We start from the raw sequence: 230,686 nt of genomic DNA on the forward strand, positions 1-230,686 counted from the left end.
ATGAATTGCTGAAGAAGCTCTCTCGCTGCTAGCAGAGGATAACTTCTATAGGCGATCCGATCATCCGGGACCCTACAAGTAGCGGTAACTGCCGCATCCAAGGATAGCAGCATTGAAGCAATCTATTGGATAGATCAACTTTTACTTCCTTTCAAGGACGGCGGTAGAGGAACCCGTGAAGGAAAACGGAGCCAGGGAAGCGGTACAGGGCAGTCCGCGACTTTCAGCAAGTTAGGCGTGTGCTGATCGAAAGCCCGGCCGGTCAGCGATGATCGGTCGGGATTTCTCCTGTTCGGAAGGCGATGCCATCTCGGATGTCGTTGCCGGTGTGGAGAAGCTTGCAAGTCTAAGTGGTTGGATTTACTATCAAAAGCATTGCGGGTGTAGCTCAATGGTAGAGCAGAAGCTTCCCAAGCTTAAGACGAGGGTTCGATTCCCTTCACCCGCTCCATCCTTGTTTGTCCGCCAACTTCTTCTCGCTGCTTCTAACCGATTGTTCATCAAGGACAATTGCCGTCCATTGCCTGGCCTGGTTCAGCTTTGGCGCCGGATGAGTGATGAACCAACGCGAATCTGCAGTAGATCCGCTACGCTGATGAGGACAGCTCAGTAAAGGAGAAGTCCCATGGCAGAAGCCCTTACCCAATGCCCGAAATGTGGTAACAAGACGCTTGACGTTCCCGCTGGCGATGCACCGGATCAGGAGGTTCGTTGCACGTCCTGCGGTGCCGTCGTCGGCAAGAGATCGGACTTTACCAGTGACATGCAGAAGCGAGAGGAGACTTTCGTCAAGGAGGAGGTCGCCGATAAAGTCGATAGGTCGCTTCCGGGCAGCAATACGACGAAAAAGTGAATATCGACTCGCGAGCGATGATCAATAACGCCACCCGCCAGGAGTGGCGTTGCAGGTCACTTCCTGTCATTCCCGTCTGGGGCGGCCTTGTGGCCCTATCGGATTCTTGAGAGCCAGGCGAATGGCCTTGTCTCTATCGATGCCCTGATCGGTCAGTTTCTTTATCCGCGTCTTGAGTGTGCCTAGCGGCATCCCGTGTTGTTCGGCGAGCGCTGCCAGACTTTTCTTATCAGGTGTTATCCTTTTTTTTATGAGAGGCTCCACTCGATCCTTCGCCATCATCCTCATCACGACCTCATTGTCTGCCATTGCGATACGCAACATTTCCCATTACGCATTGATACATGAACGGCAGGAGGCCAGGAAAATTTAGGCTTTATATGTCTAGCAGACGAACTTATTCAATCTAATGTTAAAACAAGGCTTCTTGAGCCCCAATCACAAGCCCAGTCTTGTTGTCTGGAGTATTTGGAAGACTTTAACGTGGGTTACGATCCGAACCGGGTTTCGGGCCGTTTTTACGCTGTTGGTACTTGTCATAGGCCTGTTTGGCCGTGCGTTTGGCTTTTTCCCGGTTCTCCGGCTTTCTTAGCCAGTTGGCGATGGCCGCGCCGATCATCTTTTTCATGTCATCCTCCTGATTCGGAGTGGTCGAAACGCCGATGCGTTGTTGCAGGATCCCATCTGCGGGAGCCTGGCTCAATCGACGCTCCCGATGGGTGACGTGTCATTACCGTTGAGGCGTTCGGCCTCCATCTCGGCCTCTTCCGAAAACGCATGGCGGGAATGGATCCAGCGATGGTCGCCGCTTTCGTCATAGCGACTGTCGACGACCAGCCATTCAGGTGCTTGCTGCGTTTCGTTGATGTCGGAATGACGCACGACGAATGATTTCACGGAACCTCCCTCTCTTGACCGTGTGCTGTCTTGGCGATGATGCCAGTCTGGGCAGCTATTCCTGCTGATGCGACATCGTTGCATCGCGCTGTATCGAAAAGGGGCCGAAGCCCCTTCGACTGGTCTGGCAGGATCACTGGCTCTCGATGGCGTCACCGGCTGCGTCGCTTTGGCCTTCGGCGTTGATGTCGTCGAGCTGATCTGAATCAGGAACGTTGGTCGTTTCGTCCGTCTCCGACTCCATGGAGTTCAGAGACTCTTCCGTGGCCTCGCTGTGGCCCCCCGACGCCGTGTCCGACTGCTTGCCGCTGGATTCGGTGACACCGCTACCTTCGGTCAAGGGCTCTTCATTGGCCTCGTAGGCTTCTTCCATCGCCTCGCTCTGCGCGAGCGCGTGACCTGCTGCACCCATCAGTAGCATGGCCGTCAAGGAGGCAGTAATAAGGTTCTTTCTCATGACAAGGTCCTTTTGCTAGAGAACTACGTGGTAAGAGAACTACGTGATAAGAGAACTACCGTGACAAGAGCACGACAGTGTCGAAAATGACGATACCGAACACGTCAGAAGGTGAACACGGCAACCATCATCCACGGTGTCGCGCACCTTCACTATAGTTCATAAACCCGATCTGACGGGAGAATCCATTTCAGCTGGTGCTGTTGGCGCCGTTATCGCTATAGGATGTCGTTGACGGCTTGAAGTGGAGCGGGGTCGTCGCCATCTCTCGCCATCATGGGTTCACGCGTCGTGCGTGGATCCAACGTGGCGGCCAGGAGGATCTGACCATGAATGCTCGAGATTATCTTGCCAAGCAGGGAATCGCGCTCGACAAGGAAGAGGAAAAGCCGCAGTCGCTCGAGGAGAAAGCCTGGGCCCGCGCGCGGGAAGCCATGGAGCATGGCCCTCGCAGCGGCACCCCTCATGACTGGGAGGACTGGGAGCGGCATCACGAGGCGCTGGCTTCCGGTTCGCGATCGATCAGCGCCAAAATCAGCTCGCGTCGCTCGCCTCGCGAGACCCCGGAAGACGATCACGAGTGAGAGGAGCATCCAGGTCGGCAGCGTTGGAGGCGAAAGAACGCTATGCTGTGACCGGGTGAACCAAGATTTTTCAACGAGATGTCGTCATCTCGTCTACTTTGAAAATCCAAAGGTTTCGGTTTCTCGAAGCACTGGATTTATCGAAGTACTGGATTTATCGAAGTACTGCAACGGATTGTCGAGCACAAACGATGTCGTTTCGAGCAAAGGAGGCCATATGGACATCATTCGCATCATCTTCGCCATCATTCTGCCGCCGGTAGGGGTATTCCTGCAGGTGGGGCTGGGGCTGCAATTCTGGATCAACGTCGTGTTGACGTTGCTGGGGTACATACCGGGCATCATCCACGCAATCTGGATCATCGCGACGCGCTAAGGCAGCGCAGCGACGCGTTCATCGGCTTCCTTCGGGAAGCCGATGTCGTTTCAGCGGGTTCGATAGTGGTAGAGAATCCGTTCGTCCTTGCGTGGCCCGACGATGCGCCACGCGAGATCGATCCCGTCATCCATCAATGTCAGCCTGGCGCTATAGGCATCGGCGGCACATTGATGTACCTCCGCGCTGACCAGGGTGTCATCGTTTTCGACGATCAGGTCGAATAGCGAGACGGCAGCGTCAGCACCGCGGCGCTCATGCGAAAGCGCGATTCGATCCGGATGGATATCCCAGCGGTAGACGTTGCGCATGGGTGCGTTGCGGGTCTGGCCATCCAGCGTGAAGATGCCCGACTCGAAGAAGCGCACGCTGTGGTTCTCCCGAGTCACCTCGATCCTGCCTTCGCCACGACCATTCCAGCCTACCGCCGAGGCCTGACCCGACTGCGCGCTGAACGCGAAGCGCGAGAGGTTGGGCAACAGCGTCTCTAGCCGTATAATGGCTGTCAACTTTTCGATTTCATAAGGTTGACCATTCATGTCGTATCTCGTCGGTGTCACGGCGTTGTGGGCTTTTTCGTTCAGTCTGATCGGTGTCTATCTCTCCGGTCAGGTCGACAGCTACTTCGCCGTCATGGCGCGGATCCTGCTCGCGACCGCGATTTTCCTGCCGTTTCTGCGTCCCGCTGCACTGCGCTGGTCTTCCCGCCTCGGCTTGATGGCCATCGGCAGCCTCCAGCTTGGCGTGATGTATCTTTTCTTCTACCAGTCCTTCCTCTTGCTCACCGTGCCGGAAGTGCTGCTGTTCACCATTTTCACGCCGCTTTATATCACGCTTGTCGATGACCTGCTGGCGCGACGATTTTCGCCACGCTATCTGGTGGTAGCGGCGCTGGCCGTGGTGGGCGCGGCCGTGATCCGGTATGACGGCGTCACGAACGATTACTGGCTGGGATTCCTGGTCGTGCAGGGCGCCAACCTGAGCTTTGCGCTGGGACAGGTCGCGTATCGGCACCTGGCACGCAGCCTGCCCGATGGCGTGGCGCATCGCCACCTGTTCGGCTGGTTCTATCTGGGAGCGCTGTGCATCGCCATACCGGCTTTCTGGCTGCTGGGCGACTCGACGAAGTTGCCCACGACACCGCTGCAGTGGGGCGTTCTGGGGTGGCTGGGTCTCGTCGCCTCGGGGCTGGGTTATTTCCTCTGGAACAAGGGAGCCTGTCGCGTCGATGCCGGCACGCTGGCGATCATGAACAACGCTCTGATTCCCGCCGGGTTGATCGTCAACCTGGTGATCTGGAACCGGGACGCCGATCTGGCCCGCCTGGGTATCGGTGCCGTGATCCTGGCCGGTTCGCTGTGGCTCAATGCGCGCTGGGCGAAGCGCTCCGGGGTGGCAACGGCAACGCCAGCGGCCAGTCGTCCCTGACCACGAAGAGCCGGCATCGCCGATCATCCGGGAGGATCAGCAGCAGATGTGCAGGCCCGCCGGGAACGCTGAAAGAATGGGCCAGTTCACGGTCCAGCATCGCCAGCGGCATCGGTTCGGTCGCGGGCGGCGCGAGCCAGTGAGGCTTGGTCAGCCGATGGCCGCGAGCCCCTTCCGGCAGCGACCGGATCAATGAAGGCCAATCTTGCCAGTGACACCACAGGCCCTGTTCGGCCTTGGCATTGGCCAGTCTCGGCAGAGGCAGGCGCTGATCCCACGGATGATAAAGACATCCCGGCATGATGATGCGCTGCCGCAATGCTCCGGTGGCGCCTAGCCTCTGGCGCTGCCGTTCGGCGGCCGGAGATCGGCCTCTGGGTAGCTGATGAGACGCCAGGCGATGGCATTTGATGGCCAGGGAGTCGAAGCTGCCGATGCCGATCCAGCGCGCGGCGTTTCGGTCATCACCCGGCCCTTCGGGCAGGCCGAGGAAAAACTTGATCGCCAGCTCGGCATGGAAGGTCAGCAGATCGTGGCAACCTCGATTCGCTTCTGCCGGCGAGCTCTCGGTCCCCCTGGAAGCGTAGAGCAGGTCCAGCTCGCCAAGGGTCTGCCTGCTCTCGCGCAGCGCCACGTTATGGGCCAGAAGCCGGGTGCGCGGCGCATGATCCAGAATCCACTGCCACAGCGTTTCGTGATAGATGCCCAGACGCTGTGATCGGCGGATCAGGCGTCTTTGCTGGAAGCGCTCCCCTTGATCCTCTTGCTGGCGCAACCAGGTGCGCCTTCGTTGCGGTTCCTCCAGCCCGAGCTCTGCCAAGGTGGGCCGGCCGGCATAGTCGAGCGTCGCCATGTCCGGCGCATGCAGCAGCCAGGCGATATCGCGGACCCAAGGCTGACGAAGCGATGCCAGATCTTCCCGCAGCGCATCATCGAAAGGGGGGAAGGCATCGAGAGGGGCGAAGGCATCGAGCAAGAGGAAGACTCCGTGGGATCGTGCATTGGCCGGAATGACGCTATCTGCGTCGGTGGTGCGCGTTCTCTTCGCTGGCTGCGCGTCGTTATCCGGGCTCGCGATAGAAGTTGAATTCGTGCGTCCGCGCCGTCCGCACCAGGGTCGACATCCAGCCGGGCGAGATGCTGCGGTGATGGAAGAACAGCGCGCCGTGGGTGATGTCGGGAAGCGTGCCATTGAGCGCACGGCGCGCCACTTCTCTCGCCGCCGCGTATTGCTCGGGCTCGGTGGCTTCGTCGGGACGGCCATCGCACCACCACGAGAACTGACACTGCCCGGTCTCCGAGCCTTGCTGGACGATGTCGCACAGGCTCGATGGAAATTCCGGATTCCCCAGCCGGTTCATGATTACGTTGGCCACCGCCTGCATCTCGCGCTGATCGGTGCCCTTGGCTTCCCAGTAGATCGATCTCGCCAGGCAGGTAATGGCATCGTCCAGCGGTGCCAGGCCGCGGGGGTCGACTGCCTCCGTACCCTCTGGCGTCAGTCGTGCCGCGTCCGGGGCCGGTTCGATCTTGTCCGTCTCGGCGACGCGCTGTTCGAGCTGCTCGGCTTTCTGGCGGGCGATCTCGGCTTTTGTCAGTGGCGGTTCGGCCAGTGCCGACGCGCCTTGCAACAGAAGCCCCGTCAGCAAGAGTGCGCCCGCCAGGCGCCGATATCGATCAGCCGGCCTGATCATCGTTGCCGATCGTCTGGATGACCTCGAAGCCTTCGAACTTGGGCGGCCCGAGATAGAGGCCCTCGCGGCGGCTCTGGCCAGCGTTGGCGTGGGCGGCACGGAAGGCTTCCGAGTGCGTCCACGCCTCGAAATGCTGGCGGGTGCGCCAGAGAGTATGGGAGGCGTAGAGAACGTGATCTTCCTCTGCGGGACCGCGCAACATGTGGAATTCGACGAACCCGGGCAACCCCTGAAGGTGCGTTTCGCGCTCCAGCCACAACGTCTCGAATTCCTCGGTGCGCTCCGGATTGACGCGAAAGCGGTTCATGGCGATGAACATGAATCGACTCCTGACTGAGAAAATCGGCCCCGGGAGGGAGCCGTATGAACGAACCGAAGAACGATGTCGCCGCGCGTTTTCGGACATGACCGAGCAACATTGCCAGCATCCGGTGGCAAAAGTCGAGCCGGCAAATGGCGAGTCTGGCCGTTGACGTTCATGCGAGTTAGTGGACTAATCGAGGCAACGGTTCCGCTCCCGGTCATCATCCATGGATATTCCGCACCAGCGCCTGGTCTACTTTCGCGTCACGGTCGAATCCGGCTCGTTGCGCAAGGCGGCGGCAAGGCTCGATATCGCTCCCTCGGCAGTCAGCCGGCAGATCGCGCTGCTGGAATCGGCCTTCGGGGCGCCGCTGCTCGAACGCACGCCACGAGGGATCAGGCCCACGCCTGTCGGTGAAATGGCGCTGGATTACTGCCTCAGGCGAGGGGAGCTGGACGACGATTTCATCACCCGCCTGGAGGCCTATCAGCGACTGGAAACCGGCACGATCTCGCTGGTCGTGGGCGAGGGCTTCATCGACGACCTGATCGATGCGCCGCTGAGAGCCTTCGCCGAGCGCTACCGCGGGATACGTCTGGACATCGAGCAGGCCGGCACCGACGAGATCATCGAATCCGTAGTCGAGGATCGGGCGCATATCGGGCTGATGTTCCATGAGCGAGTGCATCCGCAGATCCGCTTCTGGGCCTCCAGCGGGCAGCCGCTGCTGGCGATCTGCCCCGTCGATCACACCCTGGCGCGGGAGGCGCATCCGATCTCGCTGCAACGGCTCGGCGAGACGTCCATGGCGCTATGGAACACCGGGCATGGCGTTCGTCGGCTGGTGGATCAGGCATTCGTGCAGGCAGGGCTGCGCCCGCAGGTCGCCATGGAGACCAACTCGATGGCGGTACTGCGCCGCGCCGTGGTGGCGGGAATGGGAATCACGCTGCTGCCGCGCTTTGCCGTCGCTCGTGAACTGGCCGAGGGGAGCGTCGTCGCCGTTCCCGTTGCCTCGATGCTTTTCCAGAACTCCCAGGCGCACATGATCACTCGGGTGGGTCGGCGTCAGCCTGAGGCCAGTCTCAAGCTGCTGCGTCATCTGAGCGCCTGGATGCAGGCGTTCCGCTCGCCCGATACTCCTTGAATGCCCGGTATCGGCGCTGTTCGAGTCGTGCTTAACGCTGCTCGAACCGGAGTAGCGTTCCCAGGACGCCGGACGCGATGTCGGCCTGGGTCTCGCTGTGACGGTGGTAGTCGATGCCCTGGCTGTCCCAGCAGGCGATCGCCGCATCCAGATCTCGGCAGGTAAGCGTAAGCGCCACGGCGCGCGGCGGTTCCGGTTCGATATCGCCGAGGGTCGGGAAGGTCGCTGACAGTGTCTGGCGATCGAGCAGGTGACAATCGCCCTTGTGGGTATGAATGGTCCAGGCGGTGTCACTGCCGCGAACCGAGCTGTCGCCGTGAATGTGCCGGAAGTGCTCGATGTCGTAAGCCGGGTCGTCGCTGACGTACCAGACATCGGCGATCGAGGTTGCGGTATTGGCATGAGCTTCCTGCGTCGGATCGACACGAAACAGCTCGGGGCGCAGTTGCTGGCAGAGGAACTGGGTCAGAAAGGGACGTTCCGGATCGTGCAGCATGTCCAGCGCCACGCTCACTTCCTCGTTGCGGCCGCCGGGCAGATGCGCCATGCGGCGGAAGATGATCGGGCACGCCTCGGAAAATCCCCGTGCCGCCACCAGAGCGTGATCGCGCTGGATGCTGTCGCTGTCGAGCGCCACCATGGCGATGCCGTCACCCACCGTGATCAGGCGCGCCTCGATCAGACGACCGAACTGGAAACCGTTGTCGTCCTGATAGTCCAAGCATTCCGGGCGACCGATGCCGATCAGCTCGATGAAGTTGTTGCTGAAGAACAGCAGATGGTTGTCCGTGCCCCAGGGGTGCCGGTGGCGCGAATTGACGTTGAAGCCGAGATCTCTCGCCGCCTGGGCGGCGTGATCGAGATGATTGACCGCCAGTAAGGGGTGATCGATGCCGAAGCTCATGAGCCTTCATCCGTGGTGTGGTTGTCTGCAGTATTGCCCAATATCGGGATTCCTGAAGGCAGGGTACGGAATAAGTCTCCGGTTTTCTCACCTCAGCGCCGCCATGGCGCGGTCGATGTCGTCCTTCGTGTTGTGCCAATGCGGCGAGATCCGCACCAGGGCGCCTGTCGTCGGCAACCTGACGTTCAAGGGCTCCGCGGCGGTATCACACACCTTGGCAACGATGCCGGCCGCATCGAGCTTCTGGTGAATCTGTAACGGTGCGGCGTCCGGCAGATGAATCGTGGCGATGCCGCTTTCCGGCTGTTGCAGCAGCGGCCGAAACCCTCGTTCGCGGGCCAGTTCGTAGATCCGTTCGGTCAGCGTCGTCAGGTGTTCGCGCAACGCCTCCAGCGTGATCTGCTGCAGTTCGTTGATCGCCGTTGTCAGCGTGACCTGATTCATGATCGAGACGTCCGAGGCATCGAAGCGCCGCGCCTGGGGGAGGTCGAGAAAACGCTGGGTCTCCCGGTCCAGGCGCAATCCCGCCAGTTCCGGCGCCGGATTGGGATGCATCATGGCCACTGCCGGCTGGCTGACGTAGAGCAGCGCCATGCCGCGGGGGCCACGGAGCCACTTGCGAGTGGTGGCGACCAGCACGTCGCAGCCGAGCCGGCGCACATCGACTTCGGTCTGACCCAAGCCCTGGGCAGCGTCCACGATCAGCGGGCAGTGGGATGGTCGGGGCAGATTTCCCAGCGCTTCGACATCGTAGCGACGGCCCTCGATACTGGTCACCAGCGGCGTCAGGATTGCCGCGACATCCTCGCCGATCTGATTCGCGATCGCGGCCATGTCGAACCGGCCATCGGCATCGGTCGCCAGCAGTTCGATATGGCGCGGCGGCTCTCCGCCCAGGCGCCTCAGCATGACGATGTTCGAGGCCCACTCGCCCGGCGCCACCAGCAGCCGCCGACCGGCGAGATCGAGGCTTCCCACCACCTGCCCCATGAGCTGCGAGGTGCTCGCCCCGAATGCGACCTGCGGCTCTGGCGCCCCGATCCAGCCGGCCAGCCGGGTTCGTGTCGCCTGCAGATCCCAGATGGCGCTTTCGAGGCGCTGGCGCGGATAGACCGCCATCTCCGCCTCCAGCCAGTCCCGCAGGCGTGCCGATACCGTCGGGCTTTGCAGGCCGACGGACGCATTGTTGAGGTAGCACAGATCGGATGGCTGCACGGGAGTTCCTGCCTTGAGGTCGGGTTCTCCCTGTATGCTGCCGGGGAATCGCTACCCGCGCCACCTCAATGGATGCGAATCGAGCAGGATGCCTGCCTCGTTCCAATCGCTCCAGCCCGTAAAAGGAATAGGCATTTCCTCAAAAAGCCCTGTCAGACGATCCTTCCAGCGCTGCTTTTCTTCCTCGAGCCTCTTTCTGAATGCATCCGCTGCCTGATATTGCAGCCCACCACCCTGCACGCCATAGATGGGATGAGGAGGCAAGACATCAAAACCGACGTAATAAAGTGAACAATGCAGCGGCCATATCAACTTGGCTATATCGCCACTTCGCCCTAGCGGAGAAAACGTCTCTGCTGGCCACCGGTCGTGAACGAGTAGAGGGCACGTTTACCCTGTAACATGCCCCGATCGAAACGGCATTCTCCATTATAGATACCACCGTAGACAAAGACCCGATCGAACCACCCCTTGAGCATGGCGGGCATGCCATGCCACCAAAGCGGGAACTGGAAGATCACTAGATCGGCAGCCTTGAGCTTGTCGACTTCCCGGCGTACGTCGGGCGCCAATTGTTCCGACTCGAAGGCATAACGCTGTTCTGTCAGTGGCTGGAATACCGCCGAATTGGTGGGCGTCTCATAGTGACGAGAATGCTCGATGGGGTCGAATCCTTGAGCATAGAGATCAGAGAGCGCTACGACGTGGCCGGTCGAAGCGAGACATTCCCGCGTGATCCGTGTCATCGCTCCGTTGAATGATGACGGATCAGGATGACAATGAACAATCAGTACTTGCATGTTGTAAATGCCTGAAAGGAGTGGCATTACACATTATTTATTGCGATAACGCACTGCAATAAGGTGTTTCGGAATTTGTTTTTGCAATTGTGCAAGGAGGTGGTATGTCGGGATCGTGGCGCTGGGATGATTTGAAAATCGTGCTGGCAATCGCCGAGGAACGGACGCTAGCGGGCGCTGCGCGTCGGTTGGCAGTCAATCACGCAACTGCGTTTCGACGGCTAAAGGCGGTAGAGTCGAGCTTCGGCACACGTCTCTTCGAGCGCCAATCCGGGACTTATACGGCCACCGCCATGGGGGAACTTATGGTCGACTCTGCCAGGCGCGTAGCGGCGGAAGCCAGCAACATCGAACGCAAATTGGCCGGTCGGGATCAGCAACTCGAGGGCACGCTGCGGATTACTACGACAGATACGTTACTTACAGGAGTATTGACCAATTCACTGGCCGACTTTCGCCGGTTGCATCCGGCGATTTCTCTTGAAGTCGTGGTATCCAATCGCACGCTAAATATCACTCGACGGGATGCGGATATCGCTATTCGTCCAACCAATCGGCCGCCCGATACATTGGTCGGTCATCGTCTCGGCTGGATCGACATGGCGGTATATGGAGATATCGAAGGAATGGCCGCCGACAGCTCAAACTGGGTGGGGGTAGATGCCAGAATGGGATACCCGGCGTTGGATGCTTGGTTGAGCAGTCAGGCGGGCGTTATCGGTTATCGCGCCGACAGTATGTTGGCCATGCTGACAGCCGTCCGAAGCGGTATCGGGAAGGGCGTTCTCCCTTGCTATCTGGCAGAGAACGATGTCGGATTGGTCAGGAAAGGGAAACCGATTCCGACGTTGCGGACCGAATTATGGATGCTGACGCATCCTGATCTCCGACGAAATGCCCGGGTCATGGCACTGTTTGATTTCCTGCGTAAGAGGATGCAAAAACGAGGCGACTTTGCGCGCTTGCCAGCCCAATAAGTGTGAGGCAGGGCGGGCTGGTGGGTTCATCCACCGAGTATCCAGAGAGAGCGCGATCGAATGAAAGGCGCGAGGTGTTCTGTTTTTTGGATGACTGAAACGGGATCAGCCATTCGCAACGAAAAACGGGGTGGGCCAAGGCCCACCCCGTCAATGCGATCATGATCGCAACTGCCCGTCGATTATCGGGCTGGGCGATCACTCTTCCGGCAGGGCGTACACCACCACCTGATCGCCTACCTGATCCTTGAGGATCGTGTTGCCGCCGGCCACGAAAGCGACGTACTGGCGGCCCTTGTACTCGTAGACCGAGGGGTTGGCGACGGCAGGCGCCTGGGCCTGGTCTTCCCACAGCTCTTCACCGGTCTCGAGCGAGTAGGCACGCACCTTGGCATCCATCGATGCGCCGATGAACACGACGCCACCTGCGGTCACGGCCGGGCCACCGATAGTCGGCGAGCCCCAGCGTTCGGGCATGAAGAAGCCGTACTGCTGAGAGGCGCCGACCGGCTTACGCCACTTCACGTCACCGGTATGCATGTCGATCGCCACCAGCTCACCGAAAGGCGGTTCCCAGCACGGCATGCCGAGCCAGTTCATCGCCACCTTCAGGCGCATGCCGTACGGTGCGCCTTTCTGCGGGGCGAAGCCGCTTTCGTTGCCGGAGCCGCTATCGGCCTCTTCGTAGTCTTCACGGTTGTACAGCTTGACGTACTGCACGATATGGGAGGTATTGACGATGGCGGTCTGGCTTTCGGGATCGAACGCCACGCCACCCCACTGCACGCCACCCGCGCTATCCGGATAGGTCAAGGTGCCTTCGCCCTTGGTAGTCGGCGGGGTGTACATGCCTTCGTACCAGAGATCGTCCCACAGGCGCGAGCACTGGCCGGCACCCACGGCGTCGGCGAGACCCCAGATCTTGGGCTTCTCGGACTGATCCAGCAGCGGTGCCGGCTTGGTCGGGAACGGCTGCGTCGGCGCATAGACTTCGCCCTCGACGGTGCCATCGCCCTGCGGGACCGGGCGCTCCTCGATCGGCCAGACGTCCTCGCCGGTCAGGCGGTTGACCACGAACAAAAAGCCCTGCTTGGTCGCCTGGACCAGCGCCGGGATCTGTTCGCCGTCGACGGTGATGTCCATCAGCGTCGGCGCGGAGTTGATGTCATAGTCCCAGATATCATGGTGAACCCACTGGCGGGACCACACCACTTCACCGGTCTCGATGTCGAGCGCGGTGGTCGAGGTTCCCAAAGGAGCCTCTTCGGTGCGATTGCCGCCCCAGTAGTTCGGTGACGGCGAAGAGACCGGCAGGTAGAGCAGGCCGTTCTCGCGGTCGGCGGACATGTGCGTCCAGACGTTGGCGGTACCGCTCTTCTCGCGCATCTCGTCGGAAAGCGCCTGGAACGTCCATTCGAGCTCGCCGGTCTGGGCGTCGAGCGAGAAGATCGTTCCCGGCGGCGCCTGTTCGTAGGCCCAGTCCATGCCGGCCCAGCCGAGCATCAGATGGTCGCCGACCACGGTCGGAGGCTGAAGGACGGAAAGCGGCCACTCGGCGTGGGTGTCGTTCCACTGGTTGACGTTGAGCACGCCGTTGTCGGCGAAGCCCTTGCAGAGTTCGCCGGTATCGGCATCCAGCGCGAACAGCTGAGCGTCCATGGTGCCCATGTAGACGATCTTCTGGCACGGTTCGCCGGCGACCGGGTTTTCGGCTTCCCAGTAGGAAACGCCGCGGTTCTTCAGCACCGGCTGGGTCAACGCCTCGCGCGAGGATTTCGTGTCGAAGCTCCACTTCTCTTCACCGGTGCCCGGATCCAGCGCAATCAGGCGATAGAAGGGCGTGCCGATGTAGATGGTGTCGTTGGCGAAGACCGGGGTCGCCGACCATACCGTCGCCGGGATGTCGCCGGAACCGTCGGAGATATCGCCAGTGTGGTACTCCCAGACCTTTTCCAGTTCGCCGACGTTATCCGCCGTGATCTGATCGAGCGGGCTGTACTTCTGGGCGTTGAGCTGACCGTGGAAGCTGTCCCAGGTCGGCTTCTCCGGCACCAGCGGAATCGGCGGCCGGTTGGCATTTTCCTGATCGTTCGAGTCCGCAGCGCTGACGTCCTTTGGCTCGGGGCTTTGTGAGTCAGGGCTTTGTGAATCAGGGCTCTGGGAGTCAGAGCTTTGTGAGTCGGACGACGACTGGGCGTCGCTCTGGGCCGATGTCTGGCCGGCATCGGCTGGCTGGTCCTGGGCGAACAGCGGGACCGGGGCGAGCAGTAGCGCCAGTGCCGTGGCCGTACCCAACCGCTGCGCGGTGAGCTTCAGTGCAGGCAAGGGCATTTGGGGCAAGGAAGTTGGCATGAATCGGCTCCTCATGAATGGGCTGGTGACTTGGAAGCAGCCGGACTGGCCATGTCCAGCAGCAGGCCGATAAGGCCAACCACCATGGCGGCCGTCAGCCACCACTGATGCAGCAATAGCCCGGCGAAACCGGTGCCGACGAGATCCAGCAGGATCAACACTCGCAGCGCCACGCGTCCGCTGCGGCAGGAAAGCGGAGCCAACACCAGCGTCATGACGACCAGCGCGATCGACGTGAGGATGACGACGAGGGCGCCAAGCGTACCGTCGACACCGGTCAGCGGAGTGAAATAGGCATAAAGCGATACGGCGAGCCCGGCAAGCGAGGCCACCAGCAGCACTATGATGCCCGCCCTGAATGATCGAGATTGGGACATGAGGTCGTTGTCTCCTGATGAGATCGATTGGTGCACCTGGCGGCTGTTTCTGCATCGTTCTGATGTTGCATCAGGTCAATTGATAGCCTCGAAACAGTCGGGAGTGTGGTTACGTGTGCGCGGAATCCACACGCCAGGCAGACTAAAGTGTAGGATACTTTTAGATGTTAGCATGGAAACGATTGATTTTTTGGGAGGAAGTTTTAACCGATGTGGCGGGTCGTTTGCGGCAAAGCGAGCGCAGCCAGCATAATGGCCGGCCGTCACCCCGCGAGAGACACGTTGTATGGAATCGTTCAACACCATCGGTCTGATTGGCCGTCTGGGTAGCGACAAGGTGGTCGAGACGCTCAAGCGCCTGGTGATCTTTCTCGAGCGTCATGGTCTCGAGATCGTGATCGAGGATCGTACCGCTGCGCTGCTTTCCGGCCATGGCCACAGGGAAGCCAGGCGCCGGGAGCTGGGCACGTTGTGCGATCTGGTAATCGTGGTTGGCGGCGACGGCAGCCTGCTGGGGGCGGCGCGGGCCCTGTGTCATAGCGCGACGCCGGTACTCGGCATCAACCGTGGGCGGCTGGGCTTTTTGACCGATATCTCTCCCGACGAGGTCGAACAGAAGGTGGCCGAGGTACTGGAAGGGCAGTACGACACCGAAAGGCGATTTTTGCTCGAGGCGGAGCTCTATCGTGGCGAGCGTCTGATCGGTTCCGGCACCAGTCTCAACGATGTGGTCGTGCATCCCGGCAAGGCTGCGCGGATGATCGAATTCGAGCTTTTCGTCGACGATCGCTTCGTCTATTCCCAGCGCTCCGATGGCCTGATCATGGCCACACCCACCGGCTCCACGGCCTATGCGCTCTCCGGTGGCGGGCCGATCGTGCATCCGGGGCTGGAGGCGATCACGCTGGTGCCCATGTTCCCGCACACGCTCTCCAGCCGGCCGATCGTGATCGATGCCGCCAGCGAGATTCGCGTGCATATCGGCGATATCAACCAGGCCTATCCCCATGTCAGCTGCGACGGCCAGACCCGCGTCGTCTGCAAGCCTGACGACATTCTCTACGTCCGTCGCCACGCCGAGCGCCTGACGCTGATTCATCCACGCGGGCACAGTTTCTTCGAAGCCTGCCGCTCCAAGCTGGGTTGGAGCAGCAGGCTGGGAGACTGACATGGCGCAGGACAGCGATGTCGACGGCTACGATCTGATCGGGGATGTCCATGGCTGCGGCCGGAGCCTGATCCGGCTGCTGGAGAAGCTCGGATACCGGGCGGAAGATGGGGTGTTTCGCCATCCGCGCCGCCGGGTCATCTTTCTGGGCGACCTGATCGATCGCGGCCCCACCATCCGGCTGGCGGTTGCCGTTGCCAAGCGCATGGTCGACGCCGGCGAGGCGCATATCGTGATGGGCAACCATGAAGCCAACGCGCTGGCCTACTGTCACGAGGCGCCAAGCGACAGCGAGCGAGAATGGCTTCGCGATCATACCCCGCGCAACAATCGCATCATCGGTCGTACGCTGGAGCAGTTTCACGATTTTCCGCTGGAGTGGGAAACCTGCCTTTCCTGGTTCATGACGCTACCGCTGTGCCTCGATCTGGATGGCCTGCGGGTGGTACATGCCTGCTGGGACGAGCCATTGATCGCCGCCTTTCTTGCGCGGCGCCCCGATGCCCGAATCGACCGCGACTTTCTGGTCGAATCGACACGGCATGGCAGCCTGGCGCACCGCGTGCTGGATCGCCTGACCCGGGGCACCCAGATGCCGCTGCCGCCTGGCGTCGAGATTCGTTCGGGGGACGGATTCACGCGGCGCTCGTTCCGTACCCATTTCTGGTGCCGAAACCCGCGCACTTACGGGGATGTGGTCTTCCAGCCCGACAATCTGCCGTTGGGACTCGAGGATCGTCCGCTGGACGACAGCGAACGGGAACGGCTGACCTACTATCCGGAATCGGCGCCGCCTCTGTTCGTGGGGCATTACTGGTGCAAGGGCGTACCGGCGTTGCCGCGAGCGAACATCGCTTGCCTCGATTACAGCGCGGTGAAGTACGGCCGGCTGGTGGCTTATCGCTGGGACGGGGAGTCGCGGCTCGATGCCAATCGCTTCGTCTGGGTCGACGTGTCTCAGGAAGGGATTCGTGACTGATGCCGTTGCGGAATATCAGGGAAATTGCATTATTTTACATTAGCCGCAGCTAACTGATTTGGCGGATTTTTTACCGTTGCATGAAGCGGATCAGGGAAAAAATGGGAAATTTTTCGCCGCGTGCGGGAACTCCTGCCACCGACGACCCTCAAAGTCAGTGTTCCCTTGAATGATCCCTTGCTCTTATCCGGCGGCCCTCCCGCCGGATTTTTCTTTGTTGGGTCTGTAAAATTTCGCGGTGCCTGTAGAATGGCAACTTCGAACCCGTCACGGGTTCGCGCTCCATGATGACATTTCCATGCTGGGCTTCAGTGCCCTGTCCATGCTGGGCTCGGCGCCTGAGTCTCAGCATCGGGCTTCTCGATATTCTCTCGGTAAGCGGGTCGGACATCTTCCATGTATAAACTCCTCGAACTGCCTGGCGATCTGGATACGCGGCCTCTGCGGCAGGCGCTCTGGGCGCATCACATCGGTCATCGCTTCACGCATCAGGAGAATCGGCAGGTACTGTGGCTTGTCGATCCCGAGCAGCGAGATGCGGCTGCGCGACTGATCGAGCTCTGGCACCGGGGGGAACTGGATACTGCTTCGGCGGCCGAGGCGCCACGGCGTCGACCCGGTATCGCCAGCCAGGCGTTCGGGCAGGCACCATTCTCGGCCGGGCTGATTGCCGTCTGCGTGCTGATCTTCCTGGCCATGATTTTCGCGGGCGATGCCATCGTCCGCGCTTTCACCATCGTGCCGCTCGACATCGTCGGTCAGCGGCTGGTGCCGGGGGATCTCGTCTCCGACACCCTGGCCGGCGGCCAGCTCTGGCGCCTGTTCACGCCGGCGCTTTTGCACTTCGGCTGGATGCACCTGATCTTCAACATGCTGTGGGTGTGGTATTTCGGCCGTCAGGTCGAAGCGATCCAGGGATGGCGCCGGCTCGGCCTCATCGTGCTGATCGCGACGCTGGTTTCCAATCTGGCACAGTACGTCACCGGCATCGTGCTGTTCGGGGGCATGTCGGGGGTGGATTACGCGCTGCTGGGCTACGTGTGGTTGATGTCTCGCCGCCGGCCGGAAAGCGGCTTCTTCGTGCCCCAGATGCTGATGGTCTTCATGCTGGTCTGGATGGTCTTTACCATGACCGATCTTGCCGGGGCCTTCGGCTTCGGTAACGTCGCCAACGAGGCGCATCTGGGCGGATTGCTGATTGGGCTGTTCATGGGCTGGTTCGCCAGCCGTAATGCATCGGGAGGCGCCGGACACGACGCTTCAGGAGAAAGCTCTTCAGGAGAAAATAAGTGAGCGAGATGAATTTCGACCGCATGGTCGCGCAGATGACCCGAGAGATGTACGAGAACTTCAAGCAGGCCATTCAACTGCGCAAATGGCCCGACGGCCGCCGCTTGACCCCCGAGCAGACCGAGCTGTGTCTGGAGGCGGTCATCAAGTACGAAATGATCCATGAGGTGCCGGCGGAACAGCGTGTCGGCTATCTCGAGCGCAACGAATGTGCCTCCGGCAATCATGCCTCCGCCGAGGAAGCCGCGGTCAAATGGATCAACTGATCCCGGCTGCGCAGGTCGCGAGCGAGTCTGGCCGCTTTGCCAGCGGCCAGCTCCGCAAGCTCGACATTCGGTTGCCGGTGGAGAACGGCCCGGCGGACTATACCCTGCGGGCCGGCGAGCAGCGTGTGCGGCTCAATGCGTGGCTGGGGCAGCGCATCCGGTTACACCATACCGGCGAGATTTACTGCGTCGAGTGCGGGCGCGCCACGCGCAAGAGTTTCGGTCAAGGGCATTGCTACCCTTGCTTTTCCTCGCTGGCGCATTGCGATCTCTGCATGATGCGCCCGGAGACCTGTCACTACTTTCAGGGCACCTGCCGCGATCCGGCCTGGGGCGAACGCCACTGCTTCCGCCCGCATACCGTTTACCTGGCCAACGCCTCCGGCCTCAAGGTCGGCATCACGCGAGGCACCAATACGCCGACCCGCTGGCTCGATCAGGGGGCGATCCAGGCGCTGCCGATTCTCGATGTCGATACGCGGCAGCAGTCCGGGCTGGTGGAAACGCTGTTCAAGTCGCACGTCTCCGATCGCACCAACTGGCGGGCGATGCTCAAGGGCGAGGTCGAGCCGCTCGATCTGACCGCCGAGCGTGACCGCCTGCTGGCCCGGCTCGCACCGGGGCTGGCAGCGCTGCGCCAGCGTGTCGGTGAGGATGCCATTCAAACGGTCGACGATGCGCTGCCACTGACGATCGACTATCCCGTGCTCGAATGGCCGCGCAAGATCGTCTCGTTCAATCTCGACAAGTCGCCGATGGTCGAAGGCACCCTGATGGGGCTCAAGGGGCAGTACATGATCCTCGATACCGGCGTCATCAACCTGCGTAAGTTCGCCGGTTATCAGGTCTCGGTGACGGCCGAGTCCGCGTGATGACGCCAGGCCGGGCGGATCAGCGCGGCTTGTGCTCGAGCTGGCGCTCCATGCGCTTCAGAAATACCGACATGACCTGCTCGTAGAGCGCATCCTTCAGCACCACGTCTTCCACGCCGGCATCCAGGTTGGGGTTGTCGTTGACCTCGATGACTACCACGCGATCGCCGATCTGCTTGAGATCGACCCCGTAGAGGCCGTTGCCGATCAGCTTGGTCGCCCGCAGCGCTGCCTTGACCACCTGCGGTGGCACCTCCGACGGATCGTGGGTGGTGAAACCGCCGCTGCGGGTCTTGCCGCTGGAGTGGTCGTAGATCTGCCAATGGCCGCGAGCCATGTAGTAGCGGCTGGCGAAGAGGACCTGGCCGTCGAGCACGCCGATGCGCCAGTCGAAGTCGGTCGGCAGCCACTCCTGCAGCAGCAGCAGCGCCGAAGCCTCGAACAGCTTGGGCGCCTCCGCCTCCAGCTCCTCACGTGAGCGAATCTTGACCACCCCCTTGGAAAAGGCGCCGTCCGGCACCTTCAGGACCAGTGGATAGTCCAGATGGGCGAGCTTCTCGTCGAGCCGGCTCATGTCGCCGCGATGAAGCAGCTGACCGCGAGGCGCCGGAACCTTGTGGGTGCCCAGCAGTTCGTGGAGAAAAATCTTGTTGGTACAGCGCAGGATCGACTGGGGATCGTCGATCACCACCAGCCCCTCGTGCTCGGCCTTCTTGGCCATGCGATAGGTGTGATGATCCAGCCGGGTCGTCTCGCGGATGAACAGAGCGTCGAACTCGGCCAGCCGGCCGGCGTCCCGATGGGTGATCAGGCTGACGTCGATGCCCAGGCGCCGGCCGGCGCGTATGAAGCGCTTGAGCGCCCCCTTGTTGCTGGGCGGCAACTTCTCTTCCGGATCGATCAGGATCGCCAGATCGAAGCGGTAGCGACGGCGTGCGCGTGGCGTGCGCCAGACCCGGGTCGAATGGCGGTTCAGCGCCGTCGCGAACAGGTCTTCCTCGCCGGATTGCAGCGCCGTCAGCGCGATGGGCTTGAGCCGTGCCAGGCGCCAGACGTTCTGGCGTTTCTCGAAGCGGGCTTCCAGCAGCGGATGAGGCAGACGCTCGAACAGGCGACGAGCCAGGCGCTGCAGCTCCGGTTCCCGGCACTCGCCGAAGAAGACGCGCAGCGTGAAGGATTCGCCCTCGAGAACGCCGCGCTTGTTCAGTTCCATCAACAGCGGATCGATGGCGGCCAGCTGCATGTCGATCAGTGCCTTGCGCGAGAGCTGGTTGAGCGTTTCCACGCTGGGCAGCACGCGCTGGTTGCGCGCCTGGGCCAGCAGAGAAACGTAATAGCCGGTTTCCAGATAGTCGAGATTGGCGCACAGGTTGATGACGTGCGTGGCGTCATCTGCCGTCGCCGCGCCGTTCAGCGCGAGGAACTCGTCGGCGCTAATCAGATCCTCGGAAGGGTAGTAAGGTTGCCAGTCGGCAAGGCGATCGACGACGATACGCAGGCGTGACATGAATCGGTGGCTCCTTTTCCGACATCTTCCCGTTGGGTTGGTCGGCGATCGATGCGGCAAGCTGCCGGGGCTGCAAAAAGGAAATAGCATGCGATGATGTGAAGGCGGCGACAAGTCGTTGCCGGCGTGAAATAATTTCAGCATCGTCGGCGTCATCGCCTCGGCGACTGCCCGCCTGACGGGCCACCGGCGCGGTCCCGGTCGAACGAAGGCCGTGGCTGCACCCAGATCCCAGATGAATCAGATGAGAGCGCACGCATGCTCCGCACCATTCGCTACGGCCTGCCTGCCGATTGCGACGCCTTGTATGAATTGGAAGAGCGCTGCTTTGACAGTGATCGCTTCAGCCGCCGCCAACTTGCACACCTGCTGACCCGGGCCAACGCCGCCAATCTGCTGGCGATCGCCGAAGACCAGCGAGTCATCGGTTACGGCACGCTACTGTTCCGGCGCAACAGCACCACGGCCAGACTCTACTCGTTCTGTGTCGATCCGGCCGCTCGCGGTATCGGCCTGGGCCGGGAACTGCTCCAGGCGCTGGAGAATGCGGCGCGAGAGCGGGGCAGCCAGCGCATGCTGCTGGAAGTGCGTGCCGACAATCGCGTGGCGATGGGGCTTTACCGCCGGATGGGGTTCATCGCTCATCGCTGGCTGGACGACTATTATGCCGATGGCTGTGCCGCCTGGCAGATGGATAAGCGGCTCGAGCCGCCCGAGCCGCCCGAGCCGCCCGACATGTCGGCTGCCGACTGATACCGGCCGCGGACCGATTCTGGTCGCACCGCGGCTCCACTTTTGATTGAGGACCGAGGCTCATGCCATCTTTCGACATCGTTTCCGAATTCGATCGCCACGAAGCGACCAATGCCGTCGACCAGGCGAATCGTGAAATCCAGAACCGCTTCGATTTTCGCGGCGTCGATGCCAGCTTCACGCTGGAAGGCGAGACCGTCTCGATCGAGGCGGATGCCGAATTCCAGCTCCAGCAGATGATCGACGTGCTGCGCAACAAGCTGATCGCCCGCGGCATCGACCCGCGCTGCATGGATATCCAGGACGCCCAGACGTCCGGGGTCAAGGCGCGCCAGCAGATCAAGCTCAAGCAGGGCCTCGAACAGCCCGACGCCAAGGCGATCGTCAAGCTGATCAAGGATTCCAAGCTCAAGGTCCAGGCCGCGATCCAAGGCGACAAGGTTCGCGTCAGCGGCAAGAAGCGCGACGACCTTCAACAGGCGATCGCGCTGCTCAAGGGCGAGGATGGCCCGGACCTGCCGCTGCAGTACGACAACTTCCGGGACTGACGTCCCGATCCGACGCCGGGTGTGGCCGAGATACCCGGCAACGCCCGTCAACCCTTCGATGTCCCGGCCAGTCCCTCGTGGAGCCCCTTACCCTTACGCGGCGGCGCTATCGAGCCGTTGCGTCAAATCCTCGCTCCCCAGCGCCAGCATGCTCAAGTTGCCGTACATGAAACTCTCGTGAAGCGCATGCAGTGGCTGGCCTTCCATCGCGCCGAGGCACATCAGCAGCGGCAGAAAATGTTCCGGCGTCGGGTGGGCGTAACGTGCGTAGGGGGCCGCGGCCTGCCAGTCCTGCATCGCTTTCAGATCGCCGCGTGCGGCGATATCGATGACCCAGTCGTGGAATCGCCTGGCCCACGTGTCGGGCGCGTCGTGAACGAAGTGCCTGTCACCGAGATTGTGAGTGGCGGCACCGGAGCCGATCAGCATGAAGTCGTTCTGCTGCGCCCAGCGTCCCAGGGTTACGCCGATCTCGAGCTGGGCGGGTGTGCTCATCCGTGTCGGCACGCTGATCGGAATTAATGGAACATCCGCCTGCGGCCAGAACAGCGAGAGCGGCGACCAGATGCCGTGATCCAGCGCCCGCTCGGGGTCCAGTTGCGCCTCGATACCCGAGGCGGCGAGTGCTGCCACCAACCGCTCGGCGGTCTCCGGCATGCCGGGGGCCGGGTAACGCATGCGATAAAGCGCGTCAGGGAAGCCGTGGAAGTCGTGCCAGGTTTCGGGCTGCCTGGCGCCGCCGACGACCAGCCCGGGTGTCTCGAAGTGTGCCGAGCTCACCAGCGCGCCGGAGGGTTTGGGCAAACGCCCGCCCAGTTCCTTCAGGAAGGTGCGTGCCGGATGATCGGTCAGGCTGAGGTCGGGGGAGCCGTGGGAGAGGTAAAGTACCTGTCTCGTGGTCATGATATCCGTTCCGGGGATAGAGGGGCGTTACGCCGAAGCCTACGCCGATGGCGCGGCGGCACTAGCCGTTTCCTGGCGAATGAACGGTTTCCCTATCGTCAATATTGGGCTTTTCCACCGCCGCACGTTGGAGAGGACGGTAAAGGCTGGTTTACACTATTGATCCAAGCGTCCTCTTCGGGGGGCGCCTCGACCAATCGCAGTGGGGATGTTCGGCATGCGTAATGCCATCTATGTCACCTTGGCCGCCATCAGTTTCGCGCTGGGCGTGATCGGTCTTTTCCTGCCGGTGATGCCGACCACGTGTTTCATGCTGGCGGCGGTCTGGCTCGCCTCGCGAGGGTCCCCCCGATTCGCCGGCTGGATTCGCAATCACCCGCGCTTCGGCCCGCCGATCCAATCCTGGGAGCGCGAGCGCGCCATCCCCAAGCACGCCAAGATCATGGCCGTGATCATGCTCGGCGTGTCGTGCCTGATCATCGCTTTTACCGTCTCCCACTGGCTGCTCAAGATCGGCCTGATCGTCGGCCTGGCGGGGCTGGCGATCTGGATCGTGACCCGCCCGCTGCCGAGCCTCCAGTGCCCGGTACGTGGCGTGTGGTCGGAAGAGGCCCCCGAGCGGCGTTGATTCGGCGGCAAGCCTTCTCGTTTCTCTCACCTTGCACTGCCCACGTTCCTGCGTCGCGACATCGATTCGATCTCGTTCCGGTGACGTGGGTAGAATGGTTGCCGATCGTCGGTCGGCAGGCTTTGTTGGCCCACTCGGGTTACTGGCTGTTGTCACGGGTTCGAGCTGCCGATTCGACCTACCCATTTCTACAAGGAGCGTTGCCATGTCTGAGATGCAAGCGACCTATCTCAAGGATTATCTGCCGCCGGCGTACCGCGTCACGCACACCGAGCTCACCTTCGATCTCGAGCCGTCCGCAACCCGGGTCAAGGCGCGCTTGCACGTGGAACGCCACCCCGACCGCAAGCCCGATGACAAAGAGTCCGGCCTGCCGCTGGAACTGGCCGGCGAGCAGCTCAAGCTGATCAGTATCGCCATCGATGGCCAGACGCTGGAGGCCGGGGAGTTCGAGGTCGGCGAAGACAAGCTGACCGTGGCCTCGGTGCCGGCGCGTTTCCGGCTCGATACCGAAGTCGAGATCGATCCCGATGCCAATACGGCGCTGGAAGGGCTCTACCGTTCCAACGGCATGTTCTGCACCCAGTGCGAGCCGGAAGGCTTTCGCCGGATCACCTTCTACCCCGATCGCCCGGACGTAATGGCGACCTTTTCCACGACCGTGATCGGCGATCGCGAGTCGCTGCCGGTACTGCTCTCCAACGGCAACCCGGTGGAGAAGGGCGAGTTGCCCAATGGTCGCCACTTCGTCACCTGGGAAGATCCGCATCCCAAACCCAGCTATCTGTTCGCGCTGGTCGCCGGCAGCCTGGAGAAGGTGGAGGATCACTACACCACCATGAGCGGTCGCGAGGTGCTGCTGCAGATCTGGGTCGAGCCGGAAAATCTCGACAAGACCGAGCATGCGATGGCCTCGCTCAAGCGTTCCATGCAGTGGGACGAGGAGACCTATGGCCGCGAGTACGACCTCGACCGCTTCATGATCGTCGCCGTCAACGACTTCAACATGGGCGCGATGGAGAACAAGGGGCTCAACATCTTCAACTCGGCGGCGGTGCTCACGCATCCGCAGACCGCGACCGATGCAGCCTTCCAGCGCGTCGAGGGCATCGTCGCCCACGAGTACTTCCACAACTGGTCCGGCAATCGCGTCACCTGCCGCGACTGGTTCCAGCTCTCGCTGAAAGAGGGCTTTACCGTCTTCCGCGACCAGACCTTTTCCGCCGACGTCAACTCGGCACCGGTCAAGCGGATCGAGGACGTCTCGTTCTTCCGCACCGCACAGTTCGCCGAGGACGCCGGTCCCACTGCGCATCCGATTCGCCCCGATCACTACATCGAGATTTCCAACTTCTACACCCTGACCATCTACGAGAAGGGGGCGGAAGTGGTGCGCATGCTGCGCCACTTGCTGGGTTGGGAAGACTTCCGCCGCGGCAGTGATCTTTATTTCGAACGCTTCGATGGCCAGGCGGTGACGATCGAGGATTTCGTCGCCTGCATGGCGGAAGTCTCCGGGCTGGATCTCGATCAGTTCCTGCGCTGGTACTCCCAGGCGGGGACGCCGGAGATCGATGCCCACGGCGAGTATGACTACGCCAAGTGCGAATACCATCTGCGTCTCTCCCAGCGGACGCCGGCAACACCGGGCCAGACCGAGAAGCTGCCGCTGCACATTCCGGTGCGCATGGGGCTGGTCGGCACCAAGTCCGGCCACGACCTGACTCTGAAGCTGGATAACGGTGGCGAGAGCCCGGACGACCTGGGCAAGGACGGCGTGCTGCATCTGCGCGAAGCGGAGCAGACCTTCGTGTTCACCAATGTCGAAGAGGCGCCGGTGCCGTCGTTGCTGCGCGGATTCTCCGCGCCGGTGAAGCTGCGCTACCCCTATTCGCGGGAAGAGCTGGCGTTTTTGCTGACGCATGATTCCGACGGCTTCAACCGCTGGGATGCCGGCCAGCGGCTGACCATGCTGGCGCTGGATGATCTGATCGCGGCGCACCGAAACGGCGTCGAGAAGGTCATGGACGTGCGCCTGATCGAGGCGTATCGCAGCTTGCTCAACGAGCCGGGCGACGACAAGGCGGTACTGGCGGAGATGCTGACGCTGCCCTCCGAAGCCTATGTCGCCGAACAGCAGCCGATGGTCGATGTCGATGCGATCCACGCCGCGCGGGAATTCGTGCGCCAGTCGCTGGCCTGGCAGCTGCGCGACGAATTCCTCGCCGTCTATCGCGACAACCTGAGCGACGAGCCCTACGCGCCGACGCCAGCGCAGATCGCCCAGCGTCGTCTCAAGAACGTGGCGCTTGCCTACCTGATGAGTATCGAGGACGACGAGGCCGTCAGCCTGACGCAGCGACAGCTGGAACAGGGCGCCAACATGACCGACGTGCGCGCCGCGCTGACGTTGCTGGCTCACAGCGATCGGACCGATCTGGCCGAACCGGCGCTGAAGGCCTTCGGCGAGAAGTGGGCCCACGATCCGCTGGTCATGGATCAGTGGTTCACCATTCAGGTCACGCGGCCGCAGGCCGACGTGCTGGAGCGCGTGCGCTTCTTGATGGGGCATCCGCTGTTCTCGATGAAGAACCCCAACAAGGTGCGCGCCCTGATCGGGGCCTTTGCCCAGAATCGGGTCAACTTCCATCGGCTCGACGGGGAAGGATACAAGCTGCTGGCCGATGTGGTGATCGAGCTCAACCGCCTCAACCCGGAAATCGCCGCGCGCATCATCACGCCGCTGACGCGCTGGCAGCGTTTCGACGAGACGCGTCAGGCCCTGATGAAGGCCGAGCTCGAGCGCATTCGCGCCGAGAAGCTCTCGCCCAACGTGTTTGAGATGGTCGAGCGGGCGCTGGCGGATGCCTGACGGCGGCCGAGGCATCTATGGCTACTAATACGATGGCAAGGCTCTTGGCATGAGATCGATCAACCGTGACTTCTTCGTCTCGCTATTGCTGTCGCGGTTGGCGGATCAGATGCTGCTGTTCCTGGTGCCGCTGGTGATTTACCAGCTCACCGGGAGCGTCGCCTGGTCCGGCCTGGCGTTCTTCTTCGAGACCCTGCCGCGGTTTCTGGCCTTTCCATTGTGCGGTCAGCTCTGCGATCGTCATCGCAACGATCAATTGCTACGGCTGAGCCAGCGCTGGCGAATGGCAACTTGCGCCGTCGCGATTCTGGGGTATCTGGTGGCGCCCCATGTCGCCTGGTTGATCGGTCTTTCTGCGCTGGTCGGCGTGCTATCCACTCAAGGCGTGATGGCGCGTGAGGTTTTGCTGGTGCAGGCCTTCGGCTCGGTGCGCTACGAGCGGCTTGTCTCCCATGCCCAGCTGTTCGATCAGGTGGGCACGGTACTGGGTCCGGTGGTCGCGGCGGCCCTGCTGGCCCAGCTCGAATGGCAAACGGTGGTTGTAGTCATTGCGCTCGGGTTCCTGCTGAGCGATCTCGCCGTGTGGCGCTGGCAACGTCTGGCTAGGCCCGAGCTTCCGGTGCCACGATCGGATTCGGCCAACGGATATCGGGCACTATTGATTGCTGGTCGCCACCTGTGCGTGAATTCGGCTTTGCCGGCATCGATCGGGTTGGCGATGGCCGTCAACCTGTTGCTGGGGACGTTGCTGGCAACGGCGCCGGCAGTGGTCACCGGCGTTCAGGGGCATGGTGAAATCTACTACGGCGTGTTGTAGGCCGGCGGCGCGCTGGCTACTGTCCTGGTGCTACTGTTCACCGCAAGATCGCTGATTCCGGCAGATCGGCTGGGACTGGCGGCGTATGCGGCCATGGCGCTGGGCGGGCTGATGGTGAGCATGACCGCCACGTCTTGGCTCTATGCGCTGGGGTTTCTGCTGGTGGTTGGCTTCGACAAGACGTTCAGCGTGTCGATTCGCAGCCTGCGCCGTCGGGTCATCCCGCCGGAGGACTTCGGCAAGACGACCGGGCTGGTGGTGATGCTCAACAATCTCACTCAACCGCTGGGTGGGCTCGTCGTCAGTGCGACGGCGGGGTGGCACGCGACCGGTTCGATATTGTTGGGCGTCGCGCTCCTCATGCTCGTTTCCGGGGCGCTCATTCTGATCCGATACCGCGTTCACGTGCTGCCATCGCTGACGTAGCACTAGGGCCGGGAATCAAGGGAAGTGACGCTTCAGCGAATCAGCCAGCTCAGGATCAGCAGCCCCAGCAGCAGCCAGACGATGCCGCCGACGATGCCGCCGCGAACCAGCGAACGGATGCCGCTGATCAACAGCAGCACGCCTACCACCAGTGCCGCGATGCTGAAGATCGAATCGCTGATGCCGAGCGAGCCGGTCAGGCCGTCGACGAAGCCGTCGATCGCCTGCCAAAGATTGCCGAATATGGCGTGCAGGCCGTTGACCAAGGCGCGAATGACGTTGCCGATCGCTTCGCCGAGCCAGTTGAAGAATCCATCCATGTCGAGCAGGTTCCTTGGGGCATAGTGGTTTGGAGAGCCGGTTAGTGGCTCGGGTTCAAGGTCAGTCAGCGTGCTGCTGATCGCGCAGCCATTGGATCTCTTCGGCCCAGATCTCGGGCTCGACGGTTTCCAGAATCAGCGGGATGCCATCGGTACGGCTGTCGCGCATCAGCGCGGTGAAGGCGGGTAGGCCGATGTTGCCCTTGCCCAGGCTGTGGTGACGGTCGACACGACTGGCGAACTCGCTCTTGGCATCGTTGAGATGCATGCCGCGTAGATAGCGAATACCCACCACGCGCTCGAAATCGTCGAGCATGGCGACGGCTTCCGCTTCGGTGCGCAGGTCGTAGCCGGCGGCGAAGGCGTGGCAGGTGTCGATGCAGGCGCCGACGCGATCCTTGTCGTCGACCTGTTCGATGATCTCGGCCAGCTGCTCGAAGCGAAAGCCGAGGTTGGAGCCCTGACCGGCGGTATTCTCGATCACGGCGACGACGGATCGGGTCGCGGCATGGGCCTCGTTGATCGACTCGGCGATCCTTGCGAGGCAGTCGCGCTCGCTGATCTTCTTGAGGTGGCTGCCGGGGTGGAAGTTCAGCAGTTCCAGCCCCAGCTGTTCGCAGCGCTGGCATTCGTCGAGGAACGCCGCGCGGGACTTTTCTAGCCCCTCTTTCTTGGGATGGCCGAGATTGATTAGGTAGCTGTCGTGGGGAAGGATCTGGGCCGGGCCGAAACCCTGTGCGCGGCAGGCCGCCTTGAACGCCTCGATCGTGGTCTCCTCCAGCGGCTTGGCCTTCCACTGGCGCTGATTCTTGGTGAACAGCGCGAAGGCATTGGCGCCGATCTCGGTGGCGCGGCTCACGGCCTGATCGACGCCGCCCGCGGCACTGACATGGGCTCCGATGTATTTCATACGATGATCCGATCCTGGGGGATGAGCGCTCGCAGTTTAACAGCCGCCTCGTGGCGGCGTCCCGCGCCAGAGCCGAGGCAAGGAGGAACGGCTTCGGCCGTTCGCTCCAGGAGGGATGATTCGTAAGATCTAGAGAGGGAGGTCATTCGCGAGGGAACGAGACCCCGTCGTTGATCGAGCGCAGGCGGTTCATGGCGTCTTCCCGTGGAAAGGGGGCTTCGCGCGGGGGATCGTAAACCTCGCCATTGGTGCCCTGAACGATCAGGTCGATGGCATAGCAGGCGCCATCCACCACGGCGCGATAACCCTCCACGTTTTGGAAATGACTCATGCCGGCATCGTCGAGGGTGAACCCGGTAAACGTCTGGCCGGCGATCTCGGCTTTCGAGGCCATGGGCTGCGCATTGGCGGGCAGGGTCAGACACCCTTCGACGGCAGCCGGATCGCGACTTGCGCCAAGCCGCCATAGTGCGGTGGTGACGTCGTCGGATTCGGGGAGTTGCAACGTGATCAGGCGCTCGCCGGCCGTGCCGTCAGCCAGTTGCCAATCGCCATTGTCAAAGTAGCTGGAGGCCTGGCCGTCGAGAGCGATCAGCGATGCATCATAGTGAAGCATCAGCGGATAACCCGAGGCGTGAAACGTCTGCTCGTCGATGCTGGCAACGGTGGGCGAGGCATCGTGCTGCTGGCAGGCGCTGAGGGTGACCGGTATGCAGAGCGTGAGTGCGGTCGCGAGGGGGAGTCTGGACATCATGCTCTCCTGCAGGGAATTCGACGATTCAGCGTAGACGACCCGAAGGGGCATCAGTGGCGCGTTCTTCGCCTGTTCACGGTCCTCGTCAGGGAAACTTTCGTGGCGAGTGCCGTGGCGTTAAAGTTGACGAACGAGCTGGCCGATAGCCTGATGGATGGACCGAAGATCGCAAGACCAATAAACGCACGACCTGCTTTCGGAACAAGGAGATTGCGATGGATACCTCAGTCAATGCCGCCGTGGGCGCCGCCCTGGCACTGCAGAACTTCAATCAGAGCCAGGAGGCGCAGGGTAGCCTGCTGAAGCAGTCCCTGGATGGGCAAGCCGCTCATATCCAGCAGTTGATGTCCTCCGTGTCGCCTTCGCCGGAGCTTGCGGTTTCCGGCACGCTGGGAACCCAGATCAACGCCTACGCGTGACGATGGGCCGCAACAAGATGGGCCGCAACAAGATGGGCCGCAACAAGAAATGGCATGCAACGAACGCGCTCCTTGGAGCGCGTTTTTTGACCCGACATTACCGGGCGTTCGGGGCGATCGTGGTGAATGCCGGCTTCAATACCCCAGGCTCGACTTCGGCTTGGGCGTGTTCGGTTTGTAGCGAGAGATCGTCTCGACGGCCGCCTGACGCAGCAGGCTGATATCGATGCCCACGGCGATGAAATCGAACCCCCACTCGGCATAACGCTTGGCATCCGCCTCGGCGGGGGCGAGGATGCCGGCCGCCTTGCCTGCAGCCTTGGTCACGTCCAGCGTGTGGCGAATCATGGCTTGTACGTCCGGGTGATTGGGGTTGCCGGCATGGCCGACGCCGGTAGAGAGATCCACCGGACCCACGAAGATGGCGTCGACACCCTCGGTGGCCGCGATCGCTTCGGCGTTGTCGACGCCAGCGCGGGATTCCACCTGTACCACGAGACAGAGCTCTTCATGGGCGCGGGCCAAATAGTCTTCCACGCTATCCCAGCGAGTGGCTCGGGTCAGGCCGCCGCCGACGCCTCGGAATCCGTGGGGCGGGTAGCGGGTCGCTGCTACCAGCCTGGCCGCCTGTTCGGCAGTATCGACCATCGGGATCATCAGCGTCTGGGCGCCGATATCGAGCAACTGCTTGATGAGCGCCGGGTCGTGATTGACGGTACGGACGACCGGCGCACTGGCGTAAGGCGCCACGGCCTGCAGTTGTGCCAGAACGGAAGGCACGGTGTTGGGAGCATGCTCGCCATCGATCAGCAACCAGTCGAAACCGGTCGTGGCCAGAATCTCGGTGGCGTAGCCGGTGCCGAACCCGGCCCAGCAGCCATAACGCGGGTTGCCGTCGAGCGAGCGTTTGAAGGGGTTCTGTGGGAGTTGCATGGCTGTGGCTTCCTTATACGTCGCCTAGAGGAAAATATGGCCGCCGTGGGAAAGACAGCCCGGGCGGAATGAAACGAGCCGGGGCAATCACTGCTCCGGCCCGATCGGGATCAACGCTTGTCGCAGGGTTGGCGACCTAGTTCGTCAGGCCCATCTCGCCCATGATCTCGCCGAACTTTTCGTCATCCTCGGCCATTAGCTTGGCGAACTCATCGGCATCTCGCCACACTACGCCGTAGCCTTGCTTGGCCATGAAGTTTTGGTAGGCCTCGCTGTCGTAGGCTTTCTTGAGGGCAGCTTCCAGCGTTGCCACGACATCCTCGTCCATCCCTCTGGGGCCGACGATGCCACGCCACGCCCCCAGCGTGAAGTCGCTGCCGATCTGCTCGTTGAAGGTTGGAATGTCAGGAAAACCTTCGAGTCTTTCCGGCGTCATGACGCCGAGACTCTTGAGCTCTCCTGCGTCGATCATCGATCTCGCCTCGGGGACGGAGGAAGCCACCAGGTCGATGCTGTTGGAAGCCAGCTCGGTCATGGCCGGCGCCGAGCCCTGGCTGGGAACCCAGGTGATCTTGCCGGCGGGAATGTCCTGGTCCATCAGAAAACCGTTGAGCGCGACATGCCAGATGCCGCCGAGGCCGGTGCCGGATGCGGTATAGGTGCCTTGGGGCTCGTTCTTGACCTGGGTCACGAAGTCTTCAAGGTTCTTGAAAGGGGAGTCGTCGGCGACCGAGAGGCTGGCGGAGTCGAAATTGATCTGGGCGATCGGGGTGAAGTCCTGGTAGGTGAGGTCGGTCAGCCCTTGCCAGTGCATCATGGCGACTTCGACGGTGGCCAGGCCCAGGGTGTAACCGTCGGGCTTGGCGTTGGCGATCGCGGTATGGCCGACGACACCGCTCCCGCCGGTACGATTCTGGACGTTGATCGTCTGACCCAGCTGTTCCTCGAGCGAAGAGGCGATGATGCGGGCCGTGGCATCGGTACCACCGCCGGCTGCCCAGGGCACGATCAAGGTGATCGGCTTTTCGGGGTAGTCGGCCAGCGCCAGCGGCGAAGCCAGAACGGCGGCAGACAGCAACAGACTCAGGCGACGGGGAGCCGTTGATCGTTTCATGTGGACCTCGCTTGGCGTACTTGTTATTTCCAAGATGAACTTTGCATGCAAAGTCTTAGCAAGGTGCTGTCTTCGCTACAATTGCGCAATCGTCTAATGGCGTGGCGATGAGTTTCTCAGGCCGTGGCGATGAATGCCTCAGGTCGTGGCGACGAGGTCGGTGGGGACGGGGCGATTCTCGAACACGCGACGCAGCACGAAGCTGGTATGCGCGCCGGTGACACCCTCGATGCGGTTGATGACGTGCAGGAGAAGATGCTGGTAGTCGTCCATGTCGCGAACCAGGATCTTGAGCTGAAAATCCGCCGCCTGGCCGGTGATGATCAGGCACTCGATGACGTTGGGCACGTCCCGAATGTGGCGCTCGAAATTGTCGAAGCGCTCCGGGGTGTGAAGGTCCATCGAGATATGCAGCAGCGCCATGAGCTGGTAACCCAGAGGGCGCGCATCGATATCGGCACGGTATCTCACGATCAGGCCGCTCTCTTCCAGCGCTCTGACGCGCCTGAGACAGGGTGAGGGCGACAGGCCGATACGGTCGGCCAGTTCCTGATTGCTGATCCGCCCTTCTTGCTGCAGGACTTCGAGTATGCGCCGATCATATCGGTCCAGCGCAAGAGGAGTGGACTGGTCCATGATAGTTTCTGCCTCTGTTTACGTTTTTACGGCAATATCGTGCCAATATACTTCGTTTTCTGCTTTCATTCGCAATAAACTGTCGCGGAAAACGTTTTACACTGTTGCTGTCGTCAGATTCCGCCGCCACAAGCTGCGGATGCGTCCGCATGGCACATCCCGCCATGCGGCACGATGACCGGGCCGCCATCAGCGGTCGGAACGCGCCGAATTCTTCACCTTCAGGAATTTCACCATGTCTGCTTTCGATCATCGCGCCTTTGATCATAGAAAATATCGCCCTGCGCCTCGTGTGCCCGCCTTCGATCGCCAATGGCCGGATCGTGATCTCGATCACGCGCCGATCTGGGTGAGCGAGGATCTTCGCGATGGCAACCAGGCGCTACTGGAGCCGATGAGCGTCGAGCAGAAGAAGCGCTTCTGGCACCAGATCGTCAAGGTGGGCATCAAGGAGGTGATGGTCGGGTTCCCGTCGGCGAGCCAGCCGGACTATGATTTCGTGCGCTGGTTGATCGAGGAAGAGCAGATCCCTGACGACGTGACCATCGCCGTGCTGGTGCAGTGCCGCGAACATCTGATCGAGAAGACCTTCGAGTCACTCGTCGGCGCCAAGCGGGCCATCGTGCACCTCTACAACTCCACCTCGACCGTCCAGCGCGAGCGGGTGTTCGAGATGGACCGCGATGGCATCGTCGACATTGCGGTCCAGGGTGCAACCTGGGTCAAGACCTATTCTGAGCGCTATCCGGAAGTGGAATGGCGATTCGAATATACCCCCGAGAGTTTCTCCAGCACGGAGATCGATTTCTCGCTGCGGATCTGTGAAGCGGTCATGGATGTGTGGCAGCCCACCCCGGACAACAAGTGCATCCTCAATCTGCCGACCACGGTCGAGGTGGCGGGTCCGCACCACCATGCCGATCAGATCGAGTACTTCTGCCAGCACATCAAGAACCGCGACAGCGTGATCATCTCCGTTCACACGCACAATGATCGTGGCGGCGCGGTCGCCTCCGCGGAGCTGGCGCTGCTGGCCGGCGCCGAGCGTGTCGAAGGTACGCTGCTGGGCAATGGCGAGCGCACCGGCAACATGGACATCGTCACGCTGGCAATGAACCTCTACAGCCAGGGCATCGATCCGGAACTCGATCTGTCGCGGCCGGACGAGATCATCGAGGTGGTCAACGAATGCACCAACATTCCGATCCATCCCCGTCATCCGTGGGTCGGCGAAATGGTCTACACCGCCTTCTCGGGCAGCCACCAGGATGCGATCCGCAAGTCGCTCAAGAAACAGCAGCCGGACGAGCCGTGGCAGGTCGCCTATCTGCCGATCGATCCGCGCGACATCGGCCGCGACTATCAGGCGGTGATCCGCGTCAACAGTCAGTCCGGCAAGGGCGGCATGGCGTTTCTGCTCGAGCGCGATTACGGCATCAGCCTGCCGCGCTGGATGATGCTGGCGCTGGCACCCCATGTGCAGCAGGAGAGCGAGAAGCGGGCCAGCGAGCTGTCCAGCGAGGTGGTCCGCCAGGTGATGTTCGATCGCTTCACCAGCGAGACGCCGCTGTCGCTGGCGGACTATCGGCTGTCGAAGGGCCAGGACGAAGGCATCGATGTTACCCTGTGGCAGGGCGCCGAGACGCTCCGTCTTTCGGGCAAGGGTAACGGCGCCATGTCTTCCTTCACCGATGCGTGGCAAAAGCATTCCGGTGTCAGCGTCGGGATCATCGACTATGCGGAACATTCGTTGGGCGGCGACAGCGAGGCCAATGCCATCGCCTTCGTCCAGCTCAATGTCGACGGGCAGCGTGTCTGCGCCGTGGCGGAGGACAGCGATACCGTCAGTGCCTCGCTCAAGGCCGTGATCGCCGGGATCAATCTGGCGGCCAGGGAGGCCGAGTCGAACAAGGCTGACGAGATGGAGCGGGAAGTCTAGACGTTCTCGATGACTGTCCGACAAGCGGACGGGGCGCCTTATCGGCGCCCCGTTTCGTTGAGGCCTGTTTCGTTGAATCCCGTTTCATTGGAGCCAGTTCGCAGGAGTGATGAGCCTCAACGATAACTGACGGGCAACAGGTACCGAAGGTCGTTGGTCAAGGGTAGCGAGAAGCTCGTTGCGCCGAGAATGGTCCGGTTGGCGATCTTCACCAGACGCACGTTGATGAACACCTGGTTCTGGGCCTGGGCGTAGGTGCCGACCAGTACGGCGTCCGCGTTGTAATCCTGTCCCAGACGCTGAACGTTGCGCGAGAGGATCAGCTCGCCCGTGTTTTCCTCGATGTACAGGCTGTCGCGTAGCTTCACCTCGACCACGTTGAGCCCGGCCTGCACCATTCGGGAAGTGAAGGCCTCGCTCAGCGTGCGGCCAAGCGTCGAGGACTGTCCGAGCTGGTCCACGTTGACGAGCGTCGTGGCGATGATCGGTTGCTGGGTGTCGATGCGGTCTCGAGCGCTGGCGATCAGCTCGCCGGCTGCATCGTCTATGCGTTCCAGCGTGGTGGCTTCTCGAGGAGACGCGGTGGTATCCAGCAGCGAGCAACTCGCCAGCAGCAGCGGCATCAGCAGCAGCGCCACCAGGTTTGCGGTCTTTTTCAAAGTCATGTCTGCGCTTTCTATCCGTTTACCAGTCTGAAGATACCGCCAGGCGGCCCCGTTCTCGGTCGTACTGACCGCTGTCGCCGCCGCTGATGTAGTAGAGGTTCGACGAGGAGTACACCAGCGTGTCGTATTCGTCGGCGGATACCGTGATGATGACTTCGTGGTTCGTCTCCGAGGTCCAGCTGCCGCTGAAGACATCGGCGACCGCCGCCGCGGGAATCAGCCCCAGCGCCGGTTCGGCCCAGTGATTGTAGGGAATGGTGGCGACGGCAATGCCGGCCGCCAGTGCGGTCAGCGCACCTTGAGGCGCGCGTATGGCCGTACGGTCGCGGTGGCGGATCACTTGGACATCGAAGTCGATCTCGACGGCGGCCTCCGGCCGGGTCTTCACGATGGCGCCGCGGCTGACCAGTTCGCTGGTCAGCAGGGCGCGGAAGCCCTCCGCGAACGCGGTCGTCGGCATTTCGGGAGCGATGTAGAGAGCTTTCTGTCTGAGCCTTCGGTCCGAAAGAATCGCGCTGGCTTCATGCTCGGCGAGCACTTCCCAATGGTGAGCCGCCTGCATGCGCTGCTGCTCGCTGATGGGATAAGTGGTGGCGATGGGGGCTTGCGACGTGTTGACGCCGAAGCAGCCGGAGAGCGTCGCCGCACCCAACACGACCGCCCAGGTCTTGAATGACATGGAGATAAGGTTCCCGTTCGATAATCTTGTCTCGATGCGGACTCGAGAGTGTATTACCAGTATCGGCGAGCTGCCGGGATGACTTGAGGAGGGAGGCCTGGCGGCTGGCAGCGGGCGCCGCTGTGACGCCCGATGGTGGCTCAGTTGTCGCTATCGCTGCGGATCTGGGCGTGACTGATCAGGGCGAAGATGAAGGTGCCGCCGACGACATTGCCGAGCAGGGTGGGCAGGCCGAATCGGAACAGGTATTCGGTCCATGCGGCGTGACCGGAGAAGACCAGGTACATCACCTCGGTCGAACCGACGATGATATGGGTGAATTCGCCGATCGCGACGAGGTAGGTCACGATCAGAATGACCCAGATCTTGGCGCTGCCCGCGCTCGGCAACAGCCATACCATGGTCGCGATCATCCAGCCGGCGACGATGCCCTTGGCGAACATCTGCATCGGGGTGTTCACGAGGATGTGTTCCCCCAGCGCCAGAAAGGCTTCGTGAGTCTGGGTCGAGAAGATCGGCAGGGCCAGAATCGCCCAGGCCGAGACGGCCACGCCGACCAGATTGCCGACCAGCACCACGCCCCAGAGGCGAAGCAGACACAGAAATTTGCCGAACCGGGGCTGGCTCATCACGGGTAGCACTGCGGTGACGGTGTTCTCGGTGAAGAGCTGCTGTCGAGCCATGATCACGACCAGGAACCCTACCGTGTAGCCCAGCGATTCCACCAGGAATCCGACGTCGTTGTCCGGGAGATGCGCATGCAGCAGGCCTTTCGCCAGCATCGAAAAACTCATCGAGAGGCCAGCGGCGATGGCGGACCATAGCAGCGCTGACATCGTACGGCTCAGCTCCTTTTCGCCCTCCTCGCGGATGAACTCATGGACGGCAGCGGCTTTTGAAGGCAGCTCTTCCCCGTTGAGATGAAGGTCGTGTTCCTCATCGCCTTCCGCGACACGGCTGGGTGGCGTGAGATCGTGATGTTTGGTCAAGCGTGCGTTCCTCTCGGTAGCGGGAAAAGACGCGCTGGACAGGCAAAACTGCCCTCAGGTTTCCCTGCGACAGCTGGTGGCAAGCGCTATGCTGAAACGATAGTCGTAAACGAACCAGGGAGATAGCCAGGGATGTCGCCGGAATCGTGGACGATGCTGACTCATTTGGGAATAGCCTGGTTGGCCGGAAGTCTGATCGGCCTGGAACGAACTTTTCATGGGCGTCCGGCGGGATTTCGCACGCATGCGCTGGTCTGTGTCTCTTCGGCGCTGTTGATGATGGTCACGATGTATCAGTGGCAGTGGCTGGGCACGGAGGTGCCGGAAGCCACGATCCGTACGGATCCCACGCGAATGGCTCAGGGCATCATGACGGGGATCGGCTTTCTGGGTGCCGGGGTGATTTTCAAGGAAGGCCTGACGGTTCGAGGGCTGACCACGGCCGCCTCGATCTGGATAACCTCGGCGCTGGGCATACTGTACGGTATCGGATTTCTGTTCCCGGCGGTATTGGCAACCGTCGTCACCTTGTTGACGCTCTCGCTGTTTCGCGTGGTTGAAGGGCGCATGCCGAGCCGGGTTTTCGCGCGTTGCATCCTGCGCTTCGATAGCCAGGCCGTGATGGCCGAAGCGCAGATCCATGATTTGATGGCTTCGCATCGGTTTCGGGTGGAGAGCTTGAGCTATCGCACACGCGACGAAGGCCGTCAGTTCGAATACCGCATGATATTGCGAACTCACGATCGCAAGTACATTCCGCCGCTGGCCGCCGATCTGCGTGACGACGCTCGCCTGCTGGAGTTTCAACTTTCCCCTACGGGTGATTGATGCGGGAATGGTTGTCATTCCCTTGCCAGCCGATAGAGTAGGCGCTCTTGAAATGGCGGCGAGGCAGTGATGCAGGTACGTGAGGGACGTCCAGCTTTCTGGTTATTGATGGGCGCAGTCATGCTGTCGCCCCTGGCGATCGATATCTATCTGCCGGCGCTGACGGCCATGGCCGATGTGTTCGAACGCCCATACGCTGCGCTGCAATTGACCATCACCCTGTTCCTGATGAGTGTTGGCGTGGGTCAGGTTCTGGTCGGGCCGTTGACCGATCGCTTCGGTCGCCGTCCGGTGCTGTTGGGCGGTGTTGCGATCTATATGCTGGCCGCCGTCATCGGCATGACGGCTGTCTCGCTCGAGATGCTCTACGTGTCGCGTATTCTCCAAGGCCTGGGGGCCTGCGCATCCGTGACCGTCGCCTTCGCCGCTGTTCGCGACAGCTACACGCCGACCCAGGGCGCCAAGCTCTACAGTTATCTCAATGGCTCGCTGACGCTGGTGCCGTCATTGGCCCCGGTATTGGGCGGGGCGCTGACCGTGGCGCTGGGGTGGCGCAGCAATTTCGCCTTCATGACCGCATTCGCGGGCATGCTGTGGCTGAGCGCGTATTGGCGTTTCGGCGAGACACGGCCAGCGGAGACGCCGATCGAAAAGCGGCTCTATCGTTGGTCCCGTTATCGTCCGGTGCTTTTCCACCGGCGGTTTCTCTACTACGCCATGCTCGTCAGCACGATGATGGCGGCCATTCTCGTCTATGTATCGGCGGCTCCGGTGGTCATGATGGATCGCCTAGGCCAGCCGGAGTGGATCTTCAGCCTGTGGTTCGGGGGCAACGCCCTGGTCAGCACAGTAGCCTTCTTCATCGTGCCGAGACTGATGGCACGGTGGGGGAGACGGTCGACCGTGCAGCGGGGGCTGCTCGTCGTCATTGGCGGGGGCTTCTTGATCGCCTGCCTCTACTGGGCCGTGCCGGTATCGGTAATCACCTTCATGGGGCCGGTGGCGATGCTCTCGATCGGTTTCTCGATGGTGCTGGGGTCGGCTGCGAGCCTGGCACTGGAGCCGTTCCCGGAGCGCGCGGGAACCGCGGCGGCCTTGCTGGGCGCGATTCAACTGGGCGGCGGCGCCACGCTGGCGACCCTGCTGTTGATGACGCCGCTGGCACCGCAGTCGTCGCTGGCACTGATCTGCTGTGGCGGCGGGCTCGTGATGTGGGCCTTGGCAAGACGACAGGCCGAGCGCTCTGATTCCGGCGAATGATCGTGGTGGTGGAGCGATTTCCCGAGACCGTTGTCACAGCCATGCCGTCTCGTGTTCAGCTCGCCCGGTTCGTGTGCGTTGCGATGGCCTGGAAGGTTGCGGTATCGAGTCGTTTGCTCCGGGCGGCTGCATTGCGTGAGGTTCATCGCGTTCGATATCGCGCTGGCATGAACAGGCTAGAATGAAAGAGATGGCGGGAGATTTCGGCACGACGACGGTGATGGTTCGGCTTCAGGAAAGGAAAAGATGGGTATGGCCACTCATGGCAAGGAAAGCACATGGTTGATTCTCAACGGTAAATCTGCCCAGCAGCCAGAGATTCGCGAAGCGGTCGAGCATCTGCGCCGCCAAGGTCACGATCTGCAGGTGCGGGTGACTTGGGAGGGCGGTGATGGCGTCTGGCTGGTGGATAGCGCGGTGGCCGGCGGGGCGACGCGAATCGTCGCTGGCGGGGGAGACGGGTCTATCAACGAGATCGTTGCCGGCCTGATGCAACAGTCACCCGAGCGGCGCCCGGCGCTGGGGATTCTGCCTCTGGGGAGCGCCAACGACTTCGCGCATGGCTTGAACCTGCCGATGGCTCCACTGGCGGCGCTGGAGCTGGCGCTGACCGGCTCCGTTCGTCAGGTGGATGTCGGCAAGCTGGACGACGAGGCGTTTATCAACGTGGCGTCCGGCGGCTTCGGTGCCGAGATCACTACCTCGACGCCGGTCGGGCTGAAGCGTCTGTTGGGTGGCGGTGCGTATTCGCTCATGGGCATGTTGAAAGCCTGGAATTACCAACCCTTCGAAGGGCATATACGCTGGCCGGAGGGGGAAGCACGGGTCCCGCTATTCATGCTGGCGATCGGCAACGGCTGCCAGGCAGGCGGCGGCCAACGGCTGGCGCCCTCTGCCAAGCTGGACGACGGGCTGTTCGAGCTGCTTTTCGTACGCCACTTCAATTCGTTGGGCGAACTGAAGCGAATCATCGACGAGCTCGAAAACCTGCCCCGGGATGGAGAGTTCGTGCGCTATCTGCGCGTGCCCTGGGTCGAGTTCGACAGCGACGGCGCCTTTCCCCTCAATCTCGATGGTGAACCGCGCCGCTATGAGCATTTTCGTGCCACGCTGGATCGTGAAGCGCTACCGTTGGTCGTACCGGAAAATTGCCCTCTGCTGCGTCCGGGCGAGTAGCTCGACAGCTCTTCATGATCGACCCGCGAGCCCTCATGCATCGACCCGAAAAAGGAGTGATCACATGGACAACTTCATGCAGGAAGCCATTGAACAGGCCAGGCTCAGCCTCGACAACGGCGGCGTTCCCATCGGTTCCGTTCTGGTTCACCGGGGGTCGATCATCGGCCGTGGCCATAACCAGCGCCAGCAGAAGGGGAGCGCAATCCTGCACGGGGAGATGGATGCGCTGGAAGATGCGGGGCGTCTGCCTGCCTCGGTCTACCGCGACTCGGTGCTCTACACCACGCTATCACCCTGTTCGATGTGCAGCGGGGCCATCCTGCTCTACGGCATACCCAGGGTCGTCATCGGGGAGAATCGCACCTTTCTCGGAGAAGAGGCGTTGCTGCGCGAGCGCGGGGTCGATGTCGAGGTTCTCGACGATCCGGCCTGCCGCGAATTGATGACGCAGTTCATCGCAGCCTATCCGGAAGTGTGGAACGAGGATATCGGAGAGCCCTGAGCGGCTCGGATCATCGGCAGGTGACATGAAAAAGCCCACCTGACGGTGGGCTTTGCTCAAGGCGGTGAGACTTCAGGATCGAAAATCCCGGAATCTGGAACCCTTGACTGGGATTAGCCAGATACCTTGATGTTGGCGGCCTGAAGGCCTTTCTTGCCCTGAGTAACGTCGAAGGTAACCTTCTGGCCGTCCTGCAGAGTTTTAAAGCCGTCTGCCTGAATTTCGGAGAAGTGTGCGAACAGATCATCGCCGCCGTCATCGGGAGAGATGAATCCGTAGCCTTTCGTGTCGTTGAACCATTTGACAGTGCCAGTTGCCATTGTCGATATCCTTAACTTGCATAGTGATGTAGCCGAGCGTCCCGGGGGATGCCCGAAATGCGTGGTCAGACTAGGGGGGAATGCGCACTAGGAGTTCGACGAGATCGACTAACAACTGACGCCATTCTGCCTGCAAACCTACGCAACGGATGTTGCATCGGCGGATATACCGGGTCAAGCAACAGCAGCTTGACTTTGGTAGAACCGTTTCCCATGCCCCGCTTACGAACCATAGATGGAAATTTCATGCACGTCTATAACCTGCCAGACCCTTTTTTTCGGGTTGATCGCGTCACACGGTATGGTTTTATTAACGCTTTTTAAGAAGATTGATATAACACCGTAACCTCGCCGGGAGTCGAAGACGCAGCGTGCAGCGAGGCTATTTATCGTGAACATGTATCGCAGTAGGGTCCTCGGGTAAGCTGTCACTCGCCTTTTCAGGTTGCTGCGGCAGTCGCGCCTAGGGCCAGTGACCATTCATCATCGAGTCAGGAGCAATGTGCGTGGCACAACGTGAAATCAGTTTCAATGACACTCACAGCAAGGCCATCGGTTATTTGCTGTGGATTTTCGGGTTCACCGGAGCGCACCGCTTCTACTATGGTAAGCCCGTCACCGGGACTTTGTGGTTTCTTACCTTCGGGCTGTTCGGGATCGGTTGGTTGATCGACCTGTTTTTGATCCCGGGCATGGATCGCCAGGCCGATCTGCGATTCCGGGCCGGGCCGACCAGCTATACGCTGGCCTGGATCCTGCTGACGTTCCTGGGGGTGTTCGGTATCCATCGGATGTACATGGGGAAATGGATCACGGGTTTGATCTATCTGCTCACGGGTGGTCTGTTCCTGGTCGGGGTACTCTACGACTTCTGGACGCTCAATGACCAGATTTCTCTGAAACACGCGCGCCGCGGGCTGTAATCCGCTCCCGGTCGACTCGTTCCAGGCGCTCGACGCCAGGGAACCCTTTTCGACGTCACAGGGAGGTGACGCATGTCGGAGCGACTTCAGCTTACCGATATTCTCGAAACGCTCGACCGTCAGGTCGAGGATGACAAGATCACGCTGCAGGACATCGTCGATACCTTCAATTCCCGGGGCTTTGGGCCGGTGGTATTGCTGCCGGCGCTGATTGCACTGTTGCCGACCGGCGGTGTCCCGGGCGTGCCCAGCGCCTGCGGCATCTTCATCGCCTTGATGGCGATTCAGCTGGTATTCGGCCGCAGGAGCCCATGGCTACCGAAGGTGTTGAGTCGGCGCGGCGTCAGCCACGAGCGCTGGCATCGGGTGACCCAGCGCGTCAAGCCTTGGACCCGGAAGATCGATCGATTCCTCGAGCCTCGGTTGCGCTGGTTGATGGGGGATGTCACCCAGCGCCTGCTGGCGCTGCTGATGGTCGTGCTCGGGCTGGGGATGATTCCGCTGGAGCTGCTGCCATTCGCCGCGGCCATACCGGCGCTGGCGATCGTCGTCATGGCCTTGGGGCTCACGGCCGGCGATGGGGTAATGATGCTGATCGGCCTTGGCGTTACTCTGGCAGGCGGCGTCGGCATCGGCTTCTGGATGTTGTAATCGACCACGGCGAATCAGCCGCGACGAATCAATCACGAATCAACCGCACGCCAACGGAAAGCCCCGACGATCCATTGGACCGTCGGGGGCTTTGCCGTGGAAGAGCGGCGCGAAAATTCGCCGCTGCGATGCCGTATCAGTTGCTTGCGATCAGGGTCGGGTCGTAGTCGCCCTGGCGCTCGGCCTGGGACAGCATGGCGACGCCGCGGGTGTCGCCTTGCTTGGCCAGGCTCTCGAAGATGACCCGGTAGGCCAGTACGGCCTGCACGTAGTCACGCGTTTCACGGAACGGAATGCTTTCGACGAATCGATCGAATTCGCGCGGGGCGGTGGCAAGCCAGCGGTCCACGCGATGGGGGCCGGCATTGTAGGCCGCCGTCGCCGCGATACGATTGCCGCGGTAGCGCTCCAGCATCGAGCGAATGTAGGTGCTGCCGAGCTGGATGTTCACCTGTGGCTCGAACAGCTCCGCAGTACTGGGTGCGCTGATGCCGAGTTCTCGGGCGACATGATCGGCCGTCCCCGGCATCAGTTGCATCAGCCCGCGGGCCCCGACCGGTGAAGCGGCACGGGGGTTGAAAGCGCTCTCGCGTCGCGCGATACCCATCAGAAGGTAGGGGTCGACCTGATTGACCTCGGCCCATTTCAGGAACGAATCGCGGTACGCTGCCGGAAACCGCCAGGGCAACGCGTCCCACTGCTTGGCGGCGATCGTGGTCTGGATCGCCATGCCGTACCAGCCCTGGCGAATGGCGTAGTCGGCCAGCGCTGCGGCCTGGTCCGGCGTATCGCGGGCGGCGGCCGTGAACCACTCGCTGCGCGCGAGACCTTCCTCGCCGATTCGCATCAATGCCTCGGTACGCTGTACGACGGGCAGCATGCCCGTCAGCTCCTGCTGCAGCGTCGAGACACGGGTGTCCGCCATCTCCAGTTGATAGGGCTGGCCGAGACGATCGGCGGCGGCAAAGCCGAAGAAGCTGCGATTCTGCGCGGCCATTCGGTAGGCCTGGCGTGCCTTGGCATCGTCGCCCAGGGCTTCGCTGGCGCGCCCGAGCCAGTACTGCCAGTGGGCTTCCGCGCGCACCTCCGGGGGAAGCGCCTCGCTCCAGCGCGCGACGTTGGCCCAGTTGCCCTCGGTCACCGCATTGCGGATACGCAGCTCGATGAGATCGGCATCCGCGAGACGCGGTAGCGTGGTATCGACCCAACCCTGGTTGTTATCGACATTGCGAACCATCGAGTAGAACGCCAGGTCATGCTCGACCTGATGGCGCCGGTCCTCGCCGATCGATACATGGGGAGAGATCTTGCGCCAGGCTTCCAGGGCGGCCTCGGTATCCGCGCGGATCAGACCATGCATGGCGGCAGCGATCAGCGCGCCACTGGCCTGGCCGTCGGGACCGAGATCCAGCGGGACCCGGGTGACGGCGGCGTAATTGCCGCGGACCGTGTCGAAGCTGTCGATGGCCCGCTGCCAGGTGTCGTCCAGGCCTCGCTCGAGATAGGTGACCAGCCCGTCCTGGCCGTTTTCCCAGGCCAGCATCATGCGCTCCCAGGTGTCCTCGTCGGTCAGCACGCCGCGCTCCTCGAGCGTCGCGAACAGCGGATCGCAGGCTTCGGGTTGCGAGGTGCCGACGTGCCACAGTGCCTCGCCGCCCGCCGCGGCCCTGGCCGGCTCCCGGTCGAGCAGGGCAGTGTAGTAGTAGCACTGCCGGATGGTACTGGAAGGCTCGCCGTCGCTGATCGCCAGGAGGTCGTCATAACGCCCCAACTCGCCGAATCGCGTCTGCGCGGCGCCGCGCATCCAATCGGACAGCGGGGAGTCGCCGTAGCGGGTGATGAAATCGTTCACCTCCGCGGCCGAAGCCGTGGCAAGCCGGGAGCGAAGGCGGTGGTATTCCACGTAGCCAGCCAGGACGTGGCCCTCGATGGCGGCCTGATCGATATCGTTCCAGCGACGATCGCGGGCGGCGTCCAGCGCTTGCTTCATGACCTGGTCGGCCTGGGTCGTGGTGACTGGTGTCGTCACTGCGGCTTGCGCGGTCGCGCTCAATCCGATGGCGCCGATGAGGCACCAGCGTAACCAACGTCTGCGGGTAGGCAATGCGGGCATTGGATCTCTCTCTTTCTCGAAGGGCCGTTCTTCAACGCCCACGCTTGAAGCGATCCTGCGCTTTTCGGAACTGCTTGCAGCAGATCATTTCGAAAGACCGCGGCAGCGCTGCGTTCTCGGCGAGATACGCGTGTCACTTCGCCGATTCATGGCCCCATCGTCGCTGATGGCGGCCCGCTTGGGTAGTCCCGTTTCGCAACGGCATGGTGCCTTCCGGTGACGCCATGGCCTCGTGCGGCGGGAAGGACATTGAATCCTGGCCCGATCGTGACCATCTAAGGGGCTAGTCCAATCTTTAGTCGGCGTCGATCGAGCCTGCTTCGCCCCAACGTCACTACCGGAGATTCCACCATGAATCCTTGGCGTTTTCTGACCCAGCTGTCTCGTCTCAAGCAGCGCGGCGGCGCACTGGCCCGCATCGGCCGCGCGTTTCGGGTTTTCGGCCCCATGACGCTGGATGTCTTGCGCGGGCGTTACCGGCCGATTCCGTGGGCGGCCTTCGGCTGGATGGCGCTGGCACTGGTGTACCTGGTGTCGCCGCTGGATCTGATTCCCGATTTTCTGATGATCCTCGGGCTCGTCGATGACGTCTTCATCGTGGGCTGGCTGCTGACCCGGGTCGACCGAGCGATGGGCGACTACCGGCGCTGGAAGGGCATCGACGACGAGGAAGTCATCGCCGAGTGACGGCTCGGCTTGAAATGGGGCTGGCGAGCCCCATATCGCTGAACACCGTGATTTCATTAGTATTATTTCGTAACCGCCTCGAGAGGCCCGTCAATGACCACTGCGACTCAAGAAGAAACGCTCGGCTTCCAGACGGAAGTCAAACAGCTTCTCCATCTGATGATTCACTCCCTGTACTCCAACCGGGAGATTTTCCTGCGTGAGCTGATCTCCAACGCTGCTGACGCCTGCGACAAGCTGCGCTACGAGGCGTTGGACAACGACGCTCTCTACGCAGGCGACGCCGAGTTGCGCATCGAGATCGAGCACGATGCCGACGCCGGCACCGTGACCGTGCGCGACACCGGTATCGGCATGAACCGTGACGAGGTGATCCAGAACCTGGGCACCATCGCCAAGAGTGGTACCGCCGACTTCCTCAAGCAGCTTTCCGGCGAAAAGCAGAAGGATGCCAAGCTCATCGGCCAGTTCGGCGTGGGCTTCTACTCCGGCTTCATCGTTGCCGACGAAATGGTGGTTCGCACGCGCCGTGCCGACAGCGACCAGGGCGTCGAGTGGCGCTCCAGGGGTGAAGGCGAGTTCACCATCGCCGAGATCGATCGCCCCGAACGCGGCACCGAGATCGTGCTGCACCTGAAGCAGGACGCCAAGGAGTTCGCCGACGACTTCCGCCTCAAGAATCTGGTGCGCAAGTACTCCGACCATATCGACGTGCCGGTGCGCATGCCCAAGGTCGAGAAGGCTCGCGACGAAGAGGGCAAGGAGATCGAAGGCAGCGAGACCGTCAGTTGGGAGACCGTCAACGAGGCGACCGCGCTGTGGGTGCGTCCCAAGGCGGAGATCGATGATGACGAGTACAAGGCGTTCTACAAGCACATCGCGCACGATTTCAGCGATCCGCTGACCTGGAGCCACAACAAGGTCGAAGGCAAGCTCGAGTACACCAGCCTGCTCTACGTTCCCGAGCGCGCGCCGTTCGATCTCTACCAGCGTGACGGGGTGCGCGGGCTCAAGCTGTACGTTCAGCGAGTCTTCATCATGGACGACGCCGAAGCGTTCCTGCCGCTCTACCTGCGCTTCGTCAAGGGAGTGCTGGATTCTCGCGACCTGCCGCTCAACGTTTCCCGCGAGCTGCTGCAGAAGTCGCCGCAGGTCGACTCCATGAAGGCGGCGTTGACCAAGCGCGCGCTGGACATGCTGAAGAAGCTGTCCAAGGACAAGGAAGCCTACCAGACCTTCTGGAACACCTTCGGCGACGTCCTGAAGGAAGGTCCGGCGGAGGATTACGCCAACCGCGACAAGATCTCCGGCCTGCTGCGCTTCTCCACCACGCATACCGACAGCGCGACGCAGGACCAGTCGCTGTCGGATTACGTCGAGCGGATGAAGGAAGGCCAGCAGAAGATCTATTACATCGTCGCGGATGGCTTCAAGGCCGCCAGCCATAGCCCGCATCTGGAGATCTTCCGCAAGAAGGGCATCGAAGTCCTGCTGCTGCACGATCGCATCGATGAGTGGCTGATGAGCCATCTCACCGAGTTCGACGGCAAGTCCTTCGCCGACGTCGCCAAGGGCAACCTGGAGCTCGACGACATGGCCGACGAGGCCGAGAAGCAGGCGCAGGAAGAGACCGCCAAGGCCAAGGAGGATCTGGTCAAGCGAGTACAGCAGGCGCTCGGCGACAATGTTCAGGAAGTGAGGGTTACGCATCGCCTGACCGATTCCCCGGCCTGCGTGGTGCTGCCGGAGCACGAAATGGGCTTCCAGATGCGTCGCATGATGGAAGCGGCCGGACAGCCGTTGCCGGAGGTGAAGCCGATCCTGGAACTCAACCCCGATCACGCGCTGGTATCGCGTCTCGAAAGCACCGAAGGGGGCAACTTCGACGATCTGGCGCATATCCTACTGGATCAGGCAGTCATCGCCGAGGGCGGGCATCTCGACGACCCGGCGGCCTACGTCAAGCGCCTCAATACGCTGCTAAGTGCTTGATCGCCATCGATCATCGCGCGCTCAAGCGTGTCATGGCCGGCCCTTGTGGCCGGCCATTTATTTGGTGAAAACGACCTAATTGCACGTTCTTTCCTCAAATTTGCAGCCAACTACTGTTAACCTGCCGACTTCTTCATGATGGAGGGGCGAGTATGTCGCTATCCTTCCCGAGGCTTCTTCACCGACGTTCCGTCCGTGAATGGCCCTTTCTTCGACGACCTTTTCGACACGATCCCCAGCCTGCCCGCCGACAACGCGTCCTGGCAGTCGTCATGGGGACAGCCCTGACACTGGGCCTCGCAGTGTTCCCGATAGCGTCTCGAGCCGAGTCGATATCCGAAACCGTGCCAACCCTCGAAAGCCAGATCCAGCGGCCCGCGCTGGACCCCGTCACCGAGCTGCCCGACCTGCGAGACATCAAGGCCGGACCCAAGCGCAAGGCGGCGTTCCTGGGTATGCTGGTGCCGCTGGTCCAGGTCGAAAATGCGCGTATCCAGCGCGATCGCAACTGGCTGATCGGCGTCGGCAGCCGCATCAATCCGATGACGGCGGACGAAAAGCAGCGGCTGGCTCAGCTATGCGACGACTACGGCGTCGAATGCGAGCCGGGCGAGGTCAGCCGGGAGCTGCTGGCACGGGTCAATACCGTGCCGCTGGAGATGGTCGTGATCCAGGCGGTGGAAGAGTCCGGCTGGGGCACCTCGCGGCTCGCCCGGGACAGCAACAATCTGTTCGGCATGCGCTGCTTCAGCGAGGGATGCGGTATCGCTCAACTCGGCACCTCGCGACGCTTTCAGACGTTCGATAGCGTGCGTGACGGCGTTAGAGCTTACCTGCACAACCTGAATACCCATCGTGCCTATGCCCAGCTTCGCGGGCAGCGCGCGGCGCTGGCCGCCAAGGGCAAGTCGATCTCCGCCGAGAAGCTGATCGGCACGCTTCACAACTATTCGACCTCGCCCGACTATCAGCAGCAGCTCCTGTCGCTATTGCGCACCAACGGCGAGTTGATTCGCACCCACGGCGCCGATAGCGCCTTCGTGACGGGTAGCCCGGCCTGATACCCCGAACCTTTCCGTCGACCGGTATTCGGATGATGTCCGCGTACCGGTCGAACGTGTGCAATCGGCCAGTTGCGCTAGACTACAGCCACTTTCCTGCCAATCCGAGGAGGCCCCCATGGCCAGCGATAGCTCCCTCGAGACACTGACTTTCGATAATGTCTGGTCCCGCTTTCCCGAGGACTTCTTTACACGGGTGAAGCCGACCCCGTGGCGCGATACCCGGCTGCTCGACGTCAGCCCGAGCGGGGCGGCGCTCCTGGGGCTGGATCCCGAAGAGATCGACCGCGACCGCCTGACCGCATTGATGAGCGGCGAACGACTCTTGAGCGGCATGGATCCGCTGGCCCAGAAGTACACCGGGCATCAGTTCGGCACCTACAACCCGGCGTTGGGCGACGGGCGCGGTCTGTTGCTCGGTGAAGCGATGACATCGCAGGGGCCGATCGACCTGCATCTCAAGGGCGCCGGGAAGACGCCGTATTCGCGTTTTGGCGATGGTCGCGCCGTGTTGCGCTCCTCGATTCGTGAGTATCTGGCCGGCGAAGCGATGGCCGGACTCAAGATCCCGACGACCATGGCGCTGGCCGTCGCCGTCAACGGCGAGAAGGTCATGCGCGAGCGGGTCGAGCCGGGGGCGACCCTGCTGCGGCTGGCCGAGAGTCACGTGCGTTTCGGTCACTTCGAATGGCTGTATCAGCAGCAGCGGGTCGAGGATATCGAACGGCTGATGCGCCACGTCATCGATCGCCACCGCCCCGATCTCGCGCAGGAGGCCGCGCCGCTCGAGGCGCTGTTCCAGGACGTGGTCACGCGGACCGCGGAACTGATCGCTCGCTGGCAGGCCTATGGCTTCGTTCATGCAGTGATGAACACCGACAACATGTCGATCCTGGGGCTGACGCTGGATTACGGCCCCTATGCGTTCATGGATCGCTTCGAGTCCAACCTGACGCCCAACCATACGGATACGACCGGGCGCTATGCCTTCGATCAGCAGCCCGGCGTGGCGCTATGGAATCTGACCGTACTGGGGCAGTCGTTGACACCGCTGATCGCGGTGGAGCGGTTGCGAGAAATCCTCGACACCTACGAGCCCACGCTTCAGGCGGCATATGCCATTCTGATGCGTGGACGCCTGGGGCTCGAGACCGAGCAGGAGAGCGACGGCAAGTTGATCGAGGACTGGCTGTCGCTGCTCGAGAGTTCACGGGCCGACTTTCATCGCAGCTTCCGCGCCTTGAGCGATCAGGACGTCGTCGGTGGTCTGTCGTTACGCGAGGAGATCATCGGCTCGGGGCCGGGTCATCAGCTCGATGAGTGGCTCGCGCGCTACCGCCAGCGGCTTGCCGACGAGTCGCGTGGAGAGACGGAGCGGCTGGCGGCGATGCGGCGGGTCAATCCGCTTTATGTCTTGCGTACCCATCTGGCGCAGCAGGTCATCGAGGCGGCACAGGAAGGCGATACGCGCCCGTTGCAGACGTTCCGCGAGCTGCTGTCGTCTCCCTTCCTCCAGCGGCCGGGCATGGATGTCTGGAGCGAGGCGCCGTCGCCCAGCGCGCCTCCCGTCTGTCTCTCCTGTTCGTCCTGATCGCTGTCTGATCGATACTCTCGATGATTGAATGTTGAAATGCCGGCTTCCGATGCCGGCATTTTTTAGCAATAAGTCATTCATTATAAGTTTGATAACGGAAACCATAGGTCCGGCTTTCAATATTTAAAACAAGAGCTTAGTGCCGTTTTTAAATATAACGCTTTAGTTATGCCTGCCATAAATTATTGATCGGGTTGGTTTTTCTCCTAAACGCTTGATTCGCCTGCTGGAACTCCGGAAAACTGTGGTCACCTACCGCAGTATTCTGCGATAAACGATGACGCCTTTTCTGTCATGGCTTTCAGTGCATGGCCAAGGCGTGGTGCGTCATTGCTATACGACTATCGATATACAGCATGAGGAGTATCGGTGCATGGCTGACCATCGGGAGAGAGGCCAATGAAGATCGGGGCACCCAAGGAGCTCGCCAGAGGAGAAGCGCGAGTGGCGCTGACGCCGGAGAGTGCGCAGCAGATACAGAAGTTGGGGCACGAGTGCCTGATCGAGAGCGGCGCGGGCCGGCTCGCGGGCTTCGACGACGACGCTTACCGGCAGGCCGGCGTCAGCGTGGTCGATAGTGCGGCGTCGCTGTGGCAAGAGGCGGACGTGGTGATCAAGGTCCGGGAGCCGGTCGAGTCGGAAATCGACCAGCTGAGAGCGGGACAGACGTTGATCACCTTCTTCTGGCCGGCACAGAACGAGGCGAATCTGGAGCGCTGCCGAGCCCAGGGCGCGACGGTGATCGCCATGGACATGGTCCCGCGTATCTCGCGTGCCCAGAAGATGGACGCGCTCTCCAGTACCGCCAATATCGCCGGCTATCGTGCCGTGATCGAAGCGGGCAACCAGTTCGGACGCTTCTTCACCGGTCAGGTGACCGCGGCAGGCAAGGTGCCTCCGGCCAAGGTGCTGATCGTTGGCGCCGGAGTCGCCGGGCTGGCGGCCATCGGCACCGCGACGAGTCTCGGCGCGGTGGTTCGTGCCTTCGACGTGCGGCCGGAAGTCGCCGAGCAGATCGAGTCGATGGGCGCGGAGTTCCTGTTCCTCGATTTCGAGGAGAGCCAGGACGGCTCGGGCACCGGCGGCTACGCGGCGCCCTCCAGCCCCGAGTTCCGCGAGAAGCAGCTGGCGCTGTTCCGCGAACAGGCGCCGGAGGTGGATATCGTCATCACCACCGCGCTGATCCCCGGTCGCCCGGCACCGAAACTGTGGCTCGAGGACATGGTCGCGGCGATGAAGCCCGGCTCGGTGATCGTCGATCTGGCGGCGGAGAAGGGCGGCAACTGCGATCTGACCGTGCCCGACGAGCGCATCGTCACCGACAACGGGGTGATCGTGGTCGGCTATACGGACTTCCCGTCGCGCATGGCGACACAGGCCTCGCTGCTCTATGCCACCAACATCCGTCATATGTTGACCGATCTGACGCCGGAAAAGGATGGCGTGATCGTTCACAACATGGAAGACGACGTCATTCGCGGTGCGACGGTGACCCATGCCGGCGAGATCACTTTCCCGCCACCGCCGCCGAAAGTGAAGGCGATCGGTGCCGCCAAGCCCAAGGAAAAGGTCAAGGAGCCAACGCCGGAAGAGAAAAAGGCGGCCGAGCATGCCGCTTTCGTGGCCCAGAGCAAGCGCCAGATCGGCATCCTGGTCGCTGGCGGCGTGCTGATGTGGCTGCTGGGCATGGTCGCGCCTGCATCGTTCATGCAGCACTTCATCGTCTTCGTACTGGCCTGCTTCGTCGGCTTCCAGGTGATCTGGAACGTCAGCCACTCCCTGCATACGCCGTTGATGGCGGTGACCAATGCCATTTCGGGCATCGTGATCCTGGGCGCCGTGTTGCAGATCGGCTCCGGCAGTTGGGTGGTGGCGCTGTTGGCAGGGCTTTCGGTGCTGATCGCCTCGATCAACATCGTCGGGGGCTTCCTGGTGACCCGCCGCATGCTCGCCATGTTCCAGAAATCCTGATCCGCGGAGAATCGATATGTTGCAACACGAGTTCGTTTCCGCCGCGGCGATCGCGGCGAGTGTCCTGTTCATCCTCTCGCTGGGAGGATTGAGCAACCAGGAGAAAGCCAAGCGTGCGGTCTGGTACGGCATCGTCGGCATGGCGATCGCCGTGGTCTTCACCGCGCTGGGCCCGAAGGTTGGCGGCTATGGCTGGATGATCCCGATGATGCTGATCGGCGGGCTGATCGGCGCCTGGCTGTCGCGCAAGGTCGAGATGACCGAAATGCCGCAACTGGTAGCGGCGCTGCACAGCTTTGTCGGCCTGGCTGCGGTCTTTATCGGCTGGAATGCCGAACTGGAGCGCGCGCGGGTCATGGCGATCAAGGCGGCCGGTGCCTCCTTCGATGGCCTGTCGGCGTTTGCCTCGACCCTGGCCCACAAGACCCCGGCGGAACTCGCCTTCCTGCAGGGTGAGGTGGTGCTGGGTGTCTTTATCGGCGCGGTCACCTTCACCGGCTCCGTGGTGGCATTCGGCAAGCTGGCCGGCAAGATCGGCGGCAAGCCGCACAAGCTGCCCGGCGGGCACCTGCTGAATGCCGGAGCGATAGCGCTGAGTCTGTTGCTTGCCATCGCTTACTTCAACGGCGCCGGCTTCTGGACGCTGCTGCTGCTGGCGGCGCTGGCGTTCTTCATCGGCTGGCACCTGATCATGGGCATTGGCGGTGCCGACATGCCGGTGGTGGTTTCCATGCTCAACAGCTACTCGGGCTGGGCGGCGGCGGCGATCGGCTTCACGCTCTCCAATGATCTGCTGATCGTGACCGGCGCGCTGGTCGGCTCGTCCGGGGCGATTCTCTCCTACATCATGTGCAAGGCGATGAACCGAAACTTCGTCAGCGTGATCCTGGGTGGTTTCGGTGGCACGCAGGGGCCGGCGGCCGAGATCGAAGGCGAGCAGGTCGCCATCGACGCTGGCGGCGTGGCCAGCGCGCTCAATGACGCCGACAGCGTGATCATCGTGCCCGGCTACGGCATGGCCGTGGCCCAGGCGCAGAATGCGGTCAGCGATCTGGTGCGCAAGCTGCGCACGGCCGGCAAGGAGGTTCGCTTCGGCATCCATCCGGTGGCCGGGCGCCTGCCGGGCCACATGAACGTGCTGCTGGCCGAGGCCCGCGTGCCGTACGATATCGTGCTGGAAATGGACGAGATCAATGACGACTTCGCCAACACCGACGTGGTGATCGTCATCGGCTCCAACGACATCGTCAATCCCGCGGCCCAGGAAGATCCCAACAGCCCGATCGCCGGCATGCCGGTGTTGAGGGTCTGGGAGTCGAAGCAGGTCTTCGTCTGCAAGCGCGGGCAGGGAACCGGCTACTCGGGCATCGAGAATCCGCTGTTCTTCAAGGAGAACACGCGCATGCTCTACGGCGACGCCCGGTCCAGTATCGACTCCCTCGTCGGGATGATCGACTAGCCCCGGCGATGTATGGCTGAACGCGTTTCCTGCACGATCAACGCCCCGTTTTCGGGGCGTTTTTTCGTTACACTGTGGGTATCGCTCATCGTCAATGGAACGGCTATGTTGAATAAAAACGAGTCGGATAAAAACGAGTCGGATAAAACCAGGTCAGCCAAGAACGGGTCGGAAGAACGCATGCAGGTCGCGGTACTCGGCGGAGGCAGCTTCGGTACCGCCATCGCCAGTATTGCCGCCGATAACGGCGCCGAGGTTCGTCAGTGGCTGCGCGACGAAGCGCTGGTGGAGCAGATCAATCGCGAACACCGCAACGGGCGCTACCTGCCCGATTACTCGATCAATCCGGCAGTGGTCGCATCCACCGACCTGGCGGAGACGGTTGCCGACGCCGCCGTGGTTTTCATCGCGATTCCCTCCAAGGCCTTCCGCAAGGTATTGCAGCAGGCGCGGTCGTACCTGCGCCCCGAGCAGATCCTGGTCAGTACCACCAAGGGCATCGAGGCCGACGGCTTCAAGCTGATGAGTCAGGTAATCGAGGAAGAGACCGGCTCTTCGCACATCGGCGCGCTGTCCGGCCCGAACCTGGCCGCCGAGATCGCCCAGAAGCAGCTGACGGCGACGGTGATTGCCAGCGACGATCCGGTCACGCGGGCCTACGTGCAGGCGGCGCTAGGGTGCAGTTATTTCCGCGTCTACGCCGGCAACGATCGCTACGGCGCCGAGCTGGGCGGCTCGCTGAAGAACATTTATGCCATTGCGGCCGGCATGGCTGCCGCACTGGGCATGGGCGAGAACACGCGCAGCATGCTGATGACCCGTGCGCTGGCGGAGATGAGCCGGTTCGCCGTCGCGCTCGGCGCCAACCCGATGACCTTCCTGGGGCTCTCCGGCGTCGGTGACCTGATCGTGACCTGTTCTTCCGAGCTTTCGCGCAACTATCGCGTCGGCTACGCGCTGGGGCAGGGGCACGATCTCGATTCCGCCATCGAAGTGCTCGGTCAGGTGGCCGAAGGCGTCAATACGGTCAAGCTGGTGTGCGAGAAGGCGCGCCAGGAAAATATCTACATGCCGCTGGCCCAAGGGCTCTATCGGGTCATGTTCGACGGCATTCCAGCCAAGGACATGGCCAAGGCGCTGATGGAAAGCGAGCAGAGCAGCGACGTCGAATTCATGCTGTCGCGGGAGGCGGTATCCCGCGCTCACGAACTCGCGCCGGATCCCGAGTGATGGGCTGGCTCGCGGTAGTCAGACATGGAGAGGCGGGGCCGGGCAGCCCGGATGCGGCACGTCGGTTGACGCCCCGCGGGGAGCGCGAAGCCGCAGAGGCGGGCCGATGGCTGGCCTCTCGACAGACGCTGGCCGGCGCCGCGATCTGGGCCAGTCCCTACGATCGGGCGCAGCAGACCGCACAGGCGGTTGCCGAAGCCATGCACGGCGAAGTCGAGACGGTCGGCGGCGTGACGCCGGACGACGATGTCGGCGCGCTGATCGAACGGCTGACTCTGTTCGATACGGCGCGACCCTTGATCGTCGTCAGCCACATGCCGCTGGTCGGGCTGCTCACCGGGCGCCTGACCGAGGGGACTGCCAGCGCTGGCGTGATGTTCCCCACGGCCGGTATCGCGCTGCTGGAAGCCGATGTCTGGGCAGCCGGGTGTGCGTCGTTGAAGGCTTTCGTCTCTCCTTCCTAGGGCGGCGTGCTTTCGCTCGACATGATTCAGCAAGTAGGCAGAGGCATGTTTGCGCTATCATCTTGACCGTCTTCATGTGTGCCAAAAGGGCAGAAGATCGGATGCCGAGGAACGAGCCTCGAACCGGATGGATTTCGTATGGATGAACAGTCTGATGAGTGATCACGTCGATGGACGATAGCGGCGACAAACCACGCTCCTCGCGCTCGACCGGCAGCGCGCGGCTGACCGATGTGGCTCGCGTTGCAGGCGTGGCGCCGATGACGGTGTCGCGGGCGCTCAACCGCCCCGAGCTGGTGAGCGAAAGTACACGACTACGCGTTCAGCAGGCGGTGCTCGAAACCGGTTACGTGCCCAACCGGGTCGCCGGCGCGCTGGCCTCGAGCCGGAGCCGGCTGGTGGCGCTGCTGGTGCCGACCGTGGCGCACTCGCTGTTCGCCGAAGTCGTGCAGACGGTGATGGGCGTGCTCTCTTCCCAGGGTTATCAGGTGCTGCTGGGACTGGTCGGCTATACGCCGGAGCAGGAGGAGACGATTCTCGAGACCGTGTTGAGCCGCCGTCCCGACGGGATCGTTCTCACCGGCTGCCGTCATTCGGCCTTGACCCGCCAGCGGCTCAAGGCGGCCGAGGTTCCGCTGGTCGAGATCTGGGACATGACCGATGATCCGCTGGACATGCTGGTCGGCTTCTCCCATGAAGCGGTGGGGCGCGCCGTGGCCGAGCATCTGCTGTCACGGGGCTATCGGCGCTTCGGCATCATCAGCGCCGACGATTCTCGCGCGAAGCTGCGGGTCGCCGGCTTCGTGTCGGGGCTCGAGAGCGCTGGCATCGGGGAGTATCAGCTGCGGGAAGTCGGTACGCCTTCGAGCATGCCCTGGGGGCGGGAGAAGAGCGCCGAACTGCTCGATCGCCACGCGCTGGATGCCATCGTCTGCAGCTCCGATATCCTCGCGCTGGGGGTGTTGTCGGAGGCGCAGAGTCGCGGGCTGACGGTGCCGGGACAACTGGCGATCATGGGGTTCGGCGACAGCAGTTATGCTGCCGCCAGCTTTCCGGCGTTGAGCACCGTACGTATCGACGGTGCCGCCATCGGGCTGCGGGCGGCCGAGCATCTGCTACAGCGCATGGCGCAGCCGACATTCGAGCGGGCCGGGCAGGTGCTGGATGTCGGCTTCGAGATCATCGATCGGGATACCACCTGAGCCGTTTCGGCGTACGGCGCGGTGTCGTCACGAATCGTCATCCTTTGGTCGTAATCGCAGGGCGGCCTCTTTGTCATACAAATTGATTGCGCTAACATCTCCTCCGTTCGTGGCTCGACGCCTTGAATGATTGCGCTATCATACGGGCGTCGGGCAGATCGGGGGAGAGTCTCTCGCCACATTCATGAGGTAGTCCGATGTCCAACGATGCCATTAGCTGGATCCGTTTTTCCCACGTCCTGTTGCCGCTGGCGACGCCCATCAGCGATGCGAAGGTGCTCACCGGTCGTCAGAAGCCGATGACCGAAGTGTCGTTTTTGTTCACCGAGATCGAGACGCGTGATGGCCATCAGGGGATCGGCTTCAGCTACTCCAAGCGTGCCGGGGGATATGGTCAGTTCGCCCATGCCCAGGAAATCGCGCCGGCCATTCTGGGCGAAGATCCCAACGACACCGGCAAGCTGTGGCAGAAGCTGGTGTGGGCCGGGGCATCGGTAGGGCGCAGCGGCCTCTCGACCCAGGCGATCGCTTCGGTCGATGTCGGCCTGTGGGATCTCAAGGCCAAGCGCGCCGGGCTGCCGCTGGCCAAGCTGCTGGGGGCGCATCGCGACTCCGTGCAGTGCTACAACACCTCCGGCGGCTTTCTGCATACGCCGATCGAAGAGGTCAAGGAGAACGCGACGCGGTCTCTCGAGAACGGCATCAAGGGCGTCAAGATCAAGGTGGGGCAGCCCGACATGCGGATCGACCTTCAGCGCGTCGAGGCCGTGCGCAAGCATCTGGGCGACGACGTTCCGTTGATGATCGACGCCAACCAGCAGTGGGACCGGGCGACGGCACTACGCTTCGGTCGTGCCATGGAGCAGTACAATCTGGTATGGATCGAAGAGCCGCTGGACGCCTACGACGTGGAAGGTCACGCGGCCCTGGCCAGTGCTCTCGACACGCCGATCGCCACCGGCGAGATGCTGGCCAGCGTGGGCGAGCACATGGAGCTGATCAAGCACCGCAGCGCCGACATCATCCAGCCGGATGCCCCGCGGATCGGCGGGATCACCCAGTTCTTGAAACTGGCGACGCTGGCGGACGCTGCCGGCCTGCAACTTGCGCCTCACTTCGCGATGGAGATTCACCTTCACCTGGCCGCCGCCTATCCCGCCGAGCCCTGGGTCGAACACTTCGACTGGCTGGAGCCGCTGTTCAACGAGCGCCTGGAAACCCGCAACGGCCGCATGCTGGTGCCGGATCGCCCGGGCCTGGGGATCACCCTGACCGAGCAGGCGCGGAAGTGGACGGTCAACAGCGCCGAATTCGGCAAGCGCGGCTAGGAAACACTGAATCAATGGCTGCGCAGATGAATCGCTGCGTTGCTCGGTGCTGGAGCGCGAGCCCGGTCGGAATCCTCACCTATACCCCATAGGCTCCGGTTCCTGTGCGCCGGGCGCCGCGCGCCTTGCTCGCCGATTTCTTCAGTGTTTCCGCAACGATCGAATATCGAGGAGTGCGATATGAGTTTCCCTAAAGTGACCAAGATGACGGTGATGCCGGTCGCCGGGTATGACAGCTTTTTGCTCAACCTGAGCGGCGGCCATGCGCCGTGGTTCATTCGCTGCCTGCTGATCCTCGAGGACGATGCCGGCAACCAGGGCGTCGGCGAGATCCCGTCCGGCGAGGGAATCCTCAAGGGGCTGGAGCAGTGTCGTTCTCTGGTCGAGGGCTCCAGAGTCAACGAGGTCAAGCAGACGCTCAACCGCTCGCGCCTGCTGCTGGCGAGCAACGGGCGGGAGGAGCGGGGGCGCCAGACGTTCGATCTGCGCGTGGCGGTGCACGTGCTGACCGCCATCGAATCGGCGCTGTTCGATCTCTACGGCCAGGCGTTGGGTCAGCCGGTGGCGGACCTGTTGGGCCGTTTCGGCCGCCAGCGCGATGAAGTCGAAGCGCTGGGCTATCTGTTCCTGCTGGGTGATCCGGACAAGACCGACTTGCCGTATCCCAAGCCCGAAAACCCGGTCGATGCGTGGGACGAAGTCCGCCGTCGGGAGGCGCTGACGCCGGATGCCGTGGCCAATCTGGCCAAGGCGGCCTATGAGCGTTACGGCTTCAAGGACTTCAAGCTCAAGGGCGGCGTGCTGCGGGGCGAAGAGGAAGCCGACTGCATTCGTGCGCTGCACGAAGCCTTCCCCGAAGCCCGGCTGACGCTGGACCCCAACGGGGCCTGGAAGCTCGACGAGGCGGTTCGGGTTCTCGATCCGATCAAGCACATCCTCAGCTATGCCGAAGATCCCTGCGGGCAGGAAGAGAGCTGGTCCGGGCGCGAGGTGATGGCCGAGTTCAAGAAGCGCACCGGTTTGCCCACCGCCACCAACATGATCGCGACCGACTTCAAGCAGCTGCAGTACGCGGTAGCGCTCAATGCCGTCGACATTCCACTGGCGGACTGCCATTTCTGGACCATGCAGGGCGCGGTCATGGTCGGTGAGCTGTGTGACGAGTGGGGGATGACCTGGGGCTCGCACTCCAACAACCACTTCGATGTCTCGCTGGCGATGATGACCCACGTAGCGGCAGCTTGCCCGGGCAATATCACGGCCATCGATACGCACTGGATCTGGCAGGACGGCCAGCGCCTGACCGAGGCGCCCTTCGCGATCCGCGAGGGCAAGCTGAGTGTGCCGAAGACGCCGGGGCTCGGGGTCAGGCTCGACATGGCTCAGGTCGAAAAGGCCCACGCCCTCTACAAGTCGCTCGACGTGCGTCAACGCAACGATGCAATGGCGATGCAGTATCTGATCGATGGCTGGTCGTTCGATCCCAAGCGGCCAGCGCTGGTGCGCTGACATGTCAGCCGGCCTCCGTCGATAGATATCGAAGGATCTGGGCAGCATTTTCGGATGCTGCCTTTTTTACGTCCGATGACGATCAGAGCCGACCCATTCCCGGGGGAAACGATCGTACCCGGTTGGATCCATTGCTATGAAAGTGGCGACTTATCAATAGTTTACAAAAGCAACTAATGCCGTATCTCGTTGATAATTCGCCATTATCTGCCAATTCCAAAGTCTAATATTACCTCAAGTATGATGTATGGCATTCTGCGTTTCGACAATCACAATTCGCTTCGAGTCGAGCGAAGGAGCCATATGATGACATCACGTTTCTGGAACAACCTTTCCGCTTCGCTGCCTGCGGTTGCCGTTGCTGGCGCGTTATCCGTCGCTGCTTTCCCCGCTCATGCGGAAGACTGGCGAGGGTGGAACGTTCATCCGGATGGTTATCCAAACTCGGTGGCGTTGAAATTCTTCGACGAGGAAGTTTCCAAGAACACGGACGGCAGAATCAATCCGCGGATCTATAACAATGCGGTTCTCGGTGACCAGCCTGACGCGATCGATCAGACCCGTAGCGGCGCCCTGGACTTCGGTAATTTCAATATGGGTCCGATGGGGCCGATCGTCCCTGAAACCGACGTGCTGTCTCTGCCATTCCTGTTCGATAGCGTCGATCAAATGTATCGCGTCATGGATGGGGATATCGGCAAGCGTTTCGCCGATGCCCTGGCGGAAAAGGATCTGATCGCCCTGTCCTGGTTCGGCTCCGGTGCCCGCAGTTTCTACAACACGGATCATCCCATCGAAGGTCCCGATGATGTGAAGGGGCTCAAGCTTCGCGTCATGAACAATGATCTCTATGTAGACATGGTCGATGCTTTGGGCGGCAATGCGACGCCAATGTCCTACGGCGAAGTGTTCCAGTCATTGAAGACGGGTGTCATCGATGGTGCCGAGAACAACTTCCCGTCATTCGAATCCAGTAATCATTACGAAGTCGCCAAGTACTTCTCCGAAACCGGTCACTTGATCATTCCCGAATGTCTGTGTGTCGCGAAGTCCAGCTGGAACGAACTTTCCGACGAAGACAAGTCGATCGTGCGCAAGGCGGCAGAAGATGCGGCCCAAAAGCAGCGCGAGCTGTGGAAAGAAGGTGCAGAGAAAAGCCGCGAGAAAGTCGAAGCGGCTGGCGTGAAGGTCAATGAAGTGAAGGACAAGGCGGCATTCCAGAAGCGTATGGAGCCGATCTATCAGGCCTTCATCAAGGAGCATCCCGATCTGGAATCGTTGATCGACGATATTCGCAATACCCAGTAAGCCTTCAAGAGTGACGGGCCCCTGATCACAGGGGCTCGTTTTTTGTCTTCGATATCAACTAGGGAAAACCATCGTGGATAACGTCCCGGATTCGGCCACCAATCCTGACACGACGTCAGACAGGGTGCTGGACGGTTTGGCGCGTTTATGCCTGATCGTTGCTGGCGTGCTGCTGGTGTTCCTGATTTTTTCGTTCGGCTGGCTGGTTTTCGGCCGTTACGTGCTCAATGACACGCCGACCTGGATCGAACAGTCTTCGCTGTTGATCGTGGTCTATATCACCTGCCTGGGTGCGGGTGCGGGTGTACGCTTCAATTCCCATCTGAGCATCGACTTTCTGCGTGAGGGCGCACCGCGGATTCCGCGAGTGGTCATGCACGCCATTTCCGACGGATTCGTGCTGCTTTTCGGTGGTTTCATGGCATGGCAGGGCTGGTTGATGATGATGAGCAACGCCGGCCGTCCGATCCCGATGATCGGGCTCTCCGAAAGTTGGCGAGCCGCGCCTCTAGTCGCTTGTGGCGTGCTCATGGTGATTTTCACCTGCGCCAATCTCATTCAACGCATCACACGTACCGGCCGGGCAGGGAGCTGACACTATGGGGCTTGCGATTCTTTTCGGCGTCTTTCTCCTCGGGTTGATCGTGGGAGCGCCGATCGCGTTCGCGGTGGGGCTGGCCTCGATCGTGACGTTTCTCTACGAGGGGCTGCCGCTGTTCGTGGGATTCCAGCGAATCGTCTCGGGGATCTCGGTATTCTCGCTGCTGGCGATTCCGTTTTTCATCTTTGCGGGTGAGCTGATGCTGCACGGCGGCATCTCGAGCCGCCTGGTACGTTTCGCTTCGGCAGCGGTCGGTCGCGTCCGCGGCGGCCTGGGGATGGTCAACGTGACCTCTTCCATGCTGTTCGGCGGCATCTCCGGTTCTGCCGTCGCCGATACTTCGGCACTGGGCTCCATTCTGATTCCGGTAATGAAAGAGAAGGGCTACGACACCGACTATGCGGTCAACGTGACGGTGACCTCCTCGATTGCCGGTGTGGTGATTCCGCCCAGCCACAACATGATTCTCTACGCCGTGGCGGCCGGTGGCGGGATCTCGGTTACCCAGCTTTTCGTGGCGGGCATCGTTCCCGGTATTCTGATGTGTCTGGCGCTGGCGGTGGCGGCCTATGTGGTGGCGGTCAAGCGCGGCTACGGCGGCGAACCCTTTCCGGGCTGGTATGCGCTGCTGATCAGCTTCGTCGCGTCGCTGCCCGGGCTGCTGACGGCGGTGATCATCGTCGGCGGCGTGCTGTCCGGCATCCTGACAGTGACCGAATCCGGCGCGTTCGGTGCGATCTACGCCATCGTCATCACCGGGCTCGTCTATCGCGAACTTCGCTGGGAGTCGTTCAAGAAGGCGGTCTACCAGGCCGTCAAGACGACGGCGCTGGTGATGATTCTGGTCGGGTGCGCCTCGGCATTTTCCTACCTGCTGGCGCTCTACAATGTGCCGGAAATGCTCGCCAATGCACTGACATCCTTCTCCGACAATCCCATCGTCGTGTTGCTGATGCTCAACCTGCTGTTGCTGGCGCTCGGCATGATCATGGACATGGCGCCGCTCATTCTGATCTGTACGCCGATTTTCCTGCCGGTGGCGCAGCAGTTCGGCATGGACCCTATCCAGTTCGGCATCCTGATGATGATGAATCTGGGCATTGGTCTGTGTACGCCGCCGGTCGGCGGGTGTCTGTTCGTCGGCAGCGCGATCGGCGGGATCAAGATCGAACAGACCGTCAAGACCATCTGGCCATTCTACCTGGCGTTGTTCGTGGTGCTGATGCTGGTGACCTACGTACCGGCGATTTCCTTGACGTTGCCCAACCTGCTGCAGTGACGCGACAGCGAGAGCTCGGCTTCGAACCATTCGACACCCCACTGGACGGTCATTGGCATCTGACCGTCCAACCCAACGAGGAGAGATCAACATGCTGAATCGATTACTGGTGACTGGCGCCGCCGGTGGCGTCGGGCAAGCCATCCGTCCGCATCTGGCGAAGCTCGCCCGGCACGTGCGTCTGTCGGACATCGAGACAATCGGCAACGCCGAGCAGCACGAGGAGATTGTCGCTTGCGATCTGGCCGACGCGGCGGCGGTGGCAAAGCTCGTCAGCGATTGCGACGGTATCGTCCACCTGGGCGGCATCTCGGTCGAGAAGCCGTGGGAAGGGATCCTGCAGGCCAACATCATCGGAACCTACAACCTCTACGAGGCGGCCCGGAAGCAGGGCAAGCCGCGCATCGTCTTTGCCAGCTCGAACCATACCATCGGTTTCTACGAGCGCTCGACGCGGATCGATAGCCAGGTCCCGCGCCGGCCGGACTCGCTCTATGGGGTTTCCAAGTGTTTTGGCGAGGACCTGGCGAGTCTCTATTTCGACAAGTTCGCGATCGAGACGCTGAGCGTGCGCATCGGCTCCTGCTTCCCCAAGCCCAAGGACACTCGCATGCTGGCGACGTGGCTAGGCGTCGAGGATTTCGTGGCCCTGCTGGAGCGGGCGTTCATCGCCCCCAAGCTGGGTTATACGGTGGTCTATGGCGCTTCCGACAATGCCGAGCAGTGGTGGGACAACCGCCATGCGCAGTTCCTCGGCTGGGTGCCGCAGGAAAGCTCGGCGCCGTGGCGGGCCGAAGTCGAGGCCGAAGCGGCCAAAGCGCCTCAGGATCCGACGGACCCGGCGGTCGTCCATCAAGGCGGCAAGTTCGTCACGCTGGGTCATCCCGACGACGAAACGTGATCCGGGCCGGGGTCGGTCGAACTGGTATGCTATTCACCTCGAACGTCATACAGCACCGACCGCCCCGAGCGATTACGGACGCCGGCGTCGGCCAAGAAAATCGATAAGGTAGGCAGCACGATGGAGCAGACCAAGGCTTGGGAGATAAAGCGCATCTCTTCTCAGGAGAGTCTATCGCGCCAGATCGCCCGGCAGCTGGAAGCCCTGATCACTCAGGGACATATCGAGGTGGGCGAAAAATTGCCGACCGAGAGCCAGCTGTGCGACATGTTCGGTGTCAGTCGAACGGCGGTGCGCGAGGCTATCGCTCATCTCAAATCGATGGGCCTGGTCGAAACGCGTCGGGGCATCGGCACGCGCGTCCTGCGCTCCGTGCCGGATCACCAGTTTCCGGCAAGACGCATCAACGCCACCACGGTGGAAGACATTCTGCACGTGCTGGAAATGCGCATGACGCTGGACGCCCAGGCGGCGGCGCTGGCGGCCGAACGGCGCACGCCGCTGGATATCGCGGCGATGCAGAGTGCTCACGAGCAGTTCCTGGCGGCCTGCGAGACGGGTAGCCAGGCTCGCCACGAGGACTACGTCTTCCATCGGGCGATCGTCGAAGCCACGCACAACCCGTTCTTCGTCTCGTTGTACGACCAGCTCAACGAAGGCGCCATCCCCCGGACCAAGCTTCTGTCCGTCGAGCTCGACCCTCAGGCCATATCTTACTATCTTGAAAGGGTGGCTCGGGAGCATGGCGAGATCCTGCAGGCGATCGTCTCGGGGCAGGCGGAAGCCGCCCGGGACGCCATGCACCGCCATCTCCAACGGGCGTACGACAATTACGCCGCGTATCAGGATCGCTCCGAAGCGTAATCTCTTGCCGGCCCGGGTGGTAAAGGCGGGCCGATCGATTCGAGACATCGTTCGACTGCACTGCCGTCCCAAGGGGCGGCGGTGTCTTCCTGTTGGCATTGGCGTCCCGGCATTCGGGTGTTTTCGATATCCCAGCTTTCTCTAACATCCCAGCTTTTCTAGGAGGCAATGTGAATCTGACTGGCGAACTACTGATTGGACAGCAAACCGTCAAGGGAGCCCGCGATCCGATCGTTGCGATCAATCCGGCGACGGGCGAGCGTATGCCGACCGAGTTTTTCGGCGGCACTGCCGAAGACGTGGCGCGAGCCTGCGATCTCGCCTGGTCGGCATTCGATACCTACCGAGAAACCTCGCTCGAAGAACGTGCCCGGTTTCTCGAGACGATCGCCGACGAGATCGAGGCGATCGGTGACGACCTGATCGAACGGGCCGTGGCCGAATCCGGTCTGCCCCAGGGGCGCATCCAGGGCGAGCGGGGCCGTACCTGCGGCCAACTGCGCTTGTTTGCCGATACCGTGCGGGCGGGAGAGTGGCTCGATGTTCGCATTGATCCGGCCTTGCCGGATCGCCAACCGATGCCGCGGGTCGATCTGCGCCAGCGTCATATCGCCCTGGGGCCGGTGGCCGTGTTCGGCGCCAGCAATTTCCCGCTGGCGTTCTCCGTCGCCGGTGGCGATACCGCGTCGGCACTGGCTGCAGGTTGCCCGGTGATCGTCAAGGGGCACCCGGCGCATCCCGGCACCTGCGAGCTGGTGGGTCGCGCCGTGCAGGCCGCCGTCAAGAAGTGCGGTCTGCCCGAAGGCGTGTTCTCGATGCTGCACGATTCCAGCTTCGAGGTGGGGCAGGCGCTGGTCGCCGATCCGCGGATCAAGGCAGCGGGCTTCACCGGGTCGCGCAAGGGCGGTCTGGCGCTGCTGGAGATTGCCCAGCGTCGTCCGGAGCCGATCCCGTTCTATGCGGAAATGAGCAGCATCAACCCCGTGTTCCTGTTGCCGGCGGCGTTGAAGGCGCGCGCCAAGGCGCTGGGCGAGGCGTTCGTGGGCTCTCTCAACATGGGCGCCGGTCAGTTCTGCACCAATCCGGGCCTGGTGATCGCGGTCGAAGGGCCGGATCTCGACGCGTTCATCGAGTCCGCCAGCGAAACGCTCAAGAGCAGCACGGCGCAGACGATGCTGACGCCGGGGATTCACGAAGCGTATGGCCAGGGCGTCCGCGCGCTGGCGGCGAACAGCAAGGTTCGCGAAGTGGCGCGTGGACTGGAGGGCGAAGGCGCCAACCAGTGCCAGGGCGGCCTGTTCGTGGCTGCCGGCGAGGACGTGATCGCCGATACCTCGCTGCAGGCAGAAGTCTTCGGCGCCTCCTCGCTGATCGTGGCCTGCCGCGATGCGGCGGAAGTCAAGCGTGTCGCCGAGGTGCTTGAAGGCCAGCTGACGGCAACGCTGCAGATGGACGACGCCGATCACGAGGCTGCCAGGGTGCTGCTGCCGACGCTCGAGCGCAAGGCGGGCCGGATCATGGCCAACGGCTGGCCGACCGGGGTGGAAGTATGCCACGCCATGGTTCACGGCGGCCCGTTCCCGGCGACTTCGGATTCGCGCACCACGTCCGTGGGGACCGCGGCGATCTTCCGCTTCCTGCGCCCCGTCTGTTACCAGGACCTGCCGGATGCGCTGCTGCCGGAAGCCGTGCGCGAGAGCAATCCGCTGAAGCTGCGTCGCCTCGTCGACGGCGAACGCGAACGCTGATCTCGTCAGCTTGCATGCCAGTCATCGGCATGACGATGGCTGGCTGATGAGACGATCTGATGAGACAGGGCAATGAAAAGGGTCGCTCGAGAGCGGCCCCTTTTTCGTCCGGTATTCGTCCGGCGTTCGTCCGGCAGCGACAGCGCCCGGGCTATACCAGCCCCAGCCATTTCAGCAGGAACAGCCCCAGGCTGAGGCTGAACATCGACGCGAAGGTGGTGATGACGATGATGTTGGCAGCCAGCTTGTCGTTGCTCTTGAACGCCTTGGCCATGACGAAACTGGCCGCTGCCCCCGGGCAACCCAGGTAGAGGAAGATGATCCCTAGTGCCGGGCCGTGAATCCCCACGGCGAGGGCGCCCAGCACCCCGAGTAGGGGAACCCACACCAGCTTCCACAGGCTGGCGTCGAGGGCGATGGTACTGCTGCGCTTGAACGCGCTGACGGAAAGCGTGCCGCCGATGCAGATCAATCCCAACGGCAGCGACATGCCGGCAAGATAGCCGCCCGAGGTCATGACCCAGCCGGGGAGTTCGATATCCGATAGTGCCACCGGAATCGCGAAGACGACGCTCAGGATGAGCGGATTTTTGGCCAGATTCTTGATCAGGCTGCGGAAGTCCGTGGCGACCTCGTCACTGTAGAGCGACAGGATGAAGACCGAGAAGACGTTGTAGATGACGATGACCGCGCCGGCCAGCACGCCGCCCACGGAAAGGCCGTAGTCGCCGTACTGGCCGGCCGCCAGGGCGAGCCCGACGATGCCATTGTTGGCGCGGAATGCCCCCTGGGTGAAGATGCCCCTTTCCACGCGGGGGTGCCGCCAGATCGCCCAGGCCCAGGCGAGAAAGAAGCTGATGATGGTGTAGCCGATGAAATAGCCGATCAGCTCCGGCTGCAGGGCGCGACTCAGATCCGCCTTGATGATGCTCAGAAACAGCAGCGCCGGCATGGTGACCTTGAACACCAGCATCGATGCCGTGGTGATGAAGTGGGAATCGATCCAGCCGAGCCGCTTGAGGCCGAGCCCCAGGAAGACCATCAGAAAGACCGGCAGCGTGATTTCCAGCGTATGGGTAAAGGCGGCCAGCAGCCCCATGATTCACTCTCCGCCGCGGACTAACCAGAAGCCGACCACGAGCGCCGCGATCAGCAGCGCCCAGAACAAGCGGTTACGCAGACGGGTGTCGCGGTGGGATCCTTTGCGAGACACAGTACAATCCTTGCTGGGTAAAAGGGTCGAATGCCGCCGGGATGCGAGCCCGTTTCATGATCGTGACCATCGAAGCCTGTCAGCGGCGATCATGGCCGATGCCATCCTGATGTCGAGAGACGATATCGAGAGGCATGGGCGTTGGGCGTTCGACCGGGTCGTGAATTTGAAGCCATGCATTTATAGCCGATTAGCCGATAGTCTAAGGGAATTCAGATGTCGATGCTGCGTTATCCACTGGTCTTTGCCCACGCCAACGGGTTTACCGGTGCCAGTTACCAGACGCTGTTGTCACCGTTGGCGACGCATTTCGAACTGCATCCGCTGGACCGCCTGGCGCATGATCCCCAGTTCCCGGTAGGGCGGAACTGGCTGGCATTGCGCGAAGAGTACCTGTCGGCCACCGAGTCGTTGTCAAAGCCGATCGTCGCCGTGGGGCACTCCATGGGCGGCGTGCTTTCGATCATGGCCGCCTCCAAGGCGCCGGATCGCTTTCGCGCCGTGGTGGCACTGGATCCGCCGCTGCTGCTCGGGCGGGACGCCTGGATGTTGAAGTTCGCCAAGCTCGCCGGCTTCGTCGACCGGGTGACGCCGGCCGGCAAGACGCTGCGCCGTCGCGAGGTCTGGCCCAGCCGGGAAGCGATGGCCGCTTCGCTGCGTCGCCGTTCGCTGTTCAAGGGCTTTACCGAAACCGCGATGGAGGATTACGTCACCGGGGCGACGACCATCGTCGACGATAGCGGCGCGGCGAAGCTGCGCTATGCGCCTCGCACCGAGGCCGCCGTGTTTCGCCACCTGCCGGATCATCTCACTTCGGTGCTGCGCAAGATCGAGGTGCCGCTGACCGTGATCGCCGGTAGAGACTCTGATCTGCTGACGCCCGAGCGGCGACGCACGCTCTCGCGGCTGGGCATTCGGTTGCACTGTGTGCCCGGTGGTCACATGTTTCCGTTCGAGCATCCGCAAGCGACCCGTCAGGCGATTCTGGAAGCCATCGACGACATGCTGGGAGAAGAGTCTTGAGGGTACGAGAAATGATTCTGGGTGAAGGGCGTCTGGCCGCGTTGAGCTGGGGCGACGATGCCGCGCCCACCTGGGTCGCCCTGCACGGCTGGCTCGATAACGCCGCGACGTTTTCCCGCCTGGCGCCCGCGCTGGCCACTGCGCTGGGGATTCGCCTGGTGGCGCTGGACCTGCCGGGGCAAGGCCATTCACCGCATCGTGGCGCGGGGGCCGAGTATCCGTTGTGGGGTTACGTACCAGACGTGCTCGACGCCGTGGACGCCCTGAAGCTGAACTCGGCGACATTCGTCGGCCACTCGATGGGCGCCGGCATTGCCAGTCTGATCGCTGCCGCCGCGCCGGAACGGGTCGACGGACTGGTGTTGATCGATGGGCTCGCCTCGACCACCAATGAACCCGGCGAGACGGTGACGCAGCTGCAAGCGGCGTTGCGGGCGCGGCGGCGTTCACGCAGTGCTGCCGGCAGTTATGCGAGCATCGACGAGGCGGTCGCGGCGCGGGTTCGTGGCGGCGTCACCCGGATCGATGCCGATACCGCGCGGCCCATCGTCGAGCGTAATCTCGGCCGGCAGGAGAACGGGCGCTACTACTGGCGAACCGACCGCCGTCTGGTCCATCCGTCGCTGCTGCGCTGGACGCCGGACCAGATGTTGGCAACGGTGGCCGCCATTCGCGCCCGGGTGCTGCTATTGCAAGCCACCGCCGGGGTGTTGACGCAGCGGCCGCACCTTGGCGAGGCCTGTCGCCGGATCGACAGGCTCGAGCGGCGCATCGTCTCCGGCGGACATCATCTGCATCTGGAGGGCATCAGAGTGGCGCAGGTCGCCTCGGAAATCGTACGCTGGCATCAATCGACGGTCGTGGAGTCCATGTCATGAAACCTCGCGTCTCGTTGGTATTGGGGAGCGGCGGCGCACGGGGCTACGCCCATATCGGCGTGATCGAGGAGCTCGAAGCGCGCGGCTACGAGATCGCGTCGATCTCCGGCTGCTCCATGGGTGCCTTGATCGGCGGTATCTACGCCGCTGGCAAGCTCGACGGCTATCGCGACTGGGTCTGCCAGCTCGACTATTTCGACGTGCTGCGTCTGGTCGACATTACCTGGAGCGCCATGGGGGCCATGCGCGCCGGCAAGGTGATGACCAAGCTGGAGGCGCTGGTCGGGGATATCCGTATCGAGGACCTGCCGATGCCGTTCACGGCGGTGGCGACGGATCTGAGCCGCCAGCGGGAAGTGTGGTTCCAGAGTGGCCCGCTGCTACGCGCGATCCGCGCCTCGATCGCGGTACCCGGCATCATTACTCCGGTCCAGGAGAACGGGCACGTGCTGGTCGACGGAGGGCTGCTGAATCCGCTGCCGATCATTCCCACGGTCTCCGTCGACGCGGACATCGTGCTGGCGGTCAATGCTACCGCCCAGACGCCGACGCCCGTGACGCTGGAAGAGCTGCTGCCTGCCGACCAGGCGGCCCAGGAGCATGCCCGTGAAATCGAACGCGAAGCCGAAGGCCAGAGCTTCAGCGGCTGGCTGAAGAACGTGCGCACGCGGGTGCAGGGAATGGTCTCGTCGTTCAGCGACGAAGAGGAAGCCTCGGAAAGCGCCAGCTGGTCGAGCCAGACCGAACGCGCCTGGAGCAAGCTCGACATGATGCTGGCCTCGTTCGATATCACTCAGGCGGCACTGGCCAAGTACAAGATCGCCGGTTACCCGCCCGACATCCTGATCGAGGTGCCCAAGAGCGTGTGCGGTGCCTACGAGTTCCATCGCGCCGAGGCGCTGATCGAGCTGGGACGTTATCTCGCCGCCCAGGCCCTGGATCGCCACGAGCGTCAGCGGGACCGGACTTCCGTCGCCGCCGAACCGGTCGATGGCCGCCGCCACCCGGCCAGCAGTGCCGACCCGCAGGCACGTCTATCGCTGCCGCTATCCTCGCCCAAGCGCCACGGTTGACGCCGCTCGTCAGTCGCCGCGCGTGCGCAGCAGCACGTAGAGGGCGCCGGTGCCGCCATCGATCTCGCTCGCCGAGCAGAACGCCAGCACCCGCGACCAGTTCTTGAGCCAGGTGTTGACGTGGCTCTTGATCACCGGGTAATCCGCGCCGCTGCCGCGATAACCGCGCGCCTTGCCATGTACCACCAGCACGCAGCGAACCCGACTGGCGATGGCGTCGTCGATGAACGATTCGAGCTCGGCACGGGCTTCGTCGAGGGTGTAGCCGTGAAGGTCGAGGCCACCTTCCCAGGCGATGTGGCCGCGCTTGAGCTGGGCAAAGGTTCGCGGTGGCAGATCCGGAATCGAGAATTCCAGGCGCTGATGCGGCGTGACCGCTTCGACGCCGCCGTCCGATAGCCGGGATTGCACGACCGGCGGGGCCTGCTCGGCGGCTTCACGCCGCGCGTCGGCATTGAGCGCGTCGCGTCGCGGGCGACCCGTGGCCGCGCGGTTGAGTCTGAGCCGCTGAACGCCGGCCGCTTCCAGTGCCTGGCGGAAGGCGTTGTGATCGTCGTCGTCGCTCGAGGAGTGGGTCATTGCCATTGTGCCTTTGCTGACCGCTGTCTTTGGCTTGAGTGATTCAGCGGGCGGAAGGGTAACCGATTCCGCGCGTCATGACATGGCCGGCTGTGAACGCGCGAGCCTTGCGCGTACAATCGTCGTCCGTTTTCCAGCCAGATGCGAGTTCCTTCCATGTCGCCACCGCAGTCGACCCTGACGCTAGCGGACGATGCCATCGTCGAAGACCTGTTCAGCGTGCGGGACTGCCTGCGCTGGGCCACCACCGAATTCCATGCCCATCGGCTGCATTTCGGCCATGGCACCGACAGCGCCTGGGACGAAGCGGTTGCCTTGGTGCTGGGCGCGCTGCATCTGCCGTGGGACATCGACCCGGCCGTGCTCGACGCGCGTCTGCTGGGCATCGAGCGGCGCCGGATCGTCGCGCTGGTGAGAAGCCGCATCGAGTCGCGTCGGCCGTTGCCCTACCTGCTCGGCGAGGCGTTTTTCGCCGGCTTCCCGTTCGAGGTCGACGAGCGGGTGCTGATCCCCCGTTCGCCCATCGCCGAACTGATCGAACAGGGCTTCTCGGCCTGGTTCGATGACCTGCCGCCGGCGCACGTGCTCGACCTGTGTACCGGCTCCGGCTGTATCGGCATTGCCACGGCGCTCTACCTGCCCACCTGCGAGGTGGATCTGGTCGATATCAGCGTGGAAGCGCTCGAGGTCGCCAAGGCGAATATCGTGCGTCATGATGTCGGGCGGCGCGTTCGCGCGGTGGCGTCCGACCTGTTCGAAGGCGTCGCGGGGCAGCATTACGATCTGATCGTCAGCAATCCGCCCTATGTCGACACTCGCGATCTGGCGGCCATGCCGGCGGAGTATCGGCACGAGCCCGATCTGGCACTGGTCGCCGGTCGCGATGGTCTCGACATCGTCCGGCGCATCCTGCGCGAAGCCCGCGCCTACCTGAACGATGGCGGCATGCTGATCGTCGAAGTGGGCAACTCCCAGCGTCATCTGGAGGCGGCTTTCCCGGAAGTGCCGTTCCTGTGGCTGGAGTTCGAACGCGGCGGGGAAGGGGTCTTTGCGCTGAGCGCCGAGGATCTCGATACCTACGCGGATCACTTCGCCGCGTCTCATCCGGCCTGAACCTGAATCTTTCTTCCCTTTCCTGAGGATCGCGCATGTCCGGCAACACCTTCGGCAAACTGTTCACCGTCACCACTTTCGGTGAGAGTCACGGCCCCGCGCTGGGTGCCATCGTCGACGGCTGCCCGCCGGGGCTCGAACTCAGCGAGGCGGATCTGCAGCGCGACCTGGATCGCCGCCGGCCGGGCTCGTCGCGCCATACCACCCAGCGCCGCGAGCCGGATCAGGTCCGGATCCTCTCCGGCGTGTTCGAGGGCCGCACCACGGGCACGCCGATCGGACTGCTGATCGAGAACACCGATCAGCGCTCCAAGGACTACTCCAAGATCGCCGAGCAGTTCCGCCCGGCCCACGCCGATTACACCTATCACCACAAGTACGGCATTCGCGACTATCGCGGCGGTGGCCGCTCCAGCGCCCGCGAGACCGCCATGCGCGTTGCCGCCGGCGCCATCGCCAAATCATGGCTCGCACGGCAGGGTATCCGGGTGCGTGGTTACATGAGCCAGCTCGGCCCCATCGCGATCGACTTCAAGGGGTGGGAGGGCGTCGATGACAATCCGTTCTTCTGCCCGGATCCGGACAAGCTGCCGGAACTCGAGGCCTACATGGATCAGCTGCGCCGTGACCAGGACTCGGTGGGCGCCAGGATCACGGTCGTCGCCGAAGGCGTGCCGGTGGGGCTGGGCGAGCCGGTCTTCGATCGTCTGGATGCCGATCTGGCCCACGGGCTGATGAGCATCAACGCGGTGAAGGGCGTCGAGATCGGCGACGGTTTCGATGTGGTGACCCAGCGTGGCACCGAGCATCGCGATGAAATGGCGCCGGCAGGGTTCCTGTCCAATCACGCTGGCGGCGTGCTCGGCGGCATCTCCAGCGGCCAGCCCATCGTCGCGCATCTGGCGCTCAAGCCGACCTCCAGCATCACCCTGCCGGGGCGTTCGATCGATATTCACGGCGAGCCGGTGGAGGTCGTCACCAAGGGGCGTCACGATCCCTGTGTCGGTATCCGCGCCACGCCGATCGCCGAGGCGATGATGGCACTGACGCTGATGGATCACCTGCTGCGCCATCGTGCCCAGAACGGCGACGTTCGCGTCGACACGCCGCGTCTCGGACTTGTCTGAGAACTGGCTGCGCTCGGCCATGCAGCGTTAAAAATCGACTCGGCATGCTCATTGACACCAGTAAACTACGCTGCCTCGTCGATTTTGATTCGCTACGCTCACCCTTCGGGCCAGCCTTCGGCCGTTACTCCCTACGGTCGTTGCGCCTTGCCTGTCCATCGCTCGCCGAGTTCCTCTGTGTTCAAAATTTTTCAAGAGGGTTCCTCGGAGCTATTGGTACGACAAAATCGTCACGTCGATGAATCCCTATCCTCCTGCTGCCTGTCTCGCTGTTGGCGCTCCTTGACCTTGCGCTGGCGCAACTGCTGGCGGTAGCCATAGGTGGCGCCGCGGATCGTCTCGTCGCTCTCCAGGCTCGACCCGAGTGCGCCGGCCACGGTCGCCACCGATGTCGCCAGCCAGGCCAGCGCCGGAAAGGCGAGCCAGCCGACCGATCGGCCGACCGTCGACTCCAGCAGGCTGGCGGGCACGAACAACACGACCGCCACCAGAAACAGCGCGAAGAGGATGACGTAATAGCACGCCACGCCCGCCAGTAGCGTCATGACCGTGGTCAGATTGTAGAACCGGGTCAACCGGGCGTTGTGGGTATAGTGCTGTGGTTCCCATAAGCCGTGATCGAGGATCAACCAGACGATCATGGCGACGATCGCGGCGATCATCAGGGCGACGAAGCGATAGAGTTCATAGGCAGCGCTGAGTTTCCACAGCGTCGGGAAGATCAGCCCGTAAGCCCCGGTGGCGAAGGCGACCGCGACGATCCGCCGGAACGCGGGCAGGATCGTCCAGGGGCGGTTCGCTCTGACCATGCCGCCCAGCAGCTTGGCGTAGCCCGGCCACTTGGTGGCACTGACGAAACGGACGTCGACGTTCTTCTCGCTGTCATCGGCTGGTGTGACACGTTTTATCGGCACCAGGCGCTCGAAGAGCCGCGAACCCATCAGCTCGCGGGCGTTGCTGTTACGGAGACCGCTCTGCTCGCGGGCCTCGCGTCCATCCTCCATGTGCTGCTGCTGGCGTTCACGGTCGTGGCGGTCGCTGCCGTGATGCATCTCGTTGACCAGGTGCAGGATCGCCTCGCGCAGGCGCTGCCTCAGGGGCGAGATGCCCAATGCCGGCAGGGAGATGATCGCGACGCCCAGGTTTTCGCTGGCTTCCGCGAGCGCCATGCGATCGCCACGCAGCAGCGGCAGGTCGGTGATGCAGACTGCGTAATCCCAGCCGTTGGCGCGCTTGATGTTTTCGCCCTGCTCGATGACGTCAGCGGTCGAGTCGTCGGCGCCGATCAGCGGATCGGTGAGGCAGTCGACCCGCCACTGGTGACGATCGTCGGTATGGCGTGCGAGCAGTTCGGGAAGCTCGTCGACGATGAGATTGGCGGTCCGCTCCGGCAGTTCCGGCGCCGGGACCAGGCCCAGACGCAGGGTGCTTGAGGGGATGTCCTGCTGTCGTGCCGATTTCCGGGGCCTGCCCCGGGCTTCCTGCTCCATGGGTGACTGCTCCTTGATCCGAGTCCGCGACTGAACGTGCCCTGGGCGGGCGTGACTAAGCGTAGTCGCTTCGTGGGACTTCGGCAGCCCTGAGCGCGTCGAGTTCCGCGATCATCGCGCGCCCGGCGTTGGAGAGCGTGCGCTGTTTGTGCACCAGATAGCCCAGCCGACGCTCGATCGGCGGGTGCGCCACCGGCAGTACCGCGACTTCGTCGTCGACCATGCTTTCCGGCAGCACGCTCCAGCCCAGCCCGATACCCGCCATCATCTTCAGTGTCTCCAGGTAATTGGTGGAAAGCGCCACATCGATGGTCAATCCCGCGCGACTGAACGATCCCACCACGATATCGCGAGTGAAAGTGAGCGGCCCCGGCAGCACCGCCGGATAGTCCACCAGCGTCGACAGCGGCAGCTCGCCGCGTGCCGCCAGAGGATGGTCGGGCGCGGCGACGAAGCGCAATCGATCGATCCACACCGGTACCGATTCCACCTGCGGATTGGGCTGTGGTGACAGCGTCACCACAGCCAGTTCGATCTCGCCGGCGACGACGCCGTGGTAGGCCTGTTCGGAATCGAGGAAGCGCAGATCCAGGTCGACGTCCGGGTAACGCTGGGTGAACGCCTTGAGTACCGGAGGAAGCCGGTGCAGGCCGACATGGTGGCTAGTGGCGAGCGTCAGGCTGCCTTCGACGCTGCCGCTCAGGTTGCTCAAAGTACGCCGGCTGTCCTCTACCAGCTGCAGGATCTGGCGGGCGCGGGGCAGCAGCAGCCGGCCTGCTTCGGTCAGGCTGACGCGGCGATTGATGCGGTCGAAGAGCTTGGCGCCGGTCTGATGTTCCAGCGTGGCGATGCGCTTGCTGATGGCCGGCTGGGTGAGGTGCAGTTGCTCGCCGGCGAGCGAAAATGACGTCGTATCGGCGACCGCGATGAAGGCTTGCAGGCTCTGGGTGTCCATGGCGTCGTTCGCTTTCCGTCCGAGGCATTGATGAATTGCGAATCAATGAATTCTGTTATGGAATCCAAAGCATAATCAAGATGAATTGATTTTATGCATGACGGCACCGTATCTTGGTCGCACACCATTCGCGAGGCGCTGTCACAGCGTCGCGATTCGCAAGCGTTACGTCACCAAGCTGCCTCAGACAGCGTGACGGAGGAGATAACACACATGGCAAGCCAGACGCTCTACGACAAACTCTGGGCGCAGCACCTGGTGACTCAGCGCGACGACGGTTCGGCGCTGATCTACATCGATCGTCATCTGCTGCACGAAGTCACCTCGCCGCAGGCGTTCGAAGGGCTGCGTCTGGCCGGCCGCAAGCCGTGGCGCCGCGATGCCAACCTGGCGACGCCGGACCATAACGTGCCGACCACGCTCAAGGAGCGCAGCGCCGGTAACGCCGGGATTCTCGACGACGTCTCGCGCATTCAGGTCGAAACCCTGGATGCCAACTGCGAGAGCTTCGACATCGAGGAGTTCCGGATCAACGACGAGCGCCAGGGCATCGTCCACGTGGTCGGGCCGGAGCAGGGCGCCACGCTGCCGGGGATGACCGTGGTCTGCGGCGATTCCCATACCGCGACCCACGGCGCCTTCGCTGCGCTTTCCCACGGCATCGGCACGTCCGAGGTCGAGCACGTGCTCGCCACCCAGTGCCTGATCGCCCAGAAGATGAAGAACATGCAGGTGCGTGTCGAGGGCAAGCTGGGCCTCGGCGTCACCGCCAAGGACATCGTGCTGGCGATCATCGGCCGTATCGGTACCGCTGGCGGCACCGGATATGCCATTGAGTTTGCCGGCAGCGCGATCCGCGAGCTTTCCATGGAAGGCCGCATGACGATCTGCAACATGGCGATCGAAGCCGGCGCCCGCGTGGGGCTGGTGGCGGTGGATGACACCACGATCGATTACCTGAAGGGCCGTCCGTACGCGCCCTCGGCCGAGCAGTGGCCGGCGGCGGTCGAAGCCTGGCGTGATCTGGTCTCCGACGAGGGCGCGCACTTCGACAAGGTCGTCGAACTCGACGCCGCCGAGATCGAGCCGCAGGTGACCTGGGGCACCAGTCCGGAAATGGTCGCCAACGTCTCCGCCGCGGTGCCCGATCCGGCCAGTGCCGGTGACGAGACCGTCACGCAGGGCATGACGCGTGCGCTGGAGTACATGGGGCTCAGCGCCGGGCAGAAGATCACCGATATCCGGCTCGACAAGGTGTTCATCGGCTCCTGCACCAACTCGCGGATCGAGGATCTGCGCGAAGCCGCCAAGGTCGCCCGAGGGCGCAAGGTCGCCGACAACATCCAGCTGGCGATGGTAGTGCCGGGCTCCGGACTGGTGAAGCGGCTGGCCGAAGCCGAAGGGCTCGACAAGGTCTTCATCGAGGCGGGCTTCGAGTGGCGTGAACCGGGCTGCTCGATGTGTCTGGCGATGAATGCCGACAAGCTGGGCGCCGGCGAGCGCTGCGCGTCGACCTCCAACCGCAACTTCGAGGGGCGCCAGGGCTACGGTGGACGTACCCATCTGGTGAGCCCGGCGATGGCCGCGGCGGCCGCCATCGAAGGCCACTTCGTGGATGTCCGAAGCTATGACTATGACCGCGCCGATGCGATGAGTGCCTAAGGAGACCAGACGATGAAAAAGTTCGAACGCCTGCAGGGTCTGGTCGCGCCGCTGGATCGCGCCAATGTCGATACCGACCTGATCATTCCCAAACAGTTTCTGAAGTCGATCAAGCGTACCGGCTTCGGCCCCAACCTGTTCGACGAGCTGCGCTATCTCGACGAGGGCTATCCGGGCCAGGATGCGGCCAGCCGTCCACTCAATCCGGACTTCGTGCTCAACCAGCCGCGCTATCGCGACGCACAGGTGCTGCTGGCACGGCGCAATTTCGGCTGCGGCAGCTCGCGCGAGCACGCCCCCTGGGCGCTGGACGATTTCGGCTTCCGCGTGGTGATCGCGCCGAGCTTCGCCGATATCTTCTACAACAACTCGTTCAAGAACGGCATCCTGCTGATCACGCTCGACGAGGCGACGGTGGACCGGCTGTTCCAGGAAACGGAAGCCAGCGAAGGCTATCGTCTCGATATCGATCTCGAAGGACAGCAGGTGATCACGCCGAGCGGCGAGGCGATTCCGTTCGAGGTCGATGCGTTCCGCAAGCACTGTCTGCTGGAAGGCCTCGATGATATCGGCCTGACGCTCGAGCAGGCCGGCGCCATTCGCGACTATGAAAGCCGTCATCGTGCGGCGAATCCGTGGCTGTTCCGCGATGCGTGATTCGGGCAAGCGTGGTGGCCACAGCGATGTGGTCGAACGCCAGTTCGGTGGCCAGGCAGGCGCCTATCTGTCGAGCCAGGTGCATGCCCAGGGCGCTGAGTTCGCCCAGTTGCGGGAGCGTGTCGCAGGACTCGACGCGCCCCGCGTGCTGGATCTCGGCTGCGGCGCTGGGCATGTCAGCTTTCAGGTCGCCGATCTGGCAGCGGAGGTCGTGGCCTATGATCTCTCGCCGCGAATGCTCGAGGTGGTCGGCGAGGCGGCCCGCGAACGCGGCTTCGGCAATATCCGTACGGTTCAGGGCGTTGCGGAGTCGCTGCCGTTTGCCGACGACAGTTTCGATGTCGTCTGCAGCCGTTTCTCCGCACACCACTGGCGCGATGTGGGACTGGCGCTGCGCGAGGCGAGGCGCGTCCTCAAACCCGGCGGGCTGGCGGCGTTCATCGATGTCGCCGCTTCCGAGCAGCCGCTGTTCGACAGCTTCCTGCAGACCGTCGAGATGCTGCGGGATACCAGCCACGTTCGCGATTACGCACCGAGCGAGTGGGCGCAGATGGTCGGTGAGGCCGGGCTCGTGGTGACGGCCAGTTCGCGCCAGCGGCTGCGGCTGGATTTCGATACCTGGATTGCGCGAATGCGCACGCCCGATGTCATGCGCGACGCGATCCGTCATCTGCAGCAGCAGGTGGGTCAGGAAGTCCGCGACGCCTTCGAGATCGGTGATGACGGCTCCTTCACCACGGACATGCTGGTGCTGTGGGCGACCAAAGAACACGTTTGAGGAAAATGCATGAGCAAGAAGATTCTGGTGTTGCCCGGCGATGGCATCGGCCCGGAAATCACCGCCGAGGCGGTCAAGATCCTGAATGCCTGCCGTGAGGCGGGGCTGGACGCGGAACTTGAAGAGGCGCTGGTCGGCGGCGCCGGCTACGACGCCGAGGGGCATCCGCTACCCGAGTCCACGCTGGAGAAGGCCAAGGCCGCCGATGCGATCCTGCTCGGCGCCGTGGGCGGTCCCAAGTGGGATACGCTGGAAGATCTGAGCAAGCGTCCCGAAAAGGGGCTGCTGGGGCTGCGCAAGAATCTCAACCTGTTCGGCAACCTGCGCCCGGCGCTGCTCTATCCGCAGCTGGCCGAGGCGTCGACGCTGAAGCCGGAAGTCGTCTCCGGGCTCGACATCATGATCGTGCGCGAGCTGACCGGCGGCATCTATTTCGGCCAGCCGCGCGGCATCGAGGAGCGCGACGGAGAGCGGGTCGGGTTCAATACCTACGTCTATTCCGAATCCGAGATCGAACGCATCGGTCGCGTCGCCTTCGAGATGGCGCAGAAGCGGGGCAAGAAGCTCTGCTCGGTGGACAAGGCCAATGTGCTGGAAGTCACCATCCTGTGGCGCGAGGTGATGAACCGGCTGGCGCCGGAGTATCCGGACGTCGAGCTGTCGCACATGTACGTCGACAACGCCGCGATGCAGCTGGTGCGCGCGCCCAAGCAGTTCGACGTGGTGGTGACCGGCAACATGTTCGGCGACATTCTTTCCGATGCCGCCGCCATGCTCACCGGCTCGATCGGCATGCTGCCGTCCGCGTCGCTCAACGAGAAGCAGCAGGGCATGTACGAGCCGTGTCACGGCAGTGCGCCGGATATTGCAGGCCAAGGTCTCGCCAACCCGCTGGCGACGATTCTGTCGGTGGCGATGATGCTGCGCTACTCGCTGAGCGAGCCGGCGCTGGCCGATCGTATCGAGCGCGCCGTGGGCAAGGTGCTGGATCAGGGCCTGCGCACCGCGGACATCGCCTATCCGGGCACCCGCCAGGTTTCCACTAGCGAAATGGGCGACGCGGTGCTGGCGGCTTTTGCCGAGGCCTGAGCCGAATGCGCTAAACTGATATCATTCACGTCTTCACTTGCTGATGATGCGACGACCGAAATGGGTCGTCGCATCGATTCACGACATTCAAAATATTTCGGGGTACGCCACTATGTTGAAAGTCGGATTCGTCGGCTGGCGCGGTATGGTCGGTTCCGTGCTGATGCAGCGCATGCTGGACGACAATGATTTCACCGGGCTCGAGCCGGTCTTCTTCTCCACCTCCCAGGCGGGGCAGGCCGGGCCGGATATCGGTGTCGACGTGCCGGCGCTGAAGGATGCCAACGACATCGAGTCGCTCAAGGCGATGGACGTGATCGTGACGTGCCAGGGCGGCGACTACACCAGTGCCGTCTATAAGCCGCTGCGTGAGTCCGGCTGGAAAGGCTACTGGATCGACGCGGCCAGCACCCTGCGCATGGCGGACGAGGCGACCATTGTGCTCGATCCGGTCAACCGTCACGTGATCGATGCCCAACTGGCTAAGGGCGCCAGGACCTTCGTCGGCGGCAACTGCACCGTGAGCCTGATGCTGATGGGCCTGGGCGGGCTGTTCGAGGCCAACCTGGTCGAGTGGATGACTTCCATGACCTATCAGGCCGCTTCCGGTTCCGGCGCCAAGCACATGCGCGAACTGCTGTCCCAGATGGGCTCGCTGCACTCGGCCGTCGCCACCGATCTTGCCACGCCTTCCAGCGCCATTCTCGACATCGACCGCGACGTCATCACCCGTATGCGTGCTAGCGAGTTCCCGGTCGACAACTTCGGCGCACCGCTGGCCGGCAGCCTGCTGCCGTGGATCGACAAGGCGATGGAGAGCGGCCAGAGCAAGGAGGAGTGGAAAGGCGGCGTCGAGACCAACAAGATTCTCGCCACCGGCGACAACCCGATTCCCATCGACGGCCTCTGCGTGCGCATCGGCGCGATGCGTTCGCACAGCCAGGCGTTCACCATCAAACTGAAGCGAGACGTGCCGCTCGACGAAATCGAGGATCGTCTGGCCAGGCACAACGACTGGGTCCAGGTCGTGCCCAACGACAAGGACGAGACGTTGAAGCATCTGACGCCAGCGGCCGTCAGCGGCACCCTGACGATCCCGGTGGGCCGCTTGCGCAAGCTGGCCATGGGCGGCGAATATCTCACCGCGTTCAGCGTCGGCGACCAGCTGCTGTGGGGCGCCGCCGAGCCGCTGAAGCGCATGCTCAAGATCCTCCGCGAACAATCCTGAGCATCACGCCGGTATGAGTTGCCCGAGCCCTGCCTGTGTCCACTGGCAGGGCTCTTTGCCATTCGGGCCATGATCTCGTCCTCAAGTTTATTCAGTCCTTGCCGATGAGTGAGTCGAGGCTTACTCCAATTCGTCGGCGAGGAAACCATGCGGCAACGGCTTACAACGATCACCGGCGGGCTCTGCCTGGTGCTGGCCTCTTCAGCCCACGCTCTCGGCATTGGCGATCCGCAGCAGGTATCCCCCCTCCATCGGCCGCTTCACGTGGTGCTGCCGCTGACCGATGGCAGCGGCCTCGAGGCCTCGCAGATATCGGTAGCCGTTGCCGACGACGCGGCTTACCGGCAATCAGGATTGTCTCGCAGCTCGCTGCTGGACACGCTATCGGTCAAGGTCGTGCGCCGTGAGGGTGATCTGGCACTGATTCTCGATAGCTCGCGCCGCGTGCGGGAGCCGTTCCTCGATCTGCTGCTGGTGGTGACTTGGCCGGGTGGGCAATGGCAGCGGGACGTGTCGCTGCTGTTCGATCCTGTCGGCTATGCCAGCTCGCAGCCATTGCTGAATGGCGATCGCGGCCTCGCGCCGGGATATCCGGTAGCGAAGAGCGTGGTGACGCAGGCCACGGCAATGCGGAACCCGGTCGACGGATCTGCCGACGACGCGGCATCGGCAACGAGCGGGTCGCCCGCCTGGCCCGGGCAAATCACCGTTCGGCCCGGCGACTCGCTATCCACCCTGGCAGCTTCGCTGTTGCCTCGATCCGGACTTGATCGCCAGCCGCTGATGCTGGCCCTGTACCAATCCAACCCCGATGCCTTTATCGATGGAGACATCGACCGGCTGCGGGCTGGCGTCAGGCTGGCGGTGCCTGCGATCGCGGCCGTGACCGATATCTCGCCAGGGGAGGCGGCATCCCGGCTCGATGAGCTCGCTCATCGGACCGACGACGGGCGCCCGATGATCGACATCGTGGGGCGCCGTGAGGCATCGGGGGCATCCGATACCGACCAGCTCGCCGCACTGACCCGGCAGATAGCCGACCTGACCGCGATGACCGAACGCCAACGCGCGACGATTGCTGCGTTGCAATCCGAGCGCGACGCGCTGCAGGGCGCGCTCGCGGCCGTCGCTGAGCCATCCAAGACGGCAGCAAACGCAAACGCGAGCGACGGTGCCTCTGGACAGGAAGGCGTGCAGGGAGGCACGCCGGTCGTCAGTGCTGCCGCCATCGCGGCGGCTCAGGCTGCAACACCGCCGCCTTCCCGCGTGCAGTCGCCCGCCGGGACCCCCTCCGGCGAAAAGCCCGTAACGGCATCAACCGGACCGGCGCCCGCCGCGTCGCCTTCGTTATGGCAGCGGCTGCTGGGGCATCTCGACTGGATTGGCGGCGGAGTACTGATCGTCCTGCTGTTGCTGTGGATCTGGGAGCGACGCCGCCGTCGTGAAGTTCACGAAGTTGTCGAACCTGTCGATGAGCAGAGGGCGGAGGCCGTCGAGCCGTCCCCGCTCGAGGCCAGTCGCCAGGCCGCAGCATCGATGGCACCGCGCCGGCCGCTGCCGGAAGTGGATGTCGACTCGGTCTCGATCAGCCAGGCGGATATCTTCATGGCTTATGGACGCCATGCCGAGGCGCGCGACTGGCTGCGCCAGCAACTGGCCCAAAAAGAGAATGCGCAATTTCGCCTGGGGCTGTTGAGAGCGTTGGGCGAGTTGCGTGACATGGACGCGCTGGAACAGGCGCTCGCCGGCTTTGGTGACGACGCCACGCCCGAACAGCGCCGGGAAGGACAGGCTCTGGTCGATGACTATCGCGCCCGCTACGTCGAGGAGAGCTGGCAGGAGGCAACCGGCGAAACGGAAGCGGGGGGCGAGACGGTCGCGCAGGATACGGTGGAGGATGTCGACGCGCTGTTCGAGTCGCAGGCCGGCCGGGTCGAGTCCGGCGCGGTGCGTGCCGAGGCCGATAAGGTTCGTCCCGAGACCGATGAGGCTCGGCCCGATACCGGAGTTGCCGATGAACCCACCGTGCGGTCGGAAGCCTCGACTCCGGTTGAATCCGCTTCCCGGACCGATTCCATGTCGGTGCTGTTCGATGACGATATGACATCGTCCGCCGAGCCTTCGGCAACGTCGTCAGCCCTCGCTCATATCGACTACGAAGCCCCAAAGCTGGAACTGGACGCCGAGCGGAGCGTGATCGCATCGCCGGCGGATTCGGTATCCGCCTCGCTGGAGAGCGGGAACGAAGCGTCGTCGCTGACGATGCCGGACATCGATTTTTCCGCTCTGCCGTTGGAGCCGAAGAGCGAGATGGCACCCGACGACGGGGCCCGGGCGGGCATCCGCAGCGCTCGTCCCGAGGTGCCGGATGTCGTGTCGCCAGCGCGTGGCGGCGAGAGGCGTGGCACGCTGCGGGAAGTTCCTGCGGGATGGGATGTCGAGGAGGTGGAATTCGAACCGTCGCATCGGGATAATGGGCGCCCCTAACGACTTTGGGCTGCACAGGTTTCGATGGCGTTTTTCTCCCGGCAGGATGACAACCAGCCGCTCAGCGGTCGCTTGGCCCTCGGCGTCGAATATGACGGTACGCATTACTGCGGCTGGCAGCGGTTGCGCCATGCCGACTCGGTGCAGGGCGCGCTCGAGGCGGCACTGAGCAAGATCGCCGCCACGCCCGTGCGTGTGCTCTGCAGCGGCCGCACCGATAGTGGCGTCCATGCCACGCGCCAGATCGTTCACTTCGATGCGCCGGTAATGCGTACCCAAAAAGCCTGGCTGTTCGGCGCCAATGCCCAGTTGCCGCGTGATATCGCGGTACGCTGGCTGACGCCGGTTTCCGGCGACTTCCACGCTCGCTTTTCGGCCCTGGCAAGACGTTACCGCTATGTCATCCTCAACCAGCCGACGCGCCCCGTGATGGAGCGTCACAACGTGACCTGGTGTCGCGAGCCGCTGGACGCGGAGCGCATGCATCGTGCCGCCCAGGCGCTGGTCGGGGAACATGATTTTTCCAGCTACCGCGCCGCCGGCTGTCAGTCGAAGGTGCCGATTCGCCATCTGCATTTCATCGACGTGCGCCGTTTCGGGCCGATCGTGATGATCGATGTGCAGGCCAACGCCTTTCTTCATCACATGATTCGCAACATCGCCGGCGTACTGATGGCGGTCGGCCGGGGAGACGAGGACGAAGCGTACCCCGAGCGACTGCTGGCGCTCAGGGATCGCAGGTCGGGCAACGTGACGGCGCCGGCCAGCGGTCTGCATTTCGTCGATGTGCGCTTCGACGAGCGCTTTGCGCTGCCGGAAGAACCGGTGGGGCCGCACCTGCTATCCTTTCTCGGTGAATGGACCGGTGAGCGTGGCGAAATTCCGGATACGCTGCTGATGCGCCGCCGTCGCGTGTGGCCGAAATGGATCGATGATCAGGGCCGGGTAGTCGATCAGCCTCCCCAGGCCCGCTTGGAGACCACGTCATGAATCCCGTCAGAATCAAGATCTGCGGTTTGACCCGTCGTGAAGACATCGCGGCGGCCGTTGCCAGCGGGGCCGATGCGCTCGGCTTTGTGATGTGGCCGGGAAGCGCGCGCGCGCTCGATCTCGATACGTTGGCGTCGCTCAGCGCCTCGGTGTCGCCGTTCGTGACGCGTGTGGGGCTGTTCGTCGACCCGAGCGTGGCCGATGTCGAGATGTGTCTGCCTTATCTTGACCTGCTACAGTTCCATGGTGACGAGTCGCCCGAATTCTGCGCGCGTTTCGGCAAGCCCTGGATCAAGGCGCTACGCATGCACGACGATATCGATCTGCAGGCGGCAGTCGACACCTACGCAGGCGCTGGCGCGCTGCTGCTCGACGCCTATCGCCCCGGCGTTCCCGGCGGCACGGGGGAAACCTTCGACTGGCAGCGTATCCCGGCGGATCTGGCGAAACCCGTCATTCTCGCCGGCGGCCTGACGCCGGACAACGTCGCCGACGCCATGGCGCGGGTGCGGCCCTATGCGGTCGATGTTTCCGGCGGCGTCGAAGCGATGCACGCTGCCGATACACCTTCCGCGGCGTTGGCGTCTGCGGTGGGCACGCGAAAGGGGATCAAGGATCCCTCTCGCATCCGCGCCTTCTGTGAACGCGTACAGGCGGCGAACGTCTCGCTCGCGCCGGCACCGTCCAGTGCCGATCCAGTCACGCCCCATTCATTCACCGCCACATCATGAGGGTCCCTTCGTGAGCCGATTCCACGATTTGACGCAACTGCCGGATGCTCGCGGCCACTTCGGTCCTTACGGTGGCCGCTTCGTTTCCGAGACCTTGAGTTTCGCTCTCGAGGAGCTCGAGAACATCTATGCGAGTCTCAAGAACGATCCCGAATTCCAGGCGGAGTTCGACAATGACCTGAAGCATTACGTCGGCCGGCCGTCGCCGCTCTACCACGCCGAGCGCTGGTCGCGCGAGATCGGTGGTGCGCAGATATGGCTCAAGCGCGAGGATCTGAACCACACTGGCGCGCACAAGGTGAACAACACCATCGGGCAGGCGCTGCTGGCCAAGAAGGCCGGCAAGCCGCGCGTGATCGCCGAGACCGGTGCCGGTCAGCACGGTGTCGCCACGGCGACGGTTGCCGCGCGGCTGGGGTTGAAGTGCGAGATCTACATGGGCGCCGAGGATGTCGAGCGCCAGAAGCTGAACGTCTACCGCATGCACCTGCTGGGCGCCAAGGTGGTGCCGGTGGAGTCCGGCTCGCGCACGCTCAAGGATGCCATGAACGAGGCGCTGCGCGACTGGGTCACCAACGTCGACGACACCTTCTATATCATCGGCACGGTAGCGGGTCCGCACCCTTATCCGATGCTGGTACGCGATTTCAGTGCGGTGGTCGGCCGCGAGGCGCGTCGCCAGTCGCTCGAGCAGATCGGCCGGTTGCCCGACGCGCTGGTCGCCTGCGTCGGCGGCGGCTCCAACGCCATGGGCCTGTTCTATCCGTTCGTCGAGGATGACGATGTCGCCATGTATGGCGTCGAGGCTGGCGGCGAAGGCGTCGCCACCGGCCGCCACGCCGCGCCGCTGACCGCCAATGCGCCTCGCGGCGTGCTGCACGGCAACCGGACCTACCTGATGTCCGACGAGGGCGGGCAGGTCGCCGACACCCAGTCGATTTCTGCCGGTCTCGATTATCCCGGCGTCGGCCCCGAGCACGCGCTGTGGAAGGATGTCGGTCGCGTGCGCTACGTGGCGGCGGACGACAATGAGGTGCTGGCGGCCTTCCGTGAGCTGACGCTCGTCGAAGGCATCATGCCGGCGCTGGAGTCGTCGCATGCCCTGGCTCACGCCAAGAAGCTGGCGGGGGAGATGTCTCCGGAGCAGCATATCGTCGTCAACCTGTCCGGGCGTGGTGACAAGGATATCCATACCGTCGCCAAACTCGACGGAATCGAATTTTGATGGCCGGCGCCGACAGAACGACGGCTGGCGACATGACTCGAGGGCGACATGAATCGTATTGAACACAACCGTATCGACCAGCGCTTTGCCGCACTGAAGGCTCAGGGCCGTACGGCGCTCATTCCCTATATCACCGCTGGCGACCCGGCCCCTGCGCACACGGTCGACTTCATGCATGCCTGCGTGGAAGCCGGCGCCGACGTGATCGAGCTGGGCGTGCCGTTCTCGGATCCGATGGCCGATGGTCCGGTCATCCAGAAGGCCTGCGAGCGGGCGCTGGTACACGGCACGCGATTGCAGCATGTGCTGGAGATGGTGGCGGAATTCCGCCAGCGGGACAGCGAAACTCCCGTGGTGCTGATGGGGTATCTCAATCCCATCGAGCGGATGGGGTACGAGGTCTTCACGCGCCAGGCCCAGGCTTCCGGGGTCGATGGCGTGCTGGTGGTCGACATGCCCCCGGAGGAGGCGGGCGACAACGCCGCGCTGTTCGCGGAACACGGCCTGCAGTCGATCTTCCTGCTGGCGCCGACGACCTCCGAGGCGCGCGCTCGCGCGATCTGCGAACACGGCGAGGGCTATCTCTACTACGTCTCTCTCAAGGGGGTGACCGGGGCCGCCACGCTGGACGCCGACGCTGTCGGCGAGCAGTTGAACAAGTTGCGCCGTATCACCGAGCTGCCGCTGTGCGTGGGCTTCGGCATCCGCGACGGGGCCACCGCAGCGGCCATCGGCCGTGTCGCCGATGGCGTGATCGTCGGCAGCGCCCTGGTGGGTCGCATCGCCGAGCATGCCGATGATCCGGCGTCCGTTCCCGCCGCGCTGAAATCGATTCTCGGCGAGATGCGCGAAGCGCTCGACCGGGAAGCGGTCGGCTGAGTCGTTGTCGTCGATTTGGTATCATTCAGCGTTTGCGGTTGTCGCGACAGCCGTTCGTCGCGGCTGGCGCCATTGTTTTCTATGTCGTCATTACTTTCTATTTAGGCAAATAGGGAATCGTTCCTGACATGAGCTGGCTAGACAAGATCGTCCCGTCGATGAGCCGCATCCAGCGCAACGACCGCCGCGCCAGCGTGCCGGACGGCCTGTGGCGCAAGTGCCCGAACTGTGAATCGGTGCTCTATCTTCCCGAGCTGGAGAAGCACCAGAACGTTTGTCCCAAATGTCAGCATCATCTGCGGCTGACCGCGCGCAAGCGTCTCAACTGGTTTCTCGATGCCGAAGGGCGTGAAGAGATCGCGGGCGATCTTCAGCCGAGCGACCGTCTCAAGTTCCGGGACTCCAAGAAGTACAAGGATCGCCTGGCATCGGCCCAGAAAGCGACCGACGAGAACGATGCGCTGATCGCCATGCGCGGCACGCTGGATGGTTTGCCCGTCGTCGCGGTGGCGTTCGAATTCTCCTTCATGGGCGGCTCCATGGGCGCGGTGGTCGGCGAGAAATTCGTCCGTGCCGCCACGCTGGCGCTGGAAGAAGAGATTCCGCTGATCTGCTTCGCTGCCTCCGGCGGCGCCCGCATGCAGGAAGCGCTGTTCTCGCTGATGCAGATGGCCAAGACCTCCGCGGCGCTGGAAAAGCTCAAGCTGGCCGGCGTGCCCTACATCTCCGTGCTCACCGATCCGGTCTTCGGCGGGGTTTCGGCATCGCTGGCGATGCTGGGCGACCTCAACGTGGCTGAGCCCAATGCGCTGATCGGTTTTGCCGGCCCGCGCGTCATCGAGCAGACGGTGCGAGAGACACTGCCGGAAGGCTTCCAGCGCAGCGAATTCCTGCTCGAACACGGCACCGTGGACATGATCATCCCGCGGCCTGAGATGCGTGAACGGTTGGGCAGCATTCTGCGCAAGCTGACGCACCAGCCGCCGGCCGGTCAGGTCGCGGATGAGAGTGCGGACTTCTCGCCGCTGGCCGACGAACCGGACGCGACCCAGGCACCCCGTTGAGGAACCGCTGATCCATGAGTGCCACCCTCAACGACTGGCTGGCGCGTCTCGAGCGCCAGCATCCGGTCGCCATCGACATGGGGCTCGAACGGGTGGCGGTCGTTGCCGCACGGCTGGGGTTGACGCAGGGTCCGATCGCGCAGCGGGTCGTGACCGTCGCCGGCACCAACGGCAAGGGCTCCACCGTGGCCATGCTCGAGCGCCTCGCTCGGGCTCATGGCCTGTCCACGGCCAGCTACACTTCGCCTCATCTGCTGCGCTACAACGAGCGGCTCTGCTTCGATGGTATCGCGGCCGACGACGCCACCCTGATCGCCGGATTCGAGCGCGTCGAATCGGCCCGCTTGGCCGGCGACCCCGTCAGTCTTACCTACTTCGAGGCTGGAACTCTGGCGGCACTGGTTGCGATCGCCGAGGTGCGCCCCCATCTGGCCATTCTCGAAGTCGGGCTCGGCGGTCGTCTGGATGCGGTCAACGTGATCGACAGCGATATTGCCGTCATCACCACCATCGCCCAGGATCATGCGGACTTTCTCGGCACCGACCTCGAAGTCATCGGATTCGAGAAGGCCGGCATTCTCCGCCAGGGGCGGCCGGCGGTGCTCGGCAGCCGCGCATTGCCGGTCAGTGTCTCGCAGCGCATCGGTGCGCTGGAGGTGCCCGCTTACTGGCTGGGGCGCGATTTCGATCATGAAGACGTCGATGGCAACCAGTGGCGCTGGCGGGGCCAAGGGGCGGAGGGGCTTCGCTATCAGCTCGATAGCTTGCCCGATCCGGGGTTGCCGCTCGACAATGCCGCCGTCGCGCTCCAGGTGCTCGGGCTGTGCGGCGTCATGCCTCAACCTGCGAAATCCCGCCAGGCGATGTCCACCGTCGCGCTGGCGGGCCGACTGCAGTGGTTGGGGAACTGGTGTTTCGATGTGGCGCACAATCCCCATGCCGCGCATTATGTGGCAGCGAGACTGGCGCAGCGATCACCGGCGCCGCGTCGCCGTATCGGCCTGCTCGGCGTCCTGCAGGACAAGGATGCCGAGGCGCTGATCGAGGCGCTGGCTCCGGTAATCGATGTCTGGCTGCCGGTAGGGCTGGCAGGCCCGCGCGGTCGCTCGGGCGAGGTACTGGCCGAATCCATCACTGGCCGAGGCGGTGAGGTGCTGGCGACCGCTTCGTCGCCGGCAGCCGGCGTCGACTGGCTGGCATCACGCCTTGCGCCCGATGAAGAAGTGTTAGTATGCGGCTCGTTTCTGACCGTGGCCGGCGCGCTGGAAGCGCTGACGGCGCTGGCGGGCGACGAAGTGTAGTGAAGGCGATTGCCGGGATGATCGATCGGATGCCGGATCGTGCTCAAGGAAATCAAGGTGCTATCAAGGAGGTCAAGGTCCCATGAAGTACGGATGGCGTGAACGTATCAGCGGTGCGGTCATTCTCGTCGCATTGGGGGCCATTTTCCTGCCGATGCTTTTCGATGATCCCGAACCGCGTCAGCAGGAGCCGGGCCCGGTCATGGTCATCGAGCAACCGATCGGCGGTGGCGAAACCCGTCAGCGCATCATCGAATCGCCCGAACCGCCGGCATCGGTCGTCGCCAACGGCAATCAGGGTGCCGGCAGCATGAACACGAACGGGAGCAGCGCGGGTGACAACGCCGTGCCGGAGCCGGATACCCGCAGCCAGCTCGGCGCCGGCAGCGAGGATTCCTTCGGCCAGGGTGGCACGACCTCCGGCGACGACGGAGCCTCCGGCGGAGGCAGCGATCCGATCGCCGAGATCGCGCAGACGGAGCAGAGCCAGCCGCAGCCGCAACCGCGTCCGGCCGAACCGGAACCCTCGGCGCCGGTGCAATCCTCGTCGCAGCCGTCCTCCACGCAGCAGGCATCGGCACCCGAGCGCACTGCCGCCAGCAGCGATGGCGGCTGGGTCGTGCAGGTCGGCAGCTTCGGTCAGGCGGACAACGCGTCGCGCCTGACCGCCAAGCTCAAGGAGCAGGGCTTCGCAGCCTATTCGAAGCCGCGGGACAACAACCTGACCACGGTCTACGTTGGCCCGTTCTCGTCGTCGGATGCGGGCGAGAAGGCGCGCTCCGAGCTCAAGCAGGCCGCCAATATCCAGGGACTGCTGATTCGCAAACCGGGTAGCTGATGACTTTGACCTGGCTCGACTACGCTTTCCTGCTGGTATTGACGATATCGATGCTGGCAGGTTTCATGCGTGGCCTGGTGCGGGAGGCGCTGGGGCTCGGCGCCTGGATCCTGGCGCTGCTGGCGGCACGGATATTCGCCAAGCCGATCGCCGATCTGCTGGAACCCTACATCTCGCATCCTGATGCGCGGCTGGTACTGGGGTTCGTGCTGATCATCTTCGTGGTGGTGATGATCTGCGGATTCATCATCCGCCTGCTCAATGCGGCGATCGAGTGGGTCGGCATGGGATTCTTCAACCGCGTGGCCGGAGCGATCTTCGGTCTGGCCCGTGGCGGGGCGATCCTGGTGATCGTCACGGTCGTCATCGGCTTGACGCCGTTGGCCCAGCTGCAGGCCTGGCAGCAGGCGCAGCTGAGACCGTCGTTCGAGTCGTTGCGGACATGGGCGGTGGTTCAGCTGCAGAGCTGGGACGTCGACCCGTCCGCCGCCGAGGAGGCGATGCGGCACCTGCCGATGACGCTACCGGGGCGCGACGCTTCATCCAGCTCTTCATACAGTCAGGACGGGCAGGGGGTGACGATTCCCGCCCCTGTTCCGGCCGAAAAACCGGCGCCCTGAATGGGTGCGACCAAGCGAGGTAAGTCGGCATGTGCGGTATCGTAGGCCTCATGGCCAATGAAGCGGTCAATCAGTTGATCTATGACGCATTGACGGTCTTGCAGCACCGCGGACAGGATGCCGCCGGCATGATGACCTGGGATGAAGGTCGCTTTCTGCTGCGCAAGAACAACGGTCTGGTCCGGGACGTGTTCCATACGCGTCACATGAAGCGACTGAAGGGCAACCTGGGTATCGGCCATGTCCGCTACCCGACCGCCGGTACGGCGAGCGAGGCCGAATCCCAGCCGTTCTACGTCAATTCGCCCTACGGCATCACCCTGGCCCACAACGGCAACCTGACCAACTCCGATCAGCTCAAGCAGGAGCTGTTCTCCTCCGATCTGCGCCATATCAATACCAGCTCGGACTCCGAGGTGCTGCTCAACGTGTTCGCGCACGAACTGGGCAAGCAGGGGCTGTATCTGACGCCGGAAGACATCTTCGATGCGCTGCGCCGCGTTCACCGGCGCTGCAGCGGGGGGTACGCTGCCGTGTCGATCATCAACGGCTTCGGGCTGGTGGCGTTTCGCGACCCCCACGGCATTCGTCCGGTCGTCTATGGTACGCGCCAGACGCCCGAAGGCCAGGAAGTGATGATCGCCTCCGAGTCGGTGGCGCTCGATGTGGCCGGCTTCGAACTGGTGCGGGACCTGGCGCCGGGCGAGGCGATCTTCGTCGACATGGACAAGAACATCCATACGCAGATGTGCGCCGACAAGCCGCGGCTGACCCCGTGCATCTTTGAGCACGTCTATCTGGCGCGGCCCGACTCCATGCTCGACGGTGCCTATGTCTACGGCACCCGGATGCAGATGGGCCGCAAGCTGGGCGACCGCATCCAGCGCGAGTGGCCGGACCACGACATCGACGTGGTGATCCCGATTCCCGATACCTCCCGGACCACGGCGCTGGAACTGGCCCAGCACATCGGCGTGACGTTCCGCGAAGGCTTCATGAAGAACCGCTACATCGGCCGGACGTTCATCATGCCCGGGCAGACCCAGCGCAAGAAGTCGGTGCGCCAGAAGCTCAACGCCATCGCCAGCGAGTTCGAAGGCAAGAACGTGATGCTGGTGGACGACTCGATCGTGCGCGGGACGACCTGCAAGCAGATCATCCAGATGGCCCGCGATGCCGGCGCCAACAAGGTCTACTTCGCCTCCGCCGCGCCGGCCGTGCGCTATCCCAACGTCTACGGTATCGACATGCCGGTCGCCACCGAACTGGTCGCTCATGGCCGCACCGATGCCGAAGTGGGCGAGCTGATTGGCGCCGACCGGCTGATCTATCAGGATCTCGAGGATCTCAAGGCGGCCTGTCGCGAGGTCAACCCGGCGCTGGACGATTTCGACTGTTCGGTATTCGACGGCAACTACGTCACGGGCGATGTCGACGAGGAGTATTTCACGGCGCTGGAAGCGGCGCGTAACGATGCTGCCAAGTCCGGTCGCGAGAGCCTCAACGCCGTCGTCGATCTGCACAACGACAGTGAGGACGATTGATCGCCAGGGCGATCGAACCTGAGTCCGGCCGCATGTGCCGGGCTCTCACGGGATCTTGGAAACCTCTGATTAACTATTCCGCTGGGCAATACGGTGTCAAAAATCAACTCAAAATGCTCATTTACACCTTCGTAAACTCCGCTGTTTCGTTGATTTTTGCCTTGTCTTGCCTGCGCTCATGACGTTAATCGGAGGCTCCCTTGTTTTTCAGGAGCTGAAGGATGAGTTTTGACGACGCCCCCACGCCGGGGTTGGAAACACCGGGTCTGGAAGCATCGGGCCTGGAAACGTTAGGCCTGGAGACGCTGGCGATTCGTGCGGGGCATGAGCGCACCCACGAGCAGGAACACGGCGAGCCGATTTTCCCGACCTCCAGCTTCGTCTACGGCAGTGCGGCGGAAGCGGCGCGCAAGTTCAAGGGCGAGGAGCCGGGCAACGTCTACTCCCGCTTCACCAACCCGACGGTGCGCAATTTCGAGCGGCGTCTGTCGGCGCTCGAGGGCGGCGAGCGCTGCGTCGCCACCAGCTCCGGCATGGCAGCGATTCTCTCCACCGTGCTGGCGTTGCTCAAGGCCGGCGACGAGGTGATCGTCTCGCGTTCGGTGTTCGGCTCGACCATCGCGCTGTTCGACAAGTACCTGGCCAAGTTCGGCGTCGTCCCGCGCTATGTCGAGCTCAACGACCTGGCGCAGTGGGAAGCGGCCATCACGCCGAAGACCAGACTGCTGTTCGCCGAAACGCCCTCGAATCCGCTCAACGAGCTGGTCGATATCGCGGCGCTGTCCGAACTGGCGCATCGTCACGGCGCTTTGCTGGCGATCGATAACTGCTTTCTGACCCCGGCGCTGCAGCGGCCGCTGGATCTGGGTGCGGATCTGGTGATCCACTCCGCCACCAAGTATCTCGATGGCCAGGGCCGGGCGATCGGCGGCGCCGTGGTCGGGCGCGATGCCGAGCTCGAGCAGCTCTATGGCGTGGTGCGTACCTGCGGCCCGTGCATGAGCCCGTTCAACGCCTGGATCTTCCTCAAGGGGCTGGAAACGCTCAGCCTGCGCATGCAGGCACATAGCCGCAACGCACAGGCCATGGCGGAATGGCTCGAAGCCCAGCCGGCCATCGAGCGCGTCTATTACAGCGGACTCGAGAGTCACCCGCAGCATGCGTTGGCCAAACGCCAGCAGCAGGGGTTCGGTGCGGTCATGGGGGTCGAGGTGAAAGGCGGCCAGGCGGCCGCCTGGAAGGTCATCGACAATACGCGCGTGATGTCGATCACTGGCAACCTGGGCGACGTCAAGACGACGATCACTCATCCCGGCACCACTACCCATGGCCGCCTCAGCGACGAACAGCGCGCTTCTGCCGGCATCCGTGATGGCCTGATTCGCATCGCCGTCGGCCTGGAAACGCTGGACGACCTCAAGGCCGATCTCGAACGAGGTCTGACTCTGCTCTAGCCAACGGCTCCCTCGCTTCGAAAAGCTCTGGCGGCATCGTCAGAGCTTTTTTTATTGGATGATCTCCCATCGGCTACCCAAGGGCTTTGAAGATATCCCGATACTCGCTATGGCATGCCATGGCGGGGGTATTGATGCATGTTCCCCGCGTATTGTTTCCTCTTCGTCACCAATCGTTTTCCGGAGACTCATCTAGCTTCCTGTCCGCCAGGCCGTATGCTGAGAGAATGACAACGAGAGAACGTGCCGTGTGGGGAAATACGCGATCGGGTTGGGGTTGGGTCAGCATCGTCATTCATTGGGCGAGCGCGCTGGCGGTTTTCGGCCTGTTCGCGCTGGGCTGGTGGATGACCGGGCTGGGCTATTACGATCACTGGTATCACCTGGCGCCGTGGTGGCATAAATCGATCGGCATCGTGGTGCTGCTGGTCAGCGTCTTCCGGGTCGTCTGGCGGCTGGCGCAGCCGACGCCGGTCGCCCATGGCAAGCCGCTAGAGCAACGGGCGGCGCATGTCGGGCACGGGCTGATCTACGCGTTGATGTTCGTGGTGATGATCTCCGGCTATCTGATTTCCACGGCGGAAGGCGAGGGGATCAGTGTCTTCGGCTGGTTCACCGTGCCGGCGCTGGTCTCGGGGCTACCGGATCAGGCCGTGCTGGCAGGCGACGTCCACTGGTACGCGGCCTGGGCGCTGGTCATTTTGGCGGTCGGCCACGGGCTGGCAGCGTTCAAGCATCACTGGGTGGATCGCCAGGATACGCTGACCCGCATGTTGACCTCCCGTGCGGCCAGACACCGCTGAGGATTTCATTTCCGGCCCTGGCCGTCGGCTGCCGTCGCCAGGGCCGGACCGTTTGGCAAGATGACTCAAACCGCTTCGAGGAGCATGACGATGTTGAAGAAGACCGCACTGGCGACGCTGATCGCCGCCGCTTCGGCAATGCCGCTGGCCCAGGCACAGGCCGCCGACTACCAGATCGACACCGAAGGTCAGCACGCCTTCATCCAGTTCAAGATCAGCCATCTGGGGTATTCGTACATTCTGGGTGACTTCAAGTCGTTCGACGGGGGCTTCAGCTACGATCCCGAGTCGCCGGACGACGCCAGCGTCAATGTCACCGTGGATGTGAACAGCCTGGAAACCAACCACGCCGAGCGCAACAAGCACATTCTGAGCGGTGACTTCCTCGACGCCAGCAAATTCCCGCAGGCGACATTCAAGTCCACCGGCTTCGATGTCGACGACGACGGTGACGAGGCCGAGATGACCGGCGAGCTGACGATCCATGGCGTCACCAAGTCGGTGACGTTCGAGGTCGATCATATCGGTGGCGGCGACGACCCGTGGGGCGGCTACCGTCAGGGCTTCGAGGCAACGGCGGAGCTCAACCTGGCCGACTTCGATATCGACATGAGCGCTTTCCCCGAGTCGATGCGTACACTGGAACTCTACGTGGTGCTGGAAGGCATTCGCCAGTAACGAGGCTCGGGCCATGAGGCTCGCCTGAAGAAAGCGGTTCGATAGACGCGATCCCGGCCCTGGCGCCGGGATCGCGCATTATGGGGTATCGATTTCGGCGCAGCCGTACAGCCGGCCGGCGCGGGTAATATCTCGCGGCTATGCGTTGCCCAGGTAGTGCGCCACCTCGCGGCGGTCTCGGCGATGCTTCCAGCGCCGGACCCAGCGGCCGCGACACCATAGCGGGCCGCGCCAGGCGATATCGCGGAGATCGCCTAGATTGAGCGCCTTCCAGCGTTCGAATTGATCGTGGCGCAGCGTTCGGGACTCGCCACTGAGCGTCTGATCCAGCGATTCCAGCAGCAGCGCCGCTCGCTCGCGTGTCGTCAGCGGACGATCATGAGCGGCTGGTGTCTCCCGGGCCAGGAACAGTCGCGAATCCTCACGGCTGCGTAACATCGGGTCGACATCGAAGTGGCCTGCCTCGTCAGGTGTCAGATCGAAGAGAGCCTGTGTCGGTGAAGGCCGCAGATGATCGGTGACCAGCAGCAGATCGGCATCGACCGCGCTGCCATCGTCCAGTATCAATTGATGGCGATCGTAGCGGGCCGCCGTCGCGACCAGTTCCAGGCGCAGCCCTCGACGAAGTAGCCGCTGCGTCAGCCAGCGATTGGCCCGCTGGCAAGCACCGGGTAATGGGCGGCGGTCGTTACCGATCAGGGCGACCGGAAGTCGGCGGCCGTAGCGTTCGCCCAGCGCCAGCAGGTTGGCTGCGAGTTCGACACCGGTAGGGCCGCCACCGATGACGGCGATGGCGGGGAGCGTGCCCGTAGCACTGGCGAGCCGGGTTTCCAGCTGCTGGCGGAGTTGCCAGAGATCGTCGGCGGCGGGGGTGAATACGCCTTTGGCATGATAGAAGCCGGGAATGGCATGTTCATCGACGACAGGCGGCAGATCGAGCGACAGCCAGTCGTAATCGAGCTGTTGGCCGCCACCGAGCGTGATCCGACGTTTCTGGCGCTCGACCCGGGTCACCTCGGCGCGAACATGGGCGCCGCCGTGGGCGACGATTCGATCGGCCGGCAGGCGAACGTCTTCGTGCTGCCACTCGCCGCCCAGCATTCCGCCAAGCCAATCCGAAAAGGCGAAGTCCTGCTGGGTCACCAATGTGACGCGAGCGCCATGTCGAATGAGGCGCTCGGCGTGAGCGGCAATGTGGAGATGGGAGTCACCATTGCCGACAAGTACCAGATGCTGGCCGTCGGACTGGTTGTCAAAGGCGCTCGGCTGGGTATTGGGCATGCCTCGATCCGGGCAGAAAGTCGAACTTCAGTCTAGCATGGGCTGGGGGCGGGACTTGAAGAGACCGTTTTTCATCCGCAGTGTCTTACTGTCCGACTGTCGGTCCCGATCGACTTTAACATCAAGGAGAAAGCATTCATGGCACGTCATATTCTGCCGCAACCCGGTCTGGGAACGTATCGTCTCAAGGAGCAGGCAGTGATCGACTCGGTGACGTCCGCCCTCGAGCTCGGCTATCGCCACCTCGACAGCGCTCAGATGTACGAAAACGAAGTCGCGGTGGGCAAGGCGATTCGTCAGAGCGGCATCGCGCGTGACGAGCTGTTCGTCACTACCAAGATCTGGTGGGACAAGCTCGAACCAAAGCAGTTGACCGCAGCCATCGAGCAGAGCCTCGAGAACTTCGGTCTCGACCGGCTCGACCTGGTGCTGATCCATTGGCCGTCCCCCGACGGCGAGGTGCCGATGGCCGATACCATCGGTGCGCTGGATGCGGCGCGTGCCCGCGGGCTCACCAGGCATATCGGCGTATCCAATTTCACCATCGGCCAGATCGACGAGGTGCTGGCATTGCCGGGCGGCGAAAACGTCGTGACCAACCAGATCGAGGTGCATCCCTTCCTCGCCAATCGCAAGCTGGTCGAACACTGTCAGTCCAAGGGGCTGGAAGTGACGGCCTACATGCCGCTGGCGGTGGGCAAGGTGATGGACGACCCGGTACTCAAGCGCATCGCGCAGGCCCATGATGCCTCCCCGGCGCAGATTGCGCTGGCCTGGATCGCGGCACGCGACATCATCGTGATTCCTTCCTCGACCAAGCCGGCCAACCAGAAATCGAACCTCGAGGCGATGAACATTCGCCTGAGCGACGACGAGATCGAGCAAATCAACCGCCTCGATCGCGGCGACCGTCAAGCCAATCCCTCGTTTGCCCCTCGCTGGGACGAGTGACGCCTGCCCCTGACTGACCCCTGGGTTCCTGACTCCACAGGTCAACGAGCACAAGCGCCGGTTGCCCGTCTCGGACGGGCAACCGGCCTGAACCTTGCGATACGATGCCGAAATTCGATCCCGGCGAATTTTTGCCGAGCCCGCGGGTCAAAGCGTTACCGTTTCAAGAGGATCAGCAATGCGTACACGGACGATGAAAAAGGCAGTGGTATTGGGCCTGGGTGCCGGCTTGGTGGCGGGCCTGCTGGCGCTGCCGGCCTGGGCTCAGGACGCCTCGGCCATGGAAGAGGAGTCGACGCCGGCGGAAAGTTCGGGACTGAACGTGAAACAGGATAGCGGTGAGCCGCAGGCTCCCGCCAATGCCTCTCAGGTCGATCACGAATCGATCGAGAAATCGGGCGGCGTCGGGCAGAAGAATGCCGGCTTCACCGATGGCGGCGCACAGACCCCGGTCGATCAGCGGCCCAATGCGTTGAGTTTCGACCAGCTGGATGTCGACGGTAGCGGCGTCATCGACGAGGACGAAGCGGTCAGCGCCGAACAGCAGACGATGTTCCAGCAACTCAACGAGGCGGACGCCGGTGGCGTGACCCGGGAACGCTTCGAGCAGGCCATGGGATCGGATACGCTGTCCGAGTGATATTCAACGTCGTATCGACCATATCGTCGTGATCGTGACGTGCCTGCTTATCCAACGAAGAAAACCTTAGATCCAACGAAAAAACCCCGGTCAGACCGGGGTTTTCGACTGGCCATAATGCCAGGTTCAGTCGACGACGGCAGCGATCGCCTTGGCCACGTAGGGCAGGTTCTCGCTGGTGAAGCCGGCGACGTTGGCGCGGCCGGAGCCCACCATGTAGATGCTGAACTCGTCGCGCAGGCGCTTGACCTGTTCCGTGGAAAGGCCGGTGTAGGAGAACATGCCGCGCTGTTCCGCCACGTGGGCGAAGCGCTGATCCAGCCCATAGGGCTTGAGCGAATCGACCAGGTCGCGACGCAGCGAATTGATGCGATCGCACATCTCGGTCAGTTCACTCTTCCAGAGCTGGGTCAGCTCTTCGGATTCGAGAATGTCGATCACGATGGCGGCGCCGTGCGACGGGGGCGTGGAGTAGTTCTCGCGGGCGACGATCGCCATCTGCGAGCGCACGTTCTCCATCTGCTCGGCGGTTCTGGCGATCACGATCAGGCAGCCGGTACGTTCGCGATAGAGGCCGAAGTTCTTCGAGCAGGAACTGGTGATCAGCATCTCGTCGAGATTCTCGGCCAGCAGGCGCACGCCGAAGGCATCGACGTCCAGACCGTCACCGAACCCCTGATAGGCGAAATCGACCAGCGGCAGCAGGCCGCGCTCCTGAACCACGGCCAGCACCTGGCGCCACTGATCCTGGTTCAGGTCGAAGCCGGACGGGTTGTGACAGCAGGCATGCAGCAGCACGACATCGCCCTGCGGGATCTGCTTGAGCGCGGCCAGCATGCCGTCGAAGTCGAGACGGTTGTCGCTGTCGACGTACGGATAACGCTGAATCGGGATCTCGGCGCCTTCGAAGATGCCGATGTGATTCGGCCAGGTCGGGTTGGAGAGCCAGATGCTCTTGCCCGGCAACTGGGTGCGGATGAAGTCCGCCGTCAGGCGCAGAGCGCCCGTGCCGCCCGGCGACTGGGTGGCGCTGGCCCGGTTGGCGGCCAGCACCGGCGAGCCGGCGCCCAGCACCAGCGGAAGAATCGCCTTGCCGTAGCGGGGATCACCGTGAGAGCCGATGTAGCTCTTGGTCTTCTCGCTTTCCAGCAGACGCGCCTCGGCCTGTTTCACGGCCCGCATGATCGGCGTATTGCCATTCGGATCCCGATAGACGCCGACGCCCAGGTCGACCTTCTGCGGGTTGGAATCCTGATTATAAGCTTCGATCAGCCCGAGGATGGCATCCCCGGGGACGCGCTCGATCTTCTCAAACATTAGCGTGCACTACCTCGCTATTTCTGGGGACCATGACGATCTTTCGACAACTCATGGCATGATGCCACTGCCTATGGCGATCCGCCACTCGGGCCGGGCCGGCTCCTGCGAACGTTTGCTGGAAGCCCACGACTATTCGAAGCCCACCACCTCGTGCGGCACGTAGGGGGCTTCCAGCGCTTCGATTTCATCCGTCGTCAGCGTGATCTCCAGCGCGCCCAGCGCCTGGTCCAGATGATGCGATTTGCTGGCGCCGATGATCGGCGCGGTGATGCCCGGCTTCTGCAGCACCCAGGCCAGCGCGATCTGGGCGGGAGAGGCGTTGCGTGACTGGGCGACCTGTTGCAGCGCTTCGATCACAGGCGCGTCCCGCTCGAGCCCCAGCTTCCAGTTGCGCATCTGCTCGTCGCTCTTGGCGCGCGTGGTACTGCCTTCGCTGCCCACCGGCTTGCTGCCGGCGAGAATGCCGCGGGCCAGCGGGCTCCAGGGAATGACGCCCACGCCCTGATCCAGACATTGCGGGATCATCTCGCGCTCTTCCTCGCGATAGATCAGATTGACCATCGGCTGCATGGTCGCGAATTTCGTCCAGCCGTTGCGTTCGGCGACATGCTGGGCCTTGGCGAACTGCCAGGCATGCATGCTGGAAGCGCCGATATAGCGCGCCTTGCCCGCCTTGACGACCTCGTGGAGCGCTTCCATGGTCTCTTCGATCGGCGTGTCGTAATCCCAGCGATGGGTCTGGTAGAGATCGACGTAATCCATCCCCAGGCGCTCGAGCGAGGCATCGATGGCGTGGTGAATGTGCTTGCGCGACAGCCCGCGCTCGTTGGGGGACTTGTTGCCGGTGGGGTTGTAGACCTTGGTCGCCAGCACGACCTCTTCCCGGCGCGCGAAATCCCTGAGCGCCTTGCCCACGACGCGCTCCGATTCGCCGTCGGAGTACATGTCGGCGGTATCGAAGAAATTGATGCCGGCATCCAGCGCCTGCTGGATGAAAGGGCGGCTCTGGGCATCGTCCAGCACCCAGTCCCGCCACTGCGGCGTGCCGTAGGTCATGGTGCCGAGGCACAGCGGGGAAACCTTGAGGCCGGTACGGCCGAGACGACGGTAATTCATGAAATTCTCCCGATGACGCGTAAATAAATAAAGGGCGTTCCTTACCATAGCATTCAATGACGGGATCGTTACCCGGATCGCCATGACCCGGCAGACCAACCTTGGCATAATGCGGCGCTTTCCCTCGTTGTTCCCCGTCTGGAGTCGACATGACCGCCTGGAACAAGCTGCTGGTCGCGACGACGCGGCTGCTGGATCTACATGACAGCGCCCACGAGCCGGGCTCGCCTTTCGTGCAGGTGACGCAGGAGCAGCGCCGCGGCCTGCGCGACGGCTACTGGCTCGACCTGGGCTGCCTGCTGCTGGACTATCTGCTGGAGGTGGATTTCGCCACCAACAGCGCCTTCGTCACCCAACGCCGCTGTCTGGCCCACCTGCGCGGGGATTATCCCGACCTGCCCGCCGATGACCTGAGTTTCGTCATCAACCTGCTGGCGACGCCCAGCGAGATTCACTATCGCGAATGGCAGGCGAGCCGCGACGACAGGGAGGAATCCGATGACGACGACGCAGCGCCGGGCATGCGCGGCGGCCGCAGCACCAAGCGCACCGCGCTGATCGAGAAGCAGGGCCAGACCGGCCAGGTCAGGCTGACGCCCAGCGGCCGCCAGGCGGTCACCCTGGCGAGCCAGATCGAAGACCTGCTCTACTCCGAGTACGATGCCGCCAAGGTCGTCGCCGCGCTCTCCCGCGGGGACTACGCCCGCGTACCCGACATCACTCAGCAGATCCTGATGGCGATTCGCGCGCTGACCCAGGAGCTGCGGCGGGTGCGCGAGAACCCCACTCATGAAGGCAAGCTCGCCGCCCTGATGGACAACGAGCGCCACTATCACAACGCCCTGAGCACGATCCAGAGCACCTTGCTCAGCGCCCGCGCGCAGCTCGCCACGCCGGCCTTGATCGCCCAGTTCGACAGCTGGGCCGAGCGCCAGGAAGAGGAGTGGGATCTGCGGATGCTCTCCGGGGCCATCGGCCGTGTGCTGAACGCCATCGAAAACCTGTCGCGGCGGCTCTCCGAACTGTTGTCGGACATCGCCGAGGGCCGGATCCAGTCCATGGGCGTGATCGATTTCGCCGGGCTGGCGCACCGATTGCTGGTCTCGCCGCCGCCCCGGCGCCTGCAGGAAGCGGTTGTCGCGCGGATGATGCCGCTGGGAACGGAAGTGGTGATGCCCCGCGTCGAAACGCTGCTGCCGCTGGTCGAAACCCGCCGCGCCGAGCGCAGCGGGGCGGCGCTGGTCTTCGACGAGACGCGTGACAAGCCCAGCGCCGATCCGCTGCTGGCGCGCTACCTCAAGGCCCGCGGCCCGGCGCTGCGCCAGCGTCTGCGTCAGGCGCCGCTGTCGCTGCCCGACGCGCTCAGCGAAGGCTGGCACCACTTCGAGGTCGGGGCGGATTCGGCCAACGCCGAAACCCTGGATTGCCTGCCGCAGCTGCTCAATACCTTCGTCGATACCCAACTGCTCGATACCCGGCTCAGCGTCGGGATCGACGAGACCCCCTTTTCGATCGATCTCCCCGACGGTCGGCGCATCGAAGGTGCCGTGACGCCCTCGCTACGCCTGCTCGAGACGACGACAGAAGAACAGGAAGTCTGACAAATGAACATGATGGAAATGGGCGAAGTCGTCGCGTATCTGTTGCGCTACCGCACTGCCGAACGCGTGCCCAGCGGCGGCCGCAAGCGCCGTGCGGCGCGCGAAGGCCAGCTCTCCGAGCGCGATGTCTGCGCGCTGATCGACGACGCCCAGGAGAACGAGCGTGAGGCGCTGCGGGACTTTCTCGCCGGGCAGGGGCTGCGTCTCAAGGCGTTCGAGTCCGGCGACTATCCCGGTATCGCGCCGGGCTCGCGTTTCTTCGCGCTATTGCCCGATCCGGAGCTCGAGCAGCCGCCGCTCTACACCCGCGAGCCGGTGTTCGAGGCACTCAAGCTGCGCCAGGAGAGTCGTACCGAGCTGGCGCTGTGGTACCTGCAGCTGTGGCTTCTGCTGCATACGCTGATCTATACCCGCCTGAACCGCGCGCTGTCCGACGTCAGCCGCTACCAGGAGGCGACCTTCACGCCCCGCGAGCTGGTGGAACTGGTTCGCGATCAACTCGAGACGCTGCGGGGGCTGGGAGATCGCGCGCCGGAGAACAGTCGCGTCCTGCTCGACGAGCGGGGTGAGGACATTCCCCGGCGGGTGAAGGCCTTCATCGATCTGCTGGCCCGTGCCGGCCATCTCGATATGGTGCGCGAGGCCGGCGACGAGGATGTCTGGCAGCAGACGCTGCTCGGGGCGCTGGAAGCCGAACAGATCGGCGTGCACCACTTGACGCATCTGATCGAGCTGACCTCGGCCCAGGAGGACGCCGCTTCGATGCCTCGGGCCGACGTCGAGGACGAAGCGCCGGACGGCACGGAAGTCGACGAGGAGATCCTCGAAACGGCCATGCCGGCCGAGAACGAGGCGCACTCGGAAGCCGACCTGTTCGAGACGGATCGAGCCGACACCGATGCCGACGAGTCGGCCGGGGAATCGACATCCGATGCCACGAGCCAATTCATGGACGAGCCTGGGGAGAATCGCCGGTGAGCGTCATCAACCGTATCGAAATCGCCAACCTTCTCAACAAGCACGGTGATATCGCCTCGCCCTGGGAAGCCAAGATGCGCCACCTGCTGCTCGACCTGCGCGGGCAGTCGAGCGCGGTGAGCATGGAGAACGGCTTCGGCAAGACCACCATGGCCGAAGCGCTGATCGGCATGCTCTCGCGGGATCGGCAGTTGCTGACGCGCACCCGGCGCAAGTGCTCGCCGTCGAAGGTCAACGGCGAGGGTCGCAGCTGGACCCACCTGCGCGTCGAATTCCGCGCCCAGGGGGGGGATGCCCAGCAGGAAGACATGCTTGCGGCGGCTGGAGAAGAGGTCGCCGGCGAGACCTTCGTCTTCGGCATGTACGGCTACAGCGATGGCAGCGGGCTTACGTTCTATCACTACCCGGGCAAGCTGGCCGACGTGCCGGTGCATCACGTCACCCGCGACGGCAAGCTGGCGCTCTACGCCAATGCCGATTTCCAGAGCATGCTGCGCAATCATGGCGCCACACGAGCCCACAACCGCGAAGAGTGGCTGGAAGCGGTGGGCGCGCACATCTCCCGGCGCGAGCTGGCGCAGCTGGCGGCGTTCCAGAAAGAGGGCGGCGCCGACAAGAGCCAGATCTTCAACGCGATCAAGCCGCGTGCCGGCGAGAAGGCCGATCAGGCATTCTTTTACGAAGTGCTGGCACCGCAGATTCTCTCCGGCGCCACCCGCGGCGAGACCGATGAAGAAGAAGAGCTGATCGAAGACGTCATCCTGCACTCGGGGACGCGCATCACCGAGCTGCGCCATCGCCTCGCCGAAGCCGAGAGCGATCAGCAGCGCGCCGACGAGAAGGTCGAACGGCTGGCATCGCTCGACCAGGAGGGTGAAGCGTTGCTCGAAGCGCGCAGCCAGCTCGTCATGCAGGATGCGGCACTACTGGAGGCCGAGCGTCTGCTGGGGAGCCAGGCGCTGGCGCCGCTGCCCGGCCTGCCGGGTCGTGGCGCTGATCGTGACGACAATGGTCGCAACGACAGTGACCGCAACGACAATGACCACGACGAAACGAACAAGGAGATCACCGAGGCCGTGGCAGGCCTCGCCTGGGCGATCGGCGATACCGAGCGGCCGCGGGTTTCCACCTGGCTGCTGGCGAAGCTCTCGCGCCAGGCGGAGCGCAGCGTGCGTCAGGCGCTTTCCGAACGCGGGGCGCGGGTCGACACCCATCGCCGGCTCGTTCATCTGCCGACGGCCGGCTGGATCGGCGGGCGCGATATCGGTCATGTCGCGTTCGACCAGGCGCGTGCCTGGCTCGCCGACAGCCATGCCTTCAACGACGACGCCGCGCGCTATCGGGCGCTCGGCTTGCTCGAGGATGCCGCCGAAGCGTTCGAAGGGCTGGACGGCAACCGCTTCCGGGAGGAGGTGATCGCCGACCGCGAGTATCGTCGGTCGCTGCGTCTCGATGCCGAACAGCTCGACGAGGAGATGGAGCGGCTGGAGCAGGAGCGCGAACAGCTCGAATCGCGCCAGCGCGACTTCATCGACAACCAGAGCGTCTATACCCAGGCGCTGGCCGAGGGTCTCTTCAGCGAGGCCGAGCTCGAATCACCTGAGACCACGCGTGAAGCGGCACAGTCGACGCTCGCCGAAGCGCGCAAGGCGCACGCCGATCATCTCGGCCGGCTGGGCGAACTCAAGCAGCCGGCGCAGTGGCACGAGGCATTCGTTCGCGAACATCCCGACACGAACCCGGGCGAGCTGCTGGCGCTGAAGACCGAGCGGCAGGAGACGCTGGAAGCCCAGCTCGCCGAGTGGAACGACGAGTGGACCGCGCTCGACGAGCAGCGCAATTCGCTGCGGGAAACCCTGCAGGCCCGCCGCGAGCAGCGCCAGCGCCTGGAAGGCGAACTGGGGCCGCTGCAGGCCGGCCGCGAAGCCTGGCAGACGTTCGTCGAAGGCTGGCCGGATGCCTCCGCGATCGGCTTCTGGAGCGAGCGCAAGAACGTGCTGGCGGAACTCGAACAGACGCTGGCCCAGGCGCGGCGGGAGAGCGACGATGCTGCCGCGCGGCTGGATCGGCTGACGCCGCTGGCGGATTCCAGCGAGCGCTACCGGCACTGGCATGGCGACGCCTCGCCGGTACATCTGCGCGATACGCTCTATCGCCAGTCCCGCGAGTGTCAGGACCAGCTGCATCGCATCGCACAGGAGTCCGCCCAGTTCGCGGCGCTGGATCAAGCCTATCGCCAGTTCCGTGAACTCGGCGGTGACGCCGCTCCCCAGGCCTGGCTGAAGGATGCTAAGGCGCGTTATCCACGTCTGCTGCGCGAGGCCGAGACGCTGGCCGAGACGATCGAGGCCCGCGAGCGCTATTTGGAGAGCCTCAGCGGCGATCCGCTGGCGCGACAGGCGGCGGAAGCCCAGGCGCATCAACTGCTGGAGGCCCGCGAGATCGGCTTCCGCGCGCTGCACGAGGTGCTCTCCGGCGGCGACGCCGACGACGAACGGCGTCGCGAGTGGCTGGCGCAGGCCGCCGGCCAGTTGTTCGCGCCGGTAGTCGAGGGCATCGATGCGGCGCGGCAAGCCTCCCAGTGCCTGATCGATGCCGGCTGCGGCGTGCCGGTGCTGGAAACCGGACGCCTGCTGGCGCTTCTGGAGCGGGGCGAGCTGCCGCTGGGGGCGGTACAGGGCGTCGAGACGCTGGCGGTGAAGGCGGCGCTGGACCCGGCCTTTCTCACGGCGCTGCGTGAAGAGACCCAGCAGCGGCTCGAGATCGACCGGCAACGCCAGCAGGCGCTGACGGAAGAGATATCCCGACTCGATCCTCACGGCGAGCGTTTCCGTCTGGCCCTGCAGGCGGCGGAAGCGCTGGAGCAAGAGGCCGAGTTGCGCCTGGCCGCGCTGGAAACGCAGCGCATGGAGACAGAAGCGGAGCAGGAGGCACTGACGCCTCGGCTGAGCGAAGCGGCGCTGAAATCGATCGATGATTACCAGCGATATCTGGAAGAGGGCGGCGAGCGGGCGCTGGACGAGGCCCGCGAGGCGCGCGAACTGGCCGTGGAAAGGCTCGAAACGCTGCAGCCGCAGCGTGAACAGGCGGCCCGCGAGCTCGAGACGCATGGCAGCAACTGGCTGGCGGCGGAACGCTTCGCCGAGGCCGGCGGGGTCGAGCGTCTGCGCGAAATCGATGCCAGCCTGGAGGCGTTGACCGAAGAGATCGCCGAGCTGGACGAACGCGTCGCCGAGCTGACGCTGCGCAGCGAGGAGCTCGACGAGCGGCGCAGCCAATGCCGCGAGCAACTGAGCGGGCTGTTCGCCGACGGCGAGCGCGAGCGTCTGCGTCGTCTGGATCGGTTCGTTGCCGAGGGCGGCCCGGCATTCATGGATCAGGCCGAAGCGCGGGAAGCGGAGCTGACCGCGGCACTGGCTCAGGCCAGCCGGCGTGCCGATTTCGATTTCGCCCGCATTCGCGCCTTCCTTCAGGTACGTGACGAAAAAGGCGGCAATCGCACCCTCGAGCGGGATATCGGCCGAGTGAAACAGTCGCTCAACGATACGCGCGACAAGCGCAAGCGCAATACCCGCGAACAGAGCGAGATCGACTCGCGCCTCGCTCGCCACCAGCAGGCACTCAACGTGACCGATCAGTTGGCGGTGGCTTGGCTCGAAGTGCTGCGGCAGCTGCCGGAAGGCTGGTCCGAGCGCGCACTAGCCGACGCCAACGCCGGCTGGCCGTCCGATCACGCCGAGGCCGAGCGTCTCGACGCCGCCATGGCCGAATGGCGGCGCTGGCAGGTCGCACCGCTCGATGCTTTCAGCGAAGGGGCTGGTGAAAGTTCTGGTGAAGATTCCGGCGCGGATGCGAGCGTTCAGCCGTTCGAGCTGGAAGCACTCGAAACCTGCCAGCAGACGCTGCTCGATGGGCTCGGCAGTCTCAATCTGGGCGAGCGCGCGCGCAATCGCGAGCGCCAGGCACGGGACGTGGCGGCCAGAGAGAAGGCGCTGGCGTCGTCGCTGGAAGCGGCCAGCGCCAGCCGGTTGTTCAACGAGTCCGAGCGCGCCCGGCTGGGGACGCTGGAAGGCGTCACGCCGGAAGCGCTGGAGTCGCTGCGCGGCCTTCATCGCCAGCTCGAAGGCCAGCTCAACGAGCATCGCAGCCGGGTGACGCGGCTGCATGCCTCCCGCGAGCAGATCGAGGACACACTCGTCGAGCGTCTCAGCTCGATCATCATCGACGCCGCCGGCAACCTGGAAATTCTGCGTCGGGTAGCCCGCCGCTCCGCCGATGGCGGTGCCTACTTCGAGGTCAAGGCGGATCTGATCGCCGACGAGTTGGTGCGTGAGCTGATCCACCAGTTGCTGGCCGACATCGATGCCCATCTCGCGGTGCAGCGCCGCCGGCTCGAGCAGGCGGGTGACGGGACACAGGCCAGGGGCGGTCGCGACGACGATCTGACCCGCCAGATTCGCCGGCGCATCTATCGCGGTCTGTTCCGCGACGTCACCATTCGCATCAAGCACGACGCCATTCGCCCGCACGGTCGGCTGTTCTCGCTCAACGAGGATATGTCGGAAGGCCAGCGCGAGGCCGTTTCGCTGATGTGGTTGGTGAAGCTCTCCGAGTTCGCCATCGAACGGGAACTGCGCGAACTGCCGGGTAGCCACAAGCGTCGTGCCCGCGCCAGCCGCGAGAGCGTCATCCTGCTCGACGGCCTGTTCTCCAAGCTCTCGCATCGGCGCCTGATCCAGGACTCGCTGGAGTCGCTGCGCAATACCCGCGGACGCTTCCAGATGATCGGGCTGATCCACAACCCCAACTACGAGAATGACCCCAGCATCTTCCCCACCTACCTGGTCGGCAGCGTGATCGGTGGGCAACAGGGGCAGGGCGGTCACGTCATCGTGCGGGAAGGTCGGCAGGTCTCACCCGAGGAAACGGGGCGCGGCGAAGGCGAGGCGAGCCTGTTCGGGATTCATGTGACTCCGGCGGCGGTGGAGTAATCGGCAAGGCCCGCTTTGGCGGGCCTGGAGATAACGGACTTATATAACGGGCTTATGGTTAGATTCGATAGGATCGGCTTACTACTGGCCGAGCCTTTACCATCCTCTCGCTGGTGATTGCGAGGGGCAAGCCCCTCGCGCTCCCCTTTTTGACGCCACTGACGGCGAAGCCCTGAACGCCAATCGTCCGCGCTCGGGTCGGCGCGAAAGGACATCCATGCCCCACGCGCCTCTTGCGTCATCCATGACGCAAGACCCGGCACGGGCGATAGTCGTTCAGCGCCGTTCTGGAAGGCGTCGTTGGGGTGGCAAAGCCATGATAGCGGCTTAGTGTCAGCCTTAGTGACGCTTGCAGCGATGAACCAAAGAAAAGAGGCCTGCCGCTGTGGCAGACCCCATTTCTTTCACGTGGGTTGCATCCTTCAATAACCTTCGTAGCTCGTAGCTCGTAGCTCGTAGCTCGTAGCTCGTAGCTCGTAGCTCGGCTTAGCGCGGCGAGTCGTAACGTCCACCCCGGCCGTTGGAGTAGACCACCTGCCACAGCTGGATGTCTCTTGCCCGGAAGGCGCCAGCGCAGGAGCCGAGGTAGTAGAGGAACATCCGCTTGACGCGTTCGCTGTAGTTGCCGGCGATCTCGTGCCAGTGGGCGAGCAGATTCTCCTGCCAGGCCATCAGCGTGGTGTCGTAGTCGGCGCCGAAATTCTGCCAGTCTTCCATGACCAGCTTGCTTTCGCTGGCATCGGCGATCTGCTGAACCGAGGGCAGGATGCCGTTGGGGAAGATGTACTTGTTGATCCAGGGGTCGATGCTGACTTCATTGGTATTGGAACCGATGGTATGCAGCACGAACAGGCCGCCCGGCTTCAGCAGGCGCTTGACGGTGTCGAAGTAGGTGGCGTAGTTGCGCTGACCCACGTGCTCGAACATGCCGATCGAGACGATACGGTCGAATTCGCCGCTGAGTTCGCGATAGTCTTCGAGAATGATCTCTACCGGCAGGCCGGCACAACGCTCGCGGCCCAGCTTCGCCTGTTCTTCGGAGATGGTGATGCCGGTGACTTCGACGCCGTAATGGCGGGCCGCGTGTTCGGCGAAGCTTGCCCAGCCACAGCCGATATCGAGCACTTTCATGCCGGGTTCGAGACCAAGCTTGCGGCAGGCCAGATCGAGCTTGGCGACCTGCGCTTCGTGCAGCGTCCGGGCTTCCTTCCAGTAGCCGCAGGAGTAGCACATGGTCTCGTCGAGCATGCGGGTGAAAAGATCGTTACCGAAATCGTAATGCTCCTTGCCGACGATGTAGGCCCGCGCCTTGCTCTGCAGATTCACGAAGCTCGACTGCAGCTTGTAGACGACGCGCTCCTTGGTGGTATGGGCGACGCCGCCAAGCCCGTGACGGAGCAGTCGGTGAATCATTTCGTCGATACGGTCGCACTCCCACCAGCCGTCCATGTAGGCTTCGCCGAAGCCGATGGAACCCTGGCGGACGACCCGGGAGAACAGGTCGGGGTGGTGGACGCGAATGTCCCATGGCTGGTCGCCGTTGAGGGTGACACCGGATCCTTCCAGCATTTTCTCGATGGTGTGACGAGCGCGAGTGTCGGGCAGTGCGACTGGGGCGATTGGTGTATTACTGGTCATGGTTTTTCCTAGCAAGGGGCGCGTAACGTACCCTGGCCATCCGGCGCTATTACTCCGGTTGAACGGCGAAAAACGACCCGTTGACTTGCGGGTTCGACCGCGCTGACGCATTTGTTCGGTCATTTTCCACTCGATTGAAAACAGTCCGAAGAGTCAAGCCATGGCCTGGAAACGTGACGCTCCACTGTCCCTGTTCCCTGTTGTTAGACGACTTCATCAGCGTTGATACATTGCGTGCTAACGGCTTTACCGTCAATAAGCCTAGCGCTATTGGCGCAATAGTCTAGGCTCGGTCATGCCTTTCCAGACGATTGGCGTTCGATGGCCTCTTTTGGCTCGTCTAACGACTCACAGTGAACCTTAGGCCAAAATATGCATAGTTGATGTCGATCAAGTTGAAAAATCGACACAGGAGGGAAAAATGCACGTCATCGTTGATCTATGTGTCGTTCCTTTGGGGGTCGGCGTCTCGGTGTCGCCCTATGTGGCAGAGTGCCAGCGCGTGATCGAGGCTTCCGGGCTTCATTATCGAATGCATGCTTACGGCACCAATATCGAAGGCCCTTGGGACGAGGTGATGGCCGTCGTCAAGGCCTGCCACGAGGAGGTGCATGCCATGGGCGCGCCGAGAATTACCACGACGCTGAAGATGGGAACCCGCACGGATCGGGAGCAGCGCATGGATGACAAGGTCGAGAGCGTGGACAACCTGCGCCGAGCGTAGCGTAGAAAGCCCCGGCGGTCGTTTGACCGGCGGGGCTCGATGATCTTGTCTGGTTGGGAACTGGGTCAGAATTCAGCGACAGCGGATCGTCCAGGTGGCCTTGTAACCATCGCCTTCTTGCGTGGCGGCCTGAAGTTCGGTGTCTTCGTCAACGGTCGCGCCTTCGAGCTGGTCGTTGGCATTGGCCGCCTTGCTGGCGCCGTCTTTCGGTCCCATCATGTCCTGTTCGACGATCACGAACTCGTCACGATCCTGAGACTCGCATTGTTCCAGGGCGCGCTCCTTGGCGTTGGCCAGTGCCTCGTCCTGATCATCGCCCAAACCGGTCACGACATAATCGGTAGTGTCCTTCTCGATCGAACTGCTGTCGCTGGCGCAGCCGGCAAGGGCGCCTAGTGTAAGCAGTCCGGCCAGGGCCATCCATATCGGGGTTCTGGTGGCTGTCTGCATCATGTCACTCACTCCTTGTGTCGTGGTTTCCCGCATTCATGGTGGCATCGTCCATTTGACTTGCCATTCATTCTAGACCGTGCCTGCTGATCTTCAAGTCATTGGTTATCAAGAGGAATCCTGTCGCCATTGTGCGACGAGGGCGTTTTCAGCCAACGGCAGCCGACGACGCTTCCGGGGCTCTCAGCCAATTGTCGCCAGCGGAAACGAGGTGGGCCGTAAGCGCATCGAGCAGTTCACCGCCATGGCGCCAGAAGTGCCAGTACAGCGGCACGTCCAGCGGTCGCTGCGGATCGAGGTCGACCAGGTCGCCTCGGGCCAATCCATCGGCCCCCTGGCTCTCGGGGATCAAGGCATAGCCGATACCGGCAAGCACCATGTGCAGCACGCCTTCCGACGACGGACACAGGTGATGCGGGAACGGATCCTTGAAACCATGGAAATCGAGATAGCGTTGGTGCAGACGATCGTCCGGGCCATAGAGAATGGCGGGCGCCAGTTCCAGCGCCTGATGGGTCACGCCCTCGGCGAAATGACGATCAGCAAACCTGGGGCTGGCCATGACCCGATAACGCATGGACCCGAGCGCGCGGGCACGAGCGCCCTGTACCGGACGTGCGGTGGCGCAGATGCAGCCGGCCACCTCGCCGTCGCGCATGCGGCGCAGCGCCACTTCCTGATCGTCCACGACCAGGTCGAGCAGGACGCCGCGTCGATGGCAGAAGTCGCCCAGGGTCGGCGCCCACCAGGTCGCCAGGCTGTCGGCGTTGATCGCCAGCCTGAGACGATGCTTGCCCTCGCCGAGCGCCGGAATCCTGTCGAGAAGATCATGCTCCAGCAGGCGTACCTGCTGAGCGTGATTCAGCAGCCGCTGACCCAACGGCGTAGGCAACAGCCGGGGCGTGCGAACCACTACCGGTTGGCCCAGCCTCGCTTCCAGCAACTTGATGCGCTGGGAGACTGCCGACTGGGTCAGATTGAGTTGCTGCGCGCCGCGGTCGAATCCACCCTGATCGACGATGGCAGCCAAGGCCTCCAGAAGTTTGTAGTCCAGCATCAAATTTTCTAATGCCTCATTAGCATGTTCATTTTTATTAATAGTCGATTTCGCGGCATGATGCGAACCCCTGCCTTTTCGAGATCACGATAGTGGGAAACTCCCTTCTTCACGGCCTGTTGATCGGCGCCAGCTTGATCGTGGCCATAGGCGCGCAGAATGCGTTCGTCCTGCGCCAGGGCCTGCGCCGCGAGCACGGCTGGCTGGTGGCGGGGATCTGTGCGGTCTGCGATCTGCTGCTGGTCGCATCCGGGGTGGCGGGGCTCGGGCCGCTGATCACTTCGAGCGCCGTGGTCTTGCTGCTGGCGCGATGGGGCGGCGTGGCCTGGCTCGTATGGCAGGCGCTGGTGGCGTTCAAGCGCGTCGCCCGCCCTGAGTCCATCGCGTTGGCCATGAACCATGTGCCCGAGACCGGCGTGAGCCTGGCAAGCGCAAAGCCAGTGGTGATCGCGACGCTGGGCGTGACGCTGCTCAACCCGCATGTCTATCTGGATACGGTCGTGATGCTGGGCATCATTGGCGGCCAGCAGTCCAGTCCGGCGGGATTCGTGGCCGGGGCATCGCTGGCTTCGCTGATCTGGTTCTTCGGGCTGGTGGGGTTGGCTCACTGGCTGTCGCCGCGGCTGCAGGACCCGCGCTGGTGGCAGGGCATCGATATCACGGTCGGGGCGATCATGCTGCTGATCGCCTGGCAACTCGCCACGCGAGCGCTGTGAATGCAGTCTCGAGTGTCCGGTTTCATCATTAGCCGATCTGAATTTCGCCCTTGGCGTAGCGCACGCCCTTCGCCTGGCGGGTGGCGAGGAAATAGCCTACCGAGAGCGGCCCGACACGACCCAGCAGCATCGTCAGGCCCAGCAGGAATTGCCCGGGCAGCGAGAGATCGCTGGTGATGCCGCGGGACAGCCCCACGGTGCCGAACGCGGAAACCGTCTCGAAGGCCAGATCGAGGAACGAATGGTCGCCATCGGTGATGGTGAGGCCGAACAGCGTCAGGACGACCAGCAGCACCCCGGCCAGCGCGACGGTGATCGCCTTGATCACGGTTTCCTGAGTCATCGAGCGGCCGAAGGCCGTTGGGTGTTCGGTATTGCGGTAGAACGCCCGGGCGGTCAGCAGCAGCACGACGAATGTGGTGATCTTGATGCCGCTGGCGGTGGAACTCGAACCGCCCCCGATGAACATCAGCAGCATGACGAGGAGGGTGGAAGCATCGGTGAGCGAGCCGATCTCCAGGGTATTGAAGCCGGCCGTGCGCGGCGTGACGGCCTGGAACCAGGCCGCCTGTACCTTGGTGAAGAGATCGCCCAGCCCGCCGAGGGTGGCGGGATTGGACCACTCCAGCCCGAGCAGCATCGCGGTGGCGATCACGTTGAGCCAGAACGTGGCCAGCAGCACGACCTTGGTCTGCATGGCCAGGCGCGACCAGCGGCGATGACGATAAAGATCGCTCACCACCACGAAGCCGAGCCCGCCGACGATGAACATCAGCGTCACCGCACCGTTGACCAGTGGGCTGCCCACTTCCTGAATCAGGCTATCGGTAAAGGTCGAGAAGCCTGCGTTGTTGAATGCGGAAACGGCGTGGAAGAGGCTGTGCCACAGGCCTGCCTTCAGTCCGTACTCGGGGACCCAGTGCCACGCCAGCAACAGCGTGCCGACGCTCTCGGTGAGGAACGCGAAGGCGACGACCAGCTTGATCAGATCGCGGATATCGCTGAAGGCGATCTCGCCCAGCGCCTCGCGGACGAGATTCTGCTGGCTCAACGGCAGACGCGTTCCCAGCAGCAGGACCGTGAGGGCAGCGAAGGTCATGAATCCCAGGCCGCCGATCTGGATCATCACCAGCATCACCAGCTGGCCGACGAACGTCAGGTCCTGGCCGGTGTCGATCACGCTGAGGCCGGTGACGGTGACCGCGGAGGTCGCCGTGAACAGCGCCTCGTGCCAGGCCAGGGGGCGCGTAGCACTGCCGGGCAGCCAGAGCAGCAGCGCGCCGAGGGCGCAGAGCAGGGCAAAGCCGATCAGCAGGATTTCCGGCGGCGACAGCCGGATGACCCCGCCATGAGGCGAGCGGCGAAAAGGCTGTTTCAGGCGTTGCCAGCGTCTCACGAGGGCAGCTCCGAACCGGGATCGGCGTCGGTGGGCATCGGGGAACTCATATCTGCTTGCCGATCTCGCGCAGGGCCTGCAGATCGCCCATCAGGATCAGGCTGTCGCCGGTCTGCAGCGGGGTCTCGTCGGAAGGATTGCGGAGCACCTCCTGGCCACGCTTGATGGCAATCAGAAACAGCGCATCGCGATCGAGCGAGAGACTGGCGACACTGGTGGCGTTTTCGAGCAGGCGTTCGGTGGTCTCGATCTCGACGATGAACTGGCGCTCGCCCAGTCGAATGAAATCGACCATGGCATGGTAGTTGAGACTCTCCGCCACCCGCACACCGACATCGTATTCCGGGTAGACCACGCGATCGGCACCGAGGCGCTTGAGCAGCTTGTAGTGGGAATCCGAGTCCGCCTTGGCCCATATCTCCTTCGCGCCCAGCTCCTTGACGTGGAGCGTGCAGATCACGCTGGTCTCGACATCGTCGTCGACAGCGATGACGACGACATCGTAGGCGTCCAGCGAGAGCTCGCCCAGCGCCTTGTCGTCGGTGAGATCGGCGATCACGGCATGATCGAGGACATCCGAGAAAGCGTCGACTCGGGTGTCGTCCGAGTCGACGCCCAGCACCTGGTTCTGGTGGCGCTTCAGTTCGCGCGCGACGGTACTGCCGAAATAGCCCAACCCCAGAATGGCGAAGTGCCGGGACATCGGAATCTCCTTGCGAAGCTCTGCCTGGAATGAAACACCCACCGAACGGGTTGGATCATCGTCGTGTGCCAAGCTTTGCACAAGCCCCGGCATCGCACCAACCATGAGGCGGTCGCGCATAGGCCTCGTCGACGCTACAATCCCCCGCCGCATTGCCCGTCATCGGGACACTTCCGCCCGTCATGGGCGACTCTTTGCGCCGGATCCGGGCTTGATAGGGCCTGACTCGATCAGGCCTTCCACTGGAACGACGAGGAAGCATGACCGCAATCGCATCACCCAAGAACCTGTGGCTGGGACGCTGGGGCTTCGTCCTGGCGGCGACCGGCTCTTCGGTAGGCCTGGGCAACATCTGGAAGTTCCCCTACATGACCGGCGAGTATGGCGGCGGGGCGTTCGTCATGGTCTATCTGCTGTGCATCGCCGCCATCGGCGTGCCGGTGATGATGACCGAGATTGCGCTGGGGCGACGCGGGCGGGGCAGCCCGATCGACGCCATCCGCCGGGTGGCGAGAGAATCCGGGCGCAGCGGCCTGTGGTCGGGGCTCGGCTGGATGGCGATGCTGTGCGGCTTCATGATCCTGTCGTTCTATGTCGTGGTCGCCGGCTGGGCGGTCTCCTATCTGTGGAAGTCGCTCAGCGGCGGCCTGAGTGCCGATAGTGTCGAAGGCATGGCGGCGATCTTCGGCGCCAACAACGCCAACCCCTGGAACCTGGGGTTCTGGAGCACGCTGGTCACGCTGGCGACGATGGCGATCGTGGGACTGGGCGTGCAGGCGGGTATCGAACGCAGCGTGCGCTGGATGATGCCGGGGCTGGTGATCATGCTGGTGATCATGATCGTCTATGCGTTCTTTTCCGGCAGCTTCGGGGCCGGGGTGCATTTCCTGTTCGCCTTCGATCCCGGCAAGCTCACCGGACAGGCGGTACTGGCCGCGATGGGGCATGCCTTCTTCACGCTGTCGCTGGCCTCCGGCGCCATTCTGACTTACGGCGCCTACCTGCCGGCCGGCCAGTCCATCGGTCGTACCACGCTGATGGTCGCCATCTGCGATACGCTGGTGGCATTGATGGCCGGGCTGGCGATCTTCCCGGTGATCTTCGCCAACGGCATGGACCCGGCTTCCGGCCCCGGCCTGATCTTCATGAGCCTGCCGCTGGCGTTCCAGCAGATGCCGCTGGGTGGCGTGATCGAGACGATCTTCTTCCTGATGCTCACCGTGGCCGCGCTGACCTCCGCCATCTCGATGATCGAAGCCACGGTCGCCTGGCTGAACGAAAGTCATGGGATTTCGCGCGCCAGGGCAGCCTGGGGCGTCGGTATCCTGTTGTGGGTGGTGAGCACCCTCGCCATGCTGTCGTTCAACGTCGGCGCGGACTGGAAACTGGCGGGGCGCCACTTCTTCGACTGGCTCGACTTCCTGACCTCGCGCTTCCTGATGCCGCTGGGCGGGCTGGGAACCGCGCTACTGGCCGGATTCGTGTTGCGGCGGGAGAGCCTCGAGGAGGAGCTGGGGCTGCCTTCGGCGGTTCACGCGCTGTGGCGATTCGCGATCCGTTACGTCTGTCCGCTGGCCATCGTGGTGGTATTCCTGGACGCGCTCGGCGCCCTGGGGGCCGGGTTCGACTGGCGCTGGATCGCCGCCATTCTCGCCCTGGCGCTGGTGGGGGAGATCGTGCTCGGTCGCGCAATGCGGCGGGCATGAGTTCCGTTTAGCCGTCTGTGGCGTCAAAAAGGGGAGCGCGAGGGTTCTCCCTCGCAATGACGCGCGAAAGGTTGGTTAACACTCGGTCAGTAGTCAGCTGGCTCTGCTTGAATGTATTACTGGATAAAGGGATTTGTAACGGCTTCGGGCGGGCTTCAGCGCCCGCCCGAACGACATCAGTCGTCGATTTCCCAGATCACGCTGACGCCCGCATCGATACTGATCTCGCCACTGCGATACTCGGCCGAGCTGCCGCTGCTGTCGGCCTCGGCGGCGCGCATCATCATTTGCGGCTGATAGCGGGGCGCGGTGGTCTCCTGGATGTTGACGACGTCGCCCAGATCCACGTCCAGCGTCTTCGCCATCATCCTGGCCTTCTGGCGCGCCCGCTCGAGGGCCTGCTCGAGCGCTCGGTCGTCGGCGGCGTTGCTGTCCTGCAGCCCGTAGCTGACACCGTCGAGGGAATCGACACCGGCGGCGGTCAGGGCGTCGAGCACGCGCGGCAGCCGGTCGAGCTCGTTCAGCGTCAACGACACCGAGCGTTCGACCTGGGTGCGTACCTTCGGCGGCGCATTGTCATCGCCCCGGCTGGCGGTCTGCACATAGTCGGGGCGCACGCTGAGCGAGCCGGCGCGGATCTGCTTGCTGTCGACACCGGCGTTTTCCAGCGTCCGTATCAGCTCGCCGGTGCGGGATTCGAGTCGGTCCCGCGCTTCCTTGATGGCGTCGCTGTTGCCCGATGTTTCCTCTCCCTGGACCTGGGCGGGCGTTCGCTCCCACAGCCGGGCATTCAGCGTCGCCTGGTCCGGCGCGACATCGATCGTCGCGTTGGCCTGAACCTGAATCTGACGCGGTGTCTTGTCGGCGAGTGCCGGCGTGGCGAGCGTGAGCGTCGCCAGCGCGCCGGCCAGACCCAGGCCGATGGCGCGGCCGAGCGCGCCATGGCGTTTCAACGGCCGGGCGGCAACCCGTGAGTGGTTGAGCGTGGAGAGAGACATGGCATTTCCTCTGTCGAGAAACCGGTATCGAGAAGCGTCGTTCGCGCGGAGGCGAACGTTGCATGGACGCCTGCAGCGCCATTCGGTTCCCATGCTATGCTCGCCTGCGCCATTAACCCAACCCGCCGAGTCGATGATGCGCTGTCTTTCCCTATTGCCGAGCCGATCGAGATCCGCCGTCGGTCGTCGGTCGCCAGGTTCGTTGCTGGCGGTCCTGCTGGCGCTGGCCGGCTGGCCGCTCGCCTGCGTCGCGGCCGGTGACGCCGAGGCCATCAGTGTCGAGGATGCCAGCGGTCATACCGTGACGCTGGCGCAGCCGGCCGAGCGCGTCATCGCGCTGGCGCCGCATCTGGTGGAGTCGAGCTATGCCGTCGGCGCCGGCAGCCAGCTGGTCGGCGTCATCGACGGCAGCGATTTCCCGCCGGCGGCGCGGCAGATCGATCGTGTCGGCAGCTATCGCGGCATTCCGCTCGAACTGATCGTCGCCAAACGGCCCGATCTCGTGCTCGCCTGGGGAAGCGGCACGCCAGCGTCGCTGGTCGAGCAGTTGGAGCGGCTGGATATTCCCGTCTATCGCAGCGAGCCGCGCCGGCTCGGCGAGATCGCGGATGAACTGCGGGATATCGGCCGGCTCACCGGACACGCCGCGAAAGGGGAGCGCGCCGCGCAGCGTTTCGAGGCGGCGCTGGACGAGACCGCCCAACCGCTCTCGCCGCCGCCGCGGGTGTTCTATCAATTGGGGCAGTCTCCGCTGACCACGCTAGCGGGCGGCCAGATCGTGACTCAGGTCATTCGTCATTGCGGTGGAGTGCCACTGTTCGACGACGCTCCGGTGCTGGTCCCGCAGATCGGCTGGGAATCGCTGATCGAGGCGCAGCCGCAGGTGATTCTGGCAGCGGGCAACGACGATGGCTGGCAGGCCTTCTGGGCCAGCCACGACGAGCTGCCGGCGGTACGCGACGGCGCGCTCTACACACTGGAACCGGACGCCATCAGCCGCCCCGGGCCGCGCATGATCGAAGGCGTGCGCGAGGTATGTCGAGCACTTGCTGAGGCGAGCCGCTAGGGTCTGTTGACGTTTCAGCGCGAACCGCGTTGCTGCGCCAAATGGCGCCAGGCCAGGCGCGGGATGCAGAGAAGGGTGGTTCCCTTTTCCAATCCCGCAACGCCGCATGGCGCCATTTGCCGTGCAACCCGAAGGGCCGGGCCAGTTTTTGCACGGTGCTGCGTTATTCGTCGTTCATTTGGAATGACCAAACTACGCTCCTCACGCCTTGCCCCGCACAAAAACTGGCTCCGGCGCGGCCGTGCATGAAACGTCAACAGACCCTAGCCGACGAGTCGATAGCCGAAACGGAACTATTGGCCGCGTTTCATAGCTCGTGGCCCTTGGTCCTTAGCTCTTGGCCCGCAGCTCTTAGCTCTTAGCTCGCAGCTCGTGGCTCATGACTCGTGGCTTTAGTAGTCGATGCCGCGACGCGCTTGAATTCCTGCATTGAAGGCGTGCCGGGTCTCTTGCATCTCGGTGACGGTATCCGCCATCTCGACAAGCTCGCGGTGCGCATTGCGCCCGGTGACGATGACGCTCTGCTCCGGCGGACGGTTGGCGATGGCGCGCCTGACCGTTTCGAACTCCAGATAGCCGAACTTGAGCATGTAGGTGAGCTCGTCGAGCACCACCAGATAGACGTCGGGATCGGCGAGCATCCGCTCGGCTTCCCGCCACACTTCTAGACAGGCCGCGGTGTCGCTGTCGCGGTTCTGGGTCTCCCAGGTGAAGCCCGTGGCCATCACATGGACTTCGAGACTGGGATCGTCGATCAGCCGGTCGCGCTCGCCGCACTCCCACAGTCCCTTGATGAACTGGATCACGCCGACACGGTAGCCGTAACCCAGCGCGCGGGTGACGGTGCCCCACGCCGCCGTGGTCTTGCCCTTGCCGTTGCCGGTGAAGACCAGCAGCAGGCCACGCTGCTCGGTGGCGGCGGCGATCTTTTCGTCGACGTGGGATTTGAGTTTCTGCATGGCTTGCTGGTGACGCTGCTGGCGATCACTCATGGGGAGCTCCAAACGGTATCGATTGCCTTTGCCGGGCGGTGCGAAGAGAGAGCCGGACTCAGGCCCCGGGAAGCGGATAACCCAGGGCTTCGGCGATCTCGCTGGCGTGGCGTTCCAGCCAGGCCGGCGAGATCGGCCCCCAGTCGCGGATCACGTAGCGCCCGATCTGGTGACGCTCGCCCTCGGACTGTTCGAATTCACAGCGGATATCGAGTTCGCCCAGCGCTGCCAGGGTGTCCTGGGCGGTACGACGCGGCATGCCGCTGATCTCGACGATGGCCGGCACGCTCGCGGCGAGGCCGGTGTCGATCAGGTGGGCGACATAGAGGCGGCGGTAGAAGCTGGTGCGGGTCTTGCTCAGGGGCATGCGCGGGCTCGTCGAATGGGCATCAGAGGCCAGATGCTACGCCAATGCGGCCCGTTCGACGACCGTTGACCGCGTGAGGGGACGCGGCTCAGGTGGGCATCGCTTCCAGCATGAGCTCGCGATAGTCGAGCAGCCAGGCAACGAAGCGATCGATGCCCCGCTCGAGAGAGACCTGAGGCGTGTAATCGATGACCGACCGCAACTTGCGGGTATCTGCCCAGGTGCGCTCGACGTCGCCCGGCTGCATCTGCTTGAAGTGTCGGGTGGCAGTGGCGCCCAGGCGCTTTTCCAGCGTGTCGACGAAGTCGAGCAGGGCGATCGGCTTGCCGCGGCCCAGGTTGTAGATTTCGTGGGGTGCCGAACGATCCGGGCCGGGGCCGGGCGCGTGGGGCAGCAGCCGCACGATGCACTCGACCACATCGTCGATATAAGTGAAGTCTCTCGCCATGCGGCCGTGGTTGAAGATCGCGATCGGCTCGCCGCGCAGCAGGCTGGCGGCAAACAGGCAGGGCGCCATGTCCGGTCGCCCCCACGGGCCGTAGACGGTGAAGAAGCGCATGCCGGTGGCCGGCAACTGGTGCAGGTCGGCGTAGCTGTAGGCCATCATCTCGTTGGCGCGCTTGGTCGCGGCGTAGATCGAGGCCGGCTGATCCACGGGGTCCGTTTCCCGAAATGGCAGTGTCTTCTGGCGACCATAGACCGAACTGGAGGAAGCGTAGAGCAGATGCTCGATCCCGTGGCGCTTGCAGACATCGAGCACGTTGAGAAACCCCGTCAGGTTGCTGCGGCCGTACTCGTGGGGATGGTCGACGGAATGACGCACGCCGGCCTGCGCTGCCAGATTGACGACGTGGGTGAAGCCCTCGCGCGCGAAAAGCGCATCCAGCGATGCCAGATCCGCGATATCCAGATGGTGAAAGGGGACGCCCGTTAACCGGTCCACGCGCGCCTGCTTGAGCGAGACGGCGTAGTAGTCGTTGAGATTGTCCAGCGCGACGACCTCGTGACCATCGCGAGCGAGGCGGTTGGCCAGGTGGAAGCCGATGAACCCGGCGGCGCCGGTGACGAGTATTTTCATGCCAGTTTTCTATCCTTAAACGAACCTTCACCGCTTTAGCCGCTGGTGAGGATTGAATGTCATCCATCACACGCGGGTATCCGGGAAGCCAGCGATAGCGCCCTGACGGGGACGATATCCAGCTTACCTCCACGATAATCGAAGACGTGAGCAGCACCGTCGTTGGCGATCAATGAACGAAGATCGCGGTCGCGGCCCACGATCCAGCCGTCGGGCGCCCGGCGCCTGAATTCACACAGCTCCGCAGGGTCTCCGCTCAGCGTGGCGAGCGGCCTTTTCAACCGGCCTGCAAACTGGAAGGTCGCCTGGTAGCCGTCGCCATCGAAGGCGACGGGCACGCCGTCGAGTTCCAGCCGGGCGAGCAACTGACTGGCGGCACTGACGTCGTAGCGGCTCCAGAGCGGTGCCAGCATCAACTGGGTGGCGATCAGCACCGCGATACCTGTGCCGAGGGCGAGCCCTCTTGCCGCCTCGGCGCCGCCATGCCAGCGCTGTCGCCAGAGAACGAGGGCGAAGGCGATCAGCACCAGGATGCCGAAGGGCGACACCATCGAGCGGGTCACGGCACCGGCGCCGAAAATCTCCAGCGCAAGGGCTATCATGGCGAGCAGAACGATGGCTGTCGCCGCCAGACGAGGACGCAGTATTTTCCGGGAGGCGACACGGCCAAGGCCGTCCATGACGAGCAGCGCCAGCGCCGGCAGTAGCGGCATCAGGTAGTGAATCTGCTTGCCACTGATCAACGAGAAGGCGAGCAGTGGCCCGGCCAGCCAGATCCAGGCCAGCCGTTGATGCCGATATGTCGGGAGCCGCCACCAGGCGCCAGGCGACAACGACCAGGGAAACGCCAGCAGAGCAAGCCAGGGCAGATACCACCAGGTGGGTCTGGCATGAGCCATGGCGTGCTGCAGGCGATCGACGCTCTGGCCCCAGAGCAGGTCCTGGGCATAGTCGCGCCCGCCGATCCAGGCGGCAGGTAGCGCCCAGGCCGCCAGCATGGCGATGCCCAGCATCAGGACCAGGGCAAGGTGGCGCCGGCCCGACGGCCCCAGTGGCGCGGCTCGCCATAGCGGAATCGTCAGCAGAATCGGGCCGAGGGTCACGAAGGCGGCCGGACCCTTGGCGAGCAGGGCCAGCCCCAGCCAGAGCCCGCTGATCGATGCCTTGCGCAGGGTGAACTCACCCGCGATCAGAGGGGAGATGGTGCCCAGCAGGCAAGCACTCAACAGCACATCGAACATCAGGGCGCCGCTGTAGAGCTGCCACATCAGCATGGCGCTCAGCACCATGGGTGCCAGCCGTGCCTGGCTGCCGGCGTAGCCCAGACGACGGGCGATACGGTAGAGATGCATCATCGCGACCAGCGATGCCAGCGGCGAGATCAGCTTGGGCCACCAGTCGTTGACCCCGAACAGCGACCAGCCGGACTGGATCAGCCAGAACAGCAGCGGTGGCTTGTCGGCATAGGCTTCGCCGTTCATCAGCGGCAGCCAGAAGGCGTGGGCGTTCCACATCTCCCAGGCGACCGAGACGTAGCGGGTCTCGTCGATGGGTGTCAGCGGCCTGGCCAGGGCGCTGGCGAGCGCCATTGCCCAGAGCAGGGCGATGACGAAGGTATCCCGGTATCTGGCTTCCCACTGCAGGAGCGATAGAGTGTGCGAGAGTCTGCGGGTGGTGATCATCAGATCGCGCCCCAAGATGGCTGAGGGAGGCTACTTTGATGGCGTTCCCTTAACGAAACATTATCGGGAACGGAAGGCGATCGGCGGCCAGCCTGGCGCTGGGCGCCGGTGGCATGAATGAGGCGCAAGGCGCGATAAGAAACCGTTAAGGTGGGTATGTCTCAATAGGATCGAATGGGCGAGTTCCTGTCGAGCTCCCTGATGGTCAACGAAGACGGAAACCGCAATGCGCGTATTGTTGGTGGAAGACGACCCCCTGCTGGGGGACGGTATCCGGACCGCTCTGATCCGGGAAGGTTACGTGGTGGACTGGCTGATGAAGGGGCGCGAAGCACTGGAGGCGGTGCGTGTCGAGCCATTCTCGCTGGTCGTTCTCGATCTGGGCCTGCCGGATATCGATGGTCTGGACGTACTCAGAAGCATCCGGCGCCAGCATCCGCTACCGGTATTGATCCTGACGGCGCGGGATGCGGTCGAGCAGCGGATCGCCGGGCTGGATGCCGGGGCCGACGACTACGTGCTCAAGCCCTTCGACCTGCAGGAGCTGCTGGCGCGAATGCGGGTCGTGACGCGGCGTGCCGAGGGCCGCTCGACCCAGTTGCTGTCGATCGGGCAATTGACCATCGACGAATCGCAACATGAAGTCAGTTGGAAGGGCAACGCGATCACCCTGGGACGCCGGGAGTTCGCCCTGCTGCTCGAATTGGCCAGAAACAGCGACAAGGTCATGTCGCGGCCCAAACTGGAAAGCCTGCTTTACGGCTGGGGAGAAGAGGTCGGTTCCAATGCGCTGGAAGTCCATGTCCACCACCTGCGCCGCAAGCTGGACAAGCATTTGATCGCCACCGTCCGCGGGATCGGTTATCGATTGGACAGCCGCGCGGCATGACATCGATTCGCCGCTACCTCAACTATATGCTCATTGGGGTCCTGCTGGTGGTCATGGCGCTGGCGGTGACCGCCGCCTACCTGATTACGCGCCACGAGATGGAAGAGATCTTCGATGCCCAGCTCAGCCTGCAGGCACGGGTGGTCGCGGCACTGGTCGATGTGGATACGACGCCGCAGGAGTATCGGGCGGTCGCCGAGAAGCTGTCGCAACCGGGGCATTTCGCCCGCTGGTATGGCGAGACCGACAATCCCATTTCGCAGGTCGCCAAGCCGAAGCTCTACGACCATGAAGAACGAATGCTGTCGCTGGGCTTCTGGGGTGCCGACCGTCAACCAATCTTGATGGGAGCGCGCTGGGATGCCCGGGACGAGGAATTTCCCCCGCCCGACAAGGAGGGGCACCGCTGGGTCAGTTACGGTGACCATCGCTGGCGTGTGTTCAGCATGCCGATCGATGGCGGACGCTGGATCAGCGTGGGCCTGCGCGAGTCGTTCCAGGATGAACTTTCCAACAAGGTCGCCTGGGGCAACTTCGTACCGCTGCTGCTGGCGCTGCCGATCCTGATCTGGCTGATTGCCAGACTGATCCGGCGCGGGCTGAAACCGATCGATCATCTTTCCCGCCAGGTTCAGACCCGAGACGAAAGAGATCTCAGCCCGATCCGGGTAGACGTGCCGCAAGAGCTGCAGACACTGCGCGGGGCGCTCAACGATTTCATCGAGCGTCTGGGCCAGACGCTCGAGCGCGAGCGGCGCTTTACCGCCGATGCCGCGCACGAGCTGAGAACCCCGCTGGCGGCGATGAAGATCCATCTCGACAACGCCCGCTTCGGCGAGCCCAGTGCGCTGGACAAGGCCTACAACGGGATCGAGCGCCTGCAACGGGTGGTCGAGCAACTGCTGCTGCTGGCGCGCCTGGATATCCGCCAGGAGCGTCCGGCGCCGGAGAGGGTCCGGCTGCCGGCGCTGGTCATGGATCTGGCCGCCGATCTCTGGCCGCTGGCCGAATCCCGGCAGCAGACGCTGGATATCGTCGAAGGCGAGCCGGTAAACGTCGTCGGCAATGCCACCGAGCTGGGGATTCTGATCCGCAACCTGATGGACAATGCGCTGCGCTATACCCCACCGGGAGGCGAAGTGAGCGTGGCGGTCGGTGTCGATAAACGTCACCCATGGCTGACTATCGACGACTCCGGCCCCGGCATTCCGGAACCGCTGCTGGAGGCCGTGACGCAGCGCTTCCAGCGGGCTTCCGACCAGCGTATCAGCGGCAGCGGGCTGGGGTTGTCGATCGCCTCCGAGATCGCCGAGCGGCAGCGCTTGACGATGACGCTTGCCAACCGCGAGGGCGGCGGCTTGCGGGTTCGGCTGGACTGGCTTGATCCCGTCGTTTGATCCGCCGCCCGGTGGCGTGATCGACTCCTCCAGCGAGCTTTTTCCTGCATTCCTTTCGCTTGCGTCCGTTTCTTCTACACCCGAGGCGCGCTGCCGGTCTCGTCCGGCAGCGTCGTCGGCGCCACGAAGATCGGCGCTGCCGCTTCGTCTCCCCGGCACTCGCCGACGGCGGTGGCCGGCACCAGCCACCAGGCGTCCCCGTTCTGGATGCCCATGTCGTGAATCCGGGTCTGGTCGATACAGGCGTAGTCCTCGGCCTGGCGTTTCATCGCGAACATCCAGCGGCTATCGTCCTGCTGCAGCCACGCGAAAGCGCGCAGGAGCTGGTCTTGGGCCGGGGTCTTGTCGCCGAACTGGATGCTGGGCTGGCGCGACTGCAGCAGAAACTCCTCGTCGTAGTCCGGCAGGGCCAGCCAGGCTCCGGCACCGGTGATCGATTCGACCTCGGCCATCATGTCGCGAGGCGAGCGGGCGTGGTCCTGCAGGGCGTAGCCCCAGGTCGACCAACTGATCCAGAACACCGCCAGCCAGCTGCCCAGCGCCCACAGCCCGCGGCGGGGCCGCATGACGACCAGCAGCCCGACGGCGACGGCGCCGATGACGATCCACCACGCCCAGGGCGATACGGCATGACGCTCGGCGATCTTGGTCAGTGCGGGCAGGCCGGCGAGACCCAGGATGCCGGCGATCAACAGCAGGCCGCCCAGCAAGGCCAGCAGGCCGAACCCCAGCCAGTGCAGGCGCTTCCTGGCGATCAGGCCGGGCAGCAGCGGCGCCATCGCCAGCACCAGCAGCGGCACGGTCGGCAGCATGTAGACGCCGCGTTTTCCGGGTGACAGGGAGAAGAAGGTCACGATCAGGACCACCGAACTGAGCGGAAGCCAGATCCGCGCGTCGGATCGCCGCAACCGTCGCCACCAGGCCGGAATCGCCCAGGGGAACGCCAGAATCAGCGGCATCCAGGCCCAGGGCAGCACCTTGACCAGGTAGTAGTACCAGGGCTCGAGATGGGCCCAGGAGTCGGCATAGCGCTGGCCGGTCTGCTTGAACAGGATATTGTCCCGGTAGGCGGCCAGTGAAGGGTCGTCTCCCCAGGTCGCCATGAGGACCATCGGCACGGCCCAGGCGGCCACGCACAGCAGCATGACGCCAATGCCCCGAATGGCATCCTTGAGCGTGATGCGTGTGATTTTTCCGCGAGCGTTCTTGCGAAAATCGCCGAGATAGCCCATCCAGAGCCAGGCTGGCAGCAGCGTCAACGGCAGGATGCCGACGCCCTTGGTGATGATGCCGAGTCCCATCGCCGCCCAGCCGATCAACCACCAGCACCGGTCCGGCCCCAGCAGCGCGTGTCGCAGCAAGCCGTAGGACGCCAGCGTGGTGAAGAAGGTCAGCATCATGTCGATCTGCGCCGTCTTGGCCTGCAGCACGAACTGGAAGGCCGTCAGCAGCGCCAGGCCGGACAACAGCGCGACGCGCCGACCGTGCAGACGCCGACACAGATCGACGACCAGCAACAGCGTGCCGACGCCGGCCAGCGTCGTCGGGATCAGAAATCCCCAGCGCACGGAGCCGGTGAGCCAGATGCTCAGGGCCGAGGCCCACATGAATACCGGCGGCTTGTCGGGATAGAGTTCGCCACCGCGATGCGGAAACCAGAATTGCCCGGTGCGCAGCATTTCCAGCGCGTTCAGGGCAAAGCGCGGCTCATCGGCCGGCCACGGATCGCGCAGGCCGATGCCGATGCCCAGCAGCACCACGGTGAACAGCAGCAACAGTAGCCAGGCACGCCGATACCGTGCCTGTGACGGGTCGGTCAGGAAGCGTCGCATGGAGGGAATTTCCGTTCAGGAGTTCGAGACATCTTCCGGCGACGCCGTCTGCCGCTGTTCTCGCCGGATCAACATCAGATTACGGATGTAGATGATCAATCCGGCGCCCTGACCGGCAATGAACACCGGATCGCGCCGATAGATGGCGTAGGCCAGCAGCGTCGCGCCGCCGCCCAGGCTGAAAAACCAGAACGCGATCGGGATGACGCTGCGTCTGGCGCGTTCGCTGGCGAGCCACTGAATGATGAAACGCGCCGAGAACAGCGCCTGGCCGATGAAGCCGATGGTTACCCACAGCCATTCCTGATTCATGGCGCCGGCTCCACGTCGTTCGAATCCGTGCGACTCTCGAGGGGCGCCGGCTCGGAATGGACCGACTCGACGATGGCCGCCGGCAGCCGGCTTCGTCGCCGTAGCCACATCACCCCGACCATGTCCACCAGGCCTACCCATAGGCGGTTGTTGAGGCCGTAATGCGACTCGCCTGCGCCGCGCGGGCGGTGATTGACGGGGACCGAGACGCACTCGCCGCCCTGGGCGCGCACCAGCGCCGGCAGGAAACGGTGCATATGATCGAAATAGGGCAGCAGCAGGAAGGCGTCGCGGCGCACCACCTTGAGGCCGCATCCGGTGTCGGGCGTCGCGTCGTTGAGCAGCGCAGAGCGAACCCGGTTGGCGACCCTGGACGAGACGCGCTTGATCCAGTCGTCCCGGCGGTTGGTGCGATGGCCGGCGACGAGTGTCACGTCGCCACGCTGGGCGCGTTCGAACAGCCTGGGCAGGTCGGCCGGATCGTTCTGACCGTCGCCATCCAGCGTGCCCAGCCAGGTGCCGCGGGCCGCCCAGGCCGCCTGCCAGACCGAGGTGCTCTGTCCGGCGCTGGTTGCATGCCGCAGCGGGCGCAGGCGGGCATCCTTCTCTGCGCGCTGTCTCAGCAGCTCCCAGGTGCCGTCCTTCGAGGCGTCGTCGACCACGATCACTTCGTGGTCGATATCGGCGAGTGCCAGGCTGATTTCATCGAGCAGGCCGGGGAGATTGCCGACTTCATCCTTGGCCGGTATCAGAATCGAGAGCAGGGGGGACTGAAGAGACGAGTGCATCGATCGAAAGTTCCTGGCAATGGGGCTGGCAAGCGCGGTTCGCCCCGTCACGTGCAACGACGTTGCGGATGGAGCGCTTCTTCATGCGCGAAAGGCACGTTTCCGCTTGATGAAATGGGCTTGATGAAACGTCGCGTGCGGCCTTCATGAAAGTGTCGTCTACCAAAAATAAGCCAGACGCGGGCCGACCGCAGTGCGGGGGGCCAATATGGTGGGCAATGGTCGCGTTTCAGACTTAAAGAAAGCTTAAGGGGCTCGGTATCTCAAGAGGTTCGATATCCCCTAGCCGGATATCGGCCATCGCAGTGCGCCGCCTGGAGGGCCCACCGCAGGATCAATGCTGGTGGACGGCGGCGGATCTGGCTCGACAATTGGCGCTCTGGGAGCGCTGGTAGAGGGCCTCGGGCTGCAGAATGCGAAGCTCCCGGCCGTCGAGCGCTATCAACGACTGCTGCTGCAGTCGGCCGAGTATCCGGCTCACCGTCTCGAGAGCGAGCCCCAGGTAATTGCCGATATCGGTGCGGGACATCGGCAGGCGAAAGCGCTCGGGGGAGTAGCCGTAACGCTCGAAACGTCGTGCCAGATCCAGGAGAAAGCTCGCCATCCGTTCGTCGGCGCTCTTGCAGGTCAACAACCGGATCAGGCGATGTTCGTCACCCATGATGCGGCTCATGCTGCGATAGAGCTGATTGCGCAACTCCGGCATTCGCTCGGCGAGGGCGTCCAACTGATGAAAGGGAATTTCGCAGGCCGTCGAGCGTTCCAGGGCAATGATGAATCCCGCGTGGCTTCCTTCCTCGATGCTTTCCAGGCCCATCAGCTCGCCCGGCAGGTGGAAGTGGCTGATCTGTTCCTCGCCATCCTGATCGAGCACGACCTGCTTGAAGCTGCCGGAGCGAACCGCAAAGATCTGCGTGAACGGTTCCCCCTGGCGGCAGAGCACTTCGCCACGCACCAGCGGCGCCCGTCGCCTGATGATGGCATCGAAGTCTTCCATGGCCTGCGCGTTCAGAGCCAGGGGCAAACACAACGAACTGAGGCTGCAAGTACGACAGTGAGTGCCGGGACCGGGGCGGCAGGGCCCACCAATGGGTGATAAGGACATGACGCCACCCCTCGCTTCGTGACTTGTCGATGTGATCAAGTCTGGCCTTGTGACAGTGAACGACGGCTTGCGCGAACGTGATGCGTAACGGCGGTAGTAGAGCGAGAAAAGGCGGGGAGTTCAACAGTGATGATGTAAGCGTGCTGTCGTCGCGAGCGAGGTTTATTTACATTCGGTAAGACCGGGCAGTTACGGCATGTTCGTCGTTCGATCAGGCGTCTTGGTCGCCATCATCGTTCATCTCCCGGCCTGCCTTTTACACCCGCCGGTAGCGCGCGGAATTGATCCCGGTCAAGCCGCGGCATCGAACAGCGGTATACCTTCCGACAGGTGGCTATCCACATCCTCCGGAGCGACCATAGGCCCGACAGTGGCGGTTTCCGTATCGAGCATTTCGGTTCGGCAGTGAAGGAGCATGCACCGTGACATCACCGTACGAACTGCCCGGGGAGGCTATCGAAGGCTTCGATACCCTGGTCGAGCTGGCGCTGGATCTGAGCGGGACCTGGAAGCATGCCACCGACAGGATCTGGCGGGAGCTGGATACCACTCTCTGGAACCTGACGCACAACCCCTGGGCGGTGCTGCAGGCGGTATCGCACGAGAAACTCGCCCGGACGCTGGCCGATCCGGAGTTTCGGAACCGGCTGGATCAGTTGGTACGTCTCGGGCGCGAGCAGCACGTCGGCCCCAGCTGGTTCGAGCAGAATCACCCCGGGGCGCCTTTCACCGCCGTGGCCTACTTCAGCATGGAGTTCATGGTCAGCGAGGCCCTGCCGATCTATTCTGGTGGGCTGGGCAACGTGGCAGGCGATCATCTCAAGGCAGCGAGTGATCTTGGTGTTCCCATGATCGGTATCGGCCTGCTCTATCAGCAGGGCTATTTCCGCCAACTGATCGACAGCGACGGTAATCAGCACGCGCTGTATCCCTACAACGATCCCGGACAACTGCCCATCACGCCGCTGCGCACCGCGAATGGCGAATGGCTGCGCCTGCAGATCGTGCTGCCGGGCTACTCGGTATGGCTACGGGCCTGGCAAGCCCGCATCGGGCGGGTGACGCTTTACCTGCTGGACAGTAACGACATCGCCAATTATCCCGCCCACCGCGGCATCACCAGCGAACTCTATGGCGGCGATGCCGAGCTCCGGCTCAAGCAGGAGATGGTGCTGGGCATCGGCGGCTGGCGCTTGCTCGAAGCCCTCGATCTCCATCCGCAGGTCTGTCATCTCAACGAGGGCCATGCGGCGCTGATCGTGCTGGAGCGGGCGCGCAGCTACATGCAGCGCACCGGCACCGACTTCAAGACGGCACTGACCATTACCCGTGCCGGCAATCTCTTCACCACCCATACCGCGGTCGCCGCCGGCTTCGACCGGTTTTCTCCCGCGCTGATCGCGCAGTACCTGCAGCACTACGCCGAAGAGAAATTGAAGATTTCGCTGGCCGACCTGCTGGCGCTGGGGCGTAGCCGCCCAGAGGATGATGACGAGCCTTTCAACATGGCGTGGCTCGCCTGCCGGGGCAGCGGCTTCATCAATGGTGTCAGCCAGCTGCATGCCAGGGTCAGCCGTCATATCTTCCAGCCGCTGTTTCCCCGTTGGCCGACGCCGGAGCTGCCCATCGCTCACGTCACCAATGGCGTCCACATGCCGAGCTGGGATTCGGCGCCGGCCGACGCGCTCTGGACCCGCGCCTGCGGCAAGGAGCGCTGGCTGGGATGCAGCGAGCCGCTGGCGATGAGCATCCGCCATCTCGATGATGCCACCCTGTGGCAGTTTCGGACCGAGGCCAACCGGGAGCTCGTCGAGCAGCTTCGTGAGCGCCTGGCACACCAGCTGGCGACGGCTGGCGCTACGCCGGAGGCCATCGAGAGCGCCCGGCAGGTGTTCGAACCGCGGATCATGATACTGGGCTTCGCCCGACGCTTTGCCACCTACAAGCGCCCCAACCTGCTGCTTCACGATCCGCAGCGCCTGAAGGCGTTGCTGACCCATCCCGAACGTCCGATGCAACTGGTGCTTGCCGGCAAGGCACATCCGGCGGACAGGACGGGGCAGGCGTTGATCCAGCAGTGGGTGCGGTTCATTCGGGAGGAGAATGTCGGCCATCGGGTGGTGTTCCTGGCCGACTACAACATGCAACTGACCGAACAGCTGGTGCAGGGCGTCGACGTATGGCTCAACACCCCGCGGCGTCCGTGGGAGGCCTGCGGTACCAGCGGCATGAAGGTGCTGGTCAACGGTGGGCTCAATCTCTCCGAGCTGGATGGCTGGTGGGCCGAGGCGTACGCCCCCGAGGTGGGGTGGGCGCTGGGCGACGGCCGCGAGCACGCGGACGACCCCGGCTACGATGCCCAGGAGGCCGAAGCGCTTTATCACCTGCTCGAGCACGAGGTGCTGCCCGCCTTCTATACCCGCAATGAAGAGGGCATCCCGGTGGGCTGGGTGGAACGCATGCGCGAGAGCATGGCACGGCTGACGCCGCTGTATTCCACCAACCGATCGCTTCCCGAGTATGTCGAGCGGTACTACATTCCCCTGGCCGAAGCCTGGCGTGACCGGACGGCCGATGACGGCGCCCGGGGACGCCGGATCGTGAATCGTCGCCGGCAACTGGATCGGTACTGGTCCGAAGTCGCCTTCGAATCGGTGGAGACGGAAAGCGATGGTCATCAGCATCGATTCCGGGCATGCGTTCGGCTGGGCGAGCTCACTCCAGAGGCGCTTCTGGTCGAACTCTATGCCGATGGCGTCAGTGGAAGAGCCGCGATTTGTCAGCCGATGATCCAGAACGTGGACTTTTCTCGCAGCGGCGAGGCGATCTACGAAACCCGGATCACCAGTTACCGGCCGGTGACCGATTTTACCGTGCGGCTGCGTCCTGCACCCATCGACCTGATTAGTATCCTCGAAGACCCCCGGATTCTGTGGCAGGGCGGCTAGAGAAGTCGGGTAGAAAAGTCGGGTAGAAAAGTCGGGTAGAAAAGTCGGGTAGAAAAGAAGCGATGAAATGCCCGGCTCATCGCTTGATGGCGTTGCGATAGAGCCGGGCCGACCGTCATGGCGTGATGGCGACCTTCAATACCCCGTCACGCTGGTTCGCGAACAGATCGTAGGCCTCGACGATATCGTCCAGGGCATAGCGGTGGGTGACCAGCGAGGCCGTATCGATCCGGCCAGCCTTGACGATGTCGAGCAGCCGGCGCATGCGCTCCTTTCCGCCCGGACACAGGGACGTGACGATGCGATGATCGCCGAGACCGGCGCAGAAGGCGTCGAGCGGAATGGTCAGATCCCCGGAATAGACGCCGAGACTGGAGAGCGTGCCGCCGGGCTTGAGCACCCGCAGGGCAGCCTCGAAGGTGGTCTGGGTGCCCAGCGCCTCGATGGCGGCATCGACGCCACGACCGCCGGTCAGGCGAAGGATTTCGCTGATGACATCGACCTGGTGAAAATTCAGCGTGATGTCGGCGCCCATGTGGCGAGAGATATCCAGCCGTTGGTCGATACCGTCGACGACGATGATGCAGCTGGCGCCGCGCAGCCGGGCACCGGCAGTGGCGCAGAGTCCGATCGGGCCCTGGGCGAAGATCGCGACGGTATCCCCGATGCCGATATTGGCGCTTTCGGCCCCAACGAAGCCGGTCGACATGATGTCGGGGCACATCAGCACCTGTTCGTCGCTGAGCCCGTCCGGAATCGGGGCCAGGTTGGCCTGGGCATCGGGCACCAGCGCGTACTCGGCCTGCACCCCGTCGATGGTATTGCCGAAACGCCAGCCGCCCATCGGCTTGTAGCCGTGGCCCTGGCAGCCACCATCCTGCGCCGGATGGCCGCCCTGGCAGGCGTAGGAGGTGAAGCCGGGGCAGATCGCGCCGGCGATCACCCGCTGCCCCACGTGATAGCCATGCACGTTGTCGCCCAGCTCCACGATGGTGCCTACCGGCTCATGGCCGATGGTCAGTCCGGGCTTGACCGGATATTCGCCCTTCATGATATGCACGTCGGTACCGCAGATGGTGGTGGTCGTGATGCGCAGTAAAGCGTCATTGGGGCCGATGGGGGGTATCGGCTTTTCGGTCAGCTCGATGCGACCGGGCTCGACATAGATGGCGGCTTTCATCGTGGACATGGCTGTCTCCTTCGTCTGATGGGCGCTATCCGGTAAGGACCATGGTGGCGAAATCAGTATCCGCCGGATTCCAGCCAGCGACTTGATTCAGATCAAGCTTGAACAGGTCGATAGGGAGCGGTGGTTTATTTGGGGTATTCATCGGTCGCGGAAGATGTCACAGGCGAAGCGATCGGCTCGCTTTTTTCGAGAACCTTGACCCAGGTCAAGCTCGGATTCGTGCGGCGGTACACACTGATATCCGGCTTCGGCCATTGTCATCGTCTTGAACAGGGAGCGCACAAGCCATGGAACTCACCACCTGGAATCCTTTCCGCGAAATGGAAGCCTTCTTCGATCGCTACGACCGTAATCGTCCTGCAACATTCCGCGATGTCTGGGCGCCGACGGTGAATATCAGCGAGACCGAAAAGGAATACCTCATTACGGCGGAACTGGCGGGGATCGACAGCAAGGATGTCGAGATCACCGTGCAGAATAACGTGCTGACGCTCAGGGGAGAGCGGCACGACACGAAAGAGAGTAAGGACACCAAACGCCATCTGATCGAAACCAACTTTGGTCGCTTTTCGCGCAGTTTCTCGCTGCCATCCGATGTCATCGAGGAGCGAATCAGCGCCAAGGGCAAGGACGGCATGTTGACCATTCATGTGCCGAAGGCGGAAATCGCCCCAGCCAAGAAGATCACAGTGAAGGCGGAATGAGCAGGAAGCTCTAGAGCGCAGGGTTGCCGCATCGTCGAGCAGGCGATGCGGCTTTTTTTCGTGCTCTCAGGCAAGCGAGCGGCGCAGCCGAAGCAGGGCGACGAGGAAAAAGGCCGTGCCGATCAGGGCCAGCGCCAGCAGTTGAGGCCAGACGGTTGCCAGGCCGGCATCACGGAACAGGATGTTCTGCCCGAACTCCACGAAGTGGGTGTTCGGCGTCAGCAGCATGAGATTCTGCACCACCTCCGGCATGCTCTCCCGCGGGGTCATGCCGCCTGACAGAACCCGCAGCGGAATCAATGTTAGGATGATCAGCAACCCCAGCTGCGGCATCGAGCGGGAGACGGTACCGAAGAAGATGCCCATCGAGGTGGTGGCGAACAGGTGCAGTATCGCGCCGACCAGAAATAGCGTCATCGAGCCTTGAAGCGGTACACCCAGCCAGTCACCGACGACGAAGCGCAGCGACAGGAGGGCGGCCGCCAGCACCACCAGCCCCATCGACCACACCTTGGCCGCCATGATCTCGAACGTGGTCACCGGCATTACCAGCAAATGCTCGATGGTGCCGTGTTCGCGTTCGCGAATGAGCGCAGCGCCGGTCAGGATGATCGACAGCATGGTGATCTGGTTGATGACCTCGTTGACGGCGCCGAACCAGGATTGGGTGAGATTGGGGTTGTATCTCGTGCGGATCACCGCCTGCACGGGCTGTGTCGATGGCATGTCGCTGTGCTGCAGGAATGACGCGACCTCGTCGTCGATGATCTGCTGGATGTGTCCGGCGCCGGTGAAGGCCTGGCTGATCTGGGTGGCATCGACATTCAACTGGATCGAGGGTTGCCGACCGCGCAGCAGGTCTTGCTGGAAATCGGGCGGAAAGTCGAGGGTGAAGGTATAGCGCCCCTTGTCCATGCCGATGTCCATGTCGGCATGGTCGGTCAGCATCGGTTCGAGGAAGTAGGGTGCCTGGAAGGCGTCGATGATACGTTGCGTGATGGGCGAGCGATCCTCGTCGACCACCGCGATACTGGCCCGATGGGGCGTTTCCGGAATGCCGTTGGCGCTGGAGTAGACGCTCAACGTGAAGGTGTAGGCGATCAGCAGGAGCATCGCCGGATCGCGTGCCAGGGTGCGCAGCTCCTTGATGCCCAGTTGCAGGATGTTCGAGAGCGTACTCAACTCACTTTTCCTGCTTCTTCAGGCCGGCCACGCTGGCCAGCAATAGCAGCGGAGACGTGACCAACAAGGCCAGAAAACTCGGCCATAGCTCGGCGGCACCGAGCGCCTTGGAGAAAATGCCGCGAGTGATGATGAGGAAGTGGCTGGTCGGGTAGAGATGGCCGATGACCGCGGAAGCGCCTTCCAGGGCTGAGACCGGATACAGCAGCCCCGAAAACTGGATCGCCGGGACGACGGTGCCGATGGCCGTGCCAAACACGGCGGCGATCTGGCTGTTGAACAGTGCCGAAACCAGCAATCCGAAGCCGGTGGCGCAGAACACGTAGAGCAGGGCCGCCACGCTGAGCATCGGCAGGCTGCCCTTGAGCGGCACGCCGAAGACGAAGACCGAGAGCAGTACCAGCAGGAAGAAGTTGAGCATTCCCATGACCACGTAAGGCAACTGCTTGCCGAGCAGGAACTCCAGGCGGGTGACCGGGGTGACGTAGAAGTTGGTGATCGAACCCAGCTCCTTCTCCCTGACGACGCCAAGAGCGGTGAGCATGGCCGGGATCATCATCAGTAGCAGCGGAATCATCGCCGGCACCATCGCCGGCAGGCTTCGCACGTCCGGGTTGTAGCGGTAGCGCAGAGCGACCTCGACCGGCCGGCTGTCGTCGTTGCCGGAGGCCTGGGCCAGTTGCTGCAGATAGGTGGCATGGATTCCCTGCACATAACCGATGATGGTCTGGGCCCGGCTCGGCATCGCCCCGTCGACCCAGAATGCGACCTGGGGCGAGGCGCCACGCTTGAGATCTCGCCCGAACCCGGGCGGAATCTCCACCGCGAGGCTGATCTCGCCTCGACGCAGGCGCTCGTCCATCTCTTCGTAGCTCTGCAGGGGCGCCTTCTCCTTGAAATAGCGCGAGCCCGAAAGGTTGAGGACGTAGTTGTCGCTGGTGGTGGTCCGGTCGCGATCGAGCACCGCAAAGGAGAGGTCCTCGACATCCATGTTGATGCCGTACCCCATGATGAACATCAGAATCAGGGTGCCTGCCAGGGCCAGGGTGGCGCGGATCGGGTCGCGCCGCAATTCCATGCTCTCGCGCCGGGCGTAGCTCGACAGTCGGCGCCAGCTGAAACGAGGGGGAGCGCCCTTTGCCGCTGCGGCTGCGACGGTGATGCTCTCGTTCGCCGCCGGAGGAGCCGCCGCCTCGCTGGCGTCTTTGAATTCGTTGGCGTCTTTGAATTCGCTGGTGCCCTTGAGCTCGCTGGCGTCCTTGAGATAGTCGATGAAGGTCTGTTCCAGGTTGTCGTGCCCGCGTCTGGCCATCAATGCCCGGGGCGTGCCGCTGTCGAGTACCTTGCCGGCGTGCATCAGCGAAATGCGGTCGCAGCGCAGCGCTTCGTTCATGAAATGGGTGGAGATGAAGATCGTGACGCCATCTTCGCGCGACATCCGCACCAGAAGCTCCCAGAAGCGGTCGCGGGCCACCGGGTCGACCCCGGAAGTGGGCTCGTCGAGGATCAGAATTTCCGGTTCGTGCAGCATGGCCACGGCCAGGGAGAGACGCTGGCGGATACCGAGAGGCAGGCTGCCCGGCAGTTGCCCCTCGACGCCCTGCAACTCGAACTGTGCCAGCAATTGCCGGCGACGGATGGCGTGTCGCTGTGGCGAAAGACGAAACAGCCGCGCGTGCAGGTCGATGTTCTGGCGCACCGTCAGCTCGTTGTAGAGCGAGAACGCCTGCGACATGTAGCCGACCCGGCGCCGGGTTTCGATATGCTCGGGGGCGACCGGCTGTCCGAACAGCCGCGCCTGCCCCTCGTCGAAGGGCAAAAGGCCCGTCAGCATTTTCATGGTGGTGGTCTTGCCGCAACCGTTGGAGCCCAGGAAGCCGAAGATCTCCCCGCGTTCGATGCGGAAGTCGACATGATCCACGGCGGTGAAATCGCCGAAGCGCTTGGTCAGACCGTGCGCTTCGATCGCCACCTCATCGTGGGCCTTGCGGGGCGGGATCTCGAGATCGGTGTGTCCCGACCGCTTCTCCGCCGGCAACAGCTGGATGAAGGCGGCCTCCAGCGAAGCGCATCCCGTCCGTTCGAGCAGCGTCGCGGGCGCGCCCTGGTCGAGCACCTTGCCGGCGTCCATTGCGATCAGCCAGTCGAAGGCCGAGGCCTCGTCCATGTAGGCGGTGGCGACGATCACGCTCATCCGGGCCTGCTGGTGGCGTATTCGGGCGATCAGTTCCCAGAACTGGCTGCGCGACAGCGGATCGACCCCGGTGGTGGGCTCGTCGAGGATCAGCAGGTCGGGATCGTGGATCAGCGCGCAGCAGAGCCCCAGCTTCTGCTTCATGCCGCCGGAGAGCTTGCCCGCCGGGCGCTCGGTGAATCTCTCCAGCCCGGTACTGGTCGTCAGGTCGTGGATACGCCGCTCGCGCTCCTCGGCATCCTGGCCGAACAGCCGGGCGAAGAACTCGAGGTTCTCGCGCACGCTGAGCGTGGGGTAGAGATTCCTGCCCAGACCCTGGGGCATGTAGGCGATGCGCGGGCCGGTCACGCGACGCTGGGTGGCGCTGGCCATGTCCGCGCCAAGCACCTGGACCTGCCCCGACTGGATCCGCCTGGCGCCGGCGATCAGCGCCAGCAGGCTGGACTTGCCGACCCCGTCCGGCCCGATCAGGCCCACCATGCGGCGGGCGGGAATGTCGAGCGTCAGCTCCTCGAGAGCCGTGCGCTTGCCGTAACGCAGGGTGACCCCGGACAGCGCCGCGACCGCGTCGGTGCTCATCGGGAGACGTCCACGCGCAGTGCTTCCGGCCATTCGGCTGCCGGGTCCAGCTTCAGGTAGGCTTCGCCGGGCAACCCTGTCTTCACTTGGCGGATGTGCTCGCGCAGTAGATCGGAATCGATACGGGCGCGGATGCGGAACATCAGCTTTTCCCGTTCGCTTTCGGTCTCCACCGTCTTGGGGGTGAACTGCGCTTCGCTGGAGACGAAGCTGATCCGGGCCGGCAGCACGTAGTCGGGCAGCGCATCCAGGATCAGGTGGGCGTCGTCGCCCAGCGCGACCCGCCCGGCCTGGCTGGTGGGCAGGAAGAACGTCATGTAGACGTCGGTCAGGTCGATCAGGTTGAGCACCTTGCCGCCGGCCGCCAGCACTTCGCCGGGTTCGCTCACGCGATATTGCACCCGGGCCAGCCGGTCGGAGCGCAGCAGGCTGTCCTCGATGTCCGACTGGACGCGCTCGACATTGGCCTGGGCCGCGTCGATCGCCGACTGGGCTTCGATCACCTGGGAGCGGGCCGCTGCCACGCTGGCCCGGGCCGCTGCCACCTCCGCCTGGGAGGCTGACAGCGCGGCGCGGGCGCTCTGCATCGTCGCGCGGTCGTCGTCCACTTGCTGATACGAGATCACGTGGCGCTGAAGCAGCGCGCTGGAGCGCTCGAAACGTTTGCGGGCGGCGTCCAGCTCGGCTTCACGCTGATGCACCGTCGCTTCGGCGGCTGCCTGGTGACTCTCGTTCTGGGCCACCCCGGCACGGGCGGTCTGCAAGGCGTTGCGGCTGCGCTGCAGCTCGGCCTCGGCCTGGCGTCGCTCGGCTTCTAGGCTTCGGGTATCCATGCGCGCCACCACCTGATTCGGTTCGACGAAGTCGCCCTCGTTGACCAGGATCTCCGCCACCCGGCCGGCGAGCTTGGTGGCGACGTCGATCTCCGTCGCTTCGATGCGGCCGTTACCGCGGGCGAAGGCGTCGTCCAGCCCCTCGGGCTGGAGCCAATACCAGAGCGTGACGCCAGCGAGGAGCAGAGCGGCGCCGATGACCAGCCAGCGCAGGATGGCAAAGGGGAACGGAGGTTTCATGCGCCGGTGTGCGGCTGGCCATGAACGCTGATGACTGTGCACCCGGCGACATGGCTGACCTTGTGCGAGACGCTGCCGACCAGCAAGCCCTTGATGTCACTGAGCCCCCGGCTGCCCATGACGATGGCGTCGACACCGAGTCGCTCGGCTTCCTCGATGATGGCTTCCGCCGGGGAGCCCAGACGCAGCAGGGTCTGTACGCCGTCTTTCGGCGCGCCGTCCGGCATTAGCGCCACGGCGTGGTCGAGAATGGCGCGTCCTTCCTTTTCGGCGTTGTCGTTGACGGCTTCCCGCACGATCTGCTGCACCCGGTAGTCGCCGCCGTATTGCATCGGTTCGAAGGGCTCGATCACGGTCAGCAGATGGATCGTGCCCTGGGCCGGTTCGGCCAGTCGACAGGCGACCCGTAGCGCAGCCTGGGCGTAGTCGGAACCATCGACGGGAACCAGCAGTGACCTGAACATGGCTTGCACCTCGCGGTTGGTAACGGGATGTCGACTGTATGGAGAGGTTATCGGGCGGATCGACGGGCAGATTTGATCGGCATCAAAAAAGCGTCGAATGGCCGGGGATAGGCTGAGCGGCAATGATCGCACCCGCGCGATCATGCCTGAATCCCGGGTATCCGACCCGAGGGTCGGCCCTTCGGGAGATGTCGTGATGGAGCCCAGACAGTGGCATGCCCTGGCCACGGACAGGGTGTTGAGCGAGCTGGATTCGGCCATGACCGGATTGAGCAGCGATCAGGCAGGCATCCGTCTGCGCAGCGAGGGGGCAAACCGGTTGCCGGCGCCTCCGAAGCGCAGCCTGACCAGGCTGTTCCTGTCCCAGTTCCACAACGTGCTGATCTACGTGCTGCTGGGGTCGGCGCTGATCACGACACTGCTCGGTCATGTCGTGGATACGACGGTCATTCTGGCCGTCGTCGTCATCAATGCCGTCATCGGTCTGATTCAGGAGCATCGTGCCGAGCGGGCGCTGGCCGCCATACAGGAACTGCTGGCGCCATACGCGACGGTGCTGCGCGACGGCGGGCGGTGCCGGGTGAAAGTCGAGACCCTGGTGCCCGGGGACATCGTGCTGCTGGAAGCCGGGGATCGGATCCCCGCCGATCTGCGGCTTTTGCAAAGTCATGGGCTGAGCATTCAGGAATCGATGCTCACCGGCGAATCGACGGCGGTGGAAAAACATACCGACCCGGTTCCCGCCTGGATGGCGCTGGCCGAACGTGGCTGCATGGCCTTCGGCGGCACGCTGGTGGTCGGCGGTCAGGGGCTGGGCGTCGTGGTGGCGACGGGCATCGCCACCGAGATGGGCCGGATCAGCCGGCTGCTGGCCCATGTCACGCCCAGGACCACGCCGCTGGTCAGGCAGATGAATAGCTTTGCCCGCTGGCTGACACTGATCATTTTGATGCTGGCGGCTGCCGTGATGGCGTTGGGCCACTTCCTCTGGGATTACCCCTTCGGCGAGCTGTTCACCGCTGTCGTGGGGCTGTCGGTGGCGGCGATTCCGGAAGGGCTGCCGGCGGTACTGACCATCACGCTGGCGCTGGGGGCCCAGGCAATGGCGCGGCGCAACGCCCTGGTACGCCATCTGCCGGCGATCGAGACGCTGAGCAGTGTCTCGGTCATCTGCACGGACAAGACCGGCACGCTGACGCGCAACGAAATGGTGGCCACCGAACTGGTGACCGTGGATGAGCGCTTCACCATCGATGGCGTGGGGTACGCGCCGGATGGGGCGATCCAGGGGGCTGCGCCCATCGATCTTCAGGCCAGCCTGCGGCTGCGGGAACTGGCGTGGGTCGCGGTGCTGTGCAACGACGCCGCGCTGCAGCACAGCGACGGTATCTGGCGGGTCGAGGGCGATCCTATGGAGGGCGCGCTGCTGACGCTGGCTGCGCGAATGGGGATGAGCCGCCCCGAAGCCCAGCGCTGCTGGGTACGTACCGACGTATTGCCGTTCGATGCCGAACATCGCTACATGGCGACCCTGCATCACGATCACGAGCGCCACGCCCGCCTGTTCATCAAGGGCGCCCCGGAGCGGGTGCTGGCGATGTGCAGTCGAGTTCGCACCGCTGAGGGCGGGGAGGCGATACTGGAGCACGCCTGGTGGCACGCCCAGGTCGAGCAGTTGGCTGGCCGTGGCCTGCGAGTGCTGGCCCTGGCGACACGCAGGGTGCCGGTCTCGCAGACCGTGCTCTCCCGCGCCGATGTGGAAGGCGGCATCATTCTGCTGGGGCTGGTCGCCTTGATGGATCCGCCGCGCCCGGAGGCCGTGGCCGCCATTGCCGAATGCCGGCGTGCGGGGATCGGTGTGCGCATGATCACCGGCGATCACGCCGCCACCGCGGCGGCCATTGGGCAGATGATCGGGCTGGAGCGCACCCGGCGGGTCATCACCGGTGCAGAACTGGAGACGATGAGCGATGACGAGCTCAGCGCGGCGGCAATGGAAACGGATGTCTTTGCCCGCACCAGTCCCGAGCACAAGCTGCGGCTGGTCATGGCACTGCAGGCGCGAGGCATGACCGTGGCGATGACCGGCGACGGGGTCAACGATGCCCCGGCGCTCAAGCGTGCCGATGTCGGCATCGCCATGGGGCGCAAGGGCAGCGAAGCGGCGCGGGAGGCGGCCGATATCGTGCTGGCCGACGACAACTTTGCCTCCATCGTGGCGGCGGTGCGTGAAGGCCGCAACGTCTACGACAAGATCGTACGGGTGATCGCCTGGACCTTGCCGACCGATGCGGGCGAGGCCGCCACCATCGTGACGGCGCTGCTGTTTGGCATGGTATTGCCGGTCACGCCGGTGCAGATTCTCTGGGTCAACCTGATCACGACCGTCACGCTGGGTCTTGCCCTGGCCTTCGAGTCCGGCGAGACGGGTGCGATGCAGCGTCCGCCACGCTCGTCCGATGCGCCGCTGCTGGGGCTGGCCTGGCTATGGCATATCGGGCTGGTGACGGCGCTCTTTCTGCTGGGCACGTTCGGTATCTACGCCTGGGCCATCGAGCGGGGCCACGACATCGCGCTGGCGCGCACCATGGCGATGAATACCCTGATCGCGATGGAAATCAGTCACCTGTTCTTCATCCGCAGTATTCACGACTCGGCCTTCAGCCTGCGGATCCTGCGCGGTACCCGGGCGCTCTGGGTGGCCATCGGTATCGTCGTGGCGGCGCAGTGCGCCATGAACTGGCTGCCTCCGGTACAGGCGGTGTTCGAAACCCGCACCATTCCGCTCCTCGACGGGATGGCGATTCTGGCCGTGGCCGTTTTGCTGCTGCTGGCGGTGGAGACCGAAAGGCAACTGCGGCGCAAATTCAAGACGGGCCGTCGTGACGATACCCCACCATCCGACGAGCAAGAGGCAATACGCTGATGGAAACCGACCTTCGGCTGTTTCTGGCAAACGCCGGATACCGCGGACGCGGATTTCGTGTCGGCCTGCAAAACGTCGGGCTATTGGCGTTGTTGTCGCCCGACGTCGCAGAGCAGAAAGGGGAGATGGATTTTTTACCCGGCACGGCGCTGATGGATGCTGATGACCATGCAGTGGGCGACATGGGTGACCTTGTGCGACACGCTGCCGACCAGCAACCCTTTGATGTCACTGAGCCCTCGGCTACCCATGATGATGGCATCCACCTCGAGTCGCTTGGCTTCTTCGATAATCACCTCGGCTGGCGAGCCTTGCTTGACCAAGGTATCGAACTCGTTTTCGTAGCCTGGCATGGAGGTAATCTCTCTCAGCGCCTCCGCGATGATCGCTTCTCCCTCCTTTTCGGCGAGCTCTACCGAAACTGCCTTGATCGCGGCCGCGACGGTCAACATTTCACCCTGATGGAGATCAGGATAGGGATCGCGCACGTTCAATACATGGATCTTGCCTTGAACCGGAGCCGCCAGTTGGCAGGCGATCTTGAGCGCGGCGTGGGAGTCTTCCGATCCATCGATCGGGACCAGCAGTGAGCTGAACATGGCGCGTACCTCGCAGAGGGCGATGGGTTACGAACTTGGCTTGCTTGAGCCAAGTTATCCGCTCGACCACTGTTCAGCTTGACCTGTATCAAGAAAGCATCGAATAGCCCGTGGACGGCATGCCTCCTGGTCATGTCGGCCAGACAGGAGACATCAACCGAACAGATCCTGCTGGGCATGAGGCGCACGGAATCGCGTGGTGTCCAGGCCCAGATCGGCGCGCCGTTCCAGCCCCAGGCGAGAGGCCGCCCGGCGAAAACGCTGGCCGATCATGTCCACGAACAAGCCGTCGCCGTGCATGCGGTGGCCGAAGCGGCTGTCGTTGCTTTGGCCCCCGCGGGATTGGCGGATCAGGCTCATCACCTTGCCCGCGCGCTCCGGGTAGTGCTCCTCGAGCCAGGCTTCGAACAGCGGCGCCACCTCGCGGGGCAATCGCAACAGCGTCCAGCTGGCGGTGCGGGCGCCGGCGTCGGCGGCACGAGTCAGCAGCGTCTCGATCTCGCTGTCGTTGATGGCGGGGATTACCGGCGCCACCAGCACACCCACCGGTACCCCGGCTTCATGCAGCTCCCGAATGACCTTGAGCCGTGCCGCGGGAGAGGCAGTGCGCGGCTCCAGGGTGCGTTTCAGTTCGTTGTCGAGCGACGTCAGGCTGACGAACACCCGGACCAGCCGCTCGCGCGCCATCTCGGCGAGCAGTTCCCGATCGCGCAGAATCAGCGCGCTCTTGGTCACCAGCGTGACCGGGTGGCGGCACGCCAGCAGCAGCTCCAGCAGCGAACGCGTCGTGCCGTGCTGCGCCTCGATCGGCTGGTAGCAGTCGGTGTTGCCGGAGAGATTGATCGGCCGGCAGACATAACCCGGTTTGCACAGCTCCTCGCGCAATCGATCCGCCATGCCGGTCTTGGCGATCAGGCGCGTCTCGAAATCGATGCCGGGCGACAGATCCCAATAGGCGTGGCTGGGGCGGGCATAGCAGTAGATGCAGCCATGCTCGCAGCCGCGATAGGGGTTGAGCGAGCGGTCGAAGCCCAGGTCCGGCGACTGATTCCAGGAAAGCGCCGAGCGCGGCGCCTCGAACTGCACGTGGGTCGAGATGCGCTCCGGCAACGCCTCCTGCCACCAGCCGTCGTCCTCGACGGTGCTATGCGTCGGCTGGAAACGGTTGTCCGGGTTGTAGGTCGCGCCGCGGCCTTTCAACGGGCCGGGTCGAGAGGGAGACGACATGGCAGCGACTCCTGATGACTGTTTATATATACAGTATCACTCCACGCAGCCGGGGAGAAACTGTTTAAGAGGGAAGAGGGAAGAGGGAAGAGGGAAGAGGGAAGAGGGAAGAGGCGGCGCCGTGGTATCGGCGCCGCTGAAGGAGAAAGCGGTTAGAAGCTGAGTTTTACGCCGCCTTCGAGGTAACGGTCCTGGGTGTTGTAGCCATCGACCAGTTGGTAATCCTTGTCGAAGGCGTTCTCCAGCTTGGCCGACAGCTCGACGGTCGGCGTGACTTGCCAGGCCGTGCGCAGATCGACGACGCCGTAGCCGGAGGTAGTGGTAGGGCCGTAGGGCGCATCGAACTGTACGTCACGACGGTCGCCTGCAGCTCTCAGAGTGCCGCCAAAGGACCAGTCCGCCACGGCGTAATCGGCATCCAGGCGACCAAAGACGTGGGCGCGACGCTGGAGTCGCTCTCCGGTCTCGCGGTTCTCCGGGTCCTGATAGGTGAGACTGGCGCGCAGATCGAGACCGCCACGCTCCCAGCCGCCACTCAGCTCGACGCCACGGATCCTGGATTCGTTGACGTTATAGGGAATGAAAGTGGCGTTGTCGTAAGTGATAAGGTCGTCCATACGGCTCTCGAACGCCGTCACGCGGGCATTCCAGGCCTGTTGGTCCATCGCCCAGAAAGCTTCCCAGGTCCTGGACGTCTCGGCGTCCAGGTCGGGATTGGTGCCATAGGGGCCGTAGAGATCGATCAGGTTCGGCGCCTTGAAGGCGGTGCCGTAGCTCAGCCCGATGCGCTGCGCCGCCGTCAGGTGGTAGGCGTAGCCGGCGTTGCCGGTGGTCTTGTCGCCGAAGCGGGAATCGTCATCGTAGCGTAGCGATCCCGTGAGCTCGTGGTCTCCGTAGCGACGCTGCATCGAGCCGTAGATGCCGTAGTTTTCCCGGCTGTCTTTCTGATAGCTCGAGCCAGCGGCATAGTCGTCATAGTCGATGCTTTCCTCTCGATAGTCGACGCCGAGGGAATCCACGCCGTTGCTGCGCGTGAAGCGGTGCTGGAGGCCGAGCTCGTTGCGATGCGACTCGATACGACTGTTGCGGACGCCGTCGTAGTGCTCGTCGCGCTGTTCATCGAAGTGGCCGCCGGTGACGATCATGTCCCAGTCGGACTCGAGCGCGACATCGAGCTGTGCCCCGAAGGTCTGGAGATAGCCTTCGGTCCGGCAGTCGGCAGAGGCCGGGTAGGAGCAGTTGTCGTAGTCGGCGTCGAAGTCTTCGCGCATGGCGCTCAGGTTGAGGTCGACACGGTCGCTGAATCTGTGGGCCAGTCCCAACTGTCCGCCCGCGCGGCGGAACCCGTCGCGCTCGCCGCTGGTGTCGGAGGAAGTGGCATTGAAGCCGTCGCTGTCGCGATGGAAGACTGTCGCGTTGAGTCGCGTGTCGGTGTCCCCGGCGGAGACGTGCGCGCTCTGCCTGGACGTGCCGTGTTCCCCGGCCCTGAGGTCGAGGGAGCCGTGAGTGCCCGCACCGCCGTTGCGAGTGAATATCTGGATGACGCCGCCGATGGCATCCGAGCCGTAGGTCGCGGCGCGCGGGCCGCGCACGACCTCGATGCGCTCGATGGCGTCGACCGGCAGGAACTCCAGGCTGGCGCCGCCACTCGTTGCCGATGTCACGCGAACACCGTCCACGAGCACCAGGGTGTGATCGGACTCGCTACCGCGCATGAACAGGGTAGTCAGACCGCCTGGCGTTCCGGTCTGCACGACTTCGATACCGGCACGGTTTTGCAGCAGCTCGACCACGCTATTGGCCTGGCTGCGTTCGATCTCGTCGCGATCGATGATGGTGGTGCTGGCCAGAACGTCGGCCTGTGATTGCGGCAGGCGATTGGCGGTGACCTGGACGTCGCCGAGCTGCTGCCGGTCTTCGACGTGTTGCTGGGCCTGGGCCGACAGCGTGGCCATGGCCATGGCGAGCGCGACGCCCGAGGCGACGGTATTCTTCTTGTAACGCATGTAATGTGATCCCCAACTGCGTTGTGCCCCGCGATTCACCGGCGCTGGGGCCGGACGCGATGACACGGAGTACTCGAAACGAGTACCGAACGAATACGCAATGGGAGGACGGACGTGACGATGCCCGCCTCGGACGCCATGGAATCCGGGCAGGGGGAGCCGCCACTGGATGAGCCCTCCGCATCAACCAGTGAAGAGAAACGCGCCGGTCTCCGGACTCTCGCGCGATGACCCGGGCGATAGACCCTGGGTCATCCGACACGCACGCCTTCCCATGTCGATGGACGTTCCCTTGAAGTTCCCTCGAAGGGCAGTCCATGCGATCACAGTGGCTGGATGGCCTGACGGCGCATCCGGTGGTGTCGAAGAAAACGCTATGTTTTCTAACGCAATTACCGTTGCGGGGGCAGTGCGGGGTTCTCACCCGCTTCCCGAGCACACGTCTCTCGACGCGCCGGATTGTCGCAGCTTCCACGCGACAAGTGAATTCCGGATCAGGCAATCGGCGCTGGGGCCTTCGTGATGGATCGGGCAGCGGCAACCCCGCGACGGCGCGAGCCGTCACGGTGTCGGCGAGCTGGGCTCCTGCAGTACCAGCTCCACGCGGCGGTTGCTGGCGCGGCCGGCCGGGGTGTGGTTGCTGGCCAGCGGGTGCGTCGAGGCATAGCCGATCGCTCGCAGCCGCTCGCCATCGAGGCCGGCCTGGCGCAACACGCGCACCACCGCCGAGGCGCGCGCCGCCGACAGTTCCCAGTTGGAGGGGAAGCGGGAGGTCGAGATCGGTACGCTGTCGGTATGGCCTTCGACGGAGATGGTGCCCTTGAACTCCTGCAGCATCGGGATCAGCTTTTCGACCAGTTGCCTGCCGCTATCGCTGAGCCCGACGGCGCTGCTGTCGAACAGCAGGTGATCCTGAATGCGCAGGTTGAAGCCGTGGGGAATCGCGGTGACCTCGACACCGTCGATCTGCGGCAATACGGGCGCTGGTTCGGGATCGGGCAGGTCGAACAGCGGCACGCTGAACGCCAGCGGTGGCATGGCGAAGATCTCGGCAGGCGCCGGCTTCGGTGCGGGCGAGTAGAAGCCGGTATCGCTCGCCAGTGGCGCCGGCTTGAGCTGACGCGGCGGCTGATAGAATTCACCGATGTCGGCCAGCGGCAGTCTTGGCGGCGGCTTCAACGCCGGGATGTGCAGCGGCAGCGCCGTGACGGGCGGCGCCCCGGCCGCGTCCCGGTCGATGAGCTGGCCGCCGTAGAGCGCCAGCATCAGCACGAAGAACGTGATCAGCAGCATGAGCATGTCGAGGTAGCTCATCAGCCACGAATCGCTCTCGCTGCTCCGCCCGCTGTCGACCAGGGGATCATCGTCGAACAGCAGGTCGGCAAAGGGGCCGCCGGGGGAGATCGCGGCCTGGCTCATGCGGACTCGACCGACGCGTCGGCGCTCTGCGGTCGGCGGGCATCGCGCATCTCGTCGCGGTGCTCGGCGCGGTAGGTGTTCAGGGCCTCTTCGATGAACGACGGCAGGCGGCGCTTGCTGACCATGACGACGCCTTCCAGGATCAGCGTCATGGCCATCAGCCGGGCCTCGGTGCGGCGTTCGAGCTTGACCGCGATCGGCTTGAACACCAGGTTGGCGAGCAGGATGCCGTAGAAGGTGGACATCAACGCCACCGCCAGACGCGGCCCGATTACCGCCAGGTCACCGGCCTGGATCACCTCGAGCATGTTGATCAGCCCGACCAGGGTACCGAGCATGCCAAAGGCCGGCGCGTAGACGGCCATGGTTCGCAGGATCTGCGCTTCGGCTCGCTCCTTGGCCTTGACTCGCACCATGCGCCAGCGAAGCATTTCGCGAATCTCTTCCTCGCGGGTATTGGCAATCACCATCTGCATGCCGGTGCGCAGGAAGGGGTTGGTGGTGCTCTCCAGCGCGCCTTCGATGGCGCGGATGTTGCCGCGGCTCCAGTGGCGGGACATGTCGATCAACTGATCCAGATCGTTTTCCAGTTCGCTGGCCTGGGGTTCGCGCCGGAACACCACGGCGACCTGGCGGCACAGCCGCTGCATCTCCTGAAGGGGGTAGCTGATGAAACTGGCCGCCAGCGTGCCGGTGAGCACGATCGCCAACCCCGGCAGGTTGAAGAAGCTACTCGGGGCCTGGGCAGTGAACAGCACGACGGTCGCCAGCAGCAGAGCACTGGCGATGATGCCGATGAGCGTGGAAGGATTCATGAACGGCTCGCAACCTGGTGAACGGGCATGGTGCCCATCTTAAGCCCGGGGCTCCACCGTCAAAGGCGCTAATTGGCGCGTGTATCAGGCGCTTATTGTCGACGGGATGCATCGGCGAGCGGTGATCGACGCGACCAATCTCAGGCGTCTTCGTCCGACCGGCGTGCTGCCGCCTCCCTGGCGTGGGTGACGAAACGCGTCGGATCGTCGCTGATCACGCCGTCGACACCCCAGTCCCAGAGCTTTTCGAAGGTGACCGGGTCGTTGGCGGTGTAGCAGAACAGCTTGATCTCTTCGTCGGCGATCTCCTGCGCCCGCTTGATCTTCAGCTTGCGCCAGTCGAGGTGGAGACTGTAGGCGGAGAGACGTTCGGTTTCCAGCCACCAGCGCTTGGGTGCCTTGTCGTCCAGCACGCCGAGGCGCAGGCGGTCGGGGTCGGATTCCAGCGCCCGTGCGGCGGTCAGCGCATGACGATCGAACGAGGAGACGATCAGCTTGTCGGCGGGCAACGCTTCCAGCGTCGGCGGCAGGGCGGCCTGGACGAGTTCGATGGCGTTGCGGCCGCGGCACACCTTCAGTTCCAGGTTGAGCCCCATGCCGAGTCGCTTGATCAGCTCGAGCATCGCCTCAAGCGTGGCGATCGGCTCGCCGCGATACTGGGCGCCGAACCAGCTGCCGGCGTCCAGTTTGGCGGCGCTTTCGGCATCGAGCTTGAACAGCTTGCCGCGACCGTCGGAGCAGCGCTTGAGACCGGCGTCGTGCCAGATGACCGGTGTTCCATCGCCGAGCAGTTGAACGTCGAGTTCGACCCATTGGCAACCGGCATCATGGGCGGCCTGAACCGCTGCCAGGGTGTTTTCGGGGGCACGCGCGGAAAGGCCGCGATGGGCGATGTAGCGGGGCGTGTCGGTGTCGGTGTGATCGGCGCTATCGGCGGGGCGCGGCTGGGTCATGCGGTCAGGATCTCCGTCGAACGCTGGGGCGGGCGTTCATCACTGTCGAAATGGCACAGATTCAGGCGGCTGTGCGTTGGCGTCATCGCCAGGCTCAGACCTTCGACCACCGCGCGCGCGCAGTCAAGGCAAATCACCCGTCATGCCGTATGGCGAACGTGGATATCCGTTGTGTGGCACCCGGATTCCCAGGCTTCCAGGTTCCCAGGTTCCGGGCAGTTTTCGTACCAAGCCTAATGCCGCCGCCGTCTTGCTGTGCCGATAGCGATACCGAGAAGTACGGCGGCACCCGCGGCGAGGCCTATCTCGCGACGATGGGCCGTCATTTGCAGTTGAAGGCTGTTGGCATGTGCCTGGTGATTGAATCGCCCGCGAGCGCCGTGGTCTCCCTTGGCCGGGTGCCACAGGTTGTCGGCGCGATCGGGCGTCTCTGACTCGGACGTCTGCTGGCCATCGACCGCACTGTGCGCCAGATAACGGTCCATCAGGGCGGGACACAACTTGTTGCCCCAGATCGTCAATAGCGACGAAATGCCTACATACAGCTGACGGCGCCGGTGATGCGCAGCCCAATAGATGGCACGGGCACCGACTTCTGGCTGATAGATCGGCGCAACCGGACGGGCGCGCCTGGGCAGATGGCTCTTGCACCAGTTGAACTGCGGCGTGTTCAGTCCCGGCATTTCGACGATCGTCATATGCACATGGCTGCCTTCGCTGAGCAGTTCGCAGCGCAGCCCTTCGGTATAGCCCTTGATCGCATGCTTGGCGCCGCAATAGGCAGTCTGCAGCGGGATCGGCCGATAGGCGAGCGCCGAGCCGACCTGAACGATGGTGCCCCGGTCACGTGGGCGCATGCGCTTGAGCGCTGCGCGCGTGCCGTTGACGTTGCCCAGATAGGTGACTTCGGTCACGCGCTTGAACTCCTCGGCGCTCATCTCGTAAAACGGCGAGAATACCGTGGTCATGGCGTCGTTGACCCAGATGTCGATCGGGCCGAGTTCGGCTTCGATACGCTCGGCAGCCTGTTCGACCTGCGCAGCGTCGGCGACATCGGCGCTGATCGCGACGGCATAGCCACCGAGGGCTTCCACCTCGCTCTTGACGGCCTCCAACCGTTCCTGGCCGCGTGCGATCAGGCCGAGTCGTGCGCCGTGACGGGCGAATTCACGCGCGGTGGCGCGTCCGAGCCCAGCGCCGGCGCCAGTGATGACGACGACTTCCTGATGTTGAGATCGCATAGAGACTCCTTTCCGCTGTCGAAAACACCTCATTTGGCAGGCATTCAGCCCCGACGGCCTCGACTCAGTTTCCATAACAGCAGTCCGCCGGCCATCAACGCCCCAGTCGCCAGCGCGGCACGTTGGTTGGCCTGCTTCTGCACTGCTGCCCGGCGATGTTCGATCTCTTGCTCCGGCGGGCCGGCAGTGGCCGGCCCACGATGCAGTGCCATGCGCAGCACTTCGGCAATGTGCAGGGCGCGCCGCTCGGTGGTCTGGGCGATCTGCTCGCGACAACTGAAGCCGTTGGCGATGATCAACGTGTTCTGGTCGGCATCGCGGACCTTGGGTAACAGCACTCGCTCGCCGGCACCGATCGAGACGTCGTACTTCTCGCGCTCGAAACCGAACGAACCGGACATGCCGCAGCAACCCGAGTCGAGCACTTCGTAGTCGAGCCCCATCTTCTCGAGCAGTTGCCTTTCGGCGTCGAGATGGACGATCGCCTTGTGGTGACAGTGGCCGTGTACTAGCGCCTTGCGCTTGAGTTGCGGCGGTTCGTAGTCGTCGGTGTGGTGGATCAGGAATTCGCTGAGCATGAAACTGTTTTCCCTGAGCCGGTTGGCGCGGTCATCGTCGGGAAACAGATTGGTGAGCTCATCGCGGAACACCGACACGCACGACGGCTCGAGACCGATGATCGGCATGTCGTTGTCGATCTGCTCGCTCAACGTATCCATGACGTTGTGCAGGTATTGCTTGGCGTTGTCGAGCATGCCGAAGTCATAGAACGGTCGCCCGCAGCACATCCCTTCGGGGGGTGGCACTACACGGTAGCCCGCCGCTTCGAGCACCTCGGTCGCCGCCTGGGCGGTATCGGGATAGAAATGGTTGTTGAAGGTATCCACCCATAGCATGACAGGCGTTGCGTGCTCGTTGACGATCGGCCGCTTGGCGAACCAAGCCTTGAAGGTTTCGGGGGCGTACATCGGAACCTGGCGCTGCTCTGGCATCGACACGACGCGCTTGGCAATGGAGCGCAACACCAGCGTCCGGGTGACAAAGTTGGTCAGTGCAGGGAGCTTCGAGGCCAGCCGCGACCAGCGATCGATGAAGCCGAAGGCGTAGTGAGACATCGGCCGCAGACGCCCCTCGTAATAATGCGAGAGAAATTCGGCCTTGTAGGTCGCCATGTCGACGCTGACCGGACAATCCCCCTTGCAGCCCTTGCAGGCCAGGCAGAGATCGAGCGACTCCTTGACCTCTTCCGAGCGCCAGCCTTCCTTGATCACGCCGCCATCCATCATCTCGAACAAGAGCCGCGCCCGCCCGCGGGTAGTGTGCTTCTCCTCGCGGGTGACCCTGTAACTGGGGCACATGATGCCGCTCTCGTCGCTGCGGCATTTGCCGACGCCGACGCAGCGGATCGCGACCTCGGAAAATCGGCGCGAATCCTCGGGAAAAGCGAACCGGGTTTCAGGTTCGGTGGGATGGTAATGCACCAGGCGCAGATTCTCGTCGAGGCGATAGGCGTCGACGACCTTGCCGGGGTTCATCTTCCATTGCGGGTCCCAGATGCGCTTGAATTCGCGAAACGCCTCGACCAGTTCCTTGCCGTACATTCTGTCGAGCAGCTCGGCGCGTGCCTGGCCGTCGCCGTGCTCGCCGGACAGCGAACCGCCATAGGACATGGCGAGCTCAGCGGCGTCTTGCATGAAGTCGCGAAATTTATCGACCCCTTCTTCGGTGTGGAGATCGAAGCTGATGCGCGAGTGAATGCAGCCCTGGCCAAAGTGACCATACAAGGCTCCGACATAGCCGTATTTGTCGTAGAGCTTGTGAAGATCGCGCACATAGTTGCCGACATCCTTGGGTGAAACCGCGGAATCCTCCCACCCCGGCCAGTGCGGATGCTTGTCCGGTGGCGGAAAGGCCGTCGCGCCAAGCCCGGCTTCGCGCACCGTCCATAGCTGGTCGGCGTGTGCCTTGTCATCGATGATCTGGTAGCCGGTGGGGGCGCTCTGGGTCTTTTTCAGTTCATCGATCAACTGCCTGGCCTTGGCGTCGGTTTCCTCGGGATCATCGCCGCCGAACTCGACCAGCAGGTAGGCGCAGCCTGCGGGCAGCTTCTTGAGCACCCCTTCGTGCATGTGCTGCTTGATTTCGTCATTGAACAGCCGATGGTCGATGCCTTCCACCGCGATCGGCCGGGCTTTCATGATCTCGGCGGCATGATCGCCGGCAGCGGCGATGTCCTCGAAGCCGATCACCACCAGCGTGCGGTGCCTGACGTTTTGGGTCAGTTTGAGAGTCGCGTGCAGTACCGTCATGCAGGTGCCTTCGGTGCCGCACAGGGCGCTGGCGAGATTGAAGCCGTTCTCGGACAACAGATCGTCGAGGTTATATCCCGATACGCGCCGCGGCACGTCTTCGATCCGGGGATAATACTGGCGGATCTGGTCGGCATAGTTGTCACGCAGCGCCTTTAGCTTGGCGAATATTTCACCCTTGCGCCCGCCGGCGCTGATGGTCGCGTCGATCTCGTCTTCGCTGTAGTGATCCTTGAGCGTCATGCGCACGCCGTCGTAGGTCAGAATATCCAGCGAATGGACATTGTCGCTCGAACGGGGTCCGTGACCGTAGAACTGGGCCTGCACCGAATGCATGCCGCAGGAGTTGTTGCCGACATTACCGCCGATGGTGCACCACTTGTGCGTCGATGGATCGGGAGGGAAGACGAGGTCGTAGGGGCCAAGTGCCTGGTTGACCTTGTCGTTGATTGCGCCGGGCTCGACAGTGACGAGGCGCTTCTCGGCATCGATGTCGAGGATCCTGTCCCGGTACTTGGAGTGATCGATGACGACAGCGTGGTTGACCGTTTCCCCTGACAGGCTGGTGCCGGCCCCGCGTGACAGGATCGGTACGTCGTGGGCGCGGCAAAGGCGGTGAATGGCGATCACGTCGTCGACCGTTTTGGGCAGGGTGACGCCGATCGGCGGCTGGCGGTAGTTCGAGGCGTCGTTGGCATAGAGCGCACGACTGCCGGCATCGAAGCGGACTTCACCGTCGATCGCGGCGGCCAGTTCCTGGGCAAGATCGCGATGATCGCTTGCCGGTGCCGGCGGTTCGCCGTATGAAGCCGCCTGTGATGTGCTGGTTCGTCGGTCTGTCATCGCTGACTCCTTGCGATGTCATTGCTCTTCCGAAAGCAACACTGAGGGAATGAAGTGATGGCGGTCAGGCAAGGACGCTATGGCCGGTGCGCTTTCGATAAGCGGAGCTTTATTAGTTCACACGTTCATTCGTTCATTCGGCCCTTGGTCGGTATCGCTCGGCTTCCTCGCGCTTGAGTGTCAGGCCCAGCCCGGGGCGTGCGAGATTGGGCTGCAATGCCCCATTGACGGGACCGACGATGCCATCGAACAGCATCGCCTCGATCCGTGCGTGGTCATGAAAATATTCCAGATGGCGCACCTGGCTGGCACAGCAGCCGGGGTGCATGTGCAGCGCCGGTGCCGTGTGCGACGACAACGGTACGTGGTAGGCATCGCACAGCGCGGCGACATCGAGAAAGCCGGTAATCCCGGCGCAGCGGGTAGCGTCCGCTTGCATTACGTCTACCGCCTCGGCTTCGAGCATATGCCGGAAGTAGGTCAGGTCGTAGCCATATTCGCCAGCGGATATCTCGATGCCGCCGGGCACGCGGTTGCGCAACAGACGAAGTCCCGCGAGGTCGTCAGACGATACCGGCTCCTCGTACCAGCTCACGCCGTATTCGTGAAAGGCCTCCGCCCTGGCCAGCGCCTGCTTGCGTGAATAGGCACCGTTGGCATCGACGTACAGCTCGGTCTCTGGGCCGATGGCCTCGCGTGCCGCACGGATACGCGCGAGATCATCATGCGGATAACGGCCGATCTTCATCTTGACCCGTGGTATGCCGGAAGTCACCCAGCCGGCCAGTTGTTCGCGCAGGCGTGTCTCCGAATAGGAAGTGAAGCCGCCGCTGCCATAAACCGGCACCGAAGAACGAACGCCGCCGAGCAGGGTCACCAGAGGCAGTTCGAGCAAGCGCGCTTTCAAATCCCACAATGCAATGTCGACGGCGGCGATGGCCATCGAGCAGATGCCGGGACGACCGAGATTGCGGATCGACTCGACCATCGCCAGCCAGCATTCGCGTGTCGCCATGACATTGCGCCCTTCGACGACATCCGCCAGCTTGCTCTCGATCAGGGCGGCGCAGGCGGGAGATCCATAGGTATAGCCGAGCCCGGTCTTGCCGCCAGCGCTGAGTTCGACCAGCACCATGCCGGTCGAATCCCAGGCGAGCGTACCGTCGGATTCGGGTTCGTCCGTGGGTATCTCATAGGCCGCGACCTCGATACCCTCGATCGGGACATGCGTCATTTCCAACATGGCGGCGTCTTCCTGATGTTCGTGAAACAGACGCTCATGAATCAGTGCTTGCGGAGCTTCGGCACGACATCGCGCGAGAACTGTCGGAACGACGCCTTGATGATACCCAGCGAGTCGGGATCGCCATGCAGCAGCGCCGACATGTAGGCCTTGGCCTGTTCGCGCTTGATATGGGGTGGCAGTGGCGGCACGTCGGGGTCGGTGACCACTTCCAGTACCACCGGGCGATCGGCATTGAGCGCGCGGTCCCAGGCGCCGGCCAGTGCCTCCGGCTCGTCGACCTTGATACCCTTCAGGCCGATCAGATTGGCGTAATCGGCATAGGGGAAGTCGGGCAAATCCTGCGAGCCGGTGTATTTAGGGTCGCCGACCTGAACGCGCATTTCCCAGGTCACCTGATTGAGGTCCTGGTTGTTGAGCACCATGATCACCAGGCGCGGATCGCTCCAGCGTTGCCAGTACTTGGCGATGGTCACCAGCTCGGAATTGCCGTTCATTTGCATCGCGCCGTCGCCGACCAGGGCGAGTACCACGCGGTCGGGATGGGCAAACTTGGCGGCGATGGCGTAAGGCACGCCATTACCCATCGTCGCCAGCCCGCCGGAAAGCGATGCCTGCATGCCCCGGCGCAACTTGAGATCGCGTGCGTACCAGTTGGCGGCCGAACCGGAATCGCTGGTGATGATGCAGTTGTCGGGCAGCTTGGGCGAAAGCTCCCAGAACACGCGTTGCGGATTGATCGGATCGGCATCGGCCAGGGCGCGCTGTTCGAGCATTTCCCACCACTGGGAGACACTTTTCTCGATCCGTTCACGCCACTTGCGCTCCGATTTGCGTTGCAGATGCGGAATCAGAGCCTGCAGCGTTGCCGCGCTGTCACCGGTCAGATTGACTTCCATCGGATAGCGCATGCTCAGCATGCGACCGTCGATATCGATCTGTACGCCGCGTGCCTGGCCTTCCTCGGGCAGAAATTCCGAATAAGGGAACGTCGAACCGATCATCAATAAAGTGTCGCAGTTCGCCATCAGCTCCCAACTGGGGTTGGTGCCGAGCAAGCCGATCGAGCCGGTGACGTAGGGCAGGTCATCGGGCAGCGCCGCGCGCCCCAGCAGCGCCTTGGCGACACCGGCACCGAGAATGTCGGCGATCTCCATGACTTCGTCGGTAGCCTGCAAGGCGCCGGCGCCGACCAGGATCGCGACTCGTTCGCCAGCGTTGAGCACCTCCGCGGCGCGTTCGAGATCATCCTGGTGCGGAATCGTGCGCGGCGCAGCATAGCCGACACCCGAATGCACCGTGCCATGCGCATGCGGCGGTGTCTCGACGGCGGGCTGGGTTTGCAGATCGTTGGGAATGACCAGCGCGGTGACCGTACGTTCGGACAAGGCGATACGCACGCAACGGTCGATGAGATGGCGGATCTGGCCGGGTGTGGTTGCCATGTGCACATATTCATTGGCTACGTCCTTGTACAGCGAGACCAGATCGACCTCCTGCTGATAGTCGCCGCCCAATGAACTGCGCGCCTGTTGGCCGACGATTGCCACCACCGGCGTGTGATCCTTCTTGGCGTCGTACAGGCCATTGAGCAGATGGATCGCGCCCGGTCCTGATGTGGCGAGACAAACGCCCACTTCGCCGGTGAACTTGGCATGGGCACAGGCCATGAATGCGGCCATTTCCTCATGACGGACTTGAATGAAATCGAAGCGGTCGCCGGCGCGGTCGAGAGCTCCCATGATGTCGTTGATGCCATCGCCGGCGTAGCCGAATATTCGCCGGATGTTCCATTGCGATAGACGCTTGAGAAGAAAATCGCTGACCGTTTCGCTGCTCATTTCCTGGCCTCCACGCTTGGATCGGTTACTGAGAACTTGGATTGGTTGCTTGAGAAGAATGTCGGTTTGCTGAAAGAAATAGTGGCGCTATGGTGAAAACACTTTTCAAGGTGGTACATCAACGTGGCTTTGAGCAAGACGAAATCCGGACGAATCATGGCTATGATTAACAAACGAATAAAGAGACATCGAGTGGCTGAATCGATCGGCTGAATTTTGATTAATCTCCGTTAAAAATGATGCATGTTTACCGCTTTTTGGCGGAAAGAACGCCAATGGCATCATAAGGAAACGGCATTTCCCTTCTGACGGCGGAAAAGCGATTACGAGGAAGCAGGACATGGATGAATCGAACAAGATCGAGGATTACGGCCTTATCGGTGACATGCGTACCGCCGCATTGATCGATCGGAATGCCTCGATCGAGTGGTTATGTCTGCCGCGCTTCGATTCCGATGCCTGCTGTGCGGCCTTGATCGGCAAGCCTGAAAACGGTTACTGGCAATTGTCGCCGGTGGCGAAGGTGGTCTCCCGTTCGCGTCGTTATCGCGGTGAGACGCTGGTACTGGAATCCGTGTTCGAAACCGAGTCCGGCAGTGTGGCCGTCATCGATTTCATGCCGTTGCAGCACGATGACGAAACGACGGTCGATCTGGTGCGCATCGTGGAAGGGCGCGGCGGCGAAGTCGAGATGCGCTGTGATGCGCTGTTCCGCTTCGGTTACGGCAAGGTATCGCCCTGGAAGCGGTGTCATGAGGCAGGAATGTCTGCCATCTCGGGACCGGATGGCTTGCGTCTGCACACGCCGGTGAAGCTGGAGGAAAGAGACGGCCACACTGTCGGCAGATTCCACGTTGGCGAGGGTGAGCGTATCCCCTTCGTGCTGACCTGGTTCCGTTCGTTCTGCGAGGCACCGTCTCCTCGCGATGCCGAACGTGAACTCGACGAGACCGAACAATGGTGGCGGACATGGAGCGCCCGTTGCGACATCGGCGAAGCGTTCCGCGAGCCCGTGGTGCGTTCACTGGTCACGCTGAAGGCCTTGACCGACAATCTGACCGGCGGCATGGTCGGCGCCGCCAGTTGCTCCCTGCCCGAGAGCATCGGCGGCCAGGATAACTGGGACTACCGATACACCTGGCTGCGTGACGCCACGTTCACGCTGTATGCATTGCTCTCATCGGGATATCAGGAAGAGGCGCTTGCGTGGCGGCAGTGGCTGCTGCGCGCGGCATCGGGAGATCCAGGTAATCTTCAGCCCATCTATGGGGTCGCTGGCGAACGTCGCGTGCACGAGCATCAACTGGACTGGCTCGAAGGATTCAACGGTTCACGGCCGGTGCGCATCGGTAATGGCGCGTTCGAGCAGATACAGCTCGATATCCACGGCGAGGTCATGGATGGCCTGCATTGCGGGCGTCTTCATGATTTCGAGCCCGACGAAGAACTATGGAAGATCCAGCGTGAGCTCGTCGGGTATCTGGAAACACATTGGCGGGATGCCGGCGCGAGCCTGTGGGAGCTGCGCGGCGAATACAAGCATTACACCTATTCTAAGGTCATGGCCTGGGTCGCCTTCGACCGGGCCATCAAGGGAGTCGAACGTTTCGGTCTGGAAGGCGATGTAGAACGTTGGAAAGCGCTGCGTCAGGAGATTCATGATGAAGTTTGTGAGCGGGGCTTCAACCGAAGGCGCAACACGTTCGTACAGCACTACGAGACGGAAGCTCTGGATGCTTCGCTGCTGTTGTTGCCTCTGGTCGGCTTTCTGTCTGCCGACGATCCCCGCATGCGCTCGACCATCGAAGCGATACAGCGGGAGCTTACCTATGACGGTTTCGTCTACCGTTTCGCGAGTGACGACAAGCGCGATGATCTCACTCGGGGCGAGGGCGCCTTTCTGATTTGCGGCTTCTGGCTGGTGGATAATCTGATATTGCTCGGACGGCAAGACGAAGCCCGCAAGCTGTTCGATCAATTGCTGGACGTGCGCAACGATCTCGGCCTGTTATCGGAAGAATATCATCCGCTGCAACGGTGTCTGCTGGGCAACTTTCCGCAAGCCTTCTCGCACGTGGGCCTGGTCAACAGCGCACACAACCTTCAGCGGGCCGAATCCGATGGGCAGCGGCCGAGCCCGGCGGAGTCGCGACGGCGGCACTAACGTAGCTGGATTTCGACTTCTTTCGAATACCGGCCGGAGGCGGACGGACGGGGGCCAGCGACGTGACGATATGATAGGCTGCGCGGCTTATTACACCGGCCCGAAGCCGCCGGCAGCGCGCCACAAGGCAACAAGTCAGGAGAAGCATGATGAAGGTCGTTCACGTCAAGAACCCTGAAACCCGCGAAGCGTGTCTCGCCAAGCTGTGTGCCAGTGTCTATGGACAGGAAGCGGGCCTGGCCCCGCTGGTGACGTTCGCCGGCACCCAGGGCGTGCTGTTCGAGCAGGAGGCGGCGCGGCTGTTCGCGCTGACCGAAGACGACGGCACCATTCTTTGCCTGGCGCTGATTTCCTCCGATGTCGACGGCGGGACCATGGAAGTCGGCATGCTGTCGACGCCGGAGGGGAAAGGCAACACCCGGCATAGCCGGCAACTGGTCAGGACCCTGGCGGAGAAGGCGCCGCTGCGCGTGACGGCCAGCGACGAGGCGGGAGAAACATTCTTCCGGCGTTGCGGCATCGAGCGCTGGGTGGATGGCGAAGAGGGCCTGCGCATCGGTCTGGGGCCGCTGCATCCGGCGCCGGTGAAAGGAGCGCTGCCCAACATGGTGCGCTTCAACGGCGACGGTATCGTGCGTACCTTCAAGGAGCAGCCGAAGACCTTCGAGGAGTACAAGACGCGCTTCGTTGCCGCCCTGGAACGTTACTCGAATAGTTTGTAAAGCCGGCTTCGACCAATGTCTGACGGCCGCGACGCGTGCCGCTCCTGACTTGACCCGCCTCGGGAATGGCGCTTGGATGTCAGACCGAGAGTCATCACCCAACAAGGAAACGTCATGGCCAAGCGTATTCAGTTCGCCCGTACCGGCGGCCCGGAGGTTCTCGAAACCGTCGAATTCGAACCTGCCGCCCCCAGGGCGGGAGAGGTCAGGGTCAAGAACCACGCCATCGGACTCAACTTCATCGATATCTACTTCCGCACCGGTCTCTATCCGGCGCCCTCCATGCCATCCGGTCTGGGCACCGAAGGGGCCGGGGTGGTGGATGCGGTCGGCGAAGGCGTGACCCACCTCAAGAAGGGGGATCGCGTCGCTTACGCCCAGGGGCCGCTCGGCTCCTATTCGGAATATCACGTGCTGCCGGCGGACAAGGTTGTCCAGTTGCCGGAAAGTATCTCCTTCGAGACCGCCGCGGCTGCCATGCTCAAGGGATTGACCACCCAGTATCTGCTGCGCCAGACATTTCCGCTGGAAGGGGGTGAAACCATCCTCTTCCACGCTGCCGCCGGTGGAGTGGGGTCGATCGCCTGCCAGTGGGCCAACGCCCTGGGTGTCAAGGTGATCGGTACCGTCGGTTCCGCCGAAAAGGCCGAACTGGCGAAGAAGAATGGCGCCTGGGCAACGATCAACTACCGCGAGGAAAATGTCGTCGAGCGCGTTCGCGAGCTGACTAGCGGCGCGATGGTGCCGGTGGTCTATGACTCCGTCGGCAAGGATACCTGGATGACCTCGCTGGACTGCCTGGCGCCGCGAGGCTTGATGGTCAGTTTCGGCAACGCTTCCGGCGCGGTCGAAGGTGTCAACGTGGGCATCCTCAACCAGAAGGGCTCGCTCTACCTGACGCGCCCCAGCCTCAACGGTTATGCCGATACGCGGGAGCGCTTCGAGGAGATGTGTCTCGACCTGTTCGACATGCTCGAGAGCGGCAAGGTCAATATCGATATCGCCCAGCGCTTCAAGCTGGAAGAGGCCGGCAAGGCGCAGGAGGCGTTGGCCTCACGCCAGACGACGGGATCCACGATTCTGATCCCCTGAGCCATCGCTACCCATGCAGAGGCCGGCGTCGTCCGAACGGGCGACGCCGGCCTTTTGGTTCCCTGATCGCGCGGCGGTCGCGACGTGGGGCGATCATTCCATCGTGTTCACTGATCATCGTACCCACTTATCGTACTCACTTATCATCACGTTCACTTATTTGGCCGCTTTCGTGAGCGAACAGCGATTGTCGTTGTCGTAGTACGACGATGGCGCCCGTATTCCGCCAGTTTCCCCGCGGGGCGTCGAGGCCAGATGATCCATGCCAGGTCAATCATGATGACATTCGATACCACCGACGACAGGTTCTCGCCGGCAAGGCCGGCATTCTCTCGAGAGCGCCGCGTTCGCAAGACGCTGTTCGCCGCTGCCATCGCATCGGTTCTGCTGGCGGGCTGTGCGTCGCCCTATCACCCGCAGGGCTGGGAAGCGACTTCGTCACCGCCGCCGGTGGCCGCGACCGGCAAGTCCGGTAGCAAGCCCGGCAAGAAGGAGTCCGCCAGGCGAGACGCCAGCATCAAGCGCAAGGCCGCCGACACGCGGGCCAGCGCATCGCCGATGGGCAAGCCGCGTCGGGGCGAGGCGACCTACTACGCCTCCTACTTCGAAGGGCGGCCGACCGCCAGTGGCGAACCCTACGACAGCCAGGCGATGACGGCGGCGCACAAGACCTTGCCGTTCGGGACCAAGGTGAAGGTGACCGCGCTGGATTCCGGCGAGACGGCCGTGGTGCGCATCAACGATCGCGGCCCGTTCGTCGACGGTCGCATCATCGATCTTTCCCGAAAGGCGGCGGAGCAGCTCGGCATGGTTCATGAGGGTGCCGCCGAAGTGCAGCTGCAGGTGTTGGGGCAGTAGATCGTAATCCGCCATCAGCACTCGTATCGGGTCGTAAAGCGAGGGCTGTTTGATAATCAGCTTTTTGCCAAGGCAATTTGCCCCTTCGACGTAAGCTTACCACTGTCGAAACCTTACCTATCCTATCGCGCATGATGACGAGGGGGCTTAACGCTCGCCCCCTCGCCGCTCCCCCTCTTTTCGCGCCACAAACCGTGAAACCCTGGCCGATCAATCGCTGCGCTTAGGGTCGGCATGCAAGGACATCCCTGTCCCGGCATGCCTCTTGCGACATCCATGTCGCAAGACCCAGCTTCGCGATTATCGTCCAGTACGGTCTTGAAAGGCGCTTGGGGTGGCTCTGGCGAAGCTCGAAGATTTTTTCATCAAGCAGAGACTCCCCTCGACAAACAGAAGCCCCGCTCGATGAGCGGGGCTTCTATGGTCTGGCGTGTATGGTCTGGCGGGGTCAGGCGACGGTTTCGTCGGTCTGGTGGCTGGCACTAGCGCTTTGCTGCCGCATCGCGAAGGCGTCGAAGGCGAAGTCGTCCACCGTCAGCATGTCCAGCACTTCGGCTTCATGCGCGCGCATGAACGCGGCGTCTTCGTCGTTCAGCAGCCCGGTTTCGTGGGCCGCGTCGATCCACTGTTCGGGATGCAGCGCGACCTCGGGCAGGGCCTTCTTGACCCGTGCCTTGTTGAGCGTGCGATAGATCGTCTCGGCGCGCTCGGCGTTGGCCAGCAGCGCGTTGTAGCGTGCCAGCGGGTTGTCCTTCTGTCCTTCCTCCCAGGTATCCCAGGTATTGCGCGTCAGCTTGTGGCGCAGCGCGCTGTCGGTAGAGATCGCTCTGGCGATCTCGCGGGTCAGCGTATCCTGCGGCTTGTGCCAGCGACGCCTCAACGGTTGCGTGACGAACGACAACGTATTGGCCAGCGCCCGGTTGGGCAGGTTGTCGAACAGATCGATCAGCGCCTGTTCGGCACGGTTCAGCAGCAGCCGACAGCTGTAGTGGAACAGCGCGGCTTCGTTGTCGACGCGGTCGGTTTCGTGCCACTGCTTGAGCACCATCGACAGCAGGTAGAGATTCGACAGCACGTCGCCGAGACGCGCCGAGATCATCTCGCGCTGCTTGAGCTTGGAGCCGAGGCTGGCCATGGCCGCATCCGCGCACAGGCTGAAGGCGGAAGAGAGCCGGGCGGCATCCTGCGCGTAGGGCGCGGCGATCGCGTCGAAGGGCACCTTGGGCCGGCCGAGACCCAGTGCCTGGGTGAAGGCACGCGCGCCGTTGCCGAAGATCAGCCCGATATGGCGGAAGAACAGGCGATCGAAGGCCGCGAAATCGTCGGCATCCTTGGCGGCCAGCTCCTTGAGGACGTAAGGATGGCAGCGGATCGCACCCTGACCGAAGATCATCAGGTTGCGGGTCATGATGTTGGCGCCTTCGACAGTGATGGAGACCGGGTTGGCGCTGTAGCCGATGCCGAGGTAGTTGCGGGGGCCGAGCGTGACCGTGCGGCCGCCGTGGACATCCATCGCGTCGGCCAGAACCTCGCGCTGGAATTCGGTCAGCTGGCTCTTGAGAATCGCTGACGGCACCGCCGGCTTGACGCCCTGGTCGATGGTGTTGGCCGTCTGCATGACGGCGGCCTGGGAGATGTAGGCCTTGGCGGCGATGCGCGCCAGCGGCTCCTGGACGCCTTCCATGTCCGCCACGGCGATGTTGAACTGGCGACGAATCCGCGTGAAACCGCCGCTCCAGCCCACCGCGTAGCGGCCGATGCCCGCGGCACCGGAAGGCAGGGTGATGCAGCGGCCCACCGAGAGGCATTCGACCAGCATGCGCCAGCCTTGGCCGGCCATGTCGAGCCCGCCGATCAGGTAGTCCAGCGGGATGAACACGTCCTTGCCGCGAATCGGGCCGTTCATGAACGGGCTGCCGATCGGATGGTGGCGGCGGCCGATCTGCAGGCCTTCCGTCTCGCGGGGAATCAGTGCGCAAGTGATGCCGATGTCGCTCTCGCCACGCTCCAGCAGGTTGTCCGGGTCGAACATGCGAAACGCGAGACCGACTACCGTGGCGATCGGCGCCAGCGTGATCCAGCGCTTCTCGAAGGTCAGCTTCAGCCCCAGCACCTCTTCGCCGTTGTGCATGCCGCGGCAGACGATGCCGACGTCCGGGATCGAAGTGGCATCGCTGCCGGCGCGTGGCCCGGTCAGCGCGAAGCAGGGGACGTCACGGCCATCGGCGAGGCGCGGCAGGTAGTGATTCTTCTGTGCCTCGGTGCCGTATTTCAGCAGCAACTCGCCGGGGCCGAGCGAGTTGGGTACGCCGACCGTGCTCATCAGGGTCTCGTTGAAGGCGAGCTTCTGCAGCACGGCGGATTGCGCCTTGGCCGAGAATTCGAGACCGCCGTAGGCCTTGGGAATGATCATGCCGAAGAAGCGTTCCTTCTTCAGATACTCCCACAGCGCTTCCGGCATGTCGGCACGCTCGCGGGCGATTTCCCACGCGTTGCACATCCCGGCGGCCACGGAGCACTGGTTGTCGATGAACGCCTGCTCCTCTTCGCTCAGGCCGGCGTTATTGAAGTCGAGCAGCTTCTGCCAGTCGGGGCGACCGCTGAACAACTCGCCATCCCAGGCGACGGTGCCGGCATCCAGCGCGACGCGTTCGGTTTCGGAAACGCGCGGCGCGATCTTCTTGAATAGCGAGAACAGGCGCGGTGATAGCCACAGACGGCGAATCGGCTTGAGGCCACAGGTGGCAACGCCGATCGCCGCGATCAGCAGCAGCGTGCCGATGACGCCGGCATCCAGCGCCAGCCCGACGAGACCCAGCACGACAAGAACGGCGATTGCCGCGAGCGCGCCGGCTTCGCGACGCATGACGACCAGACAGCCGATGGCGGCAAGGACGATGAGCAGCAGTGTGATCATGACGAGCTCCGAGAGGAAAACGAAAATTCAGACGAGCGTTTGAATTTGGTTTTCAGACTAGCCGATCCCGTGACGGCTGACTAGAGCCGCCGGGATCATCCTTTGGGACTATTGGCCACGAGCTACGAGCTACGAGCTACGAGCTACGAGCGCTCACGCTTCGCGGGTCTGTGTCGACTCTATGTGCCGGGGTCGCAGCCGACGATGCAGCCGATCGAGATAGAGATAGACCACCGGCGTGGTATAGAGCGTCAGTATCTGGCTGACGATCAGCCCGCCGATGATGGTGATGCCCAGCGGCGCCCGCAGGCCGGCATTCTCGTCGGTGCCGAGCAGCAGCGGCAAGGCGCCGAGCAGCGCCGCCAGCGTGGTCATCATGATCGGCCGGAAACGCACCAGCGCGGCGTGGCGAATCGCGTCCTGCGGCGTCATGCCCTGATCGCGCTCGCAGACCACCGCGAAGTCGACCAGCATGATCGCGTTCTTCTTGACCACGCCGATCAACAGGATGATGCCGATCAGCGCGATCAGGGTGAAGGGCGTATCCAGCACCATCAGCGCCAGCAGCGCGCCCACCCCGGCGGAGGGCAGTGTCGACAGGATCGTCAGCGGGTGGATGTAGCTCTCGTAGAGAATCCCCAGTACCAGATAGACGGTGACCAGTGCGGCCAGGATCAGCCACGGCATCGCCTCGATACCGCTTTGGGCTGCGCCGGCACTGCCCTCGAAATCGATCTGCACGTCGGTAGGCAGGTGGAGCGCGTCGACGGCCTGACGAATACGCGCCGTGGCGTCGCCCAGCGCAACGCCGTCCTCCAGATTGAACGAGATCGTCGAGGCGGCGAACTGGCCCTGATGGTTGACGCTGACCGGCGTGGTGCTGCGCTCGACGTGGCTGAACGCCGAAATCGGGATCATCTCGCCATCGCTGCCGCTGACGTAGAGATCGCCGATCGCGTCCGGTGCCTGACGATAGGGCGCAGCCACCTCCATCACCACGTAGCGCTGTTCGTCGGCGTCGTAGAGGCTCACCACCTTGCTCTGGGCGAAGGCGTTGCCCAGCGCGGTATCGATGGTGCGCATGTCGACGCCGAGACGCGAGGCGGTCTCCCGGTCGACGACCAGCCTGGCGGCCAAGCCCTCGCCACGATTGTCGCTGTCGATGCCGGTGATGCCGTCGACCTGCTGCATCGCCTGCTGGACCTTGCCGGCCCAGTCGCCGAGCAGATCGAGGTCGTCGCTCTTGAGCGTGATCTCGTACTGGGAAGCGCTGCTGGAACGGCCGCCAACGCGGATGTCCTGCAGCGGAAACATGAAGGTGCTGACCCCGGTCAGGCCCTGCAGGCTCGCCATCAGGCGATTGCCGATGGCCTGCGTCGAGCCCTGGCGGTCGGCTTTCAGGGTGATGAACAGCGTCGCCGAGGAGCCGCCCCGGCCCGGGCCGCCGCTACCCATGAAGCCCAGCACGCTCTCCACTGCAGGGTCAGCCTGCAGCCGCTCGCGAACCTGGCCGAGCTTGTCCGAGACGGCCTCGAACGACAGCGCCTGGTCGCCGCGCATGGTGCCGAGCAGGCGGCCGGTATCCTGATCGGGAATGAACCCCTTGTCGACGGCGGTATACAGGTAGCCGTTGAGGACGATCACGGCAACCAGCGAGAGCAGCGTCAGCCGGCGATGCTTCAGCGCAATGTCCAGCGACCTGGCGTAGCCGCGCACGAACGCATTGCCGATCGCGGTCAAGGCCCGTTCCCACCTGGGCTGGCGCTGACGTTCGGGATGCGGCTTGAGCCAGCGCGCACAGAGCATCGGCGTCAGCGTCAACGACACCAGCAGCGAGACGCCGATGGCCAGCGACAAGGTCACCGCGAACTCGTGGAACATCCGGCCGATGAAGCCGCCGAGCAGCAGCAGCGGAATGAACACCGCCACCAGCGAGACGCTCATCGCGGTCACCGTGAAGCCGACCTCCCGGGCACCCAGCAGCGCGGCCTGGAAGGGCTTCACCCCCTGCTCGATATGCCGCGCGATATTCTCGACCACGACGATGGCGTCGTCGACCAGAAAGCCGATCGACACGATCAGTGCCATCAGCGACAGCGTGTCGAGCGAGAAGCCGAACGCCCACATCATGGCGAAGGTGCCGACCAGCGACACCGGAATCGCGACGCTGGGAATGATGGTGGCGCGAGCGTTGCGAAGGAACACGAATACCACCAGCACGACCAGGATCACCGCCAGCAGCAGCGTCAGCTGGGTTTCATGCAGCGATGCCTGGATGCCCGGCGCGCGGTCGAGCTGCACGCTGAGATTGATGTTCTGCGGCAGCAGACTGCGGATCTCGTCGAGTCGCTCCCTGACGCCGGCGATGGTGTCGATGATGTTGGCCCCGCTGGCGCTGCTGATCACCAGCAGCACGGCGGGCAGATCGTTCTGGAAGCCGACGTTGTAGCGATCCTCGACACCATCGGTGATGGTGGCCACGTCGCCCAGGCGCATCTGCGAGCCGTCGTCGCGGGCGATCACGATCTGGCTGTAGTCGCTCGCTTTCAGCAACTGGGAATCGGTCTGCACTTCCCAGCGGTGTTCGACGGTCTGCACGAAGCCGGTGGGGGACTGGGTCGTCGCCGCCCGCAGTGCGCCGGCCACCGCATCGAGCGTGATGCCGGCATGATTGAGCTTGCGCGGGTCGATCGACACTCTGACCGCGGGGGAGGAGCTGCCACCGACATTGACGTCGCCGACCCCCGGCACCTGGGCGATGGGCGGCGCGATCTTGCTGTCGGCGAGACGATAGAGCTCGCTGGTGGGCAGGGAGTCCGAGGTCAGCGAGAGGATCATCACCGGCGCCGAGGCCGGGTTCAGCTTGCGATACTGGGGGCGGCTGGTCATGGCGCTGGGCAGCAGCGGCTGGGCATCGTTGATCGCGGCCTGGACCTCCTGCGCCGCCACGTTGATGTCCTTGTCGAGATCGAACTGGATGACCACGCTGGTGGAGCCGTCCGAACTCGACGAGGTCATCTGGGTAATCCCGGGGATTCGGCCCAGCGAGCGTTCCAGCGGTGTCGCTACCGTCGAGGCCATGGTTTCCGGATTGGCCCCGCTCAGGCTCGCCGAGACCAGAATGGTCGGGAACGACACATTGGGCAGCGGGGCCACCGGAAGGCGCTCGTAGGCGAGCGACCCCAGCAGCACCACGGCCAGCGCCAGCAGAATGGTCGCGACCGGTCGGCGAACGAAGGGCGACGACAGACTCACGATGTGGCCCCGATCGCGGTTTCGTCACGCTCGGCGTCGTCATCGTGTCGCCAGCGCGAGGCGAGACGATCGAAGAACAGGTAGATCACCGGCGTGGTGAACAATGTCAGCAACTGGCTGAACAACAGCCCGCCGACCATGGTGATGCCCAGCGGCTGACGAAGCTCGGCGCCGTAGCCGCTGGCGAACATCAGCGGCAACGCACCGAGCAGTGCCGCGCAGGTGGTCATCATGATCGGCCGGAAACGCAGCAGCGCGGCGGTGTGAATCGCCTTCTCCGCCGACATGCCGCGCTCGCGCTGCGCCTCCAGGGCAAAGTCGATCATCATGATGGCGTTCTTCTTGACGATGCCGATCAGCAGAATGATGCCGATGATCGCCACCAGCCCCAGCGAGTAGCCGCTGATCTGGAGCGCCAGCAGGGCGCCAATGGCGGCCGAGGGCAGCGTCGACAGGATCGTCAGCGGGTGGATATAGCTCTCGTAGAGAATCCCCAGCACGATGTACATGGTAACGATGGCGGCCAGGATCAGCCAAAGGGTATCGCTGGTGGACTGGGTATAGGCCAGCGCCGAGCCGCGATAGTCCAGCGAGGTCTGGTCGCTCAGCGTCTCGGTCGCCGCCTGGTCGACCGCCTCGAAGGCGTCCGACAGCGAGTAGCCGTCGGCGACGGCGAACGACATCAATGCCGAGGGGAACTGGTTCTGGCGCTGCAGCGACAGCGGCGTGGTGCGCTCGGTCAGCGTGACCAGCGTCGACAGCGGCACCAGCTCATCGTCGTCGTTGGCGACATAGAGGCGAGACAGCGCCTGCGGGCCGTCGCTGTCGGTTGCGTTGGCGGCGAGCACGACGCGATACTGGCTGGCCTGGGTGAAGATGGTCGAGATCAGGCGCTGGCCGAAGGCGTCGTAGAGCGCGTCGTCGATATCGGCGACGCTGATGCCGAGCTGGCCGGCACGAGCGCGATCGATGGTGACCTCGAGCTTGCGCCCGGCGTTCTGGACATCGCTGCTGACGTTGGCGATGGCCGGCGACTTCTCCAACGCCGCGAGCAGTTTGGCGGCATCATCGTTGAGCACCTCGCGGTCGCCCTGGGTCAGCGCGAACTGATACGGGTAGCGGCTGATGGTGTCTTCCAGCGTCAGATCCTGCACCGGCTGCAGGGCGAGCGACAGGCCGGGGATATCGTGGCTTTCGCTGCGTAGCCTTGCCAACACGCTATCCAGGTCGTCGCGCTCGTCCAGCGGCTTGAGATTGATCGAGAGGCGCCCGCCATTGAGCGTGGTGTTGGTGCCGTCGATACCCACGCTGGAAGAGAGGCTTTCGACGGCCGGGTCCTCGAGCAGGCGGTCGACCAGTTGCTGCTGGCGGGCCGACATCGCCTCGAACGAGGTCGATTGCGTGGCGGTAGTGACGCCGCGAATGACGCCGGTGTCCTGTACCGGAAACAGCCCCTTGGGCGTGGCGACGAACAGCAGGGCGGTCACGCCCAGGGTGGCGACCGCGACCAGCAGCGTCAGCGTCTGGTGCCGCAGGATCCAGTCCAGCGCGTGCTCGTAGCCGCGCGTCACGCGACCGAACAGCCCCTGGCGGTTGCGCACCATGGCCTCGTCGTCGTTCTCTTCCTCGCCGCGGTCGGCGGCGTCGGGTCGATGTTTCAGCCAACGCGCGCAAAGCATCGGCGTCAGCGTCAGCGACACGAAGGCGGAGATCAGGATCGAGATTGCCAGGGTCAGTGCGAATTCCCGGAACAGTACGCCGACCACGCCGCTCATGAACACCAGCGGAATCAGCACGGCGAGCAGCGAGATCGTCAGCGAGACGATGGTGAAGGCGATCTGCCGGGAGCCCTTGAGCGCGGCCGCCAGCGGTTTCTCGCCCTTCTCTATGTAGCGGGTGATGTTTTCCAGCACCACGATGGCGTCGTCGATGACGAAGCCGGTGGCGATGGTCAGCGCCATCAGCGTCAGATTGTTGAGGCTGAACCCGGCCAGGTACATCGCGCCGAAGGTGCCGACCAGCGACAGCGGTACGGCCAGACTGGGAATCAGCGTGGCCGGAATGTTGCGCAGGAACAGGAAGGTCACCATCACTACCAGCCCGATGGCGAGGATCAGCTCGAACTGCACGTCTTCCACCGCGGCGCGAATGGTCGTGGTGCGGTCGGTGAGCACCTTGACCTCGACACTGGCCGGCAGCGTGTTTTCCAGGGCCGGCAGGCTCTGCTTGATGGCGTCGGCGACACCCACCACGTTGGCGCCGGGCTGACGCAGCACATCGATGAGAATTGCGCCTTCGCGGTTGGCCCAGGCCGAGAGATAGGCGTTCTCGGCGCCATCTTCGACGGTGGCCACGTCAGACAGGCGCAGCACCGATCCGTCGTCGGTCTTGAGAATCAGGTCGCGATAACCGCTCGCCGACAGCAACTGGTCGTTGGCGTCGATGCTGTAGGCGCGGTAGGGGCCGTACAGCGTGCCCTTGGCCTGGTTGACGTTGGCGGCATCGACGGCGCTGCGCACCGCCGCAAGGTCGAGCCCGTAGGCCGCGAGCTGGCGGGAGTCGACGGTAATCCGCACGGCCGGCTGGTGGCCACCGGCCAGCTTGACCTGGCCCACGCCGCTGATCTGGGCGATCTTCTGCGCCATGCGCGTGTCGACCAGATCGTAGACCTGGGTCAGCGGCAGGGTGTCCGAGCTGACGGCCAGCGTCATGATCGGCGTGTCCGCCGGGTTGACCTTGCTGTAGCTGGGCGGGCGGGGCAGGTCGTCCGGCAGCAGCGTCTCGGCCTGGCTCAACGCTGCCTGCACCTCCTGCTCGGCGACGCCCAGGTCGGAATCGAGCGAGAACCGCAGCGTGATCAGCGAGGCGCCGCCGGTACTGGTCGAACTCATGTCCTCCAGCCCCGAGATTTCGCCGAGCTCGTCCTCCAGTGGCGAGGTGACGTGGGAGAGCATCACGTCCGGGCCGGCGCCGGGGTAGAGCGTGGTGACCTGGATCGTCGGGAATTCCACCTCCGGCAGCGACGAAATCGTCAGCAGCCGATAGGAGAGGGCGCCCGCGATCAGGATCGCCAGCATCACCAGCGACGTGGCGACCGGGCGCAGGATGAAGAGGCGAGACGGATTCATGACGCGCTGCCGTCACCGCCGGCCTGTTTCGCCACGTCGCTGCTGGCCGGGTCCGCAACCTCGTCGCTCGATTCTCCCGGCAGGGCATCGCTGACCACCCGTACCCTGGCCCCTTCCCGCAGGCTGTCGACGCCGTCCACGACTACGTGCTCGCCGGCCTCGATGCCGGATGAGAGCGCGCTCTGAGAGTTCTGGGTGGCGACCAGCGTCACCGCGCGGCGGGTGACGGTGTCGTCATCCTTGACCACGTAGACGTAGTTGCCGTCCTGGCCGGTCTGTACCGCCGGTTCCGGCACGATGACCTGATCGCGCAGGATCTGCGACACCAGGCTGACATCGACGTAGGCGTTGGGATAGAGACCGCCGACCGGATTGTCGAAGGTGGCGCGCAGCCGAATCGTGCCGGTGGCGCTGTTGATGTTGCTGTCGATGCTGCTCAACTGGCCCGAGTAGGTTTCGCCATCGGTGCCGGTCACGCTCACCGCTGGATGATCGCCGGCGGCCAAGCGCCCACGGACCGTGTCGACATAGCGGCTGGGCAGCGAGAAGATCACCGAGATCGGGTCGAGCTGGGTGATGGTGACGATGGGCTCGTCGTCGCCAAGCTGGATGATGTTGCCGGGGTCGACGTTGCGAATCCCCACCACGCCGGTAATCGGCGCGACGATGTCGGTATAGTCGAGCTGGACCTGTGCGCTCTGGACGCTGGCCTGATCGCTGGCGACGGTGCCCTCGTACTGACGCACCAGTTGACGTTGCTGTTCCAGTTCCTGCTGCGAGACATAGTTGGAATCGATCAGTTTTTCGTAGCGAGCCAGGTCTTCGCGGGCGGAGGCTAGCTGGGCCTGATCCTGGGCGAGCTGGCCCTTGGCCTGATCCAGTTGCGCCTGATAATCGCGCGGGTCGACCTGCGCAAGCTGCTGCCCTTTCTGGACCGTCTCGCCTTCCTCGAAATTCACCGACAGCAGCTCGCCTTCGACGCGGGGGCGCACGGCGACGCTCTGAAGCGGGCGTACCGTGCCCAGCGCGGTCAGCTCGATCGGCAGATCGCCTTGGCTGGCGGCCACGGCGGAAATGGCAGTCGTCATCGCGCCGCGCCCACCGGCTTGCCCGGCGTTGCCATCGGGTGCTTGCGAGTCTTCGCCTCGGCCGAACATGTAATAGGCAACGGCGGCCACGATGATCACCAGTAACAGCAGCCACAGCCAGCGTAGCGGTCGACGATTCTGAGGCGACGAAGAGGAAGAGGGCATAACGGGCAACGGTCCTTGTACTTGCTTTATGACGAACTCACGACAGAGGCGGGGCTAGCGTAAAGACGAACCCAGTGTAACGGAACACTGTTCGAACAATGCGCAATTAGCGCGCAAATCATCTCCGCGGGCAAAATCATCTTCACGGACGAAATCATCTTCGCGAATAAAATCATCTTCGCGACCAAGAATGTGAACGTTGCATCAGCCGTTTTCGAAGCGCAACCGCCCCGAATGGCGCCGAGACGATGCCCGGCCCAGGCAGTGCGGGGCAGGCAGAAAGCGCGGGAAGGGCATCTCAGCGCGGCAATGGCGGTCAGGCAGGTGCACGCCACGGAGCGAGCGGACGTCGATCAGGGGCGCGTCGGCGCCCCGTGATTCGTCAGGCGCTTTTGGCCGGGGTCTGGCGGGCCGGGGCGCCGTTGGCCACGTAGTAGGGGGCATCGGAGCGTGGCAGCGGCTCGCGGCCCCGCACCCGGTCGGCGAGCTTCTCGGCGATCATGATGGTGGTGGCATTGAGGTTGCCGGTCACGATCTGGGGCATGATCGAGGCGTCGATGACGCGCAGGCTTTCGATGCCGTGGACACGGCCTTCATGGTCGACCACCGCATCGTCGCCGGTGCCCATGCGGCAGGTGCCACAGGGGTGGTAGGCGGTCTCGGCGTGCTCGCGCACGAAAGCGTCGAGCTGCTCGTCGGACTGCACGTCCGGCCCTGGCGAAATCTCCCGGCCGCGATAGGCATCCATCGCCGGCTGGGCGATGATCTCCCGGGTCAGGCGGATCGCGGCGCGAAACTCTTCCCAGTCGCGCTGGGTAGACATGTAGTTGAACAGGATGCTGGGTGCGCTGCGCGGGTTTCTGTCCCGCAGCTGGACGCGACCGCGGCTTTCGGAGCGCATCGAGCCGACGTGGGCCTGGAAACCGTGCGCCTGGACCGCGCTCTTGCCGTTGTAGCTGATCGCGATCGGCAGGAAATGGTACTGAAGATTGGGCCACTCCTCGCTGTCGTCGGTGCGGATGAAGCCGCCGGCCTCGAACTGGTTGCTGGCGCCGACGCCCTTGCCCAGAAACATCCATTCCGCGCCAATCTTCGGCTGGTTGTACCACTTGAGCGCCGGATAGAGCGATACCGGCTCCTTGCACTCGTACTGGATGTACATCTCCAGGTGGTCCTGCAGATTCTCGCCGACGCCCTTGAGCGGGTGCACGACCGGAATGCCCAGCTTCTCCAGCAGCGCCGGATCGCCCACGCCCGAGCGCTGCAGAATCTGCGGCGAGGCGATCGCGCCGCCGCACAGCAGCACTTCGCGACGCGCCAGCGCCTGGCGGGGCTGGCTGTTGTTGAGATGGTCGTGCAGGTAGTTGACGCCGATGGCACGCTGATCCTCGAACAGGATTCGATCGGTCGTGGCGTGGGTGACGATAGTCAGGTTCTCGCGCCGCTTGGCGATATCCAGGTAGCCGCGGGCTGTCGAAGAGCGCCGGCCGTTGGGCGTCGTCGACCGATCCATGGGGCCGAAGCCTTCCTGCTGATAGCCGTTGAGGTCGTCGGTACGCGGATAGCCCGCCTGCACGCCAGCCTCGATGAACGCCTGATACAGCGGATTGTTGCCGGCCTTGGGCGTCGCCACGCTCAGAGGGCCGTCGCCGCCGTGGTAGTCGTTGGGGCCGATATCGCGGGTTTCCGCCTTGCGGTAGTAGGGCAGGCAGTCGCGATAGGTCCAGTCCTCAAGACCGGGCTGCTTGGCCCAGTTGTCCAGATCCAGCGCGTTGCCGCGGATATAGCACATGCCATTGATCAACGAGGAGCCGCCCAGCCCCTTGCCGCGCCCGCACTCCATGCGACGGTTGTCCATGTGTGGTTCCGGGTCGGTCTCGAACGCCCAGTTGTAACGCTTGCCCTGCAGCGGGTACGCCAGCGCTGCCGGCATCTGGGTGCGGAAGTCGGCGCGATAATCCGGCCCGCCGGCTTCCAGCAGCAGCACGCTGACCGCCGGATCCTCGGTCAGGCGGGTGGCGAGCACGTTACCCGCCGAACCGGCACCGATGATGATGTAATCGAATTCCTGAGCCTGTTGCATACACACGCTCCTTCAAGAGAGAAGAGGGGGAGAGACAAGAGCGAAGAGACCAAGCGGTCCGAGGCGGTCGAATGCGCCGCCCGAGGACGGCGCGAGCGACGATCAGACAAGGCGTCTCCCGGCAAGGGCGCGGAACTTACTGGGTGCTAAGTGAGCAGCCCGAGCCGAGAGACAACGCCGTATGATCGAGCACAGCCCGTTATCGGTCAGAAAACCGAGGCGAACGGCCCCATCTCGATCTGCACGGATTTGGTCTGGGTATAGTGCGCCAATGTCTCGATGCCGTTCTCTCGGCCGATGCCGGACTGCTTGTAGCCGCCCACCGGCATTTCGGCGGGGGAGTCGCCCCAGGTGTTGATCCAGCAGATGCCGGCTTCGATCCGGTGGATGACCCGGTGAGCACGGTTGAGCCCTTCGGTGAACAGGCCGGCGGCCAGGCCGTATTCGGTATCGTTGGCGCGGCGGATCACCTCTTCCTCGTCGTCGAAGGACAGGATCGCCATGATCGGCCCGAAGATCTCCTCGCGGACGATGCGCATCTCGTCCTGGCAGTCGGTATAAACGGTCGGGGCGACCCAGGCGCCGCCGGCGAAATCGCCATCGGTCATGCGGTTGCCGCCTACCAGCAGGCGGGCGCCGTCCTGCCTGGCGGTCTCCAGGTAGCCGGAGACCTTCTCCAGATGCTCGAAGCTGACCAGCGGGCCGAAGTTGGTTTCCGGATTCAGCGGGTCGCCGGCCTTGATGCGATTGACGCGCTCGACGATCTTGGCTTCGAACGCTTCCTTGACCGAGCTGTGCACGAACACGCGGGTGCCGTTGGTGCAGACCTGGCCGCTGGAGTAGAAGTTGGCCATCATGGCGCCGTCGGCGGCACGATCGAGATCGGCATCGTCGAAGACGATCAGCGGCGACTTGCCGCCGAGTTCCATGGTGACTTGCTTCAGCGTGGAACTGGCCGCGGCGGACATGACCTTCTTGCCGGTGCCCACTTCGCCGGTGAAGGTGATCTTGGCCAGGCCCGGATGCTCGGTGAGCATGGCGCCGACGCTACCGTCGCCGTGAACGACGTTGAACACGCCGTCCGGCAGGCCGGCTTCGGTAAAGATTTCCGCCAGTTTCATCGCGGTCAGCGGCGTGACTTCGCTCGGCTTGAACACTACCGCGTTGCCTGCGGCCAGGGCCGGGGCGGCTTTCCAGCAGGCGATCTGGATCGGGTAGTTCCACGCGCCGATGGCGCCGATGACACCCAGCGGCTCGCGGCGGGTATAGACGAACGAGTCCTCGCGCAGCGGGATCTGCGTTCCCTCGATGGTTGGCGCCAGCCCGGCGAAGTACTCCAGTGCGTCCGCCCCGGTCACGATGTCGACGCTGGCCGTCTCGCTGATCGGCTTGCCGGTGTTCAGCGTTTCGAGCTCGGCGAGTTCGTCGTTGCGTTCACGCAGCAGGGCGACCGCCTTGTGCAGGATTCGCGCCCGCTCCATCCCGGTCATCGCCGCCCACTGGCGTTGGGCACGCTGGGCGCTGTCGATCGCCTTGTCGACATCGGCCGCCGTTGCCTGCTGGACGCTGGCAATGATCTCGCCATTCGCCGGATTGACGGCGTCGAAGGTTTCGTTGCCACTGGCCGGCGTGTGGCGACCGTCGATGTAAAGTGTCTGCGTTTCGAGTCGTGCCATGATGACTCTCCCTTCGGATGGCGAATGAAATAGCGTTGCTGAGGGGCGCCGCTTCAAGCGTAGTCGTTGGCGCGCGTCCGGGTGTTCCTCGCGGCGTCGAGCTGCATTCGAACGTAGTCGTAGGCCAGTCGGCGGGCGCGCTCCACGTTGAGCCCTTCCGGAGCCAGGGCGCCACGCAGCCACAGGCCGTCGATCAGCGCCGCCAGGCCTCGGGCGGCATCTCTCGCTTCCTGTTTGGGCAGCACGCGCCGGAACTGACAGCTCAGGTTGGAATAGAGCCGGCGATCGTTGACGCGCTGCAGCCGCTGAAGCGGGCGGTGGTGCATGCTGCTGGCCCAGAATGCCAGCCAGGTCTTCATGACCGATTGGCTGGTCTGGCTGCGATCGAAGTTGCCATCGATGATGGCGCGCAGGTGGGCTTCCGGCGGCGCATTGCCCAGCGCCGTGCGGCGCTCCAGTACCGCCGTGCCCAGGTCGTTGAGAACGTGACGCATGGTCGCTTCCAGCAATCCGTCCTTGCCGGCGAAGTAGTGGCTGATGATGCCGGTAGAGACGCCCGCGCGCTTGGCGATGCGCGCAATCGTGGCGTCGGCCAGCCCTACCTCGTCGATCGCTTCCAGCGTTGCCTGAATCAATTGTCGGCGACGAATGGGCTGCATACCCAGTTTCGGCACGGCGCTCCTCCTGAATCGGGGCTGAGGGGATCAGAATCTGCGAGTCGCCCGCTTCAGGCGGCGTCCGAAGACGGTTCGAGCATGGCGCTGAACAACCTAGCGCCCATCCATTCCGCTTTCATTAACTTCGCTTTTATCCCCAGCGAGCCATCATTATGGGAATTTTTTATTGAACGGTCAATCAATAAAAACTACTGTATTGTGCTATCGAATGAATAATTCGGCATTCGATAAGCAGTGATTATTGACGATAACCTACAAGACGATCAGGGAGTTGAAGCATGAAATACTCGACCATTCTCTGGACCCTGGCCGGCACCAGCCTGGCGGCAATACCGGTGGCGCAGGCTCAGGCACAGGCGCAGGAACCCGAAAGCTGCCAGAGCGTCCGTTTCGCCGAGGTGGGCTGGACCGACATTCAGGCCACCACCGCGCTGGCCAGCGTCGTGCTCGAAGGGCTCGGCTACGAAGCGACTTCCGATACCGTCTCCGTGCCGGTGGCCTACGCGGGCATGAAGAACGGCGACTTCGACGTCTTCCTGGGCAACTGGATGCCGTCGATGAAATCGATCAGCGACCCTTACATCGAGAAAGGTCAGGTCGATCGCCCCCGCCCGAATCTCGAAGGGGCCAAGTACACCCTGGCCGTGCCGCAATACATCATCGACGCTGGCGTGACTTCGGTCGCCGACCTGGACGAGCATGCGGACCAGTTCGGCCACAAACTGTTCGGCATCGAGGCGGGCAACGACGGCAACATGATCATCCAGCAGATGATCGATGACGATGCCTTCGGTCTGGACGACTGGGAGCTGGTCGACTCCAGCGAAGCCGGCATGCTGGCCGAGGTCAAGGCGCGCACTCAGAGCAAGGACTGGATGGTATTCCTGGGCTGGGCACCGCATCCGATGAATACCAACTTCGATATCGGCTACCTGTCCGGCGCGGACGATTACTTCGGCCCGGATTACGGTGGGGCAACCGTCTACACCAATACCCGTGCCGGCTACATCGACGAGTGCGGCAACGTCGGCCAGTTCCTCCAGAATCTGAGCTTCACGCTGGATATGGAGAACGAGGTGATGGGCAGCATCATGGACGACGGCGAAGACGAGAAAGACGCCGCTCGCGCCTGGCTCAAGGCCCATCCCGAAACGCTGGACGGATGGCTCGAAGGCGTGAAGACGGCCGACGGCGAACCGGGCTTGCCGGCAGTCAAGCAGGCGCTGGATATCTAACGACGCCGGGGGCGGCGCGGAAAGGATGAGGTGCAGCAAAAATTCGCCTCGATTTTCACTGCGGGCTTGTCCTTAGGCGAGCTCGCAGGTATAGTCCGCCCCCGTTGTCGCTCGGCGACGTCTGCAGTACAAGTAACATCGTTGGCTACGTAGCTCAGCTGGTTAGAGCACATCACTCATAATGATGGGGTCCCCTGTTCGAATCAGGGCGTAGCCACCAACGATTCTCTTCTCGCTTCAACGATACACGCCTTATCGATCTCCGATCCGTTCCTTGTCGCACGGTCCGGCTGCGCGTCGTTTTTCACGCTCATATATTGTCTGTTCGAACGCCGCTCGTTGATGCGTTTTCCGTTCGAGTGCCGTTCATGCGCCGTGTCGTGTCCGTTCGCTCGGCTTCCATGCCGAATCGGCGATAGACGCTGACTCCGCAGCGTATTGATTGCGCTAGATAATTCGTTTCCATTCTTTTGAAGATTCCTGCGTATCGGCCTTGACGCAAAAGACTCAGCGCGTATACTACGCCGCGTGCTGAAGGATGGTCCCCGATAGCTCAGTTGGTAGAGCAAATGACTGTTAATCATTGGGTCACAGGTTCGAGTCCTGTTCGGGGAGCCATCGCTATCATCGCGTCGAGAAGTGCTCAAATCGATCCCTGATAGCTCAGTTGGTAGAGCAAGCGACTGTTAATCGCTGGGTCGCAGGTTCGAGTCCTGCTCAGGGAGCCAGCTGGACGCTTAGAAAGACATCCTGCTATGTAATACCGCCTCTGCACTCATTCCAATGACTGACGGATGAGGTGCAGTTATGCGTGTTTCAGCAACGGTTTGCTCCAAGGGTGGCGTCGGGAAAACCACCACGACGGCCAATCTGGGCGGTCTCCTGGCAGACGCCGGTCTACGGGTCCTGCTCATCGACCTCGACTCCCAGCCAACCCTCTCCTCCTACTATGAGCTGTCCCAGCCTGCCCCTGGTGGGGTGTACGAGCTGCTCGCGACAGAATTGGTCGACCTTGACCAGATCATCTCGCAGACCGCTATCCCCAATCTCGACATCATTGTCTCCAACGATTATCGGAACCAGTTGCAGCAGCTGTTGCTCAACGCCCCGAATGGTCGTTTCCGGCTGATTGACCTCCTCGATCGCTTCGCCGATTGCTATGACGCCATCCTGATCGATACCCAGGGTGCGCGCTCGGTGATTCTCGAGATGGCCGTCATGGCCGCCGATCGGCTGATCTCTCCCATCGTTCCCGAATTGCTCACCGCCCGCGAATTCGTGCGCGGCACTCAGGGCATGCTCAACGAGCTGCGCGAGCTGGCACGCTATACCCGTTTCGAGGTGCCGCCGGTCTCCATCCTGCTCAACAAGATGACCGACCAACTGCGCGATGCCCGCGACATTGCCGACAGCATTCGCACCATGTATGCCGAGGTCGAAGATCACTGCATAAGCGTGCTCGAGACGCCGCTGGTCAATCTCTCAGCCTATCGTTCGGCAGCGCTGCAGGGCTTGCCCGTCCACCGGGTCGAGCCGCGCAAGCCATACAGCCGCAAGGCTCCGGCCTGTGCCGACCAGCTCAAGGCCGTGGCCATCGATCTCTATCCCGAGTGGGCCGATGCCATCCGCGCGGTGGGCACCAATGCACCGAGCGGTAAATCCGGCACCGGGAAATCGGGAGTGGGTCATGTCCATTGAAGCCGCATCCCCGGCATCCGCCGAAGCCGAGGCCAGGTGGCTTCTGCCACCGCATAGCATCGAGGCCGAGCAGTCCACGCTAGGCGCGTTGATGCTCGATAACACAAAGTGGGATGACATCTGCGAAATCGTCGATGCCGGCGCGTTTTATCAGTACCCGCACCGGCTGATCTTCAAGGCGATGGAAGCGCTATCCCATGACGAAAAGCCGCTGGATGTGGTGACGCTCTCCGAAGTTCTGGAGCGCGATGGGAATCTCGAGACCTGCGGCGGCTTGTCCTACCTGGCCGAGCTGGCCCGTAACACGCCGTCGGCAACCAATGTGGTCGCCTATGCCGGCATCGTTCGCGAGCATCAGCGTCGCCGGCAGCTGGTCAACATGGGGCGTGATCTCAGTCAGCGGGCGCTGGATGGACAGCAGCTCAGTCAGGCGTTGGTCGAAGCCACCGAGCGTCAACTGTTTGAGCTGGCCGAAAATCGGCAGGGCAAGGAAACCGGCATACGTCCAGCGTTGACCGCAGCGATCGATACTATTGATCGTGCCTTCAACGCCAAGGATGGCATTACCGGCACACCCACCGGTTACCAGGACCTCGACGCGCTCACCTGTGGCTGGCAGGCCTCGGACCTGATCGTCATCGCCGGTCGCCCATCGATGGGCAAGACCACGCTGGGGATGAACCTCGTCGAGAATGCGCTGGTTGCCACGGCGGGTCGCACCGAATTGGCCACCGCACCGATCTTCGTCTTCTCGCTCGAGATGCCCGAGGAGCAGCTGATGCTGCGTCTGATGGCGAGCATGGGGCGGCTGGACCTGAGCAAACTCCGCTCTGGCCAGTTGGGCGACGGGGGCTGGGAGAAGCTGACCTCCGCCACGAATCGCATACTGGGCTTCGAGGAGCGTCTGTTCGTGGACGACTCCAGCGGGCTCTCGGCAACTTCGCTCAAGTCCCGCGCCCGTCGGCTGATGCGCCGCCATGGCAAGCCGGCCCTTATCCTCATCGACTACCTGCAACTGCTCGAGGAGCCGGGCTGCGAGAACCGCAATAACGAGATTTCGGCGATCTCGCGCATCCTCAAGGCCACCGCCAAGGATCTCAACTGCCCGGTGGTGGCGCTCTCGCAGCTCAACCGCACGCTGGAAAATCGCCCCAACAAGCGGCCCTGCATGGCCGATTTGCGCGACTCGGGCGCGATCGAGCAGGACGCCGACGTCATCGGCTTCGTCTACCGCGACGAGGTCTACAACACCGATAACCCCGACAACAAGGGGCTGGCCGAGCTGATCATTGGCAAGCAGCGCAACGGTCCCACCGGCACGGTGCATCTGACGTTCGTGGGCTCGAGCACCCGGTTCGAATCACTGGCGTGGAAACAGTTACAGGAGTCGCGGCCATGAACTGTACAGCTCACGATCTCCAGGATCTTGAAACTCGCCTCGCTGAAAAGCGCGAAGAACTCGCACGGCTTAATCGCGAGTGTCGTGTGCTTCGAGATGAGCGGGAGCAACTGATCCTGTCGCTGGAGGGGCAATTGGATCTGTTTCGTCAGCAGCTTGATCACACCGATCAAGTCATCGGGGAGGTGACCCATGCCTGATGCACTGCCAATCCGCTGCTCGACGCGCGCCCTGAAGCGCGTGGTGCGTTACGCCGTGACTCATGGCTGGAACGTCGAGCGTACCCGAGGTGGCCACGTTCGTTTCATTAAGCCGGGCTGCCCGCCCGTATTCACCGGTTTTTCACCCAGCGACGCGCGTGCCGAGAAGAACGTGCTGGCACGGCTGCGCAGGGTACAGCGACAAGAGGGGGATGAGGCATGATTCCCGATCGCATCCTTCGCAAGATCGAGCGCTGTCTGGCGCTGTCGCACTCTGCCAACGAGCACGAGGCCGGAACGGCCCTGCGTCAGGCGCAGCATCTGATGGACGAGTACGGCGTCAGCGAGATCGATGTCGCGGCATCGACCATCGACCGCGTGGCCGTCAAGTCCCCGGCCGGGCGCAAGCCGCCGCGCTGGCTCGATCATCTGGCCAGCCTGGTCAATGCCGCCTTCGGTACCGCCACGGTCTACGAACCGCGTCCTACGTTCGAGAGCTGGCAGGGGTACTTCGCCTTCCTCGGTGAGGCGAGCCAGGTACGCATCGCGGCTTATGCCTTCGAGGTGCTGCAGCGTCAGCTGCTCAGCGATCGCAAGGCATTCCTGAACGGCATGCACAAGCGCGCGAAGCGCGTCACCAAGATCCGTCGGGCAGACGCCTATGCGCTGGCATGGGTCGCCGGGGCATATGAGCACATCGTCCCGGTGCAGAAGACGGAGGCGTCGGTCGCGGCGATCGAGCACTTCCAGCAGCGCTTCTATCCCCAGCTCGAAGCGATGGAGGCCATCGATCGCGGTCAACGCCGTGACGATCAGCGGGCAATGGCCCGGGGGTACGCCGCTGGCCGTAATGCGCGTCTGCATGGCGGCGTCGATCGCGACCAACACAAGGAGCTGTCCCATGGCTGAGATCATCACGTTTCCGACACGCGCCGCGACCGACCGGGGTATGGAGCGCTATCTGCAGGGCCGGGAATGTCTGGCCCTGGGACTGCTCGATCCCTTTGCCGGCTGGGTCGAGACACTGGAGTCCTGGTTCGCCGCGCATCCCCAGGCGCACAACAAGCGCAACGATGCGCTGCGCTCGCTGCTCATCGATACCTGGCTGGTCTTCCATATGGCCTGCGACAAGGCCAGTCGGCTCGAGATGGAGCCCCACCACAGCCTGCGCTGGGCACAGCTCCAGTATTTCGACCTCAGCGATTTCGAGCTGCTGGTGATCGTCAACGACAATCTTCTCGATCTGCGTCGTGGCCTGCAGGCGCTGTGCCAGCAGCATCCGCCGCAGACGCGCAGCGACCTGAGCCTACACGGGTTGACCCAGAGCATCGGTCGTCTCAACCAGCAGTTGAACCATTTTTTCGATTCTGATGGCTGCGCCTCGCGGCAGCCGGAGTGGACCTCATGAGTAAACCATCCGTTACCCCCGACCAGATCACGGCCAAGCTGAACCAGCCGGGGCCGACGCTCAGGAGCCAGCCCACCGATCGGCTGCCGGCACCAACCCGCGAACAGGCGATGTCGCTCACGCTGGATCAGCTGCGTCCCTACGACCGCAACCCCAGAACCCATCACAATCCGAAGTTTGATGAGATCAAGGAGTCGATCAAGGCGGTCGGGCTCAAGCAGAAGTTGACCGTCACGCAGCGTCCCGGCGATGACCGCTACATGATCTCCGACGGTGGCAACACCCGCTTGACCATTCTCAATGAGCTGTACCAGGAGACGGGCGATCAGTCCTTCTATCACCAGGACTGTCATTTCATTCCGTGGCAGGGGGAGATCAACGTGCTCGCCGGCCACCTGGCCGAGAACGACAACCGAGGGCAACTGAGCTGGATCGAACGCGCGCGCGGGATCTTCGAAGCCAAGCGCATGATCGAGGAAGACGCTGGCGAGACCATCTCCCAGCGTGAGCTGACCAAGCGGCTACGCGTCCTGGGTTACACCATCAACCACAGCCATATCTCGAAAATGCTTTACACCATCGAGCATTTTCTGCCGACCCTGCCGCTGACGCTGGATGCTGGTATGGGCAAGGGACAGATCGAGAAGCTGATCTCCTATCGCCAGTTCTGCGACGAGTGCTGGATCCGATGTGCCGACTACTGGATCGAGCACGCCGATGACCTGGGCGAGGGTGAGCGCTGGGCCAACAACGTCGTCGAAGGCGATTTCGCGCTGGCCTGGCATGAGGAGATGGCCCAGCTCGATCACGAGGGGCAGACCGAGTTTCGCTGGAACATCGTCGAGGATCGCTTGAAGGGCATGCTCAACGAGCACACGGGCCTGCACTTCAACCCCATCGACATGGCGTGGAAGAACTGGTTCACCGTGCGCAAGTATGCCCGGGCGGCAACGGACGAGGAGCGCGCGGATATCTGGACCACCGTCGATAGTGAGCTGGAACGACTGCGTCATCCCCAGGAGCGCCACCTCTATCCACCAAAACCGGACACCTCCCCGGATGGCTCGTCATCCGGCAAGGCGTCGGGCGCCCCCTCGCTGCCATCGACCGCCAAAACCTCTCAAGGCCGTGGCGAGCCCACCGGCGGCGACGGTGAACTCGACCCCAATGATCTGACATTCGGCGATGGCCAGAGCGACCTCGATCCCACGCCGGAACCGTCGCCGACGCGCGGTGTGCCGGATACGGGCGGGGTGGGCGAGTCGGTCGCCATGAAACAGATGCGCGCCCAGCTCGAACAGCTCGAGCAGCGCAACGCCGAACTCGAGGCTCAGACTCAGCGAACACCGGTGGCCCCACAGGGCGGCAGCTTCGATGACGACTGGAACGACAACACTGGCGGGCTGCTGGACACCGATGGTCTGTTGCAGGAGCACACACCTCAGCCGACGCGCTCTGCCGAGGAGCAGGCGACCATCGCAGCCGATCTGACCCTCTCTCCCCACCACGAGACGGAAGGCCATCGCCAGTTGCGTCACTGGCAGGCGAAGGAGCACGGCGAGGAGGCCATCGACTTCGAGGCAGCGGCCCTCAAGAGTGTGCCGCTCCAGGACGGTGGCCGTGTCGCCCCGATCACGGATCTCTGGCATGTGCCGACCTGGCGTCGCAACGCCCAGGATCTGCGCATGCAGGTCGGAGAAGTGGTCCAGGTGCTGGCCAGCTGGGCGGGAATCGAGGCCAGCGGATCCAGCGAAGTCATTCGCCTCAACGCTCGCGACGGTATCGGTTACGAACTCAGTCCGCTTGAGGGAGCTCCCAGCCGCCGCGCTCAGCTCGTCTGGCAACTGCTGGCCGGTCTCGAGGGCAACATTGATCCGGTGATGCCGAGCGATATCTCGCTGCTGGGTGAACTGGTGGGCAGTCATGGTGACGACGCCGAGATGCGTCTGCCCGACGGTCTCTTCGTTCGTGTGTTCTGGCTGACCCGGCTGATCCGGGTGCTGCGTGACGTGCTCAATGCAGAGGGGGATTCGTGATGGCAACACCGCAACTCAACCATGCGCTGTTCAACCAGGCGCTAATCCTGATCCGTGAGGGCGACATGCGACGAGCTCGCGCGCTGGGCTTCCGCGACGACGAGCTGCAGAGCCTCAGTCGTCTGCGGGCCAGCGAGATCGAGTCCCTGATCCACGAGTTTCCGGGCGTGGCCCGGTTCGAGCTGGATCACGACACCTTCAAGGCGGCGCTGCGCCGAGTCGATCGCGACCAGGATCGCGACGGGCTGGTCGATCACTGCATTCGACACGGGGCCAGCGTGCACATGCTGTCCACCTTCTTCGGTCTGACCCCGAACGACTGCTCGGCGCGTCGCACGCTGCTGGGCGTGCCGAGCCGGCAGGGACGCTTGCCCATGCCGGAAGAGAAGGTAGAGCACGAGGCGTACCACCGCTGGCAGACCATCTCTGATGACCCGGCTGGCCCCGGTGCCGTGGAAGACATTCGCGGCATGCTGGTGTTGGCCGAAGAGGTCGCGCTGCCCTTGGCGGTGATCTGGACCCTGATCAAGCAGTGGACCCAGCCGGAGCAGGCGCGACAGCAAAGCCTGCCTGCCGAGGATGAGGGCGTGGTGCGTGAAGGGGTGGCGTGATGAAACATTTTGACGCGCTCATCGGGCGCGCCGCGTCATCCATGACTCAACGCCGAGGCGATGCCGCCTCGGCGTCAAACAGTCAGGAAGATGCGCTCGACGGCCTGCTGTTCATGGGGAACCCCCATGAAACCGTTCCCCGAGCCCTGCTGCTCGACCAACGCCTGGGCGCGGTCGACGTGCTCGGCTGGCAGATGATCCGGCTGCTCTCGAACGCCGATCGCACCACTGCATTTCCCACCTATGACGAACTGGAGCCGCTGCTGCGTTCCGGTGCGAACCGCAAGGCGTCACGCAAGACCGTGGCGCGTGTCATCGCGATCCTCAGGCTGACCCGGTGGATGACCCTGGGCATGAAAGCTCGCAACACCGGTAACGGGCGCATGATCGGCAACGTCTACGTGCTGCACGACGAGCCGTTGGCACCTGCCGAGTCGCTGTCGCTGGATGCCGAGTACATCGAGTACGTCATCCGTTGCACCCGTCATCACAACCGCGATGTGGCCGAGGTGGCGCAACTCGTCCGCGACGAGCTGGCCGAGGGCGGAGTGCTCGAGCTGCCGACCCGACTCGATGTCATCGACCAGCGTGCCGAGCGGCAGAGGCGTGCAGAGTTTCCAGCGGAAACTCAGTCAGCCGGCGCCCAGTTTCCGGCAGAAACTCAGCCAGATTCGCCCGGTTTCCGGCGGAAACTCGGGCAGTTTCCCGAACCCGAAGATCCCAGTTTCCAGCGGAAACTCATGCGTGAATCAGGCACTTGCGACACAGTTTCCGATGCGGCTCGCCCTACAGTACGTAGTTATACAAACAGTGTTTGTAAAACCACCGCGCGCGAGCCGGGCGACACCTCGCTGGTCTGGAGCTGGCCGCTCGAACTGACTGCCGACGAGCGGGAATCGGTCACGTTCCTGCTGACGGGGTTGTCGACCGAGATGCAGCAGGCGGTGATCGACGAAGCCGCCGGGCGGGTCGATGCCGGCAAGGTCAAGAACACCCTGGGCTTCCTGCACACCCTGGCCAAGCGTGCCGCCTCGGACAATTTCCAGCTGACGAACTTCGGGCGCGGCGTCGCCAACAAGCGGCGTGACCAGGCCGAAACGAGTGATGAACAGAACCGGGTCGTCACCGCGCCGGTGGTGGCGATGTCGCCGCCAAAACCGGCCGAGCCGGAACCGCAGCCGATTTCGGCTGCAACCGAGCAGGCGCGAGGGGAGATGTTCAAGCGCCTCGGACTTCGGCGCTAGAAACCCTTGAGATCGCGTTTAACATTTTCGGTAGGGCAATGCTCAACGACCCCTGATGCTGGCATCCCATCCAGTGCATCGACGACTCAGGAGTGATTATGGCCAGCACTGAGCCACGTGTAGGGCAGCTACGCAGCAAGATCGAGATGACCCTGCACACCTATCCGGCAGTGCTTGCCTGGCACGGGCGCGGAGTCGAGAGCGGAAAACCCCAGGTGGTTGGCCTCAAGCAGTTCCTGTCGCTGGCCGGTCGTGTTCACCAGGCAGCAGGCCGGGACGACCCCTATGCCGATAGCTGGCTGCTCATGCTCGAGGAGAAGGTCGACGAGACCCGACAGGCGCTGCAGCAACTGGAAACTCGAGTCAGCAGTGTGCTGAAGCAGATCCCGGAAGGGCTGGATGTCAGCCGCAACGTCAGCCAGCAACCGTTCGTGACGCCCGTGTTCACCGGTGGGCAGATGGGCTGGCAGGCCGTCATGTTGCTGATGCAGTACGACAGCATCGTGCGCGATGTCTTGCTGGCTCATCACATTGGATTGCTGGGCAACAAGCAACGCGGCGCAATGATCCGTGATCAGGGCGGTCATGCCTTGCGTTCGCTCTGTTACGCCCCCGTCAAGTTCCCCGGGTTCAGCGGGGCAACGCGGGATGACTTCGCGGCTAATAACGCCAAGGCGCGAAACGCCCTCGAGAAATACGGAGAGCTGCCGCAGGACATCCTGGAGGGGACGCGCCGCAGCGAGTTTGCGCCGACGATCCGGCGTGAGGAAGCTTCACCGTCCGGCAGCGATCAGGGACACAGACTCGAAGGCGCGGACCTGGACGACGACCAGTTGCTACCCCAGCCCGGAGCCTCCGAGGACTAATGCTGCAGGTGAAGCCACTGGCATCACTTCCCGCAGGATCGGTGGCTGATTCCGGGGAATCACTTCAACGAGACCAGGGTGTTTCCCCCGGAAACACTTCAATGAGACCAGGCCAGGGTGTTTCCCCCGGAAACACTCCAACGAGACCAGGCCAGGGTGTTTCCCCCGGAAACACTCCAACGAGACCAGGCCGGGGTGTTTCCCCCGGAAACACTCCAACGAGACCAGGCCGGGGTGTTTCCCCCGGAAACACTCCAACGAGACCAAGCCAGGGTGTTTCCCCGGAAACACTCCCCGCAGGATCGGTGGGGCTACCAAGTATCTGCAACGAGAATAGGACAGGACCGTAAGCGCGATGACTGCACTGGAACAGCGTCAGGACTTTGCACTGAATCAGTACGCAAAGGGCCTTTTAAAACCCTTTAAGGGTAAAGGGGAGATTCTTCGATTTCGGGACGAGCTGGAAGAGGAGTGTCGTCGGATGTGGCAAGAGGCAGCGGACTTCGCCAACCGCTACAACCGCACGGTGGTCCAGGCAGGTCTCTGGCTCAAACCGCATAACAACAGCGGGGGGCGTGTACGCGCAGTGCAGTGGCGCGACAAGGCCCAGACCCAGATGGGGCGACGTCTGCTTGAGGCCGTGCTCCAGTACGGTGATGTTTCGGTGGGGATGAAGCGTCAGTTGATCGAGATCGAGACCGAGCGCGCGATCTTCAATGCCAAAGTCGCGGCGGCGACTCGACAGGTCGATCGCCTCAATCGCCTGCTGAAAGACCTCGACGAGATCGAGGCCATGGTCTGACACCTGCAACGTTCCGGAATAGTTCGCCACCGGCCTTAACGTTTCCCGCTGACGCCCTTTGCCGCTCCCGGCCACTGTAGTCGGGCATACATTCGATTCAGGAGATTCATATGAGCACGCATTTCATGGGCGAGGGGAACATCGGTTCGGATCCGGAAGTAAAGATGTTCTCCCCCAACGGCAATCAGCCACCGCGTGGCGTCATGCGACTGAACGTCCGCTTCGACAATCCGGTGCCAACCGATACCGGCAATGTCGATAAGGGTGGGTTCTGGGCGAACGTCGAGATCTGGCATCGCGATGTCGAGCAGTGGGCCCAGCTCTACCAGAAGGGCATGCGGGTCATGGTGTCGGGCCGCATGGTGCTGGATGAGTGGCAGGATAATGAGGGCAACAGCCGGTCGCAGTTCAAGGTGCAGGCCGTTCGCATCGGCATTCTCCCGTTCCGCGTCGCCCAGGTCGTGCTTGAGCCAGCTCAGGGACAGCAGACACCTCGTCAGCCGCCTTCGCAACAGGGGGCGTATTCCAAGTCCGCTGGACCAGAGGGCGAATGGGACAATCCGGTGAACACGGATTCGGACGGTCTGGGGTGAGCAGATCTACGGTATCAGGGGCGATTCAATATGAGACGAACGAGTAGTGGGATGAAGCACTGGGTAGTGGCAGTGGGGATGGTGGCGTTGGCCGGATGCGCGGCGCAGGATCACTATTACTCGAACGGTGTCTGTGTCACCTGTTTCGACAATCCGGTCACGGGTGAACCGCTGAACTACGACCCCAGCGAGACGCCGCAGAAGGTGGCGACCAATGCCGAGGGGCAAACGGTCGACGCCAAGAGTCTGGGCAGTCAGAGCGGTTCCGTCGATATCGATTCCCGCGTCGATGTCGATACCGCTTATGCCCGGATCAAGTCGGCGATGGGATTCCGCTCCCCCAATGACTTCGAGAGCCCGGAAAGCACGACGGCCAAAATGCAGATGGGGGATGTCGCCTGGAAGCACGACCGCACGCCGGGGGCCTATTACAATCTCGGTGATTACGGACGCCAGACCCTTGGCGGGACGCGATACTCGATCCTGCAGCGGGTTCAGATCGAGAAGAGCGGCGCGGGCTCGCGCATCCACTACAGCTGGGCTCCGGCCGCCAAGCGAACCCTGTATGACGGTGATGCCATGGAGTCTGCGCTGACACAGCGCCTCAACGCCGCGCTAGACTGATCACTCATGCCCAACTTCTTCACCATCAAGGATGGTTGGAGTCTGGACGAACAGCTGGGCAACATGCTGCGGGAACTCGACGACGCGCAGGAGACCGGCCGGGTCGTCGAGTTTCGTGTTCGTCTCAAGGCATTGATGCGCGAATGTGATATCGGCACCGAGACGGTCGTCGACTGGATCGACCTGGGGATACTCAAGGATGAAAGAGACTGAGGCAGCGGTCTATCAGCGGTTCTTCATTCGCCCGCTCCCGGGACGTCGCCCGCTGATCGAGTCGGAGATTCAGGCCATCATCGATCACGCGGTCGATTGCCGTTTCGCCCCCGACGGCATGTTGCTAAAACCGACCATTCTCAAGCCCGGTCAGGGACATTACCTGATCCCGGTGCGCTGGCTCAGCGGTGAGATCGTCACTATCGACGATGCTTCCACGGCCCAGTGGTTCTGGCTCGATGCTGACATCCCGTTCAATGGCCTGTTGGCTCGGCGCTTGGCTCTGGCGCTAAGACGACACCCGGAGGTCGCCTGTGTGGCCGAAGACAATACGCGCGGCGCTGCCCATGGCAATGCGGAAGCCTGGATCATCGACGACGCGCATTACCTGCTCCAGCTCGATTAACATTCCCCGCTGAATCCCCTGATCCAGCCCGTCACGCTGAGGCCATACCCATTTTTGTGAGGCCCGGTGTCATGTCCCGCTTGTTTCTCTGCGAAAAACCCTCTCAGGCGCGCGATATTGGCGCGGTCCTGGGGGCGACCCGTAAAGCCAATGGTTGTCTGCAGGGCGACGGCATCGTTGTAACTTGGGCCTTCGGTCATCTCCTCGAGCAGGCACCCCCCGAAGCCTACGATCCCGAGCTGAAGCGCTGGTCACTAGAGTCGCTGCCGATCCGTCCGGCGCAGTGGAAGAACACGGTGCGCAAGGACGCCGGTAAGCAGTTCAAGGTGATTCATGGACTGTTGAAACAGTGCAGCGAAGTGGTGGTGGCCACCGATGCCGATCGGGAAGGCGAGACCATCGGTCGCGAAATCCTTGACGCCTGCCGCTATCAGGGTCGTGTCTCTCGGCTCTGGCTGTCCGCGCTCGACCAGGCATCGATTCGCAAGGCGCTGGCCAATATCCGGCCGGGAGAGTCGACGTATCCGTTGTACCAGGCGGGACTGGGCCGTTCCCGCGCGGACTGGCTGGTTGGAATGAATCTGACCCGCGCCTTTTCGGTGCTGGCTCAGCAGCAAGGCCACCAGGGCGTCCTGTCGGTGGGCCGGGTGCAAACACCGACTCTGGCCTTGGTGGTCAGGCGCGACCAGGAGATCGCGAACTTCGTGCCCAAACCGTTCTGGGAAGTGGTGGCAAACCTGCAGACGCAAGGCGGTTCGTTCCAGGCAAAGTGGTTGCCGGCGAATGCTGACTGGCTCGACGAGGAGGGGCGATGCGTCAATCCGGAGGCGGCACGAGCGGTCGCATCCCGATGCCAGGGGGTGGCGGCGATCGTTGCAGCCATCGAGACGGCACGCAAAAAAGAATCGGCGCCGCTGGTGATGGATCTCGGCACGCTGCAGCAGGAGTGTTCGAAGCGATACGGCTTCGGTGCCCAGCAGGTGCTCGACATCGCTCAGTCCCTCTACGAGACCCATAAGGCCACGAGCTACCCGCGTACCGATTGCCGCTATCTGCCGATATCGATGCTGTCCGAGGTCGGGGCCGTCGTGACGGCGCTCCTGCATTCGGATGAGAAGCTCTCCCCGGTTATCGATCAACTGGACCAGACGCTCAAGAGTCGCGTCTGGAACGACAGCAAGATCACGGCTCACCACGGCATCATTCCCACCACGGCGCCTTGCCGTATCGATCGGATGAGCGATGAGGAGTTCCGGGTTTACGATCTCATCCGTCGGCACTATCTGGCGCAGTTCCTGCCGGCCTACGAGTTCGACCAGACCGATGCCAGGCTGAATCTCGCCGGCGAAACCTTCGTCGCCTCGGGGCGACAGGTGCAGGTCGATGGCTGGAAGGTGCTCTTTCCCCGAGGGAAGGGCAAAGGGCAGGACGGTGATGACGAGGAGCAGGAGGCTTCCAGTGCGCAGGCGCTCCCGCCTCTCCGTCAGGGGGAGAGCTGTTCGGTTCGGGATCTGCTGGTGAAGGATCGTCAGAGCCAACCGCCGAAGCCCTTTGCCGAGGGGACATTGATTTCGGCGATGAAGAACGCGGCCCGTTTCGTCACTGATGAGCGGCTACGAGCGCGACTGCGCGAGAGTGCCGGCATCGGTACCGAAGCGACACGCGCCGGCATCATCGAGACGCTGCTCAAGCGTGGTTTCATCCGGAAGAAGGGGCGCACGATCGTCTCGACCCCGGTGGGCCAGGGGCTCATCGCGGCGTTGCCGCCTCAGATTAGCAACCCGGGGATGACGGCACTATGGGAGCAGGCGTTGGATCAGGTCGCCGAGGGAGCGATGACGCTGGATGATTTCATGGAGCGACAAGGCGTGCTGCTCAATAAGCTCATCGAGATCGCGCTTCAGCGTCCCCAGCTGAATCTCCCCGAGGCACCCAGCGAAACCTGTCCCAAATGCCAGGCGAAGATGCGCAAACGCAAGAGTAGCAATGGTCCCTTCTGGTCTTGCTCCCGTTATCCAGATTGCACTGGGACTAGAGCCATCTCCAAACCAATCGCGAAAAGGACTTCTCGAAGTTCGAATAAAATGGGCGGAAGCCGTAAACCGAAACCTTGAAGCAATTTCCTGGGCTTTTTAAGAGATTTCAACCTTGCAGATAAGATCTGCCTTTGCCGTTATAATGTTCTGCTGACCATAGCTTAAAAAGCGCGGATTTAACCTGTGTCATTGCTAAGTGAATACACAAAGAAAGAGCAACTCCTGAAGCAGCTCTCCGAAGAGCTCAAGGCATTGCAAAATGACCAGCGCCTACAAAGCGAGATCGAATTTAAAACCAAGCTTGAAACTCTGATGAATGAGTATGGCAAGAAAGCCAAGGATGTTCTCGAGCTGCTTTCGCCCAGCGATTCGAGCAACGCTTCGAATGTCTCGACCGCGAGTCGTCGGCGGAAAAGAAAACTCAAAATCTACAAAAACCCTAAAACCGGTGAGGTCATCGAAACCCGGGGCGGGAACCACAAGGTGCTTAAGTCTTGGAAAGACGAGCACGGTGCCGATACCGTCGAAGGGTGGGTCGTGCGGGAAGAAGACTGATACCTGTGATCGTAGCTGTGCTGGCGAACAGTATGCTGGCTTGATGAAGTGAGGTGACTAGCTGATAATGGTCATGCACCCCGTTGCCAACTGACGGTCATCAGTTGGTCCCTTTGGACTCTCCTTGGGTCCGAACCCAAAGCGCTATCACCTGGCGAAAGAGCGCACCCCCTCGCAGGCTCCGCTTGCACTACATTGGCGTGTATTCGGGTTCCAGGTTCCCTATGTTTCAGGTCGACCGGTCGTCGACCACTTTTTCAAGTCCATCTCGACCGGCCAGCCAGGCATCTCGTCAAAGGTGTCTTGCTGGCCGGTTGGACCTGTTTTTACCGTGGCGGCGCCCACCGCCTGACCCCTGGGCTCCCTTTGTGCGGGGATCCGCGCACAACCGTATCGGTCCAACGCCGTGATTCGGGACCGGATGCAGCGGCAATCGTCACCCATGACTACGAGGGGCATGGCCGATGGCCGGCATAATGGCTGATTCATACTTGCTACCCGAACCGGTATCGGTAGCCGACTGGACGCGCAGTGCTGGTCCTCAATCCCAAGGCGAGGCGGCGAGTGTTCGCTGCCCCGGCTTGCGATTGACGATCGAGGTTTGGGGTTGACGCCGTGAAGAAGTGGCGCAATCCTGTCGATGTAAGCCGCTGGTCACTGACGGTCATCAGTGACGCCTTTTGCCTTCGGGCAATTCCCGAAGCCGTTAACGCATCCCGAGAGACGGCGCTCACCTGAGCCGGATGCCACTTCCGAATACTCGGCCTCGCGCCGAACCACCCATCCGGGGGAACACTTCCCCCGATGGGGATGGTGTATCTCCTGGATTCCTGTGCCTCAATCCAAGGAGTAACACCATGTCCAACTCGACCGATAATCAGTTCTTCGATCTCCATATCACTGGCGTTGGCTACGTCAATCGGATCCGCAAGATCACGCCCAAGCGTGGCGATGCCTTCTGGGCTTGCGATATATCCGCGTTGAATGGTCCTGCCAATGATGTCGAGTATCGCCGTTTCGACTGCCGCGTCAGTGGTGCCGAAGCGGAGAAACTGGTCAAGAAGTTCGCCGCAACCGTGGCCGATCGCAAGGAAAAAGGGGCCAACGAGCCCAAGATCCTGATCGGTTTCAAACTCGGCGATCTCTATCCCGATCTGTTCACGCGGACCAAGGGCGATCGCGCTGGTGAAACAGCCGTGAGCCTCAAGGCGCGTCTATTGTTCGTCAATTGGGCCAAGGTGGATGGCGACAAGGTTTATGAAGCGCCACGGCGTGAAGAAACCGCGTCGACCCACACCAGTGCCCAGGCTGACGAAACAGCGTCGCAGGGAACCGATGCGCCTGCCCAACCCGTTGTCAGCGGATCGGTCGGTGCCGCCGAAGCGGTCATCTGATTCCACCACCTCACCATCCGGGAAAGCGTCAGCTTCCCGGGGGTGTGGTTCAACCCACCCGCTCGCAGGGAGATCTCTCTCTGGTGGGCGACATCTCCCTTGCAGCATCGACTGGAGATGTCATGTCTTATTTTTCTCGACTTCGCATCGCTCGCGCGATTTTCGACGCGGCCGATCGCATCAGCAGCAGCGTGACCGCTGCGTGTGTCGTCGCCGTGCTTCTGGGGCCAGCGCTCAAGGCGCAGCCAGATGGCTATTTCAGTGCCTTCTGGGCAGGGGCGGTATTTCTTCTACTGACCCTGATCGCTGGCATCGCCAAAGGCATGCTAGACTCACTAATAACCAAGGCCGAAGCCGATGGAGGTGATGCCTGATGGATTCTGCGACTCTGCTGCTTGGCACAATTTTCGTCGTCCTGACCGTTTCGATGACGATTGCCGGCGGTTATGCCTACTCCGTACATCGCAAGTTGGAAGCGCGACGAAAACGCTGATTCAGACAGATACCTACACGTCATGACAGCCTCCTTCGGGAGGCTGTTTTCGTTTCGGCGGGATTGAACTGCCGAAACGCTTCCAGATAGCGCCGTCGCCAGACGGGCTTAACGTTTCTTCTCCCACCCGGGGCCATTTCCCGGTGGGATGGCTCCACCTGTCTTGGAGCCATCGACATGAAGATTTACTGCCTGAAGTCAGAGCCAGCCGGTCATAGCCTCTATGAAGGCAACCCAGGTTGGTCATCCCACTCGGTAGGGTATCTACGGCGTGCTTTCGAGTACGAACGTCGCCTGGGATATGGTGCCTGGATCGTGTTCGACAGACTGGAGCGGCCTTTCTCCGGTGACTCGCCGGAGGCAGCGATCGAGGCATTCGATTGCCGCCCCATGACGTGTGGCACTGCGACCTGACGATCTCTTAACCCATCACCCAATCGGGGGCCACGCCCCCGAGGGGATGGCTCCTGTTCATCCCATACACGAAGGAGCAATCCCATGAGTGACACTCTTACCTATCAACTGGCCCAGGAAGACGTGGATGTGATCCTGGCCGCGCTGAGGCTGTTACAGCGAACATCCGGATGGGACATACCCGATGCGATTCAGGATATCGGAGGTGAGAGTCTGGATGTGGTCAACATCGACAAGCTTTGCGAGGAACTCAACCTCGGCGGTACCGCTGACCACCAGGATGCTCGGGACGTTCTGATTCGGCGCTTTCGTGCCGAGTTGTCACGACCCGAGTGGGACTCGGACACGGCGGCAAGCCTGGCGACATCTTTGGCCGATGCTGGCTGGCCAATATTCTTTCATCAACACGAGGGATGGTATCTGGATGTCGTGGATGGCGCCTATGCCGTCGTGGCACGCGCCAATGGCCCGTTTCGATCGGATGCCGAGGCCGTGGCATCGATCGCGCAACGGTTTGCCAGGGGGAGTCGATGGCATGGTCAGGTGCTCGACACGATCGGAACGACCGCATGCGGTCATGGGCTTCCGCTGATGCGGATCCTGGGCTATGGCCCCAATGCAGTCGATGTCGTGGTCTGTAACGAGCTTCGGCCGGACGAATGTTTCGAGATCGGCTATCGCCCGCATCCCTTCGATTCGGCCAGCTGGTCGATCTTTCGACGCGATGATGAGTTCGGTGGGTTGAAATGGATTGCCGATCGACCTGATCAGCAGAGTGCGCTGATCTATTGCGCTGGCAGGCTGGGCGCGTCACTCAACGACGAGATCCTGACCTCGTTTTCCACCTACTTCCAATGATTCACCTCAAACGCCCTTCGGGGCGTTTTTTTTGGTTGTCAGCCAGGGTGGAAAATGCTCCAGACCGGCGGTGAGGTGGCGTCCTTGCCCGACGGCATCCTTGCCGGTGTTCCTGGAGTCGTATCGTCTCTAGCGCGCATCATGGGGCCAACGTCGTGCAATAGATAGAGCCCTTGAGAGAAATAGCTCAAGGCTTCGATGATCCCTTGTGAGTGATATCGCCGACCGGACCCAAAAGCCCTGCTGGTGCAATTAACATTTCCCGTCGCGAGTACCCTCGGCCTTCGGCACGGTGAACCCGATCACGATCATTCAGGTTCCCCCGCGCGAGGCCAAACTCGATGTATCCCTTCCAGAAAACCCGTGTCGTCCCCTTAGCATTCTTGATTGCGCTGCTCGCCGGTTGCGCGCATCAGCAACCATCCCAGCAGCCAAGCGAGAGCGAGCGCCTGGCCGCCGACTATCCCGACGCCGAGAAGATGGCCCTTGCGGGAAACAAGGAAGGGCATCATGCCCGCGTCGTGGCCACCGGTCTGGATCAGCCCACCCACGATGTCGAGCCTGATGTCTACCGTGATCGCAATGCGTCACGAGTCGAGGTGATGCGAGGCGGGCGCTACGCCTTGGTCACGGCCAAAGCCACGTTGCAGCAGCGCAACCTACTCGAGCAGACCGTCAATGTCTCGATCCCTGCCTCCATGAGCCCATCGGTGGAGGATGGCTTGCGCTACACCCTGCAGCACACAGGTTACAGTCTATGTGCTCCCCAGGGTGAACCGCAGCAGCTGCTCTACAGCCGACCCTTGCCGGCGGCGCATTTCCGTCTGGGGCCGATGCCACTTCGCGAGGCCCTGCAGGTTCTCGCCGGTAGTGCTTTCGAGGTTCAGGCCGACCCCATCGCGCGAACCATCTGCTACCAGGTACGCGATCAGCGACTGATCGAGGAGACCGGTCATGACGGATGATCGCCAGCGGCCCGTCGATTCAGGTGATCCGGAGCAGGAACCTCGATCGGAAGCGCCAGTCGATTCGGATACGGGAAGCGTCGGTCGTCGCGAACCCTCGTTTTCCCATCACGATGATGACGACAGACAGGACTTCAGTGACGCTAACCGCGAGGAAACCGGTCACGAGGCGCCAAATTATACCCCCTACGCAGAGAGTCGCAGACGTTGGAGTCCGCTGCGACTGACGCTCTTGGGGCTTGGGATTCTCGCTGTTTTGGGGCTCATCTACTTCGTTCTATTTGCCGGTTCGAAGCCGGAGGGGCCAACGCTGGAGTCTCGATTGCAGTCTCAACAGCAGGTCATCGACCAACTGCGCGTGCGGATCGAAGAGCTGCAGAGCGGCCAGGACGAGCGTCGCAGTCAGGCCGAGGGCACCAGCAACCGCCTTGGCGAAATCGCTTCACGCCTCGACGATCTCGAGACGAGTCGACAAGATTCGCTGCTGCAGGCATTGCCCGAGCGCGTCCAGGCGCTCTCTCAACGCTTCGATGAGCTGTCCAACTCCGTGGACGTGCGATTCAGTGCGGCGCAGGAAAAAGAGCAGTCGCTCGAGTCGTCGATCGAGGAGGTGCGCAAGCTCCGAGCCAGCCAAAAGACCAGCACCCAGCAAAGCCAGCCAAGCCCTCAACGTCAGACACGACGTCAACCCGAGCCGCCGTCACCGCCGTTCTCGGTGTCGGGCGTCGAGCTGCGTGGCGGGCGCAGCTATCTCGCCGTGGCATCCGGGGCTGCCGGGCGCTTGAGTGATCTACGCCTGGTAGGTGAGGGGCAGAGGATCGGGCAGTGGCATCTGTCGTCGATCGAGGGTCACTCGGCGGCGTTCATCATCAACGGCCAGACCGTGGTCGTCCCGGTTCCTTGAGGAGAGCCCCATGACGCTGAATTGCAATCGACGCCTGGCTTACGTGCTGCTGCTGTTTACGGCCTTGCCCGTATGGGCTCAGGAAGGGCAGGAGAGCGAGTCGACGCGTATCGATCAGACGCGCCTGGAGCAGAGCAGTCAACGGGCTGCCGAGGCCTGGGGCCTGAATCAGCAGGAGTATCGACGCTACGAGTCGATCATGGAGGGGCCGCGTGGCACCTGGTCTCCCGATCTGGATCCGCTGACCGCCTTGGGATTGGAAGCTCGCAGTCAGGCCGAGCGTCAGAAGTACGCCGAGAAGCTGGTTGAAACCGAGCGCGCCCGCGTCGAGGCGGAACTCGCGTTTCAACGCGCCTACGACGACGCCTGGCAGCGGCTTTATCCCAACGACATGCCGGTCAATTCATTTTCCACAAGAGATGGTGAAGACGCGACCCGGTCGGTGTTCGGCAGCAACCCATCGGCATCCAGCCAGCGCCTGAATGTGGTGGTGGCCACCGAGGGGTGTGACCAATGCGATGCGACCGTGAAGCGTCTGCTGAATAGCGGTGCGGCCATGGACATCTGGATCCTGGACTCCAACGGAGACGACGATCGCATTCGCAGCTGGGCGGCTCAGGTCGGCATCCCACCGGCGAAAGTGCGTGCCGGCAGGGTGACGCTCAACCATGGTGGCTCGCTGAACGTCGACAGCAGTGAACTGCCGCGTGTCGCGCCGAGGGGCTAAGCAATGATCTCGCGCGCGTTGAAAGCTGCACTGACTGGGCTGGTGACGGCGGTAGTTGCCAGCTTGGCTCATGCCGAGCAACCCGACATCCCATCAGCCTATGTGGTCGCCGCCGAGGATCATGGTGTACCGCCGGCGGTGCTCTACGCCGTGGCCAGCGCCGAGTCGGTCGTGAGTCTCGACGCGGGGCGTCGCCCCTGGCCCTGGACGTTGAATGTCGCCGGCAAGTCGATGCGCTTCGGCGATAGAACCTCCGCGTGCCGGGCGTTGACCGACGCGCTCAAGACGACGCAGATCGTCGACGTGGGGATCGCGCAGCTCAACGTGCGCTGGCAGCCGCAATTGTTCGGCGCTGGCCAGCGTTTCGCGGATCCCTGCGAGGGGCTCGACCCTTACGCCAATCTGGATGAAGCGGCGGCGCTCATTCGTGGCCACTTCGATGACGCCGGCGACTGGCTGATCGCGGCCGGTCGCTATCACCGTCCGGCAGGCGGACGCCCCGCCGAGCGCTACCGATCCGTGGTCAGCGAGGAGTTGGCCCGGCTCGGCACGTCCCCTTCTCTGGAAGCAGCGTCTCCGACACGGATAGCTATACGCCAAACACCTGCTCCGGAGCGGGTGCATCGACCTGCGATGGTATCAATCGGGAGTGATCACTCAGCTGCGTCTGGTGAGGCGCTGTCCTGGGTGACTCCCGGTCCACGCACGCCCGACACCGACGTCACTTGGGTAACGCCCGCGCAGCGTCCCTGGATGGCTGAAGTCGCCAGTCGATAATGAAAGGAACGGCCCATGGAAGACCTGAGAGAAGTGCGCGTTTCAATACCTCCTGGCACAGCTGATGTCCTCGTGAAGTGCCCGGCCTGTGGTGTTGGGACAGTCCATCACGCCTCCAACTGGCCCTGCATCAATACCGAAGGCGTGTTTCTCGTCTCCCCAATTGCCACATTCGGGACGGAATGCAGCGCGTGTAGCGAGCCATTTCTTTTCGACCCTCTTCGGAAGAACGTCGAGAAGGGGGCGTTATGACGAAACCTTGTCTGTTCTTGATCCTGATGCTCTGTCTACCACTCGCACAGGCTCAGCCTGAGGTAGACCGACCGCCAGGACTACCCCAACTGACCGTGGTCGCCGACCACGGTGGCGAGTCGGCCCGACCTTACTATGTGGCGATCAAGGGGGCCGGGGTCGGCGAGGAGCAAGGCTACTCACCGCAGTTGGGTGGCGAGGCTCGTCCTGCTCGCCCCTTTGGGGAACAGGACATGCTGCCGCTCGAGAGCGAGCAGTTGACGCCCGGCACCGTGACGCCGCGTCAACTGGACCTGCCAGGCGGGTTCACGCCCGTCTTTTTGATTGGTGACGACAACTTGTCTCGACAGTGGCTGGCTCAGCGTGGCGACATCCTGCGCAAGATGAATGCGGTGGGGCTAGTCGTCCAGGTAGCCGATGAGCCGTCTCTACAAGCACTGCGCGACGCGGCGCGAGGGCTCGAGCTTCGTCCTGTCTCGGGCGACGGACTGGCCGAGCGACTCGGCCTACGACACTACCCTGCACTGATCAGCCAGCGGGGCATCGAGCAATGACACAACAGGGGGAGCGATCCATGGCTACCGTTTACTGCTTCGTCTGGGATCGATGGAAAGAGGTCGAGACGGATGCGTTACGTTCGGGGGATATCATTCATCGTGCGGGAGAGCTTTTTCAGATCATTGCTCCCGCCTATGTCGAGAAGGGGAAGCCGCACTTGCCGGCCAGACGGCTGGAACAGGAGCCGATCCGTTTGATGGTGGGGAAGTTTGCCGAGGGGCTTGATCATGTCTGCATGGCTATGGATATGACGGGGTCTGATCTGCGTGAATACGACAATGGCGACGCGCAGCTGCTCGATCTGGAAGCGGGACCAGGACATATCTGCTCTCCGCGACTCCCCAAGGCCGAACTCGAGCGCTTCTGCGATGTGCATATCGAACATTATCAGGCCCATGTCTACGAGCATGAATCCCGGCTTGATTGTGGGGAACGCATTCCGCTTGAGCCCTGGTGGGAAGGAGCCGCTTCATGAGCAGCAATCACCCCCTCGAATCCCTCCTGCGGCCCGCCGTCGAGCTGTACACCGTCTGGATCTGCGCCGGCTGCGTCGTCCTTTGCATCTGGGCACCCTGGTCGCTGGCACTGGCGCCCAGTGTTGGCATCACCACGGCAGCGGGCTTTGCCGCGTTCGGCGCCTGGCGCTTTCGTCAGGCATGGGTCGTGCTGCGCTATCGCCGCAACATGCGCCGTCTGCCGCGCTTCGCGTTGCCGGCGCGCAAGGTGCCCTTGAGCCGCCGGAGTTTGTGGCTGGGCAAGGGCTTCAAATGGGATGCCCAGCACACCCAGCGGTTGCATGAAGCGGCTCAGCCGGCTGCCAAGAGCTACGTCCAGCCGAGCCCTTGGTATCAGCGCGCCCGCCGTCTCGAGCAGTCGATGGAGGGCGGAGCGGTCGGCCAACATATCGCCGCGCTGCTGCGTTGGGACTCGATGCTCAATCCGGTGCGGCCGCTACCACCGGTCGGCGGGCGTCCGGCGCTGCATGCCGTCGAGTGGCGAGAGCACGACGTCTGGATGCCGCTCGGTGAGCGGGTGGGGCACACCCTTGTGGAGGGAACGACCCGCGTGGGCAAGACGCGTCTGGCCGAGATTCTGATCACCCAGGACATCCGGCGCGGCGACATCACGATCTGCTTCGATCCCAAGGGGGACGCGGATCTGATGATGCGCATGTACGCCGAGGCCCAGAAGGCTGGAAGGGGTGACGAGTTTTACATCTTCCATCTGGGCTGGCCGGACGTCTCGTGCCGCTACAACGCCGTGGGGCGCTTTTCGCGTCTATCCGAAGTATCGACCCGCGTGACCGGTCAGCTCTCCGGCGAGGGCAACTCTGCCGCGTTTCGCCAGTTCGCCTGGCGTTTCGTCAACATCGTCGCCCGCGCCCGTCACGCGCTGGGTGAGCGGCCAAGCTACGGCCAGATCCTTGCTGATGTGGTGAACATCGATGCGCTGTTGATGCAGTACGTCCAGCAGATGCTGGAGCAGCAGCTTCCAGGGTCGAACCAACAGATCACCGACATCGAGGGGAAAACCAACGACAAGAACACGCCGCGTAACCTGCAGGGGCGTCACAAGCGGGTGGTCGCGATCGTTCAGTACCTGCAACAGCCCGATGTCATCGAATCGCTGAACGACCCTGTGCTCGATGGCTTGCTCTCTGCAGTGCGCTACGACAAGACCTACTTCGACAAGATCGTAGCGTCACTTCTACCGCTGCTCGAGAAGCTGACCAGCGGCAAGATCGCCGAGCTGCTTTCGCCCGACTACGACGACATCGAGGACGAGCGTCCAATCATCGATTGGCAGCAGGTCATTCGCAAGAAAGGAGTGGTCTATGTCGGTCTCGATGCGCTGAGCGATTTTGAGGTTGCTCAGGCGGTGGGCAATTCGATGTTCGCCGACATCGTGTCGGTCGCCGGTCACATCTACAAATTCGGGTCAGAGGATGGTCTTCCCGGGGAGGGTGGAAGCCAGAAGCTGCCGATCAACCTGCACTGCGACGAATTCAACGAGCTGATGGGTGACGAGTTCATCCCGCTGATCAACAAAGGGGGCGGTGCCGGCATCCAGGTGACGGCCTATACCCAGACGCTCTCGGACATCGAGGCGCGGATCGGCTCCACGGCGAAGGCCGGCCAGGTGGTGGGCAACTTCAACAACCTGATCATGTTGAGGGTGCGCGAGGAGCGCACCGCGCGATTGCTGACAGACCAGCTGGCCAAGGTGAACGTCTCGACCCGGCTGATGGTATCGATGGCCAGTGACAATGCTGACGTGAACAGCGACCAGGACTTCAGCTCCTCGGCAGGCGACCGCATCGGCACCGAGTCCGTGGAGATGCTGACGTCTAACGATGTCATCAATCTCCCCAAGGGGCAGGCCTTTGCACTGCTCGAGGGCGGCCAGCTCTGGAAGATCCGCATGCCGCTACCGTTGCCGGACAAGACCGAGGACGTGCCGAGGGACGTGGCTGACATCGCGGGTCGCATGCGCGCCAAATACGCCACGGGCGATCAGTGGTGGACGGGCGTCATGCCGCCGCCGATCCATATGGATTTCAGCAATCCGCCGAGTCTGCATGAGCCGGTCGAGCGTGATGCCGCCGTGGTGGATGGCGGAGCCGGGGAGGTGAGTCATGGCGAGGGATGAGGCACCGGCTCAGCGGGCCGAGAAGAAGCGCAGCGGGCTCGTTGGTACGTTGCTCAAGCTGCTGTTCACGCTGATATGGATCGTGTTGATCTCGATCATCTGCAGCGTGCTGATCGAGTGGGTCGGTATCTATTTCGAATGGTTCAGTCAGTCAGGCTCCGACCACGCACACCAGACCATGCTCGCCGAGATGGGCTATCTGGATAGCCAGTTCTCCAAGTCGCTGCTGGTGTCGTCCCCTGTCGAGTTTGCCACGATGATCGTAGACACCTGCTATGAATGGATATTCGTGAAATCCGGCATCGCAGGCTGGGTTGAGCAGGGAGCCGATGCCGTGGGTTGGGCGGGGACGCTGAAAACTTACCTGCAGGCGGCCATGTTCGTGACTCTGATGACCCTCACGCGCTGCGTCATTCTGATTCTGACATCGCCGTTGTTCATCATGGCCGCGTTGGTGGGTTTCATCGATGGGTTGGTGAGTCGCGATCTGCGCCGCTTCGGGGCAGGGCGCGAGTCGGCGTTCATCTATCACCACGCCAAGCGCATGGTGACACCGATTTTCCTGACCGGTTGGTTGATCTACCTGTCGCTGCCGTTTTCGATCCACCCAAACCTGTTTTTGCTCCCCTGCGCCCTGCTGTTTGGGCTGATGATTGCCATCGCGACCTCGAGCTTCAAAAAGTACCTCTGAACCAGTAGCCCTCGCTCATCGCCCGACGCCACCTAGTGGTTCGGGCGCCTCTTGCGCCTTCAAGAATACCCCGCTGTTTCGCTTAACGTTTTGAGCTGATCCCCGAGTGAGTTGCCTCGACCATGAACCCATGTCGTCACCACTCACGACGGGACTCAACCATGACGGTGCGCCAACGCTTTTCCTTTCCCACGCTGTTCACGAGCCTCCTGTTCGCCAGCAGCTACAGCTTCGTGTGTCCTGCGCAAGCGAGTGACATCGATGAGATCCAGCGCCGGGACCTGGCACTGATCCAGACCCAAATCGAGCAGATCAAGGTCGTGGTCGATCGCATCGACGCCAGGCAGCAGAACGCGGATCCCGAATCCACGCGGATCTACTTCGACATCCCTCGACTACGCAGTGACCTGCAGTCCATCACCAGCGGTATCGATGCCTACCTCGCACCGGATCGCCTGCTGCCGCGACAACCCCAGCCGCTCGACGGCGATTATCTCGACGACCGGGGGCAGTAGTGGAAGCGTTCGAGGCGGGGTCCGGCATGGGCGATCAGGAGTTGTCCTGGCTCATCGCCGGTGTGGGATGTGTGGCCATTTTGCTGTGTGCCGGGTGGATTCTCATGTCGGCCTACCGCGGTTGGGTCAAGGGACGTGTAGACGGAGACGTCGTGGCAACCGTTGCAGTCAAGTCAGTGCTGCTAATCCTGCTTTTTTTCTGGCTGTTTCTGTCCTGACGGAAATTGCCAAACCTGACCCTCGTCATGAGGGCATGCAGAAGCCCCTGCTGGGGTAAAAGCCAAGTCGGCAAACCATCTCAAGAGGAAGCCATCATGTCGTTGCAATCACTGTTCCAACGTATTGGCGGTGGGTTCAACCGCACCTGCCAAAAATTCGTCGTGTTGGCCAGCACGGCGCTACCGGGTCTCGCCCTGGCCGATCTCCCGACACTCGAGGAGCCGACGCAGGGCGGTGGCGGGATTCGTTCCACTGCCCAGGGATACATGTACGACGGCTTCGTCCTCGCTGGTTTGCTGCTATGCACCGCCGCCTTCATCTGGGTCGGCATCGGCTGCCTGGCGTCGTTCAACGAAGGGCGACAGCGCGGCGAGTGGACCAAATTCGGTGTAACCGCCTTCATCGGCGTCGTGCTGATCCTGGTCATCATCTGGCTGAGCACTGAAGCCGCACCGATCCTGGCTCAGTGAGGGGGCGTCATGGCAAGCATCGATTTCCTGCCGAAACGGATCAACGACGCCCCTGTGGTTTTTCGGGGCATGACGTTACGGGAGGTCTGCATCATGGCGGTGGCGGGCTTCGTCGGCGGCATGCTTCCGGGCATCGTTCTGGCGTTCGTGTTCGGGATGCCTGCCATGGCACCTACCGTTGCCGTAGCGGTCATGGCACTCGCCCTGGTCGTCGGCGGCACCGTCATGCGTCGGCTACGACGTGGCCGTCCTCCCTCGCTGCTCTATCGCCAGATCCTGTATCGATTCGCCGTCTACGGCATCAACCTCGGCGGTGAAACGCTCATCACTCGCTCAAGCCCCTATCGCCTTGGGCGTGAGCCCCGGAGTCAAGGAGAACTGCGATGAGTCGCCTGCGTAATGCGCTGGGGGCACGCGATGCCCATATCACCACGCTCCGAGGAGCCATTATAGCCATGTTTCTGATTAGCGCGGGCATGGGCTATGGCTGGTACAGCGCACCCAAGGATATGACTATCTCGATTCCACCGGATTTGCGCACGGGCTCGACTCAGAAGTGGTGGGAAAAGCCCCCCTCCGCCATCTATGCCTTCACCACTTACGTCTGGCAGCAGATCAACCGCTGGCCGTCCAATGGTGAGGCGGATTACAAGCGCAACCTCCACGCCTACTCACCGTTCTTGACGCCGTCCTGCCAGGCCGAGCTCGAAGAAGACTATCGCTATCGCAAGCAGCGCAACGAGCTGGATCAACGGGAGCGGAGCGTCTTCGAAATTCCCGGTCGTGGTTTCAGTAACGAGCAGTCAGGACCTGGCTCAGTGGAAGTCGTCTCTCGGGATCAATGGATCGTGAACCTGGATCTCGCCGTCAAGGAAACCTACGCCGGCACGCCCGTGCGCGACGTCTACATGCGCTTTCCCATCAGAGTCGTACGTGCCGAGGGCGATCCGCAGAACAACAAGTGGGGCATGCAGATCGACTGCCTTGCCCGCCCGGCCCAGCGGCTGGAAATTCCACAGCAGGAGGGTGAGTCATGAATCGCCTCAAGGCGTCATTGTTGAGAGGCGGCCTGTGCGCCTCGCTGTTGAGTGTGGCGCTCCAGGCCCATGCCGTGGAGATTCTGCACTGGGACCGCAAGCCCCTCGACGTCGACCTGCCGGTCGGTACCGAGAGAGTCATCGTGCTCGATCGCAACGTGCGTGTGGGTCTTCCGCGTGAAATCGCCGATCCCGATACGCTGCGTGTGCAGAGCGCGGGTGGGGCGATCTACCTCAAGGCTAGTCAGGCGTTCGATACCCAGCGTGTGCGGATTCAAGACGTCGAGACCAATGAAGTCGTGCTGTTCGATCTCACCGCCAAGGAGAGCGGGGCAAGCGACGAGGACATCAAGGTGGTGTTCCCGGATGACAACGCCGGGGCTGCCACGAGCAGCGCTGAGGCTGAACCCGATAACGAGGGTGGCGAGCGTGATCGCACCGAATCGTCTGCCGGTGGGACGCCCGTGCCGGTCGTGTTGACCCGTTTCGCCGCCCAGTCACTCTACGCGCCCACGCGAACGATCGAGCCTGTGAGGGGCCTCAACCGGGTCGCGATGCAACTGCCGGACAGCATGCCGTCACTGTTGCCCTCGCTACCTGTCTCAGCGACTCCGGTGGCCGCATGGAAACTCGATGGCTGGACCGTGACGGCGGTGAAACTCACCAACCGAGATCCCGCGCGGGCCTTCGAGCTGGATCCGCGCTGGCTCCAGGGCGATCTCTACAGTGCCACCTTCATGCATCCCACGCTGGGCCCTAGAGGCAGCGTGGCGGATACCACCACCGTCTTCATTGTGACCAATAGCCTGTCCCTGGCAAAGGCACTGCCGCTGTCGCAGGGAGGTGACTCATGAAACTGCAGGGCAACACGCTTCTCAAGGTTGGTGTCCCCGTTCTGGTCGTCGGGATGATCCTGATCGTCATCAAGAGCTGTAGCAGTGGCGGCGAGGAGGCAGGGCAAAATCAACAGCAGGCTGCGCAGGACGATACCCGCACGTTGTCACAGGACGAGATGGATGCCCTCGGTATCAGTGGTGACTCGTCGCAGGACACCGTAGCCACCCTGGTGGGCAAGATGAATGCCTGGGAGCGTCAGCGACAACGTGACCAGGAGCGAATGGAGAGCCTGGTCGAGGAGAACAACCGTCTCGCCGAGCGTGCTTCCAACGTCGACCGATCGGTGAATGAGGCGATTCACCAGGAGCGTGAGCGTCAACAACGGGCGCGTGAGCAGAGCGAACAGTCCTTGCTGTCCCGCTTCGAGAATCGCCTGGACCGTCTGGTGCCGGCAGACAAGGACAGCAGCGGCAGTGATGGCCAGTCCGGCAACGACGACATGCCGATCGGCCTAGGGCTCGAGGGCGGCGGTGGTCCATCTGGCAGCTACTCGGGCGGTGGCAATCTCGCCTGGGTCGATCCGATGGATCGCCGTTCGAAGGAGGAGCGCTCGAGTCGTAGCGGTCGTGATGATGGCCCAGCGTTCCCCACGTCATTCAAGGCCGCCGCTGAAACGGCGGGAGACATGGCTTCCCGGGCATCGAGTGCAGCTGAATCGCGAGTGACCGGCGAGCCGGATGCCTCGACAGTGGAGCCGGTTTATACGATCCCGGAGAACTCGACGCTCATGGGATCACTCGCCATGACAGCACTTTTGGGCCGTGTGCCAGTCGATGGCACGGTCAACGACCCATACCCGTTCAAGGTGATGATCGGCAAGGACAACCTGACGGCCAACGGCATCGAGCTGCCGGAAGTGAAAGCTGCCGTTGCCAGCGGCACTGCGACCGGCGACTGGACGCTTTCCTGCGTGCGCGGAAACATCCAATCCCTGACTTTCGTTTTCGAGGACGGCACGATCCGCACCGTGCCGTCGCCGGACGACGTCAACCAGAACGGTGGTGACAGTAACGGCGGCAGCAACCAGAACCAGTCCATTGGTGGTGGCAATGCCATCGGCTGGATCAGCGACCAGGCAGGTCTGCCCTGTATCAGCGGCATGCGGCGCAGTAACGCGCAGCAGTATCTCGGCACCCAGGGCCTGCTGACGGCCGCCGGCGCCGGCGCGGCGACGATGCTCTCCGATGATGATTCAACCTCGATCACTTCATTCGGCAGCGACGGTTCGATCTCGCAGGCCATGAGCGGCAATCAGGCCGTGGGGCAGATCCTGAGTCAGGGGGTCAACGATATGAGCGAGTGGGTCAATAAGCTCTATGGCGAGGCCTTCGCGGCGGTTTACGTACCGCCGGGTCAAAACGTGGCCATCCACATCAACAAGCAGTTGCCGATCGATTACGAGACCGAAGGGAGGAAGGTGCGCTATGACACGTCAACCGCAACCACAGTCGGGCTCGACTGAAGATCGCGCGGTCGCGCGCGTCTTGATCGCCGCCCTGGCCCTGGTCGGCCTGGGGCTGATCTCGGGCTGTGCGACTTCAAAGGATGAGTTGATGCCGACCAATGGCATGACCATGCAGGAGCTATGGGAGCAGGGGTCCAGCGAGCAGAGTGGCCCAACGGCCACCGGCAACACCGGTCAGCAGGCGGTCGAGGCGGCAAGAGGATCGTTGCGCCGTCCGATCACGTCGGGCGAGATGGTGGACGAGCGCACACGCTACACCCGAGAGGCGGCTAACGAGATTCATAGCCAGTTTTCGCGCCTGCCCAACCCGGACCTCGTGATCTACATCTACCCGCACCTCGCCGGCGACCAGAGCGTGCCGGTGCCCGGTTATTCGACGGTCTTTCCGCTGTACCAGAAGCCGCAATATTCGATGCCTGGCGAGGGTGCGCGACCGGCAGGGAGGACGCGTTGATGTCCTCGTTCAATGCTTTCATGAATCGCTTGTTCCCACCCAAGGGAAACCAGGTCAACCCGGCAGAAGAGCTGGAAGAGGCTCCAGAGGGTCGTCAGGAAACCCTTAACGAACGGGCGCTCCTGACCGATGAAACCGGTCGGCCCATGCCGTTGCCGCGCGGCAAGATGCCCAGCCTCGGCGACATTCGGCGTCAGTATGAGCGCGCGCCATCCTTCGCCAGTCGGCTGCCCTGGTCGGAGTACCTGCCGGAATCGGGCTGTTTCCTGCTTGAGGATGGCGTCTCGCTGGGGATTGTTGCCGAAATCACCCCCGCACCCTCGGAAGGTCGTTCGCTCGAGGCGCTGGAGGCCGTGCGCGATCAGATCGAAGCGGCGCTGCAGGACAGCCTGCCGGAGCTGGATGCCAATCAATGGGTGGTCCAGCTCTACACCAAGGACGACACCGACCCTCGGGAAGACCTGCAGCGCATTCGTGACGCGATCCCGGAGGATCTTCGGGACACCGAATACACGAAAGCGTGGCTGGCCAGTATGGAGGCGCATTTCAAGGCGATCTCGCGTCCTGACGGTCTGTTCGAAGATGACATCATCACCCAGACCGCCTGGCGTGGTCAGACGCGGCGCACGCGGCTGGTGCTGTATCGCTGGGCCAGCCGGAAGAACAAGGCAAAACTCGGTGAGCATCGATCGCGACTCTCGCCGGAGGCACTGCTCAACCATGTCTACGGCAAGCTGGAGTCAAAGCTGGCCAGCGCCGGACTGCCGGTGCGGCGCTATGACGGTCGTGATTTCCATCGGTGGATGATGCCGCGCTTCAACCCGCGCCCGGCTTTCTCACCGGACGACCCCCAGCGTTTCTACGACGTGTTCGACTATCCGGGCGACGATCCCGACATCCAGCTTTGGTCCTACGACCTGGCCGAGGGAATGCTGGCAAGCTCCCCTCGCGCGGACGCGGGATCCGGGCTCTGGTATTTCGACGGTGAGCCGCAGCGCGTCATTCCCGTCGAGGAACTGCGCAAGGTGCCCAAGGTGGGCCACCTGACCGCCGAGATCTCGCGCGGCCAGACCTCGATCCGCAACGCCACGTTCGACGTGCTACCACTGGGCGTCGAGGCGTGCATGACGATCGTGGCCATCCCTCAGGAGCCCCTGGAAAGCCACATCGATCAGTTGGCCAAGAAGGCTGTCGGCGACAGCGTACTGGCGGTGAACGTCCGTGAGGATTGCCAACAGGCGCGGAAGTATCTTGGCAAGGATCACAAGATGTACCAGTCGGCGCTGGCGTTCTTCGTCAGCGGCCACGATGAGGCGGATCTGGATCGCCGTGTCATGGATCTGACGACCCAGCTCAGCACCGCCGACCTCAAGCCCGTCGAACCCGAAAACGAGGTGGCTGCGCTCAATACCTATCTGCGCTGGCTGCCGATGAACTTCGACCCCGAGATCGATCGCAATAACCGGTGGTACACCCGATTTAACTTCGTGCAGCACCTGGCCAACCTGGCACCCCTCTACGGACGTGCCCGGGGAACGGGACATCCCGGCATCAGCTTCTTCAATCGCGGGGGCGAGTCATTGACGTTCGACCCGCTCAATAAGCTGGATCGTAAGCAGAACGCTCACATGTTCGTGTTCGGCCCGACCGGCGCCGGCAAGTCGGCAACTCTTAACTCGATGCTGGGGCAGGTGGTGGCGATGCGCCGGCCGCGCCTGTTCATCATCGAGAAGGGCAATAGCTTCGGACTGCTCGCCGACTATTTCGAGCGCATGGGGCTGTCGGTGAACAAGGTCAAGCTCGCCCCGGGAGCGAATGCCAAGCTCCCTCCCTTCGCGGACGCCCATCGCTTGCTGGATCCTGAAATGCGCGAGCGCCGTGTGGTGCGCGATCGCCAGGACTATGGGGAGTCTCCGGACGACCTGGCCGCAACGCCAGATGATCTGCTCGAGGCGATCGGTACGGACGAGTCCGACGAGGAGGACGTCGAGCGTGACCTGCTGGGCGAGATGGAGATGATGGCGCGCCTGATGATCACCGGCGGTGATCCCAAGGAGGAGGCCGATTATCGGCGCGCCGATAATCGGATGGTGCGCGATGCCGTGATGATCGCCGCCGAGAAGTCTTTCGAGGAGGGGCGTCAGTGCCTCTCCGAGGACGTTCGCCAGGCGTTCTACACGCTTTCTCGGGACGAAAATCTACCCGAGGGTCGCCGTAACCGCGCCTACATGATGGGCGAGGGGATCGGCATGTTCTGTGATGGATTCGACGGTCAGGTCTTCAACCAGCCGGGGGAGGCCTGGCCGGAGTGTGACGTCACCATCATCGATCTGGCGCACTACGCCAACCCCGGCTATGAGGCACAGCTTGCCCTGTCGGTGATGTCGATTACCAACATGATCACCACCATGGCGGAACGCGATCAGTATAGCGGCCGTCCCATCATCCAGGTCATCGACGAGTGCCACCTATTGACGGCGAACCCCCTTCTCGCGCCGTTTCTGGTCGGCGTGGCCAAGATGGGGCGCAAGCTCAACCACTGGCTCTGGCTGGCGACTCAGAACGTCAAGGACTTTCCCGACGTCTCGGCCAAGATGCTCAACATGATGGAGTGGTGGTTGCTGCTCAACATGCCGCCCAACGAGATCGCTGAGGTTGGCCGATTCAAGACCCTGACCGACGACCAACGTCTGCTGGTCGAGTCGGCGACCAAGGCGTCGGGCAAGTACACCGAAGGCGTGGTGCTGGGCGGCCGACTGCAGTCGCTGTTCCGTGTCGTGCCGCCCAGTCTCTATCTATCGCTGGCCGGCACCGAGCCGGAGGAGAAAGCGGAGCGGGCAGCGATCATGCGCGAGCACGGCTGCACCGAACTCGATGCGGCCATCATGGTTGCCGAGAAACTGGATCGGCTTCGTGGCCTAGAGACGGCGGCTTCGGGAGAGTCCACGCATGGCTGAGATGTTGGTCCTCATCACGACGGTGCTGGTGATCGTCGTCTTCACGCTGTGGCAGCTCAAACGGCTGGTATCCGGCGGGCGTCGTTACCCCTACATCCCCCAGGAACGGCTCAACACCCCAACCGAGCAGGCTTTCTATGCCGCCGTCCAGCGGGCCGCCGGCTCGTCAGCCCTGATTGCCTGCAAGGTCCGGATCGCTGACGTGCTGCAGGTGCGCTTTCGCAAGCGGCATCGCCGCGATCAGCGGTGGTGGCGCTACTTCCGGCTGATCAGCGCCAAGCATGTCGATCTCGTGGTGTGCGAGCCACGCGGTGGGCGAATTCTCGCCGCGATCGAACTCGATGACCGCAGCCATCAGCGTCGTGACCGAAAACGCCGGGACCGTTTTGTTGATGATGCGTTTGCTTCGGCGGGCGTGCCGCTGTTGCGCTTCGCGGCCTCCGGTCGCTACGACGCGCGCGAGATCCAGCAACGCTTGTCGCCGTACCTCACGACCTCGAAAGAAGGATCGGTTACATGCCACAACTCCAGATCGACGACGCGGTGAGCACGATGAACCTCAACGCGAGAGCGCGCACGCTGCATCTACTCCCGGTCCTGCAGGTCGATCCCTTCGATGGTGTCGCGCTCGGGGACATCACCCTGTCGGTATCGGCGAGCTGGCTCGACACTCCCGTCATCCCCGCGACGGGCTGGACCCTTCGCCAACCGTATCCCAATCGACTGTATTTCGTGGGGGGCTCCGATGATTGCCACCTGGGTCACTTCATCACGCTGCCAGAGGGGCAGCAGGCTGGCGAAGTCACCTTTCACTGGAGCGTGAACGTCTCGGCGTTGCCGCCCGGTCACTTCCAGGTCACGCACCGGCTTGACCTGGTGTTCGAGGAGGGGAGTGGAAACATCTGGTCGATGGACGTCGCCAACTGGTGGGCGCAGAGCGAATTCGCCACTGAGGGGCACGCCACGCCCGAGATCGGGCGTAATCGGTTTTCTCGTCTCAAGCGGCAGGGCTTTTCGCCGAGCCGACGTGCCCACGTCAGCGAAGCATTGCGGGATGGCTGTCGCTACCTGGATATCCACGAGTCACTCGAACTGCCGGCGATCACCCTGGGAGATTGCTGGACCATTGATACCTACGGCGGAGACACCGTTCATGAATGCCTGGAGGCGCTGCGATGAAAGCTCACAACCTGCTTTACGCTGTCGGTCTGACCCTGATGATGCCCGTGTCAGCGCAGGCCACCGGTATTCCGGTTCCTGATGTGCTGGACACGCCCCCTCCCGCTGCGCTGCAAGACCTGACAATCAACGGCCAGCCCGTGACGACGGACTCCATTCGGCGGGTCGATCTGGAGGGACCAATCTACGAGGTGCGGCTGCGAAACGGTGACACGTTCTACAGCGACGCTCAGGGACGTCACATGGTCGTGGGGAGTCTTTATGACAACGGCCCCGACGGACTCATCAACGTCACCGAGCAGCACGACCGTCAGGATCGGCTGGACCAGCTGAGTGCTATTCCGGAGGGGGACACGGTGGATTATCCCGCCCAGGGCGAGGAGATCGGACGCATCACCGTCTTCACCGATACGACCTGTCCCTACTGCCAGAAGCTGCATCAGGAGATCGATCAGCTGACACAAGCCGGCGTCACCGTGCGCTACGTACCGTTCCCTCGTGCCGGCGCGCACTCACAGGTGGCCAATCAGCTGGCTCAGGTGCTTTGTTCCGAGTCTCCCACTGATGCCATGACCCGTGCGTTTCATGGCGAAGCTCTTGCGTCCAGACCGTCGAAGAGTTGCCGGTCAGCCGTTGATGACGGTTTTTCGCTGGGACAGCAGTTCGGGGTGCAAGGGACACCCTCCATCGTGCTCCCCAATGGCGGGATGGGCGAGGGCTACATCCCGTATCGCAAACTTGTGCGCTTGGTGCGGGGTTTGTAGCTTGGTGATGGTTGAGCTATGGTCGAATCTGATGAGATAGCGGAGGGAATATGCCAGCATTACATAATTACCGATTGTTCATCAGTCATGCTTGGAGCTATAGCGAGCGATATGAGCGCGCAGTCCAGTTTTTGAATCGCGCAAATAATTTTAAGTGGACTAATTATTCTGTTCCAGAAGCCAAGGCATTCGAAAGCATGTTTGACTATCAGCTGGAGGAAGAGCTAAGGCAACAAATTCGCCCTGTGCAATGTGTTGTAGTTGTCTCCGGAATGTATGTTAATTATAGTCGGTGGTTGAAGTTTGAAATGGATTTTGCCAAGAACCTAGGTAAGCCTGTGCTGGGCATTCGCCGGTGGGGCGCTCAGAGAACACCAGAGAGCGTAATGGAGTGTGCAGACGAGATGGTGAATTGGAATTCTCAGTCCATAATCGATGCAATAAGGCGGCTGGTCCCTTGATGCCTTTTGATTTTCCCGCGATTTATAAGCTGGCAGGCGATTTGGCTGCCAGCTCGCAGTCCCGTTACTTTAGGCTGCTTAAAGCTGAATATGGATTACTCATCACGGCTTCGGTTCTCTCACTTGGCTTTTCAACTTCTAAAGTTTATTTCCTCTTTTCAGTACTAGTTTTTTTTCTTTCACTTGCTTGCATGTTATTTAGAATGTGGGACAAGCCAGAGCAAGATTGGTATAAAGGGCGTGCTTTGGCTGAGTCAGTGAAGACGTCTTGTTGGCGATACTGTATGCGTGCCGAGCCGTTTTTTCACTCTAGTGATATTTCGATCCCTAGGGAGGGTTTTAGAGAACATCTACTGGGGATTTTTAGGTCGAATAGAAATATTGGTCACAAATTTTCTCCCAGTATAGGCGTAGATCACGCTGCGACCGGAAGCATGGATTCAGTCCGGCTTTCTGATCTGCATGCGCGGAAAAATTACTATCTTAAGCTGCGCATAGAGGATCAAGAAGAATGGTATTTAAGAAAGGCAAAGCATAACCGTCGCGCTAGCTTCGCTTGGGGCGTGATTGGAGCATCTGTATATGCCTTGGCAATAATTTTAAGTATGTTTAAGCTGGCTTTTTACGAGAATTTCTTTTACCCCATGCCGGTGCTTGTCGCTTTGGCTACCAGTATAGTGGGGTGGGCACAGATAAAGAAGTTCAATGAGTTGGCTTCCTCATATACTTTGACCGCTTACGAGATTGGTCTCATAAAGAATAAAATCAATGAAGTTGAGTCGGAAGAAAGCTTTTCAGATTTCGTGAACGAGTCTGAGCAGGCTTTTTCCAGAGAGCATACTCAGTGGGTGGCCCGCCAGTTCTCCTGAACTGGAGCTGCGCCACAAATGTTCTCAGTAATGACTTAACATTCTCTACTGCCCCATAGCCTCCCACTCGGTACACCTGTGCACTGATACCGCCGTGGGAGTCCATCCATGTTCCTCTCTCCTCAGCTGCGGCCACTGGCCGTGCTGTCATCGCTCTGCCTGCTGGCCTGGGGGCAGACTGCTGTTGCCGGCGTCGAAGTGTTCACGATTGCGGGAGAGCCGGTCGTCAATGTGCCGTCATCCGCTGCCGTGGTCGAGCTGGATGCGCCGGCGCGTCTCGACGCTCGGCTGTCACAGGATCTTCCCGCTGACCCGTCACGTGCCAAGCAGATGCTGCAATCGCGCATGAACGACCCTGAGTGGCAGCGGACGCTGCAGGACTATGGCCAGCTCTATCAGGGTGTGGCTCGTGCTTGGATGCTGGGCATCGAGAGAGTACCGGCCGTGGTGGTCGACAGCCAGTACGTGGTCTATGGCGAGCCGGACATCTCACGCGCGCTCGAGGAGATCAAACAGGCGAGGGGAGAGCAACCATGAAGCGTTCTCTCACGACATTGCCTGTGCCTGTTGCCGTTGCCTTCGCGCTGATTGTCGGGCTGGCCAGCATGACAAGCGCTCCCCGAGCGCAGGCGATCACGACGCCGGAGATCCTCCAGTCGTCGATGAGTACCCAGTGCCTCGACTACCAGGTCATCGGCATGTGCGCCTGGCTCTACTGTTCGGCCTGGGGTTGCACGGTACGAACCTCGATCCGGGTGAAGCACTACATCCCCGAACTGGTCGTCAGCGCCTACGAGAACACCGGTGATAACCCCTGGACCGAGATCGCGATGCTGTCTCCCCCGACGGGTGACGCCCTGGGCGGTGGATCCGCGCGCGAGTCCGTCGCGCCGCAGCATTCGAACACGCATTTCAAGAACGTCGACGCTATCGGCCATCCCTCGGAGCTGTTCTATCGGTTCGCCAGCGGCTTCGGCTGGTTCTGTGAGAGCAACTCGCAACCACTGATGCCGTACTTCATCTCGACCCTCGATGCGCTGGCCTGGCGCTCTGGCGTGCCGGAGATGGCCTACCCCGAAGCGCTGACACCGGGCATGCGAGAGATGGGCAGTGTGGGTGACCTCTGGAGCCCGATCTATCCGCGCAGTGGCTTCGTCTCCCAGACCCACGACTACAAGGTTGCGGCGACGGCGGCACAGCGTGCTGCCGATGTCGTGACGCGCAGCGGACAGCCTCACGTCTATCAGCCCCTCATCGCACGGGATTCCGAGAGCAACGGCATCTGGGGGCCGGATCCGGTCAAGGAGGGTGATGCCGAGACCCACGAGTGGCAGGAGCTGGCACCCAACATGCGCATGTCCTGCTCGACCTTCCCCGACGGTGGCGAGAACGATCAGCTGCAGGAACCGGGCGATTACGCCTGGGCGCTGTGGCGGCCCTATCGCTGTTGCAAGAAACGCGGCCAGGAATTGCTGTACTTCACCGGAGAGTAAGCCATGAAACGAAACCTAATTCCGCTGACCCTCTCGGTAGCTCTCGCGACACCGCTGCTGGCTCAGGCGCAGTCTGAGGACAGCCTCTATTACGACATCGGGGGTGCCGCCCCGTTTGGTGCCTCAGCAGGGCTGGGACATGGCCCCAGAGCGCAGGGACTCGGTGTCAGTTGGGACGTCAATGCCACCTGCGGCAATTTTGACGTGGGCTCGACGGTGAGCAATCAGCTCAACGGCGTCACCAACGGCTTCCAGAACATGATGGGCAGCGTGGTCTCCAACGCGACTGGCGCGGTGGCCAGCCTGCCCGCGATGATCATCCAGCGCTCCAATCCGGCGCTTTACGACCTGCTGACCAACGGCGTCATGCAGGGGCGGCTCGATTTCGACAAGTCGAAGCTCTCCTGCCAGCGCATGTCCGAGCAGCTGGCCGATGCCACGATCGGTGGCCAGATGCAGCAAGCGGCGATGGCAGAGAATTGGCAGGACATTGCGGCCGGCAACACGGATGCCGTCTCAGCCCAAGAGCAAGCCGAAGCACAGGCCGGCAACGCTGGCCGGACCTGGGTCGGCGGGCAGAAGCGTGGCGGCAGTGGTCAGCAGCCGATGAGGGTGGTCGAGGACACGGCCAAGGCCGGGTACAACCTGCTGTACGGTCGCACCGATCCCACGAGTGACGAGTCGGTTTCCGGTGGGGGCGACGGCTGGGGATCGGTGGCAACCTCGAGCGGGGATTGGGTCGGCGGTGGTGGCATCGCCGGCGGCAATGGCGGTTCAGGCGGTAGCGGCAACGACTGTCAGGGCGGCATGTGTACCGTTTGGGGATCGCCCTCCGCCGCCGCCGAGTGGACCAGGAAGATCGTCGGCGATACCGAGCTGCGCTCCTGCGACGGCTGCGAGAAATCCGAGACCATCGCCGGTACCGGGCTGATCCGAGAACTTGAGGACGAGCAGAGCGATATTCACGAGACGCTGGTCGGCATGCTCAACGGTGGCGAGATCACCCAGTCGAAGCTCAACGACGTCTCCGCCGGCAATGGCCTGGCCGTATCGCGCGGCGTGATCGAGGCCATGCGTAGCGATCCCCAGGGGCCGCTGCTGGCCCAGCGCCTCTCAAGCGAGATGGCGCTGGCTCGCACCCTGACCAAGGCCATGTGGGCACGACGCGCGCTGATCGCGGGCTCCAGTGATCCCGGCATCGAAGGTAATCCCGAGGGCATGACCGCGCTGGACCGCAAGGTCGATGCCTTCAACCGCGACATCGAACTGCTACAGAGCGAGATGGAGATCCGAAAATCGCTGTCGAGCAACGCAGCCATGCAGGCACTGCGTCGCGCGGCCAATCGATCCATGGGATCCAGTCCGGACGAGACCACTCTCCCGTCACCGGTGCTCGATGAGCGCGGCCGGCCGCTGCAGGGAGGTGAGTGATGCGCCCGACAAAACTGATCGACCCTCGTCGGTGGCCATCCCCCGTGGTGTTCGTGGTCGCCTTGATCGGTGTATTCCTGCTCAGTGGCGTTGTCGTGTCGCTGGCCATTCAGTTGATGGGGAGTCGTGAAGCGTTTGCCGCAGCCAAGCAGGCCGCGCTGCCATGGCTCTTTCTGTGGCGCTGGGCATGCTATGCCGCACTTATCCTAGCCTGGCTGAAACTCTGGAAGCCGCGTGTCCTGGCTCGTCTCGGTGAGGATCGGGATGGAGGGGAGGCGGCGCGTGATCGTCTCAAGCGTCTCGAGAGCCTGACGTTGGTCGTCATGGTCGGCATCGAGCTGTTCAACGTGCTCGACTGGCTGGGAGGTAGATCATGAGTGCGGAGCTGAACGTCAGCGACTACTTCGAGATGGTCATGCTGATGATCGGCTGGGTCGTGAACAACGCCCTGTGGTCATCGCTGATGCAGACCGGCCTGGCGCTGGTTCCGTTTGTTGCACTGATCGTATCAGAGTGGTTCAAGGTGCGTCAGGAAGGGGAGGACGAGGGTAACAAGGGCGTGCTGTTGATCGCGCGCATCGAGACCCGGCTCTACGCCATGGTCATCTGTTATGTCTTCACGTGCGTGCCGATGATGAGTCTGTCGTTCAACCCGGTGAACGCCGTCGAGCGGACCAACGGCAGTGGCCAGTCCTGCAGTGTCGCTGTCATTGGTCAGGGGCAGTGGGGGAGCAATACTCTCAACTCGATCGACGGCCAGTCCGCCGAGATCCCTCTCTGGTGGGCACTCGTGCATGCCGTTTCGAAGGGTGTCACCAACGTTGCCGTCTCGAGCATTCCCTGCAGCCCGGATCTACAGGCCATTACCTCCGAGATCGATGCGCAGGAGATCACCGATCCCGGACTCAAGCGGGAACTGGGCGAGTTCCACCAACAGTGCTACGGCGCGGCGCGAAACTTGCTGTTCCAGCAAGGTGGCTCAATCGAGGCGCTCGAGGCCCAGGACGTCGATTGGCTCGGCAGCGAGTTCTTCCTCGGTACTCCCGGCTACTACGACTCGTTCTATGCTGGCCGGCCGATCGCGGGTTTCCCCTACGATGCCAATCGCGACCAGGCACGTCCTGGTACTGGCCCCGGGCGCCCCGGGTATCCCAGCTGCCGACAGTGGTGGGAAAATGGCGAGAACGGTCTTTACGCCCGTCTGCATGACCAGGTTGATCCGGGTATCTGGGACGGCGTCCGATCGATCTTTTCGTCCACGGATGCCGAGGGAGAGGTCATTCGGCGCCTGATCAGTAATCGCGCCGGATCCGCCAATGGTAATCAGGACATCACTGTCACCGGTTATGGAAATCTGGATGGCACGAGCATCGAGGACGGGCTATCCATGGTCGCCGGTGGTGTGGGCGGCGCTATGGGCGCAGTGCTGGGCAAGGCCGGCATGGACATGCTCAAGCGCGCACTGCCGATGGTGCAGTACATCCTGATCATGGCCGTGGTGATCTGTCTGCCTTTCGTGATGACGATCTCGGGCTACTCGTTCAAGGTGGCTGGTACAGCGAGTTTCGGACTGTTCGCGCTCTGGTTCCTGACCTTCTGGTGGGAACTGGCACGATGGATCAACGCAAACCTGATCAACCTGCTCTACAGCTCGGACGCCGCTAAGATGTCGTTCGTTGCAGCCGCGCAGAACGGTTATGACAAGCTGGTGCTGATTTTCGTTGAGTGGGCGACGTTCTTGATCTTACCGGGGATTTGGGTAGCCGTGCTGGGTTGGACAGGGGCGCAGGTAGGAACTGTGATCAGCAAAAGCATTGGAGAAGGAACGGCCGGGGCAAAATCCGCCGGAGACAAGGGCAGTAAAATGGCTGAAAGTGCTGCGACCAAGGGCAGATGAACAACTTGGCTTTTAGTCCGATTCCGTATCAAAAACGCTACGGCGATCCGAAAAAGTACCAAAACCCTCAGAGGATCGCCCGTAGCTGTTCATTTGAGACCGTCTGAGGGCCTCAATGTCGTGATTGGAGGCTGGCCGAGAGGTTATGGCGTGAGCTGCCCAACCCGCGAAAGATGACGTACCCGCTATCGCAACCTTCCCTGTGATTTTGCCGAGATCCCACGCGAGCTTAGCGGTAGCCTTGCGGCCTTTGGCGGTAGTGACGAGTTCTGTGAGCTTCATGGGCCATCTCCCATGCATTGTTGCGAAGCGTGATTTCAGACTACCCCGGGGAGTTGTGAACGGCAAGGCATCATCGAGCCTAGTCGCAATGTCAACCGTTGGTGTAGTGGCAGGCAGCCGATCCGTTTCCAAGCTCGTCGTGAATCAGCCAGGTCTGAGGAAAAACACGGCTCAGACGTCCACTTTGGCAGCCGTAGCAACTTGATCCAAGGACACACTATGGATATATTTGTGTCCGTAGATCAGGAGGGCGACATGACAGCCGTAGAAAAGCTTGCCAACGACAAAGCACGCAACACTGCGGGGCTACGCGCTGCGGTAAAGATCTTGGAGAAGTGGGGCGCCACTCAGGATCAGGGTGCCGAGGTCCTGCGTATCTCTCGCAGCACCTACAACCGCGCCAAACGTGCTGACCAAGGCTGGCAGGTGCACATCGACCCCGACCAGTTGACGAGGGTCAGTCTGGTGCTGAATATCCATGCCGCGCTGAGGACGTTGTTCGAGAACCCAGCTAACGTCTATGGTTTTGTGAACATGCCCAACCACAATCCTGGTTTCAACGGCCTCACCCCATTGGAATCGATGACTCGGGCCGGCCTTCCGGGCCTGTACGAGACCTTTAAGCGCATCGACGGCCTGCGGGGCGCCCAGTGGTAAGACTTGAAGAGATACCCCGACTGCCTGCAGAGACTCGCCGAGCGCATCGACTGGTCAACTCCAAGTTTCCACCGATCAGCCTGTTCGATGACGTGGCCGACGAGAAAGAGTTCGACGCGCTGCATCAGCTCCAGGCGCTTACCAACCCTCGGCTGCAGGCTGAGACAGGCGATCTCGGACTCATCGACCGAAAAGACATTCCTTTCGGTATAGCGGGCTGCTCCTACGCCGTTGCCCCGTTCACCCATCTCAATACCAGCGGTTCGCGATTCAGCGACGGGAGCTTCGGAGTGCTGTACCTGGCTGACTGCCTGGATACGGCCATCGCCGAGGTTCGCCATCACCAGGAGGTCTACTGGCACAACGTGCCTGATCTAGACTTTGACCGCTTCGTATTTCGTGAACTGGTTTGCGAGTTCTCTGAGGCTGAACTTTTAGACCTCTGTCAATTACCGTTGGATGATCCCATTTTTGCTCCGAACGATTACACCGCCAGTCGTGCGCTTGGCGCCGCAGCCAGCGCGCAGAAGATCCCTGGCATCAGGTACCCCTCCGTTAGGCAAGAGGGCGCACGGTGCTGGGGCCTCATGACTCCGCGCTATGTTCGCTCGATCGTGCAGTCCTCCCATCTTGAGATGATCTGGAACCAGGGAGTCACAGCGGTCAATATCGTGAGTCAGCCCTGAGGCAGTACTTCCCGAGGAAAGGATAAAGGGCTCCAAGCAAAGGGATGGAAGGGAAGGGTGACTAAGGGGAAGGGGGTTATCCAGTTGTTTGGACAAGGCAACCCCAAAAGGGCCGGGCGAGGGGAAAGGGCCAAAGGGCGGCTCCATGGAAGTCACTGCCAAGTGTCCTGTCTTGGATCGGCTCGCCCACTTTTGCCAGAAAAATCAGTTCATCCCCAACGTCAGCTTTCGGCCAATAGCAGCCATTCACTAAACTCATTGAGCCGGGTCGTTCGCTAAAACGAGACGGTCGCATCGTAGACCAACAAAACGTCTCAGCCACGCGGCCGTTTCAGAGCTCGGGAGGTCTAGTGTGAGCGCAGATGACTAAGATGCAATCGCCAGGTCCTGCTTCCAGTCTCTGACCAGAGTGTTTGCTACCGAGTCTCCATTGGCTGTACGTCCCAGCTCTACTGTGATCAATCGGTCCCCTTCGAAGGCTGGGCTTAGCTCCAGGCAAAGGTAGTCGAAAAGGGGTTTTTCGTGTACCGCAATGATCACTTGGCGTCCATGCTGCTTGGAGAGTGTCCGCAACAGCGCAGCGAACTGCGAGATGTGAACTTCGTCCATGCTTTGCACCGGGTCGTCAATGATCAGCCACGGTAGCTGAGGCTTCACGGACAGATGGAGCGCGAGGAACAGCGTCAGCGCGGCCGTGTTGAGATTCCCGGCGCTGAGCATGGCCCTTGGATTTCCGCCTTTACTGCCGTCTCGGTAGTGGGTCTCTAGCTTCGCTTCGACGTCACCCCTCGTCGCCTGGGGCAAAGCAAAGGCGGGTATGAAAGGTTCATCCGGTGCCAGGCGGATGAAGAGGTCTCGCCACGCCTTATTCAAGGAATCGTTGAACACATGACCCACAACACGGGAACGCTCGGACTGAGCGAGATTGAGAAGCTCGCGCGCCTGTTTTATCTTTCGTTCCCCCGCTTCCTTCGCTGCGCGCAGGCCTCTACGAGCAGCTAGGCGCTCCACCTGCCGTGCCTTGATGGCTTCAATGTGCTGCTGCTTCAGCAGCAGTTCTCTCAACGCCGCCTCTCCATCGCGGCGCGCAGACTCTTTCGACGTCAGCCGCTCCAGGCGCGCAGATACTTCAGCTAGGAACCGCTGCAGCGCAGCTTGCAAAGGCTCGCTGTCGCCAATGGGATCCATGGAGAGCGCCGTGGCATACCGAACAGCAGCGTCTCGAATGGCTGCTGATTGCTGATCCGCGGCGCGAGCCGATGCCAAGGCTTGTGCGGCGTTGGCGGCTTGCCCAAATAGGGTTTCGCCAGCCTTGGCTTCTGCTTCCAAGGCAGACAACGCCTGCAAGGCCTGTTCAAGGGTTGCAAGCCTTTGCCCGTATTCCGCTCTAACTTCGGCCGTGAGTACTAGCGTCTGAGCGACATCGATCTCTCGATCTCTGGCTGCGACGGCGTTCACCGTGTTCGCCCGCTCCTGCGACAAGGCCGAGAGAAGGCCAGCCGACTGGGTCAGGGACGCAATCCGAGCGGTGAGATGACCCAGTAACGGCGACGACGAAACCTCACCGAAGTCCCGACTACAGACCGGGCATTCTTCCGTATGCACATGTGGCACCAGGGCAGACAGCGCTTGCGCAAACTGACCTGCATCACGTGAATACTGCACGATCTGCTTGTCGATCTCTTCCAGCCGCCTGGTGAGACCTTGCCGGTCCTCTTGAAGGGTTGAAACCTGCTTTTGTGCTGCTTGATCCTTGCTCTGAACCTGCTCACATCTAGTTACCTCAGCGGTAATGGAGCGATGGGCGTAGGCGCGGGCGTATTCGGGACGGTTTTGGATGGGTGACGGCAGATCAGAGAAGTAGCCACCAAGCTTGTCGAACAGCTCCGTCATGCGCTTGCCACTAGTGTCCAGCCAACCGCGCAGTGCCGCGTCGGCGGCACTGGCGGCCATTTCGGCAGCCTCGCGCTGGTCGGCAGCAATGGCGGATACCACCCTCTGGCTTTGCGAGACCGTGTCATTGAGCTCCCGCCTGAGCTGCGTCAGGCGTTGCAGCTCGGGCTCCTGCGACTGGTCCTTTAACAGGTCAAGCATCGCCTGTGCCGAGAGATCGGCAACGTCTGGCCAGTGTGGTGCAAGTCGCTGAGCCACCGTCTGCATGAGCTGAGTTGCCTGGCCCTCGGCAGCAGTGAGTTCTCTGGCCAAGCGGCTCAATTCGTCATCCAAACTCGGGATCTGCTCGCGTATGTCCCAAAAGCTAACGGCATGGCCGCGGAGCCGGCGAACGTCTCCGGCACCGTGCAGGCCGTCAATGAGCGCATCCAGCGCATCCAGGCCGAGCAGTTCCTTGACGAATCGCGTCAGTGCTGTGCCATTCGCCGATTTGTCCTCGTAGAACTCCAGTAGTCTGGATAGTGTAGATTGCGCCAGGTAGCAGCGTTCCGAGAAGTGCCTGCCCAAGACGGGATCCAGCGCAGGCTTTCCAACGAACTTGTTGCCATGGATTTCGAAATGTCCTGCAGGAAATTCGACACTAAGCCCGTGGACGCCGATCGACACCGAGCCCTTCTTGGACACCGCCTCCTTATGAATCAGATGCTCCCGAAACTGCGAGTCCAGCCGAGATAGAGATGCCAAATTGCCGGTCAGGCCAAGTTCCATCGCCGTCAACAAGCTGGTCTTACCAGCGCCATTACGACCATGGATCAGCACGACAGGGCTGTCCATAGGGACCGTTACCGTCCCTCGAAGACTGCGGAAGTCGGTAGCCGTGAGTGACGTGATGCGTGGCGTCATGTGTTCTTCTCCTTGGCCTGGACGGCAGCGGCGTCGATGATGGAGTACAGTCCCTTCCTGACGGCGCGCTCTCCTAGAGACGCAGCATTGATCAGCTTCCTGGTGGTCTCGTCCAGGCTTTGTGCGGCGGCGTGGATGCGTGCCAGGGAGTTACCCGCCACAGACTCAGGCTGTGGCAACGGCAGAGGCAGCAGCACAGCCAGCCAGTTCATGAGGACTTCGTCGCCGTCGTCACCGCTGATGTCGCCGATAGGAAGGACCCGGCAGACCCGTCCCATTGATTCCAGAGCGGAAGCACTGGGACGGAGGCCAGTCACCACCAAGGTAAGCGACCGTGTGGAGGATGCGATGTCCAGCGCGCGCGCCACGCCGTCGACCTTGCGCGTCAGTTGCGTCTCGCTCTCGCTTGCGATGTCGGCGACAAGGATCAGTTCGGCCGAACTCTTCGCCTTCACGAACGCGGCTGGAAACTGGAACTTCAGCTCGCCGACCTGAAGTCCATTGGCGATTCGCTGGTACCCTGCATCCTCGAGCGCCGCCGCGACCCGGCCCACTGGCGTTGAATCAGTCATAGCGCAAGCTCCTGTCGGAACGCTTCATACAGTTCGTCAGCGGTGGTGGAGGTTTGCAGCAGGGTCAATATGCTGACCTCACGCACTTTCGGCAAACCGGTTCGCCCTGCTGCCGCCCTTGGGGATCGTGTCATTGGCACCGCCAGCCTCTGAGACTGGATCAAGAGGGGGCTTTCTGCTTCCACTAGGTGACCCTCGCTGCGAAGCAACGCGGCGCCGGAAGAGGTGGCTGTCAGGTACACCTTAGTACGAGCCGCTGCTGCACCTTTTCCGGTGACTGCCAGCACACCCGATTCCCTCTCGAGAGACTCCGCTTCCACTACCCAGTGATCGCGGCTCAAACCCATGCCCACCAAGCCAAGTGCAACGGCCGCCTCGCGTAACCCGAGGGCCCCCAAGGAGGGATTGCCCGTGAGGGACGTCACTACATCATTCGTAATCGGCTCAAACCTGACATTGGGGTGTTCGATTTGGCCGTCACGCAGTAACTTACAGGCGCGGCCGAACCGATCGAGGAGCGCATCGATGAAGTCAATCTCCGGCTCCGCCATATCTGCCAAGTGGTTGCGAAGCGACACGATGCCGGCGCACAGGTGTTGACGCTCCGCAGGCGGGAGCGGACTTGGAGCGAGAGGGATCAACGCCTGCAGCTTTCTCGACCACACATCCAGCAGCAACGCGGGGAGCAACCGCTTTGCGTATGCCTGGATGCGCGCCTCCTCAAAGACCGCCGTCAAGCTGGCTGCCGTGATTTGGTCGCGGTATACGTTTTTCAGGAGCGATCGCTGGTCCATGCCCAGCTCTTGCTCCGAGAACACATAGCTCGGAGGAGCTTCGTCAAGCAGCCACGTCAACTCGTTAGCCGCCTTGTTAAAGATTCCCTGGATATTGGAGTCCTGAGCTGAAAGACCAAGCATCAGCGTGCGCTTGCTCCCAACGATGTGCGTCAATGCAGTGACCAGTCCTTGGTTGTTCGCCTGCGTGCAGAAGGCGGCGACCTGATCGTTGGACGCCACCATCCATTGGCGGTACTGGCTCGGATCACCTTGAGCTTTCACAGCACAGCCGTGAAACTTGATGAGGCGGGTCTTATTGCGGGGCAGTTGAAGATCGGCAGGACGTGCGACAACTGTTGGACTCAGAGCAACATTGCCGCCTGTCAGGGTGTCCACAGCCCTTTCGACCAACGGGTCCCAGTTGGCGGAGAGCATCTCAGGCGCAACACCTTCCAGACTCAAGGCCGCGAGGCAAAGGTGCTCCACGTCGGGGATCATGTCGGGATCCGCGAACGTTGCGCAAACGTCGATGACGTTCCACAAGAGATAGTCCATGTCCTCGCCATCGACAGTGAGGCCGAGCAGCTTGGAATAGTTGTTAACCAAGCGCTGTGCAATGGCATCCTGATCCGGCCAACTGGCAAAGGGCTCATCGAACTTCGAGCGCGCACGTTCTTCATCTGAGATGCCGGCCAAGTTGAGAATCTCTTGCAAGGTGCGAGCGAACTTGCAGTCGGGATCCGCATGGTTAATTTGCGAGCGTACGAACTCGACAACTTTGCCGACGAGGCTGCGCAGACTCGGTGCGCGTCCGAACGAAATCCCAGACCCCAACCAGAATGCGTAAAGCCCGTTTGACACACCTTCTGCGAAGGACGCTAACGAGCCATCAAGCAACCTGAGCGTGTCACGCACAGTGATGTCGGATGCAGTCATGCAGGACATCTCCTTGTTTTTATTTAATTTTATCGAAATCACTCGGTACTGGACGCGCGTTTAGCCTGGGATATGTCGGTTGCTGACCATCCCGTGATCGCACGCGGCCGACTGCTTTAGCCGATCGAGATTGCGTTTTGTTCGGCCACGACATGCGTCTCTATAATGGTGTACGGACAATTTCGCAGCGCACATGAACGCTCAAGTGCGTCCGCTTTGGGTTGAAAGCGGCCCCTGGCGATGCTCATTGCTGAATGTTAATAATGTAAATTAATGTTTTCTGAAGTGCCAGTCTTTTAGACCATCGCATCAGCCCAAGGCCGTCCCAGGTATCAAGCCAGGGCAGAGCAGTGCTGGTCCGATTACTGGCTCTTGCAGCCTTGGATCCGGTCCAGCTATCCTCAAGATGCAAGCCGCTGGTCACTGACGGTCATCAGTGACGCCTTTTGCCTTCGGGCAATTCCCGAAGCCGTTAACGCATCCCGAAAGACGGCGCTCATCTGAGCTGGATGCCACTTCCGAATACTCGGCCTCGCGCCGAACCACCCATCCGGGAAATCACTTTCCCGGATGGGGATGGTGTATCTCCCGGACCCGATCCACTGGAGCTGCGCCATGAATCCTTTCCAAGGCTCTCGAGCCCTGCTGTTCTCCGTTCTGATTCCGCTCATGCTGCCACAGGTCATTCCTGACCCACTCCGGTGGATCTGGCTGACGCTGGTCGCCTTGGTAGTGCTAAAGCGCCTTGGCCTCATCAGCTTTGGTTTCGGCAGCGGTGCGGCCGGCAATGAGAATGAAGCGTCAGGTTCCGTCAAGACGGGATCGACCTCTCATCGCCGTGGCGCGACACACCAGGGAGAGATCGTTGCCCATGGCAGCGCGCCCTATCAGTTCGACGAGGCCAACCGCCTCAGCTACTACATCACGCTGCGGCCCGAGCGTGGTGACGACAAGACCGTGTGGGGGATCGATCTCAAGCGCGTGGCGCGAGAGATCCCGCTGGCTGTTGGCGATGCCGTGGCGCTCGAGTTTCTCGGGCGTGAAGCGGTCGTCGTCAAGGAGCCGGTTCGCAATGACCAGGGCAAGGTCGTGGATCACCGTCAGGTGAACACGCACCGCCATACCTGGAAGGCACACGTTCTGCCAGCATAAACCAAGCGGTATCCACCCCATGGGGAAGTTTCCTTCCCCATGGGGCGAGGTGCTTCCCCTTTTTTGTTCCCGAGGAGAAGCACCCATGAATCGCAACACCCACAACGCCAACGTCCGTATCGATCTCACCCTCAAGGCGCAACGTCTCGGGCTCTGCCCCGATCGTCGCGACGTGATGGTGCAGATGGAGCAGCCCCTCATCAACGAGGTGGTTGCGCTCTTCGAGACGGCTGGCACATCGCACTCGGCACTTGAGGGCCTGCACTGGGTCGAACGCCTCGATGCGTTCCTGGCGCAGGCTCGAGAGGAGTTGTCGAAAGCACCTGCAGGCAGTCGATCGCTCGATTTCGACATAGCGGCACCACATCGCACCGGAGCGTTACTGCTTCCGCTGTTCGTCGGTGTCCATGTCGAGCTGGAGCACCAGCTTGGCAAGCAGACGCTGGTGTTCTCACTGCCCGGACGTGATCGTCTGGCTGCCTGAACACGCGATTTTTCACACCACTCAGCCCGGTACGCCGGGCTTTTTCCTTCCACCCCGACCGGGATTCGCTCCCGGTGGGGCGTCCCGGTCGTCATCATGAGGTTTCGACGATGGCCGACATCTACCAGGCAATCACTGATCGGATTCTGGAAAGTCTTGAGCAGGGGCATTTGCCCGGTATCGGGCAGCCCTGGGATCCGTCCCGCCGAACGCCACTCATACCCTGTAACGCCGTCTCCGGTCGCCAGTACAGCGGCATCAACGTGCCTCTGCTCTGGGGCGAGGCCGAGGCTCGCGGGTTTTCCCAGGACCGCTGGCTCACCTTTCGCCAGGCGAAAGAGGCCGGGGGTACGGTACGCAAGGGTGCGAAGAGCACGCTCGCGTGCTTCTACAAGCCTTTGAAGCGCGAGATCGTCGATGACGCTGGTGAGCCGGTGCTCGACGACGAGGGCAACCCCAAGGAGAAGCACTTCGCGATTTTGAGGGGCTTCAATCTGTTCAACGTGGATCAGTGTGACGGTCTGCCCGATGAGGTCACGAATCCGCCGGCGACGTCGATCGAGGGATTCGACAGCGTGGATGCGCTGGACGACTTCATCGACGGCTGTGGCATCAAGGTCACGCACTCGCTGGATCGCGAGATCGCAGGGTATTACCCCCGGCAGGACAGGGTGTTGATGCCCGCGAAGGAGCGTTTCCACGACGCGGACAGCTACTACAGCGTGGCACTGCATGAACTGACCCATGCCACCGGGCACGAATCGCGCCTGGCACGCATCGGGATCACCGACCCCGAGCCGTTCGGTTCCGAACGCTACGCGCTCGAGGAACTGGTCGCGCAGTTGGGCTCGGCCTTTCTGTGCGGGCACTTCGGTATTCGCAACGAGGCCTTCGACGCCGCCTACATCGCCAGCTGGATCAGCGTGCTGCAGGCGGACAAGAAAGCCATCTTTCGCGCCACTGGCGCGGCACGTCTGGCAGCGGAATTACTCAAGCAGACGCACGAGGATAACCGCCCGCCGGCATCGCCGGATCAACCGCAAGAGGAGAGCGCCAAGGCCACATCGAAGCGCCGACCGCAGGCGGACGATCAGGACATCGAGCTGTTCGGGCACCAATGGCCGCTGGGCGATAGCGTCAAGCTGGATCCCACGGTCGATCGGGGTACTTTCCGTGCCCAGGTCACTCGCCTGAAGCAGATGGGCTACGCATTCGATGCCACGTCACAAACCTGGACCTATTCAGCTGCCGCAGCGGCTTGAATCTGACACTCAACCCCCGGGGGCGATGACTGCCCCTGGGGGCAGCTCGTCCCCATCCTTGTCGATGGAGGCAGCATGTCACCTGCAACCCCGCTCTGGCGTCTCGAGGAGGCGCCGGAGCTTTTTCTGGATAGCTATGTCGCCGATGGCGACCGCGCGGTCTTCCTGTCCCTGTGGGGGCGGGATACTGCCATTCACGAACTGATGGCCAAGCTGACCCTGCCGATCGCCGAAGGTGGCTGGACGGAGATCACGCTCCAGCGAGATGGCCAGTCGGTCGCTCTACAGCTGGACCGTGAGCGCATGGCCAAACGTACGACGCGGACCTATCGGCAGACGCGGTTCGGCAGCCTGCTGAACCTCTGGCTGTTCGATCAGCGCTGTCAGGATCCGGATCGCGCTAATCGTCAGTGCTACGCCATCTTCAACGAGCGCGACTCTCGTCAGGACAAGAGCGCGATGCTTTGGTCACGACTGCAGGATCTCGCCGCTTTTCCGCTGCTCGATCACTGGCGACCTAAGGTCGTTCAGCTGCTCCTCGAGCATGGCGCGATACGCATGCTCGATCAGACGTCCGGGCGCCTTTCTGGTGTCTGGATCGACCTCTCGCTGGCCAGCGTCCAGGACGCTATCGGTCAGCTCATCCACTCCGGCGATCTCGCCACGCAATGAACCCGGGAGGCCATCATGGCTCTGATGTTTCCACGCCTGGCGCGCAACTTCGCCAAGAACGGCTATTACCCGACCGACGAGGACACGATCGAACGTGCTCTCCAGGCACTGGGTACCTCGCATGACCAGCGGGTGCGCATTCTGGATCCATGTGCCGGCGAAGGCCATGCGATTCTGGAAAGCGCCCACCGGCTGGGCCGGGAACGAACCGATGCCTACGGCATCGAGTTCGATCTCGAGCGAGCGCGCCACATGCAGAGCCTGATCGATGTCGGCATCCAGTCGGATCTGATGGATACCGTTATCTCTCCACGCTCGTTCGGCATGATGTTCTTCAACCCACCCTACGGCGATCTCGTCAGCGAGACCGGCGGCAGCAAGAGGTATGCCGGCAAGGGCCGGCAGCGGCTGGAAAAGCTGTTCTACCAGCGCTGTGTCCACCTGCTGCAGTACGGCGGGATCATGGTGATGATCGTGCCGTACTACGTCTTCGACGATGAGCTGTCGAGCTGGGTCAGCCAACACTTCGATCGCGTCACTGCGTTCGAGGCCGCGGTCGATACCTTCAAGCAGGTCGTCGTCTTTGGCGTTCGCACGAAGCGCAATGCACTACTGGCAAACGATAGGGCCAAAACGATCAGGAAGATGTTGCAGCAAATCGGGCTGGGAGAGTTCAAGCCCGAGCCGCTGCCTTCGATCTGGTGTGATGGTCTCTATGATGTGCCGCCGGCGATCGGTAGCCCGCCACACTGCTACCGCGTGTCGCTGGAACCCGAGCAGCTGGAGCAGGAGATCGATCAGCTGGGCGGGCTATGGCCCGACTTCAACCTCGCGTTCTGGACCAATGGGGTCACACAGCGACGTCCGCTGCGCCGGCTTTCGAGCTGGCACCTCGCGCTGTCGCTGGCAGCGGGAGGCATATCGGGCATCGTGACCTCGCGGTCGGGGCGTCAGCTGGTCGTGAAGGGCGACACGTTCAAGGAGAAGTCCTCGAAGGTCGAGTTCGACGAAGACGCCGATGGCAACATCAGCGAGCGTCGGATCCTGACCGATCGTTTCGTGCCGGCCATCATGGCCTGGGACGTAACGCTGGGTTCTCCCGACAAGGGTCGATTGTTCACGATCACCTCGACGCC

At 62.8% G+C, this 230,686-nt stretch carries 209 protein-coding genes, 4 tRNA genes, 1 pseudogene and 1 riboswitch; of the genes and pseudogenes, 141 read left to right on the top strand and 73 right to left on the bottom strand.

From position 1 onward, the window contains the following. Positions 1-377 precede the first annotated feature (377 nt). Both BC443_RS11955 and BC443_RS11960 read left to right on the top strand, forming a co-directional pair. Positions 378-451: transfer RNA gene (locus BC443_RS11955), tRNA-Gly, on the top strand. A 174-nt stretch (positions 452-625) separates the two neighbouring features. Continuing rightward, entirely contained in the window at positions 626-853 is a 228-nt protein-coding gene (locus BC443_RS11960) for a hypothetical protein (RefSeq protein ID WP_071232071.1), read from the top strand. A 66-nt stretch (positions 854-919) separates the two neighbouring features. Here the strand turns inward: BC443_RS11960 and BC443_RS11965 are convergent, their stop codons facing one another. The 4 genes from BC443_RS11965 to BC443_RS11980 all read right to left on the bottom strand — a co-directional run bounded on the left by BC443_RS11965 (position 920) and on the right by BC443_RS11980 (position 2,207). Next, complete coding sequence (locus tag BC443_RS11965) at positions 920-1,177, bottom strand: hypothetical protein (RefSeq protein WP_170835880.1); 258 nt, start codon at positions 1,175-1,177, stop codon at positions 920-922. Positions 1,178-1,331: 154 nt separating this feature from the next. Next, positions 1,332-1,556: a hypothetical protein gene (locus BC443_RS11970; protein WP_071232073.1), complete on the bottom strand. Its 225-nt coding sequence runs from the start codon at positions 1,554-1,556 to the stop codon at positions 1,332-1,334. Further along, complete coding sequence (locus tag BC443_RS11975) at positions 1,553-1,750, bottom strand: hypothetical protein (RefSeq protein ID WP_071232074.1); 198 nt, start codon at positions 1,748-1,750, stop codon at positions 1,553-1,555. Before BC443_RS11975 ends, BC443_RS11970 begins: the two co-directional genes overlap by 4 nt. Positions 1,751-1,883: 133 nt before the next feature. Beyond that, positions 1,884-2,207 carry a hypothetical protein gene (locus BC443_RS11980; RefSeq protein ID WP_139284309.1) on the bottom strand — a complete coding sequence of 108 codons (324 nt, stop codon included), beginning with the start codon at positions 2,205-2,207 and terminating at the stop codon, positions 1,884-1,886. 329 nt (positions 2,208-2,536) lie between these two features. On the opposite strand from BC443_RS11980, the gene BC443_RS11985 reads away from it, so the two are divergent. Together BC443_RS11985 and BC443_RS11990 are read left to right on the top strand one after the other, a co-directional pair. Further along, positions 2,537-2,791 (top strand): hypothetical protein, encoded by a 255-nt coding sequence (locus BC443_RS11985; RefSeq protein ID WP_071232273.1) that lies wholly within the window; start codon positions 2,537-2,539, stop codon positions 2,789-2,791. Between the two features lie 217 nt (positions 2,792-3,008). Further along, the gene (locus BC443_RS11990; protein WP_071232076.1) at positions 3,009-3,167 is read left to right on the top strand and encodes a YqaE/Pmp3 family membrane protein; all 159 of its coding nucleotides are present in this window, start codon (positions 3,009-3,011) and stop codon (positions 3,165-3,167) included. A 50-nt stretch (positions 3,168-3,217) separates the two neighbouring features. Here the strand turns inward: BC443_RS11990 and BC443_RS11995 are convergent, their stop codons facing one another. After that, on the bottom strand, positions 3,218-3,676 hold the full coding sequence (locus tag BC443_RS11995) for a DUF6314 family protein (RefSeq protein WP_139284310.1): 459 nt from the start codon (positions 3,674-3,676) through the stop codon (positions 3,218-3,220). Positions 3,677-3,704: 28 nt separating this feature from the next. Between BC443_RS11995 and BC443_RS12000 the strand changes: the two genes are divergently transcribed. Beyond that, positions 3,705-4,595: an EamA family transporter gene (locus tag BC443_RS12000; protein WP_071232078.1), complete on the top strand. Its 891-nt coding sequence runs from the start codon at positions 3,705-3,707 to the stop codon at positions 4,593-4,595. Here the strand turns inward: BC443_RS12000 and BC443_RS12005 are convergent. From BC443_RS12005 to BC443_RS12015, 3 genes are all read right to left on the bottom strand, one after another. Then, positions 4,531-5,571, bottom strand: a complete 1,041-nt coding sequence (locus BC443_RS12005; RefSeq protein ID WP_083387372.1) for a DUF1853 family protein — start codon at positions 5,569-5,571, stop codon at positions 4,531-4,533. The genes BC443_RS12000 and BC443_RS12005 overlap by 65 nt on opposite strands. A gap of 85 nt (positions 5,572-5,656) precedes the next feature. Further along, positions 5,657-6,289 (bottom strand): cell wall hydrolase, encoded by a 633-nt coding sequence (locus BC443_RS12010; protein WP_071232079.1) that lies wholly within the window; start codon positions 6,287-6,289, stop codon positions 5,657-5,659. After that, the gene (locus BC443_RS12015) at positions 6,273-6,608 is read right to left on the bottom strand and encodes an antibiotic biosynthesis monooxygenase (protein WP_071232080.1); all 336 of its coding nucleotides are present in this window, start codon (positions 6,606-6,608) and stop codon (positions 6,273-6,275) included. Before BC443_RS12015 ends, BC443_RS12010 begins: the two co-directional genes overlap by 17 nt. Positions 6,609-6,819: 211 nt before the next feature. Here BC443_RS12015 and BC443_RS12020 point away from each other — a divergent pair, with 211 nt between their 5' ends. Continuing rightward, the gene (locus BC443_RS12020) at positions 6,820-7,740 is read left to right on the top strand and encodes a LysR family transcriptional regulator (protein ID WP_071232081.1); all 921 of its coding nucleotides are present in this window, start codon (positions 6,820-6,822) and stop codon (positions 7,738-7,740) included. 31 nt (positions 7,741-7,771) lie between these two features. On the opposite strand, the gene BC443_RS12025 is transcribed toward BC443_RS12020, so the two are convergent. From BC443_RS12025 to BC443_RS19270, 4 genes are all read right to left on the bottom strand, one after another. Continuing rightward, entirely contained in the window at positions 7,772-8,644 is an 873-nt protein-coding gene (locus BC443_RS12025; RefSeq protein ID WP_071232082.1) for a VOC family protein, read from the bottom strand. Between the two features lie 87 nt (positions 8,645-8,731). Beyond that, on the bottom strand, positions 8,732-9,859 hold the full coding sequence (locus BC443_RS12030; RefSeq protein ID WP_071232083.1) for an aminotransferase class V-fold PLP-dependent enzyme: 1,128 nt from the start codon (positions 9,857-9,859) through the stop codon (positions 8,732-8,734). Between the two features lie 51 nt (positions 9,860-9,910). Then, positions 9,911-10,171, bottom strand: a complete 261-nt coding sequence (locus tag BC443_RS19265; protein ID WP_348769674.1) for a hypothetical protein — start codon at positions 10,169-10,171, stop codon at positions 9,911-9,913. A gap of 23 nt (positions 10,172-10,194) precedes the next feature. Further along, positions 10,195-10,659 (bottom strand): NAD(P)H-dependent oxidoreductase, encoded by a 465-nt coding sequence (locus BC443_RS19270; protein ID WP_348769675.1) that lies wholly within the window; start codon positions 10,657-10,659, stop codon positions 10,195-10,197. A 104-nt stretch (positions 10,660-10,763) separates the two neighbouring features. Between BC443_RS19270 and BC443_RS12040 the strand changes: the two genes are divergently transcribed. Then, on the top strand, positions 10,764-11,636 hold the full coding sequence (locus BC443_RS12040) for a LysR family transcriptional regulator (RefSeq protein ID WP_071232084.1): 873 nt from the start codon (positions 10,764-10,766) through the stop codon (positions 11,634-11,636). A 198-nt stretch (positions 11,637-11,834) separates the two neighbouring features. On the opposite strand, the gene BC443_RS12045 is transcribed toward BC443_RS12040, so the two are convergent. Both BC443_RS12045 and BC443_RS12050 read right to left on the bottom strand, forming a co-directional pair. Further along, positions 11,835-13,988: a pyrroloquinoline quinone-dependent dehydrogenase gene (locus BC443_RS12045; protein WP_247643279.1), complete on the bottom strand. Its 2,154-nt coding sequence runs from the start codon at positions 13,986-13,988 to the stop codon at positions 11,835-11,837. An 11-nt stretch (positions 13,989-13,999) separates the two neighbouring features. Further along, a complete protein-coding gene (locus BC443_RS12050; protein WP_071232086.1) occupies positions 14,000-14,365 on the bottom strand; it encodes a hypothetical protein in 366 nt (121 codons plus the stop codon). Positions 14,366-14,651: 286 nt separating this feature from the next. Here BC443_RS12050 and BC443_RS12055 point away from each other — a divergent pair, with 286 nt between their 5' ends. The 5 genes from BC443_RS12055 to BC443_RS12075 all read left to right on the top strand — a co-directional run bounded on the left by BC443_RS12055 (position 14,652) and on the right by BC443_RS12075 (position 18,940). After that, the gene (locus BC443_RS12055) at positions 14,652-15,533 is read left to right on the top strand and encodes an NAD(+) kinase (protein WP_071232087.1); all 882 of its coding nucleotides are present in this window, start codon (positions 14,652-14,654) and stop codon (positions 15,531-15,533) included. 1 nt (position 15,534) lies between these two features. Further along, positions 15,535-16,512 carry a metallophosphoesterase gene (locus tag BC443_RS12060; RefSeq protein WP_071232088.1) on the top strand — a complete coding sequence of 326 codons (978 nt, stop codon included), beginning with the start codon at positions 15,535-15,537 and terminating at the stop codon, positions 16,510-16,512. A gap of 396 nt (positions 16,513-16,908) precedes the next feature. Next, positions 16,909-17,805, top strand: coding sequence for a rhomboid family intramembrane serine protease (locus BC443_RS12065; protein ID WP_071232089.1), 897 nt, complete (start codon positions 16,909-16,911; stop codon positions 17,803-17,805). Next, positions 17,802-18,068 (top strand): DUF1315 family protein, encoded by a 267-nt coding sequence (locus BC443_RS12070; RefSeq protein ID WP_071232090.1) that lies wholly within the window; start codon positions 17,802-17,804, stop codon positions 18,066-18,068. The genes BC443_RS12065 and BC443_RS12070 overlap by 4 nt, the downstream gene beginning before the upstream one ends. After that, entirely contained in the window at positions 18,056-18,940 is an 885-nt protein-coding gene (locus tag BC443_RS12075) for a DUF2797 domain-containing protein (RefSeq protein WP_083387373.1), read from the top strand. The genes BC443_RS12070 and BC443_RS12075 overlap by 13 nt, the downstream gene beginning before the upstream one ends. Positions 18,941-18,959: 19 nt before the next feature. On the opposite strand, the gene BC443_RS12080 is transcribed toward BC443_RS12075, so the two are convergent. Further along, a complete protein-coding gene (locus tag BC443_RS12080; RefSeq protein ID WP_071232091.1) occupies positions 18,960-20,447 on the bottom strand; it encodes a RimK family protein in 1,488 nt (495 codons plus the stop codon). Between the two features lie 258 nt (positions 20,448-20,705). Here BC443_RS12080 and rimI point away from each other — a divergent pair, with 258 nt between their 5' ends. Next, positions 20,706-21,200 carry a ribosomal protein S18-alanine N-acetyltransferase gene (rimI, locus tag BC443_RS12085; RefSeq protein WP_071232092.1) on the top strand — a complete coding sequence of 165 codons (495 nt, stop codon included), beginning with the start codon at positions 20,706-20,708 and terminating at the stop codon, positions 21,198-21,200. A 62-nt stretch (positions 21,201-21,262) separates the two neighbouring features. Further along, the gene (locus tag BC443_RS12090; RefSeq protein WP_071232093.1) at positions 21,263-21,748 is read left to right on the top strand and encodes a YajQ family cyclic di-GMP-binding protein; all 486 of its coding nucleotides are present in this window, start codon (positions 21,263-21,265) and stop codon (positions 21,746-21,748) included. A gap of 93 nt (positions 21,749-21,841) precedes the next feature. Here BC443_RS12090 and BC443_RS12095 read toward each other — a convergent pair whose 3' ends face one another. Then, positions 21,842-22,651 (bottom strand): class III extradiol ring-cleavage dioxygenase, encoded by an 810-nt coding sequence (locus tag BC443_RS12095; protein ID WP_071232094.1) that lies wholly within the window; start codon positions 22,649-22,651, stop codon positions 21,842-21,844. A 217-nt stretch (positions 22,652-22,868) separates the two neighbouring features. Between BC443_RS12095 and BC443_RS12100 the strand changes: the two genes are divergently transcribed. The 4 genes from BC443_RS12100 to BC443_RS18305 all read left to right on the top strand — a co-directional run bounded on the left by BC443_RS12100 (position 22,869) and on the right by BC443_RS18305 (position 27,394). Then, positions 22,869-23,279: a YbaN family protein gene (locus BC443_RS12100; protein WP_348769676.1), complete on the top strand. Its 411-nt coding sequence runs from the start codon at positions 22,869-22,871 to the stop codon at positions 23,277-23,279. 205 nt (positions 23,280-23,484) lie between these two features. Then, positions 23,485-26,151, top strand: a complete 2,667-nt coding sequence (gene pepN / locus BC443_RS12105) for an aminopeptidase N (protein ID WP_071232096.1) — start codon at positions 23,485-23,487, stop codon at positions 26,149-26,151. 49 nt (positions 26,152-26,200) lie between these two features. Next, on the top strand, positions 26,201-26,968 hold the full coding sequence (locus BC443_RS18300; protein WP_083387374.1) for an MFS transporter: 768 nt from the start codon (positions 26,201-26,203) through the stop codon (positions 26,966-26,968). Positions 26,969-26,995: 27 nt separating this feature from the next. Next, positions 26,996-27,394: a hypothetical protein gene (locus BC443_RS18305; protein WP_083387375.1), complete on the top strand. Its 399-nt coding sequence runs from the start codon at positions 26,996-26,998 to the stop codon at positions 27,392-27,394. A 32-nt stretch (positions 27,395-27,426) separates the two neighbouring features. Here the strand turns inward: BC443_RS18305 and BC443_RS12115 are convergent, their stop codons facing one another. From BC443_RS12115 to BC443_RS12125, 3 genes are all read right to left on the bottom strand, one after another. Next, positions 27,427-27,714: a hypothetical protein gene (locus BC443_RS12115; RefSeq protein ID WP_071232097.1), complete on the bottom strand. Its 288-nt coding sequence runs from the start codon at positions 27,712-27,714 to the stop codon at positions 27,427-27,429. A 61-nt stretch (positions 27,715-27,775) separates the two neighbouring features. Beyond that, a complete protein-coding gene (nfo, locus tag BC443_RS12120) occupies positions 27,776-28,624 on the bottom strand; it encodes a deoxyribonuclease IV (protein WP_071232098.1) in 849 nt (282 codons plus the stop codon). Between the two features lie 142 nt (positions 28,625-28,766). Continuing rightward, complete coding sequence (locus BC443_RS12125; RefSeq protein WP_071232099.1) at positions 28,767-29,375, bottom strand: hypothetical protein; 609 nt, start codon at positions 29,373-29,375, stop codon at positions 28,767-28,769. Between the two features lie 218 nt (positions 29,376-29,593). Between BC443_RS12125 and BC443_RS12130 the strand changes: the two genes are divergently transcribed. Further along, positions 29,594-29,797 carry a putative motility protein gene (locus BC443_RS12130; RefSeq protein WP_071232100.1) on the top strand — a complete coding sequence of 68 codons (204 nt, stop codon included), beginning with the start codon at positions 29,594-29,596 and terminating at the stop codon, positions 29,795-29,797. Between the two features lie 135 nt (positions 29,798-29,932). On the opposite strand, the gene BC443_RS12135 is transcribed toward BC443_RS12130, so the two are convergent. The 3 genes from BC443_RS12135 to BC443_RS12145 form a co-directional block, all read right to left on the bottom strand. Then, positions 29,933-30,730, bottom strand: a complete 798-nt coding sequence (locus tag BC443_RS12135; protein ID WP_071232101.1) for an HpcH/HpaI aldolase/citrate lyase family protein — start codon at positions 30,728-30,730, stop codon at positions 29,933-29,935. A gap of 136 nt (positions 30,731-30,866) precedes the next feature. Then, the gene (locus tag BC443_RS12140; RefSeq protein ID WP_071232102.1) at positions 30,867-31,844 is read right to left on the bottom strand and encodes a tripartite tricarboxylate transporter substrate binding protein; all 978 of its coding nucleotides are present in this window, start codon (positions 31,842-31,844) and stop codon (positions 30,867-30,869) included. 138 nt (positions 31,845-31,982) lie between these two features. Beyond that, positions 31,983-32,480 (bottom strand): Lrp/AsnC family transcriptional regulator, encoded by a 498-nt coding sequence (locus BC443_RS12145; RefSeq protein WP_071232103.1) that lies wholly within the window; start codon positions 32,478-32,480, stop codon positions 31,983-31,985. A gap of 235 nt (positions 32,481-32,715) precedes the next feature. Here BC443_RS12145 and BC443_RS12150 point away from each other — a divergent pair, with 235 nt between their 5' ends. Then, positions 32,716-34,419 (top strand): 2-isopropylmalate synthase, encoded by a 1,704-nt coding sequence (locus BC443_RS12150; protein WP_071232104.1) that lies wholly within the window; start codon positions 32,716-32,718, stop codon positions 34,417-34,419. Between the two features lie 116 nt (positions 34,420-34,535). Here BC443_RS12150 and BC443_RS12155 read toward each other — a convergent pair whose 3' ends face one another. The 3 genes from BC443_RS12155 to BC443_RS12165 all read right to left on the bottom strand — a co-directional run bounded on the left by BC443_RS12155 (position 34,536) and on the right by BC443_RS12165 (position 36,752). After that, positions 34,536-35,084 (bottom strand): FlgO family outer membrane protein, encoded by a 549-nt coding sequence (locus BC443_RS12155; RefSeq protein ID WP_071232105.1) that lies wholly within the window; start codon positions 35,082-35,084, stop codon positions 34,536-34,538. A gap of 19 nt (positions 35,085-35,103) precedes the next feature. Further along, entirely contained in the window at positions 35,104-35,763 is a 660-nt protein-coding gene (locus BC443_RS12160) for a hypothetical protein (protein ID WP_071232106.1), read from the bottom strand. Between the two features lie 140 nt (positions 35,764-35,903). Beyond that, complete coding sequence (locus tag BC443_RS12165; RefSeq protein WP_071232107.1) at positions 35,904-36,752, bottom strand: formate/nitrite transporter family protein; 849 nt, start codon at positions 36,750-36,752, stop codon at positions 35,904-35,906. 153 nt (positions 36,753-36,905) lie between these two features. On the opposite strand from BC443_RS12165, the gene BC443_RS12170 reads away from it, so the two are divergent. The 4 genes from BC443_RS12170 (at position 36,906) to BC443_RS12185 (ending at position 40,521) form a co-directional block, all read left to right on the top strand. Beyond that, positions 36,906-37,580 (top strand): MgtC/SapB family protein, encoded by a 675-nt coding sequence (locus BC443_RS12170; protein WP_247643280.1) that lies wholly within the window; start codon positions 36,906-36,908, stop codon positions 37,578-37,580. 69 nt (positions 37,581-37,649) lie between these two features. After that, positions 37,650-38,840 carry a multidrug effflux MFS transporter gene (locus tag BC443_RS12175; RefSeq protein ID WP_071232109.1) on the top strand — a complete coding sequence of 397 codons (1,191 nt, stop codon included), beginning with the start codon at positions 37,650-37,652 and terminating at the stop codon, positions 38,838-38,840. Positions 38,841-39,086: 246 nt separating this feature from the next. After that, positions 39,087-40,016, top strand: a complete 930-nt coding sequence (gene yegS / locus BC443_RS12180) for a lipid kinase YegS (RefSeq protein WP_244179892.1) — start codon at positions 39,087-39,089, stop codon at positions 40,014-40,016. 64 nt (positions 40,017-40,080) lie between these two features. Further along, positions 40,081-40,521, top strand: coding sequence for a nucleoside deaminase (locus tag BC443_RS12185; protein ID WP_071232111.1), 441 nt, complete (start codon positions 40,081-40,083; stop codon positions 40,519-40,521). A gap of 113 nt (positions 40,522-40,634) precedes the next feature. Here the strand turns inward: BC443_RS12185 and BC443_RS12190 are convergent, their stop codons facing one another. Continuing rightward, entirely contained in the window at positions 40,635-40,841 is a 207-nt protein-coding gene (locus BC443_RS12190) for a cold-shock protein (RefSeq protein ID WP_071232112.1), read from the bottom strand. Between the two features lie 506 nt (positions 40,842-41,347). Here BC443_RS12190 and BC443_RS12195 point away from each other — a divergent pair. Then, entirely contained in the window at positions 41,348-41,764 is a 417-nt protein-coding gene (locus BC443_RS12195; protein ID WP_244179893.1) for a TM2 domain-containing protein, read from the top strand. Positions 41,765-41,836: 72 nt separating this feature from the next. Continuing rightward, a complete protein-coding gene (locus BC443_RS12200) occupies positions 41,837-42,415 on the top strand; it encodes an exopolysaccharide biosynthesis protein (protein WP_071232114.1) in 579 nt (192 codons plus the stop codon). A 136-nt stretch (positions 42,416-42,551) separates the two neighbouring features. Here the strand turns inward: BC443_RS12200 and BC443_RS12205 are convergent, their stop codons facing one another. Beyond that, complete coding sequence (locus BC443_RS12205) at positions 42,552-44,528, bottom strand: transglycosylase SLT domain-containing protein (RefSeq protein ID WP_083387377.1); 1,977 nt, start codon at positions 44,526-44,528, stop codon at positions 42,552-42,554. Positions 44,529-44,879: 351 nt separating this feature from the next. Between BC443_RS12205 and BC443_RS12210 the strand changes: the two genes are divergently transcribed. From BC443_RS12210 to BC443_RS12290, 17 genes are all read left to right on the top strand, one after another. Next, a complete protein-coding gene (locus tag BC443_RS12210; RefSeq protein ID WP_071232115.1) occupies positions 44,880-45,215 on the top strand; it encodes a DUF1232 domain-containing protein in 336 nt (111 codons plus the stop codon). 93 nt (positions 45,216-45,308) lie between these two features. Then, positions 45,309-47,207, top strand: a complete 1,899-nt coding sequence (gene htpG / locus BC443_RS12215; RefSeq protein ID WP_071232116.1) for a molecular chaperone HtpG — start codon at positions 45,309-45,311, stop codon at positions 47,205-47,207. Positions 47,208-47,551: 344 nt separating this feature from the next. Continuing rightward, on the top strand, positions 47,552-48,268 hold the full coding sequence (locus BC443_RS12220) for a glucosaminidase domain-containing protein (protein ID WP_244179898.1): 717 nt from the start codon (positions 47,552-47,554) through the stop codon (positions 48,266-48,268). Positions 48,269-48,386: 118 nt separating this feature from the next. Next, complete coding sequence (locus tag BC443_RS12225) at positions 48,387-49,859, top strand: protein adenylyltransferase SelO (protein WP_071232117.1); 1,473 nt, start codon at positions 48,387-48,389, stop codon at positions 49,857-49,859. Between the two features lie 402 nt (positions 49,860-50,261). Next, entirely contained in the window at positions 50,262-51,833 is a 1,572-nt protein-coding gene (locus BC443_RS12230; RefSeq protein WP_071232118.1) for a Re/Si-specific NAD(P)(+) transhydrogenase subunit alpha, read from the top strand. 16 nt (positions 51,834-51,849) lie between these two features. Continuing rightward, on the top strand, positions 51,850-53,292 hold the full coding sequence (locus BC443_RS12235; RefSeq protein ID WP_071232119.1) for an NAD(P)(+) transhydrogenase (Re/Si-specific) subunit beta: 1,443 nt from the start codon (positions 51,850-51,852) through the stop codon (positions 53,290-53,292). Between the two features lie 180 nt (positions 53,293-53,472). Next, complete coding sequence (locus tag BC443_RS12240; RefSeq protein WP_071232120.1) at positions 53,473-54,522, top strand: NAD(P)H-dependent glycerol-3-phosphate dehydrogenase; 1,050 nt, start codon at positions 53,473-53,475, stop codon at positions 54,520-54,522. Next, a complete protein-coding gene (sixA, locus tag BC443_RS12245) occupies positions 54,522-54,986 on the top strand; it encodes a phosphohistidine phosphatase SixA (RefSeq protein WP_071232121.1) in 465 nt (154 codons plus the stop codon). Before BC443_RS12240 ends, sixA begins: the two co-directional genes overlap by 1 nt. Before the next feature lie 170 nt (positions 54,987-55,156). Beyond that, positions 55,157-56,188, top strand: a complete 1,032-nt coding sequence (locus tag BC443_RS12250) for a LacI family DNA-binding transcriptional regulator (protein WP_071232122.1) — start codon at positions 55,157-55,159, stop codon at positions 56,186-56,188. A gap of 197 nt (positions 56,189-56,385) precedes the next feature. Continuing rightward, positions 56,386-57,516 carry a mandelate racemase/muconate lactonizing enzyme family protein gene (locus BC443_RS12255; RefSeq protein WP_071232123.1) on the top strand — a complete coding sequence of 377 codons (1,131 nt, stop codon included), beginning with the start codon at positions 56,386-56,388 and terminating at the stop codon, positions 57,514-57,516. Positions 57,517-57,696: 180 nt separating this feature from the next. Continuing rightward, positions 57,697-59,025, top strand: a complete 1,329-nt coding sequence (locus BC443_RS12260; protein ID WP_071232124.1) for an enolase C-terminal domain-like protein — start codon at positions 57,697-57,699, stop codon at positions 59,023-59,025. A gap of 303 nt (positions 59,026-59,328) precedes the next feature. Then, positions 59,329-60,333, top strand: a complete 1,005-nt coding sequence (locus tag BC443_RS12265; RefSeq protein WP_139284318.1) for a TRAP transporter substrate-binding protein — start codon at positions 59,329-59,331, stop codon at positions 60,331-60,333. A 73-nt stretch (positions 60,334-60,406) separates the two neighbouring features. Next, entirely contained in the window at positions 60,407-60,928 is a 522-nt protein-coding gene (locus BC443_RS12270; protein ID WP_071232125.1) for a TRAP transporter small permease, read from the top strand. 4 nt (positions 60,929-60,932) lie between these two features. Next, complete coding sequence (locus BC443_RS12275; protein WP_071232126.1) at positions 60,933-62,213, top strand: TRAP transporter large permease; 1,281 nt, start codon at positions 60,933-60,935, stop codon at positions 62,211-62,213. Between the two features lie 91 nt (positions 62,214-62,304). Next, positions 62,305-63,114: an NAD(P)-dependent oxidoreductase gene (locus BC443_RS12280; protein WP_071232127.1), complete on the top strand. Its 810-nt coding sequence runs from the start codon at positions 62,305-62,307 to the stop codon at positions 63,112-63,114. Between the two features lie 120 nt (positions 63,115-63,234). Beyond that, a complete protein-coding gene (locus BC443_RS12285) occupies positions 63,235-63,978 on the top strand; it encodes a FadR/GntR family transcriptional regulator (RefSeq protein WP_071232128.1) in 744 nt (247 codons plus the stop codon). A gap of 170 nt (positions 63,979-64,148) precedes the next feature. After that, positions 64,149-65,726 carry an aldehyde dehydrogenase (NADP(+)) gene (locus BC443_RS12290; protein ID WP_071232129.1) on the top strand — a complete coding sequence of 526 codons (1,578 nt, stop codon included), beginning with the start codon at positions 64,149-64,151 and terminating at the stop codon, positions 65,724-65,726. A gap of 151 nt (positions 65,727-65,877) precedes the next feature. Here the strand turns inward: BC443_RS12290 and BC443_RS12295 are convergent, their stop codons facing one another. Further along, positions 65,878-66,825: an AEC family transporter gene (locus tag BC443_RS12295; RefSeq protein WP_071232130.1), complete on the bottom strand. Its 948-nt coding sequence runs from the start codon at positions 66,823-66,825 to the stop codon at positions 65,878-65,880. 330 nt (positions 66,826-67,155) lie between these two features. Between BC443_RS12295 and BC443_RS12300 the strand changes: the two genes are divergently transcribed. Genes BC443_RS12300 through BC443_RS12310 form a run of 3 tightly spaced genes read left to right on the top strand, consistent with a single transcriptional unit; the run spans position 67,156 to position 69,913 of the window. Further along, positions 67,156-67,962 carry an alpha/beta hydrolase gene (locus BC443_RS12300; RefSeq protein ID WP_071232131.1) on the top strand — a complete coding sequence of 269 codons (807 nt, stop codon included), beginning with the start codon at positions 67,156-67,158 and terminating at the stop codon, positions 67,960-67,962. Then, positions 67,959-68,840: an alpha/beta hydrolase gene (locus BC443_RS12305; RefSeq protein ID WP_247643281.1), complete on the top strand. Its 882-nt coding sequence runs from the start codon at positions 67,959-67,961 to the stop codon at positions 68,838-68,840. Before BC443_RS12300 ends, BC443_RS12305 begins: the two co-directional genes overlap by 4 nt. Next, positions 68,837-69,913: a patatin-like phospholipase family protein gene (locus BC443_RS12310; protein ID WP_071232133.1), complete on the top strand. Its 1,077-nt coding sequence runs from the start codon at positions 68,837-68,839 to the stop codon at positions 69,911-69,913. The genes BC443_RS12305 and BC443_RS12310 overlap by 4 nt, the downstream gene beginning before the upstream one ends. 9 nt (positions 69,914-69,922) lie before the next feature. Here BC443_RS12310 and BC443_RS12315 read toward each other — a convergent pair whose 3' ends face one another. After that, the gene (locus BC443_RS12315; protein WP_071232134.1) at positions 69,923-70,492 is read right to left on the bottom strand and encodes a Smr/MutS family protein; all 570 of its coding nucleotides are present in this window, start codon (positions 70,490-70,492) and stop codon (positions 69,923-69,925) included. A 156-nt stretch (positions 70,493-70,648) separates the two neighbouring features. Here BC443_RS12315 and prmB point away from each other — a divergent pair, with 156 nt between their 5' ends. Both prmB and aroC read left to right on the top strand, forming a co-directional pair. After that, entirely contained in the window at positions 70,649-71,605 is a 957-nt protein-coding gene (gene prmB, locus BC443_RS12320) for a 50S ribosomal protein L3 N(5)-glutamine methyltransferase (protein ID WP_247643282.1), read from the top strand. A 35-nt stretch (positions 71,606-71,640) separates the two neighbouring features. After that, a complete protein-coding gene (gene aroC / locus BC443_RS12325; protein ID WP_071232136.1) occupies positions 71,641-72,732 on the top strand; it encodes a chorismate synthase in 1,092 nt (363 codons plus the stop codon). Between the two features lie 230 nt (positions 72,733-72,962). Here the strand turns inward: aroC and BC443_RS12330 are convergent, their stop codons facing one another. Continuing rightward, positions 72,963-74,222: a tripartite tricarboxylate transporter TctB family protein gene (locus BC443_RS12330; RefSeq protein ID WP_071232137.1), complete on the bottom strand. Its 1,260-nt coding sequence runs from the start codon at positions 74,220-74,222 to the stop codon at positions 72,963-72,965. Between the two features lie 55 nt (positions 74,223-74,277). Then, on the bottom strand, positions 74,278-75,177 hold the full coding sequence (locus BC443_RS12335; protein ID WP_071232138.1) for a LysR family transcriptional regulator: 900 nt from the start codon (positions 75,175-75,177) through the stop codon (positions 74,278-74,280). 213 nt (positions 75,178-75,390) lie between these two features. Here BC443_RS12335 and leuC point away from each other — a divergent pair, with 213 nt between their 5' ends. From leuC to BC443_RS12425, 18 genes are all read left to right on the top strand, one after another. Further along, entirely contained in the window at positions 75,391-76,839 is a 1,449-nt protein-coding gene (gene leuC / locus BC443_RS12340; RefSeq protein WP_071232139.1) for a 3-isopropylmalate dehydratase large subunit, read from the top strand. A gap of 12 nt (positions 76,840-76,851) precedes the next feature. After that, positions 76,852-77,496: a 3-isopropylmalate dehydratase small subunit gene (gene leuD, locus BC443_RS12345; protein WP_071232140.1), complete on the top strand. Its 645-nt coding sequence runs from the start codon at positions 76,852-76,854 to the stop codon at positions 77,494-77,496. Then, positions 77,462-78,274, top strand: a complete 813-nt coding sequence (locus BC443_RS12350) for a class I SAM-dependent methyltransferase (protein WP_247643283.1) — start codon at positions 77,462-77,464, stop codon at positions 78,272-78,274. Before leuD ends, BC443_RS12350 begins: the two co-directional genes overlap by 35 nt. 9 nt (positions 78,275-78,283) lie before the next feature. After that, positions 78,284-79,363 carry a 3-isopropylmalate dehydrogenase gene (gene leuB, locus BC443_RS12355; RefSeq protein WP_071232142.1) on the top strand — a complete coding sequence of 360 codons (1,080 nt, stop codon included), beginning with the start codon at positions 78,284-78,286 and terminating at the stop codon, positions 79,361-79,363. A gap of 112 nt (positions 79,364-79,475) precedes the next feature. Further along, the gene (asd, locus tag BC443_RS12360; protein ID WP_071232143.1) at positions 79,476-80,591 is read left to right on the top strand and encodes an aspartate-semialdehyde dehydrogenase; all 1,116 of its coding nucleotides are present in this window, start codon (positions 79,476-79,478) and stop codon (positions 80,589-80,591) included. Positions 80,592-80,738: 147 nt separating this feature from the next. Further along, positions 80,739-83,078 (top strand): FimV/HubP family polar landmark protein, encoded by a 2,340-nt coding sequence (locus tag BC443_RS12365; RefSeq protein ID WP_071232144.1) that lies wholly within the window; start codon positions 80,739-80,741, stop codon positions 83,076-83,078. A gap of 24 nt (positions 83,079-83,102) precedes the next feature. After that, positions 83,103-84,068 carry a tRNA pseudouridine(38-40) synthase TruA gene (gene truA / locus BC443_RS12370; RefSeq protein ID WP_071232145.1) on the top strand — a complete coding sequence of 322 codons (966 nt, stop codon included), beginning with the start codon at positions 83,103-83,105 and terminating at the stop codon, positions 84,066-84,068. After that, a complete protein-coding gene (locus tag BC443_RS12375) occupies positions 84,065-84,799 on the top strand; it encodes a phosphoribosylanthranilate isomerase (protein WP_083387378.1) in 735 nt (244 codons plus the stop codon). The genes truA and BC443_RS12375 overlap by 4 nt, the downstream gene beginning before the upstream one ends. Before the next feature lie 10 nt (positions 84,800-84,809). Continuing rightward, positions 84,810-86,024 carry a tryptophan synthase subunit beta gene (gene trpB / locus BC443_RS12380; RefSeq protein WP_071232146.1) on the top strand — a complete coding sequence of 405 codons (1,215 nt, stop codon included), beginning with the start codon at positions 84,810-84,812 and terminating at the stop codon, positions 86,022-86,024. Positions 86,025-86,072: 48 nt separating this feature from the next. Beyond that, positions 86,073-86,903: a tryptophan synthase subunit alpha gene (trpA, locus tag BC443_RS12385; protein WP_071232147.1), complete on the top strand. Its 831-nt coding sequence runs from the start codon at positions 86,073-86,075 to the stop codon at positions 86,901-86,903. Between the two features lie 128 nt (positions 86,904-87,031). Next, a complete protein-coding gene (accD, locus tag BC443_RS12390) occupies positions 87,032-87,967 on the top strand; it encodes an acetyl-CoA carboxylase, carboxyltransferase subunit beta (protein WP_071232148.1) in 936 nt (311 codons plus the stop codon). 14 nt (positions 87,968-87,981) lie between these two features. Then, positions 87,982-89,268 carry a folylpolyglutamate synthase/dihydrofolate synthase family protein gene (locus BC443_RS12395; protein WP_071232149.1) on the top strand — a complete coding sequence of 429 codons (1,287 nt, stop codon included), beginning with the start codon at positions 87,982-87,984 and terminating at the stop codon, positions 89,266-89,268. Positions 89,269-89,350: 82 nt separating this feature from the next. Further along, positions 89,351-90,106: an SPOR domain-containing protein gene (locus tag BC443_RS12400; RefSeq protein WP_071232150.1), complete on the top strand. Its 756-nt coding sequence runs from the start codon at positions 89,351-89,353 to the stop codon at positions 90,104-90,106. Next, on the top strand, positions 90,106-90,726 hold the full coding sequence (locus BC443_RS12405) for a CvpA family protein (RefSeq protein ID WP_071232151.1): 621 nt from the start codon (positions 90,106-90,108) through the stop codon (positions 90,724-90,726). The genes BC443_RS12400 and BC443_RS12405 overlap by 1 nt, the downstream gene beginning before the upstream one ends. 29 nt (positions 90,727-90,755) lie before the next feature. Beyond that, positions 90,756-92,270 carry an amidophosphoribosyltransferase gene (gene purF / locus BC443_RS12410; RefSeq protein ID WP_071232152.1) on the top strand — a complete coding sequence of 505 codons (1,515 nt, stop codon included), beginning with the start codon at positions 90,756-90,758 and terminating at the stop codon, positions 92,268-92,270. A 221-nt stretch (positions 92,271-92,491) separates the two neighbouring features. Then, positions 92,492-93,724, top strand: coding sequence for an O-succinylhomoserine sulfhydrylase (locus BC443_RS12415; protein ID WP_083387379.1), 1,233 nt, complete (start codon positions 92,492-92,494; stop codon positions 93,722-93,724). Positions 93,725-93,972: 248 nt separating this feature from the next. Continuing rightward, the gene (locus BC443_RS12420) at positions 93,973-94,527 is read left to right on the top strand and encodes a cytochrome b (protein WP_071232153.1); all 555 of its coding nucleotides are present in this window, start codon (positions 93,973-93,975) and stop codon (positions 94,525-94,527) included. 90 nt (positions 94,528-94,617) lie between these two features. Next, positions 94,618-95,205 (top strand): YceI family protein, encoded by a 588-nt coding sequence (locus tag BC443_RS12425; RefSeq protein ID WP_071232154.1) that lies wholly within the window; start codon positions 94,618-94,620, stop codon positions 95,203-95,205. Positions 95,206-95,343: 138 nt separating this feature from the next. Here BC443_RS12425 and BC443_RS12430 read toward each other — a convergent pair whose 3' ends face one another. Continuing rightward, positions 95,344-96,486 carry an FAD-dependent oxidoreductase gene (locus BC443_RS12430; RefSeq protein WP_071232155.1) on the bottom strand — a complete coding sequence of 381 codons (1,143 nt, stop codon included), beginning with the start codon at positions 96,484-96,486 and terminating at the stop codon, positions 95,344-95,346. Positions 96,487-96,624: 138 nt separating this feature from the next. Here BC443_RS12430 and dkgB point away from each other — a divergent pair, with 138 nt between their 5' ends. Continuing rightward, positions 96,625-97,437 (top strand): 2,5-didehydrogluconate reductase DkgB, encoded by an 813-nt coding sequence (gene dkgB, locus BC443_RS12435; RefSeq protein WP_071232156.1) that lies wholly within the window; start codon positions 96,625-96,627, stop codon positions 97,435-97,437. A 178-nt stretch (positions 97,438-97,615) separates the two neighbouring features. Then, positions 97,616-98,077 (top strand): hypothetical protein, encoded by a 462-nt coding sequence (locus tag BC443_RS12440; RefSeq protein WP_071232157.1) that lies wholly within the window; start codon positions 97,616-97,618, stop codon positions 98,075-98,077. A 126-nt stretch (positions 98,078-98,203) separates the two neighbouring features. On the opposite strand, the gene BC443_RS12445 is transcribed toward BC443_RS12440, so the two are convergent. Both BC443_RS12445 and BC443_RS12450 read right to left on the bottom strand, forming a co-directional pair. Beyond that, the gene (locus tag BC443_RS12445; RefSeq protein WP_071232158.1) at positions 98,204-99,394 is read right to left on the bottom strand and encodes an amino acid aminotransferase; all 1,191 of its coding nucleotides are present in this window, start codon (positions 99,392-99,394) and stop codon (positions 98,204-98,206) included. Between the two features lie 132 nt (positions 99,395-99,526). Continuing rightward, positions 99,527-100,513: an aldo/keto reductase gene (locus BC443_RS12450; RefSeq protein ID WP_071232159.1), complete on the bottom strand. Its 987-nt coding sequence runs from the start codon at positions 100,511-100,513 to the stop codon at positions 99,527-99,529. A 149-nt stretch (positions 100,514-100,662) separates the two neighbouring features. Between BC443_RS12450 and BC443_RS12455 the strand changes: the two genes are divergently transcribed. Genes BC443_RS12455 through BC443_RS12465 form a run of 3 tightly spaced genes read left to right on the top strand, consistent with a single transcriptional unit; the run spans position 100,663 to position 108,083 of the window. After that, positions 100,663-102,114, top strand: a complete 1,452-nt coding sequence (locus BC443_RS12455; protein WP_071232160.1) for a hypothetical protein — start codon at positions 100,663-100,665, stop codon at positions 102,112-102,114. A 3-nt stretch (positions 102,115-102,117) separates the two neighbouring features. Continuing rightward, positions 102,118-103,092: a hypothetical protein gene (locus BC443_RS12460; protein WP_244179900.1), complete on the top strand. Its 975-nt coding sequence runs from the start codon at positions 102,118-102,120 to the stop codon at positions 103,090-103,092. After that, on the top strand, positions 103,089-108,083 hold the full coding sequence (locus BC443_RS12465) for a hypothetical protein (protein WP_071232161.1): 4,995 nt from the start codon (positions 103,089-103,091) through the stop codon (positions 108,081-108,083). Before BC443_RS12460 ends, BC443_RS12465 begins: the two co-directional genes overlap by 4 nt. Positions 108,084-108,569: 486 nt before the next feature. On the opposite strand, the gene cfa is transcribed toward BC443_RS12465, so the two are convergent. Continuing rightward, positions 108,570-109,721, bottom strand: a complete 1,152-nt coding sequence (gene cfa, locus BC443_RS12470; RefSeq protein ID WP_071232162.1) for a cyclopropane fatty acyl phospholipid synthase — start codon at positions 109,719-109,721, stop codon at positions 108,570-108,572. 421 nt (positions 109,722-110,142) lie between these two features. Here cfa and BC443_RS12475 point away from each other — a divergent pair, with 421 nt between their 5' ends. Continuing rightward, positions 110,143-110,445, top strand: a complete 303-nt coding sequence (locus BC443_RS12475) for an MTH1187 family thiamine-binding protein (RefSeq protein ID WP_071232163.1) — start codon at positions 110,143-110,145, stop codon at positions 110,443-110,445. A 72-nt stretch (positions 110,446-110,517) separates the two neighbouring features. On the opposite strand, the gene BC443_RS12480 is transcribed toward BC443_RS12475, so the two are convergent. Together BC443_RS12480 and BC443_RS12485 are read right to left on the bottom strand one after the other, a co-directional pair. Further along, positions 110,518-110,898, bottom strand: coding sequence for a hypothetical protein (locus BC443_RS12480; protein WP_071232164.1), 381 nt, complete (start codon positions 110,896-110,898; stop codon positions 110,518-110,520). A gap of 145 nt (positions 110,899-111,043) precedes the next feature. Beyond that, positions 111,044-111,952 (bottom strand): LysR family transcriptional regulator ArgP, encoded by a 909-nt coding sequence (locus tag BC443_RS12485; RefSeq protein WP_071232165.1) that lies wholly within the window; start codon positions 111,950-111,952, stop codon positions 111,044-111,046. A 92-nt stretch (positions 111,953-112,044) separates the two neighbouring features. On the opposite strand from BC443_RS12485, the gene BC443_RS12490 reads away from it, so the two are divergent. Beyond that, positions 112,045-112,668, top strand: a complete 624-nt coding sequence (locus BC443_RS12490; RefSeq protein WP_071232166.1) for a LysE/ArgO family amino acid transporter — start codon at positions 112,045-112,047, stop codon at positions 112,666-112,668. A 28-nt stretch (positions 112,669-112,696) separates the two neighbouring features. On the opposite strand, the gene BC443_RS12495 is transcribed toward BC443_RS12490, so the two are convergent. Beyond that, a complete protein-coding gene (locus BC443_RS12495) occupies positions 112,697-114,064 on the bottom strand; it encodes a TrkH family potassium uptake protein (protein WP_071232167.1) in 1,368 nt (455 codons plus the stop codon). 46 nt (positions 114,065-114,110) lie between these two features. After that, positions 114,111-114,767: a TrkA family potassium uptake protein gene (locus tag BC443_RS12500; protein WP_071232168.1), complete on the bottom strand. Its 657-nt coding sequence runs from the start codon at positions 114,765-114,767 to the stop codon at positions 114,111-114,113. 260 nt (positions 114,768-115,027) lie between these two features. Here BC443_RS12500 and BC443_RS12505 point away from each other — a divergent pair, with 260 nt between their 5' ends. Further along, entirely contained in the window at positions 115,028-116,473 is a 1,446-nt protein-coding gene (locus BC443_RS12505; RefSeq protein WP_071232169.1) for a sodium-dependent transporter, read from the top strand. Between the two features lie 176 nt (positions 116,474-116,649). On the opposite strand, the gene BC443_RS12510 is transcribed toward BC443_RS12505, so the two are convergent. Next, entirely contained in the window at positions 116,650-117,471 is an 822-nt protein-coding gene (locus BC443_RS12510) for an SIMPL domain-containing protein (protein ID WP_071232170.1), read from the bottom strand. 136 nt (positions 117,472-117,607) lie between these two features. Here BC443_RS12510 and BC443_RS12515 point away from each other — a divergent pair, with 136 nt between their 5' ends. Further along, positions 117,608-118,537 (top strand): cobalamin-binding protein, encoded by a 930-nt coding sequence (locus tag BC443_RS12515; RefSeq protein WP_170835881.1) that lies wholly within the window; start codon positions 117,608-117,610, stop codon positions 118,535-118,537. Positions 118,538-118,929: 392 nt separating this feature from the next. Here BC443_RS12515 and cobO read toward each other — a convergent pair whose 3' ends face one another. The 4 genes from cobO to BC443_RS12535 form a co-directional block, all read right to left on the bottom strand. Beyond that, positions 118,930-119,529 carry a cob(I)yrinic acid a,c-diamide adenosyltransferase gene (gene cobO, locus BC443_RS12520; RefSeq protein WP_071232171.1) on the bottom strand — a complete coding sequence of 200 codons (600 nt, stop codon included), beginning with the start codon at positions 119,527-119,529 and terminating at the stop codon, positions 118,930-118,932. Positions 119,530-119,587: 58 nt separating this feature from the next. Next, entirely contained in the window at positions 119,588-119,896 is a 309-nt protein-coding gene (locus BC443_RS12525) for a winged helix-turn-helix domain-containing protein (RefSeq protein ID WP_071232172.1), read from the bottom strand. Positions 119,897-119,984: 88 nt separating this feature from the next. After that, positions 119,985-120,974 (bottom strand): SDR family NAD(P)-dependent oxidoreductase, encoded by a 990-nt coding sequence (locus BC443_RS12530; protein WP_071232173.1) that lies wholly within the window; start codon positions 120,972-120,974, stop codon positions 119,985-119,987. Between the two features lie 59 nt (positions 120,975-121,033). After that, positions 121,034-122,656, bottom strand: a complete 1,623-nt coding sequence (locus BC443_RS12535) for a glycosyltransferase family 39 protein (protein WP_139284311.1) — start codon at positions 122,654-122,656, stop codon at positions 121,034-121,036. Between the two features lie 226 nt (positions 122,657-122,882). Here BC443_RS12535 and BC443_RS12540 point away from each other — a divergent pair, with 226 nt between their 5' ends. Both BC443_RS12540 and BC443_RS12545 read left to right on the top strand, forming a co-directional pair. Then, the gene (locus BC443_RS12540) at positions 122,883-123,545 is read left to right on the top strand and encodes a response regulator transcription factor (RefSeq protein WP_071232175.1); all 663 of its coding nucleotides are present in this window, start codon (positions 122,883-122,885) and stop codon (positions 123,543-123,545) included. Further along, a complete protein-coding gene (locus BC443_RS12545; RefSeq protein WP_071232176.1) occupies positions 123,542-124,942 on the top strand; it encodes an ATP-binding protein in 1,401 nt (466 codons plus the stop codon). The genes BC443_RS12540 and BC443_RS12545 overlap by 4 nt, the downstream gene beginning before the upstream one ends. 74 nt (positions 124,943-125,016) lie before the next feature. Here the strand turns inward: BC443_RS12545 and BC443_RS12550 are convergent, their stop codons facing one another. The 4 genes from BC443_RS12550 to fnr all read right to left on the bottom strand — a co-directional run bounded on the left by BC443_RS12550 (position 125,017) and on the right by fnr (position 128,979). After that, on the bottom strand, positions 125,017-126,774 hold the full coding sequence (locus tag BC443_RS12550; protein WP_071232177.1) for a glycosyltransferase family 39 protein: 1,758 nt from the start codon (positions 126,772-126,774) through the stop codon (positions 125,017-125,019). A gap of 15 nt (positions 126,775-126,789) precedes the next feature. Then, positions 126,790-127,086, bottom strand: a complete 297-nt coding sequence (locus BC443_RS12555; RefSeq protein ID WP_071232178.1) for a lipid-A-disaccharide synthase N-terminal domain-containing protein — start codon at positions 127,084-127,086, stop codon at positions 126,790-126,792. Further along, positions 127,083-127,874, bottom strand: a complete 792-nt coding sequence (locus BC443_RS12560; RefSeq protein ID WP_071232179.1) for a glycosyltransferase family 2 protein — start codon at positions 127,872-127,874, stop codon at positions 127,083-127,085. The genes BC443_RS12555 and BC443_RS12560 overlap by 4 nt, the downstream gene beginning before the upstream one ends. Before the next feature lie 334 nt (positions 127,875-128,208). Then, complete coding sequence (fnr, locus tag BC443_RS12565; RefSeq protein ID WP_071232180.1) at positions 128,209-128,979, bottom strand: fumarate/nitrate reduction transcriptional regulator Fnr; 771 nt, start codon at positions 128,977-128,979, stop codon at positions 128,209-128,211. 422 nt (positions 128,980-129,401) lie between these two features. Here fnr and glgP point away from each other — a divergent pair, with 422 nt between their 5' ends. Then, positions 129,402-131,927, top strand: coding sequence for an alpha-glucan family phosphorylase (gene glgP, locus BC443_RS12570; protein ID WP_071232181.1), 2,526 nt, complete (start codon positions 129,402-129,404; stop codon positions 131,925-131,927). A 115-nt stretch (positions 131,928-132,042) separates the two neighbouring features. Here glgP and BC443_RS12575 read toward each other — a convergent pair whose 3' ends face one another. After that, complete coding sequence (locus BC443_RS12575; RefSeq protein WP_071232182.1) at positions 132,043-133,116, bottom strand: NAD(P)-dependent alcohol dehydrogenase; 1,074 nt, start codon at positions 133,114-133,116, stop codon at positions 132,043-132,045. A 287-nt stretch (positions 133,117-133,403) separates the two neighbouring features. Between BC443_RS12575 and BC443_RS12580 the strand changes: the two genes are divergently transcribed. Then, the gene (locus BC443_RS12580; RefSeq protein WP_071232183.1) at positions 133,404-133,820 is read left to right on the top strand and encodes an Hsp20/alpha crystallin family protein; all 417 of its coding nucleotides are present in this window, start codon (positions 133,404-133,406) and stop codon (positions 133,818-133,820) included. 66 nt (positions 133,821-133,886) lie between these two features. On the opposite strand, the gene BC443_RS12585 is transcribed toward BC443_RS12580, so the two are convergent. Genes BC443_RS12585 through BC443_RS12600 form a run of 4 tightly spaced genes read right to left on the bottom strand, consistent with a single transcriptional unit; the run spans position 133,887 to position 139,312 of the window. Next, complete coding sequence (locus BC443_RS12585) at positions 133,887-135,002, bottom strand: ABC transporter permease (protein WP_071232184.1); 1,116 nt, start codon at positions 135,000-135,002, stop codon at positions 133,887-133,889. 1 nt (position 135,003) lies between these two features. Continuing rightward, a complete protein-coding gene (gene rbbA / locus BC443_RS12590; RefSeq protein ID WP_071232185.1) occupies positions 135,004-137,775 on the bottom strand; it encodes a ribosome-associated ATPase/putative transporter RbbA in 2,772 nt (923 codons plus the stop codon). Then, positions 137,772-138,848: an HlyD family efflux transporter periplasmic adaptor subunit gene (locus tag BC443_RS12595; protein ID WP_071232186.1), complete on the bottom strand. Its 1,077-nt coding sequence runs from the start codon at positions 138,846-138,848 to the stop codon at positions 137,772-137,774. The genes rbbA and BC443_RS12595 overlap by 4 nt, the downstream gene beginning before the upstream one ends. Further along, positions 138,845-139,312: a universal stress protein gene (locus tag BC443_RS12600; RefSeq protein WP_071232187.1), complete on the bottom strand. Its 468-nt coding sequence runs from the start codon at positions 139,310-139,312 to the stop codon at positions 138,845-138,847. The genes BC443_RS12595 and BC443_RS12600 overlap by 4 nt, the downstream gene beginning before the upstream one ends. Before the next feature lie 196 nt (positions 139,313-139,508). On the opposite strand from BC443_RS12600, the gene BC443_RS12605 reads away from it, so the two are divergent. Then, complete coding sequence (locus BC443_RS12605) at positions 139,509-142,238, top strand: HAD-IC family P-type ATPase (RefSeq protein ID WP_071232188.1); 2,730 nt, start codon at positions 139,509-139,511, stop codon at positions 142,236-142,238. Positions 142,239-142,372: 134 nt separating this feature from the next. Here BC443_RS12605 and BC443_RS12610 read toward each other — a convergent pair whose 3' ends face one another. From BC443_RS12610 to BC443_RS12655, 10 genes are all read right to left on the bottom strand, one after another. Further along, positions 142,373-142,837 (bottom strand): universal stress protein, encoded by a 465-nt coding sequence (locus BC443_RS12610; protein ID WP_071232189.1) that lies wholly within the window; start codon positions 142,835-142,837, stop codon positions 142,373-142,375. A gap of 153 nt (positions 142,838-142,990) precedes the next feature. Then, entirely contained in the window at positions 142,991-144,064 is a 1,074-nt protein-coding gene (locus tag BC443_RS12615; RefSeq protein WP_071232190.1) for a PA0069 family radical SAM protein, read from the bottom strand. 152 nt (positions 144,065-144,216) lie between these two features. Continuing rightward, positions 144,217-146,070, bottom strand: coding sequence for a TonB-dependent receptor (locus BC443_RS12620; RefSeq protein WP_071232191.1), 1,854 nt, complete (start codon positions 146,068-146,070; stop codon positions 144,217-144,219). A 185-nt stretch (positions 146,071-146,255) separates the two neighbouring features. After that, positions 146,256-146,540, bottom strand: a riboswitch (cobalamin riboswitch). A gap of 91 nt (positions 146,541-146,631) precedes the next feature. Next, complete coding sequence (locus BC443_RS19110; RefSeq protein ID WP_083387382.1) at positions 146,632-147,489, bottom strand: OmpA family protein; 858 nt, start codon at positions 147,487-147,489, stop codon at positions 146,632-146,634. Beyond that, on the bottom strand, positions 147,486-148,304 hold the full coding sequence (locus BC443_RS12630; RefSeq protein WP_071232192.1) for a MotA/TolQ/ExbB proton channel family protein: 819 nt from the start codon (positions 148,302-148,304) through the stop codon (positions 147,486-147,488). Before BC443_RS12630 ends, BC443_RS19110 begins: the two co-directional genes overlap by 4 nt. A gap of 140 nt (positions 148,305-148,444) precedes the next feature. Then, positions 148,445-149,257, bottom strand: coding sequence for a glycerophosphodiester phosphodiesterase family protein (locus tag BC443_RS12635; protein WP_071232193.1), 813 nt, complete (start codon positions 149,255-149,257; stop codon positions 148,445-148,447). Positions 149,258-149,490: 233 nt separating this feature from the next. Continuing rightward, the gene (locus tag BC443_RS12640; protein ID WP_071232194.1) at positions 149,491-150,498 is read right to left on the bottom strand and encodes an SDR family oxidoreductase; all 1,008 of its coding nucleotides are present in this window, start codon (positions 150,496-150,498) and stop codon (positions 149,491-149,493) included. Positions 150,499-150,542: 44 nt separating this feature from the next. Further along, positions 150,543-153,650: an FAD-binding and (Fe-S)-binding domain-containing protein gene (locus BC443_RS12645; protein WP_071232195.1), complete on the bottom strand. Its 3,108-nt coding sequence runs from the start codon at positions 153,648-153,650 to the stop codon at positions 150,543-150,545. A 133-nt stretch (positions 153,651-153,783) separates the two neighbouring features. Beyond that, positions 153,784-154,893 (bottom strand): enolase C-terminal domain-like protein, encoded by a 1,110-nt coding sequence (locus tag BC443_RS12650; RefSeq protein WP_071232196.1) that lies wholly within the window; start codon positions 154,891-154,893, stop codon positions 153,784-153,786. A 41-nt stretch (positions 154,894-154,934) separates the two neighbouring features. Continuing rightward, on the bottom strand, positions 154,935-156,734 hold the full coding sequence (locus BC443_RS12655) for a thiamine pyrophosphate-requiring protein (RefSeq protein ID WP_071232197.1): 1,800 nt from the start codon (positions 156,732-156,734) through the stop codon (positions 154,935-154,937). Between the two features lie 340 nt (positions 156,735-157,074). Between BC443_RS12655 and BC443_RS12660 the strand changes: the two genes are divergently transcribed. The 4 genes from BC443_RS12660 to BC443_RS19115 all read left to right on the top strand — a co-directional run bounded on the left by BC443_RS12660 (position 157,075) and on the right by BC443_RS19115 (position 161,570). Further along, positions 157,075-158,898: a glycoside hydrolase family 15 protein gene (locus BC443_RS12660; RefSeq protein WP_071232198.1), complete on the top strand. Its 1,824-nt coding sequence runs from the start codon at positions 157,075-157,077 to the stop codon at positions 158,896-158,898. Between the two features lie 146 nt (positions 158,899-159,044). Further along, the gene (locus BC443_RS12665; RefSeq protein ID WP_244179901.1) at positions 159,045-159,620 is read left to right on the top strand and encodes a hypothetical protein; all 576 of its coding nucleotides are present in this window, start codon (positions 159,045-159,047) and stop codon (positions 159,618-159,620) included. A 114-nt stretch (positions 159,621-159,734) separates the two neighbouring features. Further along, positions 159,735-160,712, top strand: coding sequence for an NADPH:quinone reductase (locus tag BC443_RS12670; RefSeq protein ID WP_071232200.1), 978 nt, complete (start codon positions 159,735-159,737; stop codon positions 160,710-160,712). Positions 160,713-160,988: 276 nt separating this feature from the next. Continuing rightward, positions 160,989-161,570 (top strand): septal ring lytic transglycosylase RlpA family protein, encoded by a 582-nt coding sequence (locus BC443_RS19115; protein WP_247643284.1) that lies wholly within the window; start codon positions 160,989-160,991, stop codon positions 161,568-161,570. Between the two features lie 448 nt (positions 161,571-162,018). Here the strand turns inward: BC443_RS19115 and BC443_RS12685 are convergent, their stop codons facing one another. The 7 genes from BC443_RS12685 to betI all read right to left on the bottom strand — a co-directional run bounded on the left by BC443_RS12685 (position 162,019) and on the right by betI (position 176,556). Then, positions 162,019-164,487 carry an acyl-CoA dehydrogenase gene (locus BC443_RS12685; protein ID WP_071232202.1) on the bottom strand — a complete coding sequence of 823 codons (2,469 nt, stop codon included), beginning with the start codon at positions 164,485-164,487 and terminating at the stop codon, positions 162,019-162,021. 153 nt (positions 164,488-164,640) lie between these two features. After that, positions 164,641-167,742: an efflux RND transporter permease subunit gene (locus BC443_RS12690; protein WP_071232203.1), complete on the bottom strand. Its 3,102-nt coding sequence runs from the start codon at positions 167,740-167,742 to the stop codon at positions 164,641-164,643. Then, positions 167,739-170,870 carry a multidrug efflux RND transporter permease subunit gene (locus tag BC443_RS12695; protein WP_071232204.1) on the bottom strand — a complete coding sequence of 1,044 codons (3,132 nt, stop codon included), beginning with the start codon at positions 170,868-170,870 and terminating at the stop codon, positions 167,739-167,741. Before BC443_RS12695 ends, BC443_RS12690 begins: the two co-directional genes overlap by 4 nt. Continuing rightward, positions 170,867-172,123, bottom strand: coding sequence for an efflux RND transporter periplasmic adaptor subunit (locus tag BC443_RS12700; protein ID WP_071232205.1), 1,257 nt, complete (start codon positions 172,121-172,123; stop codon positions 170,867-170,869). Before BC443_RS12700 ends, BC443_RS12695 begins: the two co-directional genes overlap by 4 nt. A gap of 382 nt (positions 172,124-172,505) precedes the next feature. Further along, positions 172,506-174,206, bottom strand: a complete 1,701-nt coding sequence (betA, locus tag BC443_RS12705) for a choline dehydrogenase (RefSeq protein ID WP_071232206.1) — start codon at positions 174,204-174,206, stop codon at positions 172,506-172,508. 206 nt (positions 174,207-174,412) lie between these two features. Continuing rightward, positions 174,413-175,882 (bottom strand): betaine-aldehyde dehydrogenase, encoded by a 1,470-nt coding sequence (betB, locus tag BC443_RS12710; RefSeq protein WP_071232207.1) that lies wholly within the window; start codon positions 175,880-175,882, stop codon positions 174,413-174,415. Positions 175,883-175,935: 53 nt separating this feature from the next. Then, a complete protein-coding gene (gene betI / locus BC443_RS12715; RefSeq protein ID WP_071232208.1) occupies positions 175,936-176,556 on the bottom strand; it encodes a transcriptional regulator BetI in 621 nt (206 codons plus the stop codon). A 281-nt stretch (positions 176,557-176,837) separates the two neighbouring features. Here betI and BC443_RS12720 point away from each other — a divergent pair, with 281 nt between their 5' ends. The 52 genes from BC443_RS12720 to BC443_RS12990 all read left to right on the top strand — a co-directional run bounded on the left by BC443_RS12720 (position 176,838) and on the right by BC443_RS12990 (position 220,900). After that, a complete protein-coding gene (locus tag BC443_RS12720) occupies positions 176,838-177,794 on the top strand; it encodes a choline ABC transporter substrate-binding protein (RefSeq protein ID WP_071232209.1) in 957 nt (318 codons plus the stop codon). 143 nt (positions 177,795-177,937) lie between these two features. Continuing rightward, a tRNA-Met gene (locus BC443_RS12725) sits at positions 177,938-178,014 on the top strand. 322 nt (positions 178,015-178,336) lie between these two features. After that, positions 178,337-178,412 (top strand) — tRNA-Asn (locus tag BC443_RS12730). Between the two features lie 34 nt (positions 178,413-178,446). Next, positions 178,447-178,522, top strand: a tRNA-Asn gene (locus tag BC443_RS12735). Between the two features lie 79 nt (positions 178,523-178,601). Continuing rightward, positions 178,602-179,492: a ParA family protein gene (locus tag BC443_RS12740; protein ID WP_071232210.1), complete on the top strand. Its 891-nt coding sequence runs from the start codon at positions 178,602-178,604 to the stop codon at positions 179,490-179,492. Further along, positions 179,482-180,891 carry a replicative DNA helicase gene (gene dnaB, locus BC443_RS12745; RefSeq protein WP_071232211.1) on the top strand — a complete coding sequence of 470 codons (1,410 nt, stop codon included), beginning with the start codon at positions 179,482-179,484 and terminating at the stop codon, positions 180,889-180,891. The genes BC443_RS12740 and dnaB overlap by 11 nt, the downstream gene beginning before the upstream one ends. Then, positions 180,888-181,091, top strand: a complete 204-nt coding sequence (locus BC443_RS12750; RefSeq protein ID WP_071232212.1) for a hypothetical protein — start codon at positions 180,888-180,890, stop codon at positions 181,089-181,091. The genes dnaB and BC443_RS12750 overlap by 4 nt, the downstream gene beginning before the upstream one ends. Continuing rightward, complete coding sequence (locus BC443_RS12755; RefSeq protein WP_071232213.1) at positions 181,084-181,314, top strand: type II toxin-antitoxin system HicA family toxin; 231 nt, start codon at positions 181,084-181,086, stop codon at positions 181,312-181,314. The genes BC443_RS12750 and BC443_RS12755 overlap by 8 nt, the downstream gene beginning before the upstream one ends. Beyond that, positions 181,311-182,000, top strand: a complete 690-nt coding sequence (locus BC443_RS12760; RefSeq protein ID WP_071232214.1) for a DUF2786 domain-containing protein — start codon at positions 181,311-181,313, stop codon at positions 181,998-182,000. Before BC443_RS12755 ends, BC443_RS12760 begins: the two co-directional genes overlap by 4 nt. Continuing rightward, positions 181,993-182,499 carry a hypothetical protein gene (locus BC443_RS12765; protein ID WP_071232215.1) on the top strand — a complete coding sequence of 169 codons (507 nt, stop codon included), beginning with the start codon at positions 181,993-181,995 and terminating at the stop codon, positions 182,497-182,499. Before BC443_RS12760 ends, BC443_RS12765 begins: the two co-directional genes overlap by 8 nt. Beyond that, a complete protein-coding gene (locus tag BC443_RS12770; RefSeq protein ID WP_071232216.1) occupies positions 182,496-184,535 on the top strand; it encodes a ParB family protein in 2,040 nt (679 codons plus the stop codon). Before BC443_RS12765 ends, BC443_RS12770 begins: the two co-directional genes overlap by 4 nt. Beyond that, positions 184,535-185,146, top strand: a complete 612-nt coding sequence (locus BC443_RS12775; protein ID WP_071232217.1) for a DUF2857 domain-containing protein — start codon at positions 184,535-184,537, stop codon at positions 185,144-185,146. The genes BC443_RS12770 and BC443_RS12775 overlap by 1 nt, the downstream gene beginning before the upstream one ends. Then, complete coding sequence (locus BC443_RS12780) at positions 185,146-186,390, top strand: STY4528 family pathogenicity island replication protein (RefSeq protein ID WP_071232218.1); 1,245 nt, start codon at positions 185,146-185,148, stop codon at positions 186,388-186,390. Before BC443_RS12775 ends, BC443_RS12780 begins: the two co-directional genes overlap by 1 nt. A 98-nt stretch (positions 186,391-186,488) precedes the next feature. After that, the gene (locus BC443_RS12785) at positions 186,489-187,256 is read left to right on the top strand and encodes a PFL_4669 family integrating conjugative element protein (protein WP_071232219.1); all 768 of its coding nucleotides are present in this window, start codon (positions 186,489-186,491) and stop codon (positions 187,254-187,256) included. Positions 187,257-187,611: 355 nt separating this feature from the next. After that, positions 187,612-188,058, top strand: a complete 447-nt coding sequence (locus BC443_RS12790) for a DUF3158 family protein (protein WP_083387383.1) — start codon at positions 187,612-187,614, stop codon at positions 188,056-188,058. A gap of 110 nt (positions 188,059-188,168) precedes the next feature. Continuing rightward, positions 188,169-188,651 (top strand): single-stranded DNA-binding protein, encoded by a 483-nt coding sequence (locus tag BC443_RS12795; RefSeq protein ID WP_071232221.1) that lies wholly within the window; start codon positions 188,169-188,171, stop codon positions 188,649-188,651. 51 nt (positions 188,652-188,702) lie between these two features. Beyond that, positions 188,703-189,275 carry a hypothetical protein gene (locus BC443_RS12800; RefSeq protein ID WP_071232222.1) on the top strand — a complete coding sequence of 191 codons (573 nt, stop codon included), beginning with the start codon at positions 188,703-188,705 and terminating at the stop codon, positions 189,273-189,275. 6 nt (positions 189,276-189,281) lie between these two features. After that, positions 189,282-189,488, top strand: a complete 207-nt coding sequence (locus BC443_RS12805; protein ID WP_071232223.1) for a hypothetical protein — start codon at positions 189,282-189,284, stop codon at positions 189,486-189,488. Beyond that, positions 189,475-189,894: a hypothetical protein gene (locus BC443_RS12810; protein WP_071232224.1), complete on the top strand. Its 420-nt coding sequence runs from the start codon at positions 189,475-189,477 to the stop codon at positions 189,892-189,894. Before BC443_RS12805 ends, BC443_RS12810 begins: the two co-directional genes overlap by 14 nt. Positions 189,895-189,965: 71 nt before the next feature. Then, the gene (locus BC443_RS12815; protein WP_071232225.1) at positions 189,966-192,008 is read left to right on the top strand and encodes a DNA topoisomerase III; all 2,043 of its coding nucleotides are present in this window, start codon (positions 189,966-189,968) and stop codon (positions 192,006-192,008) included. 105 nt (positions 192,009-192,113) lie between these two features. After that, the gene (locus tag BC443_RS12820; protein WP_071232226.1) at positions 192,114-192,485 is read left to right on the top strand and encodes a histone-like nucleoid-structuring protein, MvaT/MvaU family; all 372 of its coding nucleotides are present in this window, start codon (positions 192,114-192,116) and stop codon (positions 192,483-192,485) included. An 857-nt stretch (positions 192,486-193,342) separates the two neighbouring features. Continuing rightward, positions 193,343-193,879, top strand: coding sequence for an STY4534 family ICE replication protein (locus tag BC443_RS12825; RefSeq protein ID WP_071232227.1), 537 nt, complete (start codon positions 193,343-193,345; stop codon positions 193,877-193,879). A gap of 83 nt (positions 193,880-193,962) precedes the next feature. Then, complete coding sequence (locus BC443_RS12830) at positions 193,963-194,253, top strand: hypothetical protein (protein WP_139284312.1); 291 nt, start codon at positions 193,963-193,965, stop codon at positions 194,251-194,253. 617 nt (positions 194,254-194,870) lie between these two features. Continuing rightward, entirely contained in the window at positions 194,871-195,644 is a 774-nt protein-coding gene (locus tag BC443_RS12835; RefSeq protein WP_071232229.1) for a hypothetical protein, read from the top strand. Positions 195,645-195,985: 341 nt separating this feature from the next. After that, on the top strand, positions 195,986-196,609 hold the full coding sequence (locus BC443_RS12840) for a PilL N-terminal domain-containing protein (protein WP_071232230.1): 624 nt from the start codon (positions 195,986-195,988) through the stop codon (positions 196,607-196,609). Positions 196,610-196,931: 322 nt separating this feature from the next. After that, positions 196,932-197,513 (top strand): hypothetical protein, encoded by a 582-nt coding sequence (locus BC443_RS12850; protein ID WP_071232232.1) that lies wholly within the window; start codon positions 196,932-196,934, stop codon positions 197,511-197,513. Positions 197,514-197,523: 10 nt separating this feature from the next. Further along, positions 197,524-198,240 carry a TIGR03759 family integrating conjugative element protein gene (locus tag BC443_RS12855; RefSeq protein WP_071232233.1) on the top strand — a complete coding sequence of 239 codons (717 nt, stop codon included), beginning with the start codon at positions 197,524-197,526 and terminating at the stop codon, positions 198,238-198,240. A gap of 3 nt (positions 198,241-198,243) precedes the next feature. After that, positions 198,244-199,017, top strand: coding sequence for a hypothetical protein (locus BC443_RS12860; RefSeq protein WP_071232234.1), 774 nt, complete (start codon positions 198,244-198,246; stop codon positions 199,015-199,017). 248 nt (positions 199,018-199,265) lie between these two features. Then, positions 199,266-199,823, top strand: a complete 558-nt coding sequence (locus BC443_RS12865; RefSeq protein ID WP_083387384.1) for an integrating conjugative element protein — start codon at positions 199,266-199,268, stop codon at positions 199,821-199,823. Between the two features lie 20 nt (positions 199,824-199,843). Further along, entirely contained in the window at positions 199,844-200,302 is a 459-nt protein-coding gene (locus tag BC443_RS18635; protein ID WP_139284313.1) for a hypothetical protein, read from the top strand. Next, positions 200,299-202,476, top strand: coding sequence for a type IV conjugative transfer system coupling protein TraD (gene traD / locus BC443_RS12875; RefSeq protein ID WP_071232236.1), 2,178 nt, complete (start codon positions 200,299-200,301; stop codon positions 202,474-202,476). Before BC443_RS18635 ends, traD begins: the two co-directional genes overlap by 4 nt. After that, a complete protein-coding gene (locus tag BC443_RS12880) occupies positions 202,463-203,167 on the top strand; it encodes a TIGR03747 family integrating conjugative element membrane protein (RefSeq protein WP_071232237.1) in 705 nt (234 codons plus the stop codon). Before traD ends, BC443_RS12880 begins: the two co-directional genes overlap by 14 nt. A 161-nt stretch (positions 203,168-203,328) precedes the next feature. Beyond that, complete coding sequence (locus BC443_RS12885; RefSeq protein WP_071232238.1) at positions 203,329-203,682, top strand: RAQPRD family integrative conjugative element protein; 354 nt, start codon at positions 203,329-203,331, stop codon at positions 203,680-203,682. Between the two features lie 314 nt (positions 203,683-203,996). Further along, positions 203,997-204,371, top strand: a complete 375-nt coding sequence (locus tag BC443_RS12895) for a TIGR03745 family integrating conjugative element membrane protein (RefSeq protein WP_071232240.1) — start codon at positions 203,997-203,999, stop codon at positions 204,369-204,371. Between the two features lie 9 nt (positions 204,372-204,380). Further along, positions 204,381-204,758: a TIGR03750 family conjugal transfer protein gene (locus BC443_RS12900; RefSeq protein WP_071232241.1), complete on the top strand. Its 378-nt coding sequence runs from the start codon at positions 204,381-204,383 to the stop codon at positions 204,756-204,758. After that, complete coding sequence (locus tag BC443_RS12905) at positions 204,755-205,408, top strand: PFL_4703 family integrating conjugative element protein (RefSeq protein ID WP_071232242.1); 654 nt, start codon at positions 204,755-204,757, stop codon at positions 205,406-205,408. The genes BC443_RS12900 and BC443_RS12905 overlap by 4 nt, the downstream gene beginning before the upstream one ends. After that, positions 205,405-206,262, top strand: coding sequence for a TIGR03749 family integrating conjugative element protein (locus BC443_RS12910; protein WP_083387387.1), 858 nt, complete (start codon positions 205,405-205,407; stop codon positions 206,260-206,262). Before BC443_RS12905 ends, BC443_RS12910 begins: the two co-directional genes overlap by 4 nt. Positions 206,263-206,264: 2 nt before the next feature. Beyond that, entirely contained in the window at positions 206,265-207,767 is a 1,503-nt protein-coding gene (locus BC443_RS12915) for a TIGR03752 family integrating conjugative element protein (RefSeq protein WP_071232285.1), read from the top strand. Next, the gene (locus tag BC443_RS12920; RefSeq protein ID WP_071232243.1) at positions 207,730-208,224 is read left to right on the top strand and encodes a TIGR03751 family conjugal transfer lipoprotein; all 495 of its coding nucleotides are present in this window, start codon (positions 207,730-207,732) and stop codon (positions 208,222-208,224) included. The genes BC443_RS12915 and BC443_RS12920 overlap by 38 nt, the downstream gene beginning before the upstream one ends. Beyond that, positions 208,224-211,181: a conjugative transfer ATPase gene (locus BC443_RS12925; protein ID WP_071232244.1), complete on the top strand. Its 2,958-nt coding sequence runs from the start codon at positions 208,224-208,226 to the stop codon at positions 211,179-211,181. Before BC443_RS12920 ends, BC443_RS12925 begins: the two co-directional genes overlap by 1 nt. Beyond that, positions 211,174-211,728 (top strand): DUF2726 domain-containing protein, encoded by a 555-nt coding sequence (locus BC443_RS12930; protein WP_071232245.1) that lies wholly within the window; start codon positions 211,174-211,176, stop codon positions 211,726-211,728. The genes BC443_RS12925 and BC443_RS12930 overlap by 8 nt, the downstream gene beginning before the upstream one ends. Next, on the top strand, positions 211,698-212,360 hold the full coding sequence (locus BC443_RS12935; RefSeq protein WP_071232246.1) for a hypothetical protein: 663 nt from the start codon (positions 211,698-211,700) through the stop codon (positions 212,358-212,360). Before BC443_RS12930 ends, BC443_RS12935 begins: the two co-directional genes overlap by 31 nt. Continuing rightward, entirely contained in the window at positions 212,357-213,124 is a 768-nt protein-coding gene (locus BC443_RS12940) for a DsbC family protein (RefSeq protein WP_170835883.1), read from the top strand. The genes BC443_RS12935 and BC443_RS12940 overlap by 4 nt, the downstream gene beginning before the upstream one ends. 50 nt (positions 213,125-213,174) lie before the next feature. Beyond that, a complete protein-coding gene (locus BC443_RS12945) occupies positions 213,175-213,585 on the top strand; it encodes a TIR domain-containing protein (protein ID WP_071232247.1) in 411 nt (136 codons plus the stop codon). Beyond that, positions 213,585-214,454, top strand: coding sequence for a DUF4231 domain-containing protein (locus BC443_RS12950; protein ID WP_071232248.1), 870 nt, complete (start codon positions 213,585-213,587; stop codon positions 214,452-214,454). The genes BC443_RS12945 and BC443_RS12950 overlap by 1 nt, the downstream gene beginning before the upstream one ends. A 108-nt stretch (positions 214,455-214,562) precedes the next feature. Next, complete coding sequence (locus BC443_RS12955) at positions 214,563-214,991, top strand: TIGR03757 family integrating conjugative element protein (protein WP_071232249.1); 429 nt, start codon at positions 214,563-214,565, stop codon at positions 214,989-214,991. Positions 214,992-215,059: 68 nt separating this feature from the next. Then, entirely contained in the window at positions 215,060-215,947 is an 888-nt protein-coding gene (locus BC443_RS12960) for a TIGR03756 family integrating conjugative element protein (RefSeq protein ID WP_071232287.1), read from the top strand. A 3-nt stretch (positions 215,948-215,950) separates the two neighbouring features. Then, on the top strand, positions 215,951-217,378 hold the full coding sequence (locus BC443_RS12965; RefSeq protein ID WP_071232250.1) for a hypothetical protein: 1,428 nt from the start codon (positions 215,951-215,953) through the stop codon (positions 217,376-217,378). Continuing rightward, positions 217,378-217,755 carry a hypothetical protein gene (locus BC443_RS12970; protein WP_071232251.1) on the top strand — a complete coding sequence of 126 codons (378 nt, stop codon included), beginning with the start codon at positions 217,378-217,380 and terminating at the stop codon, positions 217,753-217,755. Before BC443_RS12965 ends, BC443_RS12970 begins: the two co-directional genes overlap by 1 nt. Beyond that, a complete protein-coding gene (locus BC443_RS12975; RefSeq protein WP_071232252.1) occupies positions 217,752-219,275 on the top strand; it encodes a conjugal transfer protein TraG N-terminal domain-containing protein in 1,524 nt (507 codons plus the stop codon). Before BC443_RS12970 ends, BC443_RS12975 begins: the two co-directional genes overlap by 4 nt. 537 nt (positions 219,276-219,812) lie before the next feature. Then, positions 219,813-220,214: an antitoxin Xre-like helix-turn-helix domain-containing protein gene (locus tag BC443_RS12985; RefSeq protein ID WP_071232288.1), complete on the top strand. Its 402-nt coding sequence runs from the start codon at positions 219,813-219,815 to the stop codon at positions 220,212-220,214. Continuing rightward, complete coding sequence (locus BC443_RS12990; RefSeq protein WP_083387390.1) at positions 220,208-220,900, top strand: RES family NAD+ phosphorylase; 693 nt, start codon at positions 220,208-220,210, stop codon at positions 220,898-220,900. Before BC443_RS12985 ends, BC443_RS12990 begins: the two co-directional genes overlap by 7 nt. Before the next feature lie 366 nt (positions 220,901-221,266). On the opposite strand, the gene BC443_RS12995 is transcribed toward BC443_RS12990, so the two are convergent. From BC443_RS12995 to BC443_RS13005, 3 genes are read right to left on the bottom strand one after another with little or no spacing between them, the layout of a single operon-like run. Beyond that, the gene (locus tag BC443_RS12995; RefSeq protein ID WP_071232254.1) at positions 221,267-223,696 is read right to left on the bottom strand and encodes an AAA family ATPase; all 2,430 of its coding nucleotides are present in this window, start codon (positions 223,694-223,696) and stop codon (positions 221,267-221,269) included. After that, positions 223,693-224,268: a hypothetical protein gene (locus BC443_RS13000; protein ID WP_071232255.1), complete on the bottom strand. Its 576-nt coding sequence runs from the start codon at positions 224,266-224,268 to the stop codon at positions 223,693-223,695. The genes BC443_RS12995 and BC443_RS13000 overlap by 4 nt, the downstream gene beginning before the upstream one ends. Continuing rightward, positions 224,265-225,980 (bottom strand): SIR2 family protein, encoded by a 1,716-nt coding sequence (locus BC443_RS13005; RefSeq protein WP_071232256.1) that lies wholly within the window; start codon positions 225,978-225,980, stop codon positions 224,265-224,267. Before BC443_RS13005 ends, BC443_RS13000 begins: the two co-directional genes overlap by 4 nt. Positions 225,981-226,595: 615 nt before the next feature. Here BC443_RS13005 and BC443_RS13015 point away from each other — a divergent pair. From BC443_RS13015 to BC443_RS13035, 5 genes and pseudogenes are all read left to right on the top strand, one after another. Next, entirely contained in the window at positions 226,596-227,132 is a 537-nt protein-coding gene (locus BC443_RS13015) for a hypothetical protein (RefSeq protein WP_071232258.1), read from the top strand. 85 nt (positions 227,133-227,217) lie between these two features. After that, the gene (locus tag BC443_RS13020; RefSeq protein WP_071232259.1) at positions 227,218-227,616 is read left to right on the top strand and encodes a hypothetical protein; all 399 of its coding nucleotides are present in this window, start codon (positions 227,218-227,220) and stop codon (positions 227,614-227,616) included. A 110-nt stretch (positions 227,617-227,726) separates the two neighbouring features. Then, on the top strand, positions 227,727-228,878 hold the full coding sequence (locus tag BC443_RS13025; RefSeq protein ID WP_071232260.1) for a DUF3275 family protein: 1,152 nt from the start codon (positions 227,727-227,729) through the stop codon (positions 228,876-228,878). A gap of 75 nt (positions 228,879-228,953) precedes the next feature. Continuing rightward, entirely contained in the window at positions 228,954-229,550 is a 597-nt protein-coding gene (locus tag BC443_RS13030; RefSeq protein WP_071232261.1) for a hypothetical protein, read from the top strand. A 15-nt stretch (positions 229,551-229,565) separates the two neighbouring features. Then, positions 229,566-230,675, top strand: a pseudogene (locus BC443_RS13035) (DUF6094 domain-containing protein); the annotation flags it as partial. Between the last annotated feature and the right edge of the window lie 11 nt (positions 230,676-230,686).

The sequence above is a fragment of the Salinicola sp. MIT1003 genome (assembly GCF_001858555.1).
Classification (GTDB): Bacteria; Pseudomonadota; Gammaproteobacteria; order Pseudomonadales; family Halomonadaceae; genus Salinicola; species Salinicola salarius.

Excerpts from the sequence above, each read along its gene's own strand:
- BC443_RS12700 (WP_071232205.1), bottom strand. The coding sequence starts at position 172,123 with ATGCCCTCTTCCTCTTCGTCGCCTCAGAATCGTCGACCGCTACGCTGG.
- BC443_RS12040 (WP_071232084.1), top strand. The coding sequence starts at position 10,764 with ATGTCGGGATCGTGGCGCTGGGATGATTTGAAAATCGTGCTGGCAATC.
- BC443_RS12460 (WP_244179900.1), top strand. The coding sequence starts at position 102,118 with ATGAACATGATGGAAATGGGCGAAGTCGTCGCGTATCTGTTGCGCTAC.
- BC443_RS12660 (WP_071232198.1), top strand. The coding sequence starts at position 157,075 with ATGGATGAATCGAACAAGATCGAGGATTACGGCCTTATCGGTGACATG.
- BC443_RS19270 (WP_348769675.1), bottom strand. The coding sequence starts at position 10,659 with ATGCAAGTACTGATTGTTCATTGTCATCCTGATCCGTCATCATTCAAC.
- nfo (WP_071232098.1), bottom strand. The coding sequence starts at position 28,624 with ATGAAATACATCGGAGCCCATGTCAGTGCCGCGGGCGGCGTCGATCAG.
- BC443_RS12630 (WP_071232192.1), bottom strand. The coding sequence starts at position 148,304 with ATGAATCCTTCCACGCTCATCGGCATCATCGCCAGTGCTCTGCTGCTG.
- betB (WP_071232207.1), bottom strand. The coding sequence starts at position 175,882 with ATGGCACGACTCGAAACGCAGACACTTTACATCGACGGTCGCCACACG.
- dkgB (WP_071232156.1), top strand. The coding sequence starts at position 96,625 with ATGGCACGTCATATTCTGCCGCAACCCGGTCTGGGAACGTATCGTCTC.
- BC443_RS12925 (WP_071232244.1), top strand. The coding sequence starts at position 208,224 with ATGTCCTCGTTCAATGCTTTCATGAATCGCTTGTTCCCACCCAAGGGA.
- BC443_RS12885 (WP_071232238.1), top strand. The coding sequence starts at position 203,329 with ATGACGGTGCGCCAACGCTTTTCCTTTCCCACGCTGTTCACGAGCCTC.
- leuD (WP_071232140.1), top strand. The coding sequence starts at position 76,852 with ATGAAAAAGTTCGAACGCCTGCAGGGTCTGGTCGCGCCGCTGGATCGC.
- BC443_RS12840 (WP_071232230.1), top strand. The coding sequence starts at position 195,986 with ATGTATCCCTTCCAGAAAACCCGTGTCGTCCCCTTAGCATTCTTGATT.
- BC443_RS12335 (WP_071232138.1), bottom strand. The coding sequence starts at position 75,177 with ATGGACACCCAGAGCCTGCAAGCCTTCATCGCGGTCGCCGATACGACG.
- rbbA (WP_071232185.1), bottom strand. The coding sequence starts at position 137,775 with ATGAGCACCGACGCGGTCGCGGCGCTGTCCGGGGTCACCCTGCGTTAC.
- BC443_RS12650 (WP_071232196.1), bottom strand. The coding sequence starts at position 154,893 with ATGTTGGAAATGACGCATGTCCCGATCGAGGGTATCGAGGTCGCGGCC.
- BC443_RS12780 (WP_071232218.1), top strand. The coding sequence starts at position 185,146 with ATGAAACATTTTGACGCGCTCATCGGGCGCGCCGCGTCATCCATGACT.
- BC443_RS12125 (WP_071232099.1), bottom strand. The coding sequence starts at position 29,375 with ATGTCCAGACTCCCCCTCGCGACCGCACTCACGCTCTGCATACCGGTC.
- BC443_RS19115 (WP_247643284.1), top strand. The coding sequence starts at position 160,989 with ATGATGACATTCGATACCACCGACGACAGGTTCTCGCCGGCAAGGCCG.
- BC443_RS12955 (WP_071232249.1), top strand. The coding sequence starts at position 214,563 with ATGTTCCTCTCTCCTCAGCTGCGGCCACTGGCCGTGCTGTCATCGCTC.
- BC443_RS12095 (WP_071232094.1), bottom strand. The coding sequence starts at position 22,651 with ATGACCACGAGACAGGTACTTTACCTCTCCCACGGCTCCCCCGACCTC.
- sixA (WP_071232121.1), top strand. The coding sequence starts at position 54,522 with ATGGGCTGGCTCGCGGTAGTCAGACATGGAGAGGCGGGGCCGGGCAGC.
- BC443_RS12640 (WP_071232194.1), bottom strand. The coding sequence starts at position 150,498 with ATGCGATCTCAACATCAGGAAGTCGTCGTCATCACTGGCGCCGGCGCT.
- BC443_RS12525 (WP_071232172.1), bottom strand. The coding sequence starts at position 119,896 with ATGCCCCTGAGCAAGACCCGCACCAGCTTCTACCGCCGCCTCTATGTC.
- BC443_RS12740 (WP_071232210.1), top strand. The coding sequence starts at position 178,602 with ATGCGTGTTTCAGCAACGGTTTGCTCCAAGGGTGGCGTCGGGAAAACC.
- BC443_RS12045 (WP_247643279.1), bottom strand. The coding sequence starts at position 13,988 with ATGCCAACTTCCTTGCCCCAAATGCCCTTGCCTGCACTGAAGCTCACC.
- BC443_RS12835 (WP_071232229.1), top strand. The coding sequence starts at position 194,871 with ATGAGTGACACTCTTACCTATCAACTGGCCCAGGAAGACGTGGATGTG.
- BC443_RS12615 (WP_071232190.1), bottom strand. The coding sequence starts at position 144,064 with ATGTCGTCTCCCTCTCGACCCGGCCCGTTGAAAGGCCGCGGCGCGACC.
- leuB (WP_071232142.1), top strand. The coding sequence starts at position 78,284 with ATGAGCAAGAAGATTCTGGTGTTGCCCGGCGATGGCATCGGCCCGGAA.
- BC443_RS12275 (WP_071232126.1), top strand. The coding sequence starts at position 60,933 with ATGGGGCTTGCGATTCTTTTCGGCGTCTTTCTCCTCGGGTTGATCGTG.
- BC443_RS13005 (WP_071232256.1), bottom strand. The coding sequence starts at position 225,980 with ATGACTGCATCCGACATCACTGTGCGTGACACGCTCAGGTTGCTTGAT.
- BC443_RS12810 (WP_071232224.1), top strand. The coding sequence starts at position 189,475 with ATGAAAGAGACTGAGGCAGCGGTCTATCAGCGGTTCTTCATTCGCCCG.
- BC443_RS12300 (WP_071232131.1), top strand. The coding sequence starts at position 67,156 with ATGTCGATGCTGCGTTATCCACTGGTCTTTGCCCACGCCAACGGGTTT.
- BC443_RS12230 (WP_071232118.1), top strand. The coding sequence starts at position 50,262 with ATGAAGATCGGGGCACCCAAGGAGCTCGCCAGAGGAGAAGCGCGAGTG.
- BC443_RS12205 (WP_083387377.1), bottom strand. The coding sequence starts at position 44,528 with ATGCCCGCATTGCCTACCCGCAGACGTTGGTTACGCTGGTGCCTCATC.
- BC443_RS12825 (WP_071232227.1), top strand. The coding sequence starts at position 193,343 with ATGTCCAACTCGACCGATAATCAGTTCTTCGATCTCCATATCACTGGC.
- BC443_RS12695 (WP_071232204.1), bottom strand. The coding sequence starts at position 170,870 with ATGAATCCGTCTCGCCTCTTCATCCTGCGCCCGGTCGCCACGTCGCTG.
- cfa (WP_071232162.1), bottom strand. The coding sequence starts at position 109,721 with ATGACCAGTAATACACCAATCGCCCCAGTCGCACTGCCCGACACTCGC.
- BC443_RS12415 (WP_083387379.1), top strand. The coding sequence starts at position 92,492 with ATGAGTTTTGACGACGCCCCCACGCCGGGGTTGGAAACACCGGGTCTG.
- BC443_RS12935 (WP_071232246.1), top strand. The coding sequence starts at position 211,698 with ATGCCACAACTCCAGATCGACGACGCGGTGAGCACGATGAACCTCAAC.
- BC443_RS12375 (WP_083387378.1), top strand. The coding sequence starts at position 84,065 with ATGAATCCCGTCAGAATCAAGATCTGCGGTTTGACCCGTCGTGAAGAC.
- purF (WP_071232152.1), top strand. The coding sequence starts at position 90,756 with ATGTGCGGTATCGTAGGCCTCATGGCCAATGAAGCGGTCAATCAGTTG.
- BC443_RS12075 (WP_083387373.1), top strand. The coding sequence starts at position 18,056 with ATGGATCAACTGATCCCGGCTGCGCAGGTCGCGAGCGAGTCTGGCCGC.
- BC443_RS12750 (WP_071232212.1), top strand. The coding sequence starts at position 180,888 with ATGAACTGTACAGCTCACGATCTCCAGGATCTTGAAACTCGCCTCGCT.
- BC443_RS12450 (WP_071232159.1), bottom strand. The coding sequence starts at position 100,513 with ATGAATTACCGTCGTCTCGGCCGTACCGGCCTCAAGGTTTCCCCGCTG.
- BC443_RS12135 (WP_071232101.1), bottom strand. The coding sequence starts at position 30,730 with ATGCAACTCCCACAGAACCCCTTCAAACGCTCGCTCGACGGCAACCCG.
- BC443_RS12155 (WP_071232105.1), bottom strand. The coding sequence starts at position 35,084 with ATGACTTTGAAAAAGACCGCAAACCTGGTGGCGCTGCTGCTGATGCCG.
- BC443_RS12505 (WP_071232169.1), top strand. The coding sequence starts at position 115,028 with ATGACCGCAATCGCATCACCCAAGAACCTGTGGCTGGGACGCTGGGGC.
- BC443_RS12985 (WP_071232288.1), top strand. The coding sequence starts at position 219,813 with ATGACAGCCGTAGAAAAGCTTGCCAACGACAAAGCACGCAACACTGCG.
- BC443_RS12440 (WP_071232157.1), top strand. The coding sequence starts at position 97,616 with ATGCGTACACGGACGATGAAAAAGGCAGTGGTATTGGGCCTGGGTGCC.
- BC443_RS11960 (WP_071232071.1), top strand. The coding sequence starts at position 626 with ATGGCAGAAGCCCTTACCCAATGCCCGAAATGTGGTAACAAGACGCTT.
- BC443_RS12500 (WP_071232168.1), bottom strand. The coding sequence starts at position 114,767 with ATGTCCCGGCACTTCGCCATTCTGGGGTTGGGCTATTTCGGCAGTACC.
- BC443_RS12115 (WP_071232097.1), bottom strand. The coding sequence starts at position 27,714 with ATGGATGGATTCTTCAACTGGCTCGGCGAAGCGATCGGCAACGTCATT.
- BC443_RS12665 (WP_244179901.1), top strand. The coding sequence starts at position 159,045 with ATGATGAAGGTCGTTCACGTCAAGAACCCTGAAACCCGCGAAGCGTGT.
- BC443_RS12545 (WP_071232176.1), top strand. The coding sequence starts at position 123,542 with ATGACATCGATTCGCCGCTACCTCAACTATATGCTCATTGGGGTCCTG.
- BC443_RS12960 (WP_071232287.1), top strand. The coding sequence starts at position 215,060 with ATGACAAGCGCTCCCCGAGCGCAGGCGATCACGACGCCGGAGATCCTC.
- BC443_RS12720 (WP_071232209.1), top strand. The coding sequence starts at position 176,838 with ATGAAATACTCGACCATTCTCTGGACCCTGGCCGGCACCAGCCTGGCG.
- dnaB (WP_071232211.1), top strand. The coding sequence starts at position 179,482 with ATGTCCATTGAAGCCGCATCCCCGGCATCCGCCGAAGCCGAGGCCAGG.
- BC443_RS12610 (WP_071232189.1), bottom strand. The coding sequence starts at position 142,837 with ATGTTCAGCTCACTGCTGGTCCCGATCGATGGATCGGAAGACTCCCAC.
- BC443_RS12265 (WP_139284318.1), top strand. The coding sequence starts at position 59,329 with ATGATGACATCACGTTTCTGGAACAACCTTTCCGCTTCGCTGCCTGCG.
- BC443_RS12185 (WP_071232111.1), top strand. The coding sequence starts at position 40,081 with ATGGACAACTTCATGCAGGAAGCCATTGAACAGGCCAGGCTCAGCCTC.
- BC443_RS12905 (WP_071232242.1), top strand. The coding sequence starts at position 204,755 with ATGAGTCGCCTGCGTAATGCGCTGGGGGCACGCGATGCCCATATCACC.
- BC443_RS12130 (WP_071232100.1), top strand. The coding sequence starts at position 29,594 with ATGGATACCTCAGTCAATGCCGCCGTGGGCGCCGCCCTGGCACTGCAG.
- BC443_RS12475 (WP_071232163.1), top strand. The coding sequence starts at position 110,143 with ATGCACGTCATCGTTGATCTATGTGTCGTTCCTTTGGGGGTCGGCGTC.
- BC443_RS12600 (WP_071232187.1), bottom strand. The coding sequence starts at position 139,312 with ATGTTCAGGTCACTGCTGGTTCCCGTCGATGGTTCCGACTACGCCCAG.
- BC443_RS12895 (WP_071232240.1), top strand. The coding sequence starts at position 203,997 with ATGTCGTTGCAATCACTGTTCCAACGTATTGGCGGTGGGTTCAACCGC.
- BC443_RS12930 (WP_071232245.1), top strand. The coding sequence starts at position 211,174 with ATGGCTGAGATGTTGGTCCTCATCACGACGGTGCTGGTGATCGTCGTC.
- BC443_RS12685 (WP_071232202.1), bottom strand. The coding sequence starts at position 164,487 with ATGATCACACTGCTGCTCATCGTCCTTGCCGCCATCGGCTGTCTGGTC.
- BC443_RS13025 (WP_071232260.1), top strand. The coding sequence starts at position 227,727 with ATGGCCGACATCTACCAGGCAATCACTGATCGGATTCTGGAAAGTCTT.
- BC443_RS13000 (WP_071232255.1), bottom strand. The coding sequence starts at position 224,268 with ATGACTGATTCAACGCCAGTGGGCCGGGTCGCGGCGGCGCTCGAGGAT.
- BC443_RS19110 (WP_083387382.1), bottom strand. The coding sequence starts at position 147,489 with ATGAGCCAGGCCGCGATCTCCCCCGGCGGCCCCTTTGCCGACCTGCTG.
- BC443_RS13020 (WP_071232259.1), top strand. The coding sequence starts at position 227,218 with ATGAATCGCAACACCCACAACGCCAACGTCCGTATCGATCTCACCCTC.
- BC443_RS12295 (WP_071232130.1), bottom strand. The coding sequence starts at position 66,825 with ATGGGGCTGCTGGCCGCCTTTACCCATACGCTGGAAATCACGCTGCCG.
- BC443_RS12770 (WP_071232216.1), top strand. The coding sequence starts at position 182,496 with ATGAGTAAACCATCCGTTACCCCCGACCAGATCACGGCCAAGCTGAAC.
- BC443_RS12860 (WP_071232234.1), top strand. The coding sequence starts at position 198,244 with ATGATCTCGCGCGCGTTGAAAGCTGCACTGACTGGGCTGGTGACGGCG.
- BC443_RS12945 (WP_071232247.1), top strand. The coding sequence starts at position 213,175 with ATGCCAGCATTACATAATTACCGATTGTTCATCAGTCATGCTTGGAGC.
- BC443_RS12940 (WP_170835883.1), top strand. The coding sequence starts at position 212,357 with ATGAAAGCTCACAACCTGCTTTACGCTGTCGGTCTGACCCTGATGATG.
- BC443_RS12315 (WP_071232134.1), bottom strand. The coding sequence starts at position 70,492 with ATGACCCACTCCTCGAGCGACGACGACGATCACAACGCCTTCCGCCAG.
- BC443_RS12200 (WP_071232114.1), top strand. The coding sequence starts at position 41,837 with ATGTCGGAGCGACTTCAGCTTACCGATATTCTCGAAACGCTCGACCGT.
- trpA (WP_071232147.1), top strand. The coding sequence starts at position 86,073 with ATGAATCGTATTGAACACAACCGTATCGACCAGCGCTTTGCCGCACTG.
- BC443_RS12365 (WP_071232144.1), top strand. The coding sequence starts at position 80,739 with ATGCGGCAACGGCTTACAACGATCACCGGCGGGCTCTGCCTGGTGCTG.
- BC443_RS12430 (WP_071232155.1), bottom strand. The coding sequence starts at position 96,486 with ATGCCCAATACCCAGCCGAGCGCCTTTGACAACCAGTCCGACGGCCAG.
- BC443_RS12560 (WP_071232179.1), bottom strand. The coding sequence starts at position 127,874 with ATGCACTCGTCTCTTCAGTCCCCCCTGCTCTCGATTCTGATACCGGCC.
- BC443_RS18300 (WP_083387374.1), top strand. The coding sequence starts at position 26,201 with ATGAGATCGATCAACCGTGACTTCTTCGTCTCGCTATTGCTGTCGCGG.
- BC443_RS12025 (WP_071232082.1), bottom strand. The coding sequence starts at position 8,644 with ATGAGCTTCGGCATCGATCACCCCTTACTGGCGGTCAATCATCTCGAT.
- aroC (WP_071232136.1), top strand. The coding sequence starts at position 71,641 with ATGTCCGGCAACACCTTCGGCAAACTGTTCACCGTCACCACTTTCGGT.
- betA (WP_071232206.1), bottom strand. The coding sequence starts at position 174,206 with ATGCAACAGGCTCAGGAATTCGATTACATCATCATCGGTGCCGGTTCG.
- BC443_RS12550 (WP_071232177.1), bottom strand. The coding sequence starts at position 126,774 with ATGCGACGCTTCCTGACCGACCCGTCACAGGCACGGTATCGGCGTGCC.
- BC443_RS12540 (WP_071232175.1), top strand. The coding sequence starts at position 122,883 with ATGCGCGTATTGTTGGTGGAAGACGACCCCCTGCTGGGGGACGGTATC.
- BC443_RS12080 (WP_071232091.1), bottom strand. The coding sequence starts at position 20,447 with ATGTCACGCCTGCGTATCGTCGTCGATCGCCTTGCCGACTGGCAACCT.
- BC443_RS12865 (WP_083387384.1), top strand. The coding sequence starts at position 199,266 with ATGACGAAACCTTGTCTGTTCTTGATCCTGATGCTCTGTCTACCACTC.
- BC443_RS12445 (WP_071232158.1), bottom strand. The coding sequence starts at position 99,394 with ATGTTTGAGAAGATCGAGCGCGTCCCCGGGGATGCCATCCTCGGGCTG.
- BC443_RS12240 (WP_071232120.1), top strand. The coding sequence starts at position 53,473 with ATGCAGGTCGCGGTACTCGGCGGAGGCAGCTTCGGTACCGCCATCGCC.
- BC443_RS12485 (WP_071232165.1), bottom strand. The coding sequence starts at position 111,952 with ATGCTGGACTACAAACTTCTGGAGGCCTTGGCTGCCATCGTCGATCAG.
- BC443_RS12310 (WP_071232133.1), top strand. The coding sequence starts at position 68,837 with ATGAAACCTCGCGTCTCGTTGGTATTGGGGAGCGGCGGCGCACGGGGC.
- BC443_RS12145 (WP_071232103.1), bottom strand. The coding sequence starts at position 32,480 with ATGGACCAGTCCACTCCTCTTGCGCTGGACCGATATGATCGGCGCATA.
- BC443_RS12555 (WP_071232178.1), bottom strand. The coding sequence starts at position 127,086 with ATGAATCAGGAATGGCTGTGGGTAACCATCGGCTTCATCGGCCAGGCG.
- BC443_RS12400 (WP_071232150.1), top strand. The coding sequence starts at position 89,351 with ATGAAGTACGGATGGCGTGAACGTATCAGCGGTGCGGTCATTCTCGTC.
- BC443_RS12755 (WP_071232213.1), top strand. The coding sequence starts at position 181,084 with ATGCCTGATGCACTGCCAATCCGCTGCTCGACGCGCGCCCTGAAGCGC.
- BC443_RS12995 (WP_071232254.1), bottom strand. The coding sequence starts at position 223,696 with ATGACGCCACGCATCACGTCACTCACGGCTACCGACTTCCGCAGTCTT.
- BC443_RS12055 (WP_071232087.1), top strand. The coding sequence starts at position 14,652 with ATGGAATCGTTCAACACCATCGGTCTGATTGGCCGTCTGGGTAGCGAC.
- BC443_RS12210 (WP_071232115.1), top strand. The coding sequence starts at position 44,880 with ATGAATCCTTGGCGTTTTCTGACCCAGCTGTCTCGTCTCAAGCAGCGC.
- yegS (WP_244179892.1), top strand. The coding sequence starts at position 39,087 with ATGGGTATGGCCACTCATGGCAAGGAAAGCACATGGTTGATTCTCAAC.
- BC443_RS12015 (WP_071232080.1), bottom strand. The coding sequence starts at position 6,608 with ATGTTCATCGCCATGAACCGCTTTCGCGTCAATCCGGAGCGCACCGAG.
- BC443_RS12900 (WP_071232241.1), top strand. The coding sequence starts at position 204,381 with ATGGCAAGCATCGATTTCCTGCCGAAACGGATCAACGACGCCCCTGTG.
- BC443_RS12785 (WP_071232219.1), top strand. The coding sequence starts at position 186,489 with ATGGCCAGCACTGAGCCACGTGTAGGGCAGCTACGCAGCAAGATCGAG.
- BC443_RS12065 (WP_071232089.1), top strand. The coding sequence starts at position 16,909 with ATGTATAAACTCCTCGAACTGCCTGGCGATCTGGATACGCGGCCTCTG.
- BC443_RS12395 (WP_071232149.1), top strand. The coding sequence starts at position 87,982 with ATGAGTGCCACCCTCAACGACTGGCTGGCGCGTCTCGAGCGCCAGCAT.
- BC443_RS12530 (WP_071232173.1), bottom strand. The coding sequence starts at position 120,974 with ATGAAAATACTCGTCACCGGCGCCGCCGGGTTCATCGGCTTCCACCTG.
- BC443_RS12800 (WP_071232222.1), top strand. The coding sequence starts at position 188,703 with ATGAAGCACTGGGTAGTGGCAGTGGGGATGGTGGCGTTGGCCGGATGC.
- BC443_RS12225 (WP_071232117.1), top strand. The coding sequence starts at position 48,387 with ATGGCCAGCGATAGCTCCCTCGAGACACTGACTTTCGATAATGTCTGG.
- BC443_RS12330 (WP_071232137.1), bottom strand. The coding sequence starts at position 74,222 with ATGGAGCAGGAAGCCCGGGGCAGGCCCCGGAAATCGGCACGACAGCAG.
- BC443_RS12580 (WP_071232183.1), top strand. The coding sequence starts at position 133,404 with ATGGAACTCACCACCTGGAATCCTTTCCGCGAAATGGAAGCCTTCTTC.
- BC443_RS12760 (WP_071232214.1), top strand. The coding sequence starts at position 181,311 with ATGATTCCCGATCGCATCCTTCGCAAGATCGAGCGCTGTCTGGCGCTG.
- BC443_RS12970 (WP_071232251.1), top strand. The coding sequence starts at position 217,378 with ATGCGCCCGACAAAACTGATCGACCCTCGTCGGTGGCCATCCCCCGTG.
- BC443_RS12880 (WP_071232237.1), top strand. The coding sequence starts at position 202,463 with ATGGCGAGGGATGAGGCACCGGCTCAGCGGGCCGAGAAGAAGCGCAGC.
- BC443_RS12150 (WP_071232104.1), top strand. The coding sequence starts at position 32,716 with ATGTCTGCTTTCGATCATCGCGCCTTTGATCATAGAAAATATCGCCCT.
- rimI (WP_071232092.1), top strand. The coding sequence starts at position 20,706 with ATGCTCCGCACCATTCGCTACGGCCTGCCTGCCGATTGCGACGCCTTG.
- BC443_RS12920 (WP_071232243.1), top strand. The coding sequence starts at position 207,730 with ATGACACGTCAACCGCAACCACAGTCGGGCTCGACTGAAGATCGCGCG.
- BC443_RS12655 (WP_071232197.1), bottom strand. The coding sequence starts at position 156,734 with ATGAGCAGCGAAACGGTCAGCGATTTTCTTCTCAAGCGTCTATCGCAA.
- BC443_RS12250 (WP_071232122.1), top strand. The coding sequence starts at position 55,157 with ATGGACGATAGCGGCGACAAACCACGCTCCTCGCGCTCGACCGGCAGC.
- BC443_RS12260 (WP_071232124.1), top strand. The coding sequence starts at position 57,697 with ATGAGTTTCCCTAAAGTGACCAAGATGACGGTGATGCCGGTCGCCGGG.
- BC443_RS12795 (WP_071232221.1), top strand. The coding sequence starts at position 188,169 with ATGAGCACGCATTTCATGGGCGAGGGGAACATCGGTTCGGATCCGGAA.
- BC443_RS12050 (WP_071232086.1), bottom strand. The coding sequence starts at position 14,365 with ATGTCCCAATCTCGATCATTCAGGGCGGGCATCATAGTGCTGCTGGTG.
- asd (WP_071232143.1), top strand. The coding sequence starts at position 79,476 with ATGTTGAAAGTCGGATTCGTCGGCTGGCGCGGTATGGTCGGTTCCGTG.
- BC443_RS12595 (WP_071232186.1), bottom strand. The coding sequence starts at position 138,848 with ATGAAACCTCCGTTCCCCTTTGCCATCCTGCGCTGGCTGGTCATCGGC.
- BC443_RS12285 (WP_071232128.1), top strand. The coding sequence starts at position 63,235 with ATGGAGCAGACCAAGGCTTGGGAGATAAAGCGCATCTCTTCTCAGGAG.
- accD (WP_071232148.1), top strand. The coding sequence starts at position 87,032 with ATGAGCTGGCTAGACAAGATCGTCCCGTCGATGAGCCGCATCCAGCGC.
- BC443_RS11990 (WP_071232076.1), top strand. The coding sequence starts at position 3,009 with ATGGACATCATTCGCATCATCTTCGCCATCATTCTGCCGCCGGTAGGG.
- BC443_RS12235 (WP_071232119.1), top strand. The coding sequence starts at position 51,850 with ATGTTGCAACACGAGTTCGTTTCCGCCGCGGCGATCGCGGCGAGTGTC.
- truA (WP_071232145.1), top strand. The coding sequence starts at position 83,103 with ATGGCGTTTTTCTCCCGGCAGGATGACAACCAGCCGCTCAGCGGTCGC.
- BC443_RS18635 (WP_139284313.1), top strand. The coding sequence starts at position 199,844 with ATGGCTACCGTTTACTGCTTCGTCTGGGATCGATGGAAAGAGGTCGAG.
- BC443_RS12190 (WP_071232112.1), bottom strand. The coding sequence starts at position 40,841 with ATGGCAACTGGCACTGTCAAATGGTTCAACGACACGAAAGGCTACGGA.
- BC443_RS12965 (WP_071232250.1), top strand. The coding sequence starts at position 215,951 with ATGAAACGAAACCTAATTCCGCTGACCCTCTCGGTAGCTCTCGCGACA.
- BC443_RS12405 (WP_071232151.1), top strand. The coding sequence starts at position 90,106 with ATGACTTTGACCTGGCTCGACTACGCTTTCCTGCTGGTATTGACGATA.
- BC443_RS12605 (WP_071232188.1), top strand. The coding sequence starts at position 139,509 with ATGGAGCCCAGACAGTGGCATGCCCTGGCCACGGACAGGGTGTTGAGC.
- prmB (WP_247643282.1), top strand. The coding sequence starts at position 70,649 with ATGTCGCCACCGCAGTCGACCCTGACGCTAGCGGACGATGCCATCGTC.
- BC443_RS11985 (WP_071232273.1), top strand. The coding sequence starts at position 2,537 with ATGAATGCTCGAGATTATCTTGCCAAGCAGGGAATCGCGCTCGACAAG.
- BC443_RS12790 (WP_083387383.1), top strand. The coding sequence starts at position 187,612 with ATGACTGCACTGGAACAGCGTCAGGACTTTGCACTGAATCAGTACGCA.
- BC443_RS12620 (WP_071232191.1), bottom strand. The coding sequence starts at position 146,070 with ATGCGTTACAAGAAGAATACCGTCGCCTCGGGCGTCGCGCTCGCCATG.
- BC443_RS12910 (WP_083387387.1), top strand. The coding sequence starts at position 205,405 with ATGAATCGCCTCAAGGCGTCATTGTTGAGAGGCGGCCTGTGCGCCTCG.
- BC443_RS12160 (WP_071232106.1), bottom strand. The coding sequence starts at position 35,763 with ATGTCATTCAAGACCTGGGCGGTCGTGTTGGGTGCGGCGACGCTCTCC.
- BC443_RS12975 (WP_071232252.1), top strand. The coding sequence starts at position 217,752 with ATGAGTGCGGAGCTGAACGTCAGCGACTACTTCGAGATGGTCATGCTG.
- BC443_RS12535 (WP_139284311.1), bottom strand. The coding sequence starts at position 122,656 with ATGATCACCACCCGCAGACTCTCGCACACTCTATCGCTCCTGCAGTGG.
- BC443_RS13030 (WP_071232261.1), top strand. The coding sequence starts at position 228,954 with ATGTCACCTGCAACCCCGCTCTGGCGTCTCGAGGAGGCGCCGGAGCTT.
- BC443_RS12950 (WP_071232248.1), top strand. The coding sequence starts at position 213,585 with ATGCCTTTTGATTTTCCCGCGATTTATAAGCTGGCAGGCGATTTGGCT.
- BC443_RS11980 (WP_139284309.1), bottom strand. The coding sequence starts at position 2,207 with ATGAGAAAGAACCTTATTACTGCCTCCTTGACGGCCATGCTACTGATG.
- fnr (WP_071232180.1), bottom strand. The coding sequence starts at position 128,979 with ATGTCCTTATCACCCATTGGTGGGCCCTGCCGCCCCGGTCCCGGCACT.
- BC443_RS12515 (WP_170835881.1), top strand. The coding sequence starts at position 117,608 with ATGCGCTGTCTTTCCCTATTGCCGAGCCGATCGAGATCCGCCGTCGGT.
- BC443_RS12170 (WP_247643280.1), top strand. The coding sequence starts at position 36,906 with ATGCTGACTCATTTGGGAATAGCCTGGTTGGCCGGAAGTCTGATCGGC.
- BC443_RS12765 (WP_071232215.1), top strand. The coding sequence starts at position 181,993 with ATGGCTGAGATCATCACGTTTCCGACACGCGCCGCGACCGACCGGGGT.
- BC443_RS12510 (WP_071232170.1), bottom strand. The coding sequence starts at position 117,471 with ATGTCTCTCTCCACGCTCAACCACTCACGGGTTGCCGCCCGGCCGTTG.
- BC443_RS12635 (WP_071232193.1), bottom strand. The coding sequence starts at position 149,257 with ATGACCCAGCCGCGCCCCGCCGATAGCGCCGATCACACCGACACCGAC.
- BC443_RS12090 (WP_071232093.1), top strand. The coding sequence starts at position 21,263 with ATGCCATCTTTCGACATCGTTTCCGAATTCGATCGCCACGAAGCGACC.
- BC443_RS12175 (WP_071232109.1), top strand. The coding sequence starts at position 37,650 with ATGCAGGTACGTGAGGGACGTCCAGCTTTCTGGTTATTGATGGGCGCA.
- htpG (WP_071232116.1), top strand. The coding sequence starts at position 45,309 with ATGACCACTGCGACTCAAGAAGAAACGCTCGGCTTCCAGACGGAAGTC.
- traD (WP_071232236.1), top strand. The coding sequence starts at position 200,299 with ATGAGCAGCAATCACCCCCTCGAATCCCTCCTGCGGCCCGCCGTCGAG.
- BC443_RS12255 (WP_071232123.1), top strand. The coding sequence starts at position 56,386 with ATGTCCAACGATGCCATTAGCTGGATCCGTTTTTCCCACGTCCTGTTG.
- BC443_RS12815 (WP_071232225.1), top strand. The coding sequence starts at position 189,966 with ATGTCCCGCTTGTTTCTCTGCGAAAAACCCTCTCAGGCGCGCGATATT.
- BC443_RS12000 (WP_071232078.1), top strand. The coding sequence starts at position 3,705 with ATGTCGTATCTCGTCGGTGTCACGGCGTTGTGGGCTTTTTCGTTCAGT.
- BC443_RS12855 (WP_071232233.1), top strand. The coding sequence starts at position 197,524 with ATGACGCTGAATTGCAATCGACGCCTGGCTTACGTGCTGCTGCTGTTT.
- BC443_RS12060 (WP_071232088.1), top strand. The coding sequence starts at position 15,535 with ATGGCGCAGGACAGCGATGTCGACGGCTACGATCTGATCGGGGATGTC.
- BC443_RS12575 (WP_071232182.1), bottom strand. The coding sequence starts at position 133,116 with ATGTCCACGATGAAAGCCGCCATCTATGTCGAGCCCGGTCGCATCGAG.
- BC443_RS12645 (WP_071232195.1), bottom strand. The coding sequence starts at position 153,650 with ATGACAGACCGACGAACCAGCACATCACAGGCGGCTTCATACGGCGAA.
- BC443_RS12010 (WP_071232079.1), bottom strand. The coding sequence starts at position 6,289 with ATGATCAGGCCGGCTGATCGATATCGGCGCCTGGCGGGCGCACTCTTG.
- leuC (WP_071232139.1), top strand. The coding sequence starts at position 75,391 with ATGGCAAGCCAGACGCTCTACGACAAACTCTGGGCGCAGCACCTGGTG.
- BC443_RS12775 (WP_071232217.1), top strand. The coding sequence starts at position 184,535 with ATGGCAACACCGCAACTCAACCATGCGCTGTTCAACCAGGCGCTAATC.
- pepN (WP_071232096.1), top strand. The coding sequence starts at position 23,485 with ATGTCTGAGATGCAAGCGACCTATCTCAAGGATTATCTGCCGCCGGCG.
- BC443_RS12100 (WP_348769676.1), top strand. The coding sequence starts at position 22,869 with ATGCGTAATGCCATCTATGTCACCTTGGCCGCCATCAGTTTCGCGCTG.
- BC443_RS13015 (WP_071232258.1), top strand. The coding sequence starts at position 226,596 with ATGAATCCTTTCCAAGGCTCTCGAGCCCTGCTGTTCTCCGTTCTGATT.
- BC443_RS12280 (WP_071232127.1), top strand. The coding sequence starts at position 62,305 with ATGCTGAATCGATTACTGGTGACTGGCGCCGCCGGTGGCGTCGGGCAA.
- BC443_RS12805 (WP_071232223.1), top strand. The coding sequence starts at position 189,282 with ATGCCCAACTTCTTCACCATCAAGGATGGTTGGAGTCTGGACGAACAG.
- BC443_RS12140 (WP_071232102.1), bottom strand. The coding sequence starts at position 31,844 with ATGAAACGATCAACGGCTCCCCGTCGCCTGAGTCTGTTGCTGTCTGCC.
- BC443_RS12020 (WP_071232081.1), top strand. The coding sequence starts at position 6,820 with ATGGATATTCCGCACCAGCGCCTGGTCTACTTTCGCGTCACGGTCGAA.
- cobO (WP_071232171.1), bottom strand. The coding sequence starts at position 119,529 with ATGAGTGATCGCCAGCAGCGTCACCAGCAAGCCATGCAGAAACTCAAA.
- BC443_RS11965 (WP_170835880.1), bottom strand. The coding sequence starts at position 1,177 with ATGTTGCGTATCGCAATGGCAGACAATGAGGTCGTGATGAGGATGATG.
- BC443_RS12670 (WP_071232200.1), top strand. The coding sequence starts at position 159,735 with ATGGCCAAGCGTATTCAGTTCGCCCGTACCGGCGGCCCGGAGGTTCTC.
- BC443_RS12425 (WP_071232154.1), top strand. The coding sequence starts at position 94,618 with ATGTTGAAGAAGACCGCACTGGCGACGCTGATCGCCGCCGCTTCGGCA.
- BC443_RS12480 (WP_071232164.1), bottom strand. The coding sequence starts at position 110,898 with ATGATGCAGACAGCCACCAGAACCCCGATATGGATGGCCCTGGCCGGA.
- BC443_RS12455 (WP_071232160.1), top strand. The coding sequence starts at position 100,663 with ATGACCGCCTGGAACAAGCTGCTGGTCGCGACGACGCGGCTGCTGGAT.